Origin of the sequence: Kangiella profundi (genome assembly GCF_002838765.1) — a bacterium.
Lineage (GTDB): Bacteria > Pseudomonadota > Gammaproteobacteria > Enterobacterales > Kangiellaceae > Kangiella > Kangiella profundi.
In genome coordinates this window covers 807,400-1,038,085 of sequence record NZ_CP025120.1, presented here as the reverse complement: position 1 = coordinate 1,038,085, position 230,686 = coordinate 807,400, and the positions used below count along the sequence as shown (strand labels likewise).

At 42.9% G+C, this 230,686-nt stretch carries 207 protein-coding genes, 3 tRNA genes, 1 other RNA gene and 1 riboswitch (2 of these 212 running past the window's edge); of the genes, 61 read left to right on the top strand and 150 right to left on the bottom strand.

Annotation, left to right across the window (positions count from 1 at the left end; genetic code table 11):
- The 13 genes from CW740_RS04925 to CW740_RS04865 all read right to left on the bottom strand — a co-directional run.
- A protein-coding gene (locus tag CW740_RS04925; protein WP_106646491.1) for a DUF4209 domain-containing protein crosses the window boundary here: on the bottom strand, window positions 1-1,492 show its 5' portion. The gene continues 371 nt to the left of window position 1, outside the view; only the first 1,492 of its 1,863 coding nucleotides appear in the window; it begins with the start codon at window positions 1,490-1,492; the stop codon falls past the left edge of the window.
- Between the two features lie 84 nt (window positions 1,493-1,576).
- Window positions 1,577-2,062, bottom strand: a complete 486-nt coding sequence (locus CW740_RS04920) for a DUF2846 domain-containing protein (RefSeq protein ID WP_106646490.1) — start codon at window positions 2,060-2,062, stop codon at window positions 1,577-1,579.
- A gap of 323 nt (window positions 2,063-2,385) precedes the next feature.
- The gene (gene htpG / locus CW740_RS04915) at window positions 2,386-4,290 is read right to left on the bottom strand and encodes a molecular chaperone HtpG (RefSeq protein WP_106646489.1); all 1,905 of its coding nucleotides are present in this window, start codon (window positions 4,288-4,290) and stop codon (window positions 2,386-2,388) included.
- A 102-nt stretch (window positions 4,291-4,392) separates the two neighbouring features.
- A complete protein-coding gene (locus tag CW740_RS04910; protein WP_106646488.1) occupies window positions 4,393-4,776 on the bottom strand; it encodes a hypothetical protein in 384 nt (127 codons plus the stop codon).
- A gap of 2 nt (window positions 4,777-4,778) precedes the next feature.
- Window positions 4,779-6,386 carry a S41 family peptidase gene (locus CW740_RS04905; protein WP_106646487.1) on the bottom strand — a complete coding sequence of 536 codons (1,608 nt, stop codon included), beginning with the start codon at window positions 6,384-6,386 and terminating at the stop codon, window positions 4,779-4,781.
- A gap of 131 nt (window positions 6,387-6,517) precedes the next feature.
- Window positions 6,518-7,150, bottom strand: coding sequence for an O-methyltransferase (locus CW740_RS04900; RefSeq protein ID WP_106646486.1), 633 nt, complete (start codon window positions 7,148-7,150; stop codon window positions 6,518-6,520).
- Window positions 7,151-7,172: 22 nt separating this feature from the next.
- Window positions 7,173-7,772, bottom strand: a complete 600-nt coding sequence (recR, locus tag CW740_RS04895; RefSeq protein ID WP_106646485.1) for a recombination mediator RecR — start codon at window positions 7,770-7,772, stop codon at window positions 7,173-7,175.
- A gap of 336 nt (window positions 7,773-8,108) precedes the next feature.
- Window positions 8,109-8,438 carry a YbaB/EbfC family nucleoid-associated protein gene (locus tag CW740_RS04890; protein ID WP_106646484.1) on the bottom strand — a complete coding sequence of 110 codons (330 nt, stop codon included), beginning with the start codon at window positions 8,436-8,438 and terminating at the stop codon, window positions 8,109-8,111.
- A 27-nt stretch (window positions 8,439-8,465) separates the two neighbouring features.
- The gene (dnaX, locus tag CW740_RS04885) at window positions 8,466-10,790 is read right to left on the bottom strand and encodes a DNA polymerase III subunit gamma/tau (RefSeq protein WP_106646483.1); all 2,325 of its coding nucleotides are present in this window, start codon (window positions 10,788-10,790) and stop codon (window positions 8,466-8,468) included.
- A gap of 132 nt (window positions 10,791-10,922) precedes the next feature.
- An RNA gene (gene ffs, locus CW740_RS04880) (signal recognition particle sRNA small type) lies at window positions 10,923-11,019 on the bottom strand.
- Between the two features lie 49 nt (window positions 11,020-11,068).
- Complete coding sequence (locus CW740_RS04875) at window positions 11,069-11,623, bottom strand: hypothetical protein (protein ID WP_106646482.1); 555 nt, start codon at window positions 11,621-11,623, stop codon at window positions 11,069-11,071.
- A gap of 104 nt (window positions 11,624-11,727) precedes the next feature.
- Window positions 11,728-13,341: an alkaline phosphatase gene (locus CW740_RS04870; protein ID WP_106646481.1), complete on the bottom strand. Its 1,614-nt coding sequence runs from the start codon at window positions 13,339-13,341 to the stop codon at window positions 11,728-11,730.
- 41 nt (window positions 13,342-13,382) lie between these two features.
- On the bottom strand, window positions 13,383-14,954 hold the full coding sequence (locus tag CW740_RS04865; protein WP_106646480.1) for an alkaline phosphatase: 1,572 nt from the start codon (window positions 14,952-14,954) through the stop codon (window positions 13,383-13,385).
- Window positions 14,955-15,279: 325 nt separating this feature from the next.
- On the opposite strand from CW740_RS04865, the gene rimK reads away from it, so the two are divergent.
- From rimK to CW740_RS04850, 3 genes are all read left to right on the top strand, one after another.
- Window positions 15,280-16,194: a 30S ribosomal protein S6--L-glutamate ligase gene (gene rimK / locus CW740_RS04860; protein ID WP_018625706.1), complete on the top strand. Its 915-nt coding sequence runs from the start codon at window positions 15,280-15,282 to the stop codon at window positions 16,192-16,194.
- A 16-nt stretch (window positions 16,195-16,210) separates the two neighbouring features.
- On the top strand, window positions 16,211-16,639 hold the full coding sequence (locus CW740_RS04855) for an ATP-dependent zinc protease family protein (protein ID WP_106646479.1): 429 nt from the start codon (window positions 16,211-16,213) through the stop codon (window positions 16,637-16,639).
- A 343-nt stretch (window positions 16,640-16,982) separates the two neighbouring features.
- Window positions 16,983-17,073: transfer RNA gene (locus tag CW740_RS04850), tRNA-Ser, on the top strand.
- 98 nt (window positions 17,074-17,171) lie between these two features.
- Here CW740_RS04850 and CW740_RS04845 read toward each other — a convergent pair.
- The 3 genes from CW740_RS04845 to CW740_RS04835 are packed head-to-tail and all read right to left on the bottom strand — an operon-like array spanning window position 17,172 to window position 20,228.
- Window positions 17,172-17,696: a DUF6580 family putative transport protein gene (locus CW740_RS04845; protein ID WP_106648034.1), complete on the bottom strand. Its 525-nt coding sequence runs from the start codon at window positions 17,694-17,696 to the stop codon at window positions 17,172-17,174.
- Window positions 17,697-17,707: 11 nt separating this feature from the next.
- Window positions 17,708-18,256 carry a cob(I)yrinic acid a,c-diamide adenosyltransferase gene (locus CW740_RS04840; protein WP_106646478.1) on the bottom strand — a complete coding sequence of 183 codons (549 nt, stop codon included), beginning with the start codon at window positions 18,254-18,256 and terminating at the stop codon, window positions 17,708-17,710.
- Between the two features lie 10 nt (window positions 18,257-18,266).
- On the bottom strand, window positions 18,267-20,228 hold the full coding sequence (locus tag CW740_RS04835; protein ID WP_227523899.1) for a TonB-dependent receptor: 1,962 nt from the start codon (window positions 20,226-20,228) through the stop codon (window positions 18,267-18,269).
- A gap of 85 nt (window positions 20,229-20,313) precedes the next feature.
- Window positions 20,314-20,523, bottom strand: a riboswitch (cobalamin riboswitch).
- A 158-nt stretch (window positions 20,524-20,681) separates the two neighbouring features.
- On the opposite strand from CW740_RS04835, the gene metH reads away from it, so the two are divergent.
- From metH to CW740_RS04810, 5 genes are all read left to right on the top strand, one after another.
- Window positions 20,682-24,365: a methionine synthase gene (gene metH / locus CW740_RS04830; RefSeq protein WP_106646477.1), complete on the top strand. Its 3,684-nt coding sequence runs from the start codon at window positions 20,682-20,684 to the stop codon at window positions 24,363-24,365.
- A gap of 73 nt (window positions 24,366-24,438) precedes the next feature.
- Entirely contained in the window at window positions 24,439-24,849 is a 411-nt protein-coding gene (locus tag CW740_RS04825; protein WP_106646476.1) for a hypothetical protein, read from the top strand.
- 141 nt (window positions 24,850-24,990) lie between these two features.
- Complete coding sequence (locus tag CW740_RS04820; protein ID WP_106646475.1) at window positions 24,991-26,346, top strand: TolC family protein; 1,356 nt, start codon at window positions 24,991-24,993, stop codon at window positions 26,344-26,346.
- Between the two features lie 16 nt (window positions 26,347-26,362).
- On the top strand, window positions 26,363-27,934 hold the full coding sequence (locus CW740_RS04815) for an efflux RND transporter periplasmic adaptor subunit (protein ID WP_106646474.1): 1,572 nt from the start codon (window positions 26,363-26,365) through the stop codon (window positions 27,932-27,934).
- Window positions 27,931-31,059 (top strand): efflux RND transporter permease subunit, encoded by a 3,129-nt coding sequence (locus CW740_RS04810; RefSeq protein WP_106646473.1) that lies wholly within the window; start codon window positions 27,931-27,933, stop codon window positions 31,057-31,059. The genes CW740_RS04815 and CW740_RS04810 overlap by 4 nt, the downstream gene beginning before the upstream one ends.
- Window positions 31,060-31,093: 34 nt before the next feature.
- On the opposite strand, the gene metF is transcribed toward CW740_RS04810, so the two are convergent.
- From metF to metX, 4 genes are read right to left on the bottom strand one after another with little or no spacing between them, the layout of a single operon-like run.
- A complete protein-coding gene (metF, locus tag CW740_RS04805) occupies window positions 31,094-32,020 on the bottom strand; it encodes a methylenetetrahydrofolate reductase (RefSeq protein ID WP_106646472.1) in 927 nt (308 codons plus the stop codon).
- Window positions 32,017-34,500: a bifunctional aspartate kinase/homoserine dehydrogenase II gene (gene metL / locus CW740_RS04800; RefSeq protein ID WP_106646471.1), complete on the bottom strand. Its 2,484-nt coding sequence runs from the start codon at window positions 34,498-34,500 to the stop codon at window positions 32,017-32,019. Before metL ends, metF begins: the two co-directional genes overlap by 4 nt.
- Entirely contained in the window at window positions 34,493-35,671 is a 1,179-nt protein-coding gene (metB, locus tag CW740_RS04795; protein WP_106646470.1) for a cystathionine gamma-synthase, read from the bottom strand. Before metB ends, metL begins: the two co-directional genes overlap by 8 nt.
- A complete protein-coding gene (gene metX, locus CW740_RS04790; RefSeq protein ID WP_227523898.1) occupies window positions 35,668-36,690 on the bottom strand; it encodes a homoserine O-succinyltransferase MetX in 1,023 nt (340 codons plus the stop codon). Before metX ends, metB begins: the two co-directional genes overlap by 4 nt.
- A gap of 162 nt (window positions 36,691-36,852) precedes the next feature.
- Here metX and metJ point away from each other — a divergent pair, with 162 nt between their 5' ends.
- Window positions 36,853-37,149 carry a met regulon transcriptional regulator MetJ gene (gene metJ / locus CW740_RS04785; protein WP_106646468.1) on the top strand — a complete coding sequence of 99 codons (297 nt, stop codon included), beginning with the start codon at window positions 36,853-36,855 and terminating at the stop codon, window positions 37,147-37,149.
- Between the two features lie 51 nt (window positions 37,150-37,200).
- On the opposite strand, the gene cysK is transcribed toward metJ, so the two are convergent.
- Window positions 37,201-38,148 (bottom strand): cysteine synthase A, encoded by a 948-nt coding sequence (gene cysK / locus CW740_RS04780; RefSeq protein WP_106646467.1) that lies wholly within the window; start codon window positions 38,146-38,148, stop codon window positions 37,201-37,203.
- Between the two features lie 285 nt (window positions 38,149-38,433).
- Here cysK and CW740_RS04775 point away from each other — a divergent pair, with 285 nt between their 5' ends.
- The gene (locus CW740_RS04775) at window positions 38,434-39,438 is read left to right on the top strand and encodes a LysR substrate-binding domain-containing protein (RefSeq protein ID WP_106646466.1); all 1,005 of its coding nucleotides are present in this window, start codon (window positions 38,434-38,436) and stop codon (window positions 39,436-39,438) included.
- A gap of 61 nt (window positions 39,439-39,499) precedes the next feature.
- Here the strand turns inward: CW740_RS04775 and CW740_RS04770 are convergent, their stop codons facing one another.
- Entirely contained in the window at window positions 39,500-40,438 is a 939-nt protein-coding gene (locus tag CW740_RS04770) for a class I SAM-dependent methyltransferase (RefSeq protein ID WP_106646465.1), read from the bottom strand.
- 20 nt (window positions 40,439-40,458) lie between these two features.
- On the bottom strand, window positions 40,459-41,514 hold the full coding sequence (nadA, locus tag CW740_RS04765; RefSeq protein ID WP_026309398.1) for a quinolinate synthase NadA: 1,056 nt from the start codon (window positions 41,512-41,514) through the stop codon (window positions 40,459-40,461).
- A gap of 147 nt (window positions 41,515-41,661) precedes the next feature.
- Here nadA and CW740_RS04760 point away from each other — a divergent pair, with 147 nt between their 5' ends.
- A complete protein-coding gene (locus CW740_RS04760; RefSeq protein WP_106646464.1) occupies window positions 41,662-43,815 on the top strand; it encodes a prolyl oligopeptidase family serine peptidase in 2,154 nt (717 codons plus the stop codon).
- 7 nt (window positions 43,816-43,822) lie between these two features.
- Here the strand turns inward: CW740_RS04760 and CW740_RS04755 are convergent, their stop codons facing one another.
- From CW740_RS04755 to CW740_RS04745, 3 genes are all read right to left on the bottom strand, one after another.
- On the bottom strand, window positions 43,823-45,148 hold the full coding sequence (locus CW740_RS04755) for a saccharopine dehydrogenase C-terminal domain-containing protein (protein WP_106646463.1): 1,326 nt from the start codon (window positions 45,146-45,148) through the stop codon (window positions 43,823-43,825).
- A gap of 4 nt (window positions 45,149-45,152) precedes the next feature.
- Window positions 45,153-46,280: a M14 family metallopeptidase gene (locus CW740_RS04750; protein WP_106646462.1), complete on the bottom strand. Its 1,128-nt coding sequence runs from the start codon at window positions 46,278-46,280 to the stop codon at window positions 45,153-45,155.
- A 184-nt stretch (window positions 46,281-46,464) separates the two neighbouring features.
- Window positions 46,465-47,697: a TonB family protein gene (locus tag CW740_RS04745; protein ID WP_106646461.1), complete on the bottom strand. Its 1,233-nt coding sequence runs from the start codon at window positions 47,695-47,697 to the stop codon at window positions 46,465-46,467.
- A gap of 356 nt (window positions 47,698-48,053) precedes the next feature.
- Here CW740_RS04745 and CW740_RS04740 point away from each other — a divergent pair, with 356 nt between their 5' ends.
- Both CW740_RS04740 and CW740_RS04735 read left to right on the top strand, forming a co-directional pair.
- The gene (locus CW740_RS04740) at window positions 48,054-48,743 is read left to right on the top strand and encodes a response regulator (protein ID WP_106646460.1); all 690 of its coding nucleotides are present in this window, start codon (window positions 48,054-48,056) and stop codon (window positions 48,741-48,743) included.
- Entirely contained in the window at window positions 48,740-50,110 is a 1,371-nt protein-coding gene (locus CW740_RS04735) for a sensor histidine kinase (RefSeq protein WP_106646459.1), read from the top strand. Before CW740_RS04740 ends, CW740_RS04735 begins: the two co-directional genes overlap by 4 nt.
- Window positions 50,111-50,261: 151 nt before the next feature.
- On the opposite strand, the gene CW740_RS04730 is transcribed toward CW740_RS04735, so the two are convergent.
- The 3 genes from CW740_RS04730 to dapA are packed head-to-tail and all read right to left on the bottom strand — an operon-like array spanning window position 50,262 to window position 52,873.
- Window positions 50,262-50,939, bottom strand: a complete 678-nt coding sequence (locus CW740_RS04730; protein ID WP_227523897.1) for an MBL fold metallo-hydrolase — start codon at window positions 50,937-50,939, stop codon at window positions 50,262-50,264.
- Window positions 50,926-52,008, bottom strand: coding sequence for an outer membrane protein assembly factor BamC (gene bamC, locus CW740_RS04725; protein ID WP_106646458.1), 1,083 nt, complete (start codon window positions 52,006-52,008; stop codon window positions 50,926-50,928). The genes CW740_RS04730 and bamC overlap by 14 nt, the downstream gene beginning before the upstream one ends.
- On the bottom strand, window positions 51,992-52,873 hold the full coding sequence (gene dapA, locus CW740_RS04720) for a 4-hydroxy-tetrahydrodipicolinate synthase (RefSeq protein WP_106646457.1): 882 nt from the start codon (window positions 52,871-52,873) through the stop codon (window positions 51,992-51,994). The genes bamC and dapA overlap by 17 nt, the downstream gene beginning before the upstream one ends.
- A gap of 174 nt (window positions 52,874-53,047) precedes the next feature.
- Here dapA and bcp point away from each other — a divergent pair, with 174 nt between their 5' ends.
- Window positions 53,048-53,515, top strand: coding sequence for a thioredoxin-dependent thiol peroxidase (gene bcp, locus CW740_RS04715; RefSeq protein ID WP_018625677.1), 468 nt, complete (start codon window positions 53,048-53,050; stop codon window positions 53,513-53,515).
- Between the two features lie 22 nt (window positions 53,516-53,537).
- Window positions 53,538-54,959 carry a PhoH family protein gene (locus CW740_RS04710; protein WP_106646456.1) on the top strand — a complete coding sequence of 474 codons (1,422 nt, stop codon included), beginning with the start codon at window positions 53,538-53,540 and terminating at the stop codon, window positions 54,957-54,959.
- Window positions 54,960-55,021: 62 nt separating this feature from the next.
- On the opposite strand, the gene CW740_RS04705 is transcribed toward CW740_RS04710, so the two are convergent.
- On the bottom strand, window positions 55,022-56,152 hold the full coding sequence (locus CW740_RS04705) for an AI-2E family transporter (RefSeq protein WP_106646455.1): 1,131 nt from the start codon (window positions 56,150-56,152) through the stop codon (window positions 55,022-55,024).
- A gap of 132 nt (window positions 56,153-56,284) precedes the next feature.
- Between CW740_RS04705 and CW740_RS04700 the strand changes: the two genes are divergently transcribed.
- Entirely contained in the window at window positions 56,285-57,784 is a 1,500-nt protein-coding gene (locus tag CW740_RS04700; RefSeq protein WP_106646454.1) for a M48 family metalloprotease, read from the top strand.
- A 23-nt stretch (window positions 57,785-57,807) separates the two neighbouring features.
- Here the strand turns inward: CW740_RS04700 and CW740_RS04695 are convergent, their stop codons facing one another.
- Complete coding sequence (locus CW740_RS04695) at window positions 57,808-58,293, bottom strand: TlpA family protein disulfide reductase (RefSeq protein WP_106646453.1); 486 nt, start codon at window positions 58,291-58,293, stop codon at window positions 57,808-57,810.
- A gap of 124 nt (window positions 58,294-58,417) precedes the next feature.
- Between CW740_RS04695 and CW740_RS04690 the strand changes: the two genes are divergently transcribed.
- A complete protein-coding gene (locus tag CW740_RS04690) occupies window positions 58,418-59,995 on the top strand; it encodes a hypothetical protein (protein ID WP_106646452.1) in 1,578 nt (525 codons plus the stop codon).
- On the opposite strand, the gene CW740_RS04685 is transcribed toward CW740_RS04690, so the two are convergent.
- Complete coding sequence (locus tag CW740_RS04685) at window positions 59,966-61,159, bottom strand: YihY family inner membrane protein (RefSeq protein ID WP_106648029.1); 1,194 nt, start codon at window positions 61,157-61,159, stop codon at window positions 59,966-59,968. The genes CW740_RS04690 and CW740_RS04685 overlap by 30 nt on opposite strands.
- A 50-nt stretch (window positions 61,160-61,209) precedes the next feature.
- Between CW740_RS04685 and arsC the strand changes: the two genes are divergently transcribed.
- The 3 genes from arsC to CW740_RS04670 are packed head-to-tail and all read left to right on the top strand — an operon-like array spanning window position 61,210 to window position 62,619.
- Complete coding sequence (gene arsC / locus CW740_RS04680; RefSeq protein WP_106648025.1) at window positions 61,210-61,563, top strand: arsenate reductase (glutaredoxin); 354 nt, start codon at window positions 61,210-61,212, stop codon at window positions 61,561-61,563.
- Window positions 61,564-61,585: 22 nt separating this feature from the next.
- Window positions 61,586-62,185: an NAD(P)H:quinone oxidoreductase gene (gene wrbA, locus CW740_RS04675; RefSeq protein ID WP_106646451.1), complete on the top strand. Its 600-nt coding sequence runs from the start codon at window positions 61,586-61,588 to the stop codon at window positions 62,183-62,185.
- A 20-nt stretch (window positions 62,186-62,205) separates the two neighbouring features.
- Window positions 62,206-62,619, top strand: coding sequence for a DUF2069 domain-containing protein (locus CW740_RS04670; protein WP_106646450.1), 414 nt, complete (start codon window positions 62,206-62,208; stop codon window positions 62,617-62,619).
- 35 nt (window positions 62,620-62,654) lie between these two features.
- On the opposite strand, the gene aroC is transcribed toward CW740_RS04670, so the two are convergent.
- The 27 genes from aroC to ribF form a co-directional block, all read right to left on the bottom strand.
- A complete protein-coding gene (gene aroC / locus CW740_RS04665; RefSeq protein ID WP_106646449.1) occupies window positions 62,655-63,752 on the bottom strand; it encodes a chorismate synthase in 1,098 nt (365 codons plus the stop codon).
- 15 nt (window positions 63,753-63,767) lie between these two features.
- Entirely contained in the window at window positions 63,768-65,072 is a 1,305-nt protein-coding gene (gene aroA, locus CW740_RS04660) for a 3-phosphoshikimate 1-carboxyvinyltransferase (protein ID WP_106646448.1), read from the bottom strand.
- Between the two features lie 39 nt (window positions 65,073-65,111).
- Window positions 65,112-65,360, bottom strand: a complete 249-nt coding sequence (locus CW740_RS04655) for a hypothetical protein (protein ID WP_188459751.1) — start codon at window positions 65,358-65,360, stop codon at window positions 65,112-65,114.
- Entirely contained in the window at window positions 65,305-66,210 is a 906-nt protein-coding gene (gene trpA, locus CW740_RS04650; RefSeq protein ID WP_106646446.1) for a tryptophan synthase subunit alpha, read from the bottom strand. The genes CW740_RS04655 and trpA overlap by 56 nt, the downstream gene beginning before the upstream one ends.
- A 25-nt stretch (window positions 66,211-66,235) precedes the next feature.
- On the bottom strand, window positions 66,236-67,447 hold the full coding sequence (gene trpB / locus CW740_RS04645; protein WP_106646445.1) for a tryptophan synthase subunit beta: 1,212 nt from the start codon (window positions 67,445-67,447) through the stop codon (window positions 66,236-66,238).
- Window positions 67,444-68,904: a bifunctional indole-3-glycerol-phosphate synthase TrpC/phosphoribosylanthranilate isomerase TrpF gene (gene trpCF / locus CW740_RS04640; protein ID WP_106646444.1), complete on the bottom strand. Its 1,461-nt coding sequence runs from the start codon at window positions 68,902-68,904 to the stop codon at window positions 67,444-67,446. Before trpCF ends, trpB begins: the two co-directional genes overlap by 4 nt.
- Window positions 68,897-69,901, bottom strand: a complete 1,005-nt coding sequence (gene trpD / locus CW740_RS04635) for an anthranilate phosphoribosyltransferase (RefSeq protein ID WP_106648022.1) — start codon at window positions 69,899-69,901, stop codon at window positions 68,897-68,899. The genes trpCF and trpD overlap by 8 nt, the downstream gene beginning before the upstream one ends.
- Window positions 69,888-70,502 (bottom strand): anthranilate synthase component II, encoded by a 615-nt coding sequence (locus tag CW740_RS04630; RefSeq protein ID WP_106646443.1) that lies wholly within the window; start codon window positions 70,500-70,502, stop codon window positions 69,888-69,890. The genes trpD and CW740_RS04630 overlap by 14 nt, the downstream gene beginning before the upstream one ends.
- Window positions 70,499-72,088: an anthranilate synthase component 1 gene (locus tag CW740_RS04625; protein WP_106646442.1), complete on the bottom strand. Its 1,590-nt coding sequence runs from the start codon at window positions 72,086-72,088 to the stop codon at window positions 70,499-70,501. The genes CW740_RS04630 and CW740_RS04625 overlap by 4 nt, the downstream gene beginning before the upstream one ends.
- A complete protein-coding gene (gene aroF / locus CW740_RS04620; protein WP_106646441.1) occupies window positions 72,078-73,112 on the bottom strand; it encodes a 3-deoxy-7-phosphoheptulonate synthase in 1,035 nt (344 codons plus the stop codon). Before aroF ends, CW740_RS04625 begins: the two co-directional genes overlap by 11 nt.
- Window positions 73,113-73,585: 473 nt before the next feature.
- Window positions 73,586-74,296: a ParA family protein gene (locus CW740_RS04615; RefSeq protein WP_106646440.1), complete on the bottom strand. Its 711-nt coding sequence runs from the start codon at window positions 74,294-74,296 to the stop codon at window positions 73,586-73,588.
- An 89-nt stretch (window positions 74,297-74,385) separates the two neighbouring features.
- Window positions 74,386-77,334: a PilC/PilY family type IV pilus protein gene (locus CW740_RS04610; RefSeq protein ID WP_106646439.1), complete on the bottom strand. Its 2,949-nt coding sequence runs from the start codon at window positions 77,332-77,334 to the stop codon at window positions 74,386-74,388.
- Window positions 77,335-77,345: 11 nt separating this feature from the next.
- A complete protein-coding gene (locus CW740_RS04605) occupies window positions 77,346-77,903 on the bottom strand; it encodes a pilus assembly PilX family protein (RefSeq protein ID WP_106646438.1) in 558 nt (185 codons plus the stop codon).
- 4 nt (window positions 77,904-77,907) lie between these two features.
- Window positions 77,908-78,708, bottom strand: coding sequence for a PilW family protein (locus CW740_RS04600; RefSeq protein ID WP_106646437.1), 801 nt, complete (start codon window positions 78,706-78,708; stop codon window positions 77,908-77,910).
- Window positions 78,705-79,304, bottom strand: coding sequence for a type IV pilus modification protein PilV (pilV, locus tag CW740_RS04595; protein WP_106646436.1), 600 nt, complete (start codon window positions 79,302-79,304; stop codon window positions 78,705-78,707). The genes CW740_RS04600 and pilV (CW740_RS04595) overlap by 4 nt, the downstream gene beginning before the upstream one ends.
- Window positions 79,301-79,852, bottom strand: a complete 552-nt coding sequence (locus CW740_RS04590) for a pilus assembly FimT family protein (RefSeq protein ID WP_106646435.1) — start codon at window positions 79,850-79,852, stop codon at window positions 79,301-79,303. The genes pilV (CW740_RS04595) and CW740_RS04590 overlap by 4 nt, the downstream gene beginning before the upstream one ends.
- A gap of 170 nt (window positions 79,853-80,022) precedes the next feature.
- Complete coding sequence (locus tag CW740_RS04585; protein WP_106646434.1) at window positions 80,023-80,433, bottom strand: type IV pilin protein; 411 nt, start codon at window positions 80,431-80,433, stop codon at window positions 80,023-80,025.
- On the bottom strand, window positions 80,427-80,927 hold the full coding sequence (locus tag CW740_RS04580) for a GspH/FimT family pseudopilin (RefSeq protein ID WP_188459749.1): 501 nt from the start codon (window positions 80,925-80,927) through the stop codon (window positions 80,427-80,429). Before CW740_RS04580 ends, CW740_RS04585 begins: the two co-directional genes overlap by 7 nt.
- The gene (locus tag CW740_RS04575; RefSeq protein ID WP_106646432.1) at window positions 80,917-84,096 is read right to left on the bottom strand and encodes a pilus assembly protein; all 3,180 of its coding nucleotides are present in this window, start codon (window positions 84,094-84,096) and stop codon (window positions 80,917-80,919) included. Before CW740_RS04575 ends, CW740_RS04580 begins: the two co-directional genes overlap by 11 nt.
- Before the next feature lie 9 nt (window positions 84,097-84,105).
- A complete protein-coding gene (locus CW740_RS04570) occupies window positions 84,106-84,648 on the bottom strand; it encodes a pilus assembly PilX family protein (RefSeq protein WP_157826394.1) in 543 nt (180 codons plus the stop codon).
- A 16-nt stretch (window positions 84,649-84,664) separates the two neighbouring features.
- Window positions 84,665-85,417, bottom strand: coding sequence for a PilW family protein (locus CW740_RS04565; protein ID WP_106648019.1), 753 nt, complete (start codon window positions 85,415-85,417; stop codon window positions 84,665-84,667).
- A gap of 12 nt (window positions 85,418-85,429) precedes the next feature.
- Window positions 85,430-86,101, bottom strand: a complete 672-nt coding sequence (gene pilV, locus CW740_RS04560; RefSeq protein WP_106646430.1) for a type IV pilus modification protein PilV — start codon at window positions 86,099-86,101, stop codon at window positions 85,430-85,432.
- 163 nt (window positions 86,102-86,264) lie between these two features.
- Complete coding sequence (ispH, locus tag CW740_RS04555) at window positions 86,265-87,200, bottom strand: 4-hydroxy-3-methylbut-2-enyl diphosphate reductase (protein ID WP_106646429.1); 936 nt, start codon at window positions 87,198-87,200, stop codon at window positions 86,265-86,267.
- Window positions 87,201-87,203: 3 nt separating this feature from the next.
- Window positions 87,204-87,641, bottom strand: coding sequence for an FKBP-type peptidyl-prolyl cis-trans isomerase (fkpB, locus tag CW740_RS04550; RefSeq protein ID WP_106646428.1), 438 nt, complete (start codon window positions 87,639-87,641; stop codon window positions 87,204-87,206).
- On the bottom strand, window positions 87,641-88,174 hold the full coding sequence (gene lspA, locus CW740_RS04545) for a signal peptidase II (protein WP_106646427.1): 534 nt from the start codon (window positions 88,172-88,174) through the stop codon (window positions 87,641-87,643). The genes fkpB and lspA overlap by 1 nt, the downstream gene beginning before the upstream one ends.
- Window positions 88,175-88,188: 14 nt before the next feature.
- Window positions 88,189-90,993, bottom strand: coding sequence for an isoleucine--tRNA ligase (ileS, locus tag CW740_RS04540; protein WP_106646426.1), 2,805 nt, complete (start codon window positions 90,991-90,993; stop codon window positions 88,189-88,191).
- Window positions 90,994-91,054: 61 nt separating this feature from the next.
- Complete coding sequence (ribF, locus tag CW740_RS04535; protein WP_106646425.1) at window positions 91,055-91,990, bottom strand: bifunctional riboflavin kinase/FAD synthetase; 936 nt, start codon at window positions 91,988-91,990, stop codon at window positions 91,055-91,057.
- Between the two features lie 188 nt (window positions 91,991-92,178).
- Here ribF and CW740_RS04530 point away from each other — a divergent pair, with 188 nt between their 5' ends.
- Entirely contained in the window at window positions 92,179-92,757 is a 579-nt protein-coding gene (locus CW740_RS04530; protein ID WP_106646424.1) for a hypothetical protein, read from the top strand.
- A gap of 49 nt (window positions 92,758-92,806) precedes the next feature.
- Here CW740_RS04530 and CW740_RS04525 read toward each other — a convergent pair whose 3' ends face one another.
- A complete protein-coding gene (locus CW740_RS04525; protein WP_106646423.1) occupies window positions 92,807-93,538 on the bottom strand; it encodes a hypothetical protein in 732 nt (243 codons plus the stop codon).
- Window positions 93,538-95,070, bottom strand: a complete 1,533-nt coding sequence (murJ, locus tag CW740_RS04520) for a murein biosynthesis integral membrane protein MurJ (RefSeq protein ID WP_106646422.1) — start codon at window positions 95,068-95,070, stop codon at window positions 93,538-93,540. The genes CW740_RS04525 and murJ overlap by 1 nt, the downstream gene beginning before the upstream one ends.
- Window positions 95,071-95,273: 203 nt before the next feature.
- Between murJ and rpsT the strand changes: the two genes are divergently transcribed.
- Window positions 95,274-95,534 carry a 30S ribosomal protein S20 gene (rpsT, locus tag CW740_RS04515; RefSeq protein ID WP_106646421.1) on the top strand — a complete coding sequence of 87 codons (261 nt, stop codon included), beginning with the start codon at window positions 95,274-95,276 and terminating at the stop codon, window positions 95,532-95,534.
- Between the two features lie 179 nt (window positions 95,535-95,713).
- Here the strand turns inward: rpsT and CW740_RS04510 are convergent, their stop codons facing one another.
- Window positions 95,714-96,154, bottom strand: a complete 441-nt coding sequence (locus CW740_RS04510) for a MarR family winged helix-turn-helix transcriptional regulator (protein WP_106646420.1) — start codon at window positions 96,152-96,154, stop codon at window positions 95,714-95,716.
- Between the two features lie 265 nt (window positions 96,155-96,419).
- On the opposite strand from CW740_RS04510, the gene CW740_RS04505 reads away from it, so the two are divergent.
- Together CW740_RS04505 and CW740_RS04500 are read left to right on the top strand one after the other, a co-directional pair.
- Window positions 96,420-97,772: a DUF1329 domain-containing protein gene (locus CW740_RS04505; RefSeq protein ID WP_106646419.1), complete on the top strand. Its 1,353-nt coding sequence runs from the start codon at window positions 96,420-96,422 to the stop codon at window positions 97,770-97,772.
- A 139-nt stretch (window positions 97,773-97,911) separates the two neighbouring features.
- Complete coding sequence (locus CW740_RS04500) at window positions 97,912-98,454, top strand: DsrE family protein (protein ID WP_106646418.1); 543 nt, start codon at window positions 97,912-97,914, stop codon at window positions 98,452-98,454.
- Window positions 98,455-98,509: 55 nt separating this feature from the next.
- On the opposite strand, the gene cgtA is transcribed toward CW740_RS04500, so the two are convergent.
- The 3 genes from cgtA to rplU form a co-directional block, all read right to left on the bottom strand.
- A complete protein-coding gene (cgtA, locus tag CW740_RS04495) occupies window positions 98,510-99,775 on the bottom strand; it encodes an Obg family GTPase CgtA (RefSeq protein ID WP_106646417.1) in 1,266 nt (421 codons plus the stop codon).
- A gap of 129 nt (window positions 99,776-99,904) precedes the next feature.
- Window positions 99,905-100,159, bottom strand: coding sequence for a 50S ribosomal protein L27 (rpmA, locus tag CW740_RS04490; RefSeq protein ID WP_018625632.1), 255 nt, complete (start codon window positions 100,157-100,159; stop codon window positions 99,905-99,907).
- Window positions 100,160-100,162: 3 nt separating this feature from the next.
- A complete protein-coding gene (rplU, locus tag CW740_RS12655) occupies window positions 100,163-100,744 on the bottom strand; it encodes a 50S ribosomal protein L21 (protein ID WP_106646416.1) in 582 nt (193 codons plus the stop codon).
- Window positions 100,745-101,030: 286 nt separating this feature from the next.
- Here rplU and ispB point away from each other — a divergent pair, with 286 nt between their 5' ends.
- Together ispB and pckA are read left to right on the top strand one after the other, a co-directional pair.
- Complete coding sequence (gene ispB, locus CW740_RS04480) at window positions 101,031-101,999, top strand: octaprenyl diphosphate synthase (protein WP_188459767.1); 969 nt, start codon at window positions 101,031-101,033, stop codon at window positions 101,997-101,999.
- Window positions 102,000-102,265: 266 nt separating this feature from the next.
- Entirely contained in the window at window positions 102,266-103,867 is a 1,602-nt protein-coding gene (gene pckA / locus CW740_RS04475; protein WP_106646414.1) for a phosphoenolpyruvate carboxykinase (ATP), read from the top strand.
- A 59-nt stretch (window positions 103,868-103,926) separates the two neighbouring features.
- On the opposite strand, the gene CW740_RS04470 is transcribed toward pckA, so the two are convergent.
- The 3 genes from CW740_RS04470 to CW740_RS04460 are packed head-to-tail and all read right to left on the bottom strand — an operon-like array spanning window position 103,927 to window position 108,939.
- The gene (locus CW740_RS04470; RefSeq protein WP_106646413.1) at window positions 103,927-106,278 is read right to left on the bottom strand and encodes a bifunctional diguanylate cyclase/phosphodiesterase; all 2,352 of its coding nucleotides are present in this window, start codon (window positions 106,276-106,278) and stop codon (window positions 103,927-103,929) included.
- A 21-nt stretch (window positions 106,279-106,299) separates the two neighbouring features.
- A complete protein-coding gene (locus CW740_RS04465; protein ID WP_106646412.1) occupies window positions 106,300-107,187 on the bottom strand; it encodes a TolB family protein in 888 nt (295 codons plus the stop codon).
- Window positions 107,188-108,939 carry a pentapeptide repeat-containing protein gene (locus CW740_RS04460; protein WP_106646411.1) on the bottom strand — a complete coding sequence of 584 codons (1,752 nt, stop codon included), beginning with the start codon at window positions 108,937-108,939 and terminating at the stop codon, window positions 107,188-107,190. It abuts the gene before it with no gap.
- A gap of 139 nt (window positions 108,940-109,078) precedes the next feature.
- Here CW740_RS04460 and CW740_RS04455 point away from each other — a divergent pair, with 139 nt between their 5' ends.
- On the top strand, window positions 109,079-109,435 hold the full coding sequence (locus tag CW740_RS04455; protein WP_106646410.1) for a carboxymuconolactone decarboxylase family protein: 357 nt from the start codon (window positions 109,079-109,081) through the stop codon (window positions 109,433-109,435).
- Between the two features lie 3 nt (window positions 109,436-109,438).
- On the opposite strand, the gene hda is transcribed toward CW740_RS04455, so the two are convergent.
- Genes hda through CW740_RS04440 form a run of 3 tightly spaced genes read right to left on the bottom strand, consistent with a single transcriptional unit; the run spans window position 109,439 to window position 111,875 of the window.
- On the bottom strand, window positions 109,439-110,128 hold the full coding sequence (gene hda / locus CW740_RS04450) for a DnaA regulatory inactivator Hda (RefSeq protein WP_106646409.1): 690 nt from the start codon (window positions 110,126-110,128) through the stop codon (window positions 109,439-109,441).
- 17 nt (window positions 110,129-110,145) lie between these two features.
- Window positions 110,146-110,763: a CDP-alcohol phosphatidyltransferase family protein gene (locus tag CW740_RS04445; protein WP_106646408.1), complete on the bottom strand. Its 618-nt coding sequence runs from the start codon at window positions 110,761-110,763 to the stop codon at window positions 110,146-110,148.
- A 47-nt stretch (window positions 110,764-110,810) separates the two neighbouring features.
- On the bottom strand, window positions 110,811-111,875 hold the full coding sequence (locus CW740_RS04440) for a DUF2066 domain-containing protein (protein ID WP_106646407.1): 1,065 nt from the start codon (window positions 111,873-111,875) through the stop codon (window positions 110,811-110,813).
- 260 nt (window positions 111,876-112,135) lie between these two features.
- Between CW740_RS04440 and CW740_RS04435 the strand changes: the two genes are divergently transcribed.
- The 6 genes from CW740_RS04435 (at window position 112,136) to CW740_RS04410 (ending at window position 116,589) form a co-directional block, all read left to right on the top strand.
- Window positions 112,136-112,738 carry a hypoxanthine-guanine phosphoribosyltransferase gene (locus CW740_RS04435; protein ID WP_106646406.1) on the top strand — a complete coding sequence of 201 codons (603 nt, stop codon included), beginning with the start codon at window positions 112,136-112,138 and terminating at the stop codon, window positions 112,736-112,738.
- Window positions 112,739-112,896: 158 nt separating this feature from the next.
- Window positions 112,897-113,562: an OmpA family protein gene (locus CW740_RS04430; protein WP_106646405.1), complete on the top strand. Its 666-nt coding sequence runs from the start codon at window positions 112,897-112,899 to the stop codon at window positions 113,560-113,562.
- 170 nt (window positions 113,563-113,732) lie between these two features.
- Entirely contained in the window at window positions 113,733-114,770 is a 1,038-nt protein-coding gene (gene purM, locus CW740_RS04425; protein WP_106646404.1) for a phosphoribosylformylglycinamidine cyclo-ligase, read from the top strand.
- 14 nt (window positions 114,771-114,784) lie between these two features.
- A complete protein-coding gene (gene purN / locus CW740_RS04420; protein ID WP_106646403.1) occupies window positions 114,785-115,405 on the top strand; it encodes a phosphoribosylglycinamide formyltransferase in 621 nt (206 codons plus the stop codon).
- Window positions 115,365-116,150 (top strand): DUF3108 domain-containing protein, encoded by a 786-nt coding sequence (locus CW740_RS04415; RefSeq protein ID WP_106646402.1) that lies wholly within the window; start codon window positions 115,365-115,367, stop codon window positions 116,148-116,150. The genes purN and CW740_RS04415 overlap by 41 nt, the downstream gene beginning before the upstream one ends.
- A gap of 22 nt (window positions 116,151-116,172) precedes the next feature.
- Complete coding sequence (locus tag CW740_RS04410; RefSeq protein WP_106646401.1) at window positions 116,173-116,589, top strand: hypothetical protein; 417 nt, start codon at window positions 116,173-116,175, stop codon at window positions 116,587-116,589.
- A 70-nt stretch (window positions 116,590-116,659) separates the two neighbouring features.
- Here CW740_RS04410 and dcd read toward each other — a convergent pair whose 3' ends face one another.
- Both dcd and apbC read right to left on the bottom strand, forming a co-directional pair.
- Window positions 116,660-117,226, bottom strand: a complete 567-nt coding sequence (gene dcd / locus CW740_RS04405) for a dCTP deaminase (protein WP_018625615.1) — start codon at window positions 117,224-117,226, stop codon at window positions 116,660-116,662.
- 65 nt (window positions 117,227-117,291) lie between these two features.
- Window positions 117,292-118,380, bottom strand: a complete 1,089-nt coding sequence (gene apbC, locus CW740_RS04400; RefSeq protein WP_106646400.1) for an iron-sulfur cluster carrier protein ApbC — start codon at window positions 118,378-118,380, stop codon at window positions 117,292-117,294.
- Window positions 118,381-118,558: 178 nt separating this feature from the next.
- Here apbC and metG point away from each other — a divergent pair, with 178 nt between their 5' ends.
- Together metG and CW740_RS04390 are read left to right on the top strand one after the other, a co-directional pair.
- Window positions 118,559-120,583, top strand: coding sequence for a methionine--tRNA ligase (metG, locus tag CW740_RS04395; RefSeq protein WP_106646399.1), 2,025 nt, complete (start codon window positions 118,559-118,561; stop codon window positions 120,581-120,583).
- A 40-nt stretch (window positions 120,584-120,623) separates the two neighbouring features.
- Entirely contained in the window at window positions 120,624-121,142 is a 519-nt protein-coding gene (locus CW740_RS04390) for a hypothetical protein (protein WP_106646398.1), read from the top strand.
- Window positions 121,143-121,235: 93 nt separating this feature from the next.
- Here the strand turns inward: CW740_RS04390 and ggt are convergent, their stop codons facing one another.
- Window positions 121,236-122,993, bottom strand: a complete 1,758-nt coding sequence (gene ggt / locus CW740_RS04385; protein ID WP_227523896.1) for a gamma-glutamyltransferase — start codon at window positions 122,991-122,993, stop codon at window positions 121,236-121,238.
- Window positions 122,994-123,190: 197 nt separating this feature from the next.
- Here ggt and CW740_RS04380 point away from each other — a divergent pair, with 197 nt between their 5' ends.
- The 3 genes from CW740_RS04380 to CW740_RS04370 are packed head-to-tail and all read left to right on the top strand — an operon-like array spanning window position 123,191 to window position 125,392.
- Window positions 123,191-123,508, top strand: coding sequence for a chorismate mutase (locus CW740_RS04380; protein ID WP_227523895.1), 318 nt, complete (start codon window positions 123,191-123,193; stop codon window positions 123,506-123,508).
- A gap of 7 nt (window positions 123,509-123,515) precedes the next feature.
- Window positions 123,516-124,505 (top strand): ubiquinone anaerobic biosynthesis protein UbiU, encoded by a 990-nt coding sequence (gene ubiU, locus CW740_RS04375; protein WP_106646396.1) that lies wholly within the window; start codon window positions 123,516-123,518, stop codon window positions 124,503-124,505.
- Window positions 124,506-124,510: 5 nt separating this feature from the next.
- A complete protein-coding gene (locus CW740_RS04370; protein WP_106646395.1) occupies window positions 124,511-125,392 on the top strand; it encodes a U32 family peptidase in 882 nt (293 codons plus the stop codon).
- On the opposite strand, the gene ubiT is transcribed toward CW740_RS04370, so the two are convergent.
- Window positions 125,362-125,904 (bottom strand): ubiquinone anaerobic biosynthesis accessory factor UbiT, encoded by a 543-nt coding sequence (gene ubiT / locus CW740_RS04365; protein ID WP_227523894.1) that lies wholly within the window; start codon window positions 125,902-125,904, stop codon window positions 125,362-125,364. The genes CW740_RS04370 and ubiT overlap by 31 nt on opposite strands.
- 301 nt (window positions 125,905-126,205) lie before the next feature.
- Between ubiT and rsxA the strand changes: the two genes are divergently transcribed.
- Genes rsxA through nth form a run of 7 tightly spaced genes read left to right on the top strand, consistent with a single transcriptional unit; the run spans window position 126,206 to window position 132,007 of the window.
- A complete protein-coding gene (rsxA, locus tag CW740_RS04355; RefSeq protein ID WP_018625604.1) occupies window positions 126,206-126,787 on the top strand; it encodes an electron transport complex subunit RsxA in 582 nt (193 codons plus the stop codon).
- Between the two features lie 8 nt (window positions 126,788-126,795).
- Complete coding sequence (rsxB, locus tag CW740_RS04350; protein ID WP_106646392.1) at window positions 126,796-127,383, top strand: electron transport complex subunit RsxB; 588 nt, start codon at window positions 126,796-126,798, stop codon at window positions 127,381-127,383.
- On the top strand, window positions 127,383-128,981 hold the full coding sequence (gene rsxC, locus CW740_RS04345) for an electron transport complex subunit RsxC (protein ID WP_106646391.1): 1,599 nt from the start codon (window positions 127,383-127,385) through the stop codon (window positions 128,979-128,981). Before rsxB ends, rsxC begins: the two co-directional genes overlap by 1 nt.
- Complete coding sequence (rsxD, locus tag CW740_RS04340; RefSeq protein WP_106646390.1) at window positions 128,978-130,054, top strand: electron transport complex subunit RsxD; 1,077 nt, start codon at window positions 128,978-128,980, stop codon at window positions 130,052-130,054. The genes rsxC and rsxD overlap by 4 nt, the downstream gene beginning before the upstream one ends.
- A complete protein-coding gene (rsxG, locus tag CW740_RS04335; protein ID WP_106646389.1) occupies window positions 130,044-130,685 on the top strand; it encodes an electron transport complex subunit RsxG in 642 nt (213 codons plus the stop codon). Before rsxD ends, rsxG begins: the two co-directional genes overlap by 11 nt.
- Window positions 130,678-131,379: an electron transport complex subunit E gene (locus tag CW740_RS04330; protein WP_106646388.1), complete on the top strand. Its 702-nt coding sequence runs from the start codon at window positions 130,678-130,680 to the stop codon at window positions 131,377-131,379. Before rsxG ends, CW740_RS04330 begins: the two co-directional genes overlap by 8 nt.
- Window positions 131,372-132,007, top strand: coding sequence for an endonuclease III (gene nth, locus CW740_RS04325; RefSeq protein ID WP_106646387.1), 636 nt, complete (start codon window positions 131,372-131,374; stop codon window positions 132,005-132,007). The genes CW740_RS04330 and nth overlap by 8 nt, the downstream gene beginning before the upstream one ends.
- Window positions 132,008-132,445: 438 nt before the next feature.
- Here the strand turns inward: nth and CW740_RS04315 are convergent.
- The 7 genes from CW740_RS04315 to CW740_RS04285 form a co-directional block, all read right to left on the bottom strand.
- Window positions 132,446-132,522 (bottom strand) — tRNA-Val (locus tag CW740_RS04315).
- 52 nt (window positions 132,523-132,574) lie between these two features.
- Window positions 132,575-133,171, bottom strand: a complete 597-nt coding sequence (gene cysC / locus CW740_RS04310; RefSeq protein ID WP_106646385.1) for an adenylyl-sulfate kinase — start codon at window positions 133,169-133,171, stop codon at window positions 132,575-132,577.
- Between the two features lie 18 nt (window positions 133,172-133,189).
- Window positions 133,190-134,938 (bottom strand): SLC13 family permease, encoded by a 1,749-nt coding sequence (locus tag CW740_RS04305; protein WP_106646384.1) that lies wholly within the window; start codon window positions 134,936-134,938, stop codon window positions 133,190-133,192.
- Between the two features lie 17 nt (window positions 134,939-134,955).
- Entirely contained in the window at window positions 134,956-136,377 is a 1,422-nt protein-coding gene (cysN, locus tag CW740_RS04300) for a sulfate adenylyltransferase subunit CysN (protein WP_106646383.1), read from the bottom strand.
- Window positions 136,377-137,285, bottom strand: coding sequence for a sulfate adenylyltransferase subunit CysD (gene cysD, locus CW740_RS04295; protein WP_106646382.1), 909 nt, complete (start codon window positions 137,283-137,285; stop codon window positions 136,377-136,379). Before cysD ends, cysN begins: the two co-directional genes overlap by 1 nt.
- Before the next feature lie 77 nt (window positions 137,286-137,362).
- Window positions 137,363-138,085: a WecB/TagA/CpsF family glycosyltransferase gene (locus CW740_RS04290; RefSeq protein ID WP_188459747.1), complete on the bottom strand. Its 723-nt coding sequence runs from the start codon at window positions 138,083-138,085 to the stop codon at window positions 137,363-137,365.
- Window positions 138,086-138,167: 82 nt separating this feature from the next.
- Window positions 138,168-139,331, bottom strand: a complete 1,164-nt coding sequence (locus CW740_RS04285; RefSeq protein WP_198555371.1) for a glycosyltransferase family 4 protein — start codon at window positions 139,329-139,331, stop codon at window positions 138,168-138,170.
- A gap of 231 nt (window positions 139,332-139,562) precedes the next feature.
- On the opposite strand from CW740_RS04285, the gene CW740_RS04280 reads away from it, so the two are divergent.
- Entirely contained in the window at window positions 139,563-140,684 is a 1,122-nt protein-coding gene (locus tag CW740_RS04280) for a glycosyltransferase family 4 protein (protein WP_106646380.1), read from the top strand.
- Window positions 140,685-140,759: 75 nt separating this feature from the next.
- Here CW740_RS04280 and CW740_RS04275 read toward each other — a convergent pair whose 3' ends face one another.
- From CW740_RS04275 to uvrB, 17 genes are all read right to left on the bottom strand, one after another.
- Complete coding sequence (locus CW740_RS04275) at window positions 140,760-142,247, bottom strand: hypothetical protein (RefSeq protein WP_106646379.1); 1,488 nt, start codon at window positions 142,245-142,247, stop codon at window positions 140,760-140,762.
- Between the two features lie 147 nt (window positions 142,248-142,394).
- Window positions 142,395-143,630, bottom strand: coding sequence for a glycosyltransferase (locus tag CW740_RS04270; RefSeq protein WP_106646378.1), 1,236 nt, complete (start codon window positions 143,628-143,630; stop codon window positions 142,395-142,397).
- A gap of 129 nt (window positions 143,631-143,759) precedes the next feature.
- Window positions 143,760-144,635, bottom strand: a complete 876-nt coding sequence (locus tag CW740_RS04265) for an SGNH/GDSL hydrolase family protein (RefSeq protein WP_106646377.1) — start codon at window positions 144,633-144,635, stop codon at window positions 143,760-143,762.
- Window positions 144,628-145,368, bottom strand: a complete 741-nt coding sequence (locus CW740_RS04260; RefSeq protein ID WP_106646376.1) for a sulfotransferase family 2 domain-containing protein — start codon at window positions 145,366-145,368, stop codon at window positions 144,628-144,630. The genes CW740_RS04265 and CW740_RS04260 overlap by 8 nt, the downstream gene beginning before the upstream one ends.
- 35 nt (window positions 145,369-145,403) lie before the next feature.
- Entirely contained in the window at window positions 145,404-148,190 is a 2,787-nt protein-coding gene (locus tag CW740_RS04255) for a glycosyltransferase family protein (RefSeq protein ID WP_106646375.1), read from the bottom strand.
- Entirely contained in the window at window positions 148,190-149,449 is a 1,260-nt protein-coding gene (gene wecC / locus CW740_RS04250) for a UDP-N-acetyl-D-mannosamine dehydrogenase (protein WP_106646374.1), read from the bottom strand. The genes CW740_RS04255 and wecC overlap by 1 nt, the downstream gene beginning before the upstream one ends.
- Window positions 149,450-149,461: 12 nt before the next feature.
- Window positions 149,462-150,583: a non-hydrolyzing UDP-N-acetylglucosamine 2-epimerase gene (wecB, locus tag CW740_RS04245; RefSeq protein WP_106646373.1), complete on the bottom strand. Its 1,122-nt coding sequence runs from the start codon at window positions 150,581-150,583 to the stop codon at window positions 149,462-149,464.
- A 31-nt stretch (window positions 150,584-150,614) separates the two neighbouring features.
- Entirely contained in the window at window positions 150,615-152,087 is a 1,473-nt protein-coding gene (locus CW740_RS04240) for a lipopolysaccharide biosynthesis protein (RefSeq protein WP_106646372.1), read from the bottom strand.
- A complete protein-coding gene (locus CW740_RS04235; RefSeq protein WP_106646371.1) occupies window positions 152,087-152,737 on the bottom strand; it encodes an ABC transporter ATP-binding protein in 651 nt (216 codons plus the stop codon). Before CW740_RS04235 ends, CW740_RS04240 begins: the two co-directional genes overlap by 1 nt.
- Complete coding sequence (locus tag CW740_RS04230; RefSeq protein WP_106646370.1) at window positions 152,734-153,519, bottom strand: ABC transporter permease; 786 nt, start codon at window positions 153,517-153,519, stop codon at window positions 152,734-152,736. Before CW740_RS04230 ends, CW740_RS04235 begins: the two co-directional genes overlap by 4 nt.
- A gap of 5 nt (window positions 153,520-153,524) precedes the next feature.
- Window positions 153,525-155,324, bottom strand: a complete 1,800-nt coding sequence (locus CW740_RS04225) for a polysaccharide biosynthesis/export family protein (RefSeq protein ID WP_106646369.1) — start codon at window positions 155,322-155,324, stop codon at window positions 153,525-153,527.
- Window positions 155,317-155,724: a hypothetical protein gene (locus CW740_RS04220; RefSeq protein WP_106646368.1), complete on the bottom strand. Its 408-nt coding sequence runs from the start codon at window positions 155,722-155,724 to the stop codon at window positions 155,317-155,319. Before CW740_RS04220 ends, CW740_RS04225 begins: the two co-directional genes overlap by 8 nt.
- 44 nt (window positions 155,725-155,768) lie before the next feature.
- Window positions 155,769-157,223, bottom strand: coding sequence for a capsule assembly Wzi family protein (locus CW740_RS04215; RefSeq protein WP_106646367.1), 1,455 nt, complete (start codon window positions 157,221-157,223; stop codon window positions 155,769-155,771).
- A 99-nt stretch (window positions 157,224-157,322) separates the two neighbouring features.
- Complete coding sequence (gene cysQ, locus CW740_RS04210; protein WP_106646366.1) at window positions 157,323-158,129, bottom strand: 3'(2'),5'-bisphosphate nucleotidase CysQ; 807 nt, start codon at window positions 158,127-158,129, stop codon at window positions 157,323-157,325.
- A gap of 182 nt (window positions 158,130-158,311) precedes the next feature.
- Window positions 158,312-158,815, bottom strand: coding sequence for a transcription/translation regulatory transformer protein RfaH (gene rfaH, locus CW740_RS04205; RefSeq protein WP_106646365.1), 504 nt, complete (start codon window positions 158,813-158,815; stop codon window positions 158,312-158,314).
- Window positions 158,812-159,453, bottom strand: coding sequence for an MlaC/ttg2D family ABC transporter substrate-binding protein (locus tag CW740_RS04200; RefSeq protein ID WP_106646364.1), 642 nt, complete (start codon window positions 159,451-159,453; stop codon window positions 158,812-158,814). The genes rfaH and CW740_RS04200 overlap by 4 nt, the downstream gene beginning before the upstream one ends.
- 330 nt (window positions 159,454-159,783) lie before the next feature.
- Window positions 159,784-161,772 carry an excinuclease ABC subunit UvrB gene (uvrB, locus tag CW740_RS04195; protein WP_106646363.1) on the bottom strand — a complete coding sequence of 663 codons (1,989 nt, stop codon included), beginning with the start codon at window positions 161,770-161,772 and terminating at the stop codon, window positions 159,784-159,786.
- Window positions 161,773-161,895: 123 nt separating this feature from the next.
- Here uvrB and CW740_RS04190 point away from each other — a divergent pair, with 123 nt between their 5' ends.
- Both CW740_RS04190 and CW740_RS04185 read left to right on the top strand, forming a co-directional pair.
- Window positions 161,896-163,074: a pyridoxal phosphate-dependent aminotransferase gene (locus CW740_RS04190; RefSeq protein WP_106646362.1), complete on the top strand. Its 1,179-nt coding sequence runs from the start codon at window positions 161,896-161,898 to the stop codon at window positions 163,072-163,074.
- 92 nt (window positions 163,075-163,166) lie between these two features.
- A tRNA-Asn gene (locus tag CW740_RS04185) sits at window positions 163,167-163,242 on the top strand.
- 161 nt (window positions 163,243-163,403) lie between these two features.
- On the opposite strand, the gene CW740_RS04180 is transcribed toward CW740_RS04185, so the two are convergent.
- Complete coding sequence (locus tag CW740_RS04180) at window positions 163,404-164,255, bottom strand: universal stress protein (RefSeq protein ID WP_106646361.1); 852 nt, start codon at window positions 164,253-164,255, stop codon at window positions 163,404-163,406.
- 23 nt (window positions 164,256-164,278) lie between these two features.
- Window positions 164,279-165,769 (bottom strand): SulP family inorganic anion transporter, encoded by a 1,491-nt coding sequence (locus tag CW740_RS04175; RefSeq protein WP_106646360.1) that lies wholly within the window; start codon window positions 165,767-165,769, stop codon window positions 164,279-164,281.
- Between the two features lie 496 nt (window positions 165,770-166,265).
- On the opposite strand from CW740_RS04175, the gene CW740_RS04170 reads away from it, so the two are divergent.
- Entirely contained in the window at window positions 166,266-166,655 is a 390-nt protein-coding gene (locus CW740_RS04170) for a helix-turn-helix domain-containing protein (protein ID WP_018625571.1), read from the top strand.
- Window positions 166,656-166,769: 114 nt separating this feature from the next.
- On the opposite strand, the gene CW740_RS04165 is transcribed toward CW740_RS04170, so the two are convergent.
- Window positions 166,770-167,162 carry a hypothetical protein gene (locus CW740_RS04165; protein WP_106646359.1) on the bottom strand — a complete coding sequence of 131 codons (393 nt, stop codon included), beginning with the start codon at window positions 167,160-167,162 and terminating at the stop codon, window positions 166,770-166,772.
- Between the two features lie 486 nt (window positions 167,163-167,648).
- On the bottom strand, window positions 167,649-167,804 hold the full coding sequence (locus CW740_RS12480; RefSeq protein ID WP_188459745.1) for a hypothetical protein: 156 nt from the start codon (window positions 167,802-167,804) through the stop codon (window positions 167,649-167,651).
- A gap of 224 nt (window positions 167,805-168,028) precedes the next feature.
- Between CW740_RS12480 and rrtA the strand changes: the two genes are divergently transcribed.
- Window positions 168,029-168,646, top strand: a complete 618-nt coding sequence (gene rrtA / locus CW740_RS04160; protein ID WP_106646358.1) for a rhombosortase — start codon at window positions 168,029-168,031, stop codon at window positions 168,644-168,646.
- 74 nt (window positions 168,647-168,720) lie between these two features.
- On the opposite strand, the gene CW740_RS04155 is transcribed toward rrtA, so the two are convergent.
- From CW740_RS04155 to hisC, 8 genes are all read right to left on the bottom strand, one after another.
- Entirely contained in the window at window positions 168,721-169,032 is a 312-nt protein-coding gene (locus CW740_RS04155; RefSeq protein ID WP_106646357.1) for a ComEA family DNA-binding protein, read from the bottom strand.
- Window positions 169,033-169,114: 82 nt separating this feature from the next.
- Window positions 169,115-169,810 (bottom strand): orotidine-5'-phosphate decarboxylase, encoded by a 696-nt coding sequence (gene pyrF, locus CW740_RS04150; protein ID WP_106646356.1) that lies wholly within the window; start codon window positions 169,808-169,810, stop codon window positions 169,115-169,117.
- Between the two features lie 4 nt (window positions 169,811-169,814).
- Window positions 169,815-170,990: a lipopolysaccharide assembly protein LapB gene (lapB, locus tag CW740_RS04145; protein ID WP_106646355.1), complete on the bottom strand. Its 1,176-nt coding sequence runs from the start codon at window positions 170,988-170,990 to the stop codon at window positions 169,815-169,817.
- A complete protein-coding gene (locus tag CW740_RS04140) occupies window positions 170,991-171,284 on the bottom strand; it encodes a lipopolysaccharide assembly protein LapA domain-containing protein (RefSeq protein ID WP_106646354.1) in 294 nt (97 codons plus the stop codon).
- A gap of 42 nt (window positions 171,285-171,326) precedes the next feature.
- Entirely contained in the window at window positions 171,327-171,629 is a 303-nt protein-coding gene (gene ihfB, locus CW740_RS04135) for an integration host factor subunit beta (RefSeq protein WP_018625563.1), read from the bottom strand.
- A gap of 174 nt (window positions 171,630-171,803) precedes the next feature.
- Window positions 171,804-173,471, bottom strand: coding sequence for a 30S ribosomal protein S1 (rpsA, locus tag CW740_RS04130; protein ID WP_106646353.1), 1,668 nt, complete (start codon window positions 173,469-173,471; stop codon window positions 171,804-171,806).
- 144 nt (window positions 173,472-173,615) lie between these two features.
- A complete protein-coding gene (gene cmk / locus CW740_RS04125; protein WP_106646352.1) occupies window positions 173,616-174,302 on the bottom strand; it encodes a (d)CMP kinase in 687 nt (228 codons plus the stop codon).
- A gap of 7 nt (window positions 174,303-174,309) precedes the next feature.
- Complete coding sequence (hisC, locus tag CW740_RS04120) at window positions 174,310-175,410, bottom strand: histidinol-phosphate transaminase (protein WP_106646351.1); 1,101 nt, start codon at window positions 175,408-175,410, stop codon at window positions 174,310-174,312.
- A gap of 322 nt (window positions 175,411-175,732) precedes the next feature.
- On the opposite strand from hisC, the gene CW740_RS04115 reads away from it, so the two are divergent.
- Complete coding sequence (locus CW740_RS04115) at window positions 175,733-177,841, top strand: S9 family peptidase (protein WP_188459764.1); 2,109 nt, start codon at window positions 175,733-175,735, stop codon at window positions 177,839-177,841.
- 70 nt (window positions 177,842-177,911) lie between these two features.
- Here the strand turns inward: CW740_RS04115 and serC are convergent, their stop codons facing one another.
- Window positions 177,912-178,997, bottom strand: coding sequence for a 3-phosphoserine/phosphohydroxythreonine transaminase (gene serC, locus CW740_RS04110; RefSeq protein ID WP_106646349.1), 1,086 nt, complete (start codon window positions 178,995-178,997; stop codon window positions 177,912-177,914).
- Between the two features lie 53 nt (window positions 178,998-179,050).
- Window positions 179,051-181,702 carry a DNA gyrase subunit A gene (gene gyrA / locus CW740_RS04105; RefSeq protein ID WP_106646348.1) on the bottom strand — a complete coding sequence of 884 codons (2,652 nt, stop codon included), beginning with the start codon at window positions 181,700-181,702 and terminating at the stop codon, window positions 179,051-179,053.
- Between the two features lie 260 nt (window positions 181,703-181,962).
- Here gyrA and CW740_RS04100 point away from each other — a divergent pair, with 260 nt between their 5' ends.
- From CW740_RS04100 to CW740_RS04090, 3 genes are read left to right on the top strand one after another with little or no spacing between them, the layout of a single operon-like run.
- Window positions 181,963-183,303, top strand: a complete 1,341-nt coding sequence (locus CW740_RS04100) for a TRZ/ATZ family hydrolase (protein WP_106646347.1) — start codon at window positions 181,963-181,965, stop codon at window positions 183,301-183,303.
- Window positions 183,300-184,022, top strand: a complete 723-nt coding sequence (gene ubiG / locus CW740_RS04095) for a bifunctional 2-polyprenyl-6-hydroxyphenol methylase/3-demethylubiquinol 3-O-methyltransferase UbiG (RefSeq protein WP_106646346.1) — start codon at window positions 183,300-183,302, stop codon at window positions 184,020-184,022. The genes CW740_RS04100 and ubiG overlap by 4 nt, the downstream gene beginning before the upstream one ends.
- 35 nt (window positions 184,023-184,057) lie before the next feature.
- Complete coding sequence (locus CW740_RS04090) at window positions 184,058-184,723, top strand: HAD family hydrolase (protein WP_106646345.1); 666 nt, start codon at window positions 184,058-184,060, stop codon at window positions 184,721-184,723.
- On the opposite strand, the gene CW740_RS04085 is transcribed toward CW740_RS04090, so the two are convergent.
- The 3 genes from CW740_RS04085 to pdsR are packed head-to-tail and all read right to left on the bottom strand — an operon-like array spanning window position 184,713 to window position 190,484.
- Window positions 184,713-187,751: an EAL domain-containing protein gene (locus CW740_RS04085; RefSeq protein ID WP_106646344.1), complete on the bottom strand. Its 3,039-nt coding sequence runs from the start codon at window positions 187,749-187,751 to the stop codon at window positions 184,713-184,715. The two genes, CW740_RS04090 and CW740_RS04085, sit on opposite strands and share 11 nt — an antisense overlap.
- A gap of 28 nt (window positions 187,752-187,779) precedes the next feature.
- On the bottom strand, window positions 187,780-189,792 hold the full coding sequence (locus CW740_RS04080; RefSeq protein ID WP_106646343.1) for an ATP-binding protein: 2,013 nt from the start codon (window positions 189,790-189,792) through the stop codon (window positions 187,780-187,782).
- The gene (gene pdsR, locus CW740_RS04075; RefSeq protein ID WP_106646342.1) at window positions 189,792-190,484 is read right to left on the bottom strand and encodes a proteobacterial dedicated sortase system response regulator; all 693 of its coding nucleotides are present in this window, start codon (window positions 190,482-190,484) and stop codon (window positions 189,792-189,794) included. Before pdsR ends, CW740_RS04080 begins: the two co-directional genes overlap by 1 nt.
- A 105-nt stretch (window positions 190,485-190,589) precedes the next feature.
- On the opposite strand from pdsR, the gene CW740_RS04070 reads away from it, so the two are divergent.
- Complete coding sequence (locus CW740_RS04070) at window positions 190,590-191,339, top strand: YciK family oxidoreductase (RefSeq protein WP_106646341.1); 750 nt, start codon at window positions 190,590-190,592, stop codon at window positions 191,337-191,339.
- A gap of 19 nt (window positions 191,340-191,358) precedes the next feature.
- Window positions 191,359-192,906, top strand: coding sequence for a Ppx/GppA phosphatase family protein (locus CW740_RS04065; RefSeq protein ID WP_106646340.1), 1,548 nt, complete (start codon window positions 191,359-191,361; stop codon window positions 192,904-192,906).
- A 15-nt stretch (window positions 192,907-192,921) separates the two neighbouring features.
- Here the strand turns inward: CW740_RS04065 and ppk1 are convergent, their stop codons facing one another.
- From ppk1 to CW740_RS04025, 8 genes are all read right to left on the bottom strand, one after another.
- Entirely contained in the window at window positions 192,922-195,057 is a 2,136-nt protein-coding gene (ppk1, locus tag CW740_RS04060; protein ID WP_106646339.1) for a polyphosphate kinase 1, read from the bottom strand.
- A 150-nt stretch (window positions 195,058-195,207) separates the two neighbouring features.
- Window positions 195,208-196,011: a 23S rRNA pseudouridine(2605) synthase RluB gene (gene rluB, locus CW740_RS04055; protein WP_106646338.1), complete on the bottom strand. Its 804-nt coding sequence runs from the start codon at window positions 196,009-196,011 to the stop codon at window positions 195,208-195,210.
- Window positions 196,012-196,111: 100 nt separating this feature from the next.
- On the bottom strand, window positions 196,112-196,681 hold the full coding sequence (locus CW740_RS04050; RefSeq protein ID WP_026309382.1) for a response regulator: 570 nt from the start codon (window positions 196,679-196,681) through the stop codon (window positions 196,112-196,114).
- A 118-nt stretch (window positions 196,682-196,799) separates the two neighbouring features.
- On the bottom strand, window positions 196,800-197,765 hold the full coding sequence (scpB, locus tag CW740_RS04045) for an SMC-Scp complex subunit ScpB (RefSeq protein ID WP_106646337.1): 966 nt from the start codon (window positions 197,763-197,765) through the stop codon (window positions 196,800-196,802).
- Window positions 197,766-197,786: 21 nt separating this feature from the next.
- On the bottom strand, window positions 197,787-198,704 hold the full coding sequence (locus tag CW740_RS04040; RefSeq protein WP_106648010.1) for a segregation and condensation protein A: 918 nt from the start codon (window positions 198,702-198,704) through the stop codon (window positions 197,787-197,789).
- Window positions 198,705-198,721: 17 nt separating this feature from the next.
- The gene (locus CW740_RS04035) at window positions 198,722-199,897 is read right to left on the bottom strand and encodes a tryptophan--tRNA ligase (protein ID WP_373286467.1); all 1,176 of its coding nucleotides are present in this window, start codon (window positions 199,895-199,897) and stop codon (window positions 198,722-198,724) included.
- A 139-nt stretch (window positions 199,898-200,036) separates the two neighbouring features.
- Window positions 200,037-200,660, bottom strand: coding sequence for an L-threonylcarbamoyladenylate synthase (locus tag CW740_RS04030; RefSeq protein ID WP_106646335.1), 624 nt, complete (start codon window positions 200,658-200,660; stop codon window positions 200,037-200,039).
- 22 nt (window positions 200,661-200,682) lie between these two features.
- Window positions 200,683-201,513 carry a PHP domain-containing protein gene (locus CW740_RS04025; protein WP_106646334.1) on the bottom strand — a complete coding sequence of 277 codons (831 nt, stop codon included), beginning with the start codon at window positions 201,511-201,513 and terminating at the stop codon, window positions 200,683-200,685.
- Between the two features lie 86 nt (window positions 201,514-201,599).
- On the opposite strand from CW740_RS04025, the gene CW740_RS04020 reads away from it, so the two are divergent.
- Genes CW740_RS04020 through CW740_RS04010 form a run of 3 tightly spaced genes read left to right on the top strand, consistent with a single transcriptional unit; the run spans window position 201,600 to window position 202,781 of the window.
- Complete coding sequence (locus CW740_RS04020) at window positions 201,600-202,187, top strand: inner membrane-spanning protein YciB (protein WP_227523893.1); 588 nt, start codon at window positions 201,600-201,602, stop codon at window positions 202,185-202,187.
- Window positions 202,188-202,190: 3 nt separating this feature from the next.
- The gene (locus CW740_RS04015; protein ID WP_106646332.1) at window positions 202,191-202,490 is read left to right on the top strand and encodes a YciI family protein; all 300 of its coding nucleotides are present in this window, start codon (window positions 202,191-202,193) and stop codon (window positions 202,488-202,490) included.
- 27 nt (window positions 202,491-202,517) lie between these two features.
- The gene (locus CW740_RS04010; RefSeq protein WP_106646331.1) at window positions 202,518-202,781 is read left to right on the top strand and encodes a BolA family protein; all 264 of its coding nucleotides are present in this window, start codon (window positions 202,518-202,520) and stop codon (window positions 202,779-202,781) included.
- A gap of 3 nt (window positions 202,782-202,784) precedes the next feature.
- Here the strand turns inward: CW740_RS04010 and CW740_RS04005 are convergent, their stop codons facing one another.
- The 3 genes from CW740_RS04005 to CW740_RS03995 all read right to left on the bottom strand — a co-directional run bounded on the left by CW740_RS04005 (window position 202,785) and on the right by CW740_RS03995 (window position 205,980).
- Window positions 202,785-204,071 carry a sensor histidine kinase gene (locus CW740_RS04005; RefSeq protein ID WP_106646330.1) on the bottom strand — a complete coding sequence of 429 codons (1,287 nt, stop codon included), beginning with the start codon at window positions 204,069-204,071 and terminating at the stop codon, window positions 202,785-202,787.
- Window positions 204,072-204,089: 18 nt separating this feature from the next.
- Complete coding sequence (locus tag CW740_RS04000; protein WP_106646329.1) at window positions 204,090-204,779, bottom strand: response regulator transcription factor; 690 nt, start codon at window positions 204,777-204,779, stop codon at window positions 204,090-204,092.
- Between the two features lie 79 nt (window positions 204,780-204,858).
- Complete coding sequence (locus CW740_RS03995; RefSeq protein ID WP_106648007.1) at window positions 204,859-205,980, bottom strand: type 1 glutamine amidotransferase domain-containing protein; 1,122 nt, start codon at window positions 205,978-205,980, stop codon at window positions 204,859-204,861.
- A 216-nt stretch (window positions 205,981-206,196) separates the two neighbouring features.
- On the opposite strand from CW740_RS03995, the gene CW740_RS03990 reads away from it, so the two are divergent.
- The gene (locus CW740_RS03990) at window positions 206,197-207,009 is read left to right on the top strand and encodes an alpha/beta fold hydrolase (RefSeq protein ID WP_106646328.1); all 813 of its coding nucleotides are present in this window, start codon (window positions 206,197-206,199) and stop codon (window positions 207,007-207,009) included.
- A gap of 62 nt (window positions 207,010-207,071) precedes the next feature.
- Here CW740_RS03990 and CW740_RS03985 read toward each other — a convergent pair whose 3' ends face one another.
- The 20 genes from CW740_RS03985 to CW740_RS03885 form a co-directional block, all read right to left on the bottom strand.
- Window positions 207,072-207,461, bottom strand: a complete 390-nt coding sequence (locus tag CW740_RS03985) for a hypothetical protein (RefSeq protein WP_106646327.1) — start codon at window positions 207,459-207,461, stop codon at window positions 207,072-207,074.
- Window positions 207,462-207,472: 11 nt separating this feature from the next.
- Window positions 207,473-208,477, bottom strand: coding sequence for a peptidoglycan DD-metalloendopeptidase family protein (locus CW740_RS03980; protein WP_106646326.1), 1,005 nt, complete (start codon window positions 208,475-208,477; stop codon window positions 207,473-207,475).
- 90 nt (window positions 208,478-208,567) lie between these two features.
- Window positions 208,568-209,152 carry a YqaA family protein gene (locus tag CW740_RS03975; RefSeq protein ID WP_106646325.1) on the bottom strand — a complete coding sequence of 195 codons (585 nt, stop codon included), beginning with the start codon at window positions 209,150-209,152 and terminating at the stop codon, window positions 208,568-208,570.
- Window positions 209,149-209,817, bottom strand: a complete 669-nt coding sequence (locus tag CW740_RS03970; protein WP_106646324.1) for a protein-L-isoaspartate(D-aspartate) O-methyltransferase — start codon at window positions 209,815-209,817, stop codon at window positions 209,149-209,151. Before CW740_RS03970 ends, CW740_RS03975 begins: the two co-directional genes overlap by 4 nt.
- A 70-nt stretch (window positions 209,818-209,887) precedes the next feature.
- Window positions 209,888-210,658, bottom strand: a complete 771-nt coding sequence (gene surE / locus CW740_RS03965; RefSeq protein WP_106646323.1) for a 5'/3'-nucleotidase SurE — start codon at window positions 210,656-210,658, stop codon at window positions 209,888-209,890.
- Window positions 210,659-210,670: 12 nt separating this feature from the next.
- Window positions 210,671-211,735: a tRNA pseudouridine(13) synthase TruD gene (gene truD, locus CW740_RS03960; protein ID WP_106646322.1), complete on the bottom strand. Its 1,065-nt coding sequence runs from the start codon at window positions 211,733-211,735 to the stop codon at window positions 210,671-210,673.
- 1 nt (window position 211,736) lies between these two features.
- The gene (gene ispF / locus CW740_RS03955) at window positions 211,737-212,225 is read right to left on the bottom strand and encodes a 2-C-methyl-D-erythritol 2,4-cyclodiphosphate synthase (protein WP_106646321.1); all 489 of its coding nucleotides are present in this window, start codon (window positions 212,223-212,225) and stop codon (window positions 211,737-211,739) included.
- 37 nt (window positions 212,226-212,262) lie between these two features.
- Window positions 212,263-213,480, bottom strand: a complete 1,218-nt coding sequence (hisD, locus tag CW740_RS03950) for a histidinol dehydrogenase (RefSeq protein WP_106646320.1) — start codon at window positions 213,478-213,480, stop codon at window positions 212,263-212,265.
- The gene (locus tag CW740_RS03945; RefSeq protein WP_106646319.1) at window positions 213,470-214,708 is read right to left on the bottom strand and encodes a HisA/HisF-related TIM barrel protein; all 1,239 of its coding nucleotides are present in this window, start codon (window positions 214,706-214,708) and stop codon (window positions 213,470-213,472) included. The genes hisD and CW740_RS03945 overlap by 11 nt, the downstream gene beginning before the upstream one ends.
- Before the next feature lie 13 nt (window positions 214,709-214,721).
- Window positions 214,722-215,525 carry an imidazole glycerol phosphate synthase subunit HisF gene (gene hisF / locus CW740_RS03940; protein WP_106646318.1) on the bottom strand — a complete coding sequence of 268 codons (804 nt, stop codon included), beginning with the start codon at window positions 215,523-215,525 and terminating at the stop codon, window positions 214,722-214,724.
- On the bottom strand, window positions 215,513-216,121 hold the full coding sequence (hisH, locus tag CW740_RS03935; RefSeq protein ID WP_106646317.1) for an imidazole glycerol phosphate synthase subunit HisH: 609 nt from the start codon (window positions 216,119-216,121) through the stop codon (window positions 215,513-215,515). The genes hisF and hisH overlap by 13 nt, the downstream gene beginning before the upstream one ends.
- Window positions 216,118-216,714 carry an imidazoleglycerol-phosphate dehydratase HisB gene (hisB, locus tag CW740_RS03930; protein WP_106646316.1) on the bottom strand — a complete coding sequence of 199 codons (597 nt, stop codon included), beginning with the start codon at window positions 216,712-216,714 and terminating at the stop codon, window positions 216,118-216,120. Before hisB ends, hisH begins: the two co-directional genes overlap by 4 nt.
- Window positions 216,711-218,408 carry an aminotransferase class I/II-fold pyridoxal phosphate-dependent enzyme gene (locus CW740_RS03925; protein ID WP_106646315.1) on the bottom strand — a complete coding sequence of 566 codons (1,698 nt, stop codon included), beginning with the start codon at window positions 218,406-218,408 and terminating at the stop codon, window positions 216,711-216,713. Before CW740_RS03925 ends, hisB begins: the two co-directional genes overlap by 4 nt.
- 24 nt (window positions 218,409-218,432) lie before the next feature.
- Window positions 218,433-219,281, bottom strand: coding sequence for an ATP phosphoribosyltransferase (hisG, locus tag CW740_RS03920; RefSeq protein ID WP_106646314.1), 849 nt, complete (start codon window positions 219,279-219,281; stop codon window positions 218,433-218,435).
- Window positions 219,282-220,223: 942 nt separating this feature from the next.
- Window positions 220,224-220,925: a 2-C-methyl-D-erythritol 4-phosphate cytidylyltransferase gene (gene ispD, locus CW740_RS03915; RefSeq protein ID WP_106646313.1), complete on the bottom strand. Its 702-nt coding sequence runs from the start codon at window positions 220,923-220,925 to the stop codon at window positions 220,224-220,226.
- Between the two features lie 12 nt (window positions 220,926-220,937).
- Window positions 220,938-221,237: a cell division protein FtsB gene (gene ftsB / locus CW740_RS03910; RefSeq protein WP_106646312.1), complete on the bottom strand. Its 300-nt coding sequence runs from the start codon at window positions 221,235-221,237 to the stop codon at window positions 220,938-220,940.
- Between the two features lie 79 nt (window positions 221,238-221,316).
- Window positions 221,317-222,591 (bottom strand): phosphopyruvate hydratase, encoded by a 1,275-nt coding sequence (eno, locus tag CW740_RS03905; protein WP_106646311.1) that lies wholly within the window; start codon window positions 222,589-222,591, stop codon window positions 221,317-221,319.
- Window positions 222,592-222,688: 97 nt separating this feature from the next.
- Window positions 222,689-223,549, bottom strand: a complete 861-nt coding sequence (kdsA, locus tag CW740_RS03900; protein WP_106646310.1) for a 3-deoxy-8-phosphooctulonate synthase — start codon at window positions 223,547-223,549, stop codon at window positions 222,689-222,691.
- 42 nt (window positions 223,550-223,591) lie between these two features.
- The gene (locus CW740_RS03895) at window positions 223,592-225,229 is read right to left on the bottom strand and encodes a CTP synthase (protein WP_106646309.1); all 1,638 of its coding nucleotides are present in this window, start codon (window positions 225,227-225,229) and stop codon (window positions 223,592-223,594) included.
- A gap of 327 nt (window positions 225,230-225,556) precedes the next feature.
- A complete protein-coding gene (locus tag CW740_RS03885; RefSeq protein WP_106646307.1) occupies window positions 225,557-226,108 on the bottom strand; it encodes a DUF805 domain-containing protein in 552 nt (183 codons plus the stop codon).
- A 180-nt stretch (window positions 226,109-226,288) separates the two neighbouring features.
- Between CW740_RS03885 and CW740_RS03880 the strand changes: the two genes are divergently transcribed.
- Window positions 226,289-226,732, top strand: coding sequence for a YaiI/YqxD family protein (locus CW740_RS03880; protein WP_106646306.1), 444 nt, complete (start codon window positions 226,289-226,291; stop codon window positions 226,730-226,732).
- Between the two features lie 7 nt (window positions 226,733-226,739).
- On the opposite strand, the gene mazG is transcribed toward CW740_RS03880, so the two are convergent.
- The 3 genes from mazG to rlmD form a co-directional block, all read right to left on the bottom strand.
- Window positions 226,740-227,546 (bottom strand): nucleoside triphosphate pyrophosphohydrolase, encoded by an 807-nt coding sequence (gene mazG / locus CW740_RS03875; RefSeq protein ID WP_106646305.1) that lies wholly within the window; start codon window positions 227,544-227,546, stop codon window positions 226,740-226,742.
- A 9-nt stretch (window positions 227,547-227,555) separates the two neighbouring features.
- Entirely contained in the window at window positions 227,556-229,766 is a 2,211-nt protein-coding gene (relA, locus tag CW740_RS03870) for a GTP diphosphokinase (RefSeq protein WP_106646304.1), read from the bottom strand.
- Between the two features lie 560 nt (window positions 229,767-230,326).
- On the bottom strand, window positions 230,327-230,686 hold the end of the coding sequence (rlmD, locus tag CW740_RS03865) for a 23S rRNA (uracil(1939)-C(5))-methyltransferase RlmD (RefSeq protein ID WP_106646303.1). Its footprint extends 987 nt past the window's final position; the window shows 360 of its 1,347 coding nt (coding positions 988-1,347); the start codon falls outside the window, past its right edge; the stop codon is at window positions 230,327-230,329.

Genomic DNA, 230,686 nt, shown 5'->3' with positions numbered 1-230,686 from the left:
AGGCACTAATAAAATCGCCATCGAAGCCTTGAAAAAGCGCTTTTGCCATAAGCCGAATCCTATCTGGAGGCACTACCGGAGACCTTTTTACAACCGAATAAAAATCCGCCTCCTTTAACCTGTGCTCTTGCCTAATTACTTCAAGAGCTGGCCAGATATCACCCTGTACTACCAAGCTGAGTTCCATAGCGTAGTGCTTAACCATTTCTGGCCAGATGACTGACTCTTGATTTTCTCCCCCAAGATCAGCAGCAGGTTTCTTTGCAACCACTCTTCCGTCTGATGACATATGGGTAGCTGCAAACAATGACTGCAAGGGGTGATTCCTTATCATTTCCTCAGAGAAGCTTCGTATTTTGTCAGCTCGTGCACCTCTGTAGACGTTTGCAAACTGCAATAGCGCTTCCGATAATTCCTTTCCTTTTACCGCTTTCACTGAGTTTTCAATTAGTTCGCTGATATCTATTGGCCCAGATGTAATCTGGCCCATTTCATTAAGTGAGTTTTCTCCTGCCTCATTCATTAGCCCCCTGAGTTCAACGATCCTTTCCTCAACATTGTGTTGATCGCGGAGCGCTTTCGGAATTGTTCTGTATTTATGTATCGCGCTTTCATAAAAACTCGCGGCAACCATGTTGCTAGGATTAGCACTAGCCTGTCTAGCGATTGCCTCCTTAACCCAACACTCTGCATTTTTAACAATCATTACTGTGGATTGTGGTACATCTTCTGATTTTTTATACCATTCTGATGCTGCGTCTAAATAATCTCTTGCTCTATGAAGATCGCCGGAGTCTTCAAAGTAAGTAGCAAGCGCCTCAAGTTTTTCAGCAATATCCTTCTTATCTTTAACTCCCAAGTGGTGCTTTGAAAGTAAATCAGCCAGCCAGTTGGCCAAATATCCATCTTCCGGCGAAGATTCTTTCAGCGCCTCAACTATTTTTGACTCTATCTCTTTTAACCTTTCGCCGGCGCCAGCCCGAAGCATTAAACATAGCTGTATCGCCCTATCCCAACATTCCCGACCATCTCGAATCCAACTTTCGGTCCCGATTTCAATACTTCTATAATTATCTATCGCAGAGAGTGCATGCTGAGGATTCTTCGGCTTTAATAGCAACCACGCTATATCTGAAATTCTTGCACATAATTTTGGCTCATCAATAAAAGGTATAATTTGTGAAAAGAACTCGATGTCTTCATTTTTAAAATCTTCTGGAAGTGCCGAACGTTTTCCATCCATGACCATAAAAGGTGCAAAAGGCTCGTTCAAACTATTAGGCTTCAAACTCATTGAGCAGGCATCTGCAAGTAACCAAAGTACTTTCCCTGCTTCTAAATTACCTTCTTCTGTAGCCTTCCTTGCTCTCGACGATAGCTGTTGCCACATGGATGAATAGTCTTCTCGACGTGCTTCTTCCAATGCCTCGCGCCAACCACAAGCATTAAAGTCATCCAATGAAATATTTGTATTCTCTGGGTAACGTTCCATGATGTTCCAAACCTATTTATTGCCTAACGCTTTAAACAGCGGAAAACGCGAGCGTAGCGAGTGGTTTTCCGCTGATTTAACTTGTTATATCGCATTATGCCATGCCCTGAGTTCTTTCATCTCTTCAAGAGCTTGGTGTTTTTCAACCAAATACCAACCATAAGTAGAATTCAGAAGCATATTGTATTGAGTTTTAATTTCTATGTCAGAAGCTGATTTTTGACCAACAAGTTGATAAACAAAGAAATACTCTTTCCCTGCCTCAAAGTTGAACTCAAATTCTAAGTTAGCGATTTTAATTGGCGCATTAGGGGTAAAAGAAACTTCTTTATTTCCAGGTTCGACCATGACTTTTGCGAATCCCGGATAACCAATGCAACCTTCATATTTGTCATTTATGCCAACCAACAGGCAAGAATTAACTCCGGGCATATCAAACTGGTAAAAATATGCGACAGCCTTATCGTTACTATGTTGTTTTGAATAATTGAAGGTGGGTCCTTGTGGTATTACTTCAGTGCTCATGCAACCAGATAGCACGAGCACCATTAAAACTGAAAGAATTCTCATTAGCTAAACATCCTTTTTGCGATATAACATTTTATTATACGAATTCAATCCTAAGACTTTATTATCATTGATCTTTTTTTACAAGTGTCGATTTTATGGTTATTTAGGAGATTAGCGGATCCCTTAATCCTCGCAACTATTTTCTTTATCTCTATTTAAATCATTAAGTTAAAGGTTATGACTAATAACAATAGCGGTGCAGATGCAATACAATTGACCTTGAAAAGTACACATTCGCCAATAATGATATCCTACAGATGGCTTTCTTATTTACATAAAAAAGCCCGCATATTGCGGGCTTTTAATTTCAAGCGTTGATGATGTTAGTTTGCCAACTTCAATAACAGTTTGTTGAGTTTGGCGGCAAAGCTAGCAGGGTCTTCAAGCTGACCTGCTTCGGCTAGTTGCGCTTGATCGAACAATACGTCGACCCATTCGTTGAACTGGTCTTGATCCTGTTCTTTTTCAACTAACTGGATCAGGGCATGTTCAGGGTTGAGTTCAAACACTGGCTTAACGTCTGGCACTGGCTGGCCTGCTGCCTGCATCATCTTAACGATTTGCAGTGGCATGTCGCCCTCGCCTGCTACGATACATGCTGGCGTGTTGGTCAGGCGTAAGGTAATTCGAACATCAGCTACCTTATCACCTAACACGTCTTTTACACGCTTGACTAAATCTTCGTGTTCTTTGGATGCCTGTTCTTGAGCTTTTTTGTCCTCTGCATCTTCAAGGTTGCCTAAATCCAGTGAACCCTGGGTAACAGACACAAACTGTTTATCTTTGTATTCCTGCAAGTGAGATATTGTCCATTCGTCAATACGGTCGTGCATCAATAGAACTTCGATACCTTTCTTACGGAAGATTTCCAGATGCGGGCTGTTTTTGGCCGCTAGGAAGCTGTCAGTAGCAATGTAGTAAATCTTGTCCTGCTCAGGCTTCATACGCTCAATGTAATCATCCAGCGAAACGGTTTGCTCTTTGCTGTCTGTGTGCGTTGAACTGAAACGGAATAGACCAGCAATCTTTTCCTTATTCGCAAAGTCTTCGCCTGGCCCCTCTTTGAGAACCTGACCGAACTCATTCCAGAACTGCTGGTACTTTTCCTGGTCTTTCTTCGCTAATTGCTCAAGCATTTTCAAGACACGGCTAACCGTTGCTGAGCGTAGCGATTGAGTTACAGAGCTGTCTTGAAGAATTTCGCGAGACACGTTAAGCGGCAAATCATTAGAATCAATTAGGCCACGCACGAAGCGCAAATAAACCGGAAGGAACTGTTCAGCATCATCCATGATAAAGACGCGCTGTACATAAAGTTTTACACCGCGTACACGATCGCGGTTCCACATATCAAACGGTGCTTTAGCTGGGATGTAAAGCAAGCTGGTGTATTCCTGCTTACCTTCAACCTGATTGTGGCTCCAGGTCAATGCGTCTTGAAAATCATGGGCCACGTGCTTATAAAACTCTTGGTATTCTTCGTCCGTAATTTCAGTTTTAGGACGAGTCCATAAGGCTGTCGCTTTATTGACGGCTTCGAACTCAGGCTCTGCTGGCTTATCTTTTTCATCGCCATGATGCATTTTGTGCATCTCAACCGGCAGCGAAATATGGTCAGAATACTTGCCGATAATGTTGCGTAGGCGGTAATCCTCAAGGAACTCTTCCTCACCGTCTTTCAGGTGAAGAATAATATCAGTGCCTCGAGTATCTTTGGTGGTCGGTTCAATGGTAAATTCACCATCTCCCGCAGATTCCCAGATCACAGCCTGATCAGCAGCAACACCCGCGCCACGCGTCACGACAGTCACTTTATCAGCAACGATAAAGGCAGAATAAAAACCCACGCCAAACTGACCAATCAGTTTTGAATCTTTCTTTTTATCACCGGTTAGCTTGCTTAAAAAGTCAGCCGTACCCGATTTTGCAATCGTTCCAAGATGAGCAATGACCTCTTCTTCGGTCATACCTATACCATTATCGGAAATGGTTAGGGTCTTGGCATCTTTATCAGCAGTAATGCGGATTCGAAGCTCTGGGTCATCTGCTAACAGGCTGGCGTCATCCAGAGCTTTGAAGCGTAGTTTATCAGCCGCGTCAGCCGCATTTGAAATAAGCTCTCGCAAGAAGATTTCTTTGTTTGAATACAAAGAGTGCACCATGAGATGCAATAACTGTTTAACTTCAGTTTGAAATGAATGTGTTTGTTTTTCAGCCGCTACCGACATAACAAATCTCCGTTATTGATTCAGCAATAAATAGAAAAGAAAGGATAATACTTGCAGAGAATGTGGGGTTTAGGTGGTGAAATTCAAGGGTTAGAGTACAGATTATGGCATCTTAATCAGCGAGCACTGAACCGTGTCTAATGGATACAGGGTATCGTTCTGAGAATCATAGAGATAACAATCACTTTCGTGCTTGAGCAACTGAAACTGACGGGGCATCTCTTCAATGGCCCCCATAACCGGCAGCCCATCTTTCTCATGAGGTGCTATCTGGATAGAAAGGATATTAGTCTCGGTGAGTACATCAGGAGCTAATGTTACTGGTCGTCCACCATATATGGTCGATATTACCTCTGTTAACTCTGCAGTTGTTTCAGCTGAGGGGTTACTGATTATTGCCGGCTTGGCCTGAGCTGGTTCAATGGTCTTGCAGGCCGAAGCCAACAAGACCATCGAGGTAATGACAAATGAGAGTTTTAACTGCATATCTATTTAGGCTCAGTCAAAATCAGGTTCTGCTTAAGGAACATGCGATCACGCAGAATGGCTGAGTTGAACAGTGAGTTTTCATCATAAATATTGGAAGGTTTATAAGTTTCCTGACTCAGTGTTTTTGTTGCTGCTGGGCAGGAGCCTGTCTCGCGATAACTTAAGGCTGCAGCTAGTCGCGCTTCCTGTTCATCACCCAACAGGTGATCAAAGTCATCAGCAACCACACAGCCGCGAACAACATCCTGGCCATTATCACTGCCGCCAATTACAAAGCCATCGGCATAATCTCCAAAACCTTTTTCATTTTCGCCACGGAACTGAATGGTAAAGTAAGTGATACCGCAGTTGTCCGTCGCATAGAAACCGTAAGGCTTACCACAGGTATCATCACCGATTAATATAACCTCAATATCAACGCCTCTGAGGCCGTTGATGAATGCCTCACTAGCAGAGCAAGTTCCGCCATCAGATAGTACAAACACACGATTAAGGTTCAATTGTGGAAGTGCCTGTCCCTGATTTACAGAGAAACCAAGTGAAGTACTGTAGAAAGGTGTTGGCGTTAGGGCGCTGCCAGTTACAGGGTTGGTGCTTGGATGCTGATCATTGAATACTTGCTGGTTGTAGGTTCTACCGCTGGTGGCAGTACTACCGGCAACCATGTAAGCAAGCTGGCTAGAAATCGCCAGGAAACCACCGCCGTTATATCGAAGGTCAACAATCAAATCAGTAATGCCCTGAGCTTCGAAAGTTTCAAAAGCATCAATCAATTCGGCTTCTGCATCAACAATGCCGAAAGTATTAAAGGTTAGATAACCAACGTCACCTGTACCCGTTGCTATGATTTTCTCATTTTGCACTGGATCCGTTGTTACAACTGCAGAGGTCATTGCTACGGTTCTAGTAGCACCACCGGGCTCTTCTATCAGGAACTCATGACTCTCTCCTGCACTACTTGGGAATAAACCCGCGTTTAGCGTATCAACGTCATTACCGTTGATCATATCGACGCCATCAACTTCTAAAATTTTTACGCCACGAACTAAGTTAGCATTAGTAGCTGGAGAGTTGGGCTCTGTGAAAGCAACACGGACATCACGAGGAGGAGAAGACTGAAGCAGTACCCATTCAGCACCATAACCAGCCGAAGCGCCAGATGAAACTAACTGCTCATATACATCTGTATCATAGGTATAGTGGAATCGGTCCTTAGGGTTACCCGACGATGTTACTGCGGTTGTTTTCAAGACATCAAAATAATCTAATGGATCATTAAAGTTTGCAGGGTTTTGATCTTGAATTTCGTTATACCAAAGATAGGTGTTGTTACTCCAGGAGCGTAACCAATGATTTTCATGCAAGGTCGAACCAGGTTTATCAGGCCAAGGATCACCATCGATATCTGTACCAGTTCTTGGAACCTCACAAAAATCTTTAAAGTTATCCTCATCTTCAAAAACGCCTTGTGTCCAGGACAACTGCTCTTCTGTGGAAGGATTAGGTTCTGAATCCGAATCAGAACTACAACTGATTAAAGCAAAAGAAAAAGAAGCTATACCAAGTAGCTTGAGGCGATTAACCCAATTACTCTGTTCTGTACTCATGCGCACCTACCCGAACTAAAATAAGAAAAATTGACTGCGGATTAGTATTTCTTAAGGAAACAAAAAATACATTACCAGTTTTGTATCAGTCTGTGTAGTTTTTATACTGAAGTCATGTTAACTGGTTGATTTTAAAGCTTTCGCACTAAATTAACCCCGTCACGTATCGTTAGTACGACGTTTTCAACCCTGTGATCGGTGACAATTAATTGATTGAGTTTATGAATGGCAATATCAGTTTCAGCCTCTGGCTCGAGAACTTTACCAGACCATAGACAGTTATCAATAACCAGCAGGCCATTGGAATTTAACTTAGGGATTATCGACTGGTAATACTCAACATAGTTTTCTTTGTCGGCATCGAGAAAAACCAAATCAAATGATTCATTTGTATTTGAAAGGGTTTCGAGAGCTGGACCTAATTTAACGGTGATTTTTGAGCCATGGGGACTACGAGCGAAATATTCCTTGGCAAGTTTTGCGACCTCTTCATCAATGTCACAGGTGAGTAGACGTCCATCCTCAGGCATGGCTTCTGCAAGTGACAGTGCGGAGTAGCCAGTAAACATGCCGATCTCCAAAATTGACTTAGCTCCAGTCAGGGCCACCAGCATTTTTAACAGCCGCCCTTCAATCTTGCCAGTCAGCATCTGTGCCATTGGCATATTGGTTTCAGTAAATTCCGCAAGTTCCTTTAGCAGTTCTGGTTCATTACTGGTGTAAAGTTTTGCATACTCTTCAATCTCCTTATCGATAAAGTTCATCTCAAACTCCTGATTGAAACGATTAATTTCGGTAAGGTTGTCTTCCTGAAAGCGAATGCATCAAGGTACCACCATCAATGTATTCAAGTTCACCACCAAGAGGTACGCCTGAAGCAATTCGCGATAAAACAACCTCATTGTTTTTTAACATTTCTGCAATGAAATGTGCAGTGGCTTCGCCCTCAACTGTCGAGTTAGTCGCCAAAATAATTTCTGCAGGCTTTTCTTCATCAACTAACCGCTTTAGTTGGTCCAAACCTAAATCTTCAGGACCAATTCCATCCAGTGGAGAAAGATGTCCCATCAGAACAAAGTACTTACCTTTAAAACTCGCAGTAGACTCAATGGCAAAAACATCAGCAGGACTCTCCACAACACATAACAAACTGTTATCACGAGCCTGAGAGTTACAAATGCCACATAACTCATCTTCTGTGAAATCTCGGCAACGTGAACAATGCTTAACGCCACGCATGGCAGCAACCAAAGCATCGGCTAATTGCTCACCGCCCTCGCGATTGCGCTCCAATAAAAAGTACGCCATGCGCTGCGCGGATTTGTTACCGACACCTGGCAAACAAGTGAAAGCTTCAATCAATTTTTTAATCAATGGTGATTGCATTTAAGCGCCTGCATAATGGTTTGCTATACACAAACTTTACCAAAGAGCGGTGCGTCACGACGCAGTGCCTGCCCCTTTGGGTACCCTACGAATATTGTAATATTTAAAATAGCGAGAAAGTTGAAGATTTTTGCTCAAGTTCTAAGCAAAACTGCGTGGAGAGACTGAGTGAATATAAATATTCAAAACCCGCCACTTCTTAACCCATCTCCCAATTTTAACGCAGAATTTTTCTTTCTGGACGAGGAAGCACTGAGCGCAAAAAACCGAATAGTACACAAAGTACATGAGGGTTTTGAGTACAGTGCTGACAAAGTACAGGAAGAAAAAGACCAGTTAAAAGGGGAGGTTCATACCTGGAGGAAGATTCATCCCCTTCGTCACCTCCGCCATACGCTCTTTAGTCGTCTCTTCAACTTTGCGTACAGCGGCGTTAACCGCGGCTGCTACCAAGTCTTCAAGCAGGTCTTTATCATCTTCCATCAGACTTGGATCAATTTCTACTCGTTTAACATCGTGACGGCCTGTCATGGTGACTTTGACCATTCCGGCTCCTGCTTCTGCGGTAACCTCAAGATTTGCAATTTCTTCTTGAGCTTTTTGCATTTTTTCCTGCATTTGTTGGGCTTGTTTCATCATGTTGCCCAATCCACCTTTACCGAACATAGTGACCTCGACTTTAATCAGTTAATTTTACTGAGCATCCAGGTACTGGATACTGCTTTTATCTAATTTTGCACCAAACTTTTGCGCCAACTGTTGGGCAAAAGGATGCGTTGAAATTGTTTTGCATGCTTTACGATGCTTTGCTTTTGCTTCTCTTTGCCAAATCATAGCGGGAGTTGCAACCTGTGCATCCCCAAACTGCCAGTCTACCACAATCGTCTTTTTGAAATACTCTGTAAGCGCTTCTTCTATAGCCTGTTTAGCTGTATCGGTACACAAAATATCCTGGGCAGGCTCTACAGTTAATTGTATTTTATCACCGGATGCCCAATGAACAGTACTGCATTGCGCTATTTGTTGATAGCTGCCGGTTAAATCCATATTTTTAACATGCTGCGCCCACTGCTTTGCCTCTTCTGTTACTGGTGGGCCTTTTTCTTCAAGTTCTGGCTCTCCGAATTCCAGTTCTTCAGATTCAATAACTATTTTGCCCGGTTCGGCTCGTGCCACTTCCTCTTCCACATGCGCCTTCTCAGACTGACTCAACCGTTCCGGCTGCGTACTAGGCTCAGATGATTCAGCCTCTACTTGCTGGGGTTCTAGTCTGAACTGGTCATCATTATCTATCTCTGGTTCACTCTCCACATTCTGTGCAGGAGTTGACTCTGAAGCATCATGATGAATAGGTGCCACTTCCTCATTACTAGAGTTTATTTCCGAATTAACTGACGAAGCACTGGTTTCAGGTTCATCAGTCAGATTTAGCCCTAAAGCAGAATGTAAACTCGCTAATGCAGCCTGATTTTTATCGGTGGTTACATTATCAGGTTGGTCACTGTTAATTTTCGAAGATGGGTGTGGATCAGCTTTTTGTGATGAGCTTGACTGGTACTCTTCCGCTATTGAATCTTCAGTCTTTTCATCATCGCTGAATGATGCATAATCATCAGGATTGAATGGAGGCTCATCAGAGACTTCAAACGTTGAGTCTTGTTTTATAGCTTTGCTGTCAGAGGATGGCTCGTGATTAATATTTTGCTGTTGATTATCGGCTTTTTGAATAGTTGCTTTTGACTCGGCATTAACTGTTTCTGCCTTAGCTACCTCTTCACTAATATTTTCTGCAGGATCGACATCAGCAGTAATTGTTTTTTCAATTTGTGGTTTTGGTTCAGGTTGCCTAGTTTCAGCCTGGGGCTGTTTTAAGCTAGCTTTTTTTTTTGCCTCTGAATCTAATGAGGTTTGGCTTGAGCTGTTTTGAATGACTTGTGAAGGTTCAAGTCGGAACGCCAGCATTCTTAACAGCGCCATCTCAAGGCCCTGTCGTGGTGACGGTGCCCATTCCAGATCTCGACGGGCATGTAAACCCATCTGATAATAAAGCTGTAAATCATCACAGGCTATCCTACCGGCAAAATCTTCAACGTACGGAGCAGCCTGATCCAACAATACACCTGTGCTTTGGAAAATCGCGATCTGATGGATACGTGACAACAGTTCTTTCAACGCATCTGCAAAATCCACCGGGTATTGGCTCATTTCTGCAACAGCCTCAATCGCAGCAGCTGAGTCATGATTAGCCAGTGCTTCAAGCAGCTTGACCATAAACTGATGATCAATAGTGCCTAGCATTGTGCGGATATCTTCTTCCTGAACCTTGCCTTGCCCAAAAGCAATCGCCTGATCGAGTAAACTCAGTGCATCACGCATACTGCCTTCTGCAGATCGTGAAATCAGCTCAAGCGCTGGTGCTTCAAATTCAATAGATTCTTGCTGCAGGATGAAAGCAAGGTGCTGAGCGATGGTCTGCTCTTCCATGTGCTTTAAGTGGAATTGCAGGCAACGGGATAAAACCGTAACTGGGAGTTTCTGAGGATCGGTAGTTGCCAGCAGGAAAATGACATGCTCTGGTGGTTCTTCCAAAGTTTTCAACAGCGCATTAAATGAGCTGTTAGAAAGCATGTGAACCTCATCTATCAGATAGACCTTATAACGACCGCGTGTTGGCTTGTATTGAACGTTCTCAAGAAGCTCACGAGTATCATCAACTTTGGTGCGTGACGCTGCGTCCACCTCAATTAAGTCAACGAAACGTCCTTCATCAATTTCTACACAGCTTGCACACTCGCCACAAGGCTTAGAAGTCAGTCCATTTGTCTCGCAGTTAAGACATTTAGAAAGAATGCGAGCGATAGTGGTTTTACCAACACCGCGAGTACCAGTGAATAAATAAGCATGATGCAAGCGGCCGCTTTCAATAGCATTTACCAGAGCACGACTTACGTGCTCTTGGCCTTGTAATTCATCGAAGTTTTTTGGTCGCCATTTACGGGCGAGCACCTGATAGCTCATTTTTTAGTCAATTTTATCGGTGTATGCTGTAAGTTGCCAAACAATAGCACAATTCAGTCAAACGAGAAAATAATTAAACCCAATCAAAAATCAGGCACAAAAAAACCGCAATTAAGCGGTTTTAAATAAAGACTCTGCTAGCCACACCTCGGCACACGAGACAGCTGCTACCGTTGCTCCCTTCCGGGCCTGGCGGGATTCACAACCTTTCGTTGCGAGGGGACCAGCAGAGCCGGGCGCATTATCCCTCAACTAGAAAAAATTATAAACCCTTAATCTTAAAAATTTGGGACAAACCCTTGATGAATCAGAGCTGCCAGTTCCGGAATGGCTTCATTGTCACCTATATCCGCATAATCATAAGTAGCAAAGTTAGTCCAGGCCTGAAGTGCCTTGGCAACCTCGACGCCCTCTTCAACAGTACTAAGGTGTAATTGCTTGGTTACTGTTCCCTCAAAGGTTTTCCTTTCCAATAATCGTGACTGCCCCACCAGTTCTTTTAACTGCTCCATTAAAATAGCCTGCTGCTGGCTTTCCATGCGCGAGAACTCAATACGAAAACCATCCTCAGGATAAACCTGATAGAAAGTCGGATTGCTGGTACTCCAATTCTGCCAAACTCCAACTACTTGCTGAGTATTAAATGCTATGGCCAGAAACTCTGATGATTTCCAGATAGTTACCATCTGTGGCGACTTGCCATCTTCTTTAAGTACGTAGCTTGCTTGAATTGCACTTTCTTTAGGTGGATTGGCCAGCAACTGACCAATTGATAACAATACGATTATTAAAGCAGCTGTCGAAATGAAGATGGATTTAGACTTGTTGCTCATATCAAACCTCTTTATGAACACTATGACTAGTAATACATAAAACTACGCCCAAATACCCATAAAAAATGAATAGAAAGTAATTGAGCGCAGTCTAAGTGACCGATTTACTGAACTGCGTTAACTTCAGCCTGATTGATTAAATCAGCCGCAAAGTCAATGGCATGGAATACCATGCTCTGCTCATTCACCCCTCGTAACAGTTGTGCTCCGGGGCCAATGGCATAAACACCAACATCTTCACCTGCATGCGTTTCAGAACCTAAAGGCACCAGAGTTTCCTGATGAAATCCTGATGATTCAGTGTCTTCTTCCGTGTGAACATGGCGTCCAGCATTATGTTGTTCGCTGTAGCGCTGATCACCAACTGAAGCATCACCAAAGTTGGCATAACCTAAGCCATTGGTATAACCCAAAGTGGTATAAGGTCTATCATCGCCTGCCAGTACAGGCTCTGATTCTGGATTACCAGCACTATCATTAGTCTTGACCAGACCGAGAATCGGGTTGCCACGTGTTGGGTAACCCGCCAGCGTTAACACGTGGCTATGGTCTGCAGTCACAACTATCAGGGTTTCATTCAGGTCAACGGAATTCACAGCAACTTCAATCGCTTTTGCAAACTCAATCGCATCATATAAAGCACGATAAGCATTGCCTGCATGGTGGGCATGATCCACACGGCCGGACTCAACTGTCAGGAAAAATCCATTGTCATTCTTTGACAAAATCTGCAAGGACTTTTCCGTCATCTGGCTAAGAGACGGTTCTCCCGCTACATCATTGGATCTATCAGCCTCATATTCCATATGCGATGAATTGAATAAACCTAATAACTTCTCAGCGGCTGTTGTATCAACCGCATCAAAGCCTGACTGATCAAAAACATACTGACCATTTGTATACTTGCTTTGCCATAAGCTGATCAGATTTTGGCCATCCTGACGCTTTCCATTTTTACCTTCTTCATCAGTCAGGGTATTGGGTATAAAATGGCGACGACCACCGCCTAAAACCACATCAATGCCATCACCGTAATTGAAGTCGATCAACTGCTGGGCAATATCTTTACAGCCATTGCTTTTTGCTTCTTCGGATAGGCCATCATCACTCTCCCAGTTTCGCTCTGCAGATTTAGCATAAGTGGCCGCAGGAGTTGCGTGGGTGATTCGTGCTGTTGAAATAATACCTGTTGATTTTCCAGCCATTTCAGCTAGCTCTATAGCAGTTACAAGTTCCTCACCCTGTCCCGATGCGCAGTCGGCCCGCAACGCTTTTTCCGAAAGACCAATTACACCAGCCTTAGTCTTTGCGCCACTGATCATGGCTGTCATCGTTCCTGCTGAATCAGGTGTCTGCTGATTGGTGTTATAAGTTTTCAGCAAACCTGCCACTGGAAACTTATCAAAACTCAATTGGTTCTCTTCACCAGCCTTTCCCTCCATCTGACCCGCAAGAATGCGAGCAGCGGTAACCGTTGAAATGCCCATGCCATCACCAACAAACAAAATGACATTTTTTGCAGAACCACGTGTTAGGTTTACTTCGGTTTTATTGGCCGTTATAACTGTATTCTGACCAGCTTCAAACCAGGCGTTTGTTTTAGTCCAGTCGACCGATGACTCTGGTGGCGTGGATGGTGTTTCGTCGTCATCACCAGGACATGCCGTCAACAGAGCTGTTGCCATAAGAACAGGCAATAATTTCAATGTGTTTTTCATCTTAATTTCCTCAATTCAATTCGATACGCTGTACGTAGCGGTTACTGATATTTTTCACCGCCAAGTTCGGCAGCCTGATTGATAACGTGGAAAATAACGTTCTGCTCAATAACTCCCTGCAACCATTGAGCACCTGGTCCCTGAGCAAGAACGGCTACATCTTCACCGGCGTGAGTTTCAGATCCAAGTGGAACTAAAGCTTCCTGGTGGAATCCGCTTTGTGTGGTATCAACTATGGTTAAATCAACTCGACCATTTGAGCCTGAATCTCCATAACGCTGGTCACCACCATTTCCTTGTCCATAATCTGCAAAGCCCAAACCATTGGCATAACCTACGGTGGTGTAAGGCATACCGTCAGCTGCCAAACTTGGCTCATCGAGAGGTGCACCATTAGCATCTGTGCTTTTAACCACGCCTAAAATTGGGTTGCCGCGCTGAGGGTAGCCAGCAATAGTGAAAACGTGACTGTGATCAGCGGTAACAAGAATTAAGGTTTCGTCTGGGTTGGTGCTATCCACGGCAGCTTGAACTGCTTTAGCAAATTCTTCTGTATCACGAAGAGCTCGATAGGCATTACCCGCATGGTGAGCATGATCGATACGACCTGATTCAACCATCAGGAAATAGCCGTTATCATTTTTTTTCAATAACTCGATGGCTTTGTCAGTCATCTCACTTAATGAAGGCTCTCCGCCAATATCATTCTGACGATCCGCTTCATACTCCATGTGGGATGAGTTGAACAGGCCCAACACTTTACTGGTCGCTGCAATATCAAGCGCATCGAATTCAGTTTGGGTTTCAATATAGCTGGCAGCTTCTCCCTGATAACGCGCTAACCACTCAGCGGTTAAATCACGTCCATCCTTGCGCTTACCATTTTTGCCTTCGCTATCGACTGAGTCTTCTGGCAGGAAATGGCGACGACCGCCACCTAGGGCCACATCAATACCATCACCCGCTTCAAGCTCAATCAGTTGAGAAGCAATATCTTTACAACCTGCAGCCACGGCTTCTTCAGGCAAATTGTCATCACTTTCCCAATTACGCTCAGGCACTTTGGCATAAGTAGCAGCTGGCGTGGCATGAGTAATTCTGGCTGTGGATACGACGCCCGTAGATAAGCCTTTGGCCTCAGCCAGCTCAAGTGCTGTAGTCAACTCATATCCTAGCGAGCTTTCACAGTTGCCGCGCTCAGCATCTGGAGCAATATTAATGACTCCAGCCTTTGTTTTAACCCCGGCCATCATGGCGGTCATAGTGCCTGCGGAATCAGGTGTTTGCTGATTAGTATTGTAGGTTTTAACTTGAGCACTATAAGGCATCATATCAAATGACAATTTGTGCTCTTCTCCAGTACCACCGAGCTTTTGCCCTGCAAAAATTCGACCTGCGGTAATGGTAGAAACACCTAATCCGTCACCAACAAATAAAATGACATTCTTAGCTTTGTTTTTTGGTGTTAATGCCAATTGTTTTTGAATAGCTGCCTGACCTTCATTAAACCAGCTACTGTTTTTTTGTGTGTCCGGAACAACCGCTGCATGCAGTGAACTAACCACTAACGTGCTCAAAATTGCCAGGCCACACTTCGTACTAAAATTTTTCATCCTGTACCCCATGGTTTCGGTTAAATAATCAAGAAAGGCACACTGTCCTTCTTGTAACTGGGGCAACTATAGAAAAGCTATGTGACGAATAAGTGACTGTTCATTGACAGAAAATAGACAACTGAATGACAACGCCAAAAAGCATGATTTGATTGGCATAATTTTTACTTGCAGGATTCTTCTAATAGGTTTAAGCGTAATGGTGCTTCATTATGTGAACTATTTAGTTGTGTAGTACTGGTGGGATTCTATGGTATATTGGCCAACAATTGGTCATTCGACCATTCAAGTTATCAAAACAATCTAAGCACAATCTGGAAGACACATGAAAATAGGTATTTTATCGCGCAACCCACGGCTATATTCCACTAAAAGACTGGTTCAGGCTGCTGAAGAGCGTGGACATGAAGCGCAAGTGGTTGATGTGCTCAAATGCTTTATGAACATCACATCGAACCGCCCTACCGTTCACAGCAAGGTACAGGGCAAAGTACGTCAGCTAGAATTTGATGCAGTGATTCCACGAATTGGTGCTTCAGTCACGGCTTATGGTACTGCTGTACTTCGTCAATTTGAGGTCGGTGGCGTTTACTCTGTGAATGAGTCTATCGCCATTACACGATCACGAGATAAATTACGTGCTCATCAACTTTTAGCACGTAAAGGTGTTGGCATGCCTATTACCAGTTACGCACACTCTGTTGAAGCAACTGATGAACTAATTGAGTCAGTCGGCGGCGCCCCATTAATCGTTAAGGTTATTGAAAGTACGCACGGTAATGGTGTTGTTCTTGCTGAAACAAATAAAGCTGCCGAAAGTTTGATCAATGCTTTCCGCAGTTTAAATGCTGACTTCCTGGTTCAGGAATTTATCAAAGAAGCCGGTGGTTCAGACATTCGCTGCTTTGTAGTGGGTGATAAAGTCATTGCAGCCATGCAGCGAAGTGCCAAAGAAGGCGAATTCCGCTCCAATCTGCATCGTGGTGGTAGTGCTCAAGTCATCAAACTAAAGCCTGAAGAACGAGCCCTTGCGGTTCGTGCAGCTAAAGTGATGGGGCTTGATGTTGCGGGCGTTGACCTGATTCGCTCTGCTCACGGTCCATTAGTGATTGAAGTAAACTCATCACCAGGCCTTGAAGGTATTGAAAAAGCGACAGGTAAAGATGTTGCAGGCTCAATCATCCAGTTCATCGAAAAAGACTCTTTAAAAGGTCCCAATAAGCCAAAAGGCCGTGGTTAACTGAGAGGATTGATCGATGAGCAAAATACACGTCGGATGGAAAGAAAAGGCCAAGCTGTCAGGGCTTGGCATTCCAAGCATCAAAGTCAAAGTCGATACCGGTGCGAAAACATCAAGCCTGCACGCCTTTGATATTAAGCTCATAGAAAAGGATGATAACACCTACGTATCATTCAAGACCTGCCCTCTTCGTCGCCACCCCAAGAGAGTATTCACCTGCGAAGCGGAGATGATCGACTATCGCAAAATCACCAGCTCCAACGGCCAAACTCAGTTACGCTATGTGATTCGAACACCCATTACTATTGGTGATCAGACATGGGATATCGACATCACCCTCGCTAACCGGGAGAAGATGCGCTACAAAATGCTGCTGGGCCGTGAAGCCATGGAAAATCTCCTGGTATCACCGACAGAAGCCTATTTGCAGAGTCCGAAGGATTAGTTAAGTAGGACTTCAAGCTCTATAGGTATTACATGCGTACGGGCAATTCATGAGTTGTCCCTACATAGCTCAATATTGTCCCTTCCAATAACAGACATTGCCCTTAGGGATTGCCTTTTATATGTAATTCCTATATCTTACGCCGCCTAGATTGCTAGGCGATCTAAACAAATTACGGTGAAGTGTCCGAGTGGCTGACTAGTTACGCAGTAACTTGAACAGCGGAGTGACGCGACGCTGGCCCGAAGGGCGAGAAGCGAAAGCTTCGAGTCACGAGCACGCATAAGTGCGACGGGGTGAGTAAATTAACAACATCCCCACCAGAATTTACATACAGGTTTACGGTGAAGTGTCCGAGTGGCTGAAGGAGCACGCCTGGAAAGTGTGTATACGTTAATAGCGTATCGAGGGTTCGAATCCCTCCTTCACCGCCATACATAAAGCGCCCACATTAGTGGGCGTTTTTGTGTGCAGAACTGACTGGATTCCATGATACTCCAGTCTCTCAAATCATGGTTTGAGAAATTAGTATTTAACTTGATACCGCTTGCTTTCCAAGCCAATACTTCTGTATCTGCCAATAACTTAAAAACAACACTCCACTGAACAATAAATCTCCCATCATGCTCCGTTGCAGAAAGGGTAAAGCCATGGTGTAGCATTCAATCAGCCCTGCCCAGCTTTTGCTGTAATAACCAGAGACAAACCAGACTCCAAAATTACTGATGAGGAAAAATATCAGTGAACTACTAATGGTCGCTCCTATCACTTTCAGACTACTAACTCGGTTGTGCAACCAAAACCCTATGAGCACTGCTATAGCCATAGCACCATAAACAAATATGATTGTGCTATGTAGTCCTAAAAACAGATCTGCCAGGAACATAGAAACCAAAGGTACAGCAAACGCCATCCACTTTTTCTGAAAATAAGTTCCAGCAAATAGTGCCAGTGCCATCACTGGTGTGATGTTATGTGGGTGAGGAAAAATACGATACAGAGAAACTGCAACAATAATCGCTATCAGGGTTAGTGTTTTTGGACTTATTTTTTCCATTGTTAATTCCTTCATCGTTGCCATTGGGCTTCTTTATCATTATTAGAGCGTGCAATTATCCGACTGATGATAAACAGTAAGTCGGATAACCGGTTAAGATAGATAATGCTCAGTTCAGTAACTGTTTCGTTTTCAGCAAGGCCTACCAGACGACGCTCTGCTCGACGAGCAACACACCGGGCAAGGTGCGCATTAGCTGATGCTATGCAGGCACCGGGAATGACAAACTCTTTCAAAGGCGGCAGTTTCTGATTCCAGGTTTTTATCCAGGCTTCAAGCTGTACCACATCGGATTGCTTCAAAAACTCCTGTTCAGGACTAGCCAGTTCGCCACCCAGGCTGAACAGTTGATTTTGAATATTTCTGATCGCCTTTACGATGGATTCATGTTGCCCCACCTTTATTGAAGCGACTAACACACCCAGCACCGCATTAAGTTCATCGATGGTACCTATTGCCTCAATCCGTGGATGACTTTTTTTTACATGCTGTTGATTGGCAAGGCGGGTCAAGCCCTTATCGCCTTGCCCCGTTGTTATTCGAGTGAGTCGATTACTCATGAGTAAACCCTTAAAATACCAGATCAAAAGTGACGATAATATCTTGCCCTTTTGCTGGGTAATAACCATTAAATTGTGCGTAATCAATATACTCTTTATCCAGCAAATTATCGACACGCAGACCCAACCTGGCGTTATCTAGCTGCCAATACAAAGCACTATTTAACAGTGAATAACCACCTACTTTGCTGAATGTATTGGTTGTGTCTCCTTCCTGATAACGCTCATCACGGTAAAAAGTTTCTAGATACCAGCTGAAGTCACTGGTTAGTTGCCAATCGAACCAGGCTGTAACTGTATTCTCTGAGACACCTGGCACTGCCAAGTCACTAGATTCAATGTCCGCATCCGCCCAATGATAAGTAAGCCCAAGCTCGTTCTCATCGAGAAAATAGCGATAGTCTAGCAGTAGTCCAAGTCGAGTTGACTCACCACCATTAACATTCGCACCAGGAAAAAAAGCGCCTGCCGGAGGGGTAGCCGATGGGTCAAAGAAGATTTCATCCTCAAGCTTTAATTGATAAACCGATGCCTGTAATGAGCTTGATTCAAACTGGCCTGACACTCCTGCTTCAAGGGAGATACCTGTCTGCGGCTCAAGCCCTAAGACTCCATCGGATGTATAGGCTTGCTCATCAACCTTAGCGAAGCGGTAATTATTGCTATAGCGAATAAAGCCTTTCGTAGCACTGTTAAATTGATAAGAAAAACCAACGTCATAGGCTGAGGCAGAATTGTCGAGAACAACTCCTTGAGGGTATAAAGCCGCATCCGTTAATTGATCCTCTACTTCAGCCAGCCGTCCAGCAAGTTCAAGTTGAAAATTAGTTGAAAGTGGCCAATAGAACTGACTGTATACGCTTTCCATGGTTTGCTCATTACTGCGAGCGAGAAGAGAAAACTCATAGTCGGCCTTGTCGTAATCGAACCCCGTTATCCACTGCAGAGGACCATTATCAGTATCCCAACTACCTTTTACTCTTGGGTACACGCTACTTTGCGAACGTCGGGTCTGATTAACATTAAAAGTCGCAAAATTGATAAAGCTATTAATACTTTGGATATCACTTTCCTGATGATTGACATCCAATGCAAACTGCCAGTTTGAATTTAAATTTGATTGGCCGAATATACGACTATAGTCTTCATCGGTACTGACATAATCACTGGCAAACTCAGGACGTGACTGGCGACGATCGTCTAAATCTGATTCAAGTAACGCACCCGGAGTCTGCTGAGTTTCATTACGCGTACGGTGTAAAAATCGCCATTGCTGTTGATTGTCCTGATAAAAAAGCTCTGCGCCCAATTGATTATTTTTGAGCTCATTATGATCGCGGTAATTATCCGTTTCTTTTTTATTACCCTTTATGACAAGTGACCATTGCTCATCAATTTGAAAACCTAAATTCCCCGCGGTTTGTTTATGATCAAAACGGCCTTGGGCATAGCGCAGAGTTTTTGTCTGTTTTTGTCCAGATTGAGTGATGATATTAATGACACCTGCAACCGCCTGATCACCATATAAGCTGCTTCCTGCACCTTGAATAATTTCTATTCGTTCAATATTAATGATATTTATGGTATCGATATCAGGTGATGCCAGATCGGTTTTATTAAGGCGCTGTCCGTCAACTAGAACAAGAACATTGCTCCCTGCCTGTGAAGCAGAAATGCCGCGCATTGAAACACTGGTTTTGCCATTAGTGTTCGACACCTGAATGCCTGGAACCCTACGTAGTACCTGACTTAAATCAGTTGCTGAAAGTCGTTCAATTTCCTGTTTTGTGATTATTGTAACGTGACTCGGTAACTGGTTTACCTGTGATTCAAAACGACTGGTGGTAATAATTACTGTTTCAGTGTCTTGCTCAATTCTTTGTTTAGAAGTGATTGTTTCATTTGCCAATAATGGCTGTGTCAGACAGCTCAAAATCAAAGCTGCTGGAATTGTTTTATTGTTTAAACTCATGGTTGTCTCGTAATTTACGAGCGGGCACTAAAAAAAGAAACTCATCTACTATCCGGCTATAAGCCTAAGCAGAGCCCACCGATCTGCTCGATACACTGTTCAGGCCGGTCTCCGGGCTTATGATCATCTAGTCACTTACCTTCCCAAGTTTTTCTCACTATAAGAAATGAACTCAGTGGTCTATCAAGCGACGCTATCAATTACCGTTGCGGGGGCAGCATCAGATTTAAACTGATTTCCCGATTATCTCCTTGCTTGTATAAAGCTTTGGAAGACCTGATCAGGGGATGAATTTCATCGTGGCCAAATGGCCTATACTTTATAACGATAAACTCTTGAAAAGGGTTCACCATTGCTAAAAGCGGTGCTATTATAACAAAATCTATTTGGACGTCTATACGTCTTTTTTATTGCCGTAAGTTATATGCGCAACATAGCACAAACGAGAGCTTAATGAGTAAAACACAGCAACTAAAAGAAATTCTAAACAAACGAATCTTATTGCTCGACGGTGCAATGGGGACAATGATTCAGCAATATATGTTATCTGAGCAAGATTATCGCGGTGAAAGGTTCGTTGACTGGCCAAGTGATCTGAAAGGTAATAACGACCTACTAAGTCTAACTCAGCCGCAAATTATTTCTGATATCCATAAGGCCTATCTTGAGGCCGGCTCTGACATCATTGAAACCAATACTTTTAATGCTACTCGAGTAGCAATGGCTGATTACGGTATGCAGGAGTTGTCGGCAGAAATTAATCGAGAATCTGCAAAATTAGCCAGAAGAATTGCCGATGCCTACTCTACAGTAGACAAACCCCGTTTCGTGGCTGGCGTTCTCGGCCCTACCAATCGTACCTGCAGCATCTCACCGGATGTTAATGATCCCGGATTTCGAAATATCTACTTTGACGAACTGGCTGAAGCTTATTACGAGTCCACCCAGGCGTTAGTTGAAGGTGGCGCTGATATTCTTTTAATAGAAACGGTTTTCGATACCTTAAATGCCAAAGCAGCAATTTTTGCAGTAAAAAAGTATTTTGATGATCATCAGGTAGAGTACCCCATCATGTTGTCGGGAACCATAACCGATGCTTCAGGGCGAACACTTACCGGTCAAACGACCGAAGCTTTCTACAATTCCATTCGTCACGCTAACCCCATTAGTGTTGGTTTAAATTGTGCGCTTGGACCAAAGGATTTACGTGCTTACATCGAGGAATTATCTCGTATCAGTGAGTTTGCCGTTTCTGCACACCCCAACGCAGGACTACCCAATGAATTTGGTGGTTATGATGAAACCCCTGACGACATGGCCAGGGAAATGTCCGAATGGATCGAGAAAGGCTTTATCAATATTATTGGCGGCTGTTGTGGTACGACGCCTGAGCACATCGCCCGCTTCAATAAGATGATTGAGGATGCACAACCTCGCAAGCAATTTAATAGTGAGGCTAAATGTCGCTTATCGGGTTTGGAAGCATTAAATCTTGATCAGTCGAGCCTATTCGTAAACGTTGGAGAGCGCACCAATGTCACCGGCTCTGCCAAGTTCTTGCGACTGATCAAAGAAGGCGATTTCGAAACGGCAATTGAGGTTGCACTTGAGCAGGTCGAAAATGGCGCTCAGGTGATTGACATCAACATGGACGAAGGGATGCTGGATTCCCAGGCTGCCATGCAACGTTTTTTAAATTTAATCGCCGCGGAGCCAGACATTAGTCGTGTTCCAATCATGCTCGACTCCTCTAAATGGGAAATTATTGAAGCCGGTCTTAAATGTATTCAGGGCAAAGGAATCGTCAATTCGATTTCATTAAAAGAAGGCGAACAGCAGTTCCTTGAGCAGGCCAGGCTAGTTCAACGCTATGGTGCCGCCGTCATCATTATGGCTTTTGATGAAGACGGTCAGGCCGATACGCTCCAGCGTAAAACAGAGATTTGTCAGCGCGCCTATAATTTGCTGATCGAAAAACTCAATTTCGACCCACAGGACATTATTTTTGATCCCAACATTTTCGCCATTGCAACAGGTATTGAGGAACACAATAACTATGCGGTGGACTTTATAGAAGCCACGCGTTGGATAAAACAAAACTTACCTGGTGCAAGAGTATCTGGCGGCGTGTCTAATGTGTCCTTTTCATTCCGCGGTAACAATACGGTGCGAGAAGCTATTCACGCAGTATTCCTCTACCATGCTATCAACGCTGGCATGGATATGGGCATTGTGAATGCCGGGCAGTTAGAAGTTTACAGCGCCATTCCGGATGACCTTAAACAAGCGGTTGAAGACGTGGTCCTCAATCGCTCACCTGAAGCCACGGAAAAGCTGCTTGAACTGGCAGAGCAATATCGCAGTTCAGGACAGGACGTTAAAGAGAAAGAAACTCAGGAGTGGCGACAATGGCCTGTGAATAAACGCCTGGAGCACGCTCTGGTAAAAGGTATTACTGAGTTTATTGACGAGGATGTTGAAGAAGCCCGTCAACAGGCCGAACGCCCTCTTCATGTTATCGAAGGTCCACTGATGGATGGTATGAATGTGGTCGGTGATCTGTTTGGCTCCGGCCAGATGTTCCTGCCGCAGGTGGTCAAGTCAGCTCGCGTGATGAAGAAAGCGGTCGCCTATCTTCTGCCTTTTATGGAGGAAGAGAAGAAGCGCCTAAAATTGGCTGATAAACCTAAAGGTAAAATTGTCATGGCAACGGTGAAAGGAGATGTCCATGATATTGGCAAGAACATAGTTGGCGTCGTACTGCAATGTAACGGTTATGAAGTAATTGATCTGGGCGTCATGGTGCCATGCGATAAAATTCTGGATACGGCCATAGAACACAACTGCGATATCATCGGCCTATCGGGGCTTATAACTCCGTCACTGGAAGAAATGGTTCATGTGGCCAAGGAAATGCAACGACGTGGACTTGATTTACCGCTACTGATAGGCGGCGCTACCACGTCGAAAATACATACAGCAGTCAAAATTGAACCTCATTATCAACACCCGGTTATGTATGTGATGGATGCCTCGCGAGTCGTCGGCGTAGTTAATAAGTTATTAGGTGAACATAAGGACGCTTATGTCGGCGAGGTCAAAGACGAATATCATAAGCTCAGATCCGAGCGTGAGAAACGTCAGAAAAAATCCAGCCTTGCCAGCCTTAATCAGGCCAGGCAGTATGCCACCAAAATAGACTGGTCAAAAACAGATATCACCAAGCCCTCTTTTCTTGGCACAAAAGTATTTCATGATTATCCTCTGCAGGATTTATTACCCCGCATTGACTGGACGCCCTTCTTTCGCTCTTGGCAATTAGCAGGAAAATTTCCTAATATTCTTGAAGATGAAGTTGTCGGGGAAACTGCCCAAAAGCTATATCAGGACGCTCAATCGATGCTTAAAACAATTGTCGAAGAAAAGTGGCTGACTGCTCGTGGGGTTTTTGGTTTTTTCCCGGCAAATTCTGTGGGTGATGATATTGAACTCTTTAACGACGACACACGAACAGAAACGCTTTGTCATCTGCATAATCTGCGCCAACAAAAACAGACCCGCGATGGTAAGTTCAATTATTGCCTGTCAGACTTCGTCGCTCCCAAAGAAACTCAGCTCAAGGACTATATCGGCGGCTTTGCGGTCACTGCAGGGATTGGTATCGACGAGCATGTAAAGGCCTTTGAAGCCAAGCATGATGACTATAACGCCATTTTGCTAAAAGCCCTGGCCGACAGACTGGCAGAAGCCTTTGCAGAGAGAATGCACGAATTAGTTCGCAAAGACTATTGGGGCTATGTTCCCCATGAAAATCTTGATAATGAGTCCTTAATTTCAGAAAAGTACCAAGGTATTCGCCCGGCCCCCGGCTATCCCGCCTGCCCCGACCATACTGAAAAAGGAACACTCTGGAATTTATTACAGCCCGATCAGGCAATCGGACTCAATATCACTGAACACTTTGCTATGTACCCTACCGCGGCAGTTTCGGGCTGGTACTTTGCCCATCCTGAAGCACGTTACTTTGGTGTTGGAAAAATAGAGAAAGATCAGGTCAGCGACTATGCCCAGCGTAAGGGCTGGGACCTCGAAACGGCTGAAAAGTGGCTTGCACCCAGTTTGAGCTATGACACATAGTTATGACATTTAACCCACAGGAAGTTTTGAACTTTCTCGAAAATAAGCTATCCTATCAATGTTTTGGATATTCATGAGTCTTAAAGTGCAGCATAAATTGATACAAATATTAACCTTGGTATTAGCGTTACTGGCGTTTATCGGCCAGTCGAATGCTATGGTTGGTATGCCTTGTATGAGCACTCATGAACAATCACCCAATCTAATATCTCATAATTCAGACCAGCATTCGGGCATGGACCATTCATTAATGAATCATGCTCAAATGAACCACTCAGAATTGAAACAATCAGATGTACAGTCCATGGACTGCTGCGAAGACAGCGGTAGCTGTGATATGAGCACTTGCTCTACTCCGGGCTTACTCATAGAGCCCTTTTTCAACTCGCAGTCTGCAGCAAGCAACACTTCAGTCGATTTGTACTCAGATCAAGCCATCGTTTCAATATCCAGCTCTCTCTATAGACCACCCATCAGCTACTAAAACAGCATAGATCCGTCTTGAGTTTATGATCTTTACCACTCAAGCAATATGTCTGAGTTAGTTGTGTCTCTTCAGCGCTCTACTCATAAAGATTTAGTTAATACCAAAATGACTGGTTAATCGCTCTTCTGGAGGAGTGATATGTTTATAAAAGATTTAAAGCACTGTATTAGCTTATCAGTAAGCCTTTTACTGATGAGTGCTCTAGTTTTCGGTAATTCTGAGGTGGCTGCAAACACCTCTGAAGCTTCACGTCAACTGACACTGGAACAGGCTATTCAAATAGCGCAAAACAATGACCCTTGGCTAGAAAGTAATGAGTATCGTCAACAGTCAATCAGTGCACAAAGTACTGCTGCCGGAAGTTTGCCCGACCCAATGGTTTCCATTTCTGTAGCTAATTTACCTGTTGATAGTTTTGACTTCTCACAGGAAGCCATGACTCAACTTAAATTCGGAGTAACACAGGCTTTGCCCCGTGGTGATAGCCTTGAATTGTCACAAAAGCGTTTGCAACAACTGAGTCAAGAGTTTCCCTTACAGCGCCAAAACAGAAAAGCACAAGTTAAAGCGGCTATTAGTCAACTCTGGTTAGAGATTTTTCTTACCGCACAAACCATTGAATTGATCGAGCAGGATCGTCCACTCTTCGAGCAACTGGCAGAAACAGCATCTATCAACTATTCCAGCGCCATGGTACAAACCAGCCAACAGGATGTGATTAGAGCTCAGGTTGAGTTAACTCGACTGGATGACCGATTGAGTCAACTCAGACAACAGCTAACAAGTAAAAAAGCTCAATTGTCAGAGTGGTTAACGACTTCCAATCATTCTCAATGGGCGATGAAAGAGTTTCAATTACCTGACCATCTACCAGCAATCACTTTAAGTAGTGATGATTTGCTAAGCGAAAGCGGGAATGAATATTCAGAAAAGCTTATTCAGCATCTTTCAAGTCATCCCCAACTAGTAGCGTTTGAACAAAAAATTCAAGCTAGCGACACCAGTATTGAACTGGCTAAACAAAGCTATAAGCCACAGTGGAATTTGAATGCCAGTTATGGATATCGAGATGATGATCCAATGGGTAATAGTCGCTCAGACTTCTTCTCAGTTGGCGTTAGCTTTGATGTCCCTCTGTTTACTGAAAACCGTCAAGACCAGCAAGTTACTTCAAGCATTAAAGAACGCGAAGCATACAAAGCTGATAAATGGCTAATGCTGCGGAATATGTTAGCCAGCGTACGAAATTTTCAAGGACAGTTAATCGAGCTTGATAACAGACGTCAGCTTTTCAATAACAAGTTATTGCAGGAAATGCAGCAACAGGCTGAAGCAACCCTCAATGCTTACACCAATGATCGAGGTGACTTTGCAGAAGTTATGCGCGCCAGAATTGCAGAGCTGAATACTAAAATAGATGCCATGACTGTTGAGGTAAGCTACCTCAAAACAATCGTTCAATTAAATTACCTGTTCACACAGGCCGAACAATAATTTTCAAGGTGACACTATGAAAAAATCAACTTTGACTACAATCATTAGTGCCGCAATTGTTGGTGCTATTTTGGGTGTATCACTTTCCTCATGGCTTGGTGATTCAGGTTCCTCAACGGGTGACAATGCAGGCCCAAAGGAGCCGCTTTATTGGGTTGCTCCTATGGATCCGAATTATCGCCGAGATAAACCCGGTAAATCACCGATGGGAATGGATTTGGTCCCCGTTTATGAGGAAGGTCAGAATGCAGACTCTCCTGGCACAGTGACCATCTCTGCAGCAGTGGAAAATAATATTGCTGTTCGCACCGATACCGTCAAATATGGCACGCTCAACAATGCCATCAAGACCGTCGGCTATGTGCAGTTTAATCAAGACCAGCTAATTCATATCCATCCAAGAGTTGAAGGCTGGGTCGAAAAGCTATTCGTAAAGGCATCCGGTAATCCGGTAAAAAAAGACCAGCCGTTGTACGAGCTTTATTCACCTCAGTTGGTCAATGCACAGGAAGAATATGTTTTAGCATTGAAGCGTAACAGTCGTGAATTGATTCAAGCTGCGCGTAATCGGTTGCGCGCATTGCAACTGCCTGAATCATTAATTCAGGAACTTGGCAAGAATCGTCAGGTAAAGCAAACCGTCACCTTTTATTCGCCACAAGATGGCGTCATCGATCAACTCAGCATTCGTGAAGGATTTTACGTACAACCAGGCACAACCATGATGTCAATTGGCACCTTGGATCAGGTATGGGTTGAAGCGGAAGTTTTTGAAAGACAGGCGAACCTTATCAGTGTTGGGCTTCCGGTTACTATGACTCTGGATTATTTTAATGGTCGTTCATGGCAAGGTCTGGTCGATTATATTTACCCATCACTTGATAGTACCAACCGCACCCTGCGCGTTCGTATTCGATTTGACAATCCTGACCATCAACTCAAACCTAACATGTTTAGCCAAATTGTTATTCATGCCAACGCTGAACAGAATCAACTACTGGTGCCTAAAGAGGCTGTGATTCGTACTCAGAAGCAGGATCGTGTGGTATTGGATTTAGGTGATGGAAAATTCAAATCCATTGAAGTTCAGTTAGGGGCTGCGGGTGATGAGTTCTTTGAAGTCGTCAAAGGCCTCCAAGAAAATGATCGTGTGGTTACTTCAGCACAGTTCCTGATTGACTCTGAATCGAGTAAAAGCTCGGACTTTAAGCGTTTGAGTCAAGATGATGAAAGCGAGTCCGCATGGGTTGAAGCAACGATTAACAGTGTCATGTCACATCACAACATGTTGAATGTAAGCCACGGTCCTGTTGACCAATGGAAATGGCCGGCTATGACCATGGATCTGAATACTCAGGAAGATCTTGATTTGTCGAAACTAAAGTCAGGTATGACGGTTCACATTGAAATAAGCAAGCTTCCTGATGGCAGCTTCTTGATCACTCAGATACACATTCCCGCTCAGAGTGACAAGCAACAGAACCAAGAAATGGACCACTCGACTATGGACCACTCGACTATGGACCATTCGACTATGGACCATTCGACTATGGAACATGATAAAAGTGACGAGGAGGATAAGGAATGATCGCTTCCATTATTCGCTGGTCAATCCACAACCGTTTCTTCGTCTTGCTGGCGACACTAATCCTTGTTGGTGTCGGAGTTTATTCCCTCAAGAAAACACCGGTAGATGCGATACCTGACTTGTCTGATGTACAGGTCATTATCAAAACCAGTTATCCAGGACAAGCCCCACAGGTTGTTGAGGATCAGGTAACTTACCCGTTAACCACTGCCATGCTATCGGTACCTGGAGCACAAACGGTACGCGGATTTTCATTCTTTGGTGACTCTTACGTTTATGTCATTTTCGATGAAGACACCGATCTATATTGGGCACGATCAAGAGTACTGGAATACTTAAGCCAGGTTGCTCCCAGTCTGCCTGAAACAGCAAAACCCCAGTTAGGTCCTGATGCTACAGGCGTCGGCTGGGTTTATCTGTATGCCTTGGTCGACAAGACGGGACAAACTGATATCAGCCAATTGCGCAGTCTGCAGGACTGGTTCCTAAAATATGAACTACAAACCGTAGAAGGTGTTTCAGAAGTCGCAACCGTTGGCGGCATGGTTAAACAGTATCAGGTCAAAGTTGATCCAGAAAAACTTCGCGCTTATTCAATTCCACTAGATTTAATCCAGAGAGCGATTCAACAAAGCAACCAGGAAGTCGGTGCTTCAGTTATTGAAATGGCTGAGGCGGAATATATGGTCAGGGCAAGTGGTTATCTGAAAAATCAGGAAGATATTGGACTGATCCCACTTGGAGTCAATGATCAGGGTACTCCCCTACTGTTAAAAGACGTGGCCGATATTTCTGTTGGCCCACAGATGCGTCGTGGAATCGCTGAGCTCAATGGGCAAGGCGAAACCGTTGGCGGTATTATTGTTATGCGTTTTGGGGAGAATGCTCAACAAACCATTAATTCCGTTAAAGATAAACTCACCCAACTCCAATCAAGCCTACCTCAAGGTGTTGAGCTGATCACAGTATATGATCGTAGTGGTCTGATTGAACGCGCAGTTGATAATTTGTGGCAGAAGCTGATTGAAGAGTTATTAATTGTTGCCCTGGTTTGCATGGTATTCCTGTTCCATGTGCGCTCCTCACTGGTAGCTGTCATCAGTTTGCCCGTTGGCATTCTGACCGCATTTATTATCATGCACTGGCAGGGACTGAACGCCAATATTATGTCGCTTGGTGGCATTGCTATCGCCATTGGAACCATGGTCGATGGTGCCATTGTGATGATTGAAAATATGCATAAACATCTTGAACGAGCCCGGACAGATGAGCAGCCGTTAACCAGCAAGCAGCGTTGGGAAGTTGTTAGCCAGTCAGCGACTGAAGTGGGGCCTGCATTATTCTTCAGCCTGTTGATCATCACTGCCAGCTTTATTCCTGTCTTTACTCTTGAAGCTCAGGAAGGACGCATGTTCTCCCCTCTTGCCTTCACCAAAACTTATGCCATGGCTGCATCAGCTGCACTGGCGATAACTTTGGTGCCTGTTCTGATGGGATACTTCGTTCGCGGTAAAATAAAACCAGAGAACAAAAACCCTATCAATAGAGGTTTAATTAAGCTGTATAAGCCGGTGCTGACCAAGATTTTGAAATTCCCCAAAGCAACCTTAGGTGTGATTGCCTTATTGATGGTTATTGGTTTATGGCCCGCGACCAAAATCGGTAGCGAGTTTATGCCAGAACTTGATGAAGGCGACTTGATGTATATGCCAACCACTTACCCTGGTCTTTCTATTGGTGAGGCGCGTGAAATTTTGCAGCAAACCGATAAGTTAATCATGTCGGTACCCGAAGTCAAAACCGTGTTCGGTAAAATTGGTCGCGCTGATACAGCGACCGATCCTGCTCCACTAACCATGATAGAAACTTTTATCCAGTTGAAACCGAAAGAGCAATGGCGAAAGGGAGTAACCACCAGCAGTATCAAGCAAGAGCTAGAACGCTTGGTAAAAATTCCGGGGCTATCAAATGCCTGGGTTATGCCCATCAAAACTCGAATCGACATGCTCGCAACGGGTATTAAAACCCCTGTCGGTATTAAAGTTTCAGGCCCCGATCTCAGTGTTATTGAAAATATTGGTAAGCAACTTGAACAAATACTGCAGAAGGTTCCCGGAACTGCGTCAGTCTACTCTGAACGTGTTGCTGGGGGTCGTTATCTGGACATTGATATTCATCGTGAAAAAGCCGCCCGTTATGGCTTGAATATCAAAAATATTCAACAGGTCATTTCAACAGCGGTTGGGGGCATGAATATTACTCAGACGGTAGAAGGACTTGAGCGCTATCCTGTCAATATTCGTTATCCTCAGGAGTATCGAGATTCTCCGGAGCAATTGGCTTTATTACCGATAGTGACTCCTGCCGGACAAAGAATTGCTTTAGGTGATGTCGCTACCATCCAAATCCTGGATGGGCCACCCGCCATCAAAAGCGAAAATGCCCGTATCAATGGTACCGTGTTTGTTGATATCGAGAATATCGATATCGGCCACTACGTAAGCCAGGCACAACAGGCGGTGAATGAGCAACTGCAACTGCCTGCTGGCTACTCATTGAACTGGGCAGGTCAGTATGAGTACATGCTCAGAGCAGAGAAAAAACTTAGTTATGTCTTACCACTAACTTTAGCCATAATCATGGTATTGCTTTACTTAAGTTTCAGAAACTTAATGGAAGTGATTATTATCATGGGCACCCTACCGCTGGCCATAGTCGGCAGCCTCTGGCTGACTTACCTAATGGGATTAAACTTTTCCGTGGCGGTCTGGGTTGGCTTTATCGCGTTGGCTGGTGTGGCAGTCGAGATTGGGGTCATTATGTTGGTCTATCTCAACCAGTCCTATCAAGAGCTAACCCGTTCCAATGCAACGAGCGTGGATAAAGATCAACTAAGACAGGCCATTATTGAGGGAGCCTCATTGAGAGTTCGCCCAATTATGATGACAGCCGCTTCAATCATATTAGGTCTATTGCCGATTCTACTTGGTGGAGGTACCGGAGCAGAACTGATGAGTGGAATTGCGACACCTATGGTAGGAGGAATGTTAAGTGCCTTAATATTAACACTGGTCGTTTTACCTCTGGTGTATTACCTCTGGCGCGCACGCTCCATTCAAAACTAAGTCGACTTAGATGCTGGTGCTTGTCGCCAGCATCTTAACTCGCTGCTGCAAAACAATCCCTTCTGCCTAAGCTGTGACAAATCGCGTAGGTCAGATCTGCACGGTTTAGGGTATAAAAATGAAAGTTCTTAATACCCTCCTTGGCCAGTAGTTTTACCTGCTCGATGGCAATATGAGACGCAATCAATTGCCGGGTAATAGGATCCTGGTCAAGCCCCTGATACAGCTTATGCATCCATCCAGGAATCTCGACCTGAGTAAAACGAGCAAACTTCAATAACTGTAAAAAATTGGTAACTGGCAAAATACCGGGGATTAATTCCACTTCAACATTATCACGAACACACTTATCCCTAAGTCTTAGGAAATGTTCTGCATTAAAAAAGAACTGGGTTATCGCTCGATTGGCACCAGCATCCACCTTTCGCTTAAGGTTTTCAAAATCTGATTGAGCTGACTCTGCTTCTGGATGCACTTCGGGATAGGCGGCAACACTGATATCAAAGTCATACAGACTTTTGAGTTTCTTAATCAAATCGGTGGCATAGGTAAAGTCACCATTATGTTTATCAGAGTCATCAGGTTTATCACCACGTAAAGCAACAATATGACGAACGCCAATTTCCCAATAGCGGTGAGTAACTTGCTCAATTTCTGCCTCAGAAGCGTCAATACAGGTTAAGTGAGGCACTGCATTCAAACTGGTTTCAGTATAAATCTTTTCAATGACATCATGAGTACGTTCACGAGTACTGGCACCAGCACCATAAGTTACAGAGACAAAATCTGGCTGTAGTGGCTCAAGCTTCTTTATGCTCTGCCACAAAACCTGATTCATATCCTCACTACGTGGTGGGAAAAATTCAAAAGAAATATTAACGTTGCCAGAAAGGCTGGCAAAATCATTATTGATCCTTTCCAGTTCCTGAACATGTGAATACAAACGTTCTGCTCGATTCATGCAACACTCCTTAGTAAATCACAAAGGTCATTAAGAACGCCCGCAGCAGTAACTTCACGGCCAGCCCCGGGACCTTGTAGAATAAGAGGATTGTCCTTGTACCATTCACTGCGGATAGCAAACACATTGTCACAAGGGTTGAGATTTGCGAAAGGATGTTCCGGTTGGATAACTTCTAACTTCAGGGTCAGCTCCTGTTTAGTTAACGTCGCAATGTAACGAAGCAATCCACCTTGGGATTTTGCCTGCTGATACAGTTCAGCATAGTACTTATCAACTGCGGTTAAGTTATCCCAAAATTGGGGCAAGTCACCCTGAAGTAAGGAATCAGATAAAGCTGGTTCAAAACTCTCTCTTGCATTAAGGAAGCCCGCCTCTCTTGCTAAGATTCGAATTTTGCGAATAACATCATTACCCGATAAGTCTTCGCGGGGATCTGGCTCAGTAAAGGCATTATTCTTGGCCTCAAGGAGTAACTCAGAAAAGGCTTTTTGACCGTCAAACTGCCCAAACAACCAAGACAGCGAACCTGAAAAGATTCCAGAAATACTGAGTATCGTATCGCCCGCTTCCTTTAGTTTCTTGATGCTTGACTGGATAGGAATACCTGCACCAGCTGTAGTGTTTTTAAACCACTTACGATTTTTTTGCGATTGAATTCGCTCAATATGACTGGCTAGCTTATGATCCGATGCTGCAATTTTATTGGCAGATATAATATGCCAACCACTATTGGCAAACTCTGTATAGAGGTTTGCAATTTCTTCACTGGCAGTAAGATCAATAACAACCAGTTCTTTATTTGAATAACTATTTAAGGCCTTTAAGAGTTGATTATTAAGATTGCTCTCTATGAGGGGCTTATTATCACAAGATCTACTCTCAGTATTATTATCATCTTCAAGTAATTCGATGGTATCTTCATGACGAGTTAAACAATTCTTGGACAATACGTAGTGTCGGCTATTGGCTACTGCCAATAAAGACAATGACTGATTAAGCGATGATTCAATTTCAGACTTGTTATCCTTTAAGATCCGTAAAAACTGTTTACCAATATTGCCATAACCCAGCACAACAATAGGTATCGAAGGTTCTCGTTCAAAAAAGGTGTCGTGCAAGTCATGCAATAAAGTAATAGCCTGCTCATCCTCTATCAAAACGCATAAAGTATGAGCATTAGCGGGATAGTGAATCTCTTCTATAGAATATCGCTCAAGTCGCTCAATGAATTTGCTGATTACTTTATGATTCTGGCGAATACCCTGGCCTACCAAACTAATCAGTGAAAGGTTGTTTTTTTCAACGATAGGATAGAACTGAGCCGCCTGTATGATAGAAATGCAATTAAAGCGATCAGATTCAGCCACATAAAATGTCAACCTATCTAAAGTCCGATCAAAATTACTGGCATAACTGGCAGTCTGATTCAGCAGTATTTTCTGCTGAACAGTTCTCGCACTGAGCTCATTAATATTATTGATAACGATACGTACCAGTGCCTGTTTAGCCGCTATCGTTTTAACCTGTCCAAAACTGGTTGGATGCTGTGTTATTTCTGTGCCGACGGAAGAATTTAGGAATGAGCTTTTTATTGAGGCGCTGGTTTTGTAGGTCAAAAGTGGGGTGACTGTTTTTTGGTGTAGAACATTAGCACCCAGCTCTGAGATTGCCTGCGCCTCACATAAAGACAAGTGTTCAACTCTTTGTGCGTTGCTCACAATATTCGGATCGGCAGTAAAAATACCATCCACGTCGGTCCAAATGGTAACAGAATTGGCCTGCACCAGTTGTGCAATCGCAGTCGCGCTATAGTCGCTACCGTTCCGTCCTAAAGTGATGAGCCTACCGTTGTTATCGCTGGCTATAAAACCGGTAAATACAAACCGAGTGTTGTTACAATCTAAATGATCAAGAAATGATTCATACAGACTGGAAAAATTAACTTCGGCAAATTGCTCATCAAATTGATTGTATTCATGAAGTGACGTTAGCTTGAGATAATGACTGGCATCAACAGCCTGCGCATTGCATTGATAACCTAACAGTAATTCGCTAATTAGTCGGGCTGACCACTTTTCACCAAAAGCTAAAATGCTATCGGTTGGAACAGGAATCTGCTGAGACAGTTCCTTTATTACTTCGAAATCTTTGCTGAGTTGCTTTAAAAAACTATCACTATCAATGGGTAACTCTGAAGCTAGTTGCTTAAAGTATTCTACCAGCTCTGGTATCGAGTGATGCCGGCCATGTGCGACACTGATGAGTCGATCCGTCACATCTCCATTGGCAGAAACGACAATAATATCTCCTGGCCTGGTTTGATTTACAATAATGTCGCAGACTTTCTCTAATTGTTTACTGGTAGCCAAACTGGAACCGCCAAATTTATGCACATTAATGCCTAAATTTTTATAATTTCTAGATAGAGAAATATCTTCGCTATAGGTTTCTGCCTTTATCTGAACCTTCTCAGCCATGTTGCTCACCCTTTAACACTTTAATTTGAGATCGTTTAAATGCACTCGCTAAATCTTTAATCAGGTCAGTGGCTTCTTCTATGCCAACCGAAAGCCGTAATAAGCTACTGCTGATACCGGCGGTTTGACGAGCCTTCTCATCCATTGCTGCATGAGTCATGGTTGCAGGATGACAAATCAAACTTTCAACACCTCCCAAAGACTCAGCAAGAGAGAAAAGTTTCAAGCTGTTAACAAAGGTTCTTAAATTGGCGCGCTCAAGATCCAGTTCAAAAGACAACATGGCACCAAAGCCACTTTGCTGCTGAGCGGCGATTGTGTGAGTTGGATGAGATTTCAGACCGGGATAGCAGATGTGTTTAACAAGCGACTGTTGTTGCAAAAACTCAACTACTTTGTGGGTATTTTCCTGGTGCTGACGAATTCGAACAGAAAGAGTACGCAATCCTCGGCTGGTGATAAAGCTATCAAAGGGCGATCCTGTAATCCCAATACAATTTGCCCACCATGCAAGTTGCTCATAAAGCTCCTGCTCTTTGGCAATAACTGCACCGCCCACCACATCACTGTGTCCATTGATATATTTCGTTGTCGAATGAACAACCACATCTGCTCCAAGTTTCAGTGGCTGTTGCAAAACCGGCGATAAAAATGTGTTATCGACAACTTTAATCACATCATTACCGGCCAGTTGGCAGAGCTTGTTAATATCTACCACTCTTAGTAAAGGGTTACTGGGCGTTTCAATCCAAAGTAATTTTGGTTTTCTTTTTAAAGCCGATTTGAAACTCTCTTCACAACCCTGATCGACAAACTGAACTTCAAACAAACCTTTTTTTGCGAGACTATTGAGCAGACGATAGGTGCCCCCATAACAGTCGTGTGGCGCAATGATCAGATCGCCTTTATTTAGCAGGTGGGTAACCAGATACACCGCTGACATGCCGCTTGAAGTAACAATTCCACCGGCACCAGACTCAAGCTCGGCTAAGGTTTCAGCTAAAGTATCGCGGGTTGGATTACCTGAGCGGCTGTAGTCATAGCGTCTTGGTTGTTCTAGATCAGCAAAGGTATAATTTGAGGATAAGTATAAGGGCGGAGTAACCGCCCCAAACTGTTGATCCGTTTCAATTCCTGAACGGACGGAGATTGTTTGATTGGTGTGTGTCATCGTTTGTTCCTCAGAAATGGAGTGATACTCTCGGTTAGCTGCGAGGCTTCCAGAAGAAAACCATCGTGACCGAAGTATGAATTTATTTTTTTGAATTGAGATTGGCCGCTACATAAATTTGCAGTCTCTTTGATTAGATCAGCAGGCACTAACTGGTCACTATCGATTCCAATAAACAAAGCATCGGTTACGACCCCTTTGGGATCGACTTTGTGTAAATCTATGGATTGGGATAAACATCGATAACGTTCAATATCAAACTTAGCGGCAAACTTATCGCCCTGATACTTCAGATAATTGATTAATTCATTGCTGAAATTTTGCTGTTCAATGATCCTGTTTGAATTGAAGCGACTCTCTAGCTCTTGCTGACTGCGGTAACTGATAAAGCCTAATTGGCGAGCAATCGAAACTGCTTCTTGAGATTTTCCAGAGCTGACCCCAAGTTGGAGAATTTGCTGCTGAATCTGGCGCTGTGCTATCGAGGTTTGTGTATTAGTATGAGCCGCTGCGATACAAACCAGCTTGTGGAGTTTTTGTGGAAAGAGATGCGCAAAAGCCAGTGCTACCATTCCGCCATAAGAACTACCGATAATAGCCTCTAAGTGCTTTATATCTAGATTTGCCAAAACTTCACTGATGACTCTGGCCTGATCGAAACTTGAAATTAAGCTAGGGCGCTGCTGATCATTATTGACAATGTAATCCACTCCAATAACTTGGAACTGCTCTAAATCCAATGGCTTTCGATGACCAAATAAGTCAGCCCACCACTCGTGGATATCACGGGAAGATGAAATCCCACCAAGCACAACCAATGCTGGCCTATCGTTTGCGCCATAACGGTTGTAATGAACCGAAATGTCACTCAGATTTCCGCCATGCAATAAATCTAAATGTTCTATAGAGACAGTGCCGGCTTCTATAAAACCGGCACCTGCCTCTAAACTATTGGATAAAGGATTCCACCTTTCCTCAGAAGTTATGTTTTTTTGTTCTACTGCTTGATTGGTCATCATTTACCTCTTAAAGGCATAAACCTGGTATGGAGCATGCCAGAAAAATAAAGACGTTTAGACGTCTATATGGCCAATATATTCTTTTAGTAGAATGAAAGTCAAGATGTTTAGAGGGCTGAAAAGAATGTATAATAACTACATCGAATAAGACACGAGGTATATATGGCTAAAGATTGGGACGGAAACTTTATCAATCCATACGTAGAACACGGCGAAAAAAAAGATAAAGTAAAAAAAATAACAGTATCGATACCCTTCTCGGTACTTAAGATATTGACCGATGAAAGAACCAGACGTCAGGTCAACAATCTACGACATGCAACCAATAGCGAGTTACTGTGTGAGGCATTTTTGCATGCCTATACCGGACAGCCACTGCCAACCGATGAAGACTTAAGAAAAGATCGTGATGATTACGTTTTAGACATGGAAGCTCAAGGCAAGAAAGTTAAGAAGTAATAGTTTCGTAATCACAATAAATGAAAGCAGGAATTGTTCCTGCTTTTTTTATTAATTCAAAATCTCATCATCACTACCTTCATTGATTCCTTCGAACAAGAAAGTACTCATGTAGCGCTCTCCTGTATCTGGCAACATTGCCAATATGGTGGCCCCATCCTCTGCATCCTTCGCAACCTCAAGCGCAGCCGCAAAGGTTGCACCTGCGGAGATACCACAAAAGATTCCCTCTTTTTGTGCCAAGGATAAGGCTGAGTCACGGGCCAGGACATCATCAATAGGGATGAGGCGGTCATAGATATCCTGGTTCATCACATCCGCGATAAAATCAGGCGTCCAGCCCTGAATTTTATGAGGTTGCCATTCTTTACCAGCTAACAAGGAAGCTCCTGCAGGTTCAGTGGCGATAATCTTAGTTTCTGGCCGTGCAACTTTAAGAACTTCCCCAACTCCAGTAATAGTGCCACCAGTTCCATATCCACTTACAAAGTAATCCAGTCTTTTGCCCGCAAAGTCCTTGAGTATTTCTGGAGCTGTGGTATTTCGATGGTAAGCAGGATTAGCTTCATTCTCAAACTGACGAGCTAGGAACCAACCATTTTTATCAGCCAGTTCTTTTGCCACACGGACCATACCAGTTCCACGCTCAGCTGCTGGTGTCAGAACAACCTTGGCGCCCAGTGCTCTCATGATCTTTCGCCGCTCAATTGAGAAGGTTTCCGTCATTACAGCGACAAATGGATAACCCTTAGCAGCACATACCATGGCTAATGCAATACCAGTGTTGCCAGATGTAGCCTCCACTACTGTCTGCCCAGGCTTTAACAACCCCTTCTGCTCGGCGTCATTGATAATCGCAAAAGCCAGGCGATCCTTGACGGATGCTAATGGATTAAAAAACTCTGCTTTTACATACATGCTGACATGTTTCGGAGCCAGACTATTAATTCGAATGATCGGTGTATTACCAATCGTATCCAGAATGGAGTTGTGAATCATGAATAAAACCTCTATACAAATAACCTTCAGTTATTTATCTCAATAAAAACTGAAAGTTAAGCTCTACTATTAAAAAATAACTTTACCACTTAGATAAAAAAAGATGCTACAAATCTAAGCATATTAAGGTTTGTAAGCTAATTGTTTTTCATTATCCTCTAATAACCTGCGGTTATAAAGAAGCAAAATAAATTTGCACAATATATCTGAAGGATATATAAGATATTGCCTTTGAGCATAATCCGTGTTAACTTTCTCAGCCATTTAAACATTTAGACGTCTATAATGAAACTACAACAGCTAAAATATTTAATCGCTATTGCAGATAATAACCTGAGCATAACCAGCGCAGCTCAGAAAATATTTACTTCTCAACCCGGAATCAGTAAACAACTACGCCTGCTTGAGGATGAATTACAAACAAAAATATTTGAGCGTAATGGTAAACAGCTAGTAGGAATAACACAGGTTGGTAAAGAAATATTGGCTCGTGCTAGAAAGGTTATGCAAGAAATTAATAATATAAAGCGTCTATCAAGTGAAATTAGTCAGGAAGACACTGGCTGTTTTTCGATTGGCACTACTCAGACTCAAGCTCAGTACGTTTTGCCACGTACATTCTCAACTTTCCATAAAGAATACCCTGGTTTGAAAATTGATCTACATCAGGGAACAACAGAGCAAATCATTGAACAGCTCAACAAACAGGAAATTGACTTTGTAATAGCGTCAGGCAGCGTTGAACTTGGGCCAGATATTGTTCAGATTCCTTGTTACCAGTGGGATAGAACAATATTGTTCCCTCAGGACCATGCACTTGGTGACCTGAGAAAAATATCCCTTGAGGATCTGGTTCAATATCCGCTTGTGACCTATAACTTCAGTGACAAGGCTTCTTCCAGTCTATTGCGTGCTTGTAAAGAACAAAAACTAGAGCCAAATATCGTTTTCACAGCTCGTGACGCTGACATAATAAAGACCTATGTTCGGAAAGGATTCGGTGTTGGGATAATAGCCAGCATGGCCTACGACCCAGATCATGATAAGGACTTAATCAGCTATTCGACACGAGACATGTTACCTAAGTGCACTACTTGGCTTGCGTTTAATAAGAACCTGTTCTTAAAACAATATATGAAGGACTTTATTGAGCTATTTGCTCCGCATATTTCACAGCAAGAGTTAGTCCGATATTTATATAGTGAGCATACCTCATCATCCGAGCTGTTACACCGGTTCCAAACTAAAGATAGTAAGATAACGAAGTTTCAGAGAGTGGTTTCAGCATAGGCTGCACCCTGTTCAGTGCAGCACTATGTGTTATCAACATTAACAATTTTATTGAAAGAAATTACTGGGCTGCCGGCTTGACGAATTTTAAAGTCATACGATCGCTCTCTCCAATTTCCAGATATTGCTCTTTGTTTTCTTCACCGAGACGCAGGCTAGGTGGCAAAGTCCATACTCCTTTAGGATGATCGGTAGTATCTTTTGGGTTAGCATTAATTTGCGATCGCTCAAGCAGTTTAAAACCCGCCTCTTCTGCCAAATCAATGACGAATTTTTCATGCATATATCCCGAGCTTGCTTGTTCGTCCTGCTCCAGTCTTGTTGCCAAACGGTGCTCTACAACACCTAGCATGCCACCTGGCCTTACAGCATCATGCATTAGCTTAAATGCATTTAATGCTTCCTCACGACCACCACGCATCCAGTTATGCACATTACGGAAAGTAACTACCACATCAGCACTATTGGCAGGAGCAATTGGGTTAGTAGACTTGGGATCGAATACAGTCAATTCAACATTAGAATAAAGCTCTGGGTTCGCCGCCAACTTGTCTTTGAATCCTTTAAGACTATTCTGGTAATACTCAACCTCCGAGTTAGGGTCAAAGTGCGCTGCATAGAGCTTTCCTTCTTTACCTAACCATGGGGCAAGAATCTCAGTATACCAGCCGCCACCAGGCGATACCTCAACAACAGTCATGCCAGGACGGATTCCAAAAAACTTAATCGTTTCGGCAGGATGACGGTACTCATTCCGAGCTTTATTCTGCTCACTTCTATGATCACCCTCAATAATGGAAACTAATTTAGAGCCTGTAGTCTCTTTTTTGTCAGCTGTTGCTTCTGGCTTGGCTTCGGAGGTGGTTTCCTGATTAGCCGCACCCTGTTTAGATTCTACGGCAACCAGCTGGCTCTCAGACTTCTCATTCTGCTCGTTACAGGCACTTATACTTAGAGCCGCAAAAATTGCTAAGGTTACTGCCTTGATATTTGCTTTCATGAATTCCCCTTTGGTCTATGTTAAATATTACTTTTAACGTTCGCTTGAATATCGTTAGCAAAATTTACCATTTTCTGTAAGGGGATCAATGCTTTTTCAGCTAAATCGTGATCAACAAACACTTCATTGTCGTCTTGCTCAAAGACCTGAGATAACAATTGCAGGACATTCATCTTCATCCAGGGGCAGTGTGCACAGCTACGGCAAGTTGCTCCCTCGCCTGCTGTTGGTGCAATGATTAGCTCTTTTTCAGGAGCTGCCTGCTGCATTTTATAGAAGATGCCTTTATCGGTAGCAACAATAACCTGCTTCTGAGGAAGTTCTTTAGCGGCTTTAATCAGTTGCGATGTTGAACCAACAAAGTCAGCCAGATCAACAATCTTTTGGGGCGATTCTGGATGTACCAGCACTGCTGCTTCTGGGTACAAAGCCATAGTTTGCTCTAAAGCTTTGTACTTGAATTCATCATGAACAATACAGGCGCCTTGCCACAACAACATATCAGCACCAGTTTTTTGTTGAATATAGCGCCCCAGGTGCTTGTCAGGCCCCCAGATTATCTTTTTCCCCTGCTCGGCCAAATACTCAAGAACATCTACGGCAATACTTGAAGTCACAACCCAATCGGCACGTGCTTTAACAGCAGCTGAGGTATTTGCATAGACCACCACTTCTCGGTCAGGGTGCTGATCACAAAACTCACTGAATGGTTCAATTGGGCAGCCTAAGTCCAATGAGCAGGTTGCTTCAAGAGTTGGCATAAGTACACGCTTTTCAGGACTTAGGATTTTGGCCGTTTCACCCATAAACTTAACTCCAGCAATAATTAAAGTATCTGCTGGATGACGAGCTCCAAATTTGGCCATTTCCAGGGAATCACCAACAAACCCCCCAGTTTCTTCAGCCAATGCCTGAATTTCAGGGTCAGTATAATAATGAGCAATCAGCACAGCGTTATGCTGAGCCAATAACTCTTTGATTAGCTTTCTATGATGTTCTTTTTCATCAGTAGAGAGTTCAACAGGAGGCTTTGGGAATGGAACATCAATTTCGATGGGCGCTACAGTTTGATTCATCGCCATATCTGGTATTGCAAAGTGGTTCGATCATTATATAACACTTAGCATCCAACTGATAAATCTTTTATAGCTATTTGGTTTTGCATTAAAACTGGCTGTTGGTACAATCAATTCAACTTTTGCCATGCTCCATACAAGGACTTTATGCTTTTTACCGCACCAATCAAGAATACCAATCAATCGCTGATTAGGCGCACTAAAGCTATCCTTGTCGTACCAGCTTTGCTGTCCGCTTTGTTATTGAGCTCCTGTTCAGAAGATGAAACACCAGAGCAGCTACCTGTCACCAAAGTTTCATTGCCAAAGAATCCCACTCAGGATTACGACTATCTTCTTAATGGTGTGCAGATTGATGATAATTATATGTGGCTTGAGCAAAAAACGCCGCAACGCACAGATTGGCTGGAACAGCAGGCCGAACTGTCCAAGCAATATTTTTCCAGACTGGATCAGGGGATCGAAGCATTTAAGCAAGTTGAAAGTGCTGTAGGGCGCAAACTCCCCCAACAGTTCATCAATCTTTATTTCTACATCAAAGAAGATCCTGCCACCCTTGAGAGCAGCATCACTGTATATGACACGATCAAGGAAATAGAAACTGAGCTTGGAACATTACCAATTGGCATGACTGCTGTATCGACATCACTGTCACCTCACGGACGATATCTAGCAATTCAGACGGAAAACAGTCAGCAGCAATACCGCTGGCTAATTTTTGACCTTGCAACAAAACAATTCGATAGCTACCGCTTACCTGCAACCCATATTCAAACCCAGTTTAACTGGCTTTCAGGACACAATCGCTTTATCTATCAAACCGATCACCAGTTGTATTATCAAAACCTTGGCCAGGGGCCTGATTTCAGCCAGGTTCTATTTGATTTAAACCAGCACATTGAAACAACAGAACTCTGGAGTATCAGTACTCAACTTACTCCAGACGGCCGATATCTAGTGATAACTGCCAAACATCTGGTTGATACATCTGACATGGTTTGGGTTATTCCGATAAGCGAATCTGGTAAGTTGTCAGATGCCATCAATATTGCAAAAAATACTCGAGCCAGCCTGAACTTTGTTGGCAATATCAATGAAACTTTTTATTTTCATACCAACCTGGTAGCACCTCGCTGGCGCATCATATCGATCAATCTTAAGCAACCATCTCGCCGTGACTGGAAAGAAGTCATTGGTCAGGAAAATGAACTGTTACTTGGTGCCCAGCTAATAGAGAATCGCTGGTTATTACAATACCTGAATAATACTCAGCAAAAGCTCTATGTTGCACAGCTAAATGGTGGCTCCAGACAATCAATAGAAGTTAAGCCAAACAGCGAACTAAAACTGCAGCCAAGCACCCTCATGCAGAACGGGCAAAGGAGTATTCTTGCAACGGTAAATAGCTTAGCACACCCGGCAACCATTCACTCTGTGGACTTGAACCAAAAAGAACTTGCAGACTCGCCACTTCCTATTGAGAAGATAGGAGATATTGTAAGCGAAACGGTATTTTATCGGTCAACTGACGGTAGCCGAATTCCATTGACGATAGCCTATCATGAAGACCTGCCTAAAAATGGAAAGAACCCTGCCCTACTTCTGACCAATCACGGTTTTGGACATATTCAAGAGCCATACTACCACCCGTTGTTTAAAGACTGGTTGGAGCGTGGAGGAGTCGTTGCAATTGCCCATATTCGCGGAGGCGGAGTTTACGGTGAAAGCTGGCGCCAATCAGTCAGCGGACAAAAGCATGCACGTGCGGTAGAAGATATTGTGAGCGCCGTTGACTGGCTGGCGGATAATAATTTTTCTAATAGAAAGCAAACTGCAGCATATGGTGAGGGTTTTGCAGGCAGCTTGTTAATGGAGGCCGCCATCCATGCTCCACAGAACTTCAGTGCCATCGCACTCAAGGATTTCGAAGCCAATTATCTCACTATGCTTGAGTCTGAAGACCCTCATTGGATGAAAGAATTTAATCTCAAAAACGACGAAGCTTCCACTGAATGGTTTTTAGCGGTGAGCCCCTATCACCGTCTAACAGTAAAAAATTATCCAGCAGTTTTAATTATTGATGATAGTAATGAGCCTAATGTTAGTCATTACAAAACATTAGCAAAATGGCAAAACCTTCAGCTCTCACAAAGCCCGATATTATTACTTAATAAGGGAATTGCTGAGGAGATAACGGAAGAGAAAAACTTTAGTCTCATTACTCAAGAAGCTGTAAGGCAATTCCTGAGTAATGAGTTAAGAGCAGCGGATACTGAACCAAACAACAATTCAGCTCAGTAAATTATAACTAGTAGTCCAGCTCACTCAAAAATGAAGAGTCAGCGTCCATGACCTGCTCTTTACAAACAACGCCTTCCTTTTCAAGCAAATCAAGTATTGGAGCATAAATGTCTTTAGTCATTGGAAGAACAAGACCTTTACGAACGATTTTGCCGTCTGCAATCAGTTGACAGGCTATTGCCGCTGGATATCCAACTGTTTTAGACATGGCTGAATAGCCCCCAACCTCACCAAACTCCTGAAGCGTTGAAGCTATGTGATAACGACTACCGTCAGTTTTCTCGATTTCAAACTTGTGTTGCAATAACACCATATCGACCTGACCTTGACTGTAGCCTAACTTCTTAACTAATAGACTACAGAATGCATCGATAGGACCGACATGTTTTCCCACGCTCTGTTCTGAAAAACAACCAAGCCATTCGAGTCCATCCCATGCAGATTCAGAAAACTGATCTTTCAGTTCATCTAAACTGCTTACATCATTTAGTCTGCAAACATAGTCGCTCCAGGCAGAATCCTGCATAGCAACACCTGACTCTGAGTCCAGCAAATTCAAATCCTTGGCGGCCTGAATAATTTCACAAAATCCAGAATAGCGGAAAGTGCCTCGAATAATATTTTGAGCTTCAGGAATACCGTAAATTTCCTGATAACCTGTAGAGTCGCGATTAGGATAGCCTTCAAGATCTAGATCGTTTGCCTGCAATGGTTTTGCCCACTTAAGAAGCTCTTTAGCAACCACTCTTTCAACTTTGCCGTTATGTAAGAATAACGCATCATTAAGAAGTGCTAATAAAACGCCTTTCGGAGCCCATGAAAATTTATAGCCTAACGGATTATCATTATCCTGTGGTGATGGAAGACCGCCACACCAGGAAACAAAGCTGATAACTTTTTCATTGTTAGCATGTGCCTGGTCGATAATCTTCATCGCACTCAAGTGATCAATTCCGGGATCGAGGCCAATTTCATTTAAAATAGTAACACCTGCATCAACAGCCTGTTGCTTTAGCTCTCTCATGGCTGGTGATTCATAACTGGCCGTGACCATATTCTTTTTCTGGGCAATGGCTGCTTTTGCTATTACAGGATGTAGCGTAGCTGGCACTAAACTGACCACCATGTCATAGTCAGACATCAATAGTTCAATTTGCGCCTGATCAGTGACGTCTGCCTGAACAGCTTCTACACCGGAAAATTTATTCGCAAGAGCTTGAGCCTCTTCGAGAATATGACTGACAACCGTCACCCTGTTATCTGAGCGACGTAATAAATATTCAACTAAAGGTTCGGCAACAAAACCAGCGCCGAAAACTAAAAACTTTGCCATGCTACTACCTTAATTTTTTAACTAATTGATAGAGTGGATTGAGTAAAGTTTGGCCTAATAAATAACTACGATCTCCTGACCAGCCAGTTTGCTTATCAGGCAAATTGGCATTATCTTTAAATGGCATTTCAAGCGTTAGTGATAAACACTTAAACTCTTCGCCAACCCAGGCATTTGCCACTGTTAAATTTGCTTTGCCAGGCTCATCTTTATCGTAACCATACTCAGTCTGGAAGTCTGGATTTACCGACTTAAGAATTGAGCTGAACTCTTCTTCAAGCTGCTTAATTCGATCATCGTAACTTGGGATACCTTCACAAGCGGCTACAAAGACATAGGGCAACCCTTCATCGCCATGCAGGTCAAGAAATGCATCTACCCCGGTAGACTTCATTTTATTACGCACATGATAAACTTCTGGGCTTTTCTCAAGACTAGGATTTTGCCACTCACGATTTAAGTTGGCGCCAGCAGCATTCGAACGTAAGTTTCCGCGGATACTACCGTCAATATTCATATTAGGAACGATATAAAAAACCGCTTGCTGCAAAAGACTTTGTGCTAAGGCATCATCCTCATTAAGCAAGCGCTCAATAAGGCCTTCAGCACACCATTCCGCCATGGTTTCGCCTGGGTGTTGTCGTGCGGTTACCCAAATTTTACGCTCACGACTTTCATCACCAATGACCAGCAAATCAATATCATGCCCATCAACAGTTTGCCCTAACACCTGATGCTGACAAAGCTCTGAGTGTTGCGCCTGATGAATCAGGCTCAAATGACGCTGATAAGAATAAGGCTCGAAATAGGCAAAGAAAATCGTGGAGTGTTCCAGCTGATGGGAGAATGTAAGTCGTTTATCTGCATCAAACTTGGTGTGAACTCTAAACCAGAATTCCCCATCATAGGAAGCTGCAACCTGATAATCATTCCAGCCATCTACATAAGAGCAATCTTTGGCGTTCGTTATTTCGAAGTTATATGTTTTGCCAATTTCACCGTGTAACCGGAAGTGGAACCACTGTTTAAATTCGGAGTTAGAGTCATTTCTGATAGCCAGTTTAACCGCATTGTTATCACTGGCCTCAATTACCTCAATATTACCACTATCAAATAAGCAATTGATATTCATTATATTTTTACCTTAATTGTTTAATGAAAGGACAGATAAGCAAGTTGAGGTGCCATATTGTCCAGTTTCATCTAAAGTAAGCTCAAAGGGCTCAACCAATACTTGAACCGGTCAGATTCACATATCATAGTCAATATAATAGAAAGGGGCCATAAAGGCCCCTTTCACTAAAGTGTAGATGATTCTACATTTGTGGCGCTGGAATTGAAATAGGCAATGTCGTGTTAAACGTTTCTTCTGGCAACTCTTCTGGCATTGCAGGGTAAGGAACCGCATCAAATAGTGCGCTCATTACTGCATCATCAAGAATTTTCTCACCAGAGCTGCTTACCAGGCTACCACCTACCAGCTCACCGTCACGATCGACTTCCAGCTGAATGGTTACTTCACCATGGGTACGGCCTTTACGCGGATTCAATAGCGCTGACTTACCATGACGACGCATAATCTCCTGTACCGGATACTCAAAGAATGGAACATAATGTGCACGAATTGCAGAGTTATAACTTGCTCTCATCGCTGCCAGCTCTTCTTCGGTTGGACCGGCTGGTACTTCTTCAACTACCGGCTGCTTAATCTCAGGCTCAGGCTCTGGTTTTTTCTCTTCCTGCTGCTGAGCCTGTTGAGCTGCCTGTTGCTGTTCGCGCTGCGCTGCTAATTCAGCCTGACGTTGTCTTTCTTCTTCTGCGCGTCGCTGTTCTTCAGCTTGACGCTCTTGCTCAAGACGACGCTCTTCCGCTTCACGAGCTTTACGCTCCTCTTCTTCTTTAGCCGCCTGCGCTGCATTATCAAATAATGAAACACGTGACGGTGCAGGGTTAATTGTTGTGTACTTGGCCAAAAGATCTGAATAACCTACAGCTGATTGATTACCCAAAATAGCGTCTTTGAATTCTGAAGATGGTGGTCTTTCACCAACCCAGGTATTTAACATCAACGGGAAAATGGCTTCATCAACTGTATTCACAGTAGCACCGTTAATTTGAATGACAGTACCCTGACCTGGCACATAGTCAATATTAATAGTGTCACCCGCAGCGAGATCCTGACCAAGGCTATCTGCCAATTCTCGAACACCTTTTGCATTTTCCAGAACCACAGCAGCCTCGTTATTATTCTTAATTCTTTCGATCCAGAAGCGCTTTAGACGGCGGCCGGGCAACTGATCTGCCAAAACCTTGATCTGCATTCTCTTGATCATCGGAGAATTCAAGATTTCAGCTGGGTCATCTGATTTATTACTTAAGTACAAAGCATTAAGGAACCACTCTTGACGTAGCTCGCTGTGTACAGCAAGACCATTCAATTGCAGATTAGAACCTTGCACATTCACCTGTTCAGCAGCTTTAGCCAAACCAGCGACTCCCGATAACGCAACCAATAATAACGAAGATAAGAATAATGCTACTTTTTTCATATGTTTACAGCCGTAATGCGTGAAAAGATATTAAGAAAACTTAAGTGCCAAGAATGTTAAATTTTATGACACAGTTCATACTGTAAGAGATTAGCAGTTAAATGCAAGTATGACAATAACAAGCCTTTAGTCAACCGGTTGGGCAATATTTCATCATATAGTTTAAGGTTTAACTTATTGAAAAATATGATCATTTATTATGCGATAGCACACTTATCGCAATTTTGTGCTATTATCAGACCGAAAAAATCTAAAAATACTTTAGATATTTAAGCCAAGGCATTGACCTGACAGGCTATTTCAGGCAATTTAATGCCTACTTTTATTGGGTGTACTCTAAACAAAACTATAAAATAATGTCGCAAACTATATTACTTGTAGAAGATGATGACAAACTAGCTTCGCTGGTAGCAGAATTCCTTGAAAGCAATGACTATCAAGTGCAAATTGAAGCTAACGGCACGAAAGCTATAGATCTGATCATTGAACAGCAGCCAAGAGCTGTAATCCTTGATGTTATGCTTCCGGGTGCAGACGGTTTGACTGTTTGTCGTACTGTGCGGCCACATTACAGTGGCCCGATCCTGATGCTGACCTCTATGAGCGATGATATCGACGAAGTCGCAGGGCTAGAAACAGGCGCTGATGACTATCTTTCCAAACCAGTTAAATCAAGAGTACTACTCGCTCACCTGCGTGCCCTACTAAGACGTGTGGAAGTTTCGGAAACCTTGGAGTCAGGCACTGAATTTATTCATGCTGGTAAAGTTAAAATTAATCCACAAAACCGCACGGTCATTTCCGACGGTCAAGTTGTTCATTTAACCACCGCGGAGTATAACTTGCTCTGGTTACTCGCCGAGCGTTCTGGCGAGGTCGTAAGTCGCGAAGAACTGCATAGAAAAACCTTCCGTCTTGAATATGATGGCACTGACAGGAGTATCGACTTACGTATTTCTCGACTACGTAAGAAGCTAGGTGATGACCCTAAGTTGCCCTACATTATCAAAACAATACGTGGTGAAGGCTACTTATTAACTAAATGATAAAAAAGCTGTTAGCCCCGCTGTTAATTATTGTCGTTGCCAACATTCTGGGTGGCACTTTCATTTATTATGTCTATTTCCCCTGGATATATGATATTGGTGAAAAAGAAGTTCGCGACAGCATAACGTCTGACGCTCGCGAATTAAACTTTAGGTTATCCATACTTGACTATAACCACTCTCCTCAAACGATAGCTCGCGCAGAGTATGAACTAGAAACCAAGATAACAACCGAAAAGCTATCTGAATTAACCCTCGATCAAAACATTAAGGATGAGCTGAAGCAAAATCGATACCTGGTTTATATGCAAGGGAAAGAAGGTCCAATTGGATTAGTCATCCTTAATGATAATGAATCGGTTTTAGTTCTCGGCCCTTATGATGCTCCTTATTTTTATGTTTCAGTAACCGATTGGATTGTCTATGCTTCTGTATTACTGATGCTAAATGGTGGCTTCCTGTATGGACTCTATTACATAAACCAGAGAAACCTTCGCCCTGCTAGTTTCGCTCTGGATAAGGTGCAATTCGATGGACTGGCTCTAGACAGGAAAGAATATGCGGTTCAGGATCTTGCAACTAATATTCCTAAACTGGTTGAACATATCAATGACCTTCGTAAAGAGCATCAGCAAAGTCTCTATAATCAGCGAGATCTGATGCATGCTGTTGCTCACGAATTTAGAGGCCCTATGGCTCGCCTCAGTTTTGCTCTTGACCTGTTTAATGACAAAACATCAGACACTCGCCGCGAAAAACTAACAGATGACATGCATGATGCTCTGGACGAACTTGATGCATTAGTCAGGGAAGTCTTAGGCTATTCAAGGCTAAAGCATGGCCAGCATCCTTTACAGCTTTCAGAGTTCAACATCAAAGAGTTGGCTCAGGATGTTTGCGAAAAAGTTAAAACTATCCATAACAACAAGCAGTTCGTTATTTACAGTCAGCCGAATCAAGGCAGCACTCTGTATGCGGATAAGAACCTGATTGAACGCGCTCTTATCAACTTAGTTAGAAATGCAGCTCGATTCTCAATTTCTACCGTACAAATCAATCTGACCGAATACAACGACACTCTGGATATTCAGGTCGAAGATGATGGTCCAGGTATCCCACCCGGAAAACGAGAGAGAATCTTTGAACCATTCACTCGTTTGGACTTTAGTAGAAACCGAGACTCTGGAGGCGCAGGCCTTGGACTAGCAATCGCAAAGGGTATTATCACTCGTCACCATGGCAAAATTTGGGCAGAAGATAGTCGTATGCTCAATGGCGCACTCTTCACTATAAGCATGCCCTTAAAACAGCTGGATAGTAACGAAGAATCCTCTCAGGAAGATCAGAATAACGAAGCGTTAAGTTAGCAGGTTGTAAAGAAAAATTGCCTAAGCCGATTCGACAAGCCTGTTTGACTCCAGCACAAGTTCATGCCATTCAAACCCCATATCCTGCTCAGCGATTCTAATCTGTTCAACCGGCCAACCCAGAGTTTCTGCCAGTAAATCTCCTACCAGTTTAGGGCAATTGTTCTGCTCGCTCAGATGTGTAGCGATAACAAGCTGTAAGGCATCGAGGTCCATCTGTTTCAGTAACTCTATAGCCTGTCGGTTGCTCATATGCCATTCTTCCTGCTACGCGCTGCTTCAGACGCTCAGGGTAAGGGCCATTCCATAGCATCTCTTCATCATGATTACATTCGAGCAATATTCCATGGCAGGGCTTTAGTTGCTCTACAATTCTGGGGGTAAAGCATCCGAGGTCAGTAAGAATGGCGAGGGACAATTCATCTTGAGTAAAAAGAAATTGGCAGGGTTCACGCGCATCATGAGGAACAGATAGCGGCGTGATATCTAAGCTACCTATTGAAAAGGGGCTGAAGCCTTCAATTACATTATATTCAGGTAAGTTACCGCACTTGCCTGATAGCAGACTTCCTCGTGTTGCCCAAACAGGTATTGAGAACTTTCGGCTTAAAGCCCCCACTCCACTAATATGATCCTGATGCTCGTGTGTCACCAGAATCCCATCGATTTGCTCAGGCTTAAGGTTTATACGAGGTAATCGTTTCAGAACTTCTTTGACGGTGAAGCCACAGTCAACCATGACTGTAACTTCACCATTGGAAACTAGTGTTGCATTGCCTTTGCTCCCTGAACCCAGCGATGCAACTTTTAATCGACTACTGCTTTGCACGACTTTTGAAGCTTGCCGCAAACTCCGGGTAAATTCGAGTTACGATATTGGCATCAAGTAAGTTACCTTCATCATCTTTAAAGGTCATACTCACACCCGAAGTAGTCGTTTCAACAAGAATCTGATAATCACCCGGTTCCATCTCAACCTTTGGATTATCTTCGTCATCATTCCACAGCCATGCCCAGAAACCAGTTTCAGGTTCTTTGACATTAAAGTAGTAGATGCCAGCCGATTGATCTCTATCGGAAACCGTTAGATTTAAATCTTCCAATACTTTTGGCATTTGATCCCATACTGCCAGGAACTCGCGTTCAGCTGTAAGTGCAATATTCCCTTGCTGGTTGGTGCCAAGGTTCACGTTAATCGTTCCCTCTTCGAGAATACGCTGACGCGCTTCTTTAGTCCGTTCAGTGTCATAGTACCCAAGGAAAGCATTCAGAAACTGGCTAGCAACCGTCTTAGAAGGAGCCATTGCAGCCCATTTATCTTGAACTAAACGCTGACTCTCAGTATTACGGGCCTGAAGTGCTATTTCATTGGCATTTTGGCCAACAATCTCAAGAGTTAATCTGTGACGTTGTCCATCTAAGTTGTAGGAACCAATATAGTTCGCCAGAGTGGTTTCATCTTCATCAGTTATCCAGTCTGTAGTCACTTGCGTATCGCTAGATGATAAAACAGGAATATTTTTTTGATTCATGAATCGAGATACATAATTCATAAAAGAAGTATTCTGATGGCGAATCCAAACAGTTGGCTGGGCCTGCTCTGAATCTTCACGTACGCCATCACCACCAACAAGCAATAACTGTGGTGGGTCAAGGCTAAGTTTTTTTCCTTTTGCATCTCGGTTTGTAATGATGACACCTTCTGGCACACGGTAACGATCTTCAACGTCAATCTGCTCAGTAGCTGGCGGCACTTGCAATTCTGGACCTTGTTGACTGCGCATATAGCGATCATCTATATCCTCAGTGCCGTCTTTGGCAGAGAACCAGCTACAAGAAGAAATTGCAGCAATAGAACTTAAAATTAATAGTGTTTTATACTTATTTAATGTCGACATTCGCTTGTTCCAACGCTTGTAATACTTGTGAGTGATACTGCTCAGCTAATACGGTCAAAGGTAACAAAATAGTTTCCTCGCATTTACCCATTTTAGCCAATGCCCATTTAACAGGGATTGGGTTCGCTTCAACAAACAGATCCTGGTGTAAAGCTGACAGTTTGTCATTTATAACAGTGGCCTGTTTCCATTGCTCAGCTTTGGCTAACTCACACATTCTGCTCATCAGCGCAGGCGCCACATTGGCAGTAACAGAAATGACGCCATGACCACCCAGCTTCATAAACTCTAGAGCGGTAGCATCATCACCACTTAACAGGGTGATTGGAGTCTTGCAGACTCGATTTAGTTCCTCAACACGAGAGATATCGCCAGTTGCTTCTTTTATAGCTACTATATTGTTCAACTCAGCGAGGCGTGCAACCGTGTTAGGTTTTAGATCGCAGGCGGTGCGTCCCGGAACATTGTATAAGATAATTGGAAGCTTGGTATTTTCAGCTACAGTCTTAAAGTGCTGAAACAAGCCCTCCTGGCTGGGCTTACAGTAGTATGGCGTAACCACTAGAGCAGCATCAACTCCCATGGCTTCTGCCTGTTGCGTCAATGCTATCGTTTTCTTTGTGCTGATTGAGCCGGTGCCAGCTATAACAGGAACACGCCCGCCTACTTGCTTAACCGTCAGCTGAATTGCTGCTTGATAGTCTTTACTATCAACTGTGGCAGACTCGCCTGTAGTGCCCATAATGACGATACCGTGTGTACCTTCATTTATGTGCCACTCAATAAGCTCTTTTAACGCATTTTCATCTATTGAACCATCAGACTGCAAAGGGCTGACAATTGCAACAATGCTACCTGAAAACATGAATGATTCCTTTGGGCTTGCCCTTGTTTGCGGGCTATGTTAGCCAGCGAGCCCAGCAAAAACAAGCAAAATCACAAAAAAGGCAGGATTGCTTGCGACAATTTTTTTTCTGACGTAAAGTGATAATGAAAACGATAAAAACGACTCTCTATTAATCTTTTAAAGGAGGCTGATTTGAGCCAACCACAGCTTAATAAGAAAGCACCCAACTTCAAACTCCCCGCCACTGGCGACAAAACTCTTTCACTGGCCGACTTCAAAGGCAAAAACCTCGTCATTTATTTCTACCCCAAAGATAATACCCCTGGATGCACCACCGAAGGGCAGGATTTTCGTGACCATTTCAAGCAATTTCAGAAACATAATACTGAAATCCTTGGCGTGTCACGCGACAGTGTTAGAACTCATGAGAACTTTCGAAAAAAGCACGAGTTCCCTTTTGACCTTCTGTCGGACGCGGATGAAGAGATGTGTAAGGCTTTCGATGTCATAAAGCTTAAAAAGCTGTATGGCCGTGAATATATGGGTATTGAGCGTAGTACCTTCCTAATCGATGAGCAGGGTAAACTTAAACAGGAATGGAGAAAAGTCAAAGTAAAAGGCCACGTTGAAGAAGTATTAGAAGCCGTTAAAGCACTATAATAAACCACTTGAGAGGTGCCTCATGGTAAAAGAAAACCTGGACGGAAAACGTCTATTCGTATTGGACACGAATGTATTGATGCACGACCCCACTGCTCTGTTCCGCTTTGAAGAGCATGATATTTTAATCCCGATGGTTGTACTTGAAGAGCTGGACGCAGGCAAAAAAGGGGTTTCAGAGGTAGCTCGAAATGTTAGGCAAGTAAGCCGCTACCTAGATGATCTGCTCTCTGCTGCCGAAGAAGGCGAAGACCCCATGGTTGAGGGTATCCATATCGGCCTCATCCCTCAAATTCAAGATAAAAACAAACACGGCAAGATTTACTTCCAGACTAAAGAACACATAGACCGACTTCCTGACTCACTTCCCAGCAGCAAAGCTGACAACACCATACTTAACGTAGCTCTTGCCCTTCAGGCACGTGATGATGATAGAACGGTGACCCTGGTTTCCAAAGATATTAACTTACGAATCAAAGCCAATATCGTAGGCGTTCATGCTGAGGACTACTATAACGATAAGGTGCTGGATGATGTTGAACAGCTGTATACCGGCTATTACGAGTTGCCAGATGACTTCTGGGATACACATAGTCGAGATATTGACTCCTGGCAAGAGGAAGGTAAGACATATTACCGAATTCAAGGCCCACTAGTTTCCGAATGGTCTCTAAATCAATGTCTGTTCCAACCTCAGGATAACTTTGAAGCTATTGTGCGCTCTATCGAAGAAGAAGATGGTCATGCGACTGCCACTATTGAACTGCTCACAGACTATAGAAACGACAGTCATAATATCTGGGGAATAACCGCCAGAAACCGAGAGCAAAGTTATGCCCTCAACCTTTTGATGGATCCAGAAGTTGATTTTGTCACTCTACAGGGGCCGGCCGGTACCGGTAAGACGCTATTGGCCCTCGCTGCAGCACTTGAGCAGACTATTGAATTAAAACGCTACAAAGAAATTATCGTCACCCGCGTCACCGTTTCAGTTGGCGAAGATATTGGCTTCCTGCCTGGCACAGAAGAAGAAAAGATGACTCCGTGGATGGGCGCACTGATGGATAACCTGGAAGTGCTCTCCCCGTCTGATAATGATGAATGGGGAACCGCAGTAACCCACGACCTGCTTCGCAAATGGATCAAGGTCCGCTCTTTGAATTTCATGCGTGGAAGAACCTTCCTCAATAAATTTATCATTATCGACGAAGCTCAAAACCTTACTTCGAAGCAGATGAAAACACTGATTACTCGCGCAGGCCCTGGGACAAAAGTGGTGTGTATGGGTAATGTTGCCCAAATCGACACCCCATATCTGACGGAGACAACTTCGGGAATAACGTTTGTTGTCGATCGCTTCAAGAACTGGCCGCACTCAGGCCATATGACGCTTAAACGCGGAGAGCGCTCACGCTTAGCCGATTACGCTTCCGAACTGTTATAACCGATAGATATATAAAAAAGCCTCGTTTAATTCGAGGCTTTTTGCTTTATGGTTGTATTGAACTACTCACTCTCAGCAGGCTCAGGTGCCTCTAGCGATTTTTGTACTGGAGACTCATTACTTTGCCCTTCATCATGGAGCTGTAACTTATGGCCCTTTAATGCCGACAGGACTGCATTGACCAGAATTGCCAGTGGAATAGCAAAAAATACGCCCCAAAAGCCCCACAGGCCACCAAATAAAAGGATCGAGCCAATAATTGCAACTGGGTGTAAATTTACTGCCTCAGAGAAAATCAAAGGTACTAGTAAATTACCATCCAGAATCTGAATGATTAGATAAACAATCATCAAAATATAGAAGTCGTGGGTAAAGCCCCATTGGAAAAAAGCAATTAACGCCACTGGAATAGTCACCAGCGCTGCACCAATGTAGGGTATCAGAACTGATAACCCGACACAGACCCCAAGTAACAGGGCGTAATTTAAGCCCATGATCAGGAATGCAATATATGAAGCCGTTCCAACGATGACAATTTCCAGAACTTTACCGCGAATATAATTACCGATTTGCTGATTCACTTCACTCCATACAGCTTCGGCCAAATGTCTTTCCTGCGGCAGCCACTGGGTACACCAGCTAATAATTTGTCGACGATCTTTGAGAAAGAAAAACACCAGCAAGGGAACCAGGATAATGTACACCATCAAAGTGGCTACACTCATTAATGAGCTGACAGAGGCTGTTAAAATCGCTTCCCCCCATTTGGCTAACTCACTGTTTAAACTGGCAAAAAAAGCACTGACCTGCTCGGTGCTAACGAAATTGGGATATTTTTCAGGAAGTTCAAGAATACTCTCTCGAACCTTTGTCATGATATTTGGCAGTTCAGCAAATAATTTAGCGCCCTGCTCCCAGATCAGAGGTATTAAGCCAAATAATATAATTAAGGCCAAACCTATAAAACCAGCAAAAACAACAAGCACTGCCCAGATACGTGGGACGCCCTTCCTCCGCATAATCGAAACAACAGATTCTAACAAGTAAGCAAAAACTAACGCCCACAGGATTGGGGCCAGTATGTCGCCAACCGTAAGAATGATAAAAAAGCCTACAATCAGCAACATGCTAAGCACAATAGTTGCTGGGCTTGAGAAATTACGCTTGAACCAACGAGTAAAAATTGTCGTCATTGAAAATCCAGATTAGCTCAATTTTGTAACTCTGAGCATGATACACAGTTCGAGATTGAACTTTTACCACACAAGTCCCATCATATACAGTAACTAGCTTATGAATTTTGTCATACGACATCCAATCCTTTTATGAAAGAACCTAAAAAAGCGCGTCTATCAAAGCTTAACGCCTTGCTTGCTCTATCACTCAGCATATCTACAGCGCTTTCCCCAGTTATGGTAAAGGCCGCCAGCAATGACTTGCCCAAATTAGGGGAAGCAGCTGGAGCAACCATGTCCGTAGCTGAAGAGCAGATGATTGGCGACAGAATAATGACACAAATACGTCGAAGTCAGTACTTAATGAAAGACCCGCTGATTACAGACTATATCCAGCAGTTAGGCCATAAATTAGTCGCAGCTAACCCGGATGCCTTAGGCAGGCGCTTCCAGTTTTTCGTTATTCAGGAAAGCTCGATTAATGCATTTGCTTTGCCAGGAGGCTATATCGGCATCCACTCAGGGCTAATCACCGCTTCACAAAGTGAAAGCGAGCTGGCTTCAGTGCTGGGTCATGAGGTGGCGCATGTTACTCAAAGGCATCTGGCTCGACGTTTAGAGCAACAGGACAAAATCTCGATACCTACAATTTTAGGAGTGCTAGCCTCTGTTATTGCTGCCACGCAAGACCCGGAGGCAGGAATTGCTGGAATGAGCGCCACTCAGGCAGCCGCTCAGCAGAGTATTATTTCGCACACCAGAGACAACGAAGAAGAAGCCGATAGAATTGGTATTACCATGTTATCTAGCGCAGGCTTTGACGTTAGAGCCGCTGCCGATTTCTTTGAAACTATGCAACAGGCAAGCCGCTACACTCAGAAACCGCCAGAAATTTTGTTAACACACCCACTATCAAGAAACCGAATCGCGGCTGCCCGCGAACGAGCTCAACTTTACCCGCAGGTTGAACATCAAAACTCACTTGATTACCACTTGGTAAAAGCCCGGATTAAAAGTATCGACTTAGTTAACAGCGAAGATAGTTTTCGCTTGCTCGATCAGAAGTACAATCAAAAGCAGCAGAACTCGGTCGAAGATCGGTATCTTTATGCCGAGCTGTTAAAAAGCAGAGGCAAGACCCAAAAAGCATTATCAATATTAACTGACCTTTATCAGGAGTATTCAGATAATCATCTGCTGTTATTTACCCTCGCAGAAACCCACAAAGCCAATAAAACATCATCCGAAATTTTGCCAGAGCTGACTAAACAATTGGAAAAGACACCCGGCTCGACAAAGTTGCTTTTAGCGACTGCACAAATTTATCTGGACAACAAACAGCCTGAAGCAGCCGAAAAATTGTTGCTAAGGTATGTGGATGTCAATCGCCATAATCCTAATTACCTTTATATTCTGGCAGAAGCTCAGGCCCAGGCAGGCAGAACTCCTGAAATGCATGAAACTACTGGCCAATACCTATTATTGCTGGGTGATCTGAGAACGGCAAAGAAACACTTTGAACTAGCTCTTAATGGTACTTCGGAAGACCCCTACGCTCAGACCAGAATTCAAGCTCGGCTTGACGAGGTTAATAAAAAGATTCGTGAAATACTTACAGAAAATGCACGCTCAAGATTTACAACGGGCTAATCCTGAGCATGCAATAGAAATGCTTAATTTGCAGTTTGTGCTGACTGAACTTTCTCAATAATCTCTACAATCTTATGACGATCAACCTTGCCCATTAAAGGCCCCATGATCTCACCTTTAGGCGTGACAATATAACTGGCTGGCAAACTTAGTGGGCGCTCCATTGGCAAGTAAGGCATAGGCTCCGTCGCTACAACAGGATACTGAATGTCGAGTTTCTCTATGAGCGCACTTAGCTCATCATTTGGTAGCTTATCAAAGCTCACCCCAAGAACCTTTATATTGTCGTTTTCTTGAGCGAGCAAGTTCAGCTCTGGAATTTCTTCCAGACATGGTGGACACCATTCAGCCCAGAAATTAACTACAAGCCAGTCACCACGGTAATCTGACAGGTTCTTCTGCTCACCGTTTAAAAGCGAAAACTCTTTACTGTTATCGCAAGCAGCAAGCGATAACGCAGCAAGGCCTATAAGAAGGATGCGCAAACACAAATGTCTCATAATAATCATTTAAAAATCATTAGGTTAGAATCAATGAAATTGAATAGAATGGTGGAAATACCATAAACTTTCGTGCATATTATACTGAGTGGACTGAACAAATAATAGAACTATAACCAGGTAGGCGCTATTAATGACTCAACTAAAGCTCACATATCCATCATTTCAGGCTGGCCAGGAGTTCATGCTGGATACAGCTCCTTCTGCCATAAGCGCCTGGCATGAACGTCTTGCGTTTTCCGATATAGATCGAGCTATTCATGAACTACTTAATGTGGCAAAAACGCTTAACCGATGCCAACAGAAAACCGCCCACCGAGAAGCCAACTTCCTTACTTTAAGTAAAGGTTATTTGCAAATCAGCAAACACCTGAGAGAACACAATGACCGAAGAACAATAAAAGTCACTCATAACCAGCTTAAGTCGCTGCACGCTTTAAGCACCGAGATGGCCTTTGCATTCAAACGACTCGTCGATGAGCTGTCCGCTCAAAAGTTTGCACTAAAGAAAAATCAAAGATTGGCCCAGGCTATTAATTATTCACAACATTATCTGGGTATCATGTTGATAGAGCACTATCAATTACATACCCCTGTTCCAGCCTATCTATGGCATGAGCTCCATATGCTGTACGAGTTTGCAGAAGAATCAAAGTTACACCGAACTAAAACCAGTTCATTGAATGATGCACTCGAGCCAATGGCAACTATTGAGGATACCTATATTCGAAGCTGCCTGATGGCCATCATTGACCCATATCATCTGGGCGATAACCTGCATTGGCATTTATTTAAATATTTTTATCATTGGGCAAATAAAGCCAAGTTGGATAAAAACCTTCAGCATTTTAGCGAAAGCCGCTGCTTTATAATCAATCTTAATGAAGGAAAAAAACCGCTATTTATTAGCAAAGAAACTGAGTATGAAGACTCTGGCCATCTTCGCCTGCTGCTAACTCACGAACTGCTTGAGGTTGTAGAACAACACTTGCTAAAACTCGAAGAAAGTCAGGAGTTGCCAAAACCAGGCTTTTATAAGGCGATTGATAATAAGCTCGCAATGAAATTATTACACCGTATTTTTACTTATTGCGACCAGCACCTGAAGCGCCAATCGACGCGCTACCCAATGATGGGGCATGTCAATGTAGTCTGGGGAGCAAATGCAATTCAGAAGACGCTCTCGGGATTAAACAAACTCACTATTAATGAACATCTTAGCTTTCAAATAAAAGAGCTGCTTGGTGATGACTATAAAACAGGAATAAACTGGCAAACCGTAAATTATAGCGAAGGTGGTATGTGTATTCGCCACAATAAGCAGCAAATTGCTCAGCTCGCAGTGGGAAGCATTGCATTAATCCGAATCGATAATAATCATGAAGAGCCTGATCGCTGGCAGCTAGCCATTAGTCGATGGCAAAATATTGATCACGCAAGAGGAGCAACCATTGGTGTTGAATATTTGCGGGGCAATCCAGAGCTGAACTACTACCTGACTAAAACCAAGGATGATGAAATTATTAAACATCCAATCATAACTTTGAAACAAGGCGAAAGCTTTCCTTCAATTATGATTGCACCCAAAAGTCTAATAGGCGGTCAGAAACTCTTGCAGCTTGAGATTTCTGGAAAACACTATCCTAGCTACGTCACACACATCATAGAGAGTAGCTCACAGCTAGCTATCTTTGGAATTCGTAGGGACTAACGAAATCTCCAATGCTTTATCCAATTCAAGGTTTGCTCGCTCGATTGGCTGACTAAAAATATCATCTTTATCATCTGACAGAACCTGGTTATTGTTCGGCAATCGCCAGTTTCCTCGACGATAAACTTCGTCAATGGTTAAGCTTCTGCCAGTAAGTTTTAGACAATACTGTTCACTTTCGAGTTTTGCTAGAAAGTTTAATCTCATTAGCTGCTCCAGATAGCCCCGAACGGTCTGCTCATGCAAATAACTGAACTTGCTCTTTAGCTGCTGTAACGACAATGAACTTTCCTTTTCCTGGGCCTGAGTAAAGAACTGTAATATTTTTAAGATAGAAATAAACTCGTGTTCATGTTTTTCACTATCCATCTCGAATCGATGCAACCCAAAACATATAATTACCCCTAGCAACAAAATGGACCAAGAAAGATAAACCCACAGAAAGAAAATAGGAATCGCAGTAATGGCACCATAAATCAATTCATAACTAGAAAACTTGGTAATAAAAATTGCGAATCCATACTTGGCTAGTTCAAACAAAATTGCGGTAATTGCAGCTGCTATCAGGGCTTTATAAAATTTTACCTGGGTAAAAGGTACTACTGCATATAAGGCCGAAAAGGCCAGCACGATCAAAATAAAAGGTAAGCCAAAAGTCAGGACTCCACTTAACTCTGAAACAATAGGCAAAGCTGCAAAATATGAAGATGCTGCCAGGCTAGCTGCAATCAGAATAGGAGCCATCGTTAGCATGGCCCAATAGGCTAGAATTTTATGGATTCCTTTGCGTTGTGTAGGCGTCTCCCACAGCGAATTGATAGATCGGTCAATAGAGCGCATCAACAATAGTGAAGTGACGATTAAAAAGCCAAAGCCAATCGCCGAAAGATTTTTTGATTTCGATACATACTCATTGAGATGTTCTTGAACGGCAAGGCCTGTTTCAGGTAGCAGGTTATCGAAAATAAGCGATTGGACCTGGGCATTCACACTTTCAAAAGCAGGAAACACTGCCATCAGACTGACAGCAACCGTCATCAACGGAACCAGAGCCAACATATTGCTCAATGTAAGCTCCGCCGCCATGGCACTAGCTTGCTTGCGATTAAACTGGATAAAAACAAATTTAATGAAGGCTTTTAACCACTTCCATCTTTTTTCCATGCTCATTTATGCCTAAAATAGCCCTACGTTTGAATAAATTACATCATATTATGAGTGAAATTAACATCTTACATAATCCACGCTGTTCCAAATCACGCCAAACCCTGGCTCTATTGCAAGAAAATGGTGTTGAGCCAAATGTTATCGAATATCTGAAGAACCCACCAAGCAAAACAAAGCTCAAGCAAATTGTAAAGTTACTGGGTGTCACTCCTCGAGATATTATCCGCACCAAAGAAGCAGAATATAAAGAAGCCGGTCTGGATAATCCAGAACTGACCAAAGAACAGGTTCTTGAGCTAATGGTTGCGAACCCAAAAGTTATTGAACGCCCTATCGTATTCTCAAATAATAAAGCTGCGGTCGGTCGTCCACCCGAAAACGTTTTGGCAGTTATCAAGTAAACTTAAAATAAAAGGCATCATTTTGCATAAAGTCCTTATTCTGTATTACTCACGTCATGGGCATACGCGTCAAATGGCGCGTTTGATTGCTCGCGGCGTTGAAACGGTCGATGGCTGTGAAGCTTTGCTGAGAACCGTTCCATCGGTAACAACAACCGAGCAAGCGGCTACTACAGGTGACTCAGCTGACGGAGGCGATCCAATAGTAACTCTTGAAGAGCTGGAAACTTGTCATGGACTTATTCTAGGCAGTCCGACTCGCTTTGGTCATATGGCTTCGCCCTTAAAATATTTCCTTGAAACCACATCTGCACTATGGATGTCTGGTGCTCTTGCAGGCAAACCAGCAGGAGTATTTACCTCAACTGGTACTCTTCATGGTGGCCAGGAAGCCACATTATTGAGCATGATGCTTCCATTGCTCCATCATGGCATGTTAATAACAGGCCTGCCTTATTCTGAAACTGAGCTAATACATACTGAAAGTGGCGGCACTCCTTATGGTGCATCCCATACTGCTGGCAGTGACAATAGCCAGCCAATTTCAGAGTCAGAAAAAAAACTGTGTATTGCACAAGGAAAGCGCATTGCACAACTCAGCAAAAAGCTGGCCGCCAGCTAAATCAAAAGAATCTATTCATTATGCAAAACGAACTTAACCCCTATTTACTCAGTGCTCTTCGCTATCGATTAATTGGACTGATTACCTACCTTGCGATTGTGGTTATGATGCCTTTCTTTATTGTAAAGAATCACGAAAGCCAATCCCTGGTATACTTTTCGCTTGTCATTTGGTGGGCGCCTTTACTGATAGCACTACCAGGTTTATTTAAAGGCAAAACTTACACTTATGGCTGGACCGGCTTTATTATTTTATTGCCCTTCTTCTATGCCTTCTTCTATATCATTGAACCAGAAAAATTTCAGTGGTCACTAATCATTACAATTCTTTGTGTCATTTATTTCTTCGCATCTGTTTTATACGTAAAAAAGAATGCTCTCGGACATGGCATAAAGACCAACAAAGATGCCAAAAAAGCAAAAGGGCTGGAATAATCCAGCCCATTTTTTACAATTAGATGTCGTAAATTTTAATCAATATTAAACAAATCTTTATAGGCTCTGTATCTTAAGAAGTGATCACAAAGAACAAGAGCCGCCATAGCTTCAACAATAGGGACTGCTCTAGGTAAAACACAGGGGTCATGCCGCCCTCTTCCATGGAAAATAGTTTCTTCTCCTTCAAGGTTAACGGTTTCCTGCTCCTTGATAATAGTTGGCGTAGGTTTAAATGCCACTCTGAACACTATTGGCATTCCATTGGAAATACCGCCTAAAACGCCACCTGAATTGTTACTTCTAGTTTTGACCTGACCTGCATCGTTAATAAAAACATCATTATGCTCAGAGCCACGTGATAATGTGCCAGCAAAACCAGAGCCAATTTCAAAAGCCTTAGAGGCATTGATTGCCATCATAACTTTCGCTAAATCTGCTTCCAGCTTATCGAAAACGGGTTCGCCCAAGCCGACCGGAATTGAGTTAATCCGACACTCAACAATACCGCCAAGAGAATCGCCTTTTTTACGGGCCTGCTCAATTTTAGCAATCATCTCTTCGGCTAATTGTAAGTCAGGGCAACGCACTGGGGTCTGTTCAATTAAGCTGGCATCCACATCCTCGGGGCCAAGAGTCATGGTTAGATCCTGAATGCTTTTTACGTAACCCACTATTTCCGTACCTAATGCCTGCTCCAATACTTTACGGGCAATAGCACCTGCAGCTACATGTCCGGCAGTAATCCTGGCAGAGCTTCGGCCGCCACCAGCCACATCACGGATACCGTATTTTTTTTGGTAGGTATAATCAGCATGGCTGGGCCTGAAAATGGACTGCAATTCTGAATAGTCTTTACTGCGCTGGTCCTTATTAGGAATAAGCAGGCTGATGGGTGTGCCCGTAGTTATTCCATCAACCACACCTGAAAGGATTTGAACGTGGTCGGCTTCATCTCGCCTCGTGGTAATTGAGCTTTGTCCGGGACGACGACGGTCAAGAAACGGCTGTATATCTTCTTCGGAAAGTTTAAGACCAGCAGGACAGCCTTCCACAACGGTGCCAATGGCTTTGCCGTGAGACTCGCCCCAATTAGTCACTCTGAATAATGTACCGAAACTGTCACCAGCCATAAAACGTCCTAATCATTAATTGCTTATTAAGTTTGGTTCGATAACCATACCAATCTGTTCAAGATACTGCCAGTAATCCGGGAATGACTTAGCCACAGCCTCTGAATGTTCTATCACTAGACCGGGTAACTTGATACCCATTAGAGCCAGACTCATGGCGAGTCTGTGATCATGGCAACTGGAAGCTCTACCAGCATTGAGCTCATTAGTGCCACGAATGGTGATGCTAGACTCATCGTATTCACAATCAGCTCCCAACTTTCTCAACTGCTCGCAGAGATCAACGATTCGGTTCGACTCTTTAAATGCCAGATGGCCAATATTGGTAATTCGGGTTTCTCCTTCAGCAAAACAAGCAAGTGCTGCTAAAGTTGGTACCACATCCGGCATATTACCCATATCAACTTCGACGCCTTGAAGCGGTTTATCGTACTCAACCGTCAGATCGTCATGTTTGAGATAAACTTTGGCACCCATCTTTTCCAGTACCTGTGGAAATTTAGATTCTCCTTGCGGCGAATCAAAGTGGTAATGCTTTATGGTACAGGAAGTTTCTGCTAACAGAGCAGCCCCCATAAAATAGCTGCTACTAACCACATCGCCAGCAACTTGTATTTCCTGAGCAGCCAGTGATTGCTGCCCAGGAATAAAAAATTCTCGACAATTAATCCTTTTTATCTCCCCACCAAAAAGCTCAATCGCTCGTAAGGTTAACTCAACATAACTTTCAGAGACCAAATCCGAGTTTAAATGAATCAAGGTATCTTTTTCTGCTCTGAGACACGCAATCAATAAACCACTGAGAAACTGGCTACTGCGTGAAGCGTCGAGTTCACACGAACCTCCTGCAATCGGACCGGATAATTTTATCGGTAAATAACCATTATCGCTGGTTACATTGACGCCGAGACTCTCCAGACTTTCCACACTCTCTTTCATTGGCCTTGAGCGCATCTGAGCACTGCCTGTAATAGTAATTGAGTATCCGGAAGGAGAATAAAACAAACCGGTCAACGCAGTTATAAAACGCGCCAAAGTCCCGCTGTCATGACAATCAATAATCAAGTCATTAGATAACTCAAAGTTTTCAATGCTCTTGATATTGACACTGCTTTCATCAATCCACTGGACCTCTGCGCCTAACGTAGAAATAGCCTGTAAAGCAGCTTTAATGTCGTCATTAGCAGGGACATTGGTAAGCTGAGTTGTTCCATGGCTAATAGCAGCAAGAACAATATAGCGGTTAGCGAGATATTTACTGCCGGGTAGCGTTACTTCAAAAGGCTTTACATTACTCGACGTTACGATTCTATCAGTCAAAAGCTTTTCCAAATATAAACAAGGCCTGATGTTTCAGGTTCAATCTGCGGGTTGCAGCTCATCGAGTAATTCAGATAGCAAGTCAACATCACGATCACTCAAGCCATCAGCTTCGACTGCATCTTCTACAAACAGCGCAAATTCTGCAAACCACTCATCATCAGACAAATCATCGACTGATATCAAATCCACCATTGGGATCAGATACCCTACTAAAAACAGTTTTTCTTCTTCAACTTGCTGCTCCATTTCCAGCAGCTGCTGCTTGATTGTTTCTGCTATCGACATAGTGTGAGCCTTTTTCAATTGTGTGCGCCATTTTTAGTTGATGGCGTGCATTATGTGCCGCGTCAGACATAGTTCTAGCGTATTCGGCCACTAAATCTAACATTTTATCCGGCGTATTATAATGCTCATTGATCAAGTTAACTATGGCTGACCCAGTAATTATTCCGTCCACTCCGGCCTTTGCAGCCTGTAGCACATGTTCTGGCTTTGAGATACCGAACCCTTGGACGAGAGGTGGTGCCTGTAATTGCTTAAGCTGTTTAATCAAGTCGGTGCCAGTTTCCTGCTGACTATTTTCAGTACCAGTGATACCTTTTCGACTCAACACATAGGTATATCCCTGGCTGTTACTAGCAATTAATTCCAAACTCGAAGAACTGGCATCCGGTGGAGCAATATACACAGTGTCAATGGCACAATTACTGGCAGAACCAGAAAATAACTCTCTTTCTTCCACGGGACAGTCGGCAATAAGCACCGAATCCACACCAGAACGTGCTGCCTTATCATAAAATTGCTCAATACCAGGTGCAAATACTAGGTTGGCATAAGTTAATATACCTATTGGTAAGTTAGGGTATTTGGCGCGAACCTTAGCAATCAAATTAAATCCATCATCAACACTAAAGCCATTTTCCAATGGTCGAAGGCTGGCGGCCTGAATGACAGGACCATCGGCGACTGGGTCAGAGAATGCAAAACCCAGCTCTAAAGCATCAGCACCATTGTTAACCAGCGTATCGATGAGCTTTAACGAAAGTTCCTCAGAAGGATCGCCAAGCAGTAAAAATGGTATATAGGCAAGCTGGTTTCTTTCTTTTAAGCCGTTAAATAATTTCTTATATCTCATTTTAAATTCTCATTACTTGTCAACGCTAATTTGATGGATTTAGTATGTTCATGACATGAGCAAGGTCTTTATCACCACGACCAGACAGGTTCACTAAAATATTAAGCGGTTCTGTTGATTCTGCTGCCAGTTTCTTGGCATAAGCTAAGGCATGAGATGACTCTAATGCAGGAATAATCCCTTCACTTTTTGAAAGCTCCTGAAAAGCCTCGAGAGCTTCCTCATCAGTCACCGATACATACTCTGCTCTACCCGATGTCATTAAATGAACATGTTCAGGTCCAACTGCTGGGTAGTCTAACCCGGCAGAAACTGAGTGTGACTCCTGTACCTGCCCTTCTTTATCCTGCATGACATAGGTTCTGGCACCATGCAAAATACCTTCTTGTCCTTTCAATAAAGTTGCCCCATGGGCATTGGTATCAAGCCCCTTACCGGCAGGCTCTACTCCAATTAACCGCACCTGCTCATCCTTAATAAAATCGGCAAAGATACCAATTGCATTTGAACCACCACCGACACAGGCAATCACAGCATCTGGTAATCGACCGATTAACTGCTTCATCTGCTGTTTCGCTTCTTCACCAATAATTTTCTGGAAGGTACGAACCATCTTTGGAAATGGTGCCGGTCCAGCAACGGTTCCTAACAGATAATGAGTGGTTTCATAGCTCGAAGCCCAGTCACGCAGCGCTTCATTAATCGCATCTTTTAAGCTGGCACTACCGTTGTCGACAGGAATAACCTCGGCCCCCATCAGTTGCATTCGAAACACATTTGGGGCCTGTCGATCACAGTCTTTTTTACCCATATAAATAGTCGCCCTAAGGCCTAAGAGTGCACAAGCCAAAGCCGTTGCTACTCCATGCTGACCAGCACCGGTCTCAGCGATAATTCGATGCTTACCCATTTTTTTTGCCAATAAAGCCTGGGCAAGAACCTGATTGGTTTTATGGGCGCCACCATGCAATAAATCTTCACGCTTAAGAAATATTCGCGACTGATTAATACGTGCATAAGAGGTGCATTCAGTGACAGGTGTTGGCCGACCGGCATACTCTTTAAGTAAACGCTTTAACTCAGTTTGAAAGTCGTTATCCAACAACGATGCTTCAAATGCATTATGGAGTTGCTGTAACGCAGGCATCAGTAATTGAGGTACAAATTGCCCTCCAAACTGACCAATATAAGCACCTTCAAATTCAAAATTAGTTGGCGTATTAACTTTTTGATTCATGAAGAAACTCCTGTTGCTACAACTTCAGTAGACCGCTTGTCTAAATGAGTTGCGATTGAATTGAAAGACTTGCGACCCGACTGTGGCCTGGCCAAAACAAAGAAATCAGTCAGTAAGTCATGGCTTTTAATGCCAGGGCTCGACTCCACCGAACTGGAAAGATCGAGCTTAGTAATTCCCATTCCTTTAAGATGTTGAATGTTCGCCGAACTGACACCACCGGCGATACGTATATTATTCGTCAATAACTCTGACTCAATGCCCTGAAGTAATGACCAGTCAAAAGTTACGCCAGTTCCTCCACGTTGAATTTTCTCACCATCGCCACTTATAGAATCTAATAAGATTTCATCATAGTGCTCAAGCAGGTGTTCTAACTCACTTACCAATTCATCCTTCGAAACTTCAGAGCTAACATGAAAAACCTTAGAAATCTTAAGCGCGGGAAGTTGCTGTCTAATAGTCTCTGCGAACTCTAATGTTTCATCGCCATGCAACTGAATAGCGTCAAGTTGGTATTGCAACGCTTTGGATACCACCTCATCAGTTTCCTGATTTTGAAATACACCGACCAATGGCTTTTGGGATGTTTGAATGGTGTCGCTTACGCGCCGTTTAGAAGATGGTGCGAAAATGATGCCTATCGAGCTGGCTGGTAGTGTTTCGAGTTTTGTAGCGTCAGATTGTTGGGTAACTCCACAAACCTTAATATCACCATAAACGAGTTGCCTTGCAGCGCACTCAAGATCAGCTTCCTTCATCAGGCTAGACCCTACCAGGCAGCCGTCAGAAAACTGGGAAAGTTCAAGTACGTCGCTATGAGTAGAAATGCCCGACTCAGTAATAATTAAACGATCACCAGGCACCTTATCGACAAGCTGTTTGGTATGCTCAAAGCTGGTGGATAAATCTTTCAGGTTACGATTATTAATGCCAATAATTTTGGCACCTAATTGAATGGCTCTTTCAAGCTCAGCTTCAGTATGAATCTCTGTCAGCACGTCCATATTTAATGAACTGGCCTGTTCATAACATGCTTGATAATCACGGTCATTCAGAACAGAGAGCATCAGTAAAACGGCATCAGCACCAAAGTGGCGCGCCTGTCGAATCTGTTTTGGTGTAAGAATAAAATCTTTGCATAGTATGGGCTTGTCCGTTAATAGACGAGCTTTCGCCAAGTTTGCAAAACTACCTCGGAAAAAACGCTCCTCAGTCAACACAGAAATTGCATCAGCATATTGGTCATATACTGGAACAATTTGCTCAATGTCGAAACTTTCTCTAATCAGTCCTTTTGAAGGAGACGCTTTTTTGCACTCCATGATAAACCCATAATGCGGCTGATTTAGGGCGTCATAGAAGCTACGCTGACTTGGTGCAAGCTCATTAAAATCCGGCGTGTTTCCAATCACCTCACGCTTGTGCTGCAAAATAGTTTCAAGAACGTTAAGCATAGGAGGCCTCCTTGATTAGCTGTAACTGCTCGTATGCCTTGCCGCTTCTCAAGAGTTCCTTTGCAGTGTGGGTCGCCGTTGTATAATCATGGGCAAGTCCGTTCAAAACCAACAAAGTACCACAATTGACTGCGACCATATCAAGATGGGCTTCTGGGCCATTTCCTTGTAGTAAATTGATTGCGGATTGAACGTTATCGTCAATGCTATCGGCTTGAATGCTGGCAATACTGTGCCGACTAATGCCAAAATCTTCTGGAGTTAAATGTAACTCTTCAATATTGCCATCATCCAAACTAACCGCATATGTTGAGTCATGAACTGCCACTTCATCCAACCCAGAACCGTGAACCACCAACGCTTTTTTTGCTCCCAGTATTTTCAATATCTCAGCAAACGGACGACAATATTGCTTATCGTATACACCGAGTAACTGAACTTCGGGTAGTGCAGGGTTAGCTAGCGGCCCAATCAAATTAAAAATAGTGCGGGTTTTTAGCGACTGTCTGACAGGCATGACATGCTTCACTCCTGGGTGGTAATCCGGCGCGAAAAGAAATGAAAAATTCGTGTCATCTAGCAGCTTCTTACTTTTAGGTGGATTTAGATGAATATTGACACCTAAGCGCTCCATGAGATCGGCAGAACCACATTTCGACGAGACTGATCGATTACCATGCTTGACCATTTTGACGCCAGCCGTGGCAGCCAGAATACTGACAATGGTTGAAACGTTGATGGTGTTTAAACCATCCCCACCCGTTCCACAGCAATCACTGACCAGATAGTCACGTTGTGGAAATGCAACAGCTTCCTGTCGTAGTGCATAGGCAGCTCCCGCAATTTCTTCTACTGTCTCACCTTTGGTCTTTAGTGCCGCCAACATGGCTGCCACAACGGGAGCTTCAACCTGCCCCTTTAAAACAGCTTGGAATGACTCTGTAGCTTGAGCGTAATTGAGACTGTCACCCTGATAGATTGATTCAAGCAACTGCATCATGGCTAGCTCCTTTTGAAGTAGAGGAAAAGTCAGCAACAATCGTTTTGAAGTTTTCGAGTAACTTGTGGCCTACAACACTCATAATGCTTTCGGGATGAAATTGCAGACCATAGATTGGATGCTTGATGTGTTGCACAGCCATGACTTCATCATCGGCGGTTGCCGTAACTAAAAGTTCATCGGGGACTTTGGTCGCAACCAATGAATGATATCGCGCAACAACGATACTGGTAGTAGCTCCATTGAATAGGGCTGACGCTTCTTTCAGTTTAAGATTAGAAACCTTGCCATGAACCACTTGCTGAGCTTTTTCGACAACACCGCCAAAGCTTTCTACGATTGCCTGATGACCTAGGCAGACTCCCAAAATAGGTTTGATAGCCTTAAAGTCATTTAGCAACTGTGGACAACATCCAGCATCAGCAGGTTTGCCTGGGCCAGGTGATAATACGACACAGTCTGAATCGTGAGCTTTTTCTGAGACAAAATCGTAATCAGCATCGTTACGAACAACCGTCACCTCGAAGCCTAATTGTTGCAACTCATAGTCAAGGTTATAGATAAACGAATCAAAATTATCGATGAGTAACGCCTTCATGCTGCAGCCTCCTCATCTTCACGCTGTGCAACTAAGCAGGCATTGAGTACCGCCATGGCTTTATGCCGAGTTTCATTGGCTTCAAGTTCTGGAACAGAGTCATAGACAATTCCAGCGCCAGCAGATACGTAAGCCTTGCCATCAATGACTTCTGCAGAACGGATAATAATGGCGCTATCGAACTCTTGATTAGCGTTATAAATACAAACCGCCCCTCCATAAAAGCCTCGAGGCTTTTTCTCTATGTGACGAATTAATTCAACGGCTTTAATTTTAGGAGCACCAGTCAAAGTTCCCATATTGGCGCAGGCTCTATAAGCATGCATGGGATGGATGTCATCACGCAGCTCTCCAATGACTTCTGAAACCATATGCATGACATTGGAATACTTAACAATTCTTTTCAACTGTGTGACCTGGCGACTGCCAACCTTGATAACCTTTGCTAAATCATTACGAGCCAGGTCAACCAACATCATATGTTCAGCACTCTCTTTCTCATCGCTAACTAATTCAAACTCTGTTTTTGCATCCTGCTCAAAATTAATTGAAGAGTCTGAATTGAATGCACGCTTTCTGGTTCCTGCAATGGGGTAAAGTGAAACTTTATTGCTATCAAAAACCTTTAATGCGCTCTCTGGACTGGATCCAAATAGCTGACTTTTGCCATTATTAATGTAGTACATATAAGGGCCTGGATTACTTTGACGTAACACCTGATAGGCCTTGAATGCATCAGGGCAATCGGCAACGAATGTTCTTGATAAAACTACCTGAAAGGCATCACCTTCAATAATGTGCTGTTTTACTTTGCCAACATTATCGGCAAATACATCATCGCTAACATCTGGTGCAAAGTCTGAGTCACGTAAACTTATTGAGCGCGGATTGTTTGAACTTGCGGTTAAAGACGGGGAAACTTGCGAAGAGTGTAACCTTTTCTCAATCGCATCAATTGCCGTACCTAGGCGGATTGTGTTGTGAGCATTGTCAGCAAATCCTTTGACGATAATTTTAGCGGTCTGTGAATCATCTTCCTGTATAACCAACTGATCCGCTAAATAGAATCTGAAGTCAGGAGAGTCCTTCTCTATATCAGGCAAAGATTCATACTGGTCAATCAGATCAAAGCTCATTGCTCCAATTAAGCAGGAACTGGCATCATCTGTTTTTTGATGACTCTTTATCTGCTCAACAATGTAGAAGAGAACATCAGCAATGGTCTGCTGAACCAGACGCTGACTTTCACTGATCAGTTCATCACTAGTCTGCTTAATTGAATAAGTCACTCTGCTATCGGCAACATCTTTATTAAAGCCTTGAATATTGTGGCTATCGTTACTTAATTCCTTGATGAAGCTTGCTCCGTTGTCGTTCAGACTAGAAATAGTAACGGTGCCATTAACACCTTCGATAATGGCTGCGGCTGATACCATACTAATACTTCTTTTGCTTTTCTGAGTACCCGGCTCTGCCGTTTCTAATAAAACCGTATGTGCTTTCTGCCCATTATGTGTCAGAAGACCGTAAACCTCACTGGGGAGCAAAGACAATGGTAGCTTTTTAGTTAAGGTACTAACTTGCACGAGCCACCTCCGCCAGAGTACGGCCACTTGCTGCAACGAAAGGTGCAAGTTGCTGCATCAATGTATGGAAATCTTGTGGAGATAGCGCTTGAGCCGCATCAGACACAGATTCTTTTGGGCTTCTATGGCACTCAACAATAACCCCATCTGCACCGCAGGCAACAGCCGCTTTTGCCATAGGGGAAACAAGAGTACGAACACCGGTGCCATGTGATGGGTCAACGATTACAGGTAGATGACTACGTTCTTTGATAAAGGCGACAGCATTAAGGTCAAGTGTGTTTCGTGTAGCGGTTTCGAATGTCCGGATACCACGTTCGCAAATCATGACATTCGGGTTACCACTGGCAACAATATACTCTGCGGCCAGTAATAACTCCTCGATTGTTGCCGACAAGCCACGCTTTAGCAAAACCGGTTTCTGCGTCTCTCCCACCGCTTTAAGTAATGTGTAGTTCTGCATATTTCGCGCACCGATTTGAATAGCAGAGATATAGCGAGCAACATCATCCAGGTCATTCACATCCATCAGCTCCGTGATGGTATCGAGCCCAACTTCCTTGCCAACCTGTGACATGATTTTTAAGCCTTCAACACCTAAGCCTTGAAACGAGTATGGACTGGTTCGAGGCTTAAATGCGCCACCACGTAAAACTGTAGCGCCGGCATTCTTGACATAACGAGCCGTTTCCAGAAGCTGCTCTTCACTTTCAATGGCACAAGGCCCGGCCATTATTGCAAATTGCTCAGAACCAACCGGAGTGTTGCCTACCTGCACTACAGTATCCTGGGCATAAATTTCACGGCTAACCAGCTTGTACTTGCTCAGTACCGGCTTTACTAAATCTACTTGGGGCAAATTCTCAAGGTGTAGTGATTCCAGCACTCGCTCATCTCCAAGAGCACCAATAACGGTTCGCTCAACCCCTGGCATATGCAAAGGTTTCAAACCTGCAGTATCGATCTTCTGAAGTATCTCCTGTGCATCTTGCTCGGAAGCATCTGGTCGAAGAATAATAATCATAATGTGTTCCTCATAAGTAATTTAAGTCGTAATAATCTTTTACTTCACCCCGTTACTGGGCTGGTACAAATTCAACAGACATAAAAAAAGCCCGCGCAATGGCGGGCTTTATCGTCTTTCAAAAGACAATACCCCGCCCTAGTCGAACCACCACCAGTTTGTCGTTAGGAATGATTTAATTTTTGCAGGTATTGTCATAGTTAATTTCTCAGTTTCAGTTGTCGTATATATCTGCTATTACTTTATCCAGTTGCTCTAGGCATAAAAAAAGCCCGCTTTTGCGGGCTTCTTAAATTCTTGTGTCGTATTAATATCTTACAAACAACAAAAGGCCCGCTACTAAGTAACGTGCCACCACCAGATGTTTTGTGCGATATTCATATTCATGTCTTGCAATCTAAACCAATTTATTTTCAGGGTCAACAGTTTTATTTTCTAATAATAATCAACGGTCATAAATGAGCGTTTAGTATTTACTTCCCCTTAGCAAACCTATCTACCTGGTTTTCAGTTTTAAGTCTGGACTTAGGAAGCTGAGATATTAGTCGTTCTATATTTGAAGTTAATGACCAAATTTCAAGCTTTGCTGCAGGGTCATGCCATTCTGCTACAGTCAATCCCTCGGCAAAAGAGTCTAGATAAGCTACTCGGTTACCTAGTTTTGTTGGAAAGTCTTCCATTCCTAACTCCTGCTTAGCGTTTGCAACAACATTGTCCGCAGAGTTAGTTCTAACACGGTAACGATTCCAGCAAATTCTGGCTTCCAAATTAGGATTCAATCCCCTAGCTTCATCAACTATTTCTGCAAGATGTTTTGTTGACCAGACTTCTATTGGCGAAGGGCTGAGAGGGATAAGCGCCAGGTCAGACAATAGGACAACTGCCCTGGTTAGATTTGTGATCCTTGGGTGTCCATCTATCAGGATGTAATCATATAAATCAGTATTCTCACGAACTTGCTTTTGCAGGTGTGCAAGGTTCTTGGATGATACAACATCCATGTTTTCAATGAGATACTGCTCGTCGCGGACACGATACCATGTTTCGAGAGAGCTTTGTGGATGATCAGTATCGATCATCAGGACTTTGCTTTTATCAGACAAAGTTGAGGCAATATTGGCACATAAAGTGGTTTTACCTGCCCCACCTTTCATTTGGACAAAACTAATGACTTTTGCGCGCACAGAAAATCCCCGTATCCTGTAGTTTTACATAATTCTACATGACACGGGGCAATTCGCAAGCCAGAGCTTTCATCTTTAATATCAATAAGTTAGTTGCTCTTCAGTTGCTCAAGCTCTTTCTTTGTCAACTCGCGCCATTTAACTGTATTTAATTCGTTTAAATAGTCGCATTCTGCCCCACTACAGATAACTTCGAGACCAACCAGCTTAACAACATCTCCCGCACCACCATTACCATCGTCTGGATAAACAATAGTTGGCTCAGGTGCAATACCTAGGAAACCTAAGTTAGTCGATCGTACATACTCAACAAACTCACCATTCTGATTATTTTTCTTGAAGAATGTGGGCTTTCCGTCAAGTACGCTCACAGTGTATAACTTATTTTGCCCCGCAACGGCGCTACAGGTATTTTCCTCATCTGAGCCGGGTTTAAAGGTAGTAAACAGTACTCGGTAGTTAATGGTTGAAGCATCAGCTAGAACCTTCTCTCCATCAGCAAGTCTGATATACCAACCATTATTTTTTGTTTCATGATCTAAAATATCAAATATTCCAACGTATCGACCTTTAGTTTCATCATTAGGATCAGTATCAATTTTATTAGTCACATCATAGAGAGTACTTTCATTAAGCACCTGGTCAGGGTAGCCCCCAGCCAGTATATTCTTGTCATAAAACACATAGAATCTATCATTGGTATCTTCAGCCAGAGGATGGGCTCTGTAGCCTGAACCCACGGCTATAAGCGCCATTGTTTTACCACGAAGCTTTACAAAAGATACATCAGGACGATTATAGAATCGTCTATTGCCTGCGACTCCTGTACCGGCGATATCGGCAACTTTCACGCCATAAATCTGAGTATTACTGTTTTTATCTTCTTGAGTAATGTCAAAACGGAATAGCTGGCCGCCCGTATCTGTTGCATAGATATGTTCAAATGTTCCACTGCCTCTTAAATCACCGGCTGAGAGATCTGCTGCAAAACTGTTAGTTAGCAGATTAGCGAAATCCCCACCTCTTCGATCAATGGCATTCTCTTTAGCGTTCCAAAGCATTTGCCCTGAAACTGCATCGGCAATAAAGATATTACGACCAACGGTATCGGGTGTATTGGCTTCTAGTCCATGTTTATCCTGATTCTGAGCATCATAACCACCACCAAAGATCATGACTAACTTTTTGCCGCCTTTCCACTTAATATGACCGATGATTGGCTTGGACCATGTTTGTCCCAGTCCCTCATAATAATGAACAGTATCCCAACTAAGACCAGCAGTAGTTTCTTCCGAGGTTGCTAAATCACCGGTAATAGTAAACATGAGCTGTGGCCTTGCCGAATCAGAAATATCAATCGCATAGTAGTTCTTACCACCACGACGCATTCCGATATACAAGTAAGCTTTTTCACCATTATCTACTTTGCCATTTCGGTTTCCATCCTGATGATAAACAGTAATATCACCGTCAAGGCCATAGATGCGGCTAGAAACACTGGCCAATGAATTGTTTTCGACCAAAGCAGCAGTATTTTTTAATAACTGACGAGGTATAAAAGACCATTCTTCTTTACCGCTAGTATCAGCTGAATTTATTGCATGCAAATAACCCTCATTATCGCCCATGAACAACAAGCTTTTGTCTGCATAATCAACCACAACAGGTTTTGAATGAAGTGGATCACCGTAACGATTAATGCTTCTGTCCATAACATCATCATCGTTGGTGTCTATATCCACAGAACCATTAAATAGCCACTGAATATGGCTGTTTAACTGAGTATCGGTGGCCGTCGCAGGCAGGCCAAGCAGTGAGCGCGTGATTTTATTATTAGTTGTAGTGAGCTTATTCTTTTGCGTCCAGAGATTTTTTTCCAGGATATTAGAATAAACGTTACGCGGCATATCCATGGCTTGCGCAGCACCACCAAGCGCCAACTTATTACCATCTAGTAGACTCCAGGCGCTTGAAGCTGATTCTAGAAATTGACCATTATCATCCACTGCAACAGCATCATTGCTATCAACGACATTTCCGTCTTTTAAATAATATTTTTTGAGATTACCATGCCAGAACTGAGTTTTAGCAGGCTGAAACATAGCAAGGAAAAGCTCATTACTACTATTTAAGCGGTTGCTTTGACTAAAAGGTACGCTTGGAGCAACCATCATACTTTGCTCAATGTCGGTTTCAATAGAAGACTTAAAAGCGTCAACTAGGCCGGCTGTACTGTCTGCGGTATAGCTATTTCCACTTCCAGCCTCGGCAACACCTTCTAAAAAGTTCTTAGCGTCAGCATCTTCAAGAGCAAATGCAATAGTGTGTGTTTTGACTGTCGAAGGAATGATATTTTCAAGTTGGTCTACTGATGACAAATACCTAGCAAGATTTTGGGAGCACTCTTTACCATCATCTCTCCAAGAACAGCTTTCTCCAGTCAAATTCTTTATTTCATTCCAATATTTGTAATTGCTGTAATCTAGACTATTGGGTTGCCCGTCTGTAAGGAAAACTATGTTACTAGCATTACCACAACTTGGTGTTATAGGAGAGGAAAGCCCATCATATTCTCCGCGGAAATAACTAGCAGCCTCATATAATGCACCTGCTGTCAAAGTGCCGCCATTTGCATCAAGCCCATCAATAGTATTTAACAACACCGCTTTGTGGTTGTTTTCACTTAGCTTTTTTATTTCATGCTGAAGCGCAATATTTTCACCAGATGAGTATGTAAGAATACCTACTTTCACATTATCAGGTAAATCATTCAGAAATAAATCCAAAGCCTCCTTCATAATATCTAAGCGCGATTGCTCCCCACTTCCGGGATAACAACTTGGATATGGATTGCCTCTTCTATCAAATCTGCACTCTTCAGTTGTGAATGCCATTGAACCAGAAACATCAAGTACTAATAGCAAATTAACGTCTTTAGCCTGTCCAAAATACACTTCGGTATCGTCTGCTTGCAATAAAACAGGCATTAAGCCTGTAATTATCAATAGCGCTGTTATTAAACTTTTTTTAATAATCATAATCCCCTCACTTAAAGCGTTTTATTGCAACTACGCACAGCACTTACCCACTCTTCAATATGAGTATTTGCTTCGCCGACATCAGCGACATCATTTTTATTAACATCAAGGTTACCTTCACCAATCAATTGGAATGAATGGCAACCTAACCCTGTGTTATCCCAGGAATTACCCAAACATTTTAGAGCCGCAGTTTCGCAGTCGTGATAAAAAGCTTCTACCTTTGCTTTTAGAATCTTGTCTGACTCAAGTCTCACATCTGAATCGCAATCAACCAAATCACCATACTCATTAGTGCATTGCACATAACCGTTTTTTGGAGCTGGCAAGGTATCCCAATAGGCGTCCTCAGCTGTTTCCACTATATGAGAAGCGTCATAATGGTAGGTGCTGACATAGGAACTATTAGCAGTCTGGGCAGCGTGAAAAACCATAGTGTCTTCCTGATTAACCACCGCAATTTTTTGCGATGAAATGCCTGAAGACATAATAGAAACACCTAACAGTGCCATTATGGCCAAAATAATCAGGCCCATGATTAACGAAAAGCCGTTTTGATTATTAGTCATAGAACTACTCCGAAACCAATAACGAATCTGGTGGTTGATGCCCATTGTTGTTTAACACAATGGTGCTCGTGAAAACTTTACGATATCGTCCGTCATTGAATGAGTATGGCCCTTCATCCAAAACACCATTCAAGCTAACATTTTTATCAATGACATTTTTCTCGTCAGATGCGACTGAGAATGCTATTTGCAAAGTTTGTAAAAGGGAGATATCACTTACTGAGTCAGAGGTTACATATTGCAATCCATTGGCAGTTAGTACGCCGTATCTAATCTGGAAACTTTCTACGTTCTTAATTAAGCTGGCACCGTTACACTTCAGCTCAGGCAAGCCATCGGCAGTAGCTTGGAGCTGATACTGATTTCTTACTATTCCATCAGCAGGCTTATCACCTATACAGTTTTCTTCACCATAATAGCGAACAGTTAAACCGTCTGAGGCTTGTCCGCCGGTTACTTCGATATTATCTGTAAGCTGATCAAATGGTGCAGCCAAGCTATGGCCATCAACAGTTACAATATCGCTATCAACCCAACCTGCTTTTCGCAAATCACTGACAAGATAGTTCATGGCAAAACGTCCATTGTCATGAACGTGAGTCATTGCAGTGTTGAGACGGTATGTTTGTTTGCTAGAAACAAATAACATCACGATTCCAGCGATGATAATAAGGCCAATCAACATAGCAACCATCATTTCAACTAACGTAAATGCCTTAGTGTTAGAACGGCTTAAAGGCTTCATAGACTGTTTTCCCATTGATGAATTAGTTGCCGATACCCGATTCACATTTGAATTAATCATGGAACTATCTCCAACTGGACACAGGCGTAATCACTGTCTAATCCAAGTTCACTTTGACAACGAGTATTTTGACTGTATTCAGTTTTTCCGCTGACATCTTCGCGCTCAGTACCTTTCCAGGCTAAGAACAGCGACATACGCGAACCATAGCTACATTTATCAGTGTCGCCAGTCTCGTCGCGATCAAAACAACTAGCACCTACTATTCCCGTAGGAATTTTGGTATCAACCAAACTGGAACAAACCTCAAAAATATCCTGTTTGGCCAAGTCACTCATAGAACAGTTAGAATCGGAGTCGCAAGATGCTTCTGGGATAATGCCACTCTCAATATCACACCATTGATAAACAGACTTAGATGCAACATCTCCGGTATAGGCATTTGCTAACCCGAAATCATTCTTCATGTACTCTGCATTATTACGAATACGAGCAGCCGCATCTTCGAGAATTATGCTTGCCTGCGAACGCGAGAATGAATCCAGAGAGCTGTTTAATGCGCCCATTTGCAAAGCTGCATACCCCAACAGACCTATACTCACCAAGAGAATGGTGATGAGCACTTCCATTAAAGAAAAGCCCGCTTGTTTTATCATGATGAAACCCCACACTCTTGTTTAATATTACTGACCTGCACCCTTCCTGATGCAAGCATGGTTAACCTCCTGCCTTTGCCATTAGCGTTACAAAATATAAGTCCGCTATCACCTAAGGGATTCAAATTTGAGGTCATACCGTTTGATTTAAATATGATGGATTGTTGCTGATGGCCTACAAAGACAACAGGCTCAGCAAGTTGCTCCTGTTTGTATACTGCAGAGCTGTTTGTAGAAGAATCCAAAGGAATTAGTTCCCAGCCATTGCCCCAACTGTTATTCACTGCTGTTATTTGGATACTAGTATTAGTTTCTATCGCTAACTGGCGAGCTTTTTGGAAAGAGTCAATTAACTTAGAGGCTGTTTCATCAAGTAACTTAGAGGAAAATAGATTGAGTAAAAGATGACAAGCACTTAATAAAAAGCCTGCTAATAAGATAATACTAATAAATGATTCAACAAGGCCAAATCCAGCTTGTTTCTGAAAGTGTCCTTGATTAATGGATACACGCTGCATCCCAACTGTAACTTCACTACCCCAGCTCATAGCTCCCTCAATCTGTTAAGGTTCCACCAATTGCCGGATTTATTCTAGAGATTCAAGAGATGTGTACTATTTGAGATATGTATTTAAATTGTAGGGTTTTGTATAAAAAACAACCCGTTCACAGAACGGGTTGGATACAATATTGCTTGTAGGTATAAAGATTCTATCGGTTAGTCAGGCCAGTTAGGATTTCCGTTATATGTCTTCTGTCCAGCTTGGTTTATGGTTAAATCACCATCTCCTTCCATTGAGCCAGTGTCAGCAGCTCTTATCCTGTATGTTGTTGCTGATAAGTTTTCAAGAGACAAGGTGTAATACGCGGCACCACCATCAACTGGCACTTGTGTATTGAAGAAGTCACCCAGAACAGCTCCATTGTATGAGAAATTTGCAGCTTTATATCTCTCCATTGCTTCAGATGCCGCAAGTAGTGCTTGCATCGCATCATTTCGCTTGCCCTTTTTGACCTGCTCAGTGTACATCGGCACCGCAATAGCTGCCAAGATAGCAACAATGGCAACCACAATCATGACTTCCATTAAGGTAAATGCTTTAATTCTATTTCTTTTCAAAGTTAACATCCCCCAACATCAATTTTAGACACAGTAACATTGCCAGCACCAGCTATATTAATCGAGCGCCCAGCACCTCGATCATCACAAATGGTCAATGTACCCCAACCACCAAGATTACTCATAATGCCTCTAGAGGTAAAAACAATATTATTACCTGGTGAAGCATTCTCACTCATAGAGCTTGGATAGGCTTCAATTTCTCTTACGATTTCCTCACCAGCATCGAATGTACCACTATCGTTAGCATCGACGAAAACTCGCCAGCCCTGAGACCAATCGCCACCATTTGGCTCAATAGCTACCTGCTGACGTGAACCAATGGCTTCATTACGAGCCGCTGATACCGAGCTAACAATATCGTTACTAAAACCGACCAAGCGATTATTCATTATCAGGTTTCTCATGCCCGGAACGGCAATTGCAGCCATAATGGCCACAATTGCAACAGTTGTCATCAGTTCGATGATTGTAAATGCTTTAGTGTTCTGTTTACTCATCATCAGGTTTCTTCCGCCAGTTAACACGTATAACTCCATCATACCCCTTGGTTAACGCCTCAGTAAAGGCGTCATCTATGACTTCGTTACCAACTAGACCAATAAATGCCGCATCGTCACCGCCTGAAGTATTCGCTCCACTCGTGTACAACAACTGGAACATTGGTGGGATACCGTCACTAATTAGATCAATGGTTCTGTTGAACTCATCGAAGAATGAAGTTCCATCAATGAGATTAACACCATACAACTTACCACTACCAACAACAGGTGAGCAGATCACAGTGCCGAAATCATAAGTTGGCACATAGGAGGTGAAAACTATTTTACCAAACAGAATTCTAGCTTCTGAAATAACCTTCTCGCCCTGGTAATCCTTAGTGCTTACACTACCATCGGGGTTCGTTGTAGCTATCTGAAGACCGGTCATCTTAATGTACCAGCCATCTTTAGCCTCAGCCGTAGGATCTGCTGGTTCCTGCGCTGCAACAATATCTGGACTATTGGTTGGATTCACTTTATCAGTTACATCCAACAAATCTCCATCAGTTTCCCCTGACTTAAAAGTTATTAAGTCATAAGTAGGGGTTTCTTGTAGTACTCCCGTATCCCTTAGCATAAAGAAATGATCTTGGATTGTTGTGTTCAGAGGATGTGGTCGATAGCCTGTTCCTACCGCAACTGCCACAAAAGAATTACCATTCGGGCGAGGAATAAAAGCTACAGAAGGAGCATAGAAGAATCGAGCCTTGTCTTTCTCTGTTAGGACACCATAGTTTGCATCAAAAATTTGACCGCCCGTAATTTTAAAGCCATCAGTTTCATCTTCAAAAATATCCAAGCGGAATATCTGGCCATCTACATCACTGACGTATAAATGGTCAACAGTAGTGTCATTATTTAACGAAATCGCACGTATATTTGCCGGTACCGCAGATAACTGCGAATGCAAAGTTGGCAATGCTTCAGACAACTTCCATAGTACTGATTTACTGTTAATGTCATAAATAAAGACGTCATTTCCTTTACTTACTGTTCCGTTAAACTCAGAACCATCGAAATCAGTCCCTGTAAGATCATGATCTTTATTACCATCTCCATCATGATCAAAGAGCTGATCAACTGCCGTGTCGTAGCCACCACCAAATATCACCACAGTTCTGACACCATTCGGCTGACTGGCGTCTTCGATATTGGTAACAAGTGGGGTTGACCAGGTTTGTCCTAGAGTCTCAAATCCAGAACTTCCGCCTTCGATTTTGAAAAGATATTTAGGCTGATTTGGTGTACTAATATCCAAAACATAGTAGTTATTACCGCCTCGACGCATGCCGATGAATAACAATGCCTTTTCTGCCGTTTCTACTTCTTCAGTAGCGGGGTTGTCTGCTAAATCTATGCGAGTATTCCCGTTAGAATCAGCGTGGGCAATAAATATTTCACCATCTAACCCATAGTTATGCAGGAATGAATTACCATCAATCGGAACATCAACTAAGAACTCTTTCATCTTTCCAAGCATATCGTAAGGGATATAACTCCAAAGCTCTGAACCATTACTAATATCAATCGCATGCAGGTAACCAAGGTTGGTTCCCATAAACACTACGGATTTATCATCAGTACTGTCGTCGTAATCGTTGTACTGAACAACTTTAGGTACACTATGTAATGGGTCTCCCACTAAACGCTCTGACTGGGCTACATCTTCAATCACATATTGTGTTTCAGCGACTGTAACTGTTGTTCCCGTGTCGGGATCTGTATACGTTAAAGGTGCATCTAACTGTATCGCGACATCCTTTCTACTGAAGCCCAGAGTTCTATCCTTAATGTCCTGAAACTCTTCATCTGTTGCTCCATCCATCAGAAAGTCAGCTTTACCCGTCGAATCTTTAACTGAACTAAGTGCGCCATTGATGTCAGTATAGAGGGTTCTTGTCCAATCGACGTAAGTGTTGTACTGAGGAAAATATGGGTCAGGCTGACTTTCCAAGAACTGATCCAGCTCCGCTGCAGCACCTCCAAGTTCAACTTGGTTGCCGTCTGCAGCATCAGACCAAATACTCCAGGAACTAGTAATTTGGTTTGTTATGTCATCTCTTTCCTCGTTGAATAATCCCGTATTTGGGTTTACAGCTAAGTCTCCGGGCTGGTCAACCAGATTACCACCACTAATTTTGTACTTCTTAAGGTTACCAGGCCAGCGAGCAATGTTGTCCGCCTGGAACTGCGCAAAGTAAAGGTGATTATCATGATTCAAACGGTTTTGTTGACTTACAGTCACACCGGCCTGCACGAAACTAGTCCCTTGTGCTGCTACCTGCTCAATAATGTCGCGTAAAATTTGGCATAAGCCACCTTCAGCTTCACATGGAGTCGATGCATCATAATCAATCGCTTGTTGTGTACCGCCCTCTCTTGCCCAGTTATCAAGGTTAGCAGCGTTTCTACCGGTTGCACCCGGATCAATTGAGTAGGTTTGAACATTTAAAACTTCACGCATATAGCGAACAAGATCTGAATCATCACAATCACCACCACAGTATGACTCAGGTACAATGCTAGCAACATCCCCAGGCCACTCATTACCATTGATTTGTCCTCGAGCTAAAACAACCATTGCATTAGTACAACCTGGATCATTGTTACCAGTATAGCGACCATCAAAGATTGCTCTAGGGTGAGTTTCGCCAGTCTCATATTTAGGAAGACCGCCTGTAAAATAACGAGCAATTTCAGACATGCCCTGTACCGTTGGAGTATTACCTGAAATCGTGCTACTTAAACTAAGAGAGTCGACAACCTCCTCAAAAGTCGGGCTAGTTGGCGCATCAAAAGCAATTGTAGGGTATACAACAGCAGCCTCTGGTCCTTTATTTCCTGGCCCTTTTCCAATTAATGTTAAGCCTAAATCAACTTTTTCGCTGACAGTAGGGTCATTAGCTAGTTTATTCAAAGCAGATTTTAATTGATCAAGCAAACCTCCACCATTCATGGCCGAAGAGTAATCAAGACCAATCATGATTTTAGGCTTAGGTAGCGCCAGCGAGTTTCCATCAAGGAAATAAACTTCAGTATCATCAGCATGCGCTGTCGTGAAAGCAAAAGGTGTAGCTACATAAAGTCCGAGTAGCGCACCTTTAAGCAATTGCGATATAAACTTTTTCATAGCAACACCTTATAGAGTTAGTTCTAAATCTTTACCCGCTGTGAAGCAGCCACCCACTTTCGTGACCCAGCTTTGAACAGCGACATTAGTCTTTTCGGCAACAGTTGCATCACCGGTAATTTTCCAGGCATTACAGCCAATACTTGGCGATACACCCAACTCAAAGTTGGGGCATGTTCCACAACCAAGGTACTCAACGCGAGAGTAGGCAATAACGTTTGCATTGCCCTCAAATGCTGTTGCACAGGCAGTTCCGTCATCAACTGCCGTTAGTTCTCCACCGGAACCTAAGCAGTATTCCTGCCCAACCTCGGTTTCTGAAGTATTTGTACCGTAAAGAGCATTGCCTGCGATTTCATCCCAGTATATGGTTGCACTTACTGCACTTTCAGCAACGTGAAATGCTTCATTCTCCAGATAAACATTGGTCGAAGATTTTTGCTGAATAACCGAATCAGACATACTTGCTACACCTAGCACGGTTAGTATTAATAAAAAGATGAGGACCATTGCCAAGGTCACACCTTTATTCTTGGGTAATTGCTTTCTCATAATTCTTTCCATCACATTAAGTGGTAATTACGAATTCAGGTTTGTTTGGAACAGAAATGGTAGTCGAAAAGATCTTCCGCGCCTTTTTATCATTTACATCATAGGTATCATCATGACCCATAACACTAAAGCTTTGTGCATTAGTATCCGGGCGAATGTCATTGCTAGATGAAAGGATCAGCATAACTTTTACGGCAGCGATTGACTCACGTTCATTTGTAGCAACTTGGTCTGCTCTGACAAATTTATTGGGAACTGTGTCGCCATCGGTATCAATACCGTATAAAAAGTGCAATGCGTCTACATTACTAATCAAAGGCTGTGGATCACCAGCAACACCCTGACACATTAATTGACCGCTATCGACATAGTAGCGATTTTCTACAATGCCGCCACTGGCATTGCCTAGACAGTCAGTTGGGGCTTCATAGCGAATTCTAATTGAATCGCTTGCAGCGGCAGAGCCACCGTCTGTTGTGCCACCAGCAAAGTCAAATGCGGGAGAAGTATAGAAGCCGTAGCCTTTTTCCTCTACGTTGGCCCAACCAGCGTATTGAATATCATTAGTCAGGTAATACATAGCAAAACGACCACTTTCCTGCATTTGAGCAATGCTAGATTGTGTGTCGTTGGAGCGCTTCATACCAATAAACAGATAAGTTAATCCACCCAATAAAATTAGACCAAGCAAAATAGCGACCATATACTCAATCAGTGTAAAAGCCTGCTGTTTACTTTTAAGGGAGTGCATCATTTTTGAATTAATCATCAGTCAGCTCCTTTAAGGCATGATGTCTATGATTATGCAGTCATGTCCTTGCTCAGGCGGCAGAAAGTCGTCACAGCGGGCATTTCTTATAATATTCTGACTTTGACCCACATCCTCACGCAGAGCCCCTGCCAACCAGTAGGTATAAATCGATAATGTCGATCCAGGTGAACAGGCATCAACGTCTCCACCCTCTCTATCAGCACAAGATACATAGACTTCGCCACCGACCATCGGATTATTATCCACGGTATTGGCTACAGAGCCGTCAAATCCACTTAGGGTTGCACAAACTTTCCACACATCAAATTCAGCCTGCTGTTCATCGGTACAGTTGGCTCCAGCACCATTACAAGCTTGAGGTGGTTCAGTGGTGCAGTTGTTGTATAGGGCATTATTTAAATACGTATTACCGACATTCGCAGAACCATCCCCTTGGTTTATGAACTTACGGTTACCGCGCATTGAAGCAGCTAAATCCTGGCCAATCAATGTCGCCTGAGTACGCGCCAACCCTTCCTGATTTGAATTGATCGACGCCAGTTGTAAAGAAAGGAAGCCCAATAAGCCAATCGCAATGATGATCATCGCAATCAAGACTTCCATTAAACTGAAGCCCTTCTGTTTCGAAGATATGAGCTTCACTTTGGGGTGTCCGGATGTTTTGAATTTTTGCTTTAACATTATCTGGTCCAAAATAAGTTTTTCACCAGTATGTTATACGAAAACAAACCTTCAAGATCACGAACTAATAGACAAACGGTAAGATTTAGCCGATAAACGGTTATTTATCGGCTTAAAGAATGGAAAATGATAAGAATCAGGTAGTTAGAATGACTCTAAATGCTTATTCTGCTCGCAATTCCGCTGGAAGTACGAATACGATATTTTCTTCGACTCCCTCAGATTCAAGTGCTGTTGAACCACCCTGAGATTCGAGGTATTTAATGACATCCTGCACAAGAATTTCAGGTGCAGAAGCACCGGCAGTTACGCCGACTTTCTTGACGCCTTCAAGCCAACCAGCATCAATCTCAGTAGCATTATTGATTAAATAGGAACGGCACCCCTGATTTTCAGCCAGTTCCTGTAAACGACTGGAGTTAGAGCTGTTCTGCGCACCTACAACTAAAATCAGATCGCACTCTGCTGCCAGTTGCTTAACTGCATCTTGACGATTCTGGGTGGCATAACAGATATCATCTTTTTTGGGGCCCTGAATATTCGGGAACTTGCCTTTTAATGCATTGACCAGTCGCTGAGTATCGTCGACCGATAAGGTGGTTTGAGTAACATAGAAGAGTGCATCTGGATTTCGAACCTGGAGTTCAGCCACATCCTGCTCATCTTCAACCAGATAGATGCCCGCTTCGGAGTTGTCATACTGGCCCATGGTTCCTTCCACTTCCGGATGACCTTTATGTCCAATCAGCACGCACTCTTCGTTACGACGACTGTGGCGAGCAACCTCCATATGAACCTTGGTCACCAATGGACAGGTAGCATCAAAGACCTTGAGGTGACGCTCTTTAGCTTCATGACGAACCTGTTGTGAAACACCATGCGCGCTAAATATAAGCGTTGAGTGCTCAGGAACCTCATTGAGATCTTCGATAAAAATGGCACCTTTCTCACGCAGACCATCAACCACAAACTTGTTGTGTACAACTTCATGTTTGACATAAATAGGTGCACCGAAAATTTCAATGGCGCGATTAACAATCTCAATTGCGCGGTCTACACCAGCACAAAAGCCTCGAGGATTAGCTAAAACAATATCCATCACTCATTCCTGATGCCGAATATCGACAACTTCAACTTCTACAATAATATCCTGATCAGCCAGCGGATGATTGAAATCCACCTTGACTGAATGACCCTTTACTTCACGGACCATGCCCGGAATCGCTCCGCCGCCCATCTGTTCAAAAGCGATGATGGATCCTTCTTCAAGCTTCAGATCAACCGGAAACTGATTAATATCCATAAAGTGAATATTATCAGGACTGGCAGGACCGAAGAAATCAGAACCATGAATTTCCAGCTTTCGAGTTTCACCCTTTTCGGCGCCCAATAACTGGAATTCAACTTTGTCCGTCAAACTACCATCACCAAAGATAAACCAAACCGGCTTACCTCCAACTCGGGTACTATCTGCTGCTGAGCCATCCTTAAGCAAAATATTAAAATGCACTAAAGCCTTAGAATTTGCTTCTATTTTCATTATTTATTCTCGTCTTTCTTTGGCTTGGACTTATGCTCCGGATTGACAAATGAATCAATCAACAAAAGTCCAACGCCTATTAGGATAACGCTATCAGCAATGTTAAAGGTTGGCCAATGGTATCCATCTATGGACACATACCAGTCAATAAAATCGATGACATAACCATAAACTATACGATCAATTAAGTTTCCGAAAGCACCACTTAAAACCAGCGCCATGCCAATATTGGACAGCTTTTTATGCGACTCGGTGCGCCACATCCAGAAGAGAAGTAACAGACTGATGCCAATCGCTATTGCGGTAAAGAACCAACGCTGCCAACCACCGGCATCTCCGAGAAAACTAAAAGCGGCACCATAGTTATAGGCAAGATTTAAATTAAAATGCGGCATCACCTCAATGATGGGTCCGCCATGAACAGGCGCCAATGCAGTATTTGCCCAGGTTTTAGTAACCTGATCAATAATCAACAAGACCACGGTCAGCCACAACCACACCAGTCCAGACTGTTTAAATGGCAATTTTTTCATTGTCATCAAAGTCCTTATGCGTAATGGCGAGTTTCGCCGGTGCCAACCACATTCTCAACACAACGAATACAAATGGTTGGGTGTTCCGGGTTTTGACCAACATCATGACGATGGTGCCAGCAGCGCTCACACTTTTCAGCGTCCGATTTAGTAATGCTTAGATTTAAACCTTTCATTTCAGTCGCTTCACCACCATCACCCTGCTCAAGACGAGCCTGTGAAGTAATGAATACAAATCGTAACTCATCTTCCAGTTTTGAAAGAACGGCATACAACTCATCATTAGCATAAAGCGTCACTTCTGCGGCCAGCGAGCCACCAATAGCACCCTCTTTACGCTTTGATTCAAGAGCACGGTTCACTTCATCTTTAACTTCTGAAATCAACGCCCAATCAGCCTGAGTAATATCAGCATTTTCCATTGGGAATAAGCCTTCATACCATTCAGCCACAAACACGTTAGACTCGCGTTTGCCTGGAATGAGTGGCCAAATTTCATAAGCTGTAAAACTCAATACCGGCGCCATCCAGCGGACCAAGGCTTCGATGATGTGATACATAGCAGTCTGGCATGAACGCTGTGCACGAGAGCCAGTTTTAGCCGTATATTGGCGATCTTTAATGATATCCAGATAGAAACTGCCCATATCAATCGAACAGAAATGATGGATCTTCTGGGCAACTAACCAGAAATTATAATCATCATAGGCTTTGATAATTTCCTGTTGCGCCTGATAAGCGCAATCCACCGCCCAACGATCCAGTGGAAGCAAGTCATCTTTAGCAACCGAGTGTCTTTCCGGATCGAAACCTTCAAGATTCGATAACAAGAATCGTGAAGTATTACGAAGGCGTCGATAGGTATCACCCGTACGCTTCAAAATTTCCTCAGAAACCGCCATTTCACCACGGTAGTCAGCAGAAGAAACCCAAAGACGTAATACATCAGCGCCCAGCTTATTGATGACATCATTTGGAGCCATCACGTTGCCTTTGGACTTAGACATTTTTTCGCCCTTACCATCGACCACAAAGCCATGAGTCAGACAGTGTCTATAAGGCGCGTGACCATACATGCCAGTTGCAGTTAGCAATGATGACTGGAACCAGCCACGATGCTGGTCAGAACCTTCTAAGTACAAGTCGGCTGGCTGACGCAAATAGTCGCGAGCTTCCAGCACACAGTAGTGAGTGACACCAGAGTCAAACCAGACATCTAGAGTGTCATCAATTTTTTCGTATTTATCGGCATCAACGAACTCAGCAGCATCCAGGTCATACCATGCCTGAATACCTTTCTCTTCGATATAAGCAGCAACTTTTTCCATCAAATCGGCAGAATCAGGATGTGGTTCGCCAGTCTGCTTATCAATAAATAAGCACAAAGGAACACCCCAGGTGCGCTGACGTGAAATACACCAGTCCGGACGTGAGCCAACCATGCTTTCGATACGAGCTTCGCCCCACTCTGGCACCCATTTAACCTTCTTGATTTCTTCCATAGCCTGAGCCTGCAATCCATTTTGGCTCATCGAAATAAACCATTGAGGAGTTGCACGATAAATCAAAGGTGTTTTTGTTCTCCAGCAATGAGGATAGCTATGTCGCATCTTGTCCTGATGCAACAGGCGCCCTTTTTCTATTAAATGATCAACAACCGGCTGATCTACTTTATAGACATGTTGACCGGCAAACACTGGTGTTTCGTCTGAGAAGACACCATTTGCCATCACATAATTCAATAGGCCAATGCCATATTTTTTACCCACTACAAAGTCATCAGGACCATGATCAGGTGCGGTATGCACCAGGCCAGTACCGGCATCCGTAGTGACATGCTCACCCAGAATTACCGGTATCGATTTATCGTAGAATGGGTGGTTCAATTCAAAGTTTTCAAGCTTTGAACCTTTAGTCGAAGCGATGACTGAATAACTCTCAATTTCAGCTTCTTTCATAACGCTTTCAACGAGCTCTCGGGCCAGCACAAAACGTTCTTTGTTGCCATCACGCTCCACCTGAACCAATACATACTCTAATTCTTCATGAACAGTTACCGCCTGACTTGATGGTAGTGTCCAAGGGGTCGTGGTCCAGATAACCACAGAGACTTCGCCTTCGCCCTGCTCACCCGCAAAGTCAAAAGCTTTTAAAAATGCCTGTTCATCAGCAACAGGATAATTAACATAAATAGAAAACGAGGTTTTATCCTGATATTCAACTTCAGCTTCAGCCAACGAAGAGCCACCAACCACGCTCCAGTAAACTGGCTTTTCGCCTTTAAAGAGGTGGCCATTACGAACAAGCTTCGATAGGGCTCGAACGATGTTAGCTTCGAATTTAAAGTCCATGGTCAAATAAGGATTGTCCCATTCGCCTAAGACACCAAGACGAATGAAATCGGTCTTCTGACCATCTACCTGTTTAGCTGCATAGTCGCGACATTTTTGACGGAATTCAGCATGAGAAACCTTGTCTCCTGCTTTACCGACTTTTTTCTCGACATTATTTTCAATCGGCAAACCGTGGCAGTCCCAGCCCGGTACATAAGGGCTGTCGAAACCACTCAAGGTTTTACTCTTGATGACGATATCTTTAAGAATTTTGTTAACAGAGTGACCAATGTGAATATTACCATTCGCATAAGGAGGGCCATCGTGCAAAATAAATTGCTCACGACCGGCACGCGCTTTACGAATTTCGCCGTAAAGATCATTTTTGCTCCATTCAGCCAACATCTTTGGCTCACGTTGTGGCAAGTTTCCACGCATTTCAAAGCGTGTTTTTGGTAGATTTAATGTGTCTTTATAATCGCTCATTTAAGCTACTACTCTGTTTTGTTTAATTAAAAATGTTAAGGCTCAGGCCAATATGCAGATTCTAGTCGATCAAAAGAGACCGAGCCTTTTCAATATCACGGTTAATCTGTTCAATTAACTCGTCTTTACCACTGAATTTCTGTTCATCCCGAATTTTAGCGACAGGCTCAATCGTCAGCTGCTTACCATAAACATCGCCATCAAAGTCCAACAGGTGAACTTCAAGGCGTTCTTTACGAGCATTTAAAGTTGGCTTTATGCCAACATTTGCCACTCCGTTAATCGCTTCATCCTTGATACCCAATACTTTTACCGCGTAGACGCCCTGTAAAGGACTCTTGACCCGCTTCAGTGCCATATTAGCGGTTGGAATGCCTATCGTTCGGCCCTGCTTATCACCATGCGCTACCCTGCCGCGGAAACGATAAGGTCGCCCCAGCAGTTTTTCAGCATGCTCAAAATCATTATCAACAATTGCCTGTCGAACCAAGCTGCTGCTAATTCGAGCACTGTCACCATCAATGGTCTGTGTCACCGTCTGATTGGCTTCAACCGGAAACTCCGCGACTTGTTGCAACAAGGTAAAATCACCTTTTCGCTTGTAGCCAAACTTAAAGTCATCGCCAATAAACAGGTGTTTGACGTGCAATGTCTCAACCAACACCCGACGAATGAAATCTTCTGCGCTTAACTCAGCCAGCTCTCGATTAAAGCGCAAACACAGCACGTAATCCACACCTAAATCTTTGAGGGCCAGAAGCTTGTCTGTCAGTTTAAAAAGCCTAGCTGGCGCAGCCTCTGGGTGGAAGAATTCTTGAGGATGTGGCTCAAAAACAATCACTACACTGGGCACGGATAGCGCTTTGGCCTTATCCGTTAAGCGCCTGATAATCGCCTGATGTCCGAGGTGGACACCGTCAAAGTTACCAATAGTCGCAATACTGCCCTGCTTAAACAGGTTTTGAGGACAACTGTATAGACCACGAATTAGGCGCATGAACGCATTTTTCTCCAAGCAACAGACATTGATGCCGAGCCAATCAAAGCGGGCAATTATAGCGGACAATGGGTCAGGAATTAACCACCTTTCAATAAATTAGCCAATTTTCATTAGAATTGAATCCAACCTTAGAAACTGCCAAGATATCAATACTCAGCAAACATCAACAGGAATCGTCTAACTTCATGAAAATACAGTTAAAATCAACAATCATCTTGGCATCAAGCCTGCTACTCGGTAGCTGTGCCTGTTTTTTTGCGCCAGATTATGACTTAACCGATGAAGAACTCGCTTTCTTTAATAACCTTTCCCGTATGTGCGGCAGCCAGTTTGTCGGTGAAACAGCCTACCCCGAGGATCCCAATCATGAATTTGCTGGCAAAAAGCTGGTTGCCACGATTGACGGCTGTGGCCCGCGTTATATATCCATTCCATTTCAGGTAGGTGAAGATAAGTCCAGAACCTGGCTCTTATTCAAAACTGATAACGGATTGCGATTACGTCATGACCATCGTCATGAAGACGGTTTGCCAGATGAACAGACTCTATATGGAGGCTACTCAGCCCCATACAAAGGAGAGCAACCTACTCAGTATAAGCAGTTTTTTCATGCTGACAGTTACACTGCCGAGATGATCCCTGAAGCTAAAAGTAACGTCTGGATGCTGGACTATAATCCTGAAACTAAAGAGCTGACTTATTATTTGGAGCGACACCAACAACCACGTTATAAAGCGGTGTTGAAGTTAGTTGGAGAGAAGTAGTTACAAGAGGTTAGCAATTAAAAAAGGGAGCCCAAGCTCCCTTTATTGTTTAGTTACTCACTGGTGTTAAATTGATGAACTCCCCATTTTGATTAAGAAAGCACTCAATGTCATTAAGCCTACAAAACTCCTCAAAATCATCTATATCAAACTCTTCATTTGCAATGTCTTGAACCAATCCTGCAAACCACAGCTCAAATTTTGATGGCACCTTACTATAACCCTCATTCATTTGTAGCTTATGAGTATTCTCTAACCTTATTTCTTGCTCAACTAATAGTTGCGAATTATCCAGTACCGACTTGTAGACAACTCTTTTTACTTTACCAGAGTTATCAATTCTCCAAATAGAACTCAGGCGATCTTGTTCAATGAATATCTTTATATCCCGATCACTATATTTAGGGTCTTTCCAAAAATAGAATATTGATGTTAGAAGCATCTCAAGTTCTTTGTGTAAATTTAGGAGTTCAGAGCTCGATGGTTTCTCCATTAAATACAACTGCTTATAATTACAAGGCTTCCCTTTAAACAAGAGTTTTGATTGTTGTTTTGTTATGAACTGGCAGAAATAACTTTCTTTACTCAGGTTGAGTACAAAATTGTATTCCCCTTTTGTGCCCATAGAAATTATTTTACTCTCGGGTGAGGTCATAATCGCTTTGGGTATTTTATTGGGTATATAAATTGAACCAAAAGAAAAGTCGTGCTTAACAAATTTTATCTCTGCCATTGCACAGCTAGAAATTAAAAGAAGCGATATGCCTAAAAGATACTTCATTAACCTATCCTAAAATCCTTGCGTCTCAAACCCAATACTACCAACAGAATGGCATAAGACACGATAGTCACCGCAATAATGGCACTAATCATGCCGATGGCTTCCATTCGAGACCAAGCCTGCCATTGCTCGATACTAAAGTCGGTATACCAAAGGCCTAGCAGCAGCAATCCACTTGCCAGTACCAGTTTACCAATCCATAGCTTACTTTCACGCGATAGCTTTAAGTGATTGTCTTTACTTAAAAACCGATAAAGCAAAATAGCATTAATAAAGGCGGAGATACTGGTTGCAGCGGCCAGTCCAACATGACCAAAGGGTTTAAATAGCGCCAGATTGAGGACGATATTACTAACAACAGCAACAACAGCGATCTTAACCGGGGTTTTAGTATCCTGACGTGAATAGAACCCTGTTAAGAATACTTTCACCATCATAAAGGCTATCAAGCCTGATGAATAAGCCTGCAAACTCTGGCCTGCTTTAAAGGAGTCGTACTCGGTAAAGGCGCCGTGCTGAAAGACAGTAATCATGATGGGTTCAGCCAGCCAGAACAAACCAATAGCCGCTGGAATGCCTATCATTAGCACCATACGCAGGCCCCAATCAAGCGTACCTGAGTAATGTTGCATGTCTTTCTTGGAAAAGAACTTAGATAGAGTCGGCAACAGTACCGTGGCGATGGCTATCCCAAAAATACCCAGAGGGAATTCCAACAAACGATCCGAGTAGTACAACCAGGAAATACTGCCTTCAGCCAATAAGGAGGCAATTTGCGTATCAATAAGCAGGTTAATCTGACTGACCGAAGCACCAAATATCACCGGTATCATCAACTTAATAATTCGCTGCACAGCGCTGTCTTTCCAAGCCCACTGTGGTTTTGGCAGGTAACCGGCTTTCCATAAAAAAGGAAAGTGCAGGAATAATTGCAGTGCTCCAGCAATGAAGATAGCCCAGGCTAGTGCCACGGTAGGCTCTTCCATGGTTGGGGCAAAAACAATTGCCGCCGCAATAATCGATAGGTTTAATAATATGGGTGCAAATGCCGGGATCGCGAACTTATTCAAGGTGTTGAGCACCGAACTGTACATCGCGACCAACGATATAAAGAAAATATAAGGAAAAGTGATTTTCAAAAGGTCACTGGCCAAATTGAATTTTTCAGGCTCGTCCAGGAAGCCAATACCAAATATAGCAATCACACCCTGAGAACCCAAAACACCAACGATAGTCACAATGGCTAATACGCCACCCAAGGTTCCCGATACCTTACTTAACAGCTGAACGGTTTCTTTTTGACTACGATTGGAATAGTACTCAGAAAAAACCGGCACAAAGGCTGTAGCAAAAGCCCCTTCTCCAAAAAGACGACGCAGGAAGTTGGGAATTTTCTGCGCGACCAGGAATACGTCCGCCTGAAAAGTAGCGCCCAATAGATTGGCCAGAACCACATCCCGCACTAAGCCCATAAAGCGAGAAATCATGGTCCAAAAACTGACGATGGTGCTGGATTTCAGTAAGCTTCCCATCAGCTCCTTAGCCTATTGTTTGTTATAGAAATTGGCGCAAGTTTAAGTGATAATTCGGCTGGCGACCAGAGAATCGCCTGAAAACCCTCAAAATTGCCAGAATTTGCCGTTTTTGGTGGTTTTTACTTGATAAGGACGTGCAAAGGCGGTATATTTCGCGACCTTAAATTTTGAATTAACTATTTTGTTGTTAGGAGTTCACCTTGGCTAACATTAAATCTGCCAAAAAACGTGCTCGTCAAGCTGAAGCTCGTCGCCAGCACAACGCTAGCCGTCGCTCAATGCTACGTAGCTACATTAAGAAAGTTGTTTATGCGATTGAAGCAGGCAACAAAGCTGAAGCTCAAACTGCATTAGAGCGTGCTATCCCAGTGATTGATAAAGCTGCAAATAAAGGCATTATCCACAAAAATAAAGCTGCTCGTCATAAGAGCCGTTTGACTGCACGTATCCAAGCTCTTTAATCGCTTGGTAGTGGGTTTGTAATTACATAACCCAGTAGTAAGACAGCAAGAATTATAAAAGCTGCTTCTCATTTGAGTTGCAGCTTTTTCTTTATGCCTATCCTTTATATCGCCTCATACACCTTCGGACTCGAAATTCATTAGCTGATATCAGCACATCGTCCTGTTAACTGGCTGTTTTAGCTTGTTTTTATAATCTGACGCTCAAGCAGAGTCATTGCAAGATCAATCTGGTGTGCCTCATCAGCCTCAATGCCTAGCAACAGCTCTTCGATTGTAGATTGTGCCTTTCGGCTTATCTCATCAAGCAACTGCTGACTTTTACGAGTCGGTGCAACATATACCACCCGCTGATCCGTTTTCGACCGTGATTTAATAACAAAACCTTGTTTCTCAAGACTTTTGACGGTTCGAGTAATGGCTGGCGCAGAAACTCCTTCAGTTGCTGCCAGCTTGTTGATAGTTTGTGGCCCCGTATTGACCAGAATTCCAAGAATTGAAAGTCTTTCTGAGGTCAAACCACTTTCTTGACCATGACGCTTAGAGTCTTTTAGTAGATGATCTGCCAGTCGGTAAAGTCTTTCTGCAAGTACTTGGATTTCTTTGTTTTGATCAGACATTAGTTTGCATTGCTGAAATATTAACAATAGTTAATTATATAGCTACCCTCGGTCATTCTCAAGTTAGCTGTAATCCTATTTCTATATATTAAATAGCTAACGCCTATCAAACTGTAAAATTAATCGACACAGGAACTATGATTTCAATAGCTTACAGGTCAGCTCATTGCTTTACCCTATCAGGTATGACCAGTTATTGACTTTATTGGTCGGATCAGTAGAATCTGCGCCTCATTTTACTTCAGATCCTTTTTGAGGCACTTTCATGAAAAAGGTCTTTATCTCCTCCACTTTAACTGCCCTGCTTCTGCTAACCACCAGCCACCAGGTTTCTCAGGCCAAAGTTTCTGCTGAACAGGCCCAACAACTTGGTAACACCTTATCACCAATAGGAGCAGAATTGGCAGGTAATGCAGATGGAACCATCCCGGCATGGACTGGAGGTATACTCCAAGTACCTCAGGATTATGTTCCAGGCGAACACCACAGAAACCCATTTGCAGATGAAAAGCCACTATTGATCATTAATCAAAGCAATGTAAGCCAATATGCTGACAAACTTTCAGCGGGCCAGGTCGCAATGATTAAACAATACCCTGACTATCAGCTTAAGGTATACCCAACCCATCGGACTGCATCATTCCCAAAGAAGGTTTATGACTACAGTATTCAAAATTCTACGCGCGCTGAGCTAACACAAGACGGTGCTGGCCTGATTAATGCTAAAGTCGGTACGCCTTTCCCTATTCCGAACAATGGCCTTGAGGCGATCTGGAACCACTTAACACGTTACCGTGGTGAGTACATTTCTCGTGAATATATTCAGGTTACACCGCAGCAAGACGGAAGTTACACCCCGGTCAAGTTTGAACAGGAGTCATTGCAATACTATGCGCAGGAAAACCCTGAGAAAGACAACCTCCTGTTCCTTTACAAGCAACGCATTACTGCGCCATCCAATCTTGCTGGACAAGTATTACTAGTACACGAAACATCAAATCAAATCGAAGATCCTCGTAGAGCCTGGCGCTATGATCCAGGTCGTCGTCGTGCCAGCCGTACTCCAACTGTTGCCTATGACGCTCCTGCCCTGGCTTCAGACGGACTTTCAACGGTTGATAATTTTGATATGTTCAGCGGCTCACCAGATAAGTACAACTGGGAGTTAAAGGGTAAGAAAGAAATGTTTGTGCCCTATAACGCCTATCAACTACACAGCGAACAGTTGAACTATGACGACATCATCCGTCCTGGCCACATTAACCAGGAATATGCCCGTTATGAATTGCATAGAGTGTGGGTGGTCGAAGCAACGCTTAAGGACACAGAAACCAACATCTATAGTCGTCGCACCTTCTATCTTGATGAAGATAGCTGGCAAGCATTGTTGGTAGATCATTACGACGAGAATGGTCAGTTATGGCGCGTGGGTGAGGCCCATGCCATTAATTATTACGAAGTCCCGGTACTGTGGAGCACACTGGATGTTCTACATGACTTGAAAGCCAAGCGTTACATCGCTTTCGGCCTGGATAACAAAGAGTCCATGTACGATTTCGCCAGTGAATTAACCTACAGCGGATTTACTGCTTCAGCCTTAAGACGTGAAGGCCGATAGCTACCGATTTAGCACAACCCCCTGTGTTGCAGCCACTCGCAAGAGTGGCTTTTTTTTTGCGCCAGTTTTAAGAGTTGATATACTGATAAAAATTTAAGTTACAAGATAATGGAACAAAGTATCGTCGTCGAGGTTAGACATGAAAATTATTGGATTTCTATTGTGCTGCTTAGCATTACTACCACCGCCCGTTTCTGCCAAAAGTGATATTAAAATGGGCCCAGTTATAGAAGGATATGGCCCAACTTCTGCAATCACAGATGCTGATGTAAAGCTGCCAGAGGGCTTTATCTATAAAGCTCTGTTTGATATAAGTGAAACACATAAAAAACATGACCAATATAATCGAAAAATTGAGTCTGTAGCTCGCTTTCTTAATATGCACGCCAGGAATGGCGTAAAACTCGAGGATATGAAGCTCGCCGTGGTACTTCACGGTGCTGCCACCAAGGATGTATTGACTGACGAGGCTTATGCGAAGCGTCATGGACACAACAATCCCAATACAGACTTAATTAAAGAATTATCTAAAAAAGGCGTAGAGTTTTATATTTGCGGCCAATCTGCAGCATTTTATGACATAAAGAAAAGTGAATTATCTTCAGATGTAAAACTCGCTTTGTCAGCGATGACCATGGCTGTTCTTCTACAGCAAGAAGACTATCAATTAATTCCATTCTAAAAAAAAAGCGAGCCAATGGCTCGCTTTCAGTTTATCCGCAATGAAGCATCAGCGATTAGCTTTTGGAATTGTCACTATTTTCCTCGTCTTGAACTTCTTCGGCTGAATCATCATCTATCGACTCTTCCTCAGCAAGTTCATCGCTATCCTCGTCACCTTCTAAGTCTTCATCATCTTCCCAATCGTCATCCCAGTCATCATCCAAATCGTCCCAAGCTTCTTCAGGTACTTCATCAATAGCTCCGGGCTTTGGCCAGTTGAACTCTTGAGCCTGAGTTTCTGCCTCATACTCACGCATTTTAGGATGCTCAATCAGGTAGTCCATTATGTCGTTACAAATTTTACGAGTACCTTCTTTCTGAATTGCTGACATACGATACACAGGGCCATCCCAGTCTAATTTCTCCAGCATATCAGCAATCTTGGCTTCTACCTCTTCTTCCGTCAGAAGGTCGGTCTTATTAAAGACCAACCAGACAGGCTTATCTTTTAAAGAGATATCTTTACTCTCACTGTATTTGTAGAGCTCGTTCATGATGCTACTGAAGTTTTCAACTGGGTCTGATTCATCGAATGGCAATAAATCAACGATATGCAACAAGATTCTGGTACGGGCAAGGTGACGTAAAAAACGTATTCCTAAGCCAGCGCCTTCCGCTGCACCTTCAATAACACCGGGTATATCGGCAACCACAAAGCTAGATTCCGCATCCACTCGAACTACACCTAGATTTGGAACCAAGGTTGTAAATGGATAATCTGCAACTTTCGGTTTTGCTGATGACACTGCTCTGATAAATGTAGATTTACCGGCATTAGGTAAGCCAAGCAATCCAACATCCGCAAGTACTTTCAACTCAAGACGCAACTCACGGAATTCACCGGGAGTACCATGTGTCGCTTTACGCGGTGCACGATTCACAGAGCTCTTGAAACGAGTATTACCAAGGCCATGAAATCCGCCCTTAGCAACGAGTACCTTTTGCCCATCTCGCACCAAGTCACCAACAATCTCGCCTGTTTCCTTATCAGTAATCTGAGTGCCTACAGGCGCTTTGAGATAAAGGTTTTCACCTTTGCTACCCGTTTTATTGCGCCCCTGTCCATTCTCGCCACGAGTTGCCTCATAAAAACGGACAAATCGATAATCAACCAAGGTATTCAGCTCGGCATCAGCTACAATATAGACACTACCGCCGTTGCCACCATCACCGCCATCCGGGCCGCCTCGTGCAACGTATTTTTCACGACGAAAACTGACGATGCCGTTACCGCCATCACCTGCTTTCACCTTAATGGATACTTCATCAACAAATTTCATAGCGCTATTCTGCCACTGTTACCCTGTTAGACCAACTGTCTATCATATCGTTAAAGCGACAATCCTAAAATTATCGCTTACAAAAAAAAGCCCCAGCAATGGCTGAGGCTTTTTCTTCATCTGATTCGATTAAGCGTCGATAGAAACAAACTTACGGTTGTTTTTACCTTTAACTTCGAATTTCACTTTGCCGTCAACCTTTGCGAACAAAGTGTGGTCGCGACCGATACCAACACCGTTACCAGCGTGGAAACGAGTACCACGTTGACGAACAATAATGCTACCCGCGCTTACTTCTTCACCGCCAAAGCGTTTAACACCAAGACGTTTACTTTCGGAATCGCGGCCGTTACGAGTACTACCACCAGCTTTCTTATGAGCCATCGTTTACTCTCCTTTCAATAATTCTTTAGCCTGCTCGATCCAACCTTCGCGTTCGATGCGGCCTTTAAAGTTCAATTGCTCGTCGAATTTAGCAACATCTTCTGCTGTCCATTCGGCGATTTGCTTAAATGTTGTGATACCAGCGTCGTTCAATTTACCAACGATAACGGGACCAACACCTGAAAGTTTAGTTAAGTCGTCACCTTCAGTTTTAGCGGCTTTCTTAGCTGGTGCTTTCTTTGCAGTTGCTTTTTTAGCAGCTGGCTTAGCGCCATCAAGAGCAATACCACTAATTTTAACTTCAGTGTACCACTGACGGTGGCCTTGACGCTTCATGTGGTGCTTACGACGCTTGAACTTAAGAATGTTTACTTTCTTAGCGCGACCGTGATCAACAACTTCTGCTGATACCACAGCACCTTCTACAAGAGGCGTACCAAGTTGAATGTTTTCGCCGTCTGCTACCATCAATACTTCGTTGAAGTCGATGTTAGCACCAGTTTCCGCTTCGATTTTCTCCAAGCGAACAACTTGGCCTTCTTTAACGCGGTGCTGTTTACCACCACTTTTGATTACTGCGTACATATTTATTCTCCAGTTATGACCCTCTCGTATATCTCAACGACAAGGTTAATATGTAATGCGATTACGAATTAAGGGCGCGAATTGTAAGCCAAAGCACGCCCCGAAGCAAGCGAAAAGCCGATAAAATCAGGCTTTTTTACGCTTTCTTCACGAGTCCAAGCCTAGTCTCAGCCTGGCGATACGAAAAAAAGCCGATAAGACTTGACCGAATCGAGCTGCCTCACTAGGATTGCGGGGCATTTTATTGATTTTTCTACAGAATACAAACGCTTTATTAATAAATATGATGACCCTTGACCAAATTCGAGCTCTGGTTGCTGATGACTTTGATGCTACCAACCAAATCATTCTTGATAGACTGCAATCAGACGTCGTTCTGGTAAATCAGGTCGGTCAATATATTGTTGCTGCAGGTGGCAAAAGACTGCGTCCTATGCTTCTTCTTCTTGCGGCTAAGTCCTTAAATTACCAAGGGAAATTCCATCCCAACCTGGCGGCAGTCATTGAACTTATCCATACCGCGACATTACTCCATGATGATGTGGTAGATGAATCGGATCTACGTCGAGGTCGTCAGACTGCAAATGCCATGTTCGGAAACCAAGCTTCTGTACTCGTCGGTGATTACCTCTATAGCCGTTCTTTTCAAATGATGGTTGAAGTCGGTGAAATGCGAGTCATGGAAGTTTTATCGCAAACCACTAATGAAGTTGCTGCCGGAGAAGTGTTACAGCTCATGAATGTGAACGATCCCGATGTGGATGAAGCTTCTTATTATCAGGTTATTGAGCGTAAAACAGCGATTCTGTTTGCTGCGGCAACACAGCTGGCGGCCATTCTCGCCGGAGCGAACAGCGACATTGAAAATGGATTACGTGAATATGGTCTTCAACTGGGCAATGCCTTCCAGCTGATTGACGATGCTTTAGACTATGCGGCTGACACTCAGGAGCTGGGCAAGAATGTCGGTGATGATCTTGCCGAGGGAAAACCTACACTCCCTCTGATTTACGCCATGCAGCATGCGTCTGAAAGTGATGCCCTGATGATTCGACAGGCAATTGAACAAGGTGGACTTGATAATATGGAAGCCATTTTGCAAGTCATCGAGCAAACAGGCGCTATCGAATACACCTACCAATCTGCAGAGAAAGCAGTAGCCAAAGCTATAGAAGCGCTGCAACCGTTACCTGAGAGTCAATATAAGCAGGCGCTCATTGGTATTGCCGAACTATCGCTCAGGCGTAACTCATAAACTTTGCAACAAACCCGCAAGCTCACTATTGCAGCTTTAGAGGCTGGTGAAAATAGTGCGCTCCCATTCTTGTGATAGCCCCCAATTCAAGCTATCGATTTAAATTGCCAATGACTGGCAAAAAATTTGACGATTGATAGCGTTTACCTCTCGCAAGCCCTTTTATTTTCTGCGATAATAGCGCGCAATTTTTAAGCATCCCGAACGCTTAGCTTAACAGTTGCATCGCAGAGGTTTGAGAAGCCTTTGTCCAAGAGGAGTACCCAATGTCTCGCAATCTTGATTTAAGCCAATATGGCATCCACTCAGTTTCAGAAATCGTTTATAACCCGTCTTACGAATTACTTTTTGAAGAAGAAACCAAGCCCGGCGCCGAAGGTTATGAAAAAGGCGTGGTTACTGACACTGGTGCAGTTGCGGTAGATACCGGTATTTTTACAGGCCGTTCACCAAAAGATAAATACATCGTTATGGATGACACTACTCGCGATACGGTGTGGTGGTCAAAAAATGGTGTAAACGACAACAAACCTATCTCTCCAGAAGTTTGGTCAGACTTAAAAGAGGTTGTGACCAATCAATTATCAAACAGCCGCCTGTTTGTAGTTGATACTTTCTGTGGTGCTGACGAAGCAACCCGTCTAAAAGTTCGTTTTATCACTCAAGTCGCCTGGCAGGCACACTTCGTTAAAAACATGTTCATTCGCCCTTCAGAAGACGAATTGGAAGGTTTTGAGCCTGATTTCGTGGTTATGAATGGTTCTAAAGCAACCAATCCTAAGTGGCAGGAGCATGGCTTAAACTCTGAAAACTTCGTTGCTTTCAATCTAACTGAGAAAATCCAGTTGATCGGTGGAACCTGGTATGGCGGTGAAATGAAAAAAGGTATGTTCTCAATGATGAACTACCTATTGCCATTAAAAGGTATCGCGTCAATGCACTGCTCAGCTAACGTGGGTGAAAAAGGCGATGTAGCCATCTTCTTTGGTCTTTCTGGTACCGGTAAAACTACCCTTTCTACTGACCCTAAGCGCGCGTTAATCGGTGATGATGAACATGGCTGGGATGATAATGGAGTCTTCAACTTCGAAGGCGGCTGTTACGCCAAGACCATTAATCTAACAGAAGAAAACGAACCAGATATCTACCGTGCTATTCGTCGTGACGCACTTCTTGAGAATGTTGTTGTTGACGAAAATGGTAAAATTGATTTCGACGACGGCAGTAAAACTGAGAATACTCGCGTTTCTTACCCAATTTATCATATTGATAATATCGTGAAGCCTGTTTCTATGGCAGGCCATGCTCAGAAAGTGGTTTTCCTTACTGCAGACGCATTCGGTGTACTACCTCCGGTTGCCAAGCTAACACCTGATCAAACTCAGTACTACTTCCTATCTGGCTTTACAGCCAAACTTGCAGGTACAGAGCGTGGCATTACTGAGCCAACACCAACCTTCTCCTCATGCTTTGGTGAAGCATTCCTGTCACTTCATCCGACTCAATATGCTGAAGTGCTGGAAAAGCGCATTCAAGATGCTGGCGCAGAAGTCTATCTGGTTAATACTGGTTGGAATGGTACTGGCAAACGTATATCTATCAAAGATACTCGCGGTATTATTGATGCGATTATGGATGGCTCTATTGAAGAGTGTTCATTTGAGAATTTACCTTACTTCAACTTAGCCATTCCAACAGAATTGAAAGGCGTTGATACCAACATCCTTAATCCGCAGAACACATATTCATCTGCAGCAGAGTGGGAAGTGAAAGCCAAGAAGCTTGCAGAAATGTTCATTAAGAACTTCAACCGCTTTGCTGACAATGACAAAGCCAAGGCTTTGATTCCAGCAGGTCCAACACTATAAGTTGATACTGTGCTCATAAAAAAAAGCCGCTGTATGCGGCTTTTTTTCTCTAGAGATTGTTAAATAAGCTTTGGTTTATCTATATGATAACCCTGTCCATAGTCAAAACCCATTTCTTCAATCTTATTTAAAACCTGTTCGTTTTCAACAAACTCAGCAATTGTTTTAATGCCGAGCTGGACGCTGATTTCACAGATGCTTTTAACAATGGTCTGATCATAATCATTTTCAAGAATTTGCTTGATAAATGAACCATCCACTTTAATGAAATCAACCGGTATATTTCTTAAATAACCATATGAAGACATACCACTGCCGAAATCATCCAAAGCAAATTTGCAGCCGTAATCATTCAAATTATCAATGAATGTTTTTACCAATTCATAATTATTAATGGCTGCAGTTTCGGTTATCTCAAATACGATATATTTGGCCAGCTCTGGAGACTCTGAAACCTGTTCTACCAAACGATTTCTAAACTCTTCGCTGTTGAGTGATACGCCTGACAAGTTAATACACCATAAGAACTCGCTGGCCTGAGTGTTTGCTTCAAGATATTCAAGCACACGATCTACAACCCAGTGATCAACTTTGTGCATTAAGTTGAAGCGCTCTGCTGCTGGAATAAATTCAATAGGCGGAATCATTCCTCCCTCTTCATCCAGCATGACGACAAGAACTTCTTTTAAATCACCGGTACTATTTAAGCTCTTAATGGTTTGCACTCGTAAAGCAAAGCGGTCTTCATCCAACGCTTTATTAATACGATTAACCCACAGTACCTGATTATGAAAATGTACACTCTCAGGATCATTTTTATCGAAAACATGAATTCTGTTTCCGCCTTTTTCCTTTGCAATAGTTCTAGCTGATGCTAGCTCAGATAGAACTTCACTCGCACCTTGAGTATCAGAGCTGATGACAGCCATACCTGCACTGGCATGGACATTAATATTCATCTGACTCCAATCAAACACAGTATCATGGACAATATTAATAATTTTATCGATCACATGATAAGCAGACTCTAATTGCATTGTGTCAAAAATAACTAAGAACTCATCGGCGCTTAGGCGGTAAGCTCTGTCATCTTTGCTGATGTTGTTCTGAATTACTTTTGCGAACTGTTTCAATACAAAGTTACCAGCTTCATGGCCAAATGAATCATTAACCAGATTGAACTTATCTATATCCAACAGACAGGCAACATGTGATTGCTTTGTCTTGTGCTCAATCAATTCGATTAAAAATTTGTCCAAAGCAAAGCGGTTTTCCAGATCGGTCAGGAAGTCATGATTAGCCTGATAAACCAGTTGATTACGACTAGATTCAAGTTCATTAATATTCTTTCTTAGCTGACCTTTACTTTCCATGAGGACCTGATTATTTCTATAAAGAACAAACACCAGATACATAAAGTAGCAGAGCAGAATACCAAGTAGCACCACTACTAAAATTAGAGAATATCGGGCGTTGGATAATGGTAAATAGAACTCTTCGATGTTGCCTATTATTTCCATACTCCACTGTCTTCCACCGAAACTAAATGTCTTATCAATGGCAAAATAATGCTCTTCGTCAATTTGACGCTCGCCCCTTGAGTGGTGTTCAAGGAGAAGAACAGGCTCGCCATCGGTAACATCCTTTATAACCAGAGTTAAACCAAATCGTGCCAAATCATCTGAGCTTTCACTAATCAAATCCTCAAGTACAAATACTCCCTCAGCGAAACCAATAATTTCAAATACCTTCCCTTCTTTTTCATACTTGAATGCAGGAGAGAAAACTAAGGCTGCGGACTTACCTGGATGCTGATGCAGCTCCATTCTAGAACTGATGGTTGTATCATTTACTGAAATAGCGCGCTCTAAGGCTTCCTGTCGTGGCTCAGCATTGTAAGGATCGTAACCAATAACTTCTTTATTTTCTTCATAAGGATATGCATAGAGGATCGGGTAATAGGTATCTCTATTCAGAACCAGTGGAATCAAACTTCCATCTTCTTTTTTCTCAGTCAGGGTAAAGTCAGGATATGCTTCTCGTGCAGTCTCCAAAAAGGTATCCAGTTGTTCATGTCTTACAATCTGAACATATTCGAAAGCCTGGACGCCGCCATGTTTGACCAAGTTACTCATCGCAAAGTGCTCAAACTCAAATCGGGTGACTTTTTCGGAAAGTGAAAAGAAAGTTGCCAGCTGATCAACATCATCAATAAACCGCTCAACATCATTGGAAACCTTGAGCAGATAGCGCATGGACACATCATTAAAGCGCTCTTCGGCATATTGATGTTCTGTTGACTCTAACCATCTACCAGCTAGGAATAAAAATGCAAAGCCCAAAAGCAGAATGATGCCAATTGCAATCAGGTTCTTTACCAAAAATGGTAGCGGCTTCGCCTTTCGTTTCATGTAAGACTGCTCCTAGAGATATTACTCGTGGACTATCGCAAGTTTTTGTTTACTTTTATGTAATGCAAGCCTAGTGATGTTGTTTATATTTAATTCTTGTAAATCTGCAATCTGTTTCTTTTGAGTACTACTTATATACCATAGTTGACTGTTTTGACCAACCAGCACTCCTTCAGAATCCCACCAGACATAATCCTGAACACCGTCAGGTAATACTATGCCTGTCGTCTCAACTTCAGCCTTATGATTCAAGGTGAACAAATGGTGCTTACCATCGATAACCTGAGTAAAACTGACTTTATTTTCTTCAATTCTCTGCAAACAACGGCCAATGTTTTCAGTTAGCGGTTTTGATTCCCCATCAGAGTTAATATCAAATAACTGCAAGGTCATTACGTCGCCAAGCACAAAAACAGCTGCCAACTCATTATTAAGCCAGGCATGGTAACCAACAGGTTCAATTGCCGGGTTAAGGACTTTTTGTGAATCACCAACTAAACTAACCAAGCGTAGATGTTGCTGGCCTTCGGGGTTTACTGCTATCACGCTTAGGCTAGAGGTATTGAAAACAGTGGGAGAGTACTCGCTGATATTTTGAGTATTGGTGATATTAGATAACTGCTTATCATCAAATCGATAAATAAAAATATCGGTTTGCTGGTCGAGCATTCGAGTGAAATAGAGTTGCTTGCCATCTACTGAAAAGTGAGGCTGGTTATCATAACCTTCGTTATGCAACACATTAAGAGCATTGCCAGCATCAACTTTAGTAAGTTTCCCATCAGACTCAATAGGAATAATGGTGATATCTGTAGAAGGAATGGAAGGAGTTTCTTCTTCTGCGAAAATGCTTGCTGGAAAAAATAAAACCGCTGTTAATAACAATACCGACCTGGGCGTAAATGTCATCTATGACTCCGGAGGCTGCACAAATGCCAGTGGTTGTGCCGAGTAACAGACAATCTTATCACCGGCCTGCTTATCGCCAACGGCCTTTTTTAAGGCCAAACGTTGCTCTTTAAAAGTAAATGCAGAGTCCGCCTGAATAGCATAATGTCGAACATTTTCTGACACCAGAACTTCACCCGGCTCAGCCATTGATTCAAGACGCGCTGCAAAGTTTATCGCATCGCCCTCAATATCAAGCTGCTCGGTGATTTCGTTGTGTGTGATCTTAACCTCACCTATGTCTAAGCCGATACGTAAGGCAAAACCAGCACCCGCCAGAACTTTCTGAATCATCGCGGCACAGCTTAGAGCACTCTCGACATTTTGAAAGGTCGCTCTTAACGAGTCGCCTTCCATATTTGGATAACTAGCCTGCCATTTCTTCAATACCGGTTTTAATAAGCCCCGGAACAATGACAACTTTTCAGTTCTATCTTCTTCAGTCCAATGAGAAAAGCCTTTTAAATCGGTAAACAATACTGCCAGGCGACGTGTTTTAGCATCGCTATCAATCTCCGACAGCTCTAGCAGTTTTGGCCAGTATTTATCTTTAATGGCCTGTAGCGACTCACGAATTTCAAATTGCAACTTACGTTCTGACTGAAGACTGATTTGAATTGACTGTAATTTTTCAGCCTCCTGACGCAAACTGGCTTCAAGCATAGTCGGGTTTAGACCTCCTGTATCCTCGACCACAATGATAGCTCTTGTATCTCCTGGCTCATTCCGTATATCTCGAATACGCAGCTTACATCCCCAATAACTGGCTTCAAGGTGCTCAATCAAAAAAGGTAAAGTTGCCAGATCTTGATAGGAAAGCATACGCTGGTAACGTAACGTAAACGTTATCTTGTCTGCGAACAGTTTTTCAAATTGATTCTTTGCATAATGAGTATAGTCGCGGCCACGCTGATCCCAGCTTGCATGACTGCATTCAATATTACGGATTGACCAGCCGTTAGTTTGAACCTGCCATAATTTTGCAGCGCTTAAAATAGCATTATCGAGATTGGCTTTAGTCAAGTTAGCACTACGTAGATCCGCACCTTTAAAATTAACACCGCTTAAATTAAAACCCGAAAGATCCAACCCAGATAGATTTGCGTTACTTAAATTTGCACTTTTTAAACTCACACCTTCAATTCGACAGCTGGACAAATCCACATCAGAAAGATTAGATTTGTTTAAATTAGTATCACGTAAATTGACGTTTTCCATTTTAGTGCCAATTAATTTAGCACCCTGCATATCCAAACCTTCCAGGTTTTGATTTCGTAAATCTGCACCGCTTAAATTTGCCTCACGTAAATCTTGACCACGCAAATCATGATCGCGCAAATCTACGCTGGATAAATCGGTTCTAAAACAAATAGCGGTTAATAAATTGGCATGTAGTAAATTGGCATGACTTAAGTTGGCTTGCTTCAAGTTTGCTGCAATCAGCTTGGCACCTGTAAGATTGCAGTAACATAAATTTGCATCTGTAAGGTTACTCGCGATCAGGGCTACACCCTGTAAATCCGAATAGGCAAGATTGGCTCCAACGAAACTCATTTCAGAAAGGTCACAACCAGACAGGTCCAGGCCTCGAAGATCTTGTCCGTCAAAATTGGCGTGAGTTTTCGGGTTCTCTTTGCGCCATTGATTCCAGACTTTTTCCCCTTGCATTAATATATTTAATAATTCTTTATTATCCTCTGAGGTCAGAGACATGGGTTTTCCTCTTCAGCCAAGCCGTAGCACTCTATTTATACCATAGAAACTTTATATAAAACAGCATCTAACAGCAGTTTTACTTGAGCTAAATCTGGCCGTCAGTACAATAGATTCTTTTGTACAATTGAGGATTATTATGACTCATCCTTTTGAAGAGTTCCGTCAGAAAAGAGAGCTTGGCAATGCTAAAGCACTTGATACTGACAGTTTGCTAATAAAGCGTTTCTTTGGCTTAGATAAAACAGCATATGGTGAAGGTGTTCTTAACTCAAAAACTAAAGAACTGCTGGGGTTGGTTGCATCCATGGTTTTGCGCTGTAACGACTGTATTGATTATCACTTGGAACAGTGCGTAAAACAGGGGTGGAATAAGGCTGAACTGGATGAAGCTATGGGTGTTGCAATGCTGGTTGGTGGTTCAATCGTTATACCACATTTAAGACATGCCAAACTTAGTCTTGAGTTTCTTTTTGAAGAGCAATCAAATAGCTAACCTTTACAAATCAAGGACTTCTTTGATGAAAGGAATCGTCAGCTTACGCTTGGCCTGAAGAGAAGCCTGATCCAACTTATCTAAAATTTCCAGCAATGTGGGCAAATCCCGTTGCTGGCGAGCCAGCAAATATTGAGCAACATCAGTCCCAAGCTCCAGTCCTCTCTCTTGGGCCTTCTTTTGTAATAGGATCCTTTTTTCTTCATCGTTTAGCGGCTTGATATTATAGATAAACATGGCTGATAGCCTGGATTTAAGATCCTGAAGCTCGATTTTCATCTGCGATGGAGCCAATAACCCGGTGATTAGCAGGCTTTTGCCCTGTTCTTTCAGCTGATTGTAAAGATTGAAAATTGCCGTTTGCCATTCAAGCTCCCCTATGACTTCATCAACTCCATCAAGCGAGACACAGTCAAAAGCCACTAACCCATCTAACATTTGAGGATGCAACATGCTGTTATCTAAAGGCAAATAAGCGATAAGTTTGTCTGGGTTTTGTTCTGAAAAAGCGTGAGTGAGTGCCTGCAACAGATGACTACGGCCGTGACCCTTTTCGGAGTAGATATAGATGAAGTCATTGTCCCCCTGACATATGCTATCGAGCTTTTGCAGCAAAAGCTGATTTTCGCCCTCCACAAAATTTGCAAAGGTTGCGTCAGAGTGAAGCTCAATATCGAGAGGTAGTTGCTGCATGAAATGATTAGTGTCGCTTATTGTTCTGGTGGCTCAGTCGAGTCTGAGCTTGAGTGCGATTGCGGGCTCGAATGTGACTTTGCTTGATTTTTCACTGACTTGTAATTAACGACACCCAGCCAGATGTAATGTAGGCCACTGATGATACAGGTCAATATCACTGTTATTTCTAAACCTTGCAAAAGTAACTCAGGAACCGGATACCAACCCGCAACAGTTAAAAGCACCAACAGCACAAGCAAAATCAATAACGCGGTATTCCACTTAGAAATCAGTGAGGGTTGCATCTCATAGGGGCCAACAAGGTAATGGTAGCTAGTAGCACCACCAACAATAATCACGTCTCTTGCAGTTGAAACCCAGAACAAGGTCCACGAGATATGCCCCTTAACCACTAACAGTAGAAGCGCTACCAATAATAATAACTTATCTGCAAGTGGATCAGTGATAGAGCCAAAGCGACTTTGCCAACGAAAACGCTTCGCCAGCAAACCATCAAGTCCGTCAGACAGGCCTGCAATAAGGAAAATAATCAAAGCAAGCGCATACTGTTCGACCATCACATAGTAAGCAAACGGAATAATCAGAATTATCCGCATGATAGTAATGATATTTGGCAGTATACTTAAGCTCATGTTTTTTATTGCATTTCCCTTTCTATTTATTATAGCTGAACGACTGTCTAACCTCGCCAGCTAAAACTATATCGCCCATTTAATCCCTGGTCAGTTGGGATGCGACGCAGATTATTCCCTATATTGATGGCATCAATCAAGTTTTGTGGTGAAGTTAACACTTTTACTTCGAACAGAACCGCATCAGCCTTAACCTGTAGAACCTTCACTGACTCCGTCATTCCCAAGTTTGCAAGGTAGTTACGAACACCAGCATACGCCTCAAGATCATGAATATTATCCACATAGATTTCGACCGCTAATACCTCACCCGAGAATACCACCGCCAAACGTGAAGCCAGTTTATCAGCAACCTGATCTACAAGATCAGCCACAAGCTGCTGTTTACTGGCAGCGGTACTGGAAATATTTTCAACTGAGCCACCCAGCTCCATAGACCAACGGCCAAACCACTGTTCCCCACTCTGTGATAGCTGACCAGTAACTACATAATCCGCATTGTAACGCTCAGACGCCCTTTTGATTGGCCCAGTAAAACGGCCCCAGATATCACCAACCGTAACTTGCGACTTATCTTCCAGATCCATCAATGGCAATATAACAGGAAGTCCACGACGACTGGCGGCACGATTTAAGGAAATCGCCACCGCATCATTTGCATCAGTTGCTACCCTGCGGCTTCCATTTTCTTCAATTGCAATCCAGAAAGCTCCGGATGGCCTATTTTCAGACCAGACAGGCTGAGAAGCGTCCTGCAAAATTTTCTTCACTGCCTGACTGTCGAATGTCGCAACCAGCAATAAAGGCTTTTCGTAAACCATCTGCTCAGCCGCACTTAGTCGCTTGTAGGAATATTGGCGCATGTAGTTTTGTGCATTTGGCAAAGCAGCCTGAATCTCTGAATTATAAACAACATCTTTACTACCGCTAACGCGAATCAGGACTTCCGCAAAAGCATTAGTCATTGCTTTCTGACGAACAGTTGTAGACTGGCTTTCAACGGGCCAGCTGGCAGAGTAGAGATCAGCAATTCGCTCAGCCTGTGCAGGGTGGATAAATAAGCTTGTCATTAACAATGCGAAGAAAGAACTTTGTTTTAAAAGACGTCTCATGAATCTAAGTTCCTGTTTTAATTATCTTTTCGTTACCTGATTCAATAAATATATCTATAGAAAAACAGGCAATAGGGTTATTTCCCAACAATGGGGGCATTTTATCAGTTTTTACTAATCACGCCAGGCAATTAGCCCAGATAGCCGTTACAGTCTGTTAATAGTTCAGGCCAAGTCACTTTTTTGCAATGGATTGCTCACTTGCAGTTACCTATAATATCCCCAGTTCATACACTTCACACTCAGGCATAGCCTTAATCATGGCGAAAGATAACAATATCCAAAGCAAGCAAGTTCAAACGGACAGCGACAAACACTCTACCCCTTACCCAGAAAATATTTTTGAGCAAGCCGAAATCATTGTCAGCGAACAAAGGGTTGACGAGTCTATCAATAAACTTGCTCAACAGATAAATACTCAGGACTATTCTGCACCATTACATATTTTTTGCATCATGAATGGCGGCCTCTACTTCGCTGGACAGCTTTTACGCCTGTTAACTATTCCTGTATCCGTAAGCTACTTACACGCCACTCGATATGGCGACAAAACTCAGGGACAGAAATTGCAATGGCTGGTCAAACCGAAAGCCGAAGAGATCCATAATCATCACGTCATGCTGCTTGATGATATTTTTGATGAGGGCATTACTCTGGAAGCAATTGCCAATGAATGCCTTACTCTCAAACCCAGAAGCCTGCAATGCGCGGTACTGGTTGATAAAGAACACACCAGAAAGCCTTTATCCGGATTTGCCCCTGACTTTGCCGGATTAACCGTTCCTGACCGCTATATATTTGGTTGTGGCATGGATTTCAAAGGCTTATGGCGAAACTTACCGGCTATTTATGCCTTAAAATAAGGCGCTTTATTGGCAATATTGAGGAACAATTCACACAACCTTCTTTGTTTTACATAAAATACAAAGATACGCTAATAAGTCACTGTTAATTCAGTTAGTATTCATTCTGATGATCTATGATGAATTTATGTTTTTGGGGAACCCGAGGAGAATCTAACATGAAAATTTCGACCCCTTTTATGAAAACAGTAACGGCTGCAATTGTGGCAGCAGCAATTGGTGCAGGCTGTACAACCTTTGACCCATATACAGGTGAAGAAAAAACCAGCAATACGGTTAAATATGGAGCTATTGGTGCCATTACCTGTGGCCTGATAGGTGCAACCCGCGACAGTAAAAGTGCCCGTAATGCAGCTTTAGGCTGTGGTGCAATTGGTGCCGGTATCGGTGCTTATATGGATAGCCAGGAAGCTGAGCTTCGCGAAGAGCTGGCAGGTACTGGTGTTGGTGTACAGCGTGATGGCGATCAGATTCACCTAATCATGCCTGGTGACATTACGTTCCAGACTGACCGCTATGCGATTGATAGTGATTTTTACCCTGTTTTAGACTCTGTATCTAAGGTTTTGTATAAATTTAAAGACACAAACCTTGAAGTTGCAGGCTTTACTGACTCTGTGGGTAGTGATTCTTACAATCAGGAGCTATCTGAAAAACGCGCTAATAGCGTAGCTTCTTACCTACGTCAGCGCGAAATTCCCAATAACCGCCTACGCGTAGTAGGTTATGGTGAGCGTTACCCAGTTGCTCCAAATGAAACTGAGGCAGGCCGCGCGAAAAATCGTCGCGTTGAACTGACCATCACCCCAGATCCACAAAACTAAGTAGTTCAACTATCAAAAAGCGGCTTCGGCCGCTTTTTCTTTGCCTGTTAGCCATTAAGTTAGTGCTTTTTTCAAGACCACTCCTTTCTATCAATAGCCGCATCTAGTAAAATTAGCGCAATTTTTGACGGGGTCTAATGACCCGAGCCAACTTTTATCTAGGAATTCAAATGAGCGACAAAAAATCCCTGAGCTACAAAGACGCAGGTGTGGACATTGATGCAGGTAACGCCTTAGTAGACCGAATTAAAGACGTCTGTAAGAAAACATACCGTCCTGAAGTGATGGGAAGTATTGGTGGCTTTGGTGCATTATTCGATTTGCCCTCAGGTTATGAAGAACCGGCACTTGTTGCGGGTACCGATGGCGTAGGCACAAAACTACGTCTTGCTTTGAATCTTAAAAAGCACGATACCGTGGGAATCGACCTGGTTGCCATGTGCGTCAATGACCTGGTTGTTCAGGGTGCGGAACCGCTATTCTTCCTTGATTACTATGCTACCGGCAAATTGGACGTAGATATTGCAGCAGATGTGGTCACAGGCATTGCTAATGGTTGCGAACAATCTGGTTGTTCTCTTATCGGTGGCGAAACCGCAGAAATGCCTGGCATGTATGAAGGCGATGACTATGATTTGGCTGGATTCTGTGTTGGTATCGTTGATAAGAAAAAAATCATTGATGGCAGCAAGGTTAAATCTGGTGATGTTCTGCTAGGTCTTGCATCAAGTGGCCCACACTCAAACGGTTATTCATTGATTCGTAAAATCCTTGAAGTCAGCGGTGCAGACGTCAATGCGGAATTTGAAAACGGCAAAACCTTGGGCGAAACACTGCTTGAGCCAACCCGTATATACGTAAAGCCTTTGCTACGCCTATTCAAGGAAGTAGAAGTTAAAGCCATCTCCCATATTACTGGCGGTGGTCTACAGGAAAACTTACCTCGTGTTATGCCTAAGAACAGTAAAGCCATGATCAACACTAGTGCATGGCAAATGCCTAAAGTTTTCCAATGGCTTCAGACAGAGGGTAACGTTGATCGCCATGAAATGCATCGTACCTTCAACTGCGGTATCGGTATGGTCTTGGTGGTTAGCAAGGAAAATGCGGAAAGAGCATCTGACCTGTTACAAACTCTAGGTGAAACCGTTTACAACATCGGTTATATCGCGGCTCGCGATGGTGATGAAGAACAAGTTGTTCTTTAAACCAGTTCGTAGCCATGTCGAACATCGTTGTTCTCATTTCCGGCAACGGAAGTAATCTTCAGGCCATCATAGATAGCGTCAAGAACGGCGCTATCGAAGGCCGCATATCTGCAGTAATCAGTAACAGACCCGGCGTTTTCGGCCTTGAACGAGCTGAAAAGGCCGGCATCCCTGCAATAACTGTCGATCACACCAAATTTACCAGTCGCGCTGATTTTGAACAGGCCCTTTCCCAAACTATCGACCAGTATCAGCCCGATGTACTTGTGCTGGCAGGATTTATGCGTATCCTTAGTTCAGAGTTTGTTCAGCATTACCTGGGCAAAATGCTTAACATCCATCCGTCTTTATTACCTAAATACCCAGGACTCAATACCCACAGACGAGTACTGGAAAATGGTGATAAAGAGCACGGAACCAGTGTACACTTTGTGACGGCCGAATTGGATGGAGGCCCCATCATTGCACAACGGAGCATACATGTTACAGCAGATGATACAGAAGAAAGTTTACAGCAAAAAATTCAGCAGCAAGAGCATAAGCTATACCCCGAAGTGGTCAGCTGGCTCTGTAACGGGCGCGTGCAATTCAAGGATGGCAAAGCCTGGCTGGATAACCAAGTCATCTCTATTTAATAATTCTTTCAGTGCGCTTATATCAGGCGCGCTGTTATTCCTGTTCATTTCCTTTATTTCAACAGCAACGGCTGACCCCCTGACAGAATCAACTCAGACGGAACTTAAAGCTATCAAACCCTACTCTATCCAATACGATGTCATTCATGATGGTGATAAACTCGGCACAGCCAAGCGTACTTTAGAACAACTGAGTAATGGTCAGTGGCAATCCTCTATGGAGTCAAAAATAAGCTACTATCTGTTGTCTGACAAGCGCAGAGAAACCAGCCGCTTTGAGGTTGTAGACGGCATTATTCGACCCATTCATTATCAAAGCCTGGCTGACACCAGCTTTCGTTCGGATAGAACCTTGATTCAAAAATTTGACTGGGATGCCATGCGTGAGCAAGGCTCGTACGAAGGTAAAAAGTGGGACATGCAACTTCAAGAAGGCTTACTTGACCCACTAACAGAAGTATTAGCCGTCCGAGAAAACCTGATGGCACAAATACCCTTGCAGCCCATTGATATCAGCTATAGAGGGGGCATTCGCCATCATGACTTTAAAGTGATGGGTGAAGAAACCCTCAAACTCAAGCAAGGCGAGATACGTACGGCTAAGTTACAGCTGGTTGAAAAAGAAGGAACACGTATCACCAATTTCTGGTTTGCAATAGACCATGACATGCTATTGGTACAAATCCAACGAATCAAAGACGGTGAAGAGGAAGCGAAACTGGTTGCGACTGACTGGAAACTTTAAGGAATAGTTTTAAGGAAAAGCAATGTTAAAAAAAGAACTTTTAATAGGCTTACTAGCCATGGCGTCTTGCTACTCTGCAGTCGCAAGTAACTACAACAAAAACGATGCTCTAAGCATTGATAAAGCCATTACTCAGGACATTGATTTTCAATTTCCCAATGATGAAAACACCTACCCTGACATTAGCGACTTTGAAGTGGTTAATTACGTAACCATGAGCAATGAACAGGGTGATCGACGAGTTACTGTCACACTGACTAACCGTTCGAGCGGTAACCGAATATTTGTCAGCGAACAAATTATGGCATTATTTGCCAATGGTGATCGGTTAAGTCCTATTGAAACAAAGATCACTTTCAAAGGCCGGGAAACACAAACCTTAACCTTGAGTTTTGGCAACCACCATTACCCAATTTTAAAAGTCTATACACAACAGTAGATAACTTATCACACACACAAAAAAAGCCAAAGACATTCAATCTTTGGCTTTTTCGTATTTAAATCTAACTCTATGTTTTAGGCAGTGTAACTCCACGCTGCCCCTGATATTTACCCCCACGATCCTTGTAGGATGTTTCACACACTTCGTCTGACTCATAGAACAACATCTGGGCGACACCTTCATTGGCATAAATTTTTGCCGGTAACGGCGTAGTGTTTGAGAACTCTAGTGTGACATGCCCTTCCCACTCTGGTTCAAGTGGTGTTACGTTAACGATAATACCGCAACGTGCATAAGTCGATTTACCGAGACACACCGTCAACACATTGCGAGGGATACGGAAATATTCAATGGTCCGCGCCAGCGCAAAAGAATTGGGTGGAATAATACAGACATCGCTTTTGACATCAACAAAGCTGTTTTCGTCAAAAGCCTTGGGGTCAACAATCGCTGAGTTAATATTAGTGAAAATCTTGAACTCATCAGAACAGCGCACGTCATAGCCATAACTTGACGTTCCGTAAGACACGATGCGGTGGTCGCCATTGTAACGTACCTGACCAGGCTCAAACGGCTCAATCATTCCCTCATTTTCCGCCATTCTGCGGATCCACTTGTCTGCTTTAATTGTCATAGTCGTTTCTCTTTAAGTACTAATTCTTAGCCGTGTTCTTTTGACATTGGCTTATTCGAATATCATCAGTTGTTATCAATAGTGATGGTCGGAAAATCTGCTCTAAACTCTTTCTCTTGTAGCGACAATTTAGCAGCAATGCGTTGCGCTATGTCAAGATACAGGTGACTTTCCGTGCTCGATGGGTCTGTAGCGACGGTCGGTTGACCGCTATCCGCCTGCTCTCGGATGGATAAAGCGAGTGGCAAACTACCCAAAAGCTCAACGCCAATTTCTTGTGCCAGCTTATCGCCACCACCTGCTCCAAAGATATGCTCCTGATGACCGCAGTTTGAACAGGTGTGCATAGCCATGTTTTCAATCACGCCAAGGACAGGTACTGACACCTTATTAAACATGGTCACCGCTTTGCGCGCATCTGCCAGCGCAATATCCTGTGGGGTCGTAACCACCACAGCCGCTGTAACAGGTATCTTCTGCGCCATAGTAAGCTGAATATCACCAGTGCCAGGCGGTAAGTCTATAATGAGATAGTCCAGGTCGCGCCATTGAGTGTCATTAATCAACTGCTGTAACGCACCACTGGCCATAGGTCCGCGCCAGACCATTGCCTGCTCAGGCTTGACCAGATAACCAATAGACATGGATTGCAAACCATGATTCTCAACAGGCAGGATCGTCTTTTTATCAGTACTTTCTGGGTGTTTACCCTGCAGTCCGAGCATGATCGGAATGCTGGGGCCATAAATGTCGGCATCTAAAATGCCGACATTAGCCCCTAAATGACTTAAAGCCAGCGCTAAATTCACCGAAGTGGTGGATTTACCGACACCACCCTTACCCGAAGCCACAGCAATGATATTTTTAATATCAGGCATTGCCTGTACTTTAGCAGGATGAGCATGAGCTTCTACGCGCCACGAACTCTTGATAGCAACCTCAGCTTCAGGAAATTGAGATTTCAGGAATTCGCTAACTTCCTGTTCAAGCTGTTGCTGATAATCACCCAGCGGGAAACCAAATTTGAGTGACAAACTGATAGTGTTGCCTTCAACCTCAATCTTCTTAATGGCTTTGGCGCTGATAAGGTCAGTATTCAATTGGCTGAGCTCAAACTGGCTCAGAGCGTCGTGGATCTGCTGTTCAGTGAGCATTGTGCTAATCTGTCCGGCTTATTTAAAAAAGTGGCTCAAAGTCTAAGTCTTTTAGGGCCGAAAACCAAGCCACAACATGACATTTGAGCGAATTAGTTAATGAAAATTTGACCCAAAACAAGTAGTATTCACGGCTAAGTAAGAAATCACAAAACCAATTTCAGGACTCTATTTTAATATGAGCTCACAACGCAAAATTCTTGTTACCAGCGCCCTTCCTTATGCCAATGGCGATATTCACATTGGCCACTTGCTGGAATATGTGCAAACTGACATCTGGGTACGCTTCCAAAAATCTCGTGGCCATCAGTGTATTTACGTCTGCGCTGACGACACTCACGGTACGCCTGTCATGTTGCGTGCACAAAAAGAAGGCAAAACTCCCGAAGACTTCATCAAAGAAAGTCATCAGGCTCACGCCCAGGATTTTGCAGACTGTCTAATTGGTTTTGATAATTTCCATAGCACTCATAGCCCAGAGTCCAAAGAGCTGACCCAGGGCATTTATCTGAAGCTGAAAGAGAATGGTCATATCAGCTCCAAAACCATCAATCAGTTATTCGACCCTGAAAAGGAAATGTTCCTGCCAGATCGTTTTGTCAAAGGTACCTGCCCCAAATGTGGCTCAGAAGATCAATACGGCGACAACTGCGACTCCTGTGGCGCAACTTACAGTCCAACAGAACTAAAGAATCCAAAGTCAGCAGTATCTGGTGCCACTCCAATTTTAAAAGAATCTGAGCACTTCTTCTTCGATCTTAAAGGCTTCGAAGGATTTTTACGTGAATGGCTAGGAACCGAAAGCCATGTTCAGCCAGAAGTTCAGAACAAAATGAACGAATGGCTGGACGACCTACGCCAATGGGATATTTCTCGCGATGCGCCCTATTTCGGTTGGGAAATTCCGGGTGAGAAAGGCAAATACTTCTACGTATGGTTGGATGCACCGATTGGTTACATGGCCAGTTTCAAGAATCTGTGCGACAAGCGTGATGATTTGAACTTTGATGATTTCTGGGGCAAAGACAGCGACGCAGAGGTTTATCACTTCATTGGTAAAGATATTATCTATTTCCATACCCTATTCTGGCCGTCAGTGCTTGAGGGTTCAGGTTACCGTACTCCAAGCGCTGTCTGGGCTCATGGTTTCGTAACCGTCAATGGCCAAAAAATGTCTAAGTCAAAAGGCACCTTCATCAAGGCCCGTACTTACCTGAACCATTTCCGCCCAGAGTTTTTGCGTTATTACTATGCGGCGAAATTATCGAACCGCATTGATGACTTCGATCTCAATCTAGAGGACTTTGTCCAGCGCGTTAATTCGGATCTGGTCGGAAAGCTGGTTAATATCGCCAGCCGCTGTGCCGGATTTATCACCAAACAATTTGACGGCAAACTCAGCGACAGCGTTATTGAGCCGCAGCTGATAAAAGAATTTACTGAGGCCTCCGAAGAATTAGCCAAACATTACGAAAACCGTGATTTTGGTCGTGCCGTAAAACAGATTATGGCTCTTGCCGACAAGGCCAATGCTTATATTGCTAATGAAGAGCCTTGGAAACTGGCCAAGAATGATGACACCAAAGAAAGAGCTCATCAGGTCTGTAGCCTTGGCATCAATATGTTCAAAATCCTAAGTACCTATTTGGCACCGGTATTGCCTGAATTGGCTGACAAAGTACAGGACTTTCTAAAGCTGGATAGCCTGAACTGGGCAAGCGCTCAAGAAGTTTTAACCGGACATGAAATCAATAAATTCAAACCGATGATGCAACGCATCGATATGAAACAGGTCGAAGCTATGATTGAAGATTCAAAAGAAGACTTAGAAGCTGAAGCAAAACCTGAAGCTCAATTAGATGATCCAATAAAAGAAGAAATTCAGTTTGGTGACTTTGACAAAATTGATTTGCGCATCGCTAAAATTGCAAAAGCCGAACATGTTGAAGGTGCAGACAAACTGCTAAAACTACAACTAGATTTAGGTAACGGTGTCACCAAACAAGTTTTTGCCGGCATTAAAGCGGCCTACGATCCAGCAACTCTTGAGGGTAAGTTAACCGTCATGGTTGCAAATCTTGCGCCACGCAAGATGAAGTTTGGTCTGTCAGAAGGCATGGTACTGGCAGCAGGACCAGGTGGCAAAGATCTGTGGATTCTTAACCCAGATGAAGGCGCACAACCAGGCATGCGAGTAAAATAATTAGCAAGTAAAGCAGCTTAGAAAATAACAGGAAATACTCATGACAGTAGCAGCAACAGAAACATTGCAAACAGGTAACACTCAAGAAGTGGTCACCACCTTTGCGAGTTATGGCTCAACCTGGGCGCTCTACATCGCTTTGGTCATATTGATGGTTGCCATCATCTGGTACGCCATCCGGAAATGGCACTTTTCTATCAAATGGTTAGTTGCATCTATTATTTTCGCAGGAGCATTAACGCCTGGACATCCAGTGGATTATGCTGAAACCTATTCACCCTTGGTGCTTAACTCTGTCGTCCTACTGTTCGATGGTGATACCGCAGGATTCCTCGCTGGCGTAAAAACCATTGTCTGGGTATTTATTGCTATTTTTGCAGTAGGGCTGGGCACATGGTTTGGTTTCAAGTTTTGGCAAAATAAACAGGCACAAAGCGGCAATAAGCCAGCTCATCAAAATGCCGCTGCAAAGCCCTCTGAAAAGAAAATGGCAACTCCGGTAGAGCCAACTTTAGGTGATGACAGTTCTGACACTTCTGATAAAACTGATAAAGCTTAAATACCGGTCACAAAAAAAGGCGAGCTGAGCTCGCCTTTTCTTTTTAAATTCAAAACCACTTTTTAAATCGATAAACAACTCAAAAAGTCCGGCTTAATACCCCGCTGCTTCTGCGTTTGGTCGGCGCGGATCCGCAGAACCGTAAATATAGTCTTCAACCTGGATTGACTGAGTGCTGCCCATTGTACTTGAGTCATACAACTCATAGCCTTTGGCTTTCAGTAATTCACGTGTGTCATGATTAATCGCAGGCTCAACAAACAACCGATCAGGTAGCCATTGATGGTGGAACCTTGCCGTGTGAGTTGCTTCTGCCACATTCATCTCATGGTCGATAACATTCACCACCATTTGGAGTACTGTGGTAATGATTCTACTGCCGCCGGGACTGCCAGTGACAAGCTTTACTTTGCCATCTTTGAAAACCATCGTAGGGGTCATAGAGCTCAAGGGGCGTTTATGAGCTTCGATTGCGTTGGCTTCACCACCAATCAGACCATAGGCATTGGGAGTACCAGGCTTAGCCGAGAAGTCATCCATTTCGTTGTTTAGCAAAATTCCGGTGCCAGCAGCAACTATCCCAGAACCATATGAAAAGTTGAGAGTGTAGGTGTTAGAAACTGCATTACCCCACTGATCGACTACCGAAAAATGTGTGGTATCAGGACTTTCATATTTTGGCTTTGTACCCGCCTCTATGGCACTTGAAGGCGTGACTTTATCGAGCTTTATGGTCTTAGCCAGCTTACTTGCATACTCTTTGCTGGTCAGCCATTCGATAGGGACATCGTAAAAATCGGTATCGCCAAGATGCTTGCTACGATCAGCATAAGCTCGCTTCATGCTTTCTGTCATCACATGAATGGAATTGGCCGAGTTAGAGCCCATATCTTTAAGAGGAAAATGCTCAAGAATATTCAGCATTTGAATCAAGTGCACACCACCCGAACTCGATGGAGGCATGGTCACGATCTGATGGCCACGGTAGTCACCAATTAATGGCTTACGCACAACCGGCTTATAATTAGCCAGATCTTCCATAGTAATCAGGCCACCATGCTTGTCCATATCGGCAGCGATCCGCTTGGCAATTTCTCCTTTATAAAATGCTTTTGAGCCATGCTTCTGTAATTGTTTTAACGACCAGGCCAAATCAGGTTGCTTAAAGATTTCCCCTGCTTGATAGGTAGAACCATCTTTTTTATAAAAAGCCTTGCGAGTCGCTTCATTGAGCATACGGCTACTACGGCGCTCCAGATTATTGGACAGGTCCCAAGTCACCTCAAAGCCATTCTCTGCCAAATCAATTGCCGGCTGAATAACATCTTTCCACTCCATAGTTCCGTATTGTTTCAGAGCTAACTCCATACCTGCAACGGTGCCCGGTACGCCTGCCGACAAATGGCTAAAACGAGCTTTTATGGGATTCACACTGCCATCAGCATTCAGAAACAGATTACGGTGAGCTTTAGCAGGAGCCATTTCACGATAATCGATTGCCACGGTTTCGCCTGTCTCGGCAAGGTGAACCAGCATGAAACCGCCACCTCCCAAATTACCAGCACGTGGCAGAACTACCGCCAAAGCTAACGACGTAGCCACCGCAGCATCCACAGCATTGCCACCTTTACGCAAAATGTCGCGACCAACACGACTGGCTATATATTGCTGCGACACCACCATGCCTTTTTCTGCCACCACCGGATGATGGATGCTTTGGTAATCAATAATGGCGGGGGCTTCCCTACTTTCTGAACTGGCATAGGCTGAGAAGCTCACCGTCAAAGTCACAAGTAGGCTAATGAAGGTATGAAGAACTAGACGAATCATAGTAATCACAATTAAATTCATTCAAAGTTGCGGTCAGTGTAAACCAAATTGAAACAAAGTCGAAGGCTATGTCCTTTACTCACTCTATAATGAGACTTGAGCTTGATGAGTTACGCTCAAAGCTACCAATTCAATCAGAATAAAAACATCTCCTTTTGTTTGATTCATATCAAGGGCTTTAACTAAAGCTACACCTAGAATGTGCCCATGAATGAGTTATGCCTATAGCTTTTAAAGTGCCGGGGAGAAATACCATGATGCCACTTGATCAATTACGCTCACAGATAGATACCATTGATGAACAGCTGTTGAGTCTTCTAAAGCAACGCTCTCAAGTTATCGATACAATTTCCGATATTAAAGGCGAGCTAGGTTTGCCGCTGCACTGTCCGGAGCGTGAGCGACAAATAATCAACAGTATCTGTTCCAGAAACCCTACTCTTTATCATCAGTTGGATCTGATCTGTATTTTCCGCGCCATATTCAATGCCAGCCTGAATCTTCAGCTGCTCAAAAATACAAAACAGGCAGGGTAAGAGTCTCATGGAATTAGTATGCCCCGCAGGTAATTATCCTTCATTAATCAAAGCAGTTGATCAAGGTGCTGATGCAGTATACATAGGCTTCAAAAATGAAACCAACGCTCGCCACTTTTCTGGTCTTAACTTTAGCGAAAAGCATCTGCACAAAGGCATCGAATACGCGCATAGAAACCATTGTAAAGTCTACTGTGCCATCAATACCTATCCTAGAGAGCAAGGTTGGAAAACATGGGCATCAAGTGTCGATATGGCGATGGGGATTGGTATTGATAGTCTGATCGTTGCAGATACTGGCGTCATGGACTATATACGTACTAGATCTGATGAATTTCCAATCCATTTGTCCGTGCAGGCCTCAGCAACCAATCTTGAATCACTGAATTTTTATCATCAGAATTTTGGCATAAAGCGCGCCGTTTTACCGCGCGTTTTATCCTTAAAGCAGGTCACTCAGTTAGCACAAAAATCACCGGTGGAAATTGAAGTATTTGGCTTTGGCAGTCTTTGCATCATGGCTGAAGGCCGTTGCTACTTATCTTCCTATCTGACCGGAGAATCGCCCAACACACAAGGCGTCTGCTCGCCCTCTTCTCATGTACGTTGGGAAGAAAAAGATGGCGTGTTAAAGAGTCGATTAAACAACCTGCTGATTGACCAATTTGAAGAAAGCGAAAATGCAGGCTACCCGACATTATGCAAGGGCCGTTTTGATGTTGAGGGCAATATCGAGTACGCCCTGGAAGAACCGACCAGTTTAAATACCATGGATATTTTGCCAGAACTTCATCAGGCTGGCGTCGTCGCGATAAAAATAGAAGGTCGCCAGCGCAGTCCAGCCTACATTGAAACTGTGGCCAATGTCTGGCGCAAGGCGATTGACTCAGCTCTCAAAAACTCAGCGCAACCCACCGAACAGGATAAACAGAAACTCACCGCACTTTCAGAAGGTCGCCAGACAACAATTGGCGCCTATGAACGTTGCTGGCAATAGCCATTATGAAAACATCACTCGCAGCCGTCCCTTATTTCTGGACCAAACAAGCCTATCAGGACTTTTACCTGCAAGTTGCTGATACCGATATTGATACCGTCTATCTTGGCGAAACCGTTTGCTCTAAACGTCGAAGCATGACAATGCAAGACTGGATAGAGATTGGAAGCCTGTTAGCCAGCAAAGATAAGCAAGTGGTTCTTTCAACCATGACCTTGCTCGAAGCAGAGTCAGAATTGAACTACCTGAAAAAAATTGTCCAGCAAGGTGACTTCCTGGTTGAAGCCAATGACATGTCAGCGATACAGGTAGCCAATCAAGCTAGCAGGCCATTTGTCGCTGGTAATGCCATCAATATCTATAACAACCAGTCCTTAGGCCTGTTCAATAGATTAGGCATGACCCGATGGAACATTCCTGTTGAGCTTGGTCAGGAAGATCTGAAGCCGGTAATACCTCAGGCCAAAGCACTCGGTGTCGAACTGGAGTATCAGGTCTATGGACGAATGCCACTGGCTTATTCGGCGCGTTGCTTCACAGCACGCCATCACGATCTGCCGAAAGATCGCTGCCAGTTTAAATGCAAAGATGATGTCGAAGGCATTCCTGTCAGAACTCGTGAAGGCGACAGTTTTGCACAGATCAATGGGATTCAAACCCAGTCTGGCAAAGTCAGTAATCTACTCAATCATTGGCAAAAGCTTCACGCAGCCGGAATTGACTATGCACGGATTGTACCGGTAGCGCCTGACACTACCCTGCAGGTTATTCAGTCTTTAACCCATGCCATTGCATGCAACCAGCCTCAAGTAGATTTTACTGATGACACACGTGAATACTGCAATGGCTACTGGTTTCAGATGGCCGGTCTTGAGATGATTGCCTGATATTTCTGCAATATTGTCTTGATCAATTTTGGAATGGTATCTGGTTCCAAAGTGTCCAAAGTATTTTTAACATGGTGTGCCAACTCGGTATCACCACCAATGGTCAGCTTACGTTGGAAAAATAAGGTATCCGGATCAATATTCTGCTGGACTAAATCAATCGCATCGGCAGCAAACACGGATAAACGGGCATCAGCATCCGATGACTCCTGAGCGACCTGACGGCACACGAACTGATGATTTCTGAATCCGATCGTTGTAAACAATTGAGCATCCCTGATTTCAACCAATAACCATTTACCCGTCAGATAGTCGAAATCACCATCTCCAATCTGCTCCTGTAGCACACGATTCAGAACTGCCTCTATAAGCTTTCGGTTAATCACTTGTGGTACAAAACTGATACAAGAACCCAGTTTTTGTGGAGCCAATAATGCTGCTAATTTAGGTTGCAATGTTGCTGTTATTTTATCAGCAAAGGAAAGATGACTGAGATTTGTTAGTTGACTCATAAATTGTATTAGCTCGTGAAATTGATTCATTATAAGAATTGTCTGGCTAATACAGCATGACCTTGATCATGTGGGAAGAACAGAACCAACACATGGCTGGTGCAAGCCATGTCCTGCACCAGGGATACCCGAAAGCATACTATATACCCTTGATCCACATCATTTCCCTTAAACTTTCTATGGTTGTTTAGAAACCAGCGATCCCTCATAATATGCAGTCATTCGAGGGCAAGTTTTGCTAATTGCCTGTTTCGATTCACTCCGTCGCGAAAATTGCGCAAAAACAAGGTGTTATCAGCTGATGGGCGAGTATTTGCTGCTCTTTATCGGTACCGTTTTGGTCAATAATTTTGTTCTGGTGAAGTTCCTTGGGCTTTGCCCATTTATGGGTGTCTCCGGAAAACTGGAAACGGCCATTGGTATGTCAGTGGCAACCACCTTTGTTCTGACACTGGCTTCCGCGCTAAGTTACATCGTCAACACCTTTATTCTTGCTCCTCTTGGCATGGAATATTTACAAACACTTTCCTTTATTTTGGTCATTGCGGTTATGGTGCAATTGACTGAAATGATTATTCACAAAACCAGTCCTATTCTTTACCGATTACTGGGTATCTTCCTGCCTTTAATAACAACCAACTGTGCCGTGTTAGGTGTTGCCCTGCTTAACGTTAATGAGGCTCATAATTTCGTACAGTCAGTAATCTATGGATTTGGTGCAGCAGTAGGCTTTTCACTAGTACTTATTTTGTTTGCCGCCATGCGTGAGCGTCTTGCTGCTGCTGATGTGCCACTACCATTCAAGGGCGCGTCTATTGCGATGATCACTGCTGGACTTATGTCGCTTGCATTCATGGGCTTTTCTGGCCTCGTAAAACTATAAGGTAACCCATGGATTTACTGGTAGCAGTTATTATTCTTGCTGTGCTTGGCCTTATCTTTGGAGCCATTCTCGGCTTTGCCTCGGTAAAATTTAAAGTAGAAGGCGACCCTATCGTTGATCAGATCAACGATATCTTGCCGCAGACTCAGTGTGGGCAGTGTGGCTATCCTGGCTGTAAACCCTACGCAGAAGCAATAGCCAATGGCGATGAAATAAATAAATGTCCACCAGGCGGAGAAGCTGGTGTTAAAGCTCTTGCTGATTTGCTCGGACGAGAAGTTATTCCACTTGATGAAGAACGTGGCGAGGAAAAACCTCCTCGCGTTGCCTACATTCGTGAAGATGAATGTATTGGTTGCACCAAATGTATTCAAGCATGTCCGGTCGATGCCATTCTTGGCGCACCCAAATTAATGCACACCGTAATAATTGACGAGTGTACCGGCTGTGACTTGTGCGTAGAGCCTTGCCCAGTGGATTGTATTGATATGATAGAGATCCCACAGACAGTTGCGACCTGGAAATGGCAACAACCTGAGCAGATGAAATTAAATCAGATACCTATTAAACAGGTTTTTAGTAAGGAGAGCTCTTGATGGAACGCTCCGGCTACAAATCTGAAATTCCGATTTTTGAATTCCACGGCGGGATTCACCCCGAGGAACATAAACTTGAGTCTAATCAGACACCAATTCAAGAGATGACTATACCTAAACAATTAGTCATCAACCTCAAGGGACAAGCCGGAAATCGTTCAATACCCGTTGTTAATGTGGGGGACAAAGTATTAAAGGGACAGGTTATCGCAGAGAGCGACGGTATTTTCAGTACCTTCCAGCATGCACCAACCTCAGGAATTGTTGTAGCAATTGAAAAGCGCCCTATTGCGCATCCATCTGGCCTTGATGACTTATGTGTGGTCATTGAAACCGATGGCAAGGATCAATGGATTGAACTTTTCCCTAAAAAAAATATTCTAGAATTGGAACGAGCAGAAATGCTCGCTCACATTTGCGAGAGTGGCATTGTCGGACTGGGTGGTGCCTCATTCCCTACTCATATTAAGCTTAAGCGTGAATCAGGAATTGATACCCTCATCATCAATGCCGCAGAATGTGAGCCATATATTACCTGTGATGATCGCCTGCTCCAGGAGCGGGCGACAGACGTTTTAAAAGGCGCACAAATCATTAGTCATCTGTACGATGATATCAAAATCATTGTGGGTGTTGAGGACAATAAGCCCAACGCGATCGATGCTCTGGTTGATGCACGTAAACAGTTAGAAATGGACACTGTCAAAATTGCAGTGGTACCTACCAAATATCCAAGTGGTGGCGAAAAGCAACTTATCCAATTACTGACGGGCAAAGAAGTTCCACATGGTGGTTTACCAGCTGATTTAGGCCTGGTCATGCACAATGTGGCGACCTGTGTTGCAATCTATGAAGCTTTCGAGTTTGGCAAGCCCCTGATATCACGAGTGGTAACACTTACCGGCGAGGCCTGCAAAAAGCCTGGTAATTATGAAGTACCTTTTGGCACACCGGTTGAACACTTGATGTCATTCTGCAATGCCACGAATCCTGGTGTATTGGTAATGGGTGGCCCCATGATGGGTTTTGAATTACCGAACCATAAAGTCGGTATCGTCAAAGCAACCAACTGCATTATCATGGCAGCGCCCAAAGAACTTAAACATGACCATATCGCTCTGCCCTGTATTCGCTGTGGAGCATGTATGGATGCCTGCCCAGCTTCACTGCTTCCGCAACAACTGTACTGGCATGCTAAAGCTGATGAATTTGAAAAAGCGGAAGAATATGATCTGTTTGACTGCATAGAATGTGGCGCCTGTGCTTATGTCTGTCCTAGCGATATCCCATTAGTGCAATACTATCGCTATGCCAAATCGACCATTCGCAATCAGAAAGTTGAAAAGACCAAAGCTGATAAAGCTCGCCTGCGTCATGAAGCACGACAGGAGCGACTGGAGCGAGTCAAAAGAGAAAAAGCAGAAAAGCACCGCAAGGCAGCCGAAGCCAGACGCAAAGCTGCCGAAGCGGCTGGCGAAGATGATGCTAAAAAAGCAGCGGTTGCCGCAGCATTAGCTCGCGTAAAAGCCAAGAAAGCACAACAGGATGATTCGGAAACAGATAACAAAGCCAATGACCAAAAGGATACTGACGCATGAGCCTGATTTCTTCGCCATTTGCTAAGAAACCAACATCAGTCACTGAACTGATGCTGTGGGTAGTCTTTGCTACGCTCCCGGGCTTATTTGCATTGGTTTACTTCTTTGGATTTGGCGTAATCATCAACCTGATATTGGCCTGTACCACAGCTCTTGGGACAGAAGCTTTAATTCTCAAAGTTCGTCAACGCCCAGTATTACCCATATTATTTGATGGTAGCGCCTTTGTAACAGCCTGGCTGTTAGCTCTCGCCTTACCTCCACTTCTTCCTTGGTGGATGACGGTAGTGGGTGTTGCTTTTGCCACCGTATTTGCAAAACATGTTTATGGTGGGTTAGGTAATAATCTCTTTAACCCGGCAATGGTTGGTTATGTTCTACTACTAATCTCGTTTCCCCTTGAAATGACATCCTGGCTACCACCTGCTGAACTTGCGCAGAATCCGGTCGGTTTTATTGATGCGCTATCCTACATTTTCACCGGTACCAGCATGGGCGGCGAACCAATTACTGCAGCTCGATTGGGCGTTGATGGATTTACCATGGCGACGCCTCTTGATCATGTAAAAACGGAATTAGCTCAAGGTTATCGACTGGCCGAAATTGAAACACACGCCGTTATCAGCGGTCTATCAGGTTCCGGCTGGCAATGGGTCAACATTGGATTTCTCGCTGGCGGCCTATTCTTGATGTTCCGTAAAGTTATCGGTTGGCAGATCCCAGCTGGCGTTCTGCTGGGCATGGTCACCATGTCATTCGTTTTATTTGCCGGGAACAGCGACCACTTTCTTTCGCCCAGCTTCCACCTGTTTGCTGGCGCAACAATGCTTGGCGCTTTCTTTATTGCCACAGACCCTGTCACGGCTTCGACCACTCCGAAAGGTCGTTGGATATTTGGCCTGGGAATTGGCGTGATTACCGTTATCATCAGGACCTTCGGCGGCTACCCTGATGCCATTGCTTTTGCTGTTCTGCTTATGAATATGACAGTGCCAATGCTCGACTACTACACCAAGCCAAAAGTCTATGGCCACAAAGTAAAACGTCAGCAGGGGGATACCGATGCTCACTAAAATGATCAGCAAGAACGGGTTAATCCTGGCGATCTTTGCGGCAGTTTGCGTGGGTCTTATCGCGGTAACCTTTTACATTACCCGTGACACCATAGCAGGTGAAATGGAAGCCGCTTTAGCCCGAACTTTAAATCAGCTTGTATCAGAAAACGAATACGATAATGATGTTTATCATGACTGTACTTTAATACAGGACGCAACAACACTGGGCTCCAAGAACCCCCTGAAAGCTTATCGTATGCGCAAAGATGGCGAGCCTATTGCTGTGGTCATGGAATCAATAGCTCCTAACGGTTACAGTGGAAAAATCGCCATGGTGGTTGGTATTTATCAAGATGGCACCATTGCTGGAGTGCGGGTAACGGATCACAAGGAAACGCCAGGACTTGGTGACAAGGTCGACTCCAAGAAAAGCGACTGGATTTTGGGTTTCGAAGGGAAATCGTTGAGTAATCCAGAGATTGAAGGCTGGGCTGTAAGCAAAGATGGTGGACAGTTTGATGCCTTTACCGGTGCAACGATAACTCCTAGAGCGGTTATACAGCAGGTCGCAACGACATTAGAGTTCTTTGAAGATAACAAGCAGCAGCTTTTTGAAGGACCACAAAACTGTGGAGGAGCTAATGATTAATTCCGAACACAAAACGATCATCAAAAATGGGCTATGGGATAACAATCCGGCTCTAGTTCAACTGCTGGGCCTTTGTCCTCTATTGGCAGTCAGCAACACCTTCATTAATGGTCTAGCCCTTGGTTTAGCCACAACCTGGGTACTGGCTGGCTCAAATGCTTCCGTATCGCTGGTTCGCAATTATATTCCTAAAGAAATTCGCATTCCTATTTTCGTGATGATGATTGCCAGCTTTGTGACCAATGTTGGTTTAATCATGAATGCCTTTACCTATGAGCTATACCTGACACTGGGCATTTTTATTCCTCTGATAGTAACCAACTGTGCCATCATTGGTCGTGCTGAAGCCTTCGCTTCTAAAAACAAATTTTTCCCATCGTTACTAGACGGGGTTATGCAAGGATTAGGCTTTACCGCGGTTCTTTGCACACTGGGCGCCCTTCGTGAAATGATTGGCCAAGGTACCCTGTTCTCGGGCGCAGAGCAGCTATTTGGTGACTGGGCCAGTGACTTGACTATTTCATTCTATCTAACCGACTCTACATTCCTGTTTGCCATACTGCCGCCGGGAGCCTTCGTTGGTCTTGGAATTTTAATTGCCATCAAAAATGGTATTGATAACAAACGTGCAGAACGGGCAAAAGCTACCAAGACGTCACCAATCAAAAATGAAGAGGCCTTGGGACATGAATAAAGCTAAGCGCCAGGAGATTTTTGAGCGACTGCGTGACAATAACCCAAACCCAACAACCGAACTCGAGTATAACTCAACCTTTGAGCTGTTAATAGCAGTCATCCTTTCTGCACAGGCAACAGACGTCGGCGTAAACAAAGCAACTCGCAAGCTATTTCCGGTAGCCAATACCCCGGAAGCTATTTATGCCCTTGGTGAAGAAGGCCTTAAAGAGTACATCAAAACAATCGGGCTGTTTAATAGCAAAGCCAAAAATGTGATTTCATGCTGCAAAGATTTGATTGAAAAGCACGATTCGGTAGTTCCTGATAACCGTAAAGACCTTGAAGCCTTGGCTGGCGTCGGACGTAAGACAGCAAACGTTGTGCTAAATACAGCTTTCAGACAACCCGCCATGGCAGTCGATACCCACATATTCCGCGTATCAAACCGAACCAAAATTGCCCCAGGCAAAAACGTTAGACAGGTTGAAGAAAAGCTCCTGAAGTTCGTTCCCAAAGAATTCCTACTCGACGCCCATCACTGGTTAATCCTTCATGGCCGTTATACCTGCCTAGCTAGAAAGCCCCGCTGCGGTAGCTGCATCATTGAAGACTTGTGTGAGTTTAAAGACAAAACCAGCGATTAATTTACAGGTAACGCACCCTCTCTAGGTATGTCATTCTGAATTTAATTCAGAATCTGCTCTTTTAGTCTCCATTTCTTTCAAATATAAAAAAACCGTGACAAGCAAGGCTTTTATAGATTGGTAGTCATGTAGGCTAGAATGACTTAAATCAAACTTCCTGGGAACTCGTCATCCCGTGGTTTAACCACGGGATCCAGTGACTTTAAATTTAAAGTTAACTCCAGAAGTCAAAGACACCTTAAAACACTTTATAACCGAAATGGTTGCAAAGAATTACTATCGCTAGTGGACTACTTGGGCTGTCCTGCTCTCGCCCTTCGGGCCAGACTAAAGTCTGTTCAAAGTCGCTCCCGACGACTTTATCAAACCACCTTCGGTGGTTCTCGTCCATTTCTTTCAAGTACAAAAAAACCGTGACGAGCACGGCTTTTTTAAATTTGGTAGTCGCGAGTGGACTCGAACCACCGACCCCCACCATGTCAAGGTGGTGCTCTAACCAACTGAGCTACGCGACTATTTTGAGAGCGGGAATTCTACCATATTCTTTTTGCGGTTCAAGCAATTATTTTAGGATATAAAGCCGTTAGCTCCTAAATGCTGTAGAACCTGCTGTGCCAGCTCGTCTATTGAATATTCATCAGTTTTGAGATGAATCTCCGGGGCTTCGGGAGCTTCATAAGGAGAGTCCAACCCAGTAAAGTTCTTGATGTCCCCTGCTCGTGCTTTTTTATACAGTCCCTTGGGATCTCTTTGCTCACATACTTCTAAAGGAGTATCAACAAATACCTCAATAAAATCACCACTTCCATGTAAATCACGGACTTGTTGGCGGTCTTGTTTAAAGGGCGAAATAAAAGCTGATAACACTATAAGACCAGCATCGGTGAAAAGCTTAGTCACTTCCCCAATACGTCGAATGTTCTCAACGCGATCCTCTTCGCTGAAAGACAAGTCTTTATTAAGTCCATGGCGAACGTTATCACCGTCTAAAAGATAAGAGTGGTTACCATTTTCAAGTAATAGTGATTCAACAGCATTGGCCACTGTTGACTTACCCGAACCAGATAGACCCGTAAACCAAAGTACGCAAGGCTTCTGATTCTTCTGCTTGCAACGGTCTTCATGAGTCACATTATGATGATGCCAAACGATATTTTCTGTCATGAAAACTCTCTCCTAAATTCACGAAAATGGAAACACTATCGGTATCATGACTAAAGCCACAATGGTAAAGCTTAGCGAGACTAACCAACCGACTTTTGCAAAGTCTTTAAAGCTGTAGCTGCCTACATTCATTACCATCAGATTAGTTTGATAACCATATGGGCTAATGAAACTTGCAGAAGCACCGTATGCAACTGCCATAACAAATGGCATGTAGTTTACACCGATAGACTCTGCCAAACCAAAGGCTACAGGAAACATCAGGGCAGCCGCGGCATTGTTGGTTACCATTTCGGTTATGATCCAAGTTATTAGGTAAATACTGATAAACGATAGGTAAATTCCGGTTAAGTCGTTACTACCCTGGATATCAAACAACCCTGTTACTGCTTTTGCAATTAAGGTCGCTACACCAACCTGGTTAAATACATCAGCAATTGCTAAAGCCGACGCAATTACCAGCCAAATTTCTAATGGTAATCGTCGTCTTACTTCTGTGGCACTAATGACTTTTGTAGCAAGAATAAGTATCAGATAAGCCATCATTGCCGTCAGCAAATTGACCAGCCCTATTGCCGCCAAAGTTATGGCCATGAAAAAACCAGCAAAAGTAATAACTTCCTGAGATATTTTTAAGGGTGGGTGCAGTTGAACTTTGTCTAGAAATATAAAGTTACGCTCAACGTTAGGCCGCTTATAAAAATCAAGACCAGTTGCGATAACGAGTTTATCTCCAGCTCGGATTTCCACTTCTCCTAGCGCGCCAGATAATCGGCCACCATTTCGTCCAATCGCAACAACCGCTGCGTCGAAATGCGCTCGGAAGCTACTTTGTTTTAAAGTGCGACCAATCAAAGTAGACATTGGACTGACAATAACTTCTTTGAGATGTTTATCCAGTAAACCTGAATCTTCCGCAAAAACGCTTAGTCCTTTTACACTAGCAAGCTGCTTTGCCAACTTTACATCACCGCAGTAAATCAGTAGATCACCCTGCTGTAATTCAAAGTCATGCTCAACCGGAGCAATAACCTGTTCACCACGAACAACTTCGACCAAATCCAAACCAGTAATCGTGGTCAAGCCAGCTTGGTAAACCGACTTACCAATTAGAACACTATCAGTTTCGATCCTTGCTTCAAGGAAATATTCTCGAGAAACGGTTCCAGTAATTTTATCCTCAGGTAGCCAGTAGCTTACGATAATGACCGCAACCCCACTAACTAATAAAATCATCAACCCAACAGGTAAAAAGTCGAAGAAATTAAAGCCAGGCTTTCCATAATCAACTAGGAAGCTGTTAACTACCAGGTTTGTAGATGTTCCGATAAGCGTCAGTGTGCCACCTAAAATGGCGAAATAAGATAGAGGTATCAAAAGTCGTTTAGCTGATTGACTCGAGTTATTCCGTACTGCGCCCATCAACGAGGCAACAATGGCTGTGTTATTTAAAAATGCAGAGCTTGCAGCTACTAACCCACCCATTTTTGCTAGCGTTATAAACTGACTTTTATTAAACAGATGCCGACTGATCCATGCAAGAGCACGAGTTCGCTCCAATGCTATCGAGCAAACCAGAAGTAATATTAATGTCAGGACTGCAGGATTCACCGCATGACTAAAAAATCGTTCAGCAGAAACGAAACCAGGAAAATAAAGAGCTAATGCCGCTAACGAAAAAAGCCATGCAGGCCGGGCCAAGTTCAAGACTAGCCCAACTAGCATGGCTATAATTATGCTAAAAACGTAAATTTGCTCTAGGAGCATAGCGTTCCCAACACTTTTTAGTTCGATTTTGATATATCTTTAGCACCCCAGTGTGGGAAATGCTTTCTTACAAATTGATTTAACTCCAACTCATAAGCACTAATCTCTCTGGGTTCACTGTCTTTCTCAGAGTCAGAAAGAGGCTCTTCAATCATACCAGCGCCTACAGTTACGTTGCTTAATCGATCAATAATGATAAAAGCACCAGTTTTGTGGTTCGAACGATAATCATCAAACATTACCTTCTCGCCCACTTCTAAATCCACCAGCCCAATTTCATTAAGCTCCAATTGGCCTGCTGGATGCTCGACCATGGTATTAACATCAATTCGATGATGAATCTTGTCGAACTCACCTGTCGTTAGCTTACTGTTAAACTTAATATAGTACTCTTTGTGCTCAGTCATTGGCTGTTCGTGCATCCAAACGACCTTAGCTCTCATCCTAGAAGAAACATGTGGTAGATTGTCTTTCTTTACAATCATATCGCCACGGCTGATATCTATTTCATCGTTCAACGTAATAGTCACAGCCATAGGCGCTGTAGCCTCTTCTAGCTCACCTTCGAAAGTAACAATTGATTTAACTGTTGATAGTTTTCCGGAAGGCAAAGCACGGATAGTATCTCCGACTTTAATGGAGCCTGAAGCAATAGTTCCAGCATAACCCCTGAAATCAAGGTTTGGACGATTGACATACTGAACTGGGAACCTGAAATCTTCCAAATTAATATCATGCGCGATTTCAGTGATCTCTAGATAGTGCATAAGAGGAGAACCTCGGAACCACTTCATGTTCTCACTTGGGTTTACTACATTATCGCCATCCAGCGCTGAAATCGGTACGAAACGAATGTCAGGAATATCCAGTGTGCCGGCTAACTTTAAATAATCAGCTTGAATTGATTTGTAAACTTCCTGAGAGTAATCCACTAAGTCCATTTTATTGACCGCTACGATTACATGCTTAATTCCTAATAATGAACAGATAAAGCTGTGGCGTCTGGTTTGCGTTTGAACTCCATAACGGGCATCGATAAGAATAATAGCTAAATCTGAAGTCGAGGCTCCAGTTGCCATATTACGGGTATACTGTTCATGTCCGGGAGTATCGGCAATAATAAATTTACGTTTATCAGTTGAGAAATAACGATAGGCAACATCGATCGTAATGCCTTGCTCTCTTTCAGATTGCAAGCCATCGACTAATAATGCCAAGTCAACTTTATCCCCCGTGGTGCCTGACTTTTTACTGTCTTCAGTGATTGCCGCTAACTGATCTTCAAAGATCATTTTGCTGTCATGAAGTAAGCGACCAATTAAAGTGCTCTTACCATCATCAACGCTTCCGCAGGTGATAAATCGTAACAACTCTTTGTTTTCATGCTGTTCAAGGTAACTAAGGATATCTTCTTGAATCAAAGGTGATGCATGAGACATTAGAAGTACCCCTCAATTTTTTTCTTTTCCATTGACCCAGAACTGTCTCGATCAATAACACGACCCTGCCGCTCTGAAGTCTTAGTTAATAACATTTCCTGAATAATGGCGGGAAGAGTGTCAGCTTCAGACTCAACCGCACCCGTTAATGGGTAACAGCCTAACGTACGGAAGCGTACCTTCTTCATCATTGGCTTTTCGCCCTCCTCCAATGGCATACGGTCATCATCGACCATAATCAAAGTACCATCGCGCTCAACAACAGGGCGCTCCTTAGAGAAATACAAGTCAGGAATTTGGATATTCTCTAAATAAATATATTGCCAAATATCCAGCTCAGTCCAGTTGGACAATGGGAAGACTCGAATACTTTCACCTTTGTGAACTTTTCCGTTATAGATATTCCATAGTTCAGGTCTTTGATTCTTGGGATCCCAGCGATGCTTCTTATCACGGAATGAATAAACACGTTCTTTAGCACGCGACTTTTCTTCGTCACGACGGGCACCGCCAAATGCAGCATCAAACTGATAGTGATCCAGCGCCTGTTTCAAGGCCTGAGTTTTCATGATATCCGTATGAGTAGCACTGCCGTGAGTAAATGGCCCAACATTCATAGCCAAGCCTTCTGGGTTTTGATGAACCAGTAGCTCAAAGTCATACTCCTTAGCCATTCGGTCGCGAAACTCAATCATCTCTCGGAATTTCCAGGTAGTATCAACATGTAATAATGGGAATGGAATTTTGCCCGGCGCAAAAGCTTTTCGCGCCAAATGAAGGAGAACTGATGAGTCTTTTCCCACAGAATACAGCATTACTGGTTTATCAAACTCAGCAACAACTTCTCTCATGATTTGAATTGACTCATATTCGAGCTGTTTAAGATGTGTAAGTGATTGATTATTCATTGCAAGAATTGACCCGATTAAATTTTAAACACTGCCTTGTTTTTAGTGTGGCAATTGTAATTGAAAATACATTCTATTTATAGTTTCCCAGCCACATGCAACACAAAATAATGTAATAATGAAAACTGTCTAAACAACCTACCAGGTTGCTTTAACAACCTGTAAAACCACTCAAGATGCAGCTGCCTGAACAGTTTAGGTGCTCTTTTTACCTTTCCGACAAAAACATCATAACTACCTCCAACACCCATGTAGAATGCACTCGGATGCACCTCGCGGAGCTTTGCTATTAGAAACTCTTGCCTCGGCGAGCCTAACGCAACAGTAACTATATCCGGTTTAAGGCTTATTACCTCATCAACAATACTTTGCTCGTCTTCAAAGTAGCCATTTCTACGTGTTAAATTATGAACTCCAAACTCTTCTCTGAGTTTATCAGCAGTAGCTTTGTTGGTCTCTTCAGATGCACCGAGCAGATACACAGACTGTCCAGAATCTGCTACTTTCCTCATCAACTCAACCCAAAGTTCACAACCTGGGATACGCGAGTTTTCTACGTCTTTACGCTTAATCGTTTTAACGACAGATATACCATCAGCATAAAGCAAGGTAGCTGACAGCAAACAAGCTTTCAGATTTTCATCCTTTAATGCCGATATAACTTTTTCTGCATTGACGGCAACAGCAAAACCCGGCAAAACAAGATTATCTTTGGATATTACACCAATTGCTTCATCCAAATCTTCAAATGTAGAAATTGGCAAACTTCCTACTAATACTGTTTCTGGTTGTTGAGTCATATAATCTTCGATGTATAAAATAATTAGATATTGGTATTGGAGCTTATTTATAGCTTATAACCTAATAACTTTTGACAATAGGTTATAACTTTCCATATAAATCAAGAAGATACGTCTCTTGACTTTCCCAGCAAAGCTCTCTTCTGGCCTTAAGGGCGTTCTCTTTATATTTTTCCCTTAACTGTGGCTCACTTACCAGCTTCTTAATTACGGATATCAAACCTTCCAAGCTTTCATCGGTCAATAAACCGACCTTATATTGATTAATAATTTTTGAAATCTCAGGGAAGTTTGTCGCAATTACAGGTAAACCAGCTAAAACATATTCAAAAAGTTTATTTGAATCAGTCGAATAGTGATTAAGACAGGTGTTTTGAAGTGGCTGAATTCCGATGTCAGCAGATACTGTATAGTCGGGTAACTCACTCAAAGGAACCATAGGTATGAATTTAACTTTATCTGAAATATCTAACTCTCTGACTAATTCTTTTAAATTATCTTCTAGACGGCCACTACCAATTAATACAAAGTAAGCGTTGTCTATAGCTTGTGCAGCCCGAACAAACATCTCAAGCCCTCTCCCAGCCTGTAGCCCTCCTTGATATAACACAATAGGCCAAGCCTGCGTCAGGTTTAGTTCATCACGGATCCTAGTTGAGGTTCTAAGTTCGTAATATAAAGGACGGTTCTGTAAGACAGTAGGACGAGGGATACAATAGGCTCTTGAAAAGAACTTAGCTCTCATTTCTGTAGTAGTTATAGTCGCGTTAGCTTTGGGCATTAACTTTTTTTCAATCCAACCAATCCACTTTCTCAGTGACTGGAAGCCTTCCCTAGAAGTGCTTATTTCGTGGGCATCATATACCAGTAAAGCACCTGATAGCTTACTCGCAAACCAGGCTGCAGGTAGAACCTCTATATCGTGGGCATGAATAATGTCAGGTTTAGACCTAGCAACACTAACCATCATTTTTATCATTGAAAACATCTGTGAGCTGGCTTTTATAAGAGCGCTAAGCTGACTTTTGCGATGATTCCCAGCTCTTGGTTTTTTTCCGCTAATGCGTTTGACTTTAATGGCTGAGCATACCTCCTCGGATTCAGGGGTTTCATTCTTTAATTTCAAAGCATTAACAGTAACTCTATAGCCGTTACTTTGTAGAGTATTAGCTTCCTTTAATACTCTTGCATCATTAATAAATTCATTCCAAACCATCATAGCAACAGAGTTAAGTTTTTTCGTCATACTTTATCTCAGAACTCCAATCATAATTGCACGAAGCATATACGACTCCTTTAGAGAGTAGATTAATGAGGCTTATTTTATTCAGCAGCCTAAACGACTGAGTATTGTTTCTCATATTAATGACTAAAGACACCCCTTTAATTAACTTTATTTTCAAACAAAGTGTTCTAACTCTTTAGGTTTTATACGGCCGTGTTATAATCTGGCAACTCAGTTATTAGCAAAAATAACATGGAAAACTTACTTGAAGACATTACAGACCACGTACTTTTTCAAGCCGAAGGAATGATCGCGCTGATATTAGTTTTAGCTGGCCTGCCTATATTACGAAGAATTGCCCCAAAAGTTGGGTTGGTTGATCATCCCGGTGGGCGCAAAAGACAATGTACACCAACACCTTTAGTTGGCGGTATTGCAATATTCCTAGCAGTAACAACCACTTTATTTACCAGTACCCTTTTTTCAGAATTCAAGGGCTTAATTCTAGGGGCCTCAGCGCTATTTGTTGTTGGGCTTTTAGATGACCGTTATGATTTGCAGGCAAAGCTCAGGTTTGTATTACAAGCAATCATTGTTTCAACCGCATTGTCAATCGATGGAGTTTGGCTTTCATCCATGGGAAGTCTTGCGGGAGTAGACCTAAAGCTAGGAATATTACAATTTCCTATCACAGTATTGGCGGTCCTGGGTGTAATAAATGCAATTAACATGCTTGACGGTCTAGACGGCCTTGCATCAGGCGTGGTTATGCTAACCTTATTTTTTATATTAGGCTTCTCAGTAGAAAGTGGCAGTGAAATTGTGCTTATTTCAAGCTCACTCTTAGGAGCGACCCTTGGCTTTTGGCTATACAACTATCGATTCCGCTGGAGAAAAAGAGCCAGTGTATATATGGGCGATTCAGGAACGATATTACTAGGTTTTAGTCTTTCATATATTGCTGTCTACCTAACATTACCTCAAAAGACAACTAACACCCTTGAGCCAGCATATTTGTTATGGCTGTTTGCATTGCCTTTGTGGGATATCACTACAGTACTTTTTAAAAGAATCAAGTCAGGTCGCTCACCGTTCTTGGCTGGACGAGACCACATTCATCATATATTACTAAACCATGAGCTGAGCGTGAGGCAGACTGTGCTCTTAATTTATGGAGCAACTTTATTAGGGCTTTCTCTAGGAACCTCATTGTATTACTTCAAATTCGGCTCAATTGGATTATACCTATCGTTTATAGCATCATTGCTTTTCTATATAAAAGTTATTCTTAGATTCGAGCAAAAATTATCTGCAGAAGTTATTGAGCTGAATATTGCAAGAAATAAAAAAGAAAACCAAAGACAAAATTCTTAGTGTAAATCTCTAGGTAGAAGTTAAAATTAAGCTACAGGAACAGACCAAACACCAAGAAACTGAACAGAATATATGCTATGGAATAGCGAAAGTTTTCCCTTGAAAGACAAACCCTTTGTAGAATCCAATTGGTTCTTTAGTACCTATAATAGAGGCTGAGATCCAACCTCTTCTACCTTTTCTCATTTTGCATAAGGTACGATTTTCGTATTTTTGATGGCCCCAAACTGAACTTAGATTGTGCGTCCAAAATTGAACAACAGGCTCCCCAGGACCGGTGACCTTTACTTTATCAATAACAAGTAAATTACCCTCTACGATATAGAAGTCTCTTATATGTATATCAATTGAAGAAGGACAACCTGAAAAATCAGGATAAGACGTAACACGCCAACTAAGCTCTCCAGTTTTTTTAACGATTCCATGCTTGGTTCTTTTTCTGAAGGGTGTTGGCCCAATACAATTTGGAAATCCAGGGGCATCTGACAGCAAAGGTACATTATGCTTCCAAGCCTCCCTACCAGGACTTTCCCCTACGAATAAATCCTTACGCTCAAAAAAGAAAGAACCAGTGTCATGCTGTGCATTATGTGTTAAATGAACTCTAGAGCCATTAATCCATAGCATCCAGTCGTTGGTTCTTGCTGTTGCAAAATGCATCTTAAATACTTTCTCGGACTCAGTTGAATGAGATAAGTGAGGCAAATTAGTAACGAGAGGTGATAATCGTTCATCCATTCTGAGTTCTTGATTAAGCACATTATCTAGAGAGCCATTTTTAGATAGACTATCAGCAAATAAAACACCATTTTTGTAAAGCTTTCCCGGCTCACCATCACCGAAAGTAGCTCTAGGAATACCTGTCAAACCCGAGGCTAACCTTATATGAGTTTTCGCTCCCTCCAAACCTGGTAAGAAATTTTGAATATGGGAGTACCAATCAATATTATTTGGCCAAGTGATCCTTAACAAAGGAATTAACTCACTTAATATAAAAGACAAGTAGCTTAATCCCTCAGGATAGCAACCGTCTGATAAAGATCCTTTTATTATCTCTCTTAATAGATCTAACCCAATAAGTTCCTGATTTAAAAATTTAGCGCCAACTAGATATGTTGAAAGAATAACTATTCCATGATTTGTTGATCTTTTAATCCAATGAGAAGCATTTGGCAACTGCGTTATATATTCAGTACCTTTTGCATGGAATGTTTCTATATCTCCACCCAGTAGCGCCCAAGCACCAGGCAAGTATCCATTTGACCAGTTATTCTTATCAAAGTTATTTCCTTGAGGTCTCCAGTGTTCCATAGACCGAAGCATACTAAGAGAATTAACCGAGAACTCCTTAAACTTTTCTGAATCATAACCAGCCTCCTTACAAATACTAATCATAAGTGCTGCATGGTAAAACCTTCTAGAAAACTTTTCCCAATGAAGAATGTTTTTAAGGGTGGTGGGATACTCTGCTATGGGTGGGCTAAACTCAATATCCCTCAAATATTCAATAGTACTTCTATAGTATTCTTGATTGAGTCCTTCAATTTTAAAATTATTATTCATATGTTTGGTTAGGTCGTTGTAAATAAGATAGTAAGATGTTATGTAACAAGGTTAATAATTCAGTCGATGAAATACAAATCTCGCTACAAATAGTATCTTAAGAATTTAAATAAAAAAATAAATATGGAAAGCATATCAATGGACTGGTTAATTTAATATTTTCTGATATAAATTTACTAGAGCCTTCTCCTGGCTTTCCCAAGAAAGCTCTTTTCTAGCTTTAAGAGCATTAAGTTTATACTTTTCTCTCAATTGAGTGTCTTGTAACAGCTTATTTATTGCAAAAACCAACCCTTCGTGACTCTCGTCAGCAAGCTCACCTACTCCGTATTGATTAACAATTTTACGTATTTCTGGAAAGTCAGTTGCAATTACAGGCAAACCAGCTAGTACATATTCAAACAATTTGTTTGAATCTGTAGAATAATGATTTAGGCAAGTATTTAAAATAGGTTGAATGCCTATATCGGCTGAGGCAGTATATTCTGGTAACTCAGCCAAAGGAACAACTGGGATAAACTTAACCTTATCTGAAACCCCTAACTCTTCTGCCATAATTTGCATAGGCTGAACTAAACGACCGCTACCGATCAACACAAAGTATACATTATTAATAACTTGTGCTGCTTGGACTAGTCTTTCAAGGCCACGACCTGGCTGAATACCACCTTGATACACAATAATAGGCCACTGCTGCTCCAGAGAAAGCTCATCTCGAATACGATTAGAATTCTTTAGCTCATAAAAAGAGGGTCTATTTTGCAGCACTGTAGGTCTAGGTATTCCGTAAGCACGGGCAAAAAACTTAGCTCTCATATCCGTTGTAGTAATTGTAGCAATAGCCTTAGGCATTAACTTTTTTTCAACCCAACCAACATACTTACGAATTTTTTGATAACCTTCGCGACTTGTACTTATCTCATGAGCATCATAAACAAGTGGGACTCTTGCAATTTTTGAAGCAATCCAAGCCACAATCAGTGTGTTGACATCATGAGAATGAATAACATCAGGTTTTGACTTTACTAAGGCCCTACATAGTCCAATATGAGTAAGAGCTCTCATCATAGGCTTAAGCATAGTTTTAAATCGTGAAGGTTTTACATTTGTTGGAGAAATAGGCTTAGTTGATTGAGAATTACTATTATTTTCACTAAGGTGAAATGCTTTCTTTCTGGGCTTTAAACCAAACCTTTTTCTGAATCCCCAGAGGGCATTACGAGTAACACGTACAACCTTGACCCCACCTGGCAGCACCTCTCTTTCCTTGGTTTTGTTAGGTGTATGAATGGCGTGAACAGTCACATTATGGCCTGCATTTATAAGTGATTGAGCCTCTTTTAGAACTCTTGCGTCTGTTAAAAATTCATTCCAGACGATCATTGAAATATTTTTTTTAATAATATATACCTCACAAGAAAACTTGAGTGTATCAATTAAGATAATAATATAAGGAGCATAATTGATTAAGTAGGAGTAGGAGTAGGAGTAGGAGTAGGAGTAGGAGTAAGACTAAATATACTTAGCAACTCCCTCCTCAATTAATTTAGCAACTGCTAGACTGCCTTTTTCATTTAGATGAACATCGTCATAAAACATAGAGTTATCTAACATTTCATCTTCAAGATCCAATAAAATAACCCTGTGCTTTTTAGCAACTTCTCTCATAACGTGGTTGGCAGCTTGTCTGCACTCAATGATTAATTCGTAAGAAATAGTAGAATAGTTTCTACTCTTATACCAAGCTAGTGAATGGTAATCTGTTTGAATATATGGTGTGGTTGCGAAAAAAACTTTAAACTTAAAACTAGTGGCAACCTTTATAATTGATTCTAATACTCGACTAAGTTGAACTAAATTCTCTTTAAAGTCACCGGGATTTACAGGCATCCTTCTTGGTATCGGTTGAATCGGGGAATATCTTTTATCTGCAAAATTCCAAAATCCTTCTGAATTAAATAATGACAAAACATCGTTAGAGGGTAGTATATGTAAAACGGATGCAGATTTGTTTGCTGGAAGCCTTGCAATTAAGGAGTTTAAAACATGAAGAGAGGTTGCGCCAGAATAACCAGCATTATAAAAGTTCGTTTGCTTTCTGAAGGATTTGCTTTTTGAAAGAATATCGCAAAACCTCTTTCCCTGCTGAACATACACTGACTCGACAAAACTATCCCCAAATACATAAACAGGCGTGGAGTCGAATACTGGTATATCAGGATCGACTATAAAGCCATTGGAATTTGTATTTAATATGAATTTTTCTTTTTTTATTGTTCCGTTGGTCTTAGCTAAATAAGCATCCTCAGGAATCATTTCTCGGAAAACATTTGAACCAAACTCTTTGAGTCTTATAGCCCGTTTAATATTTTTATTTACATTACTCATTGATATCTAACTCAGATGGATAGTCAAAATGATTAAAGTCATTTTCATATTTTAGTTGAACTTTTTGAACTAATGATTTATTCCAGTATGTTGACAGGCGCTTTTCGGAAGATGTTTTTGCGGGTGAGGCATTAGTTTTTAATAATTCAATTTCAATATCCATACCGGTAATACGCTTATAAACATAAGAAAAGTCTGACGCAAAGTTTTCTTGTTTTCCAATAAAGTCATAATTAACCTTAGACATTAGTGTATCATCATACTGAACACGCCAATGATTATTTTGTTGAAAAGTAGTTTGAGAACAGATCGCATTAATAAACTCATCAAATGAAGGCTTATAACCTTTTTCTTTTCCTAGAACCCTAAGTAACTCGAAGTATGGACGACTGTTTAGACACAAGATTCTATCCAAATAACACGATAGCAGTCTAGAATATGGGTTTCTAACAAATGTGAATTTAAAGAAATCGTCTGAAGTAAAAACCCAATCATAATCCTTACTAGATAATTGATATGGAGATAGCAATGGTGATGATGCTCTGTCATGTACAGAAGGCATTTTCACTGGAACGTTCTGTAAATCTAATTGATATAGTAAATGCTTTACAGTTGAATTAGCAGCCTTACCTACTGTATGAAAAGCATATCGGTTCTTTAACGAAATATAAAAATGATCATAGAAATCTCTAACAGGTTTAAGCTGTGCTATTTCTTTTATAATAGTAGACATGTCTAACTTTCCAAATTTTAGATAGTAATTAATAATTAAACTGAACTTGGCTTCCCAAAGAGTATACTTTCAAGTTCGCTAAATATTTTTTCTTTTCCATACCTTGCTAATAGTTCATTTCGGTTATTAATACACTTTTGTCGATTATGATTATTAAATCTATTGATAAGGTCATCCACTTCTCCAGATGTCACCCAATCAGAAGGGTAAATTTTTTCAACCCCCTCCCAAGCCCAAACAAAGGGAAGCGCTCCTGCTACAACTCCGTCAGCTAAAGCATAATGAAATGATTCGTTATCGCTTGGAGAAAGGATAACATTAATATTTCTATACCATAATGGAACATCATTACCCCAACCATAATAGTGAATATTATCTTTCAAAATAGGATTGTTTTCGATTCGATCATATAAGGCGTAATAATATTCTAGTTCATTTGCTCTACCTGGGGCATGCATAAACTCAAGGTTTTCTGGTCTGTGTCCTTTAATGTGTAATGATGCCTGTAGCCCTTGATTTAGTAATTGTTCAAGTAAATCAATTGCTCTATCAAGTCTTTTTGTTTTTGGAACAATACCAACCATCCCTAGTTTTATTTCATCATCAAACGATTTATTATCGAAAGGTGCGGGCTCTATAAAGTTAGGGATAATACAAGTCTTATTAATTGGCCAGTTATAAAGCTCTATAGCTTTATCTCTTATAGTCTCAGAAACGAAAATAAACTTAGTTACATTGTTAAAATTTATATTTTTAGCAAACTTTCTTGCTTTTTCCCTTACTTCCTGGGCATGGATTCTGACATATAATGGCTTTTGGCTATGATTATTATTACTGTACCATACAGCATTTGCTAAACCCCATTCACAAAAAATGATATCTGCCCAATCCATTTTCTTTTGTACAGAACCTAGATCTGAATGGCTCCCCCAATCCCAAGAGTCTATAAGTGTTTTAACACCATGTTTTTTTAGATTAGATATAAATGGCGAGATAAATTTCAGGTCATTACCTGCAAACAAAACTTTTTGTTCATATTGAGGATGAACTGTAAAACTGCCTTTAATAGAGTTTGCAACACTGTCAAACGAATACTCTTGAAGAATTTTATTCATTAGAATATCACCAGAATACTCTGTGTTAAAACTTAATAACTGTCCAAGTTTGCTACAGTCTTGAATGAAGAAAGGATATTCCTCACCGAGTAACTGCTTATTAATATCAGATGGATAACATATTGCTTTATGTCCCGCTGCTACAGCTTCAATCAATTTCGTCGAGACCTCTAATGTAGAATTTTCGAAACTTGCAGGTCTATAGCACCACACATAATCCATCTTTGAAATCAAGTCTTGAGCTGCATTTCTACTAAGAGAGTTATAGAATTTTATAAATGCTTCTTTCTTTATCATCGATGATACAATTTGCTTGAAGCCGGGATAAGAGCCATCACCATTGCTTATTTTTCCTGAAGCAATATGTAACTCTATATTAATTCCTTTTGAAATTAACCCTCTAACTTCCTCAATTAATTCAAGAACCCCCCAATTTGGCTGGATTTTACCTGCATAGCCAATAGTAATGACATCATTATTAACAGAATCAATTTCTATGGAAGATTTTTTTGAGCTATTTGGTAGATCAACTGTCGGTGGCAAGTATATTGTTTCTATGCTTTTATTGTTGATTACAAATTTCTTAAGTTCCCGCTCTATTTCTTTTGTTTGATATAAAAGATAATCTGTATTAAATAAAAGCTCTTCCAAAGTATTAGAAGCCTGTTTAAGAATGATACCTTCAGGATTTGGCAAGTAAAAGTCTGTAACATAAACATATCGCCTACTACAGAAGTATTTGTCTTTCTGTACCTCAAGAGCGAGCTCAACACCTCTCGTAACTAACCCAGTTATCACAGGCGTTTCATTATCTAGCATTCTTAATGCTTCTACAGCTTTTTCAATACTAAAGGGGCGATAATGACGAAAGTCACTAGGGAATAATGTAGTAACATTTTTTAAATTAATATTTTTTAAAACATTACTTTCAGTTCGGATGTTATCTTTAGATAGCAGAATGACATGAGTAAATTTTGACAATATATTGACTAATGAAGTTAGCCAAATGGAAGAACCATCAATTGTATTAATGTTTATATCGCCATAGACTAAAACAGAACTCGGTAGGTGTTTTAATTTTTCTTTAATTTTCTCATCAATGGATAAAGGAGATACATCTCGCAATATTACTTCATTGATGTTTATTGACCTATCAAACTGTGATCTAAAGTTTACTTTTAGGTGTTTTATATCTTCTTGTAATTTTAGTAGCACTGTCTGTTTATAAATACCATCAATAAACCTACCATGTCCAAGATAGTCAAAAGGAAGGTTGGTTCTACTCTCTCTTTTAGAAAGGTTTTGCTTTAAAAACTTAGAAGCGCTATAACCATTTGTTGTAAAATCTAACGATACATAAAATGAATTTCTTTTAGAGTGTAGATATTTATCATTATGTGAGACTGTAAGCTCATAATCTCCAGGCAACAAATTGTTAAAAATAAACTGCTTAGATTTTTTGTTTGATATCGTAAATGGGTAAGAAGTGTATTCATCTCCATTAAATAGTATTGAGTTTTTTTTCCAGGTTAAATTTCGAAATGAGTTTGCAGTTAAATATAAAAATTTCTTTAAAGCGAGAATAATTACTTTTTCTACACGCTTTAGATAATCAATTATTTTCCTAGGAAGAAAAAAAATTAATACCCTTTTAAAGGACTTTATTATTTTCTTTGAAATTATTTTTATTGTTCTTTTGATTTTCATTAAAACAACCCGACAACATCAACTATTTGTGTGTTTAACTTAAAACTTTTCCTACTGAATGCCTTATATTGTTTGTGAGCAACTAAAAATACATGGATATCAGCTGCAATTTCATTTCCATCATATTCACTTTTGATATGTTGGCAAAGGTCCTCTGGCAGCTTTTCAATATTTGGCTCAGAAATCACCAAGTTATCTGGATACAATGCGGACAAACATTTTACAATTTGTAAGGCAGGACTTTCACGCAAATCGTCAATATCAGGTTTAAACGCTAGTCCATAACAAGCAATCTTGATCTCCTTTATAGATTTATTTTGTTCACCACAAATCAATTCAACTGCTCTGTTTACTCTCTCTACCACCCAAGCAGGCTTGTAATCATTCACCTGTCTAGCAGTATGTATAAGCCTTGCTTCTTCAGGTGTTTTATTGACAATAAACCACGGATCTACAGCTATACAATGCCCACCAACACCAGCCCCAGGTTGCAAAATATTTACACGGGGGTGACGATTGGCGAGTTCGATAAGCTCCCAAACGTTTATATCAAGCTTTTCGCTTATAATTGATAGTTCATTGGCGAAAGCAATGTTCACATCTCTAAAGCTATTCTCAGTGAGCTTGGCCATTTCAGCGGTTCTAGCATTGGTGATAATACACTCGCCCTCTACAAATATCTTGTAAAGCTGACAGGCTCTTTCTGAGCACTTTGGTGTCATGCCGCCAATTACTCTATCATTCTCAACCAACTCTCTAACGACATGCCCAGGTAAAACACGTTCAGGACAATGAGCAATATTAATATCTGCAAATTCCCCATTTTGTTGTGGAAAGGTTAAGTCAGTTCTTGCTTCTGCCAACCACTCAGCCATCTGCTCAGTCGCACCAACAGGCGATGTTGACTCTAAAATAACCAAGTCTCCATTTTTAAGAACTGGTGCTATTGCTTTACTTGCGGCTTCTATATATGAAAGGTCTGGCTCATGATCACCTTTAAAGGGGGTAGGCACTGCAATAAGATATGCATCTGCATTCTGTGGTGTTGTAGTTGCCTTTAAATATCCCTCTGAAACTGTGGCGTGTACGATCATGTCTAGCTCTGGTTCAACAATATGGATCTTGCCATCATTGATGGTGTCAACAACATGCTGACTAACATCAACTCCTATAACATTTACTTTTCTGGAAGCAAACATAGCTGCGGTTGGAAGGCCTATATAGCCCAAGCCAATGACTGATACAGTTTTAAATGACATTTAATTACCTATTTACTTCAATAATGCGTCTAATATTCTTTGACATGCTTTACCATCACCATAGGGGTTATGCGCAAAGCTCATTTTTTGATATGCAGTTTCATCGACTAGCAAGTTACTTAGCTCAGAAACAATAGTATCTACATCAGTTCCTACAAGCTTTACTGTACCGGCCGATACAGCTTCCGGTCTTTCGGTGGTTTCCCTCATGACAAGAACTGGCTTACCTAAGGAAGGAGCCTCTTCTTGAATTCCGCCGGAGTCTGTCAGAATGAGATGGGACTTGTTCATTAAATAAACAAACGGAAGATAGTCTAATGGCTCTATCAAATGTACGTTAGTCAATCCACTAAGCAGCCTATTGACTGGTTCTCTGACATTGGGGTTCAAATGTACAGGGTAAACAAACTGAACAGAGGGGAAATTTTGTGCAGCTTTAGAAATTGCTGTACAGATCCTTTCAAAACCATCACCAAAACTTTCGCGTCGATGACCTGTGATCAATACCATTTTTTGATCTAATTGTAACGAATTAAACTGGCGCTCTAACTTACTTGAAAGTTCTAAGTCATTTTCAAGCTTATTGATAACCTGTATAAGCGCATCAATCACAGTATTACCTGTCTCGTGAATCTTAGAACTGTCTACACCTTCTTTAAGAAGGTTTTCTTTAGATGTTTTTGTTGGTGCAAAATGAAGGTCCGCAATAGCGCCAGTTAGCTTGCGATTACCTTCCTCAGGCCAGGGTGAGTAGATGTTCCCAGTCCTCAAGCCAGCCTCAACATGTCCAACTTTAATTTGTTGATAATATGCTGCTAAAGATGCCGACAGTGTTGTTGCCGTGTCCCCGTGAACTAACACATAATCAGGTTTAAAATCCTCGAGGATATTCTGCAAACCAGAAAGTATTCCACACGTTACGCCTGTTAGATCTTGTCCTGGTTTCATAAGGTCCAAATCGTAATCTGGATTAATTTCAAATAGCTCAAGAACCTGATCCAGCATTTCTCTATGCTGAGCTGTTACACATACTTTTGATTTAAACCGTGTTGAACTTTCAAGTAACTTAACCAGTGGAGCCATTTTTATTGCTTCAGGTCTAGTCCCAAAAACTACTAAAACTTTCTTATTCATATTAACTCAATTTATTATTTTCAGATTAATATCACTTACTTATTTCATGAATAGTGGAGTATATAATTTTTCCAATACCAAATAGCATTAACAGCACAACCGCAAATAAAGCAATGTTATAACTAACATTTGGATAAGCATTATCTTCAGCAAGTGTGGGTGTTTGTACAATCACTAGATATTTTATTTGCCTATATGCCTCAACTCTTGATTTTTCAAGTGATATCTGTGAAGACGAGTAAGCTTGTAACGCCAATTCCATATCCACCTTGAAATCCACAAATTTGGACATGATTTCACTTACAGATTCTCCACTGTTTGTATCAGACAGCCTGTCTCTTTCGGAGCGCAGCTGTTCTTCCAAAGCTTTTATTTCATTCTTAATTGAGGTAACTTGTGGAGCCGTTTCATTCATAACACCTGTTAATGTCTTAAGCTCCGCCTGCTTCTGCGCTAGCAAGCTTTCAATTGAGTAGGCTATTTTTTGTATTGCCATTCCTTCGGCTTCAGGATCTAATAATCCATACTTATTCTGGAACTCTAATAGTCGTTTCTTAGTATCTTTTATTCGCTCTTCGACCAATTGGTGCTCGTTTTCGATAAAATTGAGCTGTTCCTCAGCCAATTTGTTACTTATCTGATTGATGTACCACTCTGCTCTTTCTACTATTGACTCGTTTAACAATTTAGAAAATTCTGGCGTGAATGCTTGAGTTGTAATATTAATGACTTGAGACTTCTGGTCTACTGTAACTTCAACGTGATTCTTATAATACGCATAGAATGCTTCTCTAGAACTATGTTTGCTAAGTCTCGAAAATATATCTGCCCCTGAATCAGTATAATGTTTTTTTAAATTTATTTTTTCATCAAGATAGTCAATTAAATCACCTGAATGAATAAAAGCCTTAACCAATTCCGCATCTGTACCTGTTGGCTTTACGCCTAATCCAGAAAGTAATGCCATGCCTGTATCCATTGTTGCCATACGATCGGGTTGTTCAACAATTAGTTGGGACTGACTTACATACCTCGGAGAGGCTACTAGTGTTTGATAAATAAAAAATAGTAACCATGGTAAAATCACAAACAGAAATAATGGTTTTTTGTAAACTTGAGAAGTAACGATTGTCTCTAACCAACTTTTATTAAGTATTGCTTCAGTATCACTACTTTTATTCTGCTTTTTTATTGTCTCCTCGTGTCTTAACGGAGCCGTACCTTTTTGATTTATGCTATCTTTGATATCTGCTTTATCATATTCTTCATTTTTATTATTTGGTATATCATCTTCTTTTCTTGCAATTTCTTTTTGTAACTTTTTTGTTAACTGATTGTTGAGCCTTCTGACTCTACGCATTATCCTTAATGACAGCTCTGGATAAGTTGTTTCAAATTTTTTTGCGCAACTAAATATATACTCAGGATCAGACCACTGCTCCTCACTCATTGTTGCTTTTAATTCAAGAAAGTCATTTTCTATTTGCTGAGGTGTCTTGTTCATCACAGTTTCCTGTATATTGAAATTGCTTCTTCTAAGTCTTCGTAAAACTTTAGTTGCCCAGCCTCGATAGTTACTGCACTATCACAAAACTGACGAACTTCCTTAATATCATGACTTACCATAATAATATTAGATGTATAGCTCTTTTCAATTAGCCATTGCTTTGCTCTCTTTTTGAACCTTTGATCTCCTACTGATGTTGCCTCATCTATCAAATAAATATCAAAGTCTATAGCTATACAACATGCAAAAGCTAATCGCGCTCTCATACCACTGGAGTAGGATCTAACGGGAAGATCGTACTTATGCTTTAGCTCTGTAAACTTTTGTACTTTGTTTTCATACTCTTCTAAATCTAGCACTCCGTTTACTCTGCCAATAAAACGCGTGTTTTCTCTACCAGTCATTTGCGGATGAATACCAGTTGCTAATGCAACGGGCCAAGATATAGAGCCAGAAGATGTTATAGTACCGCTATTTGGATATTCGCTACCCGCCAGCATTCTAAAAAGAGTAGACTTACCAGCCCCATTTGCGCCTAAAATGGCTAAGTTCCTATTTTCTGGAAACGAGAATGATATATTCTTTAGAATATATTGATTTCCTAAAGAGGACGGGTAATATTTGGTAACGTTATTAAGCTGAATCATACGCTTATTGCTTGTTTCCAATAACGTTTGTAAATAATCAGTGAAAGAAAAAATATCACTATAGTACATTCGTACAAATAAGATTGACTAACGCCTACAGCTCCGAAGCTCGGATATGCGGCTTGCCTTGAAAGTTCTATAGCATGTAATAGTGGATTCCAGTCTAAATATACCCAATATTCTTGTGGTACATCCTGTAGACTAAAAAATACAGCTGATATAAAAAGCATTGGCCTTTGGGCCATTTCTCTGAACTTATCGACCTCGGGAAAAAATGAAGTCGAGATCGCAAATATAATCCCAATACTTAGTGCTAATAGCCACAATAATGTAAAGTTGATAATTACCATTAAGGGATCTTTTAAAACAAGTTCAATTCCCAAAAACCACATGATAATAACCAATACTATAATAACCACGAGCTTAACTATGTACTCAAATAATGCAGTAGCTATAAATGAACTAATGGGAACAACTTGTCTGAATGCAAAAAGAGGCTTATCTTTTTTTAGAGCTTTTGAAGAAGCGCTCAGAGTTGTTATAAAAAACTGTAAAGACACAATCCCATACATCATAAAAACAAATGTCGGCATAGTATGCGTTTCACCGCCATTCATCAGCCCTCTAATGAAAGCTAAAATAAATATAAATGTTACTGGCTGAATTATCGCCCAACTAATTCCGAATTTGTCATTAAACCGACTTTGCAGGTCTCTTATAAACAAAGCAAAGATTACATCTTTCCATATACTGAGCCTGCTTCTTCTCTGAACCTGCGCCATAACTATTAATCTATTGCCACGTTCGCAGCTACAGCAATCTGGTAGATGATTTGAGTCATATCTTTAACGGCTTGCATGATTTTCGCATCAACTTTAGGTAACACCAAGACTTGATCACCCGGTTTAATTTTATTTTCGTTCTTAGAGTGGATCATCCAGCTTGATGATGACTGCTCAAAATAACTGACTAACCCATTGGCATGAACAACTATGATTCGCTCATGGTTTGCTCTTTCTGTGTAACCACCAGCCCAGGCGATATAGTCCTCAATGGTTGCATTGGGATTAAAGACAACTGATTGTGGTAACAACACCTCACCACCAACATGAACTAGGTCTGATTTTTGCGGGATGACAATTTCGTCACCCTGCTCAAGAAGAATATTGGCGATATTTCCATTTTCAGAAACTATGACTTTACCAAGTGGCTTTATTTGCTTTGCTCTGCGTACAAAATCGGAAACCAACCTAGCTTCCTGGGTTCTGATTGCACCTTCTCCACTAGATTGGACAGGAGCGGTATAAACACTTCGTTCTAATCGATCGAGTGCTTGGTCTATCATTTCTTTCTGCTTTTTAGCGACACTTTTTCTAAGTAAATAAATATTTTCAAAGTCAGCTAATTCTGGATCGATTTCTACATGGCTCAAAAGATCATGCAGTCTGGTTCGTTTTTTGACCGTGTAATGTGATGGTCCTAAATGGCTGCCACTGACCTTGATGTCGTATATTTGTGCATGCCAGTCATCATTAAATAATAATTTATCGCCATCCATCAGTTCAAAATCTGAAAACTGTTCGAATGGTAAGTAGACAGAGAAAGGACCATCTGGACGTGTGCCGGCAACCCCGACATGGCTTATGCTGGATAAAGGTCTTGCGTAATGAGATAACTCCTTACCTTTTGCAGTATCATCTTTAAACTCGAAGCGGAAAGAGTTTCTTGCTCCAGCCATTACGGTAACTGTTGATCCTTGTTGGGAGACCAGGATTACATCTTTATCTTTAAAACTAAATTCTGGTAATACGCCATTTCGTAGAAACTCGTAGAGATCAAACTTAATAACTTCTTTTTCATCTCTGATTACAGAAATTTCTCGATAGCTACCACGATCAGCATCAATTCCCCCTGCACGCTTTAAATAGTATAGGATGCTGTCGGATGCCATCCCTGCATACTGACCTGGTCTTATAACCGGCCCCGTAACATATACGCTAACAGGTGTTGGACTCAGCAGATTGACGTAAACCTCTACGTTTGATTTATAAACTTTTCTGATATGCGAAGTTACCAAAGAATTAACTTTGCTGGCTGGTGTATTACTTAACTTGATAGGTCCAATTTCAGGAAGAAAGATATTACCTTGATTATCAACGGTTACCACTTGTGACAAGTTTACGGCACCCCACATCCATATAGATATCTTGTCTCCTGGTGCTACTAGATAGTCTTCGTTTAAACCATCAACTCGCTCACTTTCATAGCCACCAGCAAATAAATTTGCACCATAAGGTGCTGGAAGCCCTGCTTCAGATGGTGGAAGTAATTTTTCTATTCGTTGTTCACCAGGAAGCAATTGACCGTTTCTATTTTGGTCTAAATATGTCTTGGGGTTAACTTGTTGTACTGAGTTAGCGTTATCAGTCTGGTTCGAGTTAAGTAAAGAGCTTCTTAATTCGAACTCATCGAGGAGCATAGCCTCTTCCTGGCTTGCTGAATGACCCATACTACTAACCAAGGCAAGTGCCAATAAGAAAAGCAATCGGATGTGTAAGTGTTTTGTATCCAAAAGATAACTATTCATTATTATTGCCCTCCCAGTGTTGAGGAGTCGGGCTTTTTACCGTTAGTGAAGAGGCCATAAACCAGCCACTGGTTGTCATACAAACAGTACTGTCATATCCAGTATAATTTTTTTCGAAAACTCTTACAGATTTGCAATTCAGGCCAAGCGCTGAAGTATATTCTTTGCCAACTAATATAGTGTCGCCCTGATATTGCAGCTTATCTCCTTCAGTGGCACCTTGAATAATGCGAGAGAAATCTTCCGATAAGTAATTTCCAGAATAAACTTTCTGATCTTGAATTAGTGGTATAGATGCAGAAACTTCCGGAGGAGCACTAACGCACCCCTGCAGAGCTAGCAGTGTACCTATTAGCAAGAGACCTTTACGCACTGAATTTTTCATATTATTTGTCTTCATTAACGAACAATCTTAATAAATACTTTATTGAGCAACTCTAAAGATTAAAATGTCATTTCCCAAGAGAGCCCGACGTTGTAACGTTCCTTCTGATAGCCAAAGGAATCAATCACTTTATCCTTAATATCAATTTCAAAACCAATCACACTATCGCCAATTGGGTACTGGTATTGTAGCTCCAGCTGACGAAAGTTAATGGCATCATTAGAAATGCTATGATTTCCGTCACCACCATCACTATTCATGTCGACTTTTGCAAACCGAATCTTGTAACGATGGCCATTTTTGTGTGATGCTAAAATCCCCAACGCAATGCTCTGAGTATCGTTGTCGTAGGTAGAACCTATATTACGTCCCTCGGTACGATAACCTGTTTGATATATACCGTGGTTATAAGTCAAGTTTGGGCTGTACTCATTTTCTGTATCAGAATACTCGATATAACCAAGCACAGCAAAGTCTCCAGAGTAGAGATTATTCTTATAACCAAGTTGGTAAAACTTTCGGGAAGGAGCATAACCAGCCTCATCTTCACCTACAAGCTGACCATAAATTGAACCCAGCTTCGTTTCTGTAGGAATTATCCAATTGAAATCTATGCCTGCTAGTTGGTTACCAGCTTCATTAGAATTCAGACGATCATCACAGCCATCATCAATTTCGTCACAATTTGTTCTTCCTAGCAATAAGTCTGTAAAGCTTGAAAATGATTCTGGTCTACCTTCTCCACCCCACTGAGCCGTTCTACGCAGTCCTATTTCCAATGAGTCGAAAGGTTTGAACGTTACGCTCATACCCAATAATTTGGTATGTGGAATAAAGCGATCACTTTCTAACTGTCCAGCAAAGGCGTTTAAGCTCCAGGGGCCAATCCACGATAACCACGGAGTTTCAAAAGGATCGCTGTAATTTCTTTGTATGGAAATACTGGGCACTGGTCTTGCATTGTTGCTTAAGATCAAAGATGTTTCCCAACCTGGGCCATACCAGCGTTCCTGCGCGCCAGCCGATATAATCCAGTTACCTGCAATGGCTGCCACGTATGAATGGTCTAGCCTATCTTCTTCACCATCAATCGGGTCAACAGCTTTAGTTGCCTCAATATTCCAGGCCAGTGTTTTACCAAGTCCTGAAGTTCTGACAGAAAGTTCTGCTTCTTCGCGTCGTTCATCTCCAAACTGGCGTAAGACCTTATTTTGATTGCCAGCCTTTAAAGAAATAGACGTCTGTCCGTTACTGCCCATCTCAATACCAGCTTTACGCTTCAATCTTAAAAAAGCAGGAACCATATCCGGATCCATATCTTCCTCAGAAGCAGCCTCTAAATCTTTTATAATAGAGGCCCAAGGTAATGGCCAGGTAGTAATGGGTGCTTTAATTATGCCTTCGCTTGCCAACTGCTCAATATCCGCGCGCAACCAAATATCACGAGTATCTAGCCAAGGTTCAGCTACAGCATTGGCAGAAAAAAGTAACAATAAAATTGGATATACCTTCATTTATTTCTTATTCCCTTGTTTTTCTAGTTTATATACAGGCTCATTTTCAAAACAATGTAAATCGGCACCAAACAACTGCTTTGCTCAATAACACATCACCTAAACAATAATTTCAGGACCTTTGACGATAAAGTAAGGATTCAATAAGGACTCTTTGGCGTTATAAGCAAGAGTCTCTTGCTCTGTATTTTTGTCTAAATCAAACACAACACAAGCTCCACCGGCTGCATTTACAACTGCATGAGCTGCAGCCGTATCCCATTCGCTGGTAGGTCCTAAGCGAGGATATAGATCAGCCTTGCCTTCAGCTACCAGGCAAAGTTTAAGTGAGCTACCCATAGGGATCATGTCATAGCTAGGGTACTGATTTAAGTAGCCAACCATGGCATCTGATTGATGCGAGCGGCTACCAACCACTCTAAGTGGAGTTTCTGCCTTATCTGATACATTTATTTGTTTAGTCTGACCAGCTTCTGCTTTCCAGGCACCAATTTCTTCTGATGCAAAGTATAAAACATCTATTGCTGGTGCATAAACCACTCCCAATACAGGTTTATTTTGGTGTATAAGAGCTATGTTAACTGTAAACTCACCATTCTTTTTAATGAATTCTTTGGTGCCGTCGAGGGGATCAATCAGCCAATAAGTTGACCAGGACTGCCGCTCCTTCCAGTCAATATCAGCAGACTCTTCAGATAATACCGGAAATCCTGTTTTTAATGCTGCAAGCTCATTGATAATGTGGTGATGTGAAGCAAGATCGGCTTCAGTGAGAGGGGATTCATCCATCTTTTCGTAAATATCGAAGTCCTTCTCATAAATTGCCATGATTTCATTTCCTGCATCGATGGCTATCTTATTAATTTTATTAACAAATTCTTGATTTAAAAAGTTATTAGTATCCATATTATCTATATCTCTCAGGTACGCTACCGCCCGTGGGTTTTCGGTTCCCAAAGCACCTTCCTGTTCGGTAAAGCCCGAACTATTTGTCCAAAATTTTTACAATTTCTAAAAGCGCGCGCCATTATAGTGGGATAGCGCAAACAATGTAACCTGCAGCTTTAATTAATTTTGCCTTTTAACGTCTAGGCTTTTCTTAGCTTGTTATTTTCAAGCTCCATCTCTGTAGCTTTGCCCAAAATAGTCAATAAGACGATAGAGCGTTCTTCACCGTTACTTATTTTGAAAACCCCTTCTAAGTCCTTGAAAGGACCATCGGTTATTACTACTTTATCACCAGCTTTTGGAGCATTAGTTTCAATAGCTGGATCCCTTATTTCCAGTATCTTCAAATGCTCCAGAACGGACTCTGGGACTCTGCCAGGAACTCCACCAAATCGCACAAAATCACGAACGCCTCGCGTCGAACGAATCTTGGACCAGTCCTGTCCATTGGTCTGTAACTCTACAAATAAATATCCAGGGAAAAGTGGTTCGGAAATGAATTGCCTTTTACCCCGGATAATTTTTTCAATCTCTATCAAAGGTAAAACACAATTAATCGCTTGATTTTTAAGATGTTCTTCAGCTCTAAGCTCTTGTCTAGGCTTTGAATGAACTAAGTACCAGCCCTTATTGTTGTCAATCACTTCTTGGCAACCTTCAGTTTTTCATTAAATTCCTGATTTTTCCTATTAAGATCGGCCAACACACCCTCAAATCCTTTTTCATCAAAGGTTGACTGGAAGTAGTTTTGCTTCATTTTTACGAAGCTAATTCCTTGAAAACTAAAGTCATATATAGTCCAAGCGCTATCTTCTTTGTATATTTTCAAGTCTATGGATAGATCAGGCAAAGATGGGCTATCAAGCACCACTCTTAACCAGCCCTTGTTTTGTTTGTCGTTCAAGCGTATTGAGTCAACTGTAGCGGTTTGCCCCTGATATTGGCGCATGACCTCATACAGATAACGACGCATGGTCTGTTCATAAGCAGCAATCAGTTGTGATTCCTGATCTTTAGTGAGTTCAGACCATCGCTGAGCACCAAACATGGCACGAATGGTATTTTTAGCAGACCATACAGTAAGCAGGTCAGTATTAACGAAAGTCATCAAAATAGAAGGGTTTTGCAGGGCATTGTCATGATTTTCCTGCATGAAGTGATTGATGCGGTCTAACTTAGACTGGAAAAACTGCTTCAGCTCCTGATTTCCAACACTCGCATTAGCAAGTTGAGAAAATAACCATAGCAACACAAGCAAGCTGTATTTGACTGTCTTTGTCATTTCCACTCCCAGACTTCACCTATAAAATCAATAAGTTAAGCAGCTCTGTAATTTAATAAAACGATCTCAGCTGCGTAAGCCTTAATATTGGCCTAATACTCTATTATTCGGTTGCTATACAACCTTGAGCTAAACGTCATATTGTAGCATCTGAACACCGATTGAAACAAAGGTTCAATTGGTCATTTAATGGTGCTCTGCTAATGTGAAATGGCTCTCTTTGGGCTGGTTAGGTGGTTAGCAAAGCACTGAGGATAAGCCACTTCACTAGCAAAGAATAGATATAAGTGGGTGGCCAAACCCACCTATATGAGGAGATAGTATAGTATTTCAGGTCGCCAAACTGGCATCACGAAGTTTTTGAATTTCATCCCTAAGCTTTGCAGCTTTTTCGAACTCGAGGTTTTTGGCGTATTCGAGCATTTGCTTTTCCATCTGAGCAATTTCTTTTACCGCGTCGGCCAGAGATTTAACCTTATATTGACCCAGCTTTTCTGCAACTTTACGGCTTTTCTTGCTGTGGCCGGTATCCATTACATCAGTGATTTTCTTACTGACGCCAATAGGAGTAATGCCATGCTTTTCATTAAATTCCTGCTGAATCGCGCGACGGCGGTTAGTTTCACCAATGGCTCGCTCCATGGAACCTGTGATTCTATCGGCGTATAAGATAGCTTTACCGCTAAGATTACGTGCAGCACGGCCAATGGTCTGAATCAGTGAACGCTCTGAGCGTAAGAAGCCCTCTTTATCCGCATCAAGAATTGCAACCAATGAAACTTCGGGCATGTCCAGCCCCTCTCGTAACAGGTTGATGCCGACTAGTACATCAAACTCACCCAGACGCAAGTCACGGATAATCTCCATTCGCTCTACGGTATCAATGTCTGAATGTAGATATCGCACGCGAACACCGTGTTCCGAGAGATAGTCGGTCAAATCTTCCGCCATTTTCTTGGTTAGTGTAGTGACCAATACACGCTCATTTTTATCAACCCGAAGATGGATTTCAGACAGCAAATCATCCACCTGAGTTCCGACTGGCCGCACCTCCACTTCTGGATCAATAAGTCCAGTTGGACGAACCACCTGCTCTACGACCTGACCAGAATGCTCTTCTTCATACTTGCCTGGGGTAGCTGAGACAAAAACCGTCTGCGGCGATATGCGTTCAAACTCTTCAAACCGTAATGGGCGATTGTCCAAGGCTGCAGGCAGTCGGAAACCGTAATTTACCAACGTTTCTTTTCGAGAGCGGTCCCCTTTATACATAGCACCAATTTGCGATACGGTAACGTGAGACTCATCGATAATCATCAATGCATCTGTTGGCAAATAGTCCAGTAAACAGGGAGGTGGCTCACCTGGCTGAGCTCCAGACAGGTAACGAGAATAGTTTTCGATACCCGAGCAATAACCCAACTCCTGCATCATCTCAATATCAAATTTGACCCGCTGCTCCAGGCGCTGTGCTTCTACTAGCTTGTTCTGCTCGTAAAATTGGGCCAGACGTTCTTTTAGGTCTACCTTAATCTGCTCAATGGCATCGAGAATCGTTTGGCGCGATGTCACATAGTGACTTTTAGGAAAAATAGTCACTCGTGTGAGCCTTTTCAGCACCTCACCTGTTAGCGGATCAAAGGTCTGAATCGTTTCGACTTCATCATCAAATAATTCGATACGAATCGCATGTTTATCAGATTCTGCAGGATAAATATCGATCAAGTCTCCTCGTACACGATAAGTTGCCCGCTGCAGGTCAAATTCATTACGGGTGTATTGCAGCTCGGCTAGGCGTCGCAGGATAAACCGTTGATCCACCGGGTCCCCCACTTTGAGGTGCATGACCATGCTGTGGAAAGCTTTTGGGTCACCCAGACCATAAATGGCGGATACCGAAGCAACAATAATTGTATCGCGCCGTTCTAATAACGCTCTTGTGGCAGACAATCTCATCTGCTCAATATGCTCATTGATCGACGAATCCTTTTCAATAAAAGTGTCGGATGCAGCAACGTAAGCTTCAGGTTGGTAATAGTCGTAGTAGGAAACAAAGTACTCGACCGCATTATTGGGGAAGAACTCCTTCATTTCGCCATAAAGTTGAGCAGCCAAAGTTTTATTGGGGGCCATGATAATGGCAGGCCGCCCACTTTGTGCAATGACATTGGCCATGGTATAGGTCTTGCCAGAGCCTGTTACTCCAAGCAGAGTCTGGTGCGATAAACCGTCTTCTAGACCTTCCAGCAATTGCTTGATCGCCTTTGGCTGGTCACCAGCAGGCGGGAACGGTGATTGAATATCAAATTGTTGGCTCATGACTTTTACTTATACACTCTTGTAAAACTACGCTGCTAAAACTTGGGTGGGCGAAAAAGTTGGAGTATCATTGCCAGATATTCTCGCACACTCATCATCGATCAAACAAATTAAGGGGATACGGTGGCTATTCAACTTTCCGAACGTGTAAAACTTGTTAAACCATCACCAACACTTGCAGTGGCAGCCAAAGCCAAGGAGCTTAAGGCTCAAGGCCGTCCAATTGTTGGTTTGGGTACCGGTGAACCAGATTTCGATACACCAGAGCATATTAAGCAAGCTGCAATCGAAGCCATTAAAGACGGCGCAACCAAATACACGCCTGTCGACGGTACTCCTGAACTTAAGCAAGCCGTTATCGATAAGTTCAAGCGAGACAACAACTTGGACTATCAGCCAAACCAGATCCTTGTATCATGTGGGGGCAAACAAAGTTTTTACAACCTTTGCCAGGCTCTGCTAAATGATGGTGATGAGGTGATTATCCCTGCCCCATACTGGGTATCTTATCCTGATATGGCAATCTTAGCAGGCGCAAAACCCGTTATTATTGAAACAACCATTGAACAACATCTGAAAATCACACCTGAGCAATTACGTAGCGCGATTACTGACAAGACAAAGCTCTTTGTCATCAACAGCCCAAGTAACCCGACGGGTGTTGCCTACAGCAAAGATGAGTTAAAAGCACTGGCTGATGTGTTAGTGGAATATCCTGACATCGTAGTCGCTACAGACGATATGTACGAACATATCCTGTGGACTGAAGAGCCATTTTTAAACATCCTCAATGTCTGCCCTGAACTGTATGACAGAACCGTGGTATTGAATGGCGTGTCAAAAGCGTATGCCATGACCGGCTGGCGTATTGGCTATGCTGGCGGCCCAGCAGATTTAATTGGCGCCATGAAGAAGATTCAGTCGCAGAGCACTTCTAACCCAGCAGCACCCAGCCAGGCTGCAGCAACTGCAGCTCTTGCTGGCGACCAGTCCTGTATTAAGCCTATGCTCGAAGCCTTCAAAAAGCGTCACGATTACTTGGTACATGCCCTCAATAGCATCGAAGGTGTAACCTGCTTACCAAGCGATGGCACTTTCTATGCGTTCCCCAATATGCAAGGCTTGATAGAAAAGCATGGCTGTGAATCGGATCTGGATTTTGCTGAGCTGCTTATCGAAAAAGTTGACCTGGCATTGGTCCCCGGTTCAGCGTTCGGCGCACCTGGCCACCTACGTCTATCCTATGCTGCAAGTATGGAAACGCTAGAGGAAGCTATCCTAAGACTCAGAAAAATGGCCTAAATTTAAAAAAATTATCACTTGGGTGTTGACCGTTAAGAGAAATATGTCTATTATCTCGCCCCGTTCAGCACACAAAGTGATGAACGCAAAATTCCCCCTTAGTTCAGTTGGTAGAACGGTGGACTGTTAATCCATATGTCGCTGGTTCAAGTCCAGCAGGGGGAGCCATATTTTAAAGGCCTTACAGCAATGTAAGGCCTTTTTTGTTATCTGGATAAAATGGTTGTGTAGGCGCTATGTAGGCCCGCAATGTGACCAATATTAAGAGCAAAAAACATACTAGAGAGAGCGCTATCCACTTAAGTAAATAGCGCTGGAGAAAGGGATATCTATCGTAGCAGTATTAAGGGAATTGTACTGTTACTGATCATCGTTTGGGTATTGCTTCCCAAAAAGAACTGACGAACTCGAGAGTGGCCATAAGCACCCATGATCATCATTTCGATACCAGCCTTTTGTCTATACGCCTTTAGTGATTCGATGACTTCACCTTGCACAAGGGCAGGTTGAACCGTATGGTCATGCTTAGTCAAAATATCTGTGGCCCTACTAAGCGCATTCTTATTGGTTTCATTATCATCACCCACCATAACAATATGCCCTTCCAAACCTTTCAGTAATGGGCTTGCTGCCACACGATCAATGGCTTTGTTGGCGGTTTCACTGCCGTCATAAGCAATCATGTAATTATTAGGAGCCTGAAACTCGCCTACCGTAACTAATATTGGCACATGCATAGCGCGAATCACACTTTCCAACTGCGAACCAATTGTATGTGCAGCAACATCATGATCTTCACCCAAACGTCCTAATACCAATAGTCGCATATCGGGCTCCAGTTCGGTCAACGATTCCAGCAAACTGCCATGTCTTTGCTGTATAAAAATATCATTAACACCAAGTTCCGTAACTCGTTGCCGTGCATCTTCCAACATGTGTTTACCATGCTCCAATGCAACTCGACTTCGTTTCTCATCAAGCTCTGTCAATTGTTCCAACAGCGCCTCACGAGCACCAAGACCAATGGTTCCCGATAGATTCTCATTTTCAGGGCTTATTGTTTTTTCAAGTACATGCAATAAGCTTAGAGGTGTTTCCAATTTATTGCTGGCCCAGGCCGCTGCATCGCATACAGAAGCCGACATGGCTGAACCGTCAATACAGGCAATGATATTTTTCATCTCGTTCTCCTTATAGATTCAGACTAATGCCCTGACATCAGCTTTTCAACTTCTTCTGGATTATCGTAAATACTAAACTTATCGACCACAGTCTTTGAGGCCTCGTTCAGTCCAACGACATTCACCTTAGTGCCCTCTCGACGAAACTTGATGACTACATTGTCTAATGCTCCAACCGCTGTAATATCCCAAAAGTGCGCATGGCTTAAGTCAATGGTCACTTCATCAATAGCTTCTTTGAAATCAAATGAACCAATGAATTTTTCCGCTGAGGCGAAGAAGACCTGGCCTATGACTTCATAATTGCGTGTCGTGTCAGTTTGTTCTGCATTTCGTTTGATAACCATAAAACGGCTGATTTTATTGGCGAAGAACAATGCCGCCATCAATACACCGACAAACACACCAATAGCCAGATTGTGGGTGGCAACAACGACTGCAACAGTTGTTACCATAACTAAATTAGTCGACATTGGATGCTTTCTTAAGTCCCTGATTGATGACCAGGAAAAGGTACCAATTGAAACCATTGTCATAACAGCAACCAAAGCAGCCATCGGGATCAGGCTAATCCACTCATCGAGAAACACTACTAATATAATTAACACTACACCAGCGACAAAAGTGGACAAACGACCTCGACCACCAGATTTAACATTGATCACAGATTGTCCTATCATTGCACAGCCTGCCATACCGCCCATCAAACCAGCACCGATATTGGCAATTCCTTGACCTTTACATTCACGATTCTTGTTGCTAGTAGTATCGGTTAAGTCATCGACGATTCCTGCAGTCATCAATGATTCCAATAAGCCAACGACCGCCAAGGCAGCAGAATAAGGGAAGATGATTACCAATGTATCTAAATTAAGAGGAACATCCGGCCATAAGAAAACTGGCAAGGTGTCTGGTAGCTCCCCTTTTCCGCCCACATTTGGAATGTCCCAGCCCAATGCAACAACGACTATGGTAAGGCCAACAATACAAACCAATGGCGAAGGAATGACTTTTCCGACTACAGGGATTAATGGAAATAGATAAATGATGCATAGACCAGCAATAGCAACTACATAGACATGCCAGGTTACATCAATAAGTTCAGGAACCTGGGCCATAAAAATTAATATGGCCAAAGCATTAACAAAGCCGGTTACAACGGAGCGTGACACAAAGCGCATCAGATTATCCAATCGTAAAAATCCTGCGATGATTTGTAAGATGCCAGTTAAAACTGTAGCTGCTAAAAGGTATTGCAAGCCATGCTCTTTAACCAATGTCACCATCAAGAGGGCCATAGCGCCTGTTGCAGCAGAAATCATGCCTGGACGGCCACCCACGAAGGCAATAATCACTGCAATACAGAAGGAAGCATAAAGACCGACCTTAGGATCAACCTCTGCGATAATGGAAAATGCAATAGCTTCTGGAATCAAAGCCAGGGCAACAACTAGACCGGCGAGCAGATCGCCTCTGATGTTAGAGAACCAATCTCTTTTTATAGTTTGTAGCATTGTAATAACCGTAAATAAGAATCACGACCGCTAAGTCGTATTAAACCAACAAGAAAAACTCGCAGCCAGAGACGAGTAAAATGACAACAAGAGTGTTATCTTAGGAAAATATGCGCTATGGCGGACCGATGAGCATTAAAATTTAATATCTGGCTAAAAAGAGCGCGGAGTTTACCAGCGAGTGTGATTGATTACAAATCAACCTATATAGTGAATATGCTCTACCAACTAGCAACACAGCTAAGTAATAAATTCAGGCAAAAAAAAGCCGAGATATGAATCTCGGCCAAATCCCACCATATAGCTGAAGGAAAACTTGTTGGGGCTATACCCCTTTTCTGAAATGGAAACTTTGTTTCGATACAATTCAATACTTTATTTGTCTTTCACTCTGTGATACAAATAGCTATCGAATGCATTTCAGAACTTGGTTTAAATAATAATGCAAATATGCATACAAATCAAACCGAATTTGCATCTTTTTTAGGAAATCTAAATGAGCGAAATAATTGATCAACTAAAACAACTTATGCAAAGCCTAGGTGAGACGGATTACTCCATGCAGCATAAGGCTCACATTAGTCAGTCGACCATTTATCGAATTTTGGAGGGGAAAACATCTGATCCAGGTGTTCACAAAATTGATGGTTTGGCTAGAGCACTAGGTTATCGACTATCCTTGGTACCTATGAGTGAGTATTACACTCAGGTGGACTACGGTGCTGAAGTTGATACCCTTGGTAAAATTATTGCCTTGGTGGAGTCTCTTTCAACAACAAGAGGCATTAATCTTAGCCCAGAAGAAAAGGCAGAACTGATTCTTCAAAACTACAGAGCTAATAGTAGTAAAGAAGAGCTTGGCGTAAGAATAGCCAACCTGAAATAAAACCTAACTTTGATTTAAGTGCTGTGAGATTAATTCCACCCCATGGCACTAAGTTAAACTAAAACTAAAAAGGCCTGCAGTTGCAGGCCTTTTTGCATTTAATAGAAAATGATTCTAGGTGCGAGTGAACTCTGTCGGAGCTGATGTTTTAGCACTTTGTAGTTGAACGGGCTTTAAGAAGCCACGAGACTGAATAATGCGTCTATTATTAACTTCAAATTCTTGAAGCTTTTGATTCCATAATAGTATCTCTCTCAACTTATCTTTCTCAGGCAAGTTGCTCGACTCAATCTGTGAATATTCCTGAAGCAAACGCAAACCAATCATATCAGCTCTTTGAAAAGCCGATAAATCAATCACGTTGCCATTTGACTCGTATTCGCTATCTAGCGAGTACTCATCGTAAGGAACGTTTATTCGTCCGCGATAGGCTTTCAGGATTAGCCAAAACAGCGCTGCTGCGAACGCTGCTAACACTAAACCGTAGGCCAAAAATAGTAATGCCATTGATTTTTCTTCCTAAAGTTACCACCAGTTGCTTAGCTACTGGTGTTAATAAAGCTAATATGATGCAGATGTTGACTGAATTAATAGCGAAGGATTGCACGCTCACAATCACCTCTAAGTCAGTAAAGTGTCTTTCTATAAATCTTAATATGTTTATTGTTATAGCGATAGTTGTTACTACAGATACTGCAAACTCTGCCTTTAAAACTTTTCCAGTTGTTACAGCCTTGTATGCGACATAGAGCAAGATGAAAATATCTGTAACCATCCATGTGATATACCAAATAAATTTAGCAGACTGATGATTCCACAAAAAAGATGTCAAATTCCAGTTAATGAACTGGATAATAAGTATGACGATAGAGAATGTAAGTAGCCTATTATTTTTTGTGAATAACAAATGCAAAAATACACAACCTAAGAGTGACATCATGAATATGTCACTCATTAGATTGTTAAGATCAAAGTTATTTATGATGCTTTGAATCAATTCTCTTTCTCTTTTGTTGGGTCATCACCTGGCTCACCGCCGCCACTGCCAGTGTAAATACTGGTTATTGGTGGTTGCTCAAACGCAGGAGCTTCTAAAACTTGTGGTTCTGAGATAGATAAATAGCAGATCATAGCGATAGTTTCAAACATAATATTTTCCTCTTAAGTGGATGATTTACTAAAAAAAAGCCTATAAACTTTACTTACATAGCATTAAGAAAAACAAATTGCCTAGGGAGCTCTCCGTAACTCATTGCTTTTAAAAGGAATTCCTTACGGTTCTCATTTTTGCAATCCGTTTAGCCTGTACAAATTTTAGCCACAGTTGATTATTAAAAGTGTGAACTAAATTTTACATTTGATAAAAATATTTTATGACGCAATTTTTAAGAAAATACGCATTTGCATTAGCTGCAAGTCATATTTGCATTATTAGCTACTTACTTTTGCCCCAATCTAACTTATGGATGGCATATGATCGAGTATTAGTTGATAGTGGTCAGTGGTGGAGACTGGTTACCGCCAATCTTGTACACCTAGGTGGCTGGCACACCGTTATGAACCTGGCTAGTCTCTGGTTAATCAGTTTCATCTTTCAACCACTATTAAAGCAATCCTATTGGATAATCTGGGTACTTTTGCTCTACTGCGTCAATATTTTAGCGATGCACCTTTGGACTCCACATATTATCCATTATGTCGGAATGTCAGGCGCTCTATATGGCTTGATTGCTGCATGTGCTACTGCTGAACTAAGGCTTGGGGTAAAGATTAGTGGTGTGCTACTGCTCATCGTTGGCATTAAGATATTTTTACCTCAAATTATGGGAGTCGAAGAAGAGTATGACGACTTTTTAGGAGGTGCCGTTGTAGAGGAGTCGCACATTATTGGCTTTATTCAAGGTATTATTCTCGGCCTGTTTTGGCCTAAGCAATTGCTTAATGAACCAGCTCTTAAAGCCATTCTTAAATCAAAAAAGTCCGAATCTTAATTTGCAAACATATTTTAAAGTGTGTAGATACAACAAAGCCCAATGTTATTTGGGCTTTGTTTATTAGTAGCTAGTTACAGCTTAATTTTACTTTTGTTTTTCTCTACCGTCTTCTCGCCAATGCCTTTAACAGCAGTAAGCTCATTGGCAGATTTAAATGGTCCAAACTTCTCACGATACTCGATTATGGCCTCAGCTTTTTTCATACCTACACCAGTTAATACTCTCGAAAGTTCCTTTGCGTCCGCACTGTTAATGTTGACTGTTAATGCTTGCTCGGTAGATCCTTTACCGTTTGCTGCGGACAACCCGCCTCTTTCCTTTGCAAAGAGTGTCTGAGAACTTACAGCTAAAACTAATGAAAGTAGTAAAGCAATTTTTTTCATGATTATCTCCTTGTTTTTAATATCCTTTTTGTCACCGTCATGCGACAGGATGGAGAATATTATTTGGAGATAATTAAAACAACTAGCTCACAATGCTTTCAGAAATTTCGTACAGTGCTTTTAGTGGATCGCTAGCTTTTGTAATTGGTCGGCCAATGACCAAGTAGTCAGAGCCAGCGACGACAGCTTGCTCAGGCGTCATAATTCGACTTTGATCACCTATTTCACTGCCCGGGGGACGAATACCTGGTGTTACCAGTTTAAACTCTGTTCCCAGCTGCTCTTTTAATCGCCTTGCTTCCCAGGCGGAGCAAACAACACCATCAAGTCCCGCAGACTTAGCAATACCGGCAAGATGCTCAACCTGTTCAGGCAGGTCTCGTTTAAAACCGATTTCACTGTAGGCAACTTCATCCATACTGGTTAACAAGGTCACAGCTATCAATAAAGGACGATTCTCATATCCTTCTAGCGCCTCACGTGCCGCGTGCATCATTTTACTGCCACCGGAAGCGTGGACATTAACCATCCACACTCCAAGCTCAGCAGCGGCCTTACAGGCCTTAGCGACAGTATTAGGTATATCGTGAAATTTCAAATCGAGAAAGACTTTGAAGCCTTTATTTACAAGTGTCTTAACGAACTCAGGGCCGAACAGTGTAAACATTTCTTTACCGACTTTAAGCCCACACAGATTTGGCTTTAGTTGATCAACCAGCTGCAACGCCTGTTGCTGATTATCGTAATCAAGTGCTACTAGAATTTTTGGATCAGACATTACATTATTCGCCTTCTATGCCTTTTATGGGTTTAACAGAACTCCACTCTTTACAACTTGGGCACTGCCAATAAATTGCTTTGGTGTGGAACCCGCAGTTTTGGCACTCATAACGTGGTTTTCTCTGTAATAACTTTTCGACGATGCCATCAAGTAACTGCAAGCTAGGTTTAGCAGATTCCTGAGCGTGTTCAATATGGAGTGAGATTAATCGGTGCAAGCCTTTCAGAGAAGGCTTATCCTGAAGATATTCGCCGATTAATAATGCAGCAGCCTTGTCACCCTTCTCTTTCTGGATGATCTTGGACAGTTCAATCAGCAGGGAAACGCCAGCATCATGTTGCAAACTCTCATTCAGAAATTGCTTATACCCCTTTAGGTCGTTTTGAGCATTATATGCTTCTGCAATTTTAGGTAATGCTTCTGGTAAAAAAGCGATATCCTGCTTGAGAATTCGCTGATAGGCCTTAATTGCCTGCTTGAAATTACTTTGCTGCAGATAGATATCACCCTGTAAGATACTGGCTCTAACAGAGTCAGGATTAATCGATAGTGCTTTCTTCAAGTTTGCTAATGCTGCTTTCGTATCACCTTCGATTTGCTTCTGTTCAGCCAGTTCACAGTAAAAGTGAGCTAGAGGCTTAGATTGTTCCTCCCCTAATGATGACTGTAGTTGCTCGGCAATTTTTGCTGCCTGATCCCAGTCTTTTGTCAGCTGATAGATATTAAGTAGCTGGTGTAAAGATTCAGATTTATGTTCAGGATCTGAAAGCAGCTCATTAAACAGGCTCACAGCACGGTCATACATGCCGACTGCGTTATAATCGAGGCCCAATTGATATAGGGCGGTGTTACGATCTTCAGTTTTAAGTTGAGGACGAGCAATAAGATTTTGGTGAAGTCTAATAGCGCGATCAACTTCGCCACGTTTGCGGAATAAATTGCCTAGAGCAAGGTGTGTTTCAACAGTATCCGTATCTACAGTAAGAAGATCGATAAATGTATCAACCGCCTTATCCGCCTGTTCATTCAGTAGATAGTTTAATCCCTTTATATAGTTGCTTGATAAACTGCCGTTGGAGGATTGCTGCTCTTTTCTTTGTTTACGGCCTAATCGATATCCAGAAAAAGCTGCAATGGGAAGTAGCGCAAGCACCCCATACAAAAACCAATCATTCATTTAAACCGTATCCTTGACCGGCGCAGTCCTCAAATTCTTTAATTCTTGTTCAGCTTTACTCAGCCTGTTTTTACAACGCTTAAGCTGCACTCTTAGTTTCAATAGTGCAACGGTCATTGCCAAAATTCCAAGTAACAGTCCAATTAGTGCTACCCAAAATATCAGGGTTGACAGTGCAAGCTCCGATTCTCCGAAAAGGTAATCCACCACAATCGGCTGATTGTTATTCAAGGCAAATACAGTACTGATAATCAGTAGGGCAATAAATAGTATGATCGCGAAAAGTTGTCGCAAGGTAATCTCCGCTATTGGTCAAAGTTGAATTATTTAGAGTACCTATGGCTTGATGGGTTTATCCTGTCCGTCGTTTACCCGCTCACGCAACTCCTTACCTGGTTTGAAGTGCGGAACGTATTTGCCATCTAGCTTGACCGATTCTCCAGTCTTGGGATTACGGCCTACGCGTGGCGCTCTGTAGTGTAGCGAAAAGCTACCAAAGCCACGGATCTCAATGCGGTCTCCATCTGCCAGAGATTCCGACATTTGATCTAACATGGATTTTACTACCAGTTCGACATCACGTACTGATAGCTGTGGATTTTTCTCCACTAAGCGCTCTATCAATTGCGATTTTGTCATGGGCATTATCCTTACGTCGTTAAACCTTGTGGTTACAGTATGGTGGATTTTAACTGAAAATGCACCTAACTGTTTTAATTATATGATCTTTTTTACACTTTTTCTAAGCACAAAAAAGCCCGACCTGAGTCGGGCTTGATTTGGATCATGATGCTAAAAGCAATAATTATGCGATTATTCGTCGCCTAATTGCTCTTTCAACAAGTCACCTAGTGTTGCTGGAGCAGAAGCGTCGTTGCTGAATTCTTTGATTGCAGCAGCTTCTTCAGCAGCATCTTTCGCCTTAATAGAAAGGTTCAAGTTACGGTTTTTCTTGTCAACACCCATAAATTTGGCTTCAACTTCGTCGCCAACAGCAAGGTGTTTGCTAGCATCTTCAACACGGTCAGTGCTGATATCTGAAGCACGAACGTAGCCGTCAATGTTATCAGCTAATTCAATCAATGCACCTTTTGCATCAACTTCTTTAACTTTACCTTTAACAACGCTACCTTTTGGATGCTCAGACAGGTATTCAGCTAATGGATCTGAATCAACTTGCTTGATACCTAGAGAGATACGCTCACGCTCAGCGTCAACTGCAAGTACAACAGCTTCAACTTCGTCGCCTTTCTTGTAATCACGTACTGCTTCTTCACCTGGAACTGTCCAAGAAATGTCAGATAGGTGAACAAGACCGTCGATACCACCGTCAAGACCGATGAAGATACCAAAGTCAGTGATAGATTTGATGCTACCAGATACTTTGTCGCCTTTGTTATGAGTTGCAGCGAATTCGTTCCAAGGATTTGGCACGCATTGCTTGATACCTAGAGAGATACGACGACGCTCTTCATCGATATCAAGAACCATAACTTCAACTTCATCACCCAAGTTAACAACTTTAGATGGGTGGATGTTTTTGTTTGTCCAGTCCATTTCAGAAACGTGAACCAAACCTTCAACACCGTCTTCGATTTCTACGAAACAACCATAATCAGTTAGGTTAGTTACGCGACCTTGTAGACGAGCGCCTTCTGGGTAACGGTCATTGATATCAACCCATGGATCTGAACCCAATTGCTTGATACCTAGTGATACGCGGTTACGCTCACGGTCAAATTTAAGAACTTTAACGTCGATTTCGTCACCAACTTGTACCACTTCGCTTGGGTGCTTAATGCGTTTCCAAGCCATGTCAGTGATGTGTAGTAAGCCATCAATGCCACCCAAATCAACGAACGCACCGTAATCGGTAAGGTTCTTAACGATACCTTTAAGCTCTGAACCTTCTTCCAGATTTTCAAGAAGCTCTTCACGCTCAGCACTGTTTTCTGATTCGATAACAGCACGACGAGAAACCACTACGTTGTTACGTTTTTGGTCTAGTTTGATAACTTTAAAGTCAAGCTCAACACCTTCAAGGTGCGTTGTATCACGTACAGGACGAACGTCTACTAATGAACCCGGCAAGAAGGCACGGATTGATTGTACGTCAACTGTGAAACCACCTTTAACTTTACCAGTGATAACACCTTTGATTGTTTCGTTCGCTTCATGAGCAGCTTCCAAAACACCCCAAGCCGCAAAACGCTTAGCGCGCTCACGTGATAGGCGTGTTTCACCAAAACCATCTTCTACAGCGTCCAAAGCCACTTCAACTTCATCGCCAACAGAAACTTCAAGCTCACCCGAATCATTTAAGAATTGATTACGTGGGATAACGCCTTCTGATTTCAAACCAGCGTTTACAACAACTACTTCGTTGTCAATATCAACCACCACACCAGTGATGATTGCACCTGGACGCATTTCTACGTTTGCTAAACTTTCTTCAAAAAGTTGTGCGAAATTTTCGCTCATTCGTTAGTACCTGATATTCTTTGCTGGTTGATCAAGTACTGATCTACCAAACAAAGGCTTGTTTAAATCACCACACTATGGTCCTATAGTCATGGGTCAGTTAGTTAAGCCAACTCCGTCATCCGTGTGAGTCAGCAATAAAAATTATTCAGAAAAACCTATAAAATCAAGGATTTGCTGAACCACTTCATCAATAGACAAATTTGAGCTATCAATAACAAAAGCACCCTCTGCTGGCACCAGTGGAGCCACAGTTCGAGTGCGATCACGCTCATCTCTATCGATGATGCTTTTTAAAAGGTGCGAAATATTAGCATCTACGCCCTTTTCGATCAACTGTTTATGCCTTCTTTCAGCCCGTATTTCGGGGCTTGCAGTCAAGAAAATCTTATAATCGGCATCGGTAAAAACCACCGTTCCCATGTCTCTACCATCCGCTACCAGCCCTGGCATTTCTCTGAACCTTCGCTGCCGAGTCAATAATGCCTCTCGAACCTCCGGAATTGCAGCAACTTTTGAGGCCATGGCGCTGGTTTCGTCCAGACGCAACTTTACTCCCACGTCCTGACCATTCAGCAATACTTTTTGCTCACCATCGGGCTGTGGCTCAAAAACCACATCCAGATTAAGGGCTGCCTCAGCCACTGCCTCTGCATTCTCCGGATCGATAGCCTGTTCAATGACAGACAATGCAGTTAAGCGGTACAAAGCACCGCTATCCAGCAAATGATAGCCAAGTTTTGTTGCAAGAATTTGACTAATAGTGCCTTTGCCTGAACCACTAGGCCCGTCAATGGCTATGACAGGTACATGTTGATTAGCTTCTGTCATATGATTATTACTTGGTCATTTCACGCAAGACACGGATAAACTTGGCGTTTTCCTCTTCAAGCCCGATACTGATGCGCAGGTGATTCGGCATTTCATAATTGGCAACTGGACGAACAATAACGCCCTGCTCCAACATCTGTTGGTATAACGGTCCAGCTGCTTGTTTCATGTCAACAGTAATAAAGTTTGTGACCGAAGGGATATAGTCATAACCCATTTCATCAAACGCACTGATAAGCTGTTGCATTCCCGACTTGTTTACATCTAGGGCTTTTTGCAAATAAGCATGGTCATCAAGAACAGCTTCTGCCGCTGCCAGTGCCAATGAATTCATATTAAATGGTTGGCGAGGACGATTAATGAGGCCGGTTATTTCTTCATTTGCAACAGCATAACCGGCACGAACGCCTGCAAGGCCGTAGGCCTTTGAGAAAGTACGAGTAACAATCAGGTTAGGATACTCTTTAATCCAAGGGATAGTTTGTGGGTATTCAGAATCTTCAACATACTCGTAATAAGCCTCATCAACGACCACGATGACATCTTGCGGTACTTTATCCATAAAGGCTTTGAGGTCGGTCTTATTGACCCAGGTTCCAGTAGGGTTATTCGGATTTGCGATGAAAATCATTCGGGTGTTTGGAGTGATAGCTGCTGCTGTCGCTTCCAGATCATGTCCCCAGTCTTTTGCAGGAATAACCACCTTCTTGGCGCCAATCGCCTGAGTAACGATCGGGTAAACAACAAAGGCATGTTGCGAGAAAATCACTTCATGCTCAGGAGCCACAAACACACGAGCAATTAGCTCAAGCACGTCATTTGAGCCGTTACCAAGGGTGATTTGATTAATGCCAACCCCCATACGCTCAGCCAGCTTAGCTTTTAAATAATAGCCGTTTGCGTCAGGGTAACGTGCTAAATCAGCAAATTCCTTCTCCATGGCAGCTTTCGCTTTGGCACTGATACCAATAGGGTTTTCGTTACTTGCCAGCTTAACGATATTGCTAATTCCCAGCTCTCTTTCCAACTCAGATATAGGCTTACCCGGTTGATAAGGGTGAAGCTCCTGAACACCTTTATTGGCCAAAGCAATAAAATCACAACTCATAACACACTCCGGTCTGATGACTTTTACTGGCATCCGTACATTCGATGCCATTCAATTCTTGAAATGGCCGACATTATCCTTGAAACGCCAATGATTTTCACCCCTTAAACCATAAATGCTCCTTGTCAGAGTCTGTACTGGATTTTGCTGAAATTAATGGTATAAAGTTATCTACCTAAAAATTGTCTTATCTAATAACCAAGGAAGACTTATCATGAAGTACCTTCTGGCCTTAATTAGCCTTGTTTTAATTGGTGTAGGCGTCTATTTCGCTACCAGTGACAAAGACACCATTCCTCAACAGACAACTCAAGAGGTTGGCATGAAAGAATCTCAGTCGGATTCTCACTCAGACTCTCTATTAGACAAAGAACCACAACCACCAGTAGCCAAGAAAGTTGCACATGAGATGACCATTCATGGCGATACCCGCGTCGATCACTATTACTGGATGCGTGATGATAGCCGAACTGATCCCGAGATTCTTTCTCACCTTGAGGCTGAAAATGCCTACAAAGAAGCCATGTTGGCAGACACTAAAAGTCTACAGGAAAAGCTGTATAACGAAATGGTCAGTCGCCTTGAAAAAGATAAGTCTACCGTGCCTTATCGCCAGGGAGACTATTTCTACTATGTTCGATTTGAAGAAGATAGCGAATATCCAATCTATGCTCGCAAAAAAGGCTCAATGGAAGCAGAAGAAGAGATATTGCTGAACGTCAATGAGCTAGCTAAAGGTCATGATTACTTCAATGTTGCTGATACAGAAATTAGCACCAATCAGCAAATATTAGCCTACTCAGATGATACCATTGGTCGCCGAATTTATACCCTGCGCTTTAAGGATTTATCTACTGGTAAATTGCTTGATGACACACTTGAAAATACCAATGGCGGTGTGGTTTGGGCCAACGACAATCAGCACCTATTTTATATTCGTAAAGACCCACAAACCTTATTGGGATATCAGGTTTTCCGTCATAAACTAGGTACAAACCAAAGTGAAGACGTGCTGGTATACGAAGAAACTGACCAGACTTTTTACACTGGACTGGGCAAAAGCCTGGATGGCTCTCTTATTAAAATAGCCCACTACAGTACTGAAACAAAAGGCGAAAGATTGTTGGATGCCAATAAACCAACTGAAGGTGATTTCCAACTATTTTATCCGCTTGAAGAAGGACACGAATATTCAACAGTTAAATCAGGTGATCATTACTATGTACTGACCAATAAAGATGCGAAAAACTTTCGCTTAATGAAGGTTCACCAGGATAAGCATGAGGATATGTCTGCCTGGCAGGAAGTGATTCCGCATCGAGAAGATACCCAAATAACTGGAGTTGTTGCTTTTAAAGATTTTATTGCCCTTACTGAGCGCAGCAATGGCCTAACCTCCATCCGTGTAATGAATATTAAAGATGGTAGCTTCAAATCAGTGAATTTCGAAGACCCAGCATACGCAGCACGTTTTTCTACCAATAAGAATTTTGATAGCAACACGCTAAGATATGCCTATTCGAGTATGACGACTCCTGACTCTATCTATGACTTTGATATGGTCACTGGAGAAAGTACGCTGCTTAAACAAGATAAGGTCTTAGGTGATTTTGACCCTAGTAATTATAAAAGTGAAAGATTGTTTATAGAAGCAAGAGACGGTGCAAAAGTTCCTGTATCGTTGGTTTACCGTAAAGACATGTTCAAAAAGGATGGCACTAATCCGCTATACCAATACGGATACGGCTCTTACGGCGCAACCATGGATGCGAACTTCCGTTCGAACTGGCTATCATTGGTAGATCGTGGCTTTGTTGTGGCCATTGCTCATATTCGTGGCAGTCAGATGCTTGGCCGCCAATGGTATGAAGATGGCAAAATGTTCAATAAGATCAATACGTTCACCGACTTCATTGACGTTACGGATGGTTTGGTCAATCAACAGTATGCAGCCAAAGATAAGGTATTTATTGCGGGTGGTAGTGCCGGTGGCTTGCTAATGGGTGCCGTCATAAATATGGCTCCCGAAAAGTACCGAGGTGTAGCTGCTCATGTGCCCTTTGTCGATGTTGTAACCACTATGTTGGATGAATCAATACCGTTAACCACCAATGAGTATGATGAATGGGGCAATCCAAACAATAAAGACTCCTATGAATATATGCTGTCATATTCACCATACGACAACGTCAAAGCTCAGGATTATCCAAACATGCTAGTAACTACAGGACTTCATGACTCGCAGGTACAGTACTTTGAGCCAATGAAGTGGGTAGCTAAATTGCGTGAATTTAAAACGGATGATAACAAGCTTCTTTTCCATACCAATATGGAAGCTGGTCATGGCGGTGCTTCAGGTCGATTTAAACGACTGGAACAGACCGCGATGGAATACGCGTTTTTCCTTGATTTATTGGGAAGAAATGATTAGAACTCTTTTGCACTCTCTACACAAAAGGCAGTCAATGGACTGCCTTCTTGTAATTGCTGATACTTTGCCATTAAACCTTTCGTTCAAATTCCCTCATAAAATCAACTAAGGTTTGCACTCCTTGCAATGACATTGCGTTGTATATACTGGCTCGCATTCCACCGAAGTCACGGTGTCCTTTTAATGCCAGCAAACCCTGCTCTTTTGCTTGCTTAAGAAACATTGAATCAAGCTCAGGATTGCTTAGGGTAAAGGCAACATTCATAATTGAACGGCTATCTTTGGCGACAGGAGAATGGTAAAAAATTGAAGCGTCAATAGCATCATACAATAGCTGTGCTTTTTGTTGGTTGGCCTTCTCAATAGCTTCCACACCACCCTGCTCCAATAACCATTCAAATACCAGACTGGCTAGATAAATACCAAAACTAGGCGGTGTGTTGTACATAGATTTATGCTGTGCCATCAGTGGATACTGGAACAATGAAGGCACCCGATGAGTTTGCATTTGTTCGAACAAATCTTCGCGGACGATCACTACTGTCATGCCCGAAGGACCAATATTTTTCTGGGCACCAGCGTAAATTAAAGCGTACTTCTCAATATCGATAGGCCGTGACAAAATATCAGAGCACATATCACACACTAACTTGCCAGCAAAAGCTTCTGGTTCAGTTTTGAACTGCACACCGACTATGGTTTCATTGGAAGTAAAGTGTAAATATTTGCCAGCGTCATCAAGCTGCCATTCTGATTCCGGCACGATAGCCAAGCCTTCATCAGTTTGCTGAAAGCCTCTCTGAACATGGATTTTGGCAAAGTTCTGCGCTTCTTTAATCGCTTTTTTAGACCAATGAGCCTGCTCAAGATAATTAGCAGTGTCACCCGGGGCTAAAAAGTTCATGGGAACCATTGCAAACTGATGGGAAGCACTACCGTGCATGAATAGCACACGGTAGTGATTAGGAATATTCAGCAACTTTCTTAAATCAGCTTCTGTCTGATCCAGAAGTTGCTCAAACTCAGGAGTTCTATGACCAAACTCCATCACGGAACAGCCATTACCATTCCAATTAAGCAACTCTTCCTGCGCCCGCTCTAAAACTTCGGTCGGCATCGCTGCTGGGCCAGCGCTAAAATTAAAACCACGGTTCATGTCGTAGCCTGTTCTCTAACCTGTTAAGAAAACATAAGGAGCAAGCTTAGGGCTTACTCCTCATCACCTGCTTCGTCAGTCTCACTCTCAGTATGAGCCTCAGACTCATTCAACTCAGCTACATCAGTAGCTTCAGTATCAAACTCTTCGCCGTCAAGGATTTCGTCTTCATCATCCTCAATTTCAACAATACGTTGTAAGCCAACTAATGTTTCACCGTCGTCCAACTTGATTAGGCGCACACCTTGAGTGTTGCGACCCATTACACGGATATCATCGACTCCGGTTCGAATCAGGGTACCGCCTTTACTGATTAGCATCACTTCATCACCATCAATAACCGGAACAGCACTGACAACAGCTCCGTTACGCTCACTCATCTGAATCGAAATCACACCCTGGCCGCCGCGACCACGTAATGGATGATCTTCCATTGAGGTACGTTTACCGTAACCATTTTCGGTAGCAGTCAACACTGAGCCATTTTCTTCAGCAACAATCATCTGAATCACTTTCGCGCCTTCAGGCAATTTCATGCCACGAACACCGCGAGCAGTACGACCCATTGGGCGAACATTCGCTTCATCGAAACGAATTACTTTTCCAGCATCACTGAACATCATAATATGGCTTGAGCCATCTGTTTCTACGACACTGATTAACTCGTCATCATCCGCGATTGTTAGAGCGATAATGCCGTTCGAACGCGGACGCGAGAACTGCTCAAGTGATGTTTTCTTAACAGTTCCGTTTGCGGTTGCCATGAACACAAATTTGTCTTCAGAGAACTCACGAATCGGTAAAATTGCATTAATTTTTTCATTTTCTTCAAGTGGCAATACATTAACGATAGGTTTACCACGAGAGCCGCGACCAGCATTTGGTAATTCAAACACTTTCAGCCAGTAAACTTTACCCGTTGAAGAGAAACATAGAATCGTGTCATGGGTTGAAGCAACCAGTAATTTTTCAATGAAATCTTCATCCTTCATCTTAGTTGCTGATTTACCACGACCACCGCGGCGTTGCGCTTTGTATTCTGACAATGCCTGATATTTCACGTAGCCTTCATGAGATAAAGTAACAACCACATCTTCTTCAGTGATCAAATCAGCGATAGTTAAATCAAGCTTGCTTTCAAGAATCTCAGAACGACGAGCATCGCCAAAGTTTTCTTTAATTTCTTCCAGCTCTTCGCGAATAACTTCCAGCAAGCGCTCAGTGCTCATCAGAATGCGCAACAGTTCTTCGATAAGGCCTAGTAAGTCTTTATATTCGCCAAGAATTTTATCGTGCTCAAGACCAGTTAATTTGTGTAAACGCAAATCAAGAATAGCTTGTGCCTGAGCATCAGAAAGCTTGTAGAAACCATCATGGAAGCCGAATTCCGCGGCAAGCTCTTCAGGGCGACAAGCTTCGGTTCCTGCTCGAGCCAGCATCGTGCTGACCTGGCCAGGTTCCCAGCTGCGATTCATCAACTCTTCTTTAGCTTCTTTTGGTGTTGGCGACTGCTTAATGAGCTCAATGACCTCATCAATGTTGGCAAGAGCGATCGCCAAACCTTCTAAGACGTGTGCTTTTTCGCGTGCTTTACGCAATTCAAAAATGGTACGGCGGGTCACGACTTCACGGCGGTGAGTCACAAAGGCATCAATTGCTTCTTTCAGGTTAAACAAGCGTGGCTGGTTGTTATCCAGCGCCACCATATTGATACCGAATACGTTTTGCATTTGTGACTGGGCATATAGGTTATTAAGCACCACCTCTGGCACTTCACCTTTACGCAACTCAATCACCATGCGCATACCGTCTTTATCCGACTCATCGCGCAGGCCAGTAATGCCTTCTATCTTTTTGTCTTTGACCAGTTCTGCAATTTTTTCAATCAAACGAGCCTTGTTAACCTGATAAGGAAGCTCGGTTACAACGATTGATTGCTTACCCGATTTCTCGTCAGTTTCAACATGACTTCGAGCACGCAAATAAATTTTGCCGCGACCAGTGTTATAGGCATCAATGATACCTGCTCTACCGTTAATAATTGCAGCCGTCGGGAAGTCAGGGCCTTTGATGTATTCCATCAACTCAGAAATTGTGATGTCAGGGTTATCAATTAAGGCCAAACAACCATCAATGACTTCGGTTAAGTTATGAGGCGGAATGTTAGTCGCCATACCTACCGCGATACCGGATGAGCCATTAACTAACAGATTTGGAACGCGAGTTGGCAGTACAGTAGGTTCCGATTCTGAGCCGTCGTAGTTATCTTCAAAATCAACCGTTTCTTTTTCCAGATCAGCCAATAACTGATGGGCCAGTTTGTCCATACGAACTTCGGTGTAACGCATAGCAGCAGCAGAATCGCCATCAATCGAACCGAAGTTACCCTGGCCATCGACCAGCATGTAGCGTAAGGAGAAAGGTTGAGCCATACGAACGATGGTGTCGTAGACCGCGGTATCACCGTGGGGGTGGTATTTACCAATTACGTCACCCACAACACGGGCGGATTTTTTATAGGGCTTGTTATAGTCATTTCCAAGCACATTCATGGCGTATAAAACCCGGCGGTGAACCGGTTTTAAACCATCGCGGACATCCGGTAATGCACGTCCGACGATAACACTCATTGCATAATCAAGATAGGAAGTTTTCAGCTCATCTTCAATATTGATCGGGAGGATCTCTTTGGCAAGTTCACCCATTGTAAAAACCCTTTAAAATCTGATAGTTATAATTAATTATCACAAACGGTATGGTTTATGTTTTTAAGCGCAAAATTGTAACACAACGCCCTGTTTCAAGCTAATTTTATTCCACGAAATATCACGCTATAAGCCCCGTCATGACAGGATTTTGACGCGCTTTTCACTCAGACTGAATCAAACTGACTAAAAGGTGAGCTTTTAGCACTTGTTAGGTATAATCCTCAACCCTAAGTCATTGAAATATTGAAGAGCTGGCTGTGAGTCAAACTGTTGAACAAATAATAAGCGCCAAGTGGGTCATCCCAGTAAGCAAGGATGGCAAAAAGTCAGATAAGGTTCTGAACGATTACTCTGTGGTTATCGATAAGGGAAAAATTCTGGAGCTGATCCCAACCTCGGATGTACTCACCAAATACGATACCGACCAGCACTTTCAGCTAACCGATCATGCCCTGATTCCCGGTCTTGTCAACATTCATACTCATGCGGCCATGAGCCTGTTTAAAGGGCTGGCTGATGATTTACCCCTCATGATCTGGCTGGAAAACCATATTTGGCCTGCTGAACGCCAGTGCGTTAGCGATGAATTCTGTGAAGATGGGTTAAAGCTGGCCATTGCCGAAATGATTCGCTGCGGCACCACAAACTTCAATGACATGTATTTCCAGCCCAACATGACCGCTAAAGTTGCCCATAAATTAGGCATGCGCGCAACTGTCGGCATGTTGATGTTTGACTTCCCATCAGTATGGGGTAATGGGCCAGAAGATTATCTTAAAAAAGGTCTGCAGTTACGTGATGATTATAAACATCATGAGATGATTCAATTTGCTTTTGCGCCCCATGCTCCTTATACGGTTTCTGATGAGCCATTAAAAAAAATTGCCACTCTAAGCAATGAGCTTGGCATCCCGGTACACATGCACATCCACGAAACCGCGCATGAAGTTAAAGAAGCCCTGAAAGCCACTGGAAAGCGCCCAATCAAGCGCCTGGAAGAGCTCGGGTTGATAACGCCAAATCTGATTGCAGTACATATGACTCAGCTACAACGCGGTGAAATGGAGCTTCTGGCGCAAAATGGTGTTTCTGTGGCGCATTGTCCACAATCGAACATGAAGTTGGCCAGCGGAATTTGTCCTGTTCAGGAGTTGATGACGGCTGGCGTCAATATTGCTATCGGGACAGACGGCAACGCCAGTAATAATGATCTCAACATGCTTGCTGAAATGAAATCTGCAGCCCTTCTTGGGAAAGTCTTTACTGGCTCGGCACAAGCTTGCTCAGCCCATGATATTTTACATGCTGCAACTTATGGTGGCGCCAAGGCATTGGGACAGGAAGAAATTGTCGGCTCTATCGAAGCTGGTAAAGCTGCTGACTTAGCCGCTATCAACCTTAACACTATAGAATCGCAACCCGTCTATGACCCAGTATCACAAATCGTTTATACTGCGAGCCGCGAACAGGTCAGCCATGTCTGGATTAATGGCGCGATTAAACTCAACAACCAGCAACTGGTCGGCATCGATATCGAAGAAGTGATTAGCCGTGCCAACTACTGGAAGAACGCAATTCAAGGTCAAACCAAGTCATGAGCAATAATACTACAGAAAAGCAAGCCAACGTTGATCAACACGAAATCAACAAGTTCGAGCAGATGGCTTCCCGCTGGTGGGATAAAGAAGGTGACTTTAAACCGTTACATGACATTAACCCTTTGCGTCTGCAATTTATTCTCGACCAGTCAAATGGCCTGCAGGGAAAAAAAGTTTTAGATATAGGCTGTGGTGGCGGAATCTTAACCGAGTCTATGGCCAAAGAAGGTGCTCAGGTTAGTGGCATTGATATGGGCGAAATGCCGCTTGAAGTTGCTAAACTCCATATGATCGAGTCAGGACTTGATATCGATTATCAGAAGATTACCGCAGAAGAATTCGCCGAACAGCATGCAGGCGAATTTGACGTGGTAACCTGTTTGGAAATGCTTGAGCATGTTCCCGACCCTTCTTCCATAATCCAAGCCTGTCGCAAATTGGTCAAACCCGATGGTCATGTATTCTTTTCGACCATCAACCGCAACCCTAAAAGCTTTTTGTTCGCCATCGTTGGTGCCGAGTATATTCTGCAAATGCTACCCAAAGGCACACATGACTTTAAAAAGTTCATACGACCATCGGAACTTGAAGCCTGGAGTCGTCCAGCGGGACTGCCGTTCCAAAGCATTATTGGCATACACTACAATCCGCTGACTAAAAAGTATTGGTTAAGCGACAATGTGGATGTAAATTACCTGGTGCATACCAGACCAGAATAAACTAACCTGGTTTCAAGAAATAAATAGAGAACTTTATGCTAAACAATTTGCGCGCTGTTTTTTTCGATCTGGATGGTACCTTACTGGATACGGCTCCTGATATGGCTCTGGCCCTGAATATTCAGCGCGAAGTTCATGGCAAGGAACCTTTGCCATTTTCAGAAATACGACCCTACGTTTCTCATGGCGCAGCGGCCATGCTCAGAGTTGGCTTTGGGCTAGAACAAGGACACAAAGATTTCGATGAGTTTCGTAAACAATATTTGAATATCTATGCGGATAATATTGCCGTTCACACAGAACTGTTTAGCGGACTGGAAGAATTACTGAATGCTCTCGCTGAATCTGATATTGCTTGGGGCATCGCAACCAATAAACCTGAATTTTTGACAATTCCACTGTTAGAAGCTTTAAACTTAAGAGAGTCCTGTCGCGGCCTAGTTTGTGGTGATACAGTCAAACCCACTAAACCTCACCCCAAACCACTCTTCTTTGCAGCGCAGCAGGCAGGTGTAAAGCCAGTACAATCTGTTTATGTTGGCGACGCCTGGCGCGATATTGCCGCGGGACGCGCCGCAGGAATGAAAACGGTTGTTGCTGAATATGGCTATATTCAGCCTGAGGACAAAATTCTTGAGTGGAAAGCAGATGCAGTTGCAAAGGAATCGACAGATCTAATGAAGCTATTGCTTAATCATTAACGCTGGGCTTGGCAATTTTGAAAATATCCATATCGATATAGCCTTTACGCAGCAATGGCTCTATATCTTTTGCTGATTTTGGTTTGCTAAACAAGTATCCCTGACCAAGATCGCAATTGTATTTTTGTAATAAACGACATTGTTCGATTGTTTCAATACCTTCAACCAGAGATACCAGTTTAAAACTCTCTGCCAATCGAATGATATTCTTTATGACTAACTGATTATCTTTGACCGCCTGTTCTGACGCCTGTTTTAAACCCTGGATAAAGGTCTGATCAATTTTAACCAAATCCACAGGCAGACTTGCCAAATAACTAATTGATGAATAACCCGTCCCAAAGTCATCCAAGCTTATGCCAATCCCCAAGTCCGACAATTGGCGAAGCGTTTGAACCGAGTGCTCCATATTTGCCATCGCTGCACTTTCGGTTATCTCAATATCGAGAAGCGTACTATCAACCTGATACTTTTCAAGCGAGCTTCTTATATCGGCTTCAAATCCTTCTCGCTGGATATCACGGGCTGATAAGTTTACTGCGATTCGAGTGTTTAAACCTTTCTCTGCCCAATCCTTAATTTGCTTAACAGCATTCTCAACGACCCAACTGGTCAGTTTGTAGATAAGGCTATTGGCCTCTGCAATGTTAACGATGGTCTGCGGTGAAATGTATCCATTTTGCGGATGATTCCAGCGCAACAAAGCTTCTACCGACTCTATAACACCTGTTCTTAAACAGACCTTTGGCTGGTAAAACAACTCCAGCGCTTCATCATCTATTGCCTGAACCAACTCTCTCTCAAGATTAATTCGATAGCGGATACTCTCGCTATCCTGCGGTTGGAAGAAAGTATACTGAGTACTCAGGTTTTTAACTCGACCTACCGCTACTTCTGCTCTGCTCAACAAGTCTTCAGCGTTATCAGCATCCTCAGGATATCTTGCAATGCCTGCTCGTAAAGATACTTTAAGATCCAGATCTCCGATCCGAATAATGTTATCAAATGAATCTAAAATCCTTTCTACCAACTGTGAAATTTCAAACGGATTCTGCTCTGTTAAGACTACCGCAAACTCGTCATTTCCTGAGCGGGCAATCAAATCAAACTCATCAAGATTCTCACGAATGATTCGAGCCACATAATGTAGTACCTGATCACCAACCCAGTGTCCCATGGCGTTATTAATACTATTCAACTGAACAATATCAAAATACACCAAGCTTATAGAGGCAGGACCATTTTTAGATTTTTTAATTTGCCGTTCAATCTGTTGTCGTAAAAAATTACGATTGGGTAACTCAGTTAGCGAGTCATAATTAGAGATTTTATAAATCGATTGTTCTGCGCTTTTCTTATGACCAATGTCTCTGAAGTTACTGATAATGCCATTCACGACTGGATCATCTAGTAAATTTATAAGTGTATTTTCAACCCAGATAACATCACCATCTTTTTTGACCAGTCGGTAGTCAGGAATCCGGTAAATCTGATTAGGATGAGCTATAACCCAATGCCATGCTTTGCGCACCAGCTCAACATCACTTGGGAAGATAAAATCAATTCCAGTTTTGTGCTTTACGTCTTCTGATTTATAACCCAGTAATTTCTCGACGCTATTGGAAAGAAACTGAACTCTGCCTTTTTCATCATAAAGTACAATACCATCAAAGGCATTTTCTACCAGAGCTCTATAATACTCTTCTTTGTTGATAAGTTCTTTTTCTATCGCTTTGCGGTGACTTATGTCACTAACGGTTCCGACTTCAATTAAAGGCGTACCTTGTTCAGTTCTCTTTACAACTTTGCAGTGATTTTTTAACCACACCCACTCACCTTTAGCATTTTTAAAACGAGCTTCGGACTTAATAACTTCGTCAGAACTTGAGTTTAAAACCTTGGCGCCCCTTTCTTTAAGCGATTCAATGTCGTCAGGGTGAGCAAGTTTTATTACCGAACTCCAACTTTCAAATCTATCATCTTCATATCCAAGGTAGCTAGCAAAGCGATCTGCTCCATCAATGATTAAATCTTTTTCAAAGTCAAACACATAAATAACGTCAGGAGAGGTATTGATAATGTCCTGCATGAATCGTTTTGAAGTGTCCAGTTCATTGAGAACTTGTTGTCTCTTTGAAACATCTCGTGCTACAGCGATGATATTATCATCCGTAAGCAGACCTACCTTGACCTCAACAGGAAAAACACTGCCATCCTTACGCTGGTGCTTACATTCCACCACAACGGGCTCTCCGGGTCGCAGACGTCTGTAAAATTCAGTTCCACTGTTAATTCCCTGCCCGCTTTCAATATCAATATCTTTGACGCGCATCTGTAACAGCTCTTCTCGAGAATACCCAAGAGATAGTACAGCTTGTTGGTTAACATCGAGAAAACGACCCGACTGGTCATGGATAAAAATACTATCGCTGGCCTGCTCCATCAAATTACGATAAAAAACCTCTTTGTCGCGTAGCTTTTTCTCGTCAAATTTTAGCTTCTCGATAGTTAGATGAAGTTTTTCTTCAGTCTTGTGTTGTTTAATGAGGTAGGAAACCATTGCAGCGATTGTTTCGACATATTGGGCATCTTCTTCACTAAAAAAGGATTTGTCTGGATGCTCCAAATCGATTACACCAATCAGCTCGTCCGCCAACAGAATAGGAACACATAGTTCTGAATAATTATTTTGAAGATCTTGCACGAAAATGTTGCTCTGCTCGGTGTCATCCACTTTCATGGTGCGTTGAGTCTGTGCAGTATGGCCAATAATGCCAGCACCAAGCTTTACGGGTTTGAGTTTAAAGGATTCTTTTTCGCTGACACCCTGTTTGCGGTAGGAGTAACAGATAAGATCCTGGTGACTGGATTCATAAAGGAATAGCGCGCAATCAAAACTTTTCAGCTGGGAATAGATATGATCAACAATACAATCAAGCATGCCCTGTAAGTCATTAGCCTTAGCAATGCCTGCTGCAAGTTGTTGAATTGATGTTAGATGATTGGTTTTAATAGACTCAAATTCCATACCCTACCCTCATCCCCATCATAATACCTTAGGGAGATGCGGTAAAATGTTTATTTCTCCAGACAATATTAATGCTTACTCCGGTCCCGTCAATCTGATTTTCAGCATTAACTTTTGCCCCATGAAAACTGGCAATCAACCGTGCAACATATAACCCTAGCCCCAGATGTTGATTGCTGTGCTTACGACTTGAGTGCATGAGACTGAAGACATCATGCAGATTCTTACGCGCTATAGTTGGCCCACCATTACTGACACTAAGCACTAACTGCCTATCTTTGCGTTTCAAAGCAATTTGTATTGGCCGAGTTTTATTATCAAAGTCAACCGCATTTGAAATCAGTTTATCCAGCATCTGAACAAATAAGTCCTTAGAGCCTAACACTCGAGCTTCTTCTAAATCACTTATCAGTTCAAACTCATGTTCATGCCAGTTCGTACGATAGGCCAGCACCAGATCCTTGAGTACTGGCAACATATCAAAAGGCTCTTTATCCGCGCTGCGAATCGCCTGCTCTAATTTATTAGCTTCGCTCAGTCGGCTGATAGTCTGGCTCATCCGTTCAGCCCCAGACTGTGCATTATCAATAAGTTGCAACTCGTCCTCTGACAAACTGTCGCGATTAATGTTATCCAGCGAGCTTCGGATAATGGCAATTGGCGTTCTAAGTTCATGATTGAGCCGTGAAACCAGTTTTTCCTGATAATCATGATACTGCTTAAGACGATTAGTAAGAAGCGAGAAACTATTGGTCAGATCGGACACTTCATCATCGAACTCTTCATCCATATCAATGACATACCGTATCTGACCTTCCTCGCTGATGGAGCCTTCAGTTAAATCACGAAGTTCCATGATGCGGCGACTGTAGCGGCGACTTTGCTTAACCAGCCACCAGACAAAAAGCCCCCAAACTAATCCAAGCAACAGTAGGAAGCGTAGCCAGAAATCTCTCAGCTGTAGCTTTTCATTAACAGGAGAAGACTCCAGGATCATGGCTCCAACCAACTGATTATTGCTGTATAGCGGTTTGTAAACGCGGGAGAACGCTGACAGTTGAGAACTATTAACCACTTCGGTCTGTGTACGGCCAGTAAAGGCTAAATCTAGACTGACGCTTGAAATACTTTTCTTACCAAGCAGGCTATCACTTAACTTTTCCTGAGTTGCCGATGACCAGATCCGATTTCGCCAGTTAGACCGAATATCAGTATGAAGCTGGCCAAATTGATAAAGAACTTCGCCCTGATTATTGGTCAATGTCAGGCGATACATTTCCGGTTCAAGTAAACTGAGCACACCACTTTGCAAACGACTATGCAAACTTAAGGATTCGAAATTGGTAAAGGAATAGATGCCCTGCAATGCAACACCACTTTGTGCGCGATCGATATCAGTTATCTCAGCTGAAATGGTTTTGCCCACCAGGCTTTGTGGCACCCTGAACTCCAGCTGGTAACCCTCAGTTCTTTCCTGCCAGACAGCATAAACGGGGGTGACCTCACGATAGCCATCAGCAGTTTGTCTGAGCGCAGGCACTTTACCCGGCGCCATCGGTAGAAACTGCATCTGGTATGCTCCAAGCACCAGCGTAATTTTGTCCGACAAGCCAACCAGATCTAATCTTTCCCGATAAACAATCGAGTTATCTTCGACTTCAAATAGCCCATAAACAAAATCTTTATCTTCAATCAGAGTCAGGCTGGCATTTTGTCCAAAGTTACGGATGACAGTGCTGGCAGACTGATAGGGATACCACTCATCAGAATAACCGTCGATCAAGAGCGCGGTTTCTTTTAAGGCTATTGGGAACTGTTTTTGCTGGCTAGTATTGAGGAATTGTTGCTGTAAACTGCGGTCGGTTTGCAGTAGCTGATTAATAAAGCCCGACATAATCTGGGCCTGTTCTTCAGTCTGTGTCAGAGCATTACGCTCTATATCTTTTTCAAACTTGGCCAATAACAGCCAGCTGATCAGCGGAATCAATATAAATAAAAGACTCAGCAGAAGCAGGCGACTGGTTAAGGACAATGAATTCATTAACGGTGATTCCAGCGATACCCCATTCCATACACTGTTTCAATCGCATCAAACTCTTTATCGATACGCTGAAACTTCTGACGGATTCGCTTGATGTGCGAGGTAATAGTGCTGTCATCAACCACCGCTTTCACCGCCTGCATCAGTTGGTCACGATTTTTAACGTGGCCTGGCTTCTGTGCCAAGGCATTAACAATCCAGAACTCACTGACCGTTAAGTCTACCGGCTGACCTTTCCAACTTAGCGCCAAGCGTTCATTGTCGATCTCAAGGTCGCCTACCGTCTGCACACTATTGCCTGCACCCGGAGTGTTAATCGTATCAAGACGACGAAACAATGCCGAAATCCTCGCCAGCAGATGTGGCATGCTAATATCTTTGGTTAAATAATCGTCAGCCCCTAAGCGCAATCCAGAAATAATATCAAAATCGCTATCTAGCGCAGTCAGGAAAATAATGGGTAACTGTGAGGATTGTTGCCGCAAATTACGACAGACTTCAAAACCAGCTTCAGGCTCATCTCCCAGTCCGATATCCAATAACACAAGGTCCGGTAGGCGTGTGCTGAATGCAGTAGTTGCCTCCTTCTTAGTGCCATAAACCATGACTTCATAACCAGCTTTCTTCAAAGCCATGCTGTAGTTTTGTTGTAAAATTGGTTCGTCTTCAACTAAAGCGATACGTTTTGCCATATTGCGCTGAGCCTTATTTTCGCAGGTTACTGCGGACTATTCGTTAATCTTTAAGTAAGGTAGAATACCTGAATTCCTTAAACCAATCTATTGTAAGAAGATTTCATGCAAGATTATCAAGCCGCACCTGATTTATTAAAGAATAAAGTGATTTTAGTAACAGGCGCAACTGCTGGTATTGGCAAAGAACTAGCCATGACCTATGCCAAACATGGTGCCACAGTCGTTCTCCTGTCGCGCGACACTCGCAAGCTGGAGAAGGTTTACGATGAAATTGAAGCTGCGGGCTACCAGCAACCTGCATTCCTTCCGGTCAACCTTCAGAATAATGACCCTCAACAGTATCAACAGATTGCCGAGGTAATAGAAAAAGAATTTGGCCACCTTGATGCTCTTGTTCACAATGCCGGCGATTTAGGTTTGCTAGCGCCGATTGAGCATTTTGATGAAGAAACCTGGTTTCGTGTCATGCAGGTTAATGTCAACGCAGAATTCCTATTAACCAAATATTGCATTCCATTGCTGCGAAAATCAAAGGATGCTTCAATACTATTCACCTCATCAGGTGTAGGTCGTCAAGGTCGTGCATACTGGGGAGCTTATGCAGTATCAAAGTTTGCTACAGAAGGAATGATGCAGGTTTTGGCTGATGAACTGGAGAGTGCAAACATTCGCGTTAATAGCATCAATCCAGGTGCTACACGCACCAAGATGCGCGCTAATGCCTACCCAGGTGAAGACCCAAACACACTACCAACACCAGCAGAGCTGATGCCTGCTTACCTGTGGCTTATGGATAGCAAAGCTTGCGCCAAGACCGGACAGGCTATCAATGCTCGAGATTTTCTTAAGTAACTACCGTTAAGGACACCATTTGACTTTCGAGGGACTCACAGAAGAAGCCATCAAGGAGCAGTTCGAATCTGCAGAACAGGCTCAGCCAGTTCAATATGCAGCTATCGACCTCGGCTCAAATAGCTTTCATCTGGCCATCGCTGAATACGATGGCCACTCCTTTCGAGTTATTGGACGTCTAAAAGAAAAAGTCCAACTGGCCAATGGCCTAGATGAAAACGATATATTATCCCAGGAAGCAATTGAGCGCGGTCTTAACTGCCTGAAGCTGTTCCAAGAGCGCATTAAAAATATTCCAGCAAAGTTCACCAAAGTAGTCGCCACCTATACCCTGCGTGAAGCAAAAAATGCTAAGGCCTTTGTTGAACCTGCAGAGATGATTCTTAACAACCCCATCGAAATTTTGCCGGGTAAAGAAGAAGCCCGTTTAATTTATGACGGCGTCTCACATTATCATCCGGATATTGAAACTGCTTTAGTAGTGGATATCGGAGGCGGTAGTACTGAAATTATTTTAGGTGACAAGTTTGAGCCAATTAATCTGGATAGCCTGTCCATTGGCTGTGTGACTTATCAACGTTACTTCCCCAACGGTGAAATTAGCGACAAAAACTTCAAGCAGGCAATACTGGCCGCAGCGGCAGAAATTTCACGTATAGAAAAGCGCTACCTGTCGAGCAGTTGGAAACACTGTCTTGGCTCTTCAGGAAGTATTGAAGCGGTTTATAAGGTTCTAGTGGAACTGGGCTTTGATGAAGGATTTATCCGCCCCGAGCATCTCCTGCTTATTAAAGATAAACTGCTTGAAATGGGGCATATCGATAGAATCAATTTCAGTAGCCTATCACTCAGCCGTCAAAATACATTTGCAGTCGGCCTTGCCATTCTCATAGCCCTGTTCCAGGAATTGAACATAGATAAAATGTATGTGGCTAACGGTTCTTTACGCGAAGGGATTTTAATCGAACTTGCTGAAGAGCTGAAAGGCAATGATAACCGTCATCATACTGCCCTATCACTAATGAGCCGTTTCAATGTAGATCAGGAGTATGCCATTCAGGTTAAAAATGCCGCTCAGCATATATTTGATCAAGTTGCAGATATTTGGGAGATTAATAATCCTATCTATAAAAACTATCTGGACTGGGCATGTCTGCTTCACGAGATAGGCCTATCCATCAGCTTCTCAAAATTGCGTCTTCACAGTGCTTACATTGTTCAATACGGCGATATGCCGGGCTTTAGTCAGCAGACGAAAGAGTCCCTGGCAGCAATAATCGCCAACCAACGAAAGAAGCTTTACCCTGAGCAGTTCGAAAGTAAATATGACCCTGAGAGTGCCCTGTTAGCTATCACGCAAATCTTGAGGCTGGCAATTTTACTGAACATTAAACGCGACCATGTGGATATTTCTGAACTTAAGTTCGAAGCTATTGGCTGTAACCAACTGACCATCCGCATTCCACAACAATGGGCGTACAAACACCAATTACTATTGGCAGAATTAAGCAAAGAAAAAGCCTATCTGGAATACCACAAGATCTCACTAGGTTGGACTATTGAGTAGTAGTATCAATTTTGCTCAGGATAGTTTAGTCAGAAGTAGATCGTGTAACTTCCTACTGTTTTTAACCTGATTGAAATGATACTGACCATCAGCATGCAAGTGCCAACTTTGAATCCTTTCTGAAGTCATTAGTTTTAATTCTTTTATGACCTGCTGTTTGGCGGATTCAGACAAAATAGGAAAACAGGTTTCCACCCGATAATAAAGATTACGCTCCATCCAGTCAGCTGAAGCGGCATAAACATTTTCATTACCATCCGCATAAAAATAATAAACGCGTGAATGTTCAAGAAAACGACCAATGATAGAAATGACTTCAATATTGTCAGAAATCCCTTCAATGCCAGGACGCAAACAACAAACGCCTCTTACAATAAGCTTCACCTTAACACCCGCAACTGACGCCTTGTATAAAGCCTCAATTAAGGATTGATCAGTTAAAGAATTAACTTTGATAATAATCCCGCTTTTCTTGCCAGCGAGTGCACTTTCAGTTTCTAGCTGGATGGCCTTCATAATATTGTCATGCAAAGTAAAAGGCGCATGCCACAACCTATGAAGCTGATAAACCTTCCCCATACCCGTCAACTGCTGGAACACTTTATGGACATCTTCGCAAATCTCCGGATCACTGGTCAGTAGACTGTAATCTGTGTAAAGCCTTGCATTTCCAGCATGATAGTTACCCGTGCCGAGATGGGCAAAACGAGTTAAATGCTTCTTCTCGCGCTTCACCACCAGCGTCATTTTGGCATGGGTTTTATAACCCACAACACCATAGACAACCAGCACACCCGCTTCCTGTAGTTTCTGAGCTAGCTCTATATTGGATGCTTCATCAAATCGAGCCCGCAACTCAACAACGGCTGTGACTTCCTTACCTGATTGCGAAGCTTCTATCAGGGCCTCAACGATGGCAGACTGACTTCCAGTACGATACAGGGTTTGCTTGATTGCCAATACCTCAGGATCACTAGCCGCCTGGCGCACAAAATCAATGACTGGCTGAAAGCTTTGATATGGATGGTGCAAGAGTACATCTCGTTCAGATACAACATCAAAAACACCGCGACGCTGGATATCATCCGGAACTTTCGGCGTAAAACCGGTGAACTTTAATTCAGGACGCTCTACTAAATCAGGAAGGGATATTAATCGATTTAAATTTACTGGTCCGTTAACACGGTATAAGTCATCGGGGGTTAAGTTACATTTTTGTAACAAGAAATTGACGATTTTGTTTGGGCAAGACTCTCCAACTTCCAAACGGACCGCAGCACCAAAATTTCGTGACTGCAACTCACGTTTCAAGGCGCTGGCTAAGTCTTCTATCCCCTTTTCCTCTAACAACAAATCACTATCACGAGTCAGACGGAACTGATAACAACCGCTAATCTCCATGCCGGGGAATAGGTCTTCTGCAAACTCGGAAATAATCGCAGACAAATAGACAAAGTTATGCCCCTCACTACCACCAATCTTTTCTGGCAATTCAATGATACGAGGAAGTGAGCGTGGCATATGTAATACCGCGAACTCAAGATCGCGACCAAAAGCATCATTGCCATGAAGATGTAGAAGGAAGTGTAAACTTTTATTTACTAACCGTGGAAACGGATGAGTCAGATCCAAACTTATCGGACTGATAACCGGCGTGACCTGCTGTTTAAAGTACTTTTTTAGCCACTTATATTGTTCATCGTCCCAATGTTTTGGAGACAGAAAGTGAATATTTTCTTCTGCAAGCTTGGGTAATAATTCCTGATTAAAAATACGGTACTGCTCTTCAACCAGCTTATGGGCCTGCTCATTTACCTGACGTAAAACTTCTTCCGTTGAAAGACCATTAAGCCCGGGTCTAGCTTCACCACGAGCTAGACTATGACGTAAACCAGCCACACGGACTTCGAAGAATTCATCCAGATTATTACTACAGATAAAGATAAAGCGCATCCGCTCAAGTAGAGGAATCGATTGATCCAACGCCTGTTGTAAAACACGCCAGTTGAATGCCAGTAAACTAAGTTCCCGATTTAAATAATACTCAGGATTGTTTAAAGACATTTTGTTTAAATCATCCATAGATAAGACCGTCTGTTGTGCCTTGTCATCTATGTTAACGGTTGATGATTTATCTGCTGCGGATCCCATAGCTTTCCTTGAGTGGTCTAATAAAGCTGTAACCACTCAATAATAGCCTTTAAAAGATATTAAAACTAGGGGACTCTATGACAATTTGATGGCAGTTGAACTGGTTATGATACAAGCTCAACTGCTGATAGCAGCAAGGAAGGAAATAAATTATCGCTTCTTCCAGACGTTCTTCTGTTGGCGCTTTTTCACTTCTGGCTGCGCGCGTCGAGGAGTAACTTCTAGCTGAACCAATTTTGCTAAATCTCTGATTTCCTGTTCGTCTAGGTCAATCCAACGCCCACGACTAAGGCGTTGTGGCAAATTGATAGGTCCATATTGAATACGCATTAGCCGAGAAACCTCCAGACCCTGCGATTCCCATAGTTTGCGGACCTCACGATTCTTACCTTCCGCTAAACCAACTTCGTACCAGGTATTAGCACCTTCACCACCTTTTTCCTGCACATAGGTAAATTGGCACACATCACCTTCAATCAATACACCCTTCTTGAGGTTGTTGATCATTTCAGGAGTCACTTCGCCATGAACACGTACAGCATATTTACGCTCTACCTGATACGAAGGATGCATCAAACGATGTGCAAGCTCACCATTGTTAGTAAACAGTAAAAGACCTGTGGTATTGATATCAAGTCGACCGATGCTAATCCAGCGACCAAAACTGGTTTTTGGTAAATTATCGAAAACCGTAGGTCGACCTTCAGGATCCTTCTTGGTTGACACTTCACCAAGGGGCTTATTGTAAGCCAGAACACGGGTATAGGTTTCTTCGGATGATTTGATATTTATAATGCGGCCATCGACTCGAATCGTATCCTTGTCTGTAGCACGCTCACCCAACTTAGCAATTGAGCCATTAACGCTAACACGGCCACCCTCAATCCACTTTTCAATTTCACGACGTGAACCTAAGCCAGCATTAGCAAGAATTTTCTGTAGTTTTTCAGACATGATGTTACCGCTTCAAGAATATAGCCGCATTTTAAGGGCTATAGAGGTATCAGTCGAGGGATATGAGGAAATATGATGCAGGGTATAATAAAAAAGCCGCTTAAACAGCGGCTTTGGCTCTAAATCCTGTGCGTCTTAACACGCAATCTTCATCTAGCAGCCGTTCTATTCGTTTAAAGACTTCAAGACGATTGAAAGGTTTGCGCATAAAGTCATCAGCACCGATGCGTTCTGCGTAGTAGGTTTCAGTAGCCTGAACGTTGCCACTGATCATGATGACTGGGATATCTCGGGTACGAGGATCTTTGCGTAATTGACGTAACGCAGCAAAGCCATTGATTCCCGGGAGTACGATATCTAAGAAAATTAAATCGGGCTTTTCACGAAGTGCTATTTCAAGGCCTTTCTCTGCATCCAATGCTGGATAGACATCGTAGTGGTTCTGAAGAAGCATTTTGCGAAGGGTAACCTGAATGGTTTTAGAGTCATCAATGACCAGGATTTTACTACCTGGAGCAGCGTTACGACGACGTCGAGTGCGACGTTCAACGGTTAAACTTCCGTCCGCAGCTTGCTTTAAAACTTGTTGATTATCCGAATCGTCACTGCGCCCTAATCCACCAATCTGGCGATGATCTACCAAAGTGCGCAATCTATTTATGATGTTCAATGTTACCCCCGACTTGATTTACATAGCCACTAACATTTTTGAAACTGGCTGTAAAACTTGGGTCCATTATAATTTTTAGAAATATGAAAAACCTAGATCCAATTATCAATTAGCCTAATTAATGGATCGAATAAGTTGATTTTTGTTCCGAATCTGTGTCCAAACTCTCATCTTCGAGTTCGTCATTGAAGCTGTCGGCCTGGTCGTCATCTTGATAGTCATCCTCATAGCCAATGCCCTCAACTGACTCTGAGTTTGTCTCAGTGCCATCAATCTCAGTCCCATCAAACTCAGACTGAAGGTCTTCTACTGACTCTATCCCTTCTGCGTGGCCATCCTCAGTAAATGTATCATCCGCTTCTTCAATACCTTCGTAACCTTCCTCGCTTGAATCGGGATCGACTGTTTCTGGTGAGACAGATTCTGGTCCAACGGTCTCAGGATTTGGATCTTCAGTGGTAGTGTCTTCTGAGTTATCTTCAATCGGTGAACTCTCAGCATTGTTGCTAGGTATTTCTGCATCATCACCATCAAATTTCAACTCTGGATTAAGATTATCCAAATCTTTAAGCTCGGATAAGGAAGGCAACTCATCAAGACTTTTGAGATTAAAGTAATCCAAGAAACCTTTTGTTGTTGCATAAAGAGCAGGTTTACCGGGAACATCGCGATGGCCTACGACTCGAATCCATTCACGTTCAAGCAGAGTCTTGATAATAGAAGAACTAACGCTAACACCACGAACCTGCTCAATGTCACTACGCGTCGTCGGCTGACGGTAGGCAATTAAAGCCAGGGTTTCAAGCAAAGCTCGTGAATATCGAGCTGGACGTTCTTCCCATAAGCGGGCAATCCACTCTGCATATTCCTGACGGGCCTGGTAACGATAGCCACTGGCCACTTCAACCAGTTCAATACCGCGCCCTTCAGCTTCCTGCTGTAGTTGCTCGAGAGCATTCTTAATTTGCTCCGGTTTGATTTTTTCATCTTCTGCAAACAGCTCCATAATCTTATCTTTAGACAAGGAGCTACCAGCTGCTAGAAGCGAAGCTTCAATAATGCGAACGATTTTTTCTTGATTCATACCCACTGCCAATCAATCCAGTTAATCGACCGTTGGCTCAATATCAGCCAACTTGTCCTCAACCGATTCAGAGTCATCATCCCCTTCAACACCAGAACTAATCTTAGCTCTTACGTGAATAGGGCCATAACCTTCGGTTTGTATAATTTCTAATAATGATTCTTTGGCCAATTCCATAATGGCCAGGAAAGTCACCACCACACCCATGCGACCTTCTTCAACATTAAACAGTTGTGAAAAATCACAGAAGCTCTGCGCTGAAAGACGCTCAAGAACATGCCCCATTTTTTCTCTGACAGAGAGAGCTTCAAACTGAATATGGTGGCTGGAAAACATTTCTGCACGACGCAAAACATCACGTAAAGCCAGCAGCAGCTCCTTCATCTCGACATCTGGATCAGGTCTGACAATATTGAGCTCTGGCTTTTTAGCGCTGACAGCAAAGTTATCACGCCCCATACGAGGTAATTCATCAATGTCCTCAGCCGCTTGCTTAAACTGCTCATATTCCTGCAATCGACGTATCAGATCAGCACGAGGATCATCTTCGTCTTCATCCTCATCTTTGGGACGGGGCAATAGCACACGACTTTTAATCTCAGCCAACATCGCTGCCATAACGAGATATTCTGCAGCTAATTCGAGGTGCAGTACCTTCATTAGCTCAACATACTCCATGTACTGCTCAGTGATATGAGCAATCGGAATATTCAGAATATCGAGGTTTTGACGTTTGATGAGATATAGCAATAAATCGAGCGGCCCTTCAAAAGCTTCTAGAAAGACTTCCAGCGCATCTGGTGGAATGTAGAGATCTTTAGGAAAATCCTCGACCTGTTGGCCATCAACCAGCGCAAAAGGCATCTCTTCCTGGAGATGCCCGGCTTCTGGTGAATGCTCATTAGCATTCGTATGCTGTTCGCTGGTTGGTTCGCTCATAATGACCACATTATAGATTATTTATAGGAAAGTCCCATCGCCTGACGCACATCGTCCATAGTTTCTCGCGCTACATCTCGCGCACGCTCAGACCCTTCAGATACGATATTACGCACAATTTCAGGACTTTCCTGGTATTCCTTAGCACGCTCAACAAAAACTTGCTGCTCGGCACATACTGCATCAATCACAGGCCCTTTACAGTCAACGCAGCCAATACCTGCACTGGTGCACCCTTTCTGTACCCACTCTTTGACTTCGTCTGAAGAGTAAATTTTGTGGAATTCCCACACCGGGCAGTTTTCGGGGTTACCTGGATCAGTACGACGTACTCGAGCCGGGTCAGTCGGCATGGTCTTAATTTTCTTTTCAACCGATTCACGCGGCTCGCGCATGGCAATCGCATTGCCGTAAGACTTGGACATTTTTTGTCCATCCAGCCCCGGCATTTTTGATACAGGAGTTAATAGCGCCTGCGGTTCAGGAAGAATTATCTTACCTTCGCCATCGAGATAACCATAGAGTCGCTCACGGTCGTTAATGGAAATATTCGCCTGCGACTCCACCAATGCCTGAGCAGTTTCTAGTGCAGACTGGTCACCTTCCTGTTGGAATTTCTTGCGCAAGCTGTTGTAAAGCTTTGCGTTTTTCTTACCCATCTTTTTGATGGCTTCAGTGACTTTTTCTTCAAAACCAGGCTCTTTGCCATAAAAATGATTGAACCGACGAGCTGCTTCACGAGTCATTTCAACATGCGGAACCTGATCCGCGCCTACAGGCACATTACCTGCGCGGTAAACCAGAATATCGGCTGCCTGCAATAATGGATAACCCAAAAAGCCGTAAGTGGATAAGTCTTTGTTTTGTAACTTTTCCTGCTGCTCTTTATAGGTTGGGACACGCTCCAGCCATCCTAGAGGCGTAACCATCGACAATAATAAATGTAATTCAGCATGCTCAGGGACTTTGGACTGCACGAAAATAGTCGCCGCTGTAGGGCTGATTCCCGCAGCCAACCAATCAAGAACCGTATCCCACACATATTCTTCTATGCGAGCCGTATCATCATAATTGGTGGTCAGGGCGTGCCAGTCGGCAACCATGAAAAAGCACTCATACTCATGCTGCATCTGTGCCCAATTCTTTAAAACCCCGTGATAATGTCCCAAATGCAAAGGGCCGGTAGGACGCATTCCCGATAGAACGCGCTTCTGGCCAACAGTAATAGAACTCAAAGAAATACCCTTATAATTATGTCGAAATAGTAAAAATAATAAGACTGCCCATTATAACGAGATCATCATAAAAGGCCATGCATAATAAATCGCTATACTACTCAAAAACCCCCGCATCACCTGCGCCATAGCGGATGATTTCAGGATAACCACTAGTCATGTCCACAACAGTAGTTTCTTCATGGCCACAATAACCTCCATCTATAACGGCATCAACGCGACCATCCAGCTCATCGAAAATTTCATGAGGAGCTAATACTGAGCCTTCATCCTGGTCCGGTAGAATCAAACTGGTATTCATCATTGGTTCTCCAAGAGCTTCAAGAATTGCCTGGGCAATAGCGTTGTCAGGTACACGAATACCGATGGTTTTCTTTTTAGGATGCTTGAGGCGGTTGGGCACCTCCGCGGTTGCGCGCAGGATAAAAGTGTATGGCCCCGGTGTGTTATTTTTAATCAGTCGAAATGCGGTGTTATCAACTCGAGCATAGAAGGCAAGCTCTGATAAATCACGACAGACCAAAGTAAAGTTATGATTCTTTTCCAGATCGCGTATCTGACGAATTCGATCCAGAGCTTTTTTGTCGCCTATATGACATCCCAGCGCATAACCTGAGTCGGTCGGATAAACGACAACACCGCCATTACGAATGATGGCTACGATCTGGCTAACTAACCGTGGTTGTGGGTTTTCGGGATGTATTTCAATCAGTTGCGTCATAATTTATCTTTTAGTTGTTCGTTTACTGCCACGCTGTCCATACAGGTGTGACATTATCAGGCATTGGTGGAAACTTCCCTAGTAAGGCCCAGGGCTTATCCGGCGAGTGGAAGTCTGAACCCTGTGAGGCAAGCAGATTATACTTTTGCACCCAGTTTGCCAATAGGTTTTTCTTGCCTGGATGTATATTAGGATAACACACCTCTATCGCTTCCCCGCCCATTCGCTGAAAAGCCTGAATCAGCTCATGCAATTGGTTTGAGCCCATCTTGTAGCGCGTGGGGTGGGCCAGTACCGGAACGCCTCCTGCCTGCTTAATAATGGCAATCGCGTCTTCCAGTTCAAACCAGTCATCTTTGACGAAAGCCTTCCCTCCTTTTGCCAGATACTTTTTAAAAGCGTTAGCAAAATTATTGACCATACCTTTATCCAATAGGTATTGAGCCAAATGAGTTCGGCAGACCATGTTCTGTTCCTGCAGCATGGTTTCGACATCTGTAACTGCCTCCTCCACACCAGCTTTTTGCATCTTATGAGCCATTTCCAGCGCTCGGGTATGACGCTTTTGCTGCTGTAACTTCAAGAAAGAGTCTAAGCCAACATGCTCTGGGTCAATGTTTAAACCCACTATATGCAGGGTATGCTTGCCCCACCCCGCGGAGATCTCGACACCTTCAATAATCTTGAGGTCGAAATCCTGAGGCTGCTCTCGTAAAGCCAAAACACCAGCTACAGAGTCGTGATCAGTAATTGCCAGCTCATCGACGCCACGCTCTACTGCGAGCTCGACGAGCTCTAATGGCGTCAGACTACCGTCAGATGCATGAGTATGATTATGTAAGTCTCTTAACACGAATGAATACCACTATTGAATCTGTTACCAGTTTGCCTATCTTTTGCATTCAGGTAAACTTGGCGGGCACTTTTTTGGAGCCCACTATGACCTTTTTGAAAGAAAATTATCCGCTGGTAGCCTTTATTGCAGTCTATCTGATTACAAAAAACCTGATACTGGCCGCTGCAATTTGGAGCGCCGGGTCATTAGTACAAATATTGACCAGCGTTTTCGCCAAACAACCGATTAAAAAAAGTCACATCGCCTACTTCATACTTGGCGTTCTGTTAGTAGCTTCAGCCTACTACTTTGATGACGAAAATTTCATCAAGTGGAAAACCAGCATTATTCTTTGGGCTGGCGCATTATTCATCCTGTTTAGACAGCTATTCAGTAAAAAGTACATCATTCAGGATCTGCTCAAAACCAATAATGTGCTAAAAGATACAGCGCCGCAAAGCCTGCTGGCTAAAATTAACTGGTTATGGATTTCATACCTGACAGGATTCGCATTTTTAAATCTCTATATCGCCTACACCTTCAGTACCGATGTCTGGTTCTGGTTTAAAATTATTGGACTCTTTGTTTCAACCTTTTTGCTGTTTATCATCAGTATTATCATGCTTAAAGAGCATGTGAACCTTGAAGAGCCGCATAAAACCGACTCAACCAAAAATGACTCGCAGGAATAAATTATGTTGTATGTCATCTTTTCACAAGACGTAGAAAACTCATTGCCACTTCGCGCACAGGCTCGCCCTGCTCACGTTGAGCGATTACAGGCACTTAAAAGTGAAGGCCGTCTGATACTGGCGGGCCCCTGCCCTGCTATTGATGCAGAAGATCCCGGCGAAGCAGGTTTCACCGGCAGCATGATCGTTGCAGAGTTTGAATCGCTTGAAGATGCTCAAGCCTGGGCCGATGCCGATCCCTATATTGAGGCAGGTGTTTACCAATCGGTTATCGTCAAACCCTATAAAAAAGTATTACCTTAAGTAATTAAAGAATTTTTGGAGATTATGATGGATAACTCACAACGCCTTGAACGCATGCAGCAATTAATTCAAGACGCCCTACAACCAACACAATTGGAAATCATTGACGACAGCCATAAACACATTGGCCATGCTGGTGCCAAAGAAGGCAAAGGCCACTTTACTGTTGTTATTCAAAGTGAAGCATTGGAGGGAAAACGTATGCTACAGCAGCATCGAGCAATTTATGATGCTTTAGGCGATATGATGGAAACGGATATTCATGCGTTGGCCATTAAAGTGATCAAATAGTAGCTACTCAGTGATACTTTTTCTGACAGGAATTAAACTGATTCGGGTACCACAGTCCTGGTGCTCGATGGTTAATTGAATATTTAAGTGCTCACAAAGTCTGGCAACTAACGATAGTCCAATACCATAACCATCACTCTTCTCTCCCTTACTCAGAACCTGAGTCGCAGAGCCTTTTATCTCTGGAGAAAAACCGACACCATTATCTTCAATAATCAAGCAGTTGCCATCTGACCATATCGAAACCTTTGTTGCATTTGCATGCTGGAAAGCATTGCTTAACAAATTAGTCAGCAATATATGGATGGGGAGTGTATCGATATTCCACTCAACGTTAGCAGCCACATCAATATCCAATTCTATCGATTCAAGGTTATAAACTTCGGCCAGCTGAACAATTACTTTTTCCACAATCGCCAATAAGTTAGCAGAGCTCTGGTTAGATTTCATTTGCTCTCGAGAGAAGGCCAACAGCAAGGTTATAGTTTGCTCCATTTGATGACAGGCAGCCTCAATCCGAGAAATAAGAAGCAGTTGTTGTGAACTGAACTGATTATTTTTCTGTGCCAGTAATTCAGTGGCATTTTTTATAATGGTTAGTGGTGTCCGTAACTCATGGCTGGCATCTCGCGTAAAATGTTGTTCTCGCTCTACAAACCTTGCTAATCGGGCATGCGCTTCATCTAACGCAGTCGCCAACAGGCCAATCTCATTGGACGGATAATTCGAAGCAAGCGGTTGCGTCAAGTTGTCAGGCGACACTGATGAAACCTGTTGAGCCAGATCAGATAGTGGTGATATGGCCCGCTTTGATAATCGCCACCCTATCAAGCTTGCAATCAAAATCATCAACAGTGAAATGATGCCGAGCAACCAGAAAAAAGACTCTCGTTTTGCACGAACTATTAACAAGCTACCTACCTCTGCTACCAGATAGGGTCCTGCTTGCTGGTTAAAGGGAAGAATATGATAGTAACGATTGTCTTCACCGGGAATTTCAATTCGAAAAGGTTCTTCGATAGCAATTGCTCGAATATCTTCCGGAAACTCAGTTCGCGTTTGAAAAAGCTCCATATAATTAACCCGTGGCTCTGGCCACTCTCCAGTCCGTTCATAAGACTTATGTAGAAATGCAGCTTCTTCTTCCAGTCGTAACTCAAAATAACTATCTTCGATAATAAACAGCGTGAAAAAAACCACGGCGCTGAATGTGATAGAAAGCATCAGCGAAAGCAGAACGAAATGTTTTGCAATCTTAGATTTTAAACTGTGAAATGAGTTTGCTGGCATCAGGATCTATCCATTGATTTAGTGGTTTAAAGCAAAACCGACACCATGAACGGTTCTTATAAGTGCCTTTTCGAAGGGTTTATCTAATGCTTGACGTAAATAATATATATGCGACCGCAATGAGTCGGACTCGGTTATATCGTCTCCCCATAATTTTTCGGAGAGCTCGCTTCGAGTTACCACTCTTGGATGAGCCTCAGCCAATAGTACCAAAATTCTATAACTCATTGTGTTAAGTTCTATCGGTATGTTTTGCCGAGTCACCAATTGTTGTTGCGTATCAATAGTCAGCTCACCTAAGGTGATAATATGGCTTTTGTGTAGTTGATTCCGCTTGCTTAACGCAAGACAACGCATGTGTAACTCTTCCAGTGCAAACGGCTTGGTAAGATAGTCATCTGCACCATGCTGAAATCCTGTAACTTTATCCTGCAAGGTATCTCTGGCAGTTAACATTAGCACAGGGATATGACGCTTAGCCTCATGTCTTAACTGCTGACAAACCTGCAAACCATCCATCCCAGGAAGCATCAAGTCCAAAATTATGACATCATAATAATTACTCAAGGATAAATTTATCCCTCTAGTTCCAGTCTCTGCAAAGTCCATGATATACCCTAACTGCTCAAAAAAGTCGCCAATATTCTTTGCCAGATCACGGTGATCTTCAATCAATAAAAGCTTTAGTGGTTTGCAATGCTCAATCATCGGGTACCCAATTTTTAACAGTCACCCCAAAATTTATTGGAGCGACTACGTCATACAATTTATAGTATATAAGCAACAGTTACAGAGACTCTAACATGGCTTTGGCTTCCTCCAAATCAGGATGGAGCTTAACCATTTGCTTCAATACCAATTTCGCCTGTTCAACATTGTTTAACTTTTGATGAGCCTGAGCAATGGCCAGACCAAGTTGCGGGTGCTTCATCTTCTCCTGTGCCAGCTTCATCAAAGTTAATGATTGTTGGATGGACTCATCAGTTTCAGCAACCATTAAGTTGTAATAGCCATACATACCGATTAACTCAGTTTTGTACTCTGACTCATTAGCACGGTATTTTTTCACACCAGAATCAGCATTCTTAAGAATATCTGCGACCAAACCCAATGTTTTATCATCTTGATAGTCTTCCAGAGGACCAGGCTTAGCCCCCATCGCCTTAATCATTGCACGTGCAGTATCAACTGTAGATGTTGGATTTTGACCGGTAATCAATCGTCCATCAATCGCAACATGACTCAACATCATAGGGCTACTTTCAAATTTCCCACCACGCTCTTGAAGTCTATTTTCTAACATAAACTCAAATTGAGCCGCCCATTTTTTCCCAAACAGTTTCTCCTCGGTGTTGGTAAAGCCATTTACCGCCTTGCCATCCACAAGATAATCACCGTTATCAAGAGTGACATTGACCAGTGCTGCCGGGCCATGACACACAGCGGCAACCACTCCGCCGCTTTGATAAATATCTGCGATGGAACTCTGCAACGCCTTGTTATTGTGGAAATCAAACATGGCCCCTTTACCCCCAACAATAAAAATTCCCTCGTATTCATCGCTGGTTATATCAGCGATTGGAAGACTGTTATTAAGCTTTATCATAGCCTCATTATCTTCCAGGAAACGCTTATTGTAACTTTCTTCAGGGTTGTACTTGTCTGCCTCTACTGAACCTCCTTTCGGGCTGGCAATATCAACAGCAATACCAGCATTAACAAACTCAAAGTAAGCTTTGGACAACTCATCAAACTCAAATCCTGGCTGTTCTTGACCATTATTGAGGCCATGACTGCTAACTACGATCAGTACCCGCTTTGTCTCATGGTTGCTAGAAAATACACTGCTACTAATCCCTAACAACATTAATGCTAAGAGCCAACAGCTATAAAAAAACGATTTTTTCATGTTCATTACTAATCCTCCTGTTATGACAGGAGCAAGGGTAACAATTAGAATATCAAATGATTGTCAAATGTAAGGAATACATTAACAGTAAAAATCTGACTGCCACTTTTACACAAGTTGAATATTCACCTTGAAAGGTTAAAGCGCTTAAATGGCACTTTAAAAGAGATAGTCTCCCATCTATTACTTCGTTTCACTACTCAAAAGGTTGCACACTTGAAGTTTATAATAGCTATATTCTCAGTACTTATTGCCTTTCCCGCTTTATCTAACAAAACCGTTAATATATCGGGATACGATATGGAGTATCAGCTGTCAGGTACAGGCACCTATACCATCCTATTAGAAGCGGGAGGGTCCGCTGGGCTTGATGACTGGGATCCCATTTATTCCAGTTTGACAAAACACGCAAAAGTGCTTCGTTACTCCAGATTAGGTAATGGCAACTCATCACCTATCCAAAAGAACTACAGCTCTGAAGAGTACGCAGCAGAAGCGTTAGCTTTGCTCAATGCGTTAAATATTGATGACAAGGTTGTTTATGTCGCCCATTCTTATGGGGCATATATAGCTCGTGTATTTGCCGCAAAATACCCGGAAAGAGTCTCCGCATTAATGCTTATTGAACCGGCTTCGGAACATGATGTTGATATCATGCGAAGTATCGATCTTGAGCTTGCAGAAAGAGAAATTGCCCAAGTGAAACTTGATGACATGAAACATGGAATGTCCAATCAATACTTAGACTTTTGGGCTAAACGACCTTTGCCAGACTATCCTCAAATTCCGGACATACCGGTTACTGTCATTGCTTCAATTAAAACTTACGATGAGCCGCCACTGTTATTTTTCACTGATGAAGCTCGAGAAAAATGGGGACAATTACACCAAGAATGGGCTGAGTCCTTTCCTCAGGGAAAAGCTGTACTGACCGATAAAAGTTATCACTTTCCTCAACGTGATGAACCAGACATGGTCATAAAAGAAATTTTAGATTTAATTGACCGGATAGAGAAACCGAAAATCTAATAATGTCGTAACGAGGCCGGTTCATAGACTTGGCACACAATAGAACTTGCGATAATTCTACTTTAAAGAATATCTAACAAATTAATTTCTTTTGTGGTTTCGCACCCCATAAACCCACCTTCGACTACCTGCTTATAGGATATGGAAAGGTTGACATGTTTAAGTTTAGACTTGTCAGGAGCAAGAAAGACCACCATAGAATATAGCTCAGGCTCAGCAACGTAGTCGACTGCCTCTGAGGTATGCAATTGAGCTACAAGAAGACGCTCACCATCGTTATCATTAAGAGTTAGATGTACATAATGAAGTTTTTCATCTTGGTAGTGATTTGGAATATATACAATAACCCATTTACCATCCTGTTCCACAATAGGATTAAAGTCATTTTCCTCAGCAAAAGAGCTTTGAGATGAAAAATAGAGAATTAATAAAATTGAAAATATTCTGAGCATCACTATTCCTTCTACCGCTTCGGCAAATAACGCATTGGGTCAACGGGCTTGCCTTTGAAGCGTATTTCAAAGTGAAGTTTAGGGACTTCACTGTCGGTGTTACCGACTTCGGCGATTTTCTGGCCGGCTTTGATGATTTCGTTTTCTTTGACCAACAGGATTCGATTGTGGGCGTAGGCGCTAATGAAGTCGTTGTTGTGTTTGACTATGACGAGGTTGCCGTAACCACGTAGACCTCGGCCTGCGTAGACTACTCGCCCTGCGGCGGCAGCTCTTACCGGATCGCCCAAATTACCGGCTATATCGATGCCTTTGGAACTTTTACTTGCGCCTGAGAAGCCTTGTAGGATTTGGCCCATGGTCGGCCACATCCAGTATTTGACCGGTGAGTTAGGTGTATAGGCGATTGGCTCCTTGCTGCCACCGCTAGTATTGGTGGTGCCAATAGGTTCCTTCTTTGGTTCTTTTTTAGGTTCCTGCCGCACCACAGGCTGCGTTGGCTGAGTGCTTGGTTGCGTTCTAGATGCAGTTTGATTGGTAGTTGGGGTTCTAGGCACTTCAGCAACCGGTCTTCTGGCAACCGAGACTGGCGTGCGACGCGATGCATCCGTTGATAACTCCGAGCCTGGCGGCTCTGTGCCAGCCACTTCATAGTCTTCCGCAGGGGTAATATCACGTGCTCTTTGCAAGTTCAGGCGTTGGCCCGCATGAATGGTGTAGTTGCTGTCGATATCATTGGCCTGAGCCAAAATGTTGTAATCAAGACCATAACGAAAGGCGATGGAGTATAAGGTGTCTCCAGGGCGAACGTAGTAGTATTGCTGACTGTTATCAACTTCTGAGGGAGGGTAGAAACTGTGGAGCTGCGCCTTATGGTTATTGGCTTCTCTTTCTTCTACCGGCGCCAGACGTTCATTACCGCAACCCTGTAACCAAAAAACCACAAAGACAATAGCGACAATCCATAGGGAGCGAATCGCTGAACGCTTTAGTATCTCTTTGGTTTCCTGTCGCATGCCTTCGTTGAAAATCCTTGCTTTACAATTAGTTATTTATGTTCGATGTACTCAGTCACGAGATTGCCACGCTACGCTCGCAATGACAAGCTACACGTACTTATAGATAATGTATGCTATGACCGCAAGGATTAAGAACCCCCAGCCAATCCAGTCTACATATTGACGCAATTTATGCCGCATTGGTTCCCCGCCCCACTTCACTAATCCACCAATTAAGTAAAATTGTGCCGCTCGGGCAATGATAGAGGCCAACACAAAAGGCAGGAAAGCCATACTGAGCGCACCAGCGGTCAGGGTAAAGATTTTATAGGGCACCGGAGAAAATCCTGCGATCAGGACCACCCAGACGCCAAAGTCGGCAAACCAGACTACCGCTTTTTCATAAGTCGGTAGATAGCCAAACTCTTCTATGGCCGGCAATACCCAGGATTCAAACGCTAACGCCCCAATTAAATACCCGACTATGCCGCCTAGTACAGAAGTTACTGTTGATAATCCAGCCAGACTTAAAGCACGATGCGGCGTAGATAAGGCCATAGGCGCCAACATTGCCGCTGTAGGAATTGGAAAAAAGATAGATTCAATAAAACTGATGAAACCTAAAATATAAACCGCGTATTTATGACGAGCCCAACGCATACAGGCGTCGTACATCTTGGTAAAAATATTCATCGAGCAACGCCACTAACTAATGGTACAAATTTAACTTTCTCAATCACGGTTTGTTTGAACTCATCGCCCTGACGCTCCACCAGAATCAGCTCCTGTGCGGTCTCAGTCTGACCCACCGGAATAATCATGCGGCCACCGTCAGCCAGTTGTGCCAACAATTTTTCAGGAATTTGAGCCGGAGCCGCGGTAACAATAATGGCATCGAAAGGAGCATTCTGCATCCAGCCATTGAAGCCATCGGCAAAAAGGTACTGAACATTATGAATACCCAACTGGCCCAGTGTTTTTCTAGCCTGCATATGAAGTGCGCGAATACGCTCGACAGTAAATACGGTTTTGCAGAGTTTAGACAAAATGGCCGTTTGATAACCACAACCAGTGCCAATTTCCAGAACTTTATTCATCGAGCCCGATTCAAGCAAAGCCTGCGTCATGCGAGCGACAATATAAGGCTGAGAAATGGTCTGCCCCATGCCAATTGGCAGCGCGGTGTCTTCATAGGCTCGGTGGGATAAGCCCTCATCAATAAATACGTGACGAGGCGTGTCTTCAATGGCTTTCAAAACCTGCTGGTTGCTAATGCCTTCGGCTATTAAACGCTGTACCAGGCGGCCACGCGTTCTTGCTGAAGTCATTCCTATGCCAGAAAAATGAGCTGCATTCATAGTTGTCTGTCTGTTCTATGTTGTTGTTATTACTAAAATAGTTATGTTTCCGCGCCAGCTTTTAAAATGATTACTTGCTCGTGGTTAAAGGCGAGTCAAAGGCCTCCAGAAAATCTTCCACTTCATCAAAGCTGTTATACGCAGTCAGATCCACATTCACAGGCGTTATCGAAACGTAACCATGTTCAACCGCATGAAAATCCGTTCCTTCCCCAATATCTTGCCCGCTGGGTAAAGGGCCAAGCCAATAGACCTGGCGACCTTTTGGATCCTTATCCGGAATAATAGTATCAGCACGGTGACGATTTCCCAAGCGCGTTAACTTAATTCCTTTCAATTCGTTGTATGGCAGGTCTGGAACATTGATATTCAGCACCCGATCCTTACCCAGAGGATGCTCTATTAAACCCTCAATTATTTCGACGGCAACTCTGGCAGCTGTATCATAATGCTGGCAATTGTGTCCCACCAGTGACACGGCAACTGCCGTATAGCCAAGAGCTCGGCCCTCCATCGCAGCAGCAACCGTGCCGGAATAAAGGGTATCATCGCCCAGATTAGCCCCGGTATTAATCCCAGCAACTACCATATCCGGCGCCGCGCCCATTAGATGGTGAGTACCCAAGTGCACGCAGTCAGTTGGAGTTCCGGTTACCGCATAAAAACCACGCTCGGTTTGCCATGCGCGAATAGGATGATCCAGCGTCAGTGAGTTACTGGCCCCACTGCGATTGCGGTCAGGCGCAACCACAGTAACCTGCGCAATACGCTGCAAATGGTCGTATAAGGCATTAATTCCCGGCGCAAAAAAGCCGTCATCATTACTCAGCAATATTTTCATAACATTCTTTGTTTAATCGTTAAAAGTGTCTGGTTTATCAATGTTCAGTTCAAATAATTCCCGCAACAGACTGGTGGCAAATGCCCCTTTCGGCAGACTGAAAGAAAGTTCCAGGGTATTCTCATTTTGCCATTGCAAGATGACATTTTGAGGGAATACACGAATTGCTCGTCGCTCACCATTGAGACCTTTCCGTTCCAGTGCATCAATGATCGGCTGAAACGGCTCCAAAACTTCATTCTCAAATTCTGCTGCCTGCGCCAGAACTTGCGAACGACCACGTCCTGGCATTGGCGCTGTAGGATGAATATCCTTTGCGGTGAAGCGAGGTAACTCCTGCGATAAATCCTGAACAGTAAAGCCACTTTCGGAACCATCAAGCTGGACATAATCACCATCCAGCAGCTCAGTAAATTGTCCTGCTTCAATACGTTTAGCAACAACCTCATTAAACAGGAAGGAACGAACCGCAGAAAAGAGCAAGCCTTGAAGGTTTCGATTCTTGAGCTTTTTGTTGGCCAATAATAAATCGACGCCACGCGCTAAGTTATCGCCATTCCGCCCAAAGCGCTGCTCACCATAATAGTTGGCGAAGCCATGTTGCTGGATCTGGGCTATTCGCTGCTCAAGCGAATTCTTATCCGATCCTTCTTTAAAGCTAATAACACGAAGCGTTATTTTGAAGTGATTCTGTTTGACCGCGCCAATGCGTAACTTTTTATCGTGACGGGTCATTTTCAGAACTGTCACTTCATCATCATTAAACTCAGTCCAGTCAATCTCTTTCAACAATGGCAATTGAACACTGAACCATTGTCTGGCAATCGCGAAGCGATCTTTTTTCCCGGCATAGCCAATATCGGTTGGATTAACCTCAGCAAAACGACGTAATTTATGACACACGATATCAGTATTGATATTGCGCTTTTCGATGAGCAGTAAATGGTGAGCGCCCTCTCCTGAAGGTTCGAAACGAAGCTCTTCGTCGACACAAAAATCACTAAGCTGTTGACGAAAAGTCGCTGAGGCTAAAGGAGCGCCATAGGCTCGAGGCCAGTCGTATAATTTGATTTCCATCTTAAGCTGCACTGCTTTTAGATTGCAGCAAGCACACAGAATGAACCGCAATGCCTTCTTTGCGCCCGATAAAGCCAAGCTTCTCGGTGGTGGTGGCTTTCACGTTGACCTGGTTTAACTCGACTTTGCAGACATCTGCAATAACCTGACGCATATCAGGAATTTTTGAAGCCATTTTCGGTGCTTGCGCCACAATAGTGACATCCAGATTTCCTAACTCGTAACCTTCGTCATGGACCTGCTGCATGACAGCAACTAATAATCCACGACTGTCGGCTCCGGCGAATTTTTCATCGGTATCTGGAAAATGATGGCCAATATCACCTTTAGCAATTGCACCCAACAGGGCATCACAGACAGCGTGTAATACAACATCACCGTCCGAATGAGCAAGCAAACCCTGCTCACCCGGAAACTCAACGCCGCCCAATATTAATGGGCTGTCACCACCAAATTTATGAACGTCATAACCATGACCAATTCGAAACATAACCATCCCAACAATTGCGCTTAATGAAAATTAGTTGTTAGGATCTTACCTGCATACTGCGTTCATGCCAAACCAATTGCTCCGCTTCAGCCAGCGGGCGACCAATCTCAGCCAATTGCAAACGCCCCTGATCTGAAATTTTCTGGTAGGACTGAATATTCATGAAGCTCTGCACACATAAGCCACTGGAGCGGTTTGCACTGCCCATTGTGGGTAGCGTGTGGTTTGGGCCTGCGCAATAATCCCCGAAAGCTACAGCACTGTTTTGTCCAATAAACAGTGAGCCATAATGTTTTAATTGCGATGACTCTATACGATCATCCGCTAACAATAAGTGTTCAGGCGCATAGCGATTGCTGAAACGGATCATGGCTTCACTGTCGGTTGCTTGCAATAACACAATCTGCTCGTGCTTTAGAAGCTTATTCAATTCATCATCAGCTAGCAGCTGCTGCTCAATAGCTTGTAGAAATTCCACATCATCGCTAACCAGAACGCTTTGTGCCTGCGGATCATGCTCAGCCTGCGCGGCCATATCTGCAATCAGCCACTCTTGGTTAGCCTGCCCATTAGCCAGAATAAGCAGCTCACTAGGGCCAGCGGCAACGTCAATTTTGATTCGACTCTGCAACAGTTGCTTTGCCACATTCACATACTGATTACCAGGCCCCACCACCATCTGCACCGGTAACATCGTTTGATAACCATAAGCCATTGCTGCCACCGCCTGGGCACCGCCAATTTGCCAGAACTCTGTCGCTCCAGCCAAAGACGCAGCGGCTAAAATGGCAGGGTGCACCGATGGCGAACAGGCTACACGGCGTTCGCAACCAGCAATTCGAGCTGGAATTAACGTCATCAAAGCGGTGGATATCAGCGGAAAGCGACCGCCGGGGATATAGGCTCCAATCGCTTCTATCGGACCATACTGAAAACCGAACACACCACCTTTTTCTTCAATTTGCTGGGGTTGTAATGAGTTTTTTTGTAGCTGACAAAAAGCTTCAATACGTTGCGCCGCCTGCTCTATCGAGTGTAATAGTAGTGGTTCAAGCTCGTATTCACGATAAGGTTTAAGAATAATCTTACGAGGTTGATAACCATCAAATCGTTTACTGAGGTTATCAATCGCCAAGTCACCACCCGTCTCAATCTCCTTCAATAATTTTGCTACCTGCTGGAACAGCTCTGGAGACTGAGTCAGATTCGGACGCTTCCAGTTAGAAGCGCATTGTATTAAAGATTTATCCGCCATTACGCGCTCCTAGTTCATTAATAATATCGCTGGCAGCTACGCCTTTTGATTTGGCTCGTGCCAATGCAAAGAAAATTAAATCGGCCGCTTCCCAGCGCACTTCATCCAACTCATTGGCTTCGATTAGTTCTTCGCATTCCTCGCGCAGTTTCTCCTGCTGTAGCTCATCACTGGCCAATAACTTTTGACTAAAAGTTTTAACTTCTGAAGTTTGCATACGCTGCTCGAAAACACGGTCAAGTGCCGCTAAATCAAAGTTGGCTGACTGACCAGAAAAACAGCTATAGCGCTCAAAGTGACAGGCATTACCTTTTTGCTGAACTTTAAAGATCAACGTATCGCCATCACAATCATAGTCGATGTTAATCAACTGCTGCTGATTGCCGCTAGTGAGACCTTTCTCCCACAGTTCGTTACGTGATCGACTGAAATAAATCCCTTTTCGCTTGCTCATGGCAGCTTGCAATGATTCCTTTGTAGAATAAGCCAGCATCAGAATCTTATCGGTTTCAATATCCTGAACAATGGTTGGGATTAATGGCGCCTTATTAAAATCCAGACAGGCCATCACAGCTTCATCTAGTTTCAGTTTGCCGGTATAAATCGACATCCCTAGCTGGCTGTTTGCACCAAGCTTATTAATGAACTGAATATCATCCAGATCGGTAATACCACCGGCAACAGTGACAGGAATTTTCGATTGCTCAATGACCTGCTTTATGCGCTCGCGATCGATACCCTGCATCATGCCTTCTTTTTCCACCTGGGTATAAAGAAACTCTGAGCAGTTATCCTGTAGCTCATCAATCATGGCGGCCACTTTATTATCAGAAGAAGACTGCCATCCGTGTGTCACCCAGTCATCACCTTTCGCATCAATCGCAAAAATCAGTTGAGCCCGAGGAAGCTTTTTGACAAAGTCCTCACGGCAACTGGTACCCAGAATAATTTTCTTAGCACCGCTGGACAGATAGTCTCTTGCCGTTTCATAGTTGCGAATGCCACCTCCCACTCGGCATGGGAACTTTTTGATTAGCTGCTTGATTAAAGCTTTATTATCGCCCCTGCCTAATGCGGCATTTAAGTCAATAATGGCTACTTCTCCATACAGAGAAAACTCTTCTAGCAGTTCAAACAGATTTTCCTTCTCAACAATTTTACGTGATGCATCGCCCTGCTGTAACTGCACAGCTTTACCGTCGAGAAGATCAATACTTGGAATTAACATTACTTTTTACCCTTTAATCATTTTGCTTTTCAATGCGAACGGCTACACCGTTATTGAGCAATTCTTGTTTAACCTGATCCACCGTAAACTCACCACGATGGAACATTCCTGCAGCCAATGCAGCATCACTTCCGGACAGAAACGTTTCGGTAAAATGTCCAGGTTTACAGGCACCGCCGGAAGCAATAACCTGGATACCCAATTGTTTGCTCACTTTACCCATCAGTTCATTATCAAAACCGAGTCCGGTCCCATCACGATGCATGGCGGTCAGTAATACTTCCCCTGCACCACGCTTCTCAACTTCCGCAAGCCATTGCATTGCATCCAGTTCAGTGGATGTATTGCCACCATTGATATAGACCCGATAATCACCATTTGAAACTTCTTGATTAAGATCGACTGCAACTACCACACATTGCGAACCAAACCCTTTGGCAATTTGATCGATTAGCTCAGGATTTTTAACCGCCGCACTATTGAGCGCCACCTTATCGGCACCAGCATTTAAAAACTGAGCAACATCAGTATAGGTATTCAATCCGCCACCGACGGTGAAAGGGATCGATAAATTTTCGGCAACACGGGTAACGGTTTCCAGCGCATTAGCTCGTTGTTCCAAAGTCGCCTTGATATCCAGAAACACAATTTCATCAGCTCCCTGCTCCTGATAACGAATAGCCAGTTCAACCGGATCGCCCATGTCCTGAAGGCCCTTGAAATTGACCCCTTTGACTACCCGGCCATGCGCCACATCCAAGCAGACAATGACTCGCGATTTGAGGCCCTGTTCGTTTTTTTTGATCAACTCAGACATTGCTTTAACACCTCTTCTCCTGCGATTCCTGATTTTTCAGGATGGCATTGGAATGCCACTAATTGTTTACTCGCGATAGCAGCAACAAAGGTTTCACCATAGGTGACTTTGGCAATTGTCTGTTCACACTCTGTAACGCCGTAACTGTTGACAAAGTAGAGTGTTTTTCGGCTTAACCATTCTTGCTCTGATTGCACATCAGCCCAACCCACCATCGGTTGCTTTGGGCTTTTTAAGCGAGTGACCTTGCCTTGAAAAATACCGAGTCCTTTGATGCCAGTGTCTTCTTCTGAATCTTCAAATAACACCTGCAGGCCGACACAGATACCGATCACTTTTTTGTCGCCCTGATACCAGTCACTGATGAGCTTATCGAGTCCACTGTTTCGCAAGTTCGACATCACGGTACCGAAGCGCCCCTGCCCCGGAATGATCAAAGCCGAGATAGCTTTACCCTGCATATCTTCTGGTGAATTAATGGTTACTGGTTCATAACCTATGCGCCTCAAGCAACCGTTAAGGCTATACAAATTACCTGCACCAGTATTAATGACTCCTACCAATGGCACAAAGTCTGTTACTGTCGAATCGCTCATAAGCTACCCTTGGAGCTATTAGCGCCTTGTTTTGGAGTCAGTGCTTCCCGCAGTGCAAATGCCAGGCCCTTAAAGCTAGCTTCGATTAAGTGGTGATTATTATCAAAATACTCTGCTTTAATGTGCAAACTGATTTGCGCATTAATCGCGAAGGTATAGAAAAAGTGTTTCCACATTTCAGTAGCAATGTTGCCTATCATTTCGCGTGTAAAAGGTAGATCTGTTATTCCATAACCACGCCCACAAACATCAACCGCGACCATGATCAGACTAGCGTCCATCGGCAATAAACGCTGGCCATATCGTGTTATCGACTCCTGCTCGCGCCAGGCCTGTTGCAATGCCTGACCTAAACAAATCGCCACATCCTCAATCAAGTGGTGGTCATCAACTTCTAAATCACCATTGGCTTCAAGGTTGAGATCCCAACCCGCGTGCAATGCTAGCTGGGTCAGCATGTGGTCGAAGAAAGGCAGACCGGTATTGATCTTAAGTTTCTGTTGGCCATAGACATTAAGTTCCAAACGAATGGCGGTTTCTTTTGTCTGACGGACAATGGAAACAACCGAGCTTTGCTTCTTTGTGTCACTCATAACAACCTCTCTAATTCATTCACCGATGCCACGACGAGATCGGCACCCGCTTGATATAAGTTCTGTTCGTTCTCTTTAGTGCTAACGCCTATTGCTAATGCACCAGCCGCCTTCGCAGCCTGAATGTCATCAGGAGTATCACCCAACATCCAGCAATAAGTGGCGCCATAATAAGCTTTACATTGATTGATACCCTCAGGCGCAGGTTTCGACTCAATAACATCGCAGTCACTGACTAAGAATGTATTGCGAATGCCTAACAGCCGTAAGCCAATTTCTGCCTCGTCACGGGGACGACCAGTAACAACTGCTGTTTTGATCGACTTACTGTTTTGTACAAAAATCTGTGTGCATAACTCTGAGTTGAGCATGGCCTCTTCCAATTGATTCAAACCTGCGTCACCGTCGCTACCTAAATACAAAATCTGAAATTGTTCGACAACCTCCTCATACTCTGGAACGACATCATTAGTGTTCTGCTTAATCAGCTCATAAGTCAGAACCCAATCATTATTAAATCCACCACGTGAACGTAATGTGTCGATGGCCTGTTGAGCTGGTTGTGTACCAACAAAATACTCAACTGTTTTCTTGATGGCAGCGTCATAACTTTTACTGGTGTCAATTAAAACCCCATCCATATCAAAACAGATGAGCTCCGGCTGCAGAGCAAGACTGAGAGCCTGACGTAATGGCTGTAGCTCATAAGGGATAGCAATACGGATTGCTGATTTCTCCTGTAAATCCTGTTTATTAAATTCAAGCCCAACCAAATCAGTTTTGATCTGAATATTGTTTTGCTCACAGGCTGCTTTAATTAATTGCAGTCGGTCGGGTGCATCGATTATCAGAATGAAGTTTGCTTCGCTATCTAATACGTTCAAACCTCTTTGCCGTAAAAATTGCACTAACTGATCGCGGTTATGTGCAATTTGCTGGCTGAAATCAGCTACATCATTCTGAGCTTCCGGCGAGAATGCCTGACGCGCAATTTCTAAAGTGGGCTGAGGAACATTGAACGGCATCTTGCGATCCGTGAAACGCTTAATGAGGGATTCATTACCCAACAGATAACCACAACGAATTCCAGCCAGTCCGTATGCTTTTGACAGAGTTCTTAACACAATCAAGTTATCGAACTCTTCAAGCAAAGAAAGTGACTCTATAGCCAGTCCTGTAAATTCGATGTAAGCCTGATCGAGAAATACCTCTGCTCCCTTTTCTCTAGCCTTTTGACAAGCATATCTAATGACATCCAACGCAAGTGTTTCACCCGTTGGATTATTAGGACTGGTTAAGACCAGTATGCTATTCTCGGTTAAAGCTCTGAGGCTCGCTTCCAGATCAATTGACTGATTATCCTGAGCTGGAATAAGTTGTGCTTTACTGTTCCATACTTTAATTCCCGACAGGTACTGACTAAACGCTGGCATCGGGATGATCAGTTCCTTCTGCTCAAGACTGGCAACCTTAAACATAATTTCAATCGCTTCATCCCCTCCATTGGTCACCATAATCTGCTCAGGTAGCAGACCAAACTGTTTACTCATCTGCTGCTTGAGATCAGTCTGATCCGGATAACGCCAATAGTTTTGTGGAGATAGCTTAGTGATATCAAGCCAGGCTGGGAAACGATCCGCCCGCTCATTAAAATCGAGCTTTAAAGGCTCGATTCTAGTTTCTTGCATATTCATAACTCTAATCCTTCAATCAGCGTCTTAAAGCACTTTACGGATTGGCGTTTCTAAAATATCGGTCGCCCCCGCAGTAATGAGTTTCGGCAACAAGTCTTTGATTAGCTTGCGCTCAATCGCTGCTTTAATCGCAAAGCCATCGGCGTTGTAGAGACGACTAACCGTTGGCGCTCTCATTGCAGGTAATAAAGCAACCACTCTGTCGATACTTTCTTCTGAACAATTCATTTCCAGCAATACACGCTTACGACCGTTCAAGACACCGCGCATCAGCAATAAAAGATCATCAATCTGTTTACGTTTCTCCGGATCATCAAGCACGGATTTGTTGGCAATAAACTGGGTTGAGCTTTCCATAACCGTATCGACAATCTTTAATCGGTTAGCGCGAATGGTTGAGCCGGTACTGGTATTGTCGATAACCATGTCGGCATCTTCAGGCGGGAATACTTCAGTAGCACCATAGGCCCGAAGTAGTTGATATTGGATGCCTAATTTATTGAGATATTGAGCCGAAATCTTCTTATACTCTGAAGCGACAATGATTTTTCGTTGCTTCACTTCATTCCAGTCCCACTCTTCGGGAATACAGGAAACCAGCTTTACCGGGTTGAAGCCTAAATCCTCAAGCACCTCAACGTCAGCTTCCTGTTCCAGGATCCAATCCATACCAGCAAACCCAATATCGTGTTGACCCAGTGCCACCATTTCAGGAATGTTCTGACTTTTCAGCAGCTTTACCTCGATATCGCATCCAAAGAGTTGTGGACGGTAGTTTCGGCTATCACCTACCAGTGTCAGCCCAATATCTGAAAGCAACTCTGCAACTTTGTCGTACAACTTGCCTTTTGGGATTACCATTTTTAAAGCCATGTCATTTCTCCTAATATTCAATATTTAAATTTTCAAATCGTTAAACCAATAAAAAACCCCGTTGACCTTTCGGAGCAACGGGGTTCTTAAACCTGGGTGTCTTAGCTGTTTCTTACAAAAGTCTCAAACAAAAGCACCACCACCGTCGCTCGCGCAGTGTATGATGGTGATGATGATGTAAGCTCTTGTTTAAAAACATGTTTTTCTCGTCTATTCAGTTTCAGTAATCAGTATTAAAAGTTCATTTTAAAAGTTACAGGCATAAAAAAAGCCCCGCTAGTTGGCGGGGCTTTTAGAAATTCTTAACAGTAAATTTCACACATAAAGCAACACCGCCAATCGGTTTGAATGGTGGTGATGGTGGTGAATTTGCGTCGTTACTGTATTCATGTGGCTGATTAAAACCTATCCGATGTGAGGTGTCAACAGTGTTACTGATATTTAATCGTAATATTAAATTAAGTTGCTTGTAAGGGCTCACCCAACAGGCTTGCTCCAATCCCCCCTTAGATTGAGCTGAGTAGTAAGCAAGGCATAGCAATTCAAAACAGGAAGTTTTGAATAGTAAAATTCGGACCAGGGATGGAACGTATTTTACGGTGCGTTAATGGCTTGACGGATACGAAGGAAGTTAAGCGAAGCGAAACCTCAATCTCGGGGTGTCCTTTCTTTTATGAAGTACATCCTTGTACTTCACCCTTCGGGCTAGCTTCGCTATTCAAAATCGTTCCTGACGATTTTGTGGTCCCTAAGGCAAAGACAAATTTGTCTGGAGCAAATTTGAACAGCGGAGAGGAGCGACGCTGGCTTTAGCAGAATACAGGGAAGTATTCTGTAAAAGGGACTCGCTGAGGAGCGAAACGCTCAATTAAAGTAATTATCTTTGCGTAAAAGAGAAGCCAAAATCTCAAGGTATGCCTAGGAATAGTAAAGAATAGAAAATCACATCCCCGCCAACCACACCGAGGCTAGCATCATATCTTCCGGCTCAGTTACCTTAATGTTTTTACGGGTGCCAATGACCAAAGCGGGGTGCATGCCTTGAGCTTCAATGGCTGAAGCTTCATCGGTTATGGGCAATCCTTGTTTCAAGCCTGCAACAATTGCATCTGCTAATTGTCCCACTTGGAAATACTGAGGTGTCTGTGCCAGCCAGATTTGTTCGCGGTTAAGCGTTTTATCAATCGTTTGATTGGCATTTGCCAGTTTGACTGTATCAACAGAGGGTATTGCCAGAATAGCTCCGTGCTCGGAATCCTTTCCAGCCTGAATCAACGCATCAACACTACCGCTATCTAGGCAGGGTCTGGCCGCATCGTGGACCATCACCCAATCATTTGCACCATCGTGCTGTTGAATGGCCTTTAAACCATTAAGCACTGACTCTGCCCGAGTCGCTCCGCCTTCTACAGTTTTAATTTTCGGGTGGTTTGCAACTTTGAGTTTTGACCAGTGTTTATCTTCGGGGTTTAAAGCCACAACGACTTTTTCAATTGAAGGATGATCCAGAAACTTGGAAAGGCTATGCTCAAGAATGGTTTTGCCATCAATTTCAAGGTACTGCTTGGGCAGTTCTGCCTTCATACGACTGCCAATCCCAGCAGCTGGAATCAATGCCCAAATCTTGGTTTTGTTGTCATTCATAGAGTTTGAGTCTTAAGGCTGCTCTTGAGGAGAACCTTGACGAGAATCGAGGATACGGAAAAAGGTTTCACCCTCTTTTATCATGCCAAGCTGATAACGGGCACGTTCCTCAATGGCGTCAGTGCCTTCTCTTAAGTCATGGATTTCAGCGAGGATTTTCTGATTACGCAAAGCGAGTTCTGCGTTTTCTGATTTGACGAGCTCTATTCTGGCTTCTTGCTGTTTTATTTCTCGAAAAGAGGTTTGCCCGAACCACATTCGGTATTGAAGGCTGGCTAAAACAACCAGTAATGTCAGGGCTACCCATTTCATAAACGTAACAATGCCAGAAAAGGTGGGGCAAATAAAGCTAAAATGATAGTACTTACTTGCCCCATAAGGCTATAGTTTATTAGAACTTGAAGGCTTTCTTGCCAGGGTAAGGTGCTTTTTCACCCAACGCTGACTCGATGCGCAACAATTGATTGTACTTGGCAACGCGATCAGAACGGCACAGTGAACCGGTCTTAATCTGACCAGCAGCAGTAGCAACAGCCAAGTCCGCGATAGTTGTATCTTCAGTTTCACCAGAACGGTGAGAAATCACAGCGGTATAGCCAGCTTTATGTGCCATATCAATCGCTGCCAAGGTTTCAGTCAAAGTACCAATCTGGTTAACTTTAATCAAAATAGAGTTGGCAACGCCCTGCTCAATACCTTTCGATAAGATTTTAGTGTTGGTCACGAACAAGTCATCGCCCACTAACTGACACTTGCTGCCAATTTTATCAGTCAACAATTTCCAACCTTCCCAGTCACTTTCGTCCATACCGTCTTCAATCGATACAATTGGGTAGCGCTCAACCCAGTCGGCCAGGTAATCAGCAAATTCTGCTGAAGTTAATACCTTGCCTTCACCACTTAAGTGGTACTTGCCATCTTTGTAGAATTCGCTTGAAGCAATATCCAGCGCTAAGGCCACATCGTCACCCAATTTGTAACCGGCACGATCAACCGCTTCAACAATAGCCTGAATAGCTTCTTCGTTTGAACCCAAATCCGGGGCGAAGCCACCTTCGTCACCTACCGCAGTGTTCAAACCTTTTTCTTGCAACACTTTACGCAAGTTGTGGAAGATTTCAGCACCCATACGCAATGCTTCTGAGAAGGTTGGTGCGCCAACCGGCATGACCATAAACTCTTGAATATCCACGTTATTATCAGCGTGCTCACCACCATTGATGATGTTCATCATCGGTACTGGCATCGCAAACTTACCATCACGGTTGATGTGTTCATACAAAGGTTTGCCCAATGCTTGCGCTGCTGCTTTTGCATTCGCCAAAGACACGGCAAGAATCGCATTTGCACCTAATTTCTCTTTATTTTCAGTACCATCCAGATCAAGCATAACCTGATCAATGACAGCCTGATCGGTTGCATCTTTGCCAACTAAGGTTGACTTGATTTCATTGTTAACGTGGCCAACGGCTTTCAATACGCCCTTGCCCAGGTAACGAGATTTATCACCATCACGCAATTCCAATGCTTCGCGTGAACCGGTTGATGCGCCTGATGGTGAACATGCCATAGCGCGCACGCCATTTTCTAACACCACTTCTGCTTCAACTGTTGGATTGCCGCGTGAGTCCAATACTTCGCGACCGATGATATCTGTAATTTTCAAGCCAATACCCTCTTAAATTGTTTCAACTAAAACCTAAATAAAGAAAAAAATCGAATAGACATAAAAAAACACTCCTGCGGACAGGAGTGTTTGAAATTTATAGCAAGTCGCCCTTACCAAACTCGTGGATCGAATCCTCAATGTAGCCGGCCTTTTTCACCACATCATCCAGCTCTTTCATGACGCGTAGCATTTCTTCGATGCGATACATGGGGAAAGAGTTAGGGCCATCGCATTTTGCCACTTCAGGATTCGGGTGTGATTCCATGAATACACCAGAAACGCCAGCGGCAATCGCAGCACGGGCCAAAACAGGAATCACATCACGCAAGCCACCAGAAGAAGAACCTTGCCCGCCCGGTAACTGTGCGGAATGGGTCGCGTCATACACCACAGGACAACCAGTATCGCGCATAATCGACAGTGAACGCATATCCGATACCAGATTGTTGTACCCAAAGGAAACACCGCGCTCGCAAACCATAATGTTCTGGTTACCGGTTTCGCGCGCCTTATCAACCACGTTCTTCATGTCCCATGGCGATAAAAACTGACCTTTTTTGATGTTAACCGGAATGCCTGGCTCACACACTTTACGAATGAAATTAGTTTGACGACACAGGAAAGCAGGCGTTTGCATCACATCGACCACATCCGCCACTTCGTTAATCGGCGTATCTTCATGTACATCGGTTAATACCGGAACGCCGACCTGATCTTTGACTTTTTGCAGAATACGCAAACCTTCTTCAAGGCCTGGCCCACGGAAGCTTTTACTGGATGAGCGATTCGCTTTATCAAACGATGATTTGTAAATATAAGGAATGCCCAATCTGTCAGTCATTTCTTTCATGAAGCCCGCTGTATCAATCGCCAGCTGTTCGCTTTCAATGACACATGGACCACAAATTAAGAAAAATGGTTGATCCAGACCAACTTCCCAATCCAGTAATTTCATACTTTCACCTTATTAACCAGTCTTACCTTAATAACTATTTGATTAACCAGCAGTTTGTTTCGCATGGTAATCTTTCGCCGCGTTCACGAATGCACTGAACAACGGATGCCCATCGCGAGGCGTCGAAGTGAACTCCGGGTGGAACTGACAAGCCACATACCAAGGGTGATCTTTCAACTCTACCATCTCTACCAAATGCTTTTCAGTAGAGGTACATGATACCACAAGGCCAGCCTCTTCAAGCTTTGGCAGCAAGTTATTGTTAACTTCGTAACGGTGGCGATGACGCTCGTTTATCACTTCACTTTGGTAGATGTCGAACGCTTTAGTTCCCTTCTTGATGTCAGCTGGTTGTGCACCAAGTCGCATGGTGCCACCCAAATCCGAATCATCACCTCGTTCTTCTTTAGATCCATCACGGTTGATCCACTCGGTGATTAAGCCGATAACAGGGTACGGGCTTTCAGGATTAAATTCTGAGCTGTTAGCATTTTCAAGGCCAGCTTTATGACGAGCATACTCAATCACAGCCACCTGCATACCCAGGCAAATACCAAGGTATGGGATTTTGTTTTCACGCGCATACTGTGCTGTAGCAATTTTGCCTTCAACGCCACGCTCACCGAAACCACCAGGAATGAGAATCGCATCCATATCTTTCAGTAAGACGGTGCCCTTCTTTTCGATATCCTGCGAGTCAATATAGTGAATTTTGACCGATTGGCGAGTCTGTAAGCCAGCGTGCTTTAACGCTTCCGTCAATGATTTATAAGCTTCGGTTAAATCCATGTACTTACCCACCATGGCGATATTTACTTCGCCCTTCGGGTTGGCTTCACGGTATAAAACTTCTTCCCATTCAGACAAATCAGCTTCTGCTGCTTTCAGCTCAAAACGCTCAAGAATGAAATCATCAACATGCTGATTAAGAAGGATAGAAGGAATACGGTAAATGCTATCAACGTCCTGTAACGAAACAACCGCACGCTCTTTTACGTTGGTAAATAGTGCAATTTTAGCTCGCTCACCCGCTGGAATCGAACGATCGGAACGGCAGATCAACATATCTGGCTGGATACCAATCGAGCGTAATTCTTTCACTGAGTGCTGAGTAGGCTTGGTTTTCAGCTCGCCGGCAGTGGCAATGAATGGCAATAGTGTTAGATGCACAAACATGGCATTTTCTTTGCCCACTTCAAAACGTAACTGACGAATTGCTTCCATGAACGGTAATGATTCGATGTCGCCCACAGTACCGCCGATTTCAACCATAGCGATATCGGCGCCTTTAGCACCTTCAATAATTTTATGCTTTATTTCGTCAGTGATATGAGGGATTACCTGAACCGTACCGCCTAGATAGTCACCGCGGCGCTCTTTTTTAAGAACATCAGAGTAAACACGGCCAGTCGTAAAATTGTTGCGTTGATGCATGCGGGTACGCACAAAACGCTCGTAATGGCCCAGATCCATATCGGTTTCTGCACCATCTTCGGTGACAAACACCTCACCATGCTGGAATGGGCTCATGGTGCCGGGGTCAACGTTAATATAAGGATCCAGTTTCAACATGGTCACTTTAAGACCACGCGACTCCAGCAATGCAGCAATCGAAGCAGCCGCAATACCCTTACCCAAAGAAGAAACAACACCACCGGTAACAAATACGTACTTGGTCATAAGCCTAACCCAACTTAAATTATTGCGAGCAGCTAGCTCTGCTCATAAACACCACAAACTACAATATAAAAATTTCACCAATACAAAAACGGGCCTGAAGGCCTTGTATATTGTAGCTTTTCGAATTCTGACACACTTTAAATTGGCCAAGGAACTCGGCCAAATGTCGATGAGAAGAAAGGGTCTCAAGACGGGAAGGCAGTATATCAAAAAGGTCAGAGCATTGGCGAGGAGTTTTTGTAAAATTACTGATGATGAAAATTGGAAGCCTGGAGATGAAAGGCAATAAGTTAGTTATAGCCTTTCATCAAACAGAGTACGAAGCTACTATTCCTGGCCAGCAAACTCCTGCTCTTGAGTTTGACTCCCCAAAGCCAACATAATCAACACTGCTACAGCTCCAAAAGGCACTAAAAACAGAAGCTGCCACCAACCACTATGCCCGATATCATTTAAGCGCCGAGTACCGGCAGCTACCAAAGGCATAAAGGTTAAAATGCCAATAACCAGGTACAACTTCTCATGCAACACTAGTGACACTGCCGCGATGAGCAAAACAAACAGGAAAAACCACCAATATTCAGCTCTGGAGGCTTTACCCTCAAAATTCGCATAATTGAGTAAGCAATATTTGGTAGCAGCAAAGATAGACAGGGGAGATTCATTGATTTTCGACTCTCCATTATCCGTAAGAATTAAATCATCCGGTGAGACCTCAAACACTGAAGCAAGAGCCCGTATGGACTCAATAGAGGCTTTCCCTGAACTCTCTAAACGTTGAATGGTTCGTAAGTTAAGACCACAGGCATCACTTAATTGTTGCTGTGACCAATGTTTCTCCGTGCGTAGCTGCTTTACCAATTCTGAGTTGATTCTCATCTTTGTACTCTGTTCCCCTGAATGAAGCTCTAATATAAATAAAATTTAATTAAATAGTTACGACATTTTTACGGCAGCCCTTACGACAGTCAGCGATAGAGGTAATTTTTTTAATCAATAAACAGTAGCTTGGCATGAAATGATATAAAATAACCGAAGTATTGTATTGTTGGAATCACCATGAAAATCTGGGTTGATGCAGACGCCTGCCCTGTCGTCATTAAAAACATTCTATTTCGTGCTGCCGAACGCACTAAAACGCAATTGACGCTTGTTGCGAATCAGTTCATTCGCACACCACCCTCGCCCTACCTTAAGGCAATACAGGTCAGTTCAGGCTTTGATGTGGCTGATAATGAAATTGTGCAACGTGTGGAAAAAGACGATCTGGTTATCACTTCTGATATTCCGTTGGCGGCAGAAGTGATTGAAAAAGGCTGCCAGGCTCTTAGTCCGCGAGGTGAGTTATTCAAGAAAGATAATATTCGAGGAAGGCTCAATATGCGGGACTTTATGGACACCATGCGCTCCAGTGGCATTCATACCGGAGGCCCACCACCTTTGAGTCAATCTGATCGCATGAATTTTGCCAATCACCTGGATAGGATTTTGGCGAAGGGGTAGCTACCTTCTATACCTGCTTAACCGCGTTCCAGGCCTCATCCAACTGCTCAAGCGTTGCACTATCCACAGTTAAACTTCTCTGAGCAAGATAGTCTTCCAGTTTTCTAAAACGAGCTTCAAACTTCCGCGCGCTTTTTCGCAAAGCAGCTTCGGCATCAACTTTCAGGTGACGCGATAGGTTGACGCAAGAAAACAGTAAGTCGCCAATTTCTTCTTCAATATTTTGCTGGTCATTATTGGCAATAGCCTGCTTAAGCTCGGCAATTTCTTCTTCAATCTTTTCAATCACACCGCTGACTTCAGGCCAGTCAAAGCCGTGCCTACCGACTCGCTTCTGCATTTTCTGGGCTAGAGACAAGGCTGGGAAGTGTTTGGGCAAATCATCCAGCAAGCTGGTATTGGATTCATCTTTGCCCTGACGCTCACGATGTTTCTGCTGTTCCCAGTGCTTTTTCAGCTCTTCATCAGTAGAGAAAGCTTTATCACCAAATACGTGTGGATGACGGCTGACCAGTTTGTCTGAGACTTTTTCAGCAATCGACTCAAAATCAAAGCGCCCTTCTTCCTGCCCAATCTGGGCATAAAAGATGACCTGAAACAGTAAGTCTCCCAGCTCGCCATGTAGCTCTTCAAAGTCCCCTCTCTCAATGGCATCGGCAACCTCGTAAGCTTCTTCAAGGGTGTAAGGAACGATGGTGGCATAGGTTTGTTTGCGATCCCAGGGACAACCAGACACAGGGTCACGAAGTGCCTGCATAATAGTTAGCAAGCGGTGAGTTTGTGGTAGAGAGGTTAAAACTGTTTTATCACTCATTGTAAGAACTTATCCACGTCGACGTTCGACTTTGAAAATATTCGGTAATTGCTTGAGCAGTGTAATGACGCGCTGCAGATCTTCAAGCTGTGACAGCTCAACTTCAATATTAATTTGAACCTGCTCGCCACGCTTACTGGTTGATAAATCAGTCACTCCAGCATTTTCATTGGCCAACACGGTTGTGATGTCTTTCAGCAAACTCTTTCTGTCCAAGGCAGTAATTATTAAATCCACGGCATAAGCATTGGTCGACTCTGCTTCCCACTGCACCGGAATAATCCGCTCAGGCTTATCTTTAAGAGCTTTTTTTGCATGGGTACAGTCTTTGTGGTGAATGACGATTCCGCGACCTTGTGTGATATAGCCAATAATATCCTCGCCGGGAACGGGTTTACAGCATTTAGCAATACTGGTTAGTAAATCCCCCACTCCGGACACTGAAACGTCATTATAAGATTTGCGTTTCGACTTTTTGCGAAGAGTCGGCTGAATATCGCGTTGAGGCTTTTTCGCTTCCAAAAGTTCTTTGGCGCGATTAAGTGCCTGCATAATGCCGAGATTGCCAGTACCAATTTTGGTATACATTTCTACATCACTGGCAAGATGCAATTTTTGCGCCAGTTCCTGATGAGGCACTGCTGCCAAATCGTTACGTGACAACTCTCGTTCCAGCAACAGTTTGCCAGCATTGGCATTGTCTTCTTTATCCAGCTTATTGAAGTACTGCTGAATTTTATGGCGGGTACGGCTACTACTGATATAGCCATTATGTGGAATCAACCAGTCGCGGCTTGGCGACTCTTCCTTCTGGGTCATAATCTCGATAACTTCACCAGTGTGCACCTGGTAAGTCAGCGGCACGATACGACCATTAATTTTAGCACCCACGCAGCGGTGACCAATCGAGCTGTGAATACGATACGCAAAATCAATAGGTGTACTGCCAGCCGGTAAGTCGATAACTTTACCTTGGGGCGTGAAAACAAAGACACGGTCTTCAGAAACCGAGCTTTGGAATTCCTGCATCAACTCATCAGCATTTACATCTGCCAGTTCACTCTGCCACTCCAGCAGCTGTCGCATCCAGGCAATTTTTTCATCCACACCAGCTTTAGCCAGATTAGCGCCCTCTTTGTAAGCCCAGTGCGCGGCAATTCCCTTCTCGGACTCTTCATGCATCTGGAAAGTACGAATTTGTACTTCAAGAATTTTTCCTTCTGGCCCTACAACGGCAGTATGAATCGAGCGATAGCCATTCTCTTTAGGCGTCGCCACATAATCATCGAATTCTTTTGGGATATGCTGCCACTCTCCATGCACAATACCCAAAGCGCCGTAACAGTCCTGAACCCGCTCGACCAGAATCCTGACCGCGCGAACATCGTAAATCTCTTCAAAGCCAACATTTTTGCGGGTCATCTTTTTCCAGATGCTGTAGATGTGTTTAACGCGGCCTGAAACTTCTCCTTTTATATTTTCTTCTTTGAGCTTTTTCTCTAGAAGCTGAAGAACATCCTCAATATAGCGTTCGCGATCAACACGTTTCTCTTTCAGGCTTTTCGCGATAGAAAGGTAGGCTTCAGGTTCAAGGTAACGGAAAGCCAGATCTTCAAGCTCCCACTTTAGCTGACCAATACCAAGACGATTAGCCAGTGGTGCAAAGATATTTTTAGTTTCACGTGCGAAGGTCAGTTGAATATCACGACTGGCATCTTTGATATGACGTAATGAAACCACGCGATCAGCAAGTTTTAATAACACCACCCGGGCATCGTTCACCATACCGAGAAGCATCTTGCGCAGGCTTTCCACCTGCTGGTGGTCATTCTCAGCGCCAGTCTGCTGTTGAAGACTACGCATGGCCTCCATCTGACCCGCACCTTCTACTAGACCAGCGATAGTCGAACCCACTTTATCTTTAATGGATTCAACCTTAATCGAGCCAGCAATCACAGAAGGTAATAATACCGCGGCCGTCAAAGTATCGAAATCTGCATTGAAATGGGTCAGTACCTCAGCTAGTTCCAGACCTGCCGCCAAAGTATTCAGTTTAAGAACTGGCGTCACCGATACATTCTGCTGGGCCATAGTAACCGCTTTCTGCAACTTAGACTTCGGCTTACCTTCAACCGTCAGTTGATTAAGCTCAAGCCACTGCTCAAACGAAAACTGAGAATTCTCAACCAGCTCAAATATATCGTGATCTTTGCGTTTCATGACAGATTCTAATTAAGTCCTTGTTTATAAACCTTCATATGACGAACCAATACTGAAGAGCTATATTAGCAGTATTGGTTTTTATTGGAAGTACAGAAAAGTAATCAGGGTGTAAGCAAGTGTATTGGTGCTTAGTTTGGGTTAAAGGTTCAAATTATTAGTAGGGCTTGCCTTGATACATAAACATTACAATAAGTCATTATTCAGTGGGACAAGGCACACCAACAGCAAAGACAACACGGTTGAACCTGAAAGGGAGATAAAATGGCTTTAGGTGAGGCAAAATTAAAAAATCACAATATCTAATAACTGCAAGAAATAACTAAAATGCTTAAGCTCGCGGCAAAGAGTTGCGAAAGAGCGGAGGTGACCTAGAAGGTCATTGAGAATTATAACAAAGCATAAAAAGTCAGCGACGCTCTTCCCGGCATGGTTTTAAAGCAGGACTTTTCTTTCAAGACAAGACATAAGACTTTTTGAGGCGCGGAGCGGACTAGTTGTCCGTGAGCACCTCAAATAAGTCTTATAACGCAGTATTGGGAGAAAAAGACTATTTAAAACTAGATCATTTCAAAAAGAGCGATGGATTCAGTATGGGAAGTATGCGGAAACATATCCATAACCCCCGCCTTCACCAGCTTATACCCCCTCTCCTTCAACTCTCCTGCATCGCGCGCTAGTGTTGCCGGGTTGCAGGATACATAGACAATTCGTTCTGGATTAAAACGGGTAATGTTTTGCACTACATCTAGTGCGCCACTTCTGGGCGGGTCGATCAGTATTTTATTGAAACCCTGCTGCGCCCATTCTTCCTGGGTGAAGTCATCTTGCAAATTGGTGGCATGAAACTCAACGTTGCTTAGATTATTGTGCTTGGCATTCATCTGTCCGCGCTCAACCATGGCTTCGCTGCCTTCAAC

Excerpts from the sequence above, each read along its gene's own strand:
- pyrF (WP_106646356.1), bottom strand. The coding sequence starts at position 169,810 with ATGTCTGATCCAAAAATTCTAGTAGCACTTGATTACGATAATCAGCAA.
- aroF (WP_106646441.1), bottom strand. The coding sequence starts at position 73,112 with ATGATTATTATTCTTCGACCAGATGCTTCCGAGCAAGATGCACAGGAG.
- ihfB (WP_018625563.1), bottom strand. The coding sequence starts at position 171,629 with ATGACAAAATCGCAATTGATAGAGCGCTTAGTGGAGAAAAATCCACAG.
- CW740_RS04275 (WP_106646379.1), bottom strand. The coding sequence starts at position 142,247 with ATGAATAATAATTTTAAAATTGAAGGACTCAATCAAGAATACTATAGA.
- CW740_RS04220 (WP_106646368.1), bottom strand. The coding sequence starts at position 155,724 with ATGAAGACAAATAATATGAAAAATTCAGTGCGTAAAGGTCTCTTGCTA.
- CW740_RS04215 (WP_106646367.1), bottom strand. The coding sequence starts at position 157,223 with ATGAAGGTATATCCAATTTTATTGTTACTTTTTTCTGCCAATGCTGTA.
- CW740_RS04900 (WP_106646486.1), bottom strand. The coding sequence starts at position 7,150 with ATGAACTTTATCGATAAGGAGATTGAAGAGTATGCAAAACTTTACACC.
- ftsB (WP_106646312.1), bottom strand. The coding sequence starts at position 221,237 with ATGAAATGGGTAGCCCTGACATTACTGGTTGTTTTAGCCAGCCTTCAA.
- rimK (WP_018625706.1), top strand. The coding sequence starts at position 15,280 with ATGAAAATAGGTATTTTATCGCGCAACCCACGGCTATATTCCACTAAA.
- metB (WP_106646470.1), bottom strand. The coding sequence starts at position 35,671 with ATGACACACACCAATCAAACAATCTCCGTCCGTTCAGGAATTGAAACG.
- metJ (WP_106646468.1), top strand. The coding sequence starts at position 36,853 with ATGGCTAAAGATTGGGACGGAAACTTTATCAATCCATACGTAGAACAC.
- hda (WP_106646409.1), bottom strand. The coding sequence starts at position 110,128 with ATGCAGCAACTACCTCTCGATATTGAGCTTCACTCTGACGCAACCTTT.
- CW740_RS04280 (WP_106646380.1), top strand. The coding sequence starts at position 139,563 with ATGGAAAACTTACTTGAAGACATTACAGACCACGTACTTTTTCAAGCC.
- CW740_RS04290 (WP_188459747.1), bottom strand. The coding sequence starts at position 138,085 with ATGACTCAACAACCAGAAACAGTATTAGTAGGAAGTTTGCCAATTTCT.
- CW740_RS04170 (WP_018625571.1), top strand. The coding sequence starts at position 166,266 with ATGAGCGAAATAATTGATCAACTAAAACAACTTATGCAAAGCCTAGGT.
- cysN (WP_106646383.1), bottom strand. The coding sequence starts at position 136,377 with ATGTCTCATGCATCACCTTTGATTCAAGAAGATATCCTTAGTTACCTT.
- CW740_RS04575 (WP_106646432.1), bottom strand. The coding sequence starts at position 84,096 with ATGAAAAAGTTTATATCGCAATTGCTTAAAGGTGCGCTACTCGGACTT.
- CW740_RS04305 (WP_106646384.1), bottom strand. The coding sequence starts at position 134,938 with ATGCTCCTAGAGCAAATTTACGTTTTTAGCATAATTATAGCCATGCTA.
- CW740_RS04890 (WP_106646484.1), bottom strand. The coding sequence starts at position 8,438 with ATGTTCGGTAAAGGTGGATTGGGCAACATGATGAAACAAGCCCAACAA.
- CW740_RS04035 (WP_373286467.1), bottom strand. The coding sequence starts at position 199,897 with ATGCGTCCTACCGGCCCTTTGCATTTGGGACATTATCACGGGGTTTTA.
- cgtA (WP_106646417.1), bottom strand. The coding sequence starts at position 99,775 with ATGAAATTTGTTGATGAAGTATCCATTAAGGTGAAAGCAGGTGATGGC.
- rsxB (WP_106646392.1), top strand. The coding sequence starts at position 126,796 with ATGGATTTACTGGTAGCAGTTATTATTCTTGCTGTGCTTGGCCTTATC.
- trpD (WP_106648022.1), bottom strand. The coding sequence starts at position 69,901 with ATGCAGTTGCTTGAATCAATCTATCAGGGTGACAGTCTCAATTACGCT.
- CW740_RS04435 (WP_106646406.1), top strand. The coding sequence starts at position 112,136 with ATGGCGAAAGATAACAATATCCAAAGCAAGCAAGTTCAAACGGACAGC.
- CW740_RS04905 (WP_106646487.1), bottom strand. The coding sequence starts at position 6,386 with ATGAGTACAGAACAGAGTAATTGGGTTAATCGCCTCAAGCTACTTGGT.
- CW740_RS04505 (WP_106646419.1), top strand. The coding sequence starts at position 96,420 with ATGAAAAAGGTCTTTATCTCCTCCACTTTAACTGCCCTGCTTCTGCTA.
- CW740_RS04835 (WP_227523899.1), bottom strand. The coding sequence starts at position 20,228 with ATGAGTTTAAACAATAAAACAATTCCAGCAGCTTTGATTTTGAGCTGT.
- CW740_RS04080 (WP_106646343.1), bottom strand. The coding sequence starts at position 189,792 with ATGAATTCATTGTCCTTAACCAGTCGCCTGCTTCTGCTGAGTCTTTTA.
- CW740_RS04040 (WP_106648010.1), bottom strand. The coding sequence starts at position 198,704 with ATGAGCGAACCAACCAGCGAACAGCATACGAATGCTAATGAGCATTCA.
- serC (WP_106646349.1), bottom strand. The coding sequence starts at position 178,997 with ATGAACCGTGGTTTTAATTTTAGCGCTGGCCCAGCAGCGATGCCGACC.
- CW740_RS04755 (WP_106646463.1), bottom strand. The coding sequence starts at position 45,148 with ATGGCAAAGTTTTTAGTTTTCGGCGCTGGTTTTGTTGCCGAACCTTTA.
- uvrB (WP_106646363.1), bottom strand. The coding sequence starts at position 161,772 with ATGAGCCAACAATTTGATATTCAATCACCGTTCCCGCCTGCTGGTGAC.
- CW740_RS04460 (WP_106646411.1), bottom strand. The coding sequence starts at position 108,939 with ATGTCTCTGACCTCAGAGGATAATAAAGAATTATTAAATATATTAATG.
- ileS (WP_106646426.1), bottom strand. The coding sequence starts at position 90,993 with ATGAGCGATTATAAAGACACATTAAATCTACCAAAAACACGCTTTGAA.
- CW740_RS04695 (WP_106646453.1), bottom strand. The coding sequence starts at position 58,293 with ATGATTATTATGAGACATTTGTGTTTGCGCATCCTTCTTATAGGCCTT.
- cysK (WP_106646467.1), bottom strand. The coding sequence starts at position 38,148 with ATGATTCACAACTCCATTCTGGATACGATTGGTAATACACCGATCATT.
- ispF (WP_106646321.1), bottom strand. The coding sequence starts at position 212,225 with ATGTTTCGAATTGGTCATGGTTATGACGTTCATAAATTTGGTGGTGAC.
- CW740_RS04875 (WP_106646482.1), bottom strand. The coding sequence starts at position 11,623 with ATGAGCAACAAGTCTAAATCCATCTTCATTTCGACAGCTGCTTTAATA.
- CW740_RS04565 (WP_106648019.1), bottom strand. The coding sequence starts at position 85,417 with ATGATTAATTCAAAAATGATGCACTCCCTTAAAAGTAAACAGCAGGCT.
- CW740_RS04440 (WP_106646407.1), bottom strand. The coding sequence starts at position 111,875 with ATGAGACGTCTTTTAAAACAAAGTTCTTTCTTCGCATTGTTAATGACA.
- CW740_RS03970 (WP_106646324.1), bottom strand. The coding sequence starts at position 209,817 with ATGAATGCAGCTCATTTTTCTGGCATAGGAATGACTTCAGCAAGAACG.
- nth (WP_106646387.1), top strand. The coding sequence starts at position 131,372 with ATGAATAAAGCTAAGCGCCAGGAGATTTTTGAGCGACTGCGTGACAAT.
- hisF (WP_106646318.1), bottom strand. The coding sequence starts at position 215,525 with ATGTCTGAGTTGATCAAAAAAAACGAACAGGGCCTCAAATCGCGAGTC.
- rpsA (WP_106646353.1), bottom strand. The coding sequence starts at position 173,471 with ATGAGCGAAAATTTCGCACAACTTTTTGAAGAAAGTTTAGCAAACGTA.
- CW740_RS04235 (WP_106646371.1), bottom strand. The coding sequence starts at position 152,737 with ATGATTCAGCTTAATAACGTTACCAAATATTACCCGTCCTCTTTAGGA.
- CW740_RS04380 (WP_227523895.1), top strand. The coding sequence starts at position 123,191 with ATGCCTATAGCTTTTAAAGTGCCGGGGAGAAATACCATGATGCCACTT.
- CW740_RS04470 (WP_106646413.1), bottom strand. The coding sequence starts at position 106,278 with ATGAAACGAAAGGCGAAGCCGCTACCATTTTTGGTAAAGAACCTGATT.
- cysD (WP_106646382.1), bottom strand. The coding sequence starts at position 137,285 with ATGAATAATCAATCACTTACACATCTTAAACAGCTCGAATATGAGTCA.
- CW740_RS04260 (WP_106646376.1), bottom strand. The coding sequence starts at position 145,368 with ATGTCTACTATTATAAAAGAAATAGCACAGCTTAAACCTGTTAGAGAT.
- CW740_RS04775 (WP_106646466.1), top strand. The coding sequence starts at position 38,434 with ATGAAACTACAACAGCTAAAATATTTAATCGCTATTGCAGATAATAAC.
- pckA (WP_106646414.1), top strand. The coding sequence starts at position 102,266 with ATGTCTCGCAATCTTGATTTAAGCCAATATGGCATCCACTCAGTTTCA.
- CW740_RS04500 (WP_106646418.1), top strand. The coding sequence starts at position 97,912 with ATGAAAATTATTGGATTTCTATTGTGCTGCTTAGCATTACTACCACCG.
- cmk (WP_106646352.1), bottom strand. The coding sequence starts at position 174,302 with ATGACAGAAGCTAATCAACATGTACCTGTCATAGCCATTGACGGGCCT.
- CW740_RS04630 (WP_106646443.1), bottom strand. The coding sequence starts at position 70,502 with ATGAAGGCGTTACTCATCGATAATTTTGATTCGTTTATCTATAACCTT.
- CW740_RS04760 (WP_106646464.1), top strand. The coding sequence starts at position 41,662 with ATGCTTTTTACCGCACCAATCAAGAATACCAATCAATCGCTGATTAGG.
- CW740_RS04690 (WP_106646452.1), top strand. The coding sequence starts at position 58,418 with ATGACTCAACTAAAGCTCACATATCCATCATTTCAGGCTGGCCAGGAG.
- trpB (WP_106646445.1), bottom strand. The coding sequence starts at position 67,447 with ATGAATCAAAAAGTTAATACGCCAACTAATTTTGAATTTGAAGGTGCT.
- aroC (WP_106646449.1), bottom strand. The coding sequence starts at position 63,752 with ATGGCTGGTGACAGTTTCGGTACATTATTCAGAGTGACTAATTGGGGC.
- pilV (WP_106646430.1), bottom strand. The coding sequence starts at position 86,101 with ATGTTAAAGCAAAAATTCAAAACATCCGGACACCCCAAAGTGAAGCTC.
- rsxG (WP_106646389.1), top strand. The coding sequence starts at position 130,044 with ATGCTCACTAAAATGATCAGCAAGAACGGGTTAATCCTGGCGATCTTT.
- CW740_RS04840 (WP_106646478.1), bottom strand. The coding sequence starts at position 18,256 with ATGAGTAATCGACTCACTCGAATAACAACGGGGCAAGGCGATAAGGGC.
- rpmA (WP_018625632.1), bottom strand. The coding sequence starts at position 100,159 with ATGGCTCATAAGAAAGCTGGTGGTAGTACTCGTAACGGCCGCGATTCC.
- CW740_RS04685 (WP_106648029.1), bottom strand. The coding sequence starts at position 61,159 with ATGGAAAAAAGATGGAAGTGGTTAAAAGCCTTCATTAAATTTGTTTTT.
- CW740_RS04825 (WP_106646476.1), top strand. The coding sequence starts at position 24,439 with ATGAGTCTTAAAGTGCAGCATAAATTGATACAAATATTAACCTTGGTA.
- CW740_RS03895 (WP_106646309.1), bottom strand. The coding sequence starts at position 225,229 with ATGACCAAGTACGTATTTGTTACCGGTGGTGTTGTTTCTTCTTTGGGT.
- cysQ (WP_106646366.1), bottom strand. The coding sequence starts at position 158,129 with ATGGATACTAATAACTTTTTAAATCAAGAATTTGTTAATAAAATTAAT.
- kdsA (WP_106646310.1), bottom strand. The coding sequence starts at position 223,549 with ATGAAATTACTGGATTGGGAAGTTGGTCTGGATCAACCATTTTTCTTA.
- CW740_RS04330 (WP_106646388.1), top strand. The coding sequence starts at position 130,678 with ATGATTAATTCCGAACACAAAACGATCATCAAAAATGGGCTATGGGAT.
- hisH (WP_106646317.1), bottom strand. The coding sequence starts at position 216,121 with ATGAGCGATTCGACAGTAACAGACTTTGTGCCATTGGTAGGAGTCATT.
- dnaX (WP_106646483.1), bottom strand. The coding sequence starts at position 10,790 with ATGAGCTATCAGGTGCTCGCCCGTAAATGGCGACCAAAAAACTTCGAT.
- relA (WP_106646304.1), bottom strand. The coding sequence starts at position 229,766 with ATGAAACGCAAAGATCACGATATATTTGAGCTGGTTGAGAATTCTCAG.
- rsxC (WP_106646391.1), top strand. The coding sequence starts at position 127,383 with ATGGAACGCTCCGGCTACAAATCTGAAATTCCGATTTTTGAATTCCAC.
- CW740_RS04815 (WP_106646474.1), top strand. The coding sequence starts at position 26,363 with ATGAAAAAATCAACTTTGACTACAATCATTAGTGCCGCAATTGTTGGT.
- apbC (WP_106646400.1), bottom strand. The coding sequence starts at position 118,380 with ATGCTCACTGAACAGCAGATCCACGACGCTCTGAGCCAGTTTGAGCTC.
- CW740_RS04865 (WP_106646480.1), bottom strand. The coding sequence starts at position 14,954 with ATGAAAAATTTTAGTACGAAGTGTGGCCTGGCAATTTTGAGCACGTTA.
- CW740_RS03925 (WP_106646315.1), bottom strand. The coding sequence starts at position 218,408 with ATGAATATGCAAGAAACTAGAATCGAGCCTTTAAAGCTCGATTTTAAT.
- truD (WP_106646322.1), bottom strand. The coding sequence starts at position 211,735 with ATGGAAATCAAATTATACGACTGGCCTCGAGCCTATGGCGCTCCTTTA.
- CW740_RS04740 (WP_106646460.1), top strand. The coding sequence starts at position 48,054 with ATGTCGCAAACTATATTACTTGTAGAAGATGATGACAAACTAGCTTCG.
- CW740_RS04230 (WP_106646370.1), bottom strand. The coding sequence starts at position 153,519 with ATGGCGCAGGTTCAGAGAAGAAGCAGGCTCAGTATATGGAAAGATGTA.
- CW740_RS04430 (WP_106646405.1), top strand. The coding sequence starts at position 112,897 with ATGAAAATTTCGACCCCTTTTATGAAAACAGTAACGGCTGCAATTGTG.
- CW740_RS04465 (WP_106646412.1), bottom strand. The coding sequence starts at position 107,187 with ATGACATTTACGCCCAGGTCGGTATTGTTATTAACAGCGGTTTTATTT.
- lapB (WP_106646355.1), bottom strand. The coding sequence starts at position 170,990 with ATGAATGATTGGTTTTTGTATGGGGTGCTTGCGCTACTTCCCATTGCA.
- surE (WP_106646323.1), bottom strand. The coding sequence starts at position 210,658 with ATGAAAATATTGCTGAGTAATGATGACGGCTTTTTTGCGCCGGGAATT.
- CW740_RS04570 (WP_157826394.1), bottom strand. The coding sequence starts at position 84,648 with ATGAGAAAGCAATTACCCAAGAATAAAGGTGTGACCTTGGCAATGGTC.
- CW740_RS03995 (WP_106648007.1), bottom strand. The coding sequence starts at position 205,980 with ATGAAAAAATCGTTTTTTTATAGCTGTTGGCTCTTAGCATTAATGTTG.
- CW740_RS04115 (WP_188459764.1), top strand. The coding sequence starts at position 175,733 with ATGAAAGAATCTCAGTCGGATTCTCACTCAGACTCTCTATTAGACAAA.
- CW740_RS04910 (WP_106646488.1), bottom strand. The coding sequence starts at position 4,776 with ATGCAGTTAAAACTCTCATTTGTCATTACCTCGATGGTCTTGTTGGCT.
- CW740_RS04600 (WP_106646437.1), bottom strand. The coding sequence starts at position 78,708 with ATGATTAATTCAAATGTGAATCGGGTATCGGCAACTAATTCATCAATG.
- scpB (WP_106646337.1), bottom strand. The coding sequence starts at position 197,765 with ATGAATCAAGAAAAAATCGTTCGCATTATTGAAGCTTCGCTTCTAGCA.
- CW740_RS03980 (WP_106646326.1), bottom strand. The coding sequence starts at position 208,477 with ATGCGACAGGAAACCAAAGAGATACTAAAGCGTTCAGCGATTCGCTCC.
- trpCF (WP_106646444.1), bottom strand. The coding sequence starts at position 68,904 with ATGCTTAACGTTCTTGAAACTATTTTGCAGCACAAGCGTGAGGTGATT.
- rsxD (WP_106646390.1), top strand. The coding sequence starts at position 128,978 with ATGAGCCTGATTTCTTCGCCATTTGCTAAGAAACCAACATCAGTCACT.
- trpA (WP_106646446.1), bottom strand. The coding sequence starts at position 66,210 with ATGAGATATAAGAAATTATTTAACGGCTTAAAAGAAAGAAACCAGCTT.
- CW740_RS04590 (WP_106646435.1), bottom strand. The coding sequence starts at position 79,852 with ATGAGCTGGGGTAGTGAAGTTACAGTTGGGATGCAGCGTGTATCCATT.
- pdsR (WP_106646342.1), bottom strand. The coding sequence starts at position 190,484 with ATGGCAAAACGTATCGCTTTAGTTGAAGACGAACCAATTTTACAACAA.
- ispH (WP_106646429.1), bottom strand. The coding sequence starts at position 87,200 with ATGGATATTGTTTTAGCTAATCCTCGAGGCTTTTGTGCTGGTGTAGAC.
- CW740_RS04270 (WP_106646378.1), bottom strand. The coding sequence starts at position 143,630 with ATGATCGTCTGGAATGAATTTTTAACAGACGCAAGAGTTCTAAAAGAG.
- metX (WP_227523898.1), bottom strand. The coding sequence starts at position 36,690 with ATGATGACCAATCAAGCAGTAGAACAAAAAAACATAACTTCTGAGGAA.
- CW740_RS04200 (WP_106646364.1), bottom strand. The coding sequence starts at position 159,453 with ATGACAAAGACAGTCAAATACAGCTTGCTTGTGTTGCTATGGTTATTT.
- CW740_RS04005 (WP_106646330.1), bottom strand. The coding sequence starts at position 204,071 with ATGCCAGCAAACTCATTTCACAGTTTAAAATCTAAGATTGCAAAACAT.
- purM (WP_106646404.1), top strand. The coding sequence starts at position 113,733 with ATGAGCGACAAAAAATCCCTGAGCTACAAAGACGCAGGTGTGGACATT.
- CW740_RS04820 (WP_106646475.1), top strand. The coding sequence starts at position 24,991 with ATGTTTATAAAAGATTTAAAGCACTGTATTAGCTTATCAGTAAGCCTT.
- CW740_RS04020 (WP_227523893.1), top strand. The coding sequence starts at position 201,600 with ATGACCTTTTTGAAAGAAAATTATCCGCTGGTAGCCTTTATTGCAGTC.
- rsxA (WP_018625604.1), top strand. The coding sequence starts at position 126,206 with ATGGGCGAGTATTTGCTGCTCTTTATCGGTACCGTTTTGGTCAATAAT.
- CW740_RS03885 (WP_106646307.1), bottom strand. The coding sequence starts at position 226,108 with ATGAGAATCAACTCAGAATTGGTAAAGCAGCTACGCACGGAGAAACAT.
- CW740_RS04010 (WP_106646331.1), top strand. The coding sequence starts at position 202,518 with ATGGATAACTCACAACGCCTTGAACGCATGCAGCAATTAATTCAAGAC.
- CW740_RS04390 (WP_106646398.1), top strand. The coding sequence starts at position 120,624 with ATGACAGTAGCAGCAACAGAAACATTGCAAACAGGTAACACTCAAGAA.
- ggt (WP_227523896.1), bottom strand. The coding sequence starts at position 122,993 with ATGAATTTAATTGTGATTACTATGATTCGTCTAGTTCTTCATACCTTC.
- CW740_RS04225 (WP_106646369.1), bottom strand. The coding sequence starts at position 155,324 with ATGAATAGTTATCTTTTGGATACAAAACACTTACACATCCGATTGCTT.
- cysC (WP_106646385.1), bottom strand. The coding sequence starts at position 133,171 with ATGACAGAAAATATCGTTTGGCATCATCATAATGTGACTCATGAAGAC.
- mazG (WP_106646305.1), bottom strand. The coding sequence starts at position 227,546 with ATGAGTGATAAAACAGTTTTAACCTCTCTACCACAAACTCACCGCTTG.
- CW740_RS04710 (WP_106646456.1), top strand. The coding sequence starts at position 53,538 with ATGGTAAAAGAAAACCTGGACGGAAAACGTCTATTCGTATTGGACACG.
- CW740_RS04610 (WP_106646439.1), bottom strand. The coding sequence starts at position 77,334 with ATGATTATTAAAAAAAGTTTAATAACAGCGCTATTGATAATTACAGGC.
- CW740_RS04165 (WP_106646359.1), bottom strand. The coding sequence starts at position 167,162 with ATGGCATTACTATTTTTGGCCTACGGTTTAGTGTTAGCAGCGTTCGCA.
- CW740_RS04700 (WP_106646454.1), top strand. The coding sequence starts at position 56,285 with ATGAAAGAACCTAAAAAAGCGCGTCTATCAAAGCTTAACGCCTTGCTT.
- ubiG (WP_106646346.1), top strand. The coding sequence starts at position 183,300 with ATGAGCAATAATACTACAGAAAAGCAAGCCAACGTTGATCAACACGAA.
- dapA (WP_106646457.1), bottom strand. The coding sequence starts at position 52,873 with ATGTTTTCAGGTAGCATTGTTGCAATTGTCAGCCCTTTGCAGTCTGAT.
- CW740_RS04770 (WP_106646465.1), bottom strand. The coding sequence starts at position 40,438 with ATGAAAGCAAATATCAAGGCAGTAACCTTAGCAATTTTTGCGGCTCTA.
- wecB (WP_106646373.1), bottom strand. The coding sequence starts at position 150,583 with ATGAATAAGAAAGTTTTAGTAGTTTTTGGGACTAGACCTGAAGCAATA.
- CW740_RS03985 (WP_106646327.1), bottom strand. The coding sequence starts at position 207,461 with ATGCTCAGAATATTTTCAATTTTATTAATTCTCTATTTTTCATCTCAA.
- wecC (WP_106646374.1), bottom strand. The coding sequence starts at position 149,449 with ATGTCATTTAAAACTGTATCAGTCATTGGCTTGGGCTATATAGGCCTT.
- CW740_RS04655 (WP_188459751.1), bottom strand. The coding sequence starts at position 65,360 with ATGTCGATAGCAGAAACAATCAAGCAGCAGCTGCTGGAAATGGAGCAG.
- CW740_RS04670 (WP_106646450.1), top strand. The coding sequence starts at position 62,206 with ATGCAAAACGAACTTAACCCCTATTTACTCAGTGCTCTTCGCTATCGA.
- ribF (WP_106646425.1), bottom strand. The coding sequence starts at position 91,990 with ATGCGCCTAATTCGTGGTCTATACAGTTGTCCTCAAAACCTGTTTAAG.
- recR (WP_106646485.1), bottom strand. The coding sequence starts at position 7,772 with ATGCAATCACCATTGATTAAAAAATTGATTGAAGCTTTCACTTGTTTG.
- CW740_RS04030 (WP_106646335.1), bottom strand. The coding sequence starts at position 200,660 with ATGACGCAACTGATTGAAATACATCCCGAAAACCCACAACCACGGTTA.
- CW740_RS04070 (WP_106646341.1), top strand. The coding sequence starts at position 190,590 with ATGCAAGATTATCAAGCCGCACCTGATTTATTAAAGAATAAAGTGATT.
- CW740_RS04285 (WP_198555371.1), bottom strand. The coding sequence starts at position 139,331 with ATGACGAAAAAACTTAACTCTGTTGCTATGATGGTTTGGAATGAATTT.
- CW740_RS04745 (WP_106646461.1), bottom strand. The coding sequence starts at position 47,697 with ATGAAAAAAGTAGCATTATTCTTATCTTCGTTATTATTGGTTGCGTTA.
- ispB (WP_188459767.1), top strand. The coding sequence starts at position 101,031 with ATGACCCTTGACCAAATTCGAGCTCTGGTTGCTGATGACTTTGATGCT.
- CW740_RS04445 (WP_106646408.1), bottom strand. The coding sequence starts at position 110,763 with ATGAGCTTAAGTATACTGCCAAATATCATTACTATCATGCGGATAATT.
- CW740_RS04015 (WP_106646332.1), top strand. The coding sequence starts at position 202,191 with ATGTTGTATGTCATCTTTTCACAAGACGTAGAAAACTCATTGCCACTT.
- rplU (WP_106646416.1), bottom strand. The coding sequence starts at position 100,744 with ATGTACGCAGTAATCAAAAGTGGTGGTAAACAGCACCGCGTTAAAGAA.
- CW740_RS03880 (WP_106646306.1), top strand. The coding sequence starts at position 226,289 with ATGAAAATCTGGGTTGATGCAGACGCCTGCCCTGTCGTCATTAAAAAC.
- ubiU (WP_106646396.1), top strand. The coding sequence starts at position 123,516 with ATGGAATTAGTATGCCCCGCAGGTAATTATCCTTCATTAATCAAAGCA.
- CW740_RS04240 (WP_106646372.1), bottom strand. The coding sequence starts at position 152,087 with ATGAACAAGACACCTCAGCAAATAGAAAATGACTTTCTTGAATTAAAA.
- CW740_RS12480 (WP_188459745.1), bottom strand. The coding sequence starts at position 167,804 with ATGTTTGAAACTATCGCTATGATCTGCTATTTATCTATCTCAGAACCA.
- CW740_RS03945 (WP_106646319.1), bottom strand. The coding sequence starts at position 214,708 with ATGTTAATTCCAAGTATTGATCTTCTCGACGGTAAAGCTGTGCAGTTA.
- CW740_RS04525 (WP_106646423.1), bottom strand. The coding sequence starts at position 93,538 with ATGAAGTATCTTTTAGGCATATCGCTTCTTTTAATTTCTAGCTGTGCA.
- CW740_RS04920 (WP_106646490.1), bottom strand. The coding sequence starts at position 2,062 with ATGAGAATTCTTTCAGTTTTAATGGTGCTCGTGCTATCTGGTTGCATG.
- CW740_RS04265 (WP_106646377.1), bottom strand. The coding sequence starts at position 144,635 with ATGAGTAATGTAAATAAAAATATTAAACGGGCTATAAGACTCAAAGAG.
- fkpB (WP_106646428.1), bottom strand. The coding sequence starts at position 87,641 with ATGAAAATAGAAGCAAATTCTAAGGCTTTAGTGCATTTTAATATTTTG.
- htpG (WP_106646489.1), bottom strand. The coding sequence starts at position 4,290 with ATGTCGGTAGCGGCTGAAAAACAAACACATTCATTTCAAACTGAAGTT.
- gyrA (WP_106646348.1), bottom strand. The coding sequence starts at position 181,702 with ATGGGTGAACTTGCCAAAGAGATCCTCCCGATCAATATTGAAGATGAG.
- ispD (WP_106646313.1), bottom strand. The coding sequence starts at position 220,925 with ATGAATGACAACAAAACCAAGATTTGGGCATTGATTCCAGCTGCTGGG.
- CW740_RS04870 (WP_106646481.1), bottom strand. The coding sequence starts at position 13,341 with ATGAAAAACACATTGAAATTATTGCCTGTTCTTATGGCAACAGCTCTG.
- hisD (WP_106646320.1), bottom strand. The coding sequence starts at position 213,480 with ATGGCGGATAAATCTTTAATACAATGCGCTTCTAACTGGAAGCGTCCG.
- CW740_RS04175 (WP_106646360.1), bottom strand. The coding sequence starts at position 165,769 with ATGCTACAAACTATAAAAAGAGATTGGTTCTCTAACATCAGAGGCGAT.
- lspA (WP_106646427.1), bottom strand. The coding sequence starts at position 88,174 with ATGAAAAAATTGCCATTTAAACAGTCTGGACTGGTGTGGTTGTGGCTG.
- CW740_RS04255 (WP_106646375.1), bottom strand. The coding sequence starts at position 148,190 with ATGAAAATCAAAAGAACAATAAAAATAATTTCAAAGAAAATAATAAAG.
- hisG (WP_106646314.1), bottom strand. The coding sequence starts at position 219,281 with ATGGCTTTAAAAATGGTAATCCCAAAAGGCAAGTTGTACGACAAAGTT.
- metG (WP_106646399.1), top strand. The coding sequence starts at position 118,559 with ATGAGCTCACAACGCAAAATTCTTGTTACCAGCGCCCTTCCTTATGCC.
- CW740_RS04180 (WP_106646361.1), bottom strand. The coding sequence starts at position 164,255 with ATGAAAAATATCATTGCCTGTATTGACGGTTCAGCCATGTCGGCTTCT.
- CW740_RS04455 (WP_106646410.1), top strand. The coding sequence starts at position 109,079 with ATGACTCATCCTTTTGAAGAGTTCCGTCAGAAAAGAGAGCTTGGCAAT.
- nadA (WP_026309398.1), bottom strand. The coding sequence starts at position 41,514 with ATGAATCAAACTGTAGCGCCCATCGAAATTGATGTTCCATTCCCAAAG.
- purN (WP_106646403.1), top strand. The coding sequence starts at position 114,785 with ATGTCGAACATCGTTGTTCTCATTTCCGGCAACGGAAGTAATCTTCAG.
- hisC (WP_106646351.1), bottom strand. The coding sequence starts at position 175,410 with ATGAGTTGTGATTTTATTGCTTTGGCCAATAAAGGTGTTCAGGAGCTT.
- metL (WP_106646471.1), bottom strand. The coding sequence starts at position 34,500 with ATGGCTGAGAAGGTTCAGATAAAGGCAGAAACCTATAGCGAAGATATT.
- CW740_RS04580 (WP_188459749.1), bottom strand. The coding sequence starts at position 80,927 with ATGATGAGTAAACAGAACACTAAAGCATTTACAATCATCGAACTGATG.
- dcd (WP_018625615.1), bottom strand. The coding sequence starts at position 117,226 with ATGACAATTAAAGCAGACAAGTGGATCCGCAGAATGGCGGAAAATGAG.
- CW740_RS04810 (WP_106646473.1), top strand. The coding sequence starts at position 27,931 with ATGATCGCTTCCATTATTCGCTGGTCAATCCACAACCGTTTCTTCGTC.
- CW740_RS03975 (WP_106646325.1), bottom strand. The coding sequence starts at position 209,152 with ATGAATATTTTTACCAAGATGTACGACGCCTGTATGCGTTGGGCTCGT.
- ppk1 (WP_106646339.1), bottom strand. The coding sequence starts at position 195,057 with ATGGGATCCGCAGCAGATAAATCATCAACCGTTAACATAGATGACAAG.
- bamC (WP_106646458.1), bottom strand. The coding sequence starts at position 52,008 with ATGTCGACATTAAATAAGTATAAAACACTATTAATTTTAAGTTCTATT.
- CW740_RS04410 (WP_106646401.1), top strand. The coding sequence starts at position 116,173 with ATGTTAAAAAAAGAACTTTTAATAGGCTTACTAGCCATGGCGTCTTGC.
- CW740_RS04735 (WP_106646459.1), top strand. The coding sequence starts at position 48,740 with ATGATAAAAAAGCTGTTAGCCCCGCTGTTAATTATTGTCGTTGCCAAC.
- ubiT (WP_227523894.1), bottom strand. The coding sequence starts at position 125,904 with ATGAGTCAACTAACAAATCTCAGTCATCTTTCCTTTGCTGATAAAATA.
- murJ (WP_106646422.1), bottom strand. The coding sequence starts at position 95,070 with ATGGGAAGCTTACTGAAATCCAGCACCATCGTCAGTTTTTGGACCATG.
- metH (WP_106646477.1), top strand. The coding sequence starts at position 20,682 with ATGAGTAAAACACAGCAACTAAAAGAAATTCTAAACAAACGAATCTTA.
- CW740_RS04090 (WP_106646345.1), top strand. The coding sequence starts at position 184,058 with ATGCTAAACAATTTGCGCGCTGTTTTTTTCGATCTGGATGGTACCTTA.
- rrtA (WP_106646358.1), top strand. The coding sequence starts at position 168,029 with ATGACGCAATTTTTAAGAAAATACGCATTTGCATTAGCTGCAAGTCAT.
- CW740_RS04000 (WP_106646329.1), bottom strand. The coding sequence starts at position 204,779 with ATGATTGAGCATTGCAAACCACTAAAGCTTTTATTGATTGAAGATCAC.
- CW740_RS04845 (WP_106648034.1), bottom strand. The coding sequence starts at position 17,696 with ATGGAAAAAATAAGTCCAAAAACACTAACCCTGATAGCGATTATTGTT.
- CW740_RS04855 (WP_106646479.1), top strand. The coding sequence starts at position 16,211 with ATGAGCAAAATACACGTCGGATGGAAAGAAAAGGCCAAGCTGTCAGGG.
- arsC (WP_106648025.1), top strand. The coding sequence starts at position 61,210 with ATGAGTGAAATTAACATCTTACATAATCCACGCTGTTCCAAATCACGC.
- CW740_RS04370 (WP_106646395.1), top strand. The coding sequence starts at position 124,511 with ATGAAAACATCACTCGCAGCCGTCCCTTATTTCTGGACCAAACAAGCC.
- hisB (WP_106646316.1), bottom strand. The coding sequence starts at position 216,714 with ATGAGTGACACAAAGAAGCAAAGCTCGGTTGTTTCCATTGTCCGTCAG.
- CW740_RS04415 (WP_106646402.1), top strand. The coding sequence starts at position 115,365 with ATGGCAAAGCCTGGCTGGATAACCAAGTCATCTCTATTTAATAATTCT.
- CW740_RS04510 (WP_106646420.1), bottom strand. The coding sequence starts at position 96,154 with ATGTCTGATCAAAACAAAGAAATCCAAGTACTTGCAGAAAGACTTTAC.
- CW740_RS04705 (WP_106646455.1), bottom strand. The coding sequence starts at position 56,152 with ATGACGACAATTTTTACTCGTTGGTTCAAGCGTAATTTCTCAAGCCCA.
- CW740_RS04605 (WP_106646438.1), bottom strand. The coding sequence starts at position 77,903 with ATGACTAATAATCAAAACGGCTTTTCGTTAATCATGGGCCTGATTATT.
- CW740_RS04750 (WP_106646462.1), bottom strand. The coding sequence starts at position 46,280 with ATGAATATCAATTGCTTATTTGATAGTGGTAATATTGAGGTAATTGAG.
- CW740_RS04530 (WP_106646424.1), top strand. The coding sequence starts at position 92,179 with ATGAAAATACAGTTAAAATCAACAATCATCTTGGCATCAAGCCTGCTA.
- metF (WP_106646472.1), bottom strand. The coding sequence starts at position 32,020 with ATGAATCGAGCAGAACGTTTGTATTCACATGTTCAGGAACTGGAAAGG.
- rluB (WP_106646338.1), bottom strand. The coding sequence starts at position 196,011 with ATGTCTGAAAAACTACAGAAAATTCTTGCTAATGCTGGCTTAGGTTCA.
- CW740_RS04585 (WP_106646434.1), bottom strand. The coding sequence starts at position 80,433 with ATGTTAACTTTGAAAAGAAATAGAATTAAAGCATTTACCTTAATGGAA.
- pilV (WP_106646436.1), bottom strand. The coding sequence starts at position 79,304 with ATGATAAAACAAGCGGGCTTTTCTTTAATGGAAGTGCTCATCACCATT.
- CW740_RS04085 (WP_106646344.1), bottom strand. The coding sequence starts at position 187,751 with ATGGAATTTGAGTCTATTAAAACCAATCATCTAACATCAATTCAACAA.
- CW740_RS04155 (WP_106646357.1), bottom strand. The coding sequence starts at position 169,032 with ATGAAAAAAATTGCTTTACTACTTTCATTAGTTTTAGCTGTAAGTTCT.